167 protein-coding genes, 3 tRNA genes and 6 pseudogenes (2 of these 176 only partly in view) are annotated in these 230,686 nt (G+C 41.3%); 72 read left to right on the forward strand and 104 right to left on the reverse strand.

Annotation, left to right across the window (positions count from 1 at the left end):
• The 3 genes from glmU to RMY63_RS02070 all read right to left on the reverse strand — a co-directional run.
• Positions 1–47 carry the 5' portion of a bifunctional UDP-N-acetylglucosamine diphosphorylase/glucosamine-1-phosphate N-acetyltransferase GlmU gene (gene glmU / locus RMY63_RS02060; protein ID WP_322727098.1) on the reverse strand. 1,333 nt of this gene lie to the left of the window's left edge, so the window shows 47 of its 1,380 coding nt (coding positions 1–47); its start codon is at positions 45–47; the stop codon falls past the left edge of the window.
• A gap of 227 nt (positions 48–274) precedes the next feature.
• A complete protein-coding gene (locus RMY63_RS02065; protein ID WP_322727099.1) occupies positions 275–1,495 on the reverse strand; it encodes a two-component system response regulator in 1,221 nt (406 codons plus the stop codon).
• Positions 1,496–2,007: 512 nt separating this feature from the next.
• A complete protein-coding gene (locus RMY63_RS02070) occupies positions 2,008–2,943 on the reverse strand; it encodes a tRNA (5-methylaminomethyl-2-thiouridine)(34)-methyltransferase MnmD (RefSeq protein WP_322727100.1) in 936 nt (311 codons plus the stop codon).
• A 70-nt stretch (positions 2,944–3,013) separates the two neighbouring features.
• On the opposite strand from RMY63_RS02070, the gene RMY63_RS02075 reads away from it, so the two are divergent.
• Entirely contained in the window at positions 3,014–3,835 is an 822-nt protein-coding gene (locus RMY63_RS02075) for a sulfurtransferase (RefSeq protein WP_322727101.1), read from the forward strand.
• 55 nt (positions 3,836–3,890) lie between these two features.
• On the opposite strand, the gene RMY63_RS02080 is transcribed toward RMY63_RS02075, so the two are convergent.
• Positions 3,891–5,192: a hypothetical protein gene (locus tag RMY63_RS02080; RefSeq protein ID WP_322727102.1), complete on the reverse strand. Its 1,302-nt coding sequence runs from the start codon at positions 5,190–5,192 to the stop codon at positions 3,891–3,893.
• A gap of 678 nt (positions 5,193–5,870) precedes the next feature.
• Here RMY63_RS02080 and RMY63_RS02085 point away from each other — a divergent pair.
• The 4 genes from RMY63_RS02085 to RMY63_RS02100 all read left to right on the forward strand — a co-directional run bounded on the left by RMY63_RS02085 (position 5,871) and on the right by RMY63_RS02100 (position 10,987).
• Positions 5,871–7,253 carry a FecR domain-containing protein gene (locus RMY63_RS02085; RefSeq protein ID WP_322727103.1) on the forward strand — a complete coding sequence of 461 codons (1,383 nt, stop codon included), beginning with the start codon at positions 5,871–5,873 and terminating at the stop codon, positions 7,251–7,253.
• Positions 7,254–7,591: 338 nt separating this feature from the next.
• Positions 7,592–8,968: a glutathione-disulfide reductase gene (gene gor, locus RMY63_RS02090; protein ID WP_322727104.1), complete on the forward strand. Its 1,377-nt coding sequence runs from the start codon at positions 7,592–7,594 to the stop codon at positions 8,966–8,968.
• Between the two features lie 108 nt (positions 8,969–9,076).
• Positions 9,077–9,712, forward strand: a complete 636-nt coding sequence (locus RMY63_RS02095) for a YqiA/YcfP family alpha/beta fold hydrolase (RefSeq protein WP_322727105.1) — start codon at positions 9,077–9,079, stop codon at positions 9,710–9,712.
• A 126-nt stretch (positions 9,713–9,838) separates the two neighbouring features.
• Positions 9,839–10,987 (forward strand): histidinol-phosphate transaminase, encoded by a 1,149-nt coding sequence (locus tag RMY63_RS02100; protein ID WP_322727268.1) that lies wholly within the window; start codon positions 9,839–9,841, stop codon positions 10,985–10,987.
• A gap of 8 nt (positions 10,988–10,995) precedes the next feature.
• Here RMY63_RS02100 and RMY63_RS02105 read toward each other — a convergent pair whose 3' ends face one another.
• Positions 10,996–11,550, reverse strand: coding sequence for a hypothetical protein (locus RMY63_RS02105; protein WP_322727106.1), 555 nt, complete (start codon positions 11,548–11,550; stop codon positions 10,996–10,998).
• Between the two features lie 903 nt (positions 11,551–12,453).
• A complete protein-coding gene (locus tag RMY63_RS02110) occupies positions 12,454–13,092 on the reverse strand; it encodes a GNAT family N-acetyltransferase (RefSeq protein ID WP_322727107.1) in 639 nt (212 codons plus the stop codon).
• Positions 13,093–14,120: 1,028 nt separating this feature from the next.
• Between RMY63_RS02110 and RMY63_RS02115 the strand changes: the two genes are divergently transcribed.
• The 3 genes from RMY63_RS02115 (at position 14,121) to RMY63_RS02125 (ending at position 19,058) form a co-directional block, all read left to right on the forward strand.
• The gene (locus tag RMY63_RS02115) at positions 14,121–17,651 is read left to right on the forward strand and encodes a response regulator (protein WP_322727108.1); all 3,531 of its coding nucleotides are present in this window, start codon (positions 14,121–14,123) and stop codon (positions 17,649–17,651) included.
• Between the two features lie 68 nt (positions 17,652–17,719).
• On the forward strand, positions 17,720–18,937 hold the full coding sequence (locus RMY63_RS02120; protein ID WP_322727109.1) for a hypothetical protein: 1,218 nt from the start codon (positions 17,720–17,722) through the stop codon (positions 18,935–18,937).
• A 50-nt stretch (positions 18,938–18,987) separates the two neighbouring features.
• Positions 18,988–19,058: transfer RNA gene (locus RMY63_RS02125), tRNA-Gly, on the forward strand.
• Between the two features lie 264 nt (positions 19,059–19,322).
• Here RMY63_RS02125 and RMY63_RS02130 read toward each other — a convergent pair.
• Together RMY63_RS02130 and RMY63_RS02135 are read right to left on the reverse strand one after the other, a co-directional pair.
• Positions 19,323–20,369 (reverse strand): ABC transporter permease, encoded by a 1,047-nt coding sequence (locus RMY63_RS02130; RefSeq protein WP_322727110.1) that lies wholly within the window; start codon positions 20,367–20,369, stop codon positions 19,323–19,325.
• Between the two features lie 99 nt (positions 20,370–20,468).
• Positions 20,469–20,987 (reverse strand): adenine phosphoribosyltransferase, encoded by a 519-nt coding sequence (locus RMY63_RS02135; RefSeq protein ID WP_322727111.1) that lies wholly within the window; start codon positions 20,985–20,987, stop codon positions 20,469–20,471.
• 491 nt (positions 20,988–21,478) lie between these two features.
• On the opposite strand from RMY63_RS02135, the gene RMY63_RS02140 reads away from it, so the two are divergent.
• Positions 21,479–22,105, forward strand: coding sequence for a DUF3038 domain-containing protein (locus RMY63_RS02140; protein WP_322727112.1), 627 nt, complete (start codon positions 21,479–21,481; stop codon positions 22,103–22,105).
• On the forward strand, positions 22,102–23,529 hold the full coding sequence (locus RMY63_RS02145) for a DUF4335 domain-containing protein (protein WP_322727113.1): 1,428 nt from the start codon (positions 22,102–22,104) through the stop codon (positions 23,527–23,529). The genes RMY63_RS02140 and RMY63_RS02145 overlap by 4 nt, the downstream gene beginning before the upstream one ends.
• Positions 23,530–23,591: 62 nt before the next feature.
• Here RMY63_RS02145 and RMY63_RS02150 read toward each other — a convergent pair whose 3' ends face one another.
• The gene (locus RMY63_RS02150; RefSeq protein ID WP_322727114.1) at positions 23,592–23,765 is read right to left on the reverse strand and encodes a hypothetical protein; all 174 of its coding nucleotides are present in this window, start codon (positions 23,763–23,765) and stop codon (positions 23,592–23,594) included.
• 144 nt (positions 23,766–23,909) lie between these two features.
• Between RMY63_RS02150 and RMY63_RS02155 the strand changes: the two genes are divergently transcribed.
• Together RMY63_RS02155 and RMY63_RS02160 are read left to right on the forward strand one after the other, a co-directional pair.
• Positions 23,910–25,241 (forward strand): AAA family ATPase, encoded by a 1,332-nt coding sequence (locus tag RMY63_RS02155; protein WP_322727115.1) that lies wholly within the window; start codon positions 23,910–23,912, stop codon positions 25,239–25,241.
• Positions 25,242–25,253: 12 nt separating this feature from the next.
• Positions 25,254–27,059, forward strand: coding sequence for a tetratricopeptide repeat protein (locus tag RMY63_RS02160; RefSeq protein ID WP_322727116.1), 1,806 nt, complete (start codon positions 25,254–25,256; stop codon positions 27,057–27,059).
• Positions 27,060–27,084: 25 nt separating this feature from the next.
• On the opposite strand, the gene RMY63_RS02165 is transcribed toward RMY63_RS02160, so the two are convergent.
• From RMY63_RS02165 to RMY63_RS02180, 4 genes are all read right to left on the reverse strand, one after another.
• Positions 27,085–29,355, reverse strand: a complete 2,271-nt coding sequence (locus RMY63_RS02165; protein WP_322727117.1) for a transglycosylase domain-containing protein — start codon at positions 29,353–29,355, stop codon at positions 27,085–27,087.
• Positions 29,356–29,731: 376 nt separating this feature from the next.
• Entirely contained in the window at positions 29,732–30,535 is an 804-nt protein-coding gene (locus RMY63_RS02170; RefSeq protein ID WP_322727118.1) for a hypothetical protein, read from the reverse strand.
• A gap of 218 nt (positions 30,536–30,753) precedes the next feature.
• Entirely contained in the window at positions 30,754–31,230 is a 477-nt protein-coding gene (gene lspA, locus RMY63_RS02175; RefSeq protein WP_292774536.1) for a signal peptidase II, read from the reverse strand.
• A 114-nt stretch (positions 31,231–31,344) separates the two neighbouring features.
• Positions 31,345–31,932 carry a biotin transporter BioY gene (locus RMY63_RS02180; RefSeq protein WP_322727119.1) on the reverse strand — a complete coding sequence of 196 codons (588 nt, stop codon included), beginning with the start codon at positions 31,930–31,932 and terminating at the stop codon, positions 31,345–31,347.
• A gap of 590 nt (positions 31,933–32,522) precedes the next feature.
• Between RMY63_RS02180 and pstS the strand changes: the two genes are divergently transcribed.
• From pstS to RMY63_RS02205, 5 genes are all read left to right on the forward strand, one after another.
• Positions 32,523–33,704, forward strand: a complete 1,182-nt coding sequence (gene pstS, locus RMY63_RS02185) for a phosphate ABC transporter substrate-binding protein PstS (protein WP_322727120.1) — start codon at positions 32,523–32,525, stop codon at positions 33,702–33,704.
• A 141-nt stretch (positions 33,705–33,845) separates the two neighbouring features.
• Positions 33,846–34,796, forward strand: a complete 951-nt coding sequence (gene pstC / locus RMY63_RS02190) for a phosphate ABC transporter permease subunit PstC (RefSeq protein ID WP_322727121.1) — start codon at positions 33,846–33,848, stop codon at positions 34,794–34,796.
• Between the two features lie 19 nt (positions 34,797–34,815).
• Positions 34,816–35,697 (forward strand): phosphate ABC transporter permease PstA, encoded by an 882-nt coding sequence (gene pstA, locus RMY63_RS02195; protein WP_322727122.1) that lies wholly within the window; start codon positions 34,816–34,818, stop codon positions 35,695–35,697.
• A gap of 56 nt (positions 35,698–35,753) precedes the next feature.
• On the forward strand, positions 35,754–36,560 hold the full coding sequence (pstB, locus tag RMY63_RS02200) for a phosphate ABC transporter ATP-binding protein PstB (RefSeq protein WP_322727123.1): 807 nt from the start codon (positions 35,754–35,756) through the stop codon (positions 36,558–36,560).
• A gap of 121 nt (positions 36,561–36,681) precedes the next feature.
• Positions 36,682–36,963, forward strand: a complete 282-nt coding sequence (locus RMY63_RS02205) for a hypothetical protein (protein WP_322713351.1) — start codon at positions 36,682–36,684, stop codon at positions 36,961–36,963.
• Positions 36,964–36,994: 31 nt separating this feature from the next.
• On the opposite strand, the gene RMY63_RS02210 is transcribed toward RMY63_RS02205, so the two are convergent.
• The gene (locus tag RMY63_RS02210) at positions 36,995–37,561 is read right to left on the reverse strand and encodes a Uma2 family endonuclease (RefSeq protein ID WP_322727124.1); all 567 of its coding nucleotides are present in this window, start codon (positions 37,559–37,561) and stop codon (positions 36,995–36,997) included.
• A gap of 315 nt (positions 37,562–37,876) precedes the next feature.
• On the opposite strand from RMY63_RS02210, the gene RMY63_RS02215 reads away from it, so the two are divergent.
• From RMY63_RS02215 to RMY63_RS02230, 4 genes are all read left to right on the forward strand, one after another.
• Entirely contained in the window at positions 37,877–38,284 is a 408-nt protein-coding gene (locus tag RMY63_RS02215; protein WP_322727125.1) for a type II toxin-antitoxin system RelE/ParE family toxin, read from the forward strand.
• The gene (locus tag RMY63_RS02220; RefSeq protein WP_322727126.1) at positions 38,281–38,985 is read left to right on the forward strand and encodes a helix-turn-helix domain-containing protein; all 705 of its coding nucleotides are present in this window, start codon (positions 38,281–38,283) and stop codon (positions 38,983–38,985) included. Before RMY63_RS02215 ends, RMY63_RS02220 begins: the two co-directional genes overlap by 4 nt.
• Positions 38,986–39,223: 238 nt before the next feature.
• A complete protein-coding gene (locus tag RMY63_RS02225; RefSeq protein WP_322727127.1) occupies positions 39,224–39,487 on the forward strand; it encodes a hypothetical protein in 264 nt (87 codons plus the stop codon).
• A gap of 58 nt (positions 39,488–39,545) precedes the next feature.
• The gene (locus RMY63_RS02230; protein ID WP_322727128.1) at positions 39,546–42,041 is read left to right on the forward strand and encodes a CHAT domain-containing tetratricopeptide repeat protein; all 2,496 of its coding nucleotides are present in this window, start codon (positions 39,546–39,548) and stop codon (positions 42,039–42,041) included.
• A gap of 22 nt (positions 42,042–42,063) precedes the next feature.
• Here the strand turns inward: RMY63_RS02230 and RMY63_RS02235 are convergent, their stop codons facing one another.
• Positions 42,064–42,528 (reverse strand): DUF29 domain-containing protein, encoded by a 465-nt coding sequence (locus tag RMY63_RS02235; protein ID WP_322727269.1) that lies wholly within the window; start codon positions 42,526–42,528, stop codon positions 42,064–42,066.
• 172 nt (positions 42,529–42,700) lie between these two features.
• The gene (locus RMY63_RS02240; protein WP_292871918.1) at positions 42,701–43,297 is read right to left on the reverse strand and encodes a glyoxalase-like domain protein; all 597 of its coding nucleotides are present in this window, start codon (positions 43,295–43,297) and stop codon (positions 42,701–42,703) included.
• A gap of 196 nt (positions 43,298–43,493) precedes the next feature.
• Between RMY63_RS02240 and RMY63_RS02245 the strand changes: the two genes are divergently transcribed.
• Positions 43,494–44,123 (forward strand): sigma-70 family RNA polymerase sigma factor, encoded by a 630-nt coding sequence (locus tag RMY63_RS02245; RefSeq protein ID WP_322727129.1) that lies wholly within the window; start codon positions 43,494–43,496, stop codon positions 44,121–44,123.
• A gap of 97 nt (positions 44,124–44,220) precedes the next feature.
• The gene (locus RMY63_RS02250) at positions 44,221–45,300 is read left to right on the forward strand and encodes a tetratricopeptide repeat protein (RefSeq protein WP_322727130.1); all 1,080 of its coding nucleotides are present in this window, start codon (positions 44,221–44,223) and stop codon (positions 45,298–45,300) included.
• Between the two features lie 400 nt (positions 45,301–45,700).
• Here the strand turns inward: RMY63_RS02250 and RMY63_RS02255 are convergent, their stop codons facing one another.
• From RMY63_RS02255 to RMY63_RS02435, 37 genes and pseudogenes are all read right to left on the reverse strand, one after another.
• Positions 45,701–46,402, reverse strand: a complete 702-nt coding sequence (locus RMY63_RS02255) for a hypothetical protein (RefSeq protein ID WP_322727131.1) — start codon at positions 46,400–46,402, stop codon at positions 45,701–45,703.
• A gap of 341 nt (positions 46,403–46,743) precedes the next feature.
• On the reverse strand, positions 46,744–48,198 hold the full coding sequence (locus RMY63_RS02260; protein WP_322727132.1) for a sensor histidine kinase: 1,455 nt from the start codon (positions 48,196–48,198) through the stop codon (positions 46,744–46,746).
• A 347-nt stretch (positions 48,199–48,545) separates the two neighbouring features.
• The gene (locus RMY63_RS02265) at positions 48,546–49,715 is read right to left on the reverse strand and encodes an acyltransferase (protein WP_322727133.1); all 1,170 of its coding nucleotides are present in this window, start codon (positions 49,713–49,715) and stop codon (positions 48,546–48,548) included.
• A gap of 400 nt (positions 49,716–50,115) precedes the next feature.
• On the reverse strand, positions 50,116–52,239 hold the full coding sequence (locus RMY63_RS02270) for an acylase (RefSeq protein ID WP_322727134.1): 2,124 nt from the start codon (positions 52,237–52,239) through the stop codon (positions 50,116–50,118).
• A gap of 37 nt (positions 52,240–52,276) precedes the next feature.
• Positions 52,277–53,056, reverse strand: coding sequence for a thioesterase II family protein (locus tag RMY63_RS02275; protein WP_322727135.1), 780 nt, complete (start codon positions 53,054–53,056; stop codon positions 52,277–52,279).
• A 75-nt stretch (positions 53,057–53,131) separates the two neighbouring features.
• Positions 53,132–53,359, reverse strand: coding sequence for an MbtH family protein (locus RMY63_RS02280; RefSeq protein ID WP_322727136.1), 228 nt, complete (start codon positions 53,357–53,359; stop codon positions 53,132–53,134).
• Positions 53,360–53,609: 250 nt separating this feature from the next.
• The gene (locus RMY63_RS02285; RefSeq protein ID WP_322727137.1) at positions 53,610–53,897 is read right to left on the reverse strand and encodes a hypothetical protein; all 288 of its coding nucleotides are present in this window, start codon (positions 53,895–53,897) and stop codon (positions 53,610–53,612) included.
• Between the two features lie 167 nt (positions 53,898–54,064).
• The gene (locus RMY63_RS02290; RefSeq protein ID WP_322727138.1) at positions 54,065–55,036 is read right to left on the reverse strand and encodes an aldo/keto reductase; all 972 of its coding nucleotides are present in this window, start codon (positions 55,034–55,036) and stop codon (positions 54,065–54,067) included.
• Positions 55,037–55,124: 88 nt separating this feature from the next.
• Entirely contained in the window at positions 55,125–55,889 is a 765-nt protein-coding gene (locus RMY63_RS02295) for a class I SAM-dependent methyltransferase (protein WP_322727139.1), read from the reverse strand.
• A gap of 82 nt (positions 55,890–55,971) precedes the next feature.
• Entirely contained in the window at positions 55,972–56,844 is an 873-nt protein-coding gene (locus tag RMY63_RS02300; RefSeq protein WP_322727140.1) for a TauD/TfdA family dioxygenase, read from the reverse strand.
• Positions 56,845–56,958: 114 nt separating this feature from the next.
• A complete protein-coding gene (locus tag RMY63_RS02305; protein ID WP_416212481.1) occupies positions 56,959–62,421 on the reverse strand; it encodes a beta-ketoacyl synthase N-terminal-like domain-containing protein in 5,463 nt (1,820 codons plus the stop codon).
• Positions 62,422–62,616: 195 nt separating this feature from the next.
• On the reverse strand, positions 62,617–63,372 hold the full coding sequence (locus RMY63_RS02310; RefSeq protein ID WP_322727142.1) for a class I SAM-dependent methyltransferase: 756 nt from the start codon (positions 63,370–63,372) through the stop codon (positions 62,617–62,619).
• A 308-nt stretch (positions 63,373–63,680) separates the two neighbouring features.
• Positions 63,681–64,430, reverse strand: a complete 750-nt coding sequence (locus RMY63_RS02315) for a class I SAM-dependent methyltransferase (protein WP_322727143.1) — start codon at positions 64,428–64,430, stop codon at positions 63,681–63,683.
• Positions 64,431–64,469: 39 nt separating this feature from the next.
• Positions 64,470–69,368, reverse strand: a complete 4,899-nt coding sequence (locus RMY63_RS02320) for an aminotransferase class III-fold pyridoxal phosphate-dependent enzyme (RefSeq protein WP_322727144.1) — start codon at positions 69,366–69,368, stop codon at positions 64,470–64,472.
• Positions 69,369–69,380: 12 nt separating this feature from the next.
• Positions 69,381–72,650 (reverse strand): amino acid adenylation domain-containing protein, encoded by a 3,270-nt coding sequence (locus RMY63_RS02325; RefSeq protein WP_322727145.1) that lies wholly within the window; start codon positions 72,648–72,650, stop codon positions 69,381–69,383.
• A gap of 15 nt (positions 72,651–72,665) precedes the next feature.
• The gene (locus RMY63_RS02330) at positions 72,666–73,697 is read right to left on the reverse strand and encodes a TauD/TfdA family dioxygenase (RefSeq protein ID WP_322727146.1); all 1,032 of its coding nucleotides are present in this window, start codon (positions 73,695–73,697) and stop codon (positions 72,666–72,668) included.
• A complete protein-coding gene (locus tag RMY63_RS02335) occupies positions 73,684–75,264 on the reverse strand; it encodes a condensation domain-containing protein (protein ID WP_322727147.1) in 1,581 nt (526 codons plus the stop codon). The genes RMY63_RS02330 and RMY63_RS02335 overlap by 14 nt, the downstream gene beginning before the upstream one ends.
• Positions 75,265–75,620: 356 nt before the next feature.
• Complete coding sequence (locus RMY63_RS02340; protein ID WP_322727148.1) at positions 75,621–81,458, reverse strand: SDR family NAD(P)-dependent oxidoreductase; 5,838 nt, start codon at positions 81,456–81,458, stop codon at positions 75,621–75,623.
• Positions 81,459–81,542: 84 nt separating this feature from the next.
• Entirely contained in the window at positions 81,543–86,780 is a 5,238-nt protein-coding gene (locus RMY63_RS02345) for a non-ribosomal peptide synthetase (protein ID WP_322727149.1), read from the reverse strand.
• Positions 86,781–87,115: 335 nt separating this feature from the next.
• Positions 87,116–89,795, reverse strand: a pseudogene (locus RMY63_RS02350) (type I polyketide synthase); the annotation flags it as partial.
• 38 nt (positions 89,796–89,833) lie between these two features.
• Positions 89,834–93,112: an amino acid adenylation domain-containing protein gene (locus RMY63_RS02355; RefSeq protein ID WP_322727150.1), complete on the reverse strand. Its 3,279-nt coding sequence runs from the start codon at positions 93,110–93,112 to the stop codon at positions 89,834–89,836.
• Between the two features lie 5 nt (positions 93,113–93,117).
• On the reverse strand, positions 93,118–93,885 hold the full coding sequence (locus RMY63_RS02360; RefSeq protein WP_322727151.1) for a class I SAM-dependent methyltransferase: 768 nt from the start codon (positions 93,883–93,885) through the stop codon (positions 93,118–93,120).
• A gap of 183 nt (positions 93,886–94,068) precedes the next feature.
• The gene (locus RMY63_RS02365; RefSeq protein ID WP_322727152.1) at positions 94,069–98,139 is read right to left on the reverse strand and encodes a condensation domain-containing protein; all 4,071 of its coding nucleotides are present in this window, start codon (positions 98,137–98,139) and stop codon (positions 94,069–94,071) included.
• Positions 98,140–98,151: 12 nt separating this feature from the next.
• Positions 98,152–102,738 carry a non-ribosomal peptide synthetase gene (locus RMY63_RS02370; RefSeq protein ID WP_322727153.1) on the reverse strand — a complete coding sequence of 1,529 codons (4,587 nt, stop codon included), beginning with the start codon at positions 102,736–102,738 and terminating at the stop codon, positions 98,152–98,154.
• Positions 102,739–102,847: 109 nt separating this feature from the next.
• Positions 102,848–104,428 (reverse strand): condensation domain-containing protein, encoded by a 1,581-nt coding sequence (locus RMY63_RS02375; protein ID WP_322727154.1) that lies wholly within the window; start codon positions 104,426–104,428, stop codon positions 102,848–102,850.
• A 54-nt stretch (positions 104,429–104,482) separates the two neighbouring features.
• Positions 104,483–105,553, reverse strand: a complete 1,071-nt coding sequence (locus RMY63_RS02380; protein ID WP_322727155.1) for an HAD-IIIC family phosphatase — start codon at positions 105,551–105,553, stop codon at positions 104,483–104,485.
• 4 nt (positions 105,554–105,557) lie between these two features.
• On the reverse strand, positions 105,558–106,742 hold the full coding sequence (locus tag RMY63_RS02385) for an acyl-CoA dehydrogenase family protein (protein WP_322727156.1): 1,185 nt from the start codon (positions 106,740–106,742) through the stop codon (positions 105,558–105,560).
• Between the two features lie 127 nt (positions 106,743–106,869).
• Positions 106,870–107,121, reverse strand: a complete 252-nt coding sequence (locus tag RMY63_RS02390; protein ID WP_322727157.1) for an acyl carrier protein — start codon at positions 107,119–107,121, stop codon at positions 106,870–106,872.
• An 89-nt stretch (positions 107,122–107,210) separates the two neighbouring features.
• A complete protein-coding gene (locus tag RMY63_RS02395; protein WP_322727158.1) occupies positions 107,211–108,077 on the reverse strand; it encodes a 3-hydroxyacyl-CoA dehydrogenase family protein in 867 nt (288 codons plus the stop codon).
• Between the two features lie 161 nt (positions 108,078–108,238).
• Positions 108,239–108,562 carry an FkbM family methyltransferase gene (locus RMY63_RS02400; protein WP_322727159.1) on the reverse strand — a complete coding sequence of 108 codons (324 nt, stop codon included), beginning with the start codon at positions 108,560–108,562 and terminating at the stop codon, positions 108,239–108,241.
• Between the two features lie 101 nt (positions 108,563–108,663).
• A pseudogene (locus RMY63_RS02405) lies at positions 108,664–111,852 on the reverse strand (beta-ketoacyl synthase N-terminal-like domain-containing protein); the annotation flags it as partial.
• 446 nt (positions 111,853–112,298) lie between these two features.
• Complete coding sequence (locus RMY63_RS02410; RefSeq protein WP_322727161.1) at positions 112,299–113,105, reverse strand: class I SAM-dependent methyltransferase; 807 nt, start codon at positions 113,103–113,105, stop codon at positions 112,299–112,301.
• A gap of 52 nt (positions 113,106–113,157) precedes the next feature.
• A complete protein-coding gene (locus tag RMY63_RS02415) occupies positions 113,158–114,015 on the reverse strand; it encodes a TauD/TfdA family dioxygenase (RefSeq protein WP_322727162.1) in 858 nt (285 codons plus the stop codon).
• A gap of 117 nt (positions 114,016–114,132) precedes the next feature.
• Positions 114,133–115,449 (reverse strand): glycosyltransferase, encoded by a 1,317-nt coding sequence (locus RMY63_RS02420; protein WP_322727163.1) that lies wholly within the window; start codon positions 115,447–115,449, stop codon positions 114,133–114,135.
• A 15-nt stretch (positions 115,450–115,464) separates the two neighbouring features.
• On the reverse strand, positions 115,465–118,716 hold the full coding sequence (locus tag RMY63_RS02425) for an amino acid adenylation domain-containing protein (protein ID WP_322727164.1): 3,252 nt from the start codon (positions 118,714–118,716) through the stop codon (positions 115,465–115,467).
• A gap of 23 nt (positions 118,717–118,739) precedes the next feature.
• On the reverse strand, positions 118,740–119,789 hold the full coding sequence (locus RMY63_RS02430) for a TauD/TfdA family dioxygenase (protein ID WP_322727165.1): 1,050 nt from the start codon (positions 119,787–119,789) through the stop codon (positions 118,740–118,742).
• A 464-nt stretch (positions 119,790–120,253) separates the two neighbouring features.
• Positions 120,254–123,697 (reverse strand): annotated as a pseudogene (locus RMY63_RS02435) (condensation domain-containing protein); the annotation flags it as partial.
• A gap of 819 nt (positions 123,698–124,516) precedes the next feature.
• Here RMY63_RS02435 and RMY63_RS02440 point away from each other — a divergent pair.
• Entirely contained in the window at positions 124,517–124,699 is a 183-nt protein-coding gene (locus tag RMY63_RS02440) for a hypothetical protein (protein WP_322727166.1), read from the forward strand.
• Between the two features lie 216 nt (positions 124,700–124,915).
• Here RMY63_RS02440 and RMY63_RS02445 read toward each other — a convergent pair whose 3' ends face one another.
• Positions 124,916–125,062, reverse strand: a complete 147-nt coding sequence (locus tag RMY63_RS02445; RefSeq protein WP_322727167.1) for a hypothetical protein — start codon at positions 125,060–125,062, stop codon at positions 124,916–124,918.
• 86 nt (positions 125,063–125,148) lie between these two features.
• On the opposite strand from RMY63_RS02445, the gene RMY63_RS02450 reads away from it, so the two are divergent.
• The 13 genes from RMY63_RS02450 (at position 125,149) to RMY63_RS02510 (ending at position 142,504) form a co-directional block, all read left to right on the forward strand.
• Positions 125,149–126,792 carry a glycosyltransferase family 39 protein gene (locus RMY63_RS02450; RefSeq protein WP_322727168.1) on the forward strand — a complete coding sequence of 548 codons (1,644 nt, stop codon included), beginning with the start codon at positions 125,149–125,151 and terminating at the stop codon, positions 126,790–126,792.
• Positions 126,793–126,904: 112 nt separating this feature from the next.
• A complete protein-coding gene (locus RMY63_RS02455) occupies positions 126,905–127,297 on the forward strand; it encodes a GtrA family protein (protein WP_322727169.1) in 393 nt (130 codons plus the stop codon).
• A 48-nt stretch (positions 127,298–127,345) separates the two neighbouring features.
• The gene (locus RMY63_RS02460) at positions 127,346–128,317 is read left to right on the forward strand and encodes a glycosyltransferase family 2 protein (protein WP_322727170.1); all 972 of its coding nucleotides are present in this window, start codon (positions 127,346–127,348) and stop codon (positions 128,315–128,317) included.
• Between the two features lie 7 nt (positions 128,318–128,324).
• A complete protein-coding gene (locus RMY63_RS02465; RefSeq protein ID WP_322727171.1) occupies positions 128,325–128,771 on the forward strand; it encodes an FdtA/QdtA family cupin domain-containing protein in 447 nt (148 codons plus the stop codon).
• Positions 128,768–129,913 (forward strand): DegT/DnrJ/EryC1/StrS family aminotransferase, encoded by a 1,146-nt coding sequence (locus tag RMY63_RS02470; protein WP_322727172.1) that lies wholly within the window; start codon positions 128,768–128,770, stop codon positions 129,911–129,913. The genes RMY63_RS02465 and RMY63_RS02470 overlap by 4 nt, the downstream gene beginning before the upstream one ends.
• A 56-nt stretch (positions 129,914–129,969) precedes the next feature.
• Entirely contained in the window at positions 129,970–130,731 is a 762-nt protein-coding gene (locus tag RMY63_RS02475; protein ID WP_322727173.1) for a class I SAM-dependent methyltransferase, read from the forward strand.
• A gap of 129 nt (positions 130,732–130,860) precedes the next feature.
• Positions 130,861–132,522: a glycosyltransferase family 39 protein gene (locus RMY63_RS02480; RefSeq protein ID WP_322727174.1), complete on the forward strand. Its 1,662-nt coding sequence runs from the start codon at positions 130,861–130,863 to the stop codon at positions 132,520–132,522.
• A gap of 1,836 nt (positions 132,523–134,358) precedes the next feature.
• Positions 134,359–134,625 (forward strand): hypothetical protein, encoded by a 267-nt coding sequence (locus RMY63_RS02485; RefSeq protein WP_322727175.1) that lies wholly within the window; start codon positions 134,359–134,361, stop codon positions 134,623–134,625.
• 124 nt (positions 134,626–134,749) lie between these two features.
• The gene (locus tag RMY63_RS02490; protein ID WP_322727176.1) at positions 134,750–135,889 is read left to right on the forward strand and encodes a PepSY-associated TM helix domain-containing protein; all 1,140 of its coding nucleotides are present in this window, start codon (positions 134,750–134,752) and stop codon (positions 135,887–135,889) included.
• 50 nt (positions 135,890–135,939) lie between these two features.
• The gene (locus RMY63_RS02495) at positions 135,940–138,588 is read left to right on the forward strand and encodes a TonB-dependent siderophore receptor (RefSeq protein WP_322727177.1); all 2,649 of its coding nucleotides are present in this window, start codon (positions 135,940–135,942) and stop codon (positions 138,586–138,588) included.
• A gap of 156 nt (positions 138,589–138,744) precedes the next feature.
• Positions 138,745–140,043, forward strand: a complete 1,299-nt coding sequence (locus RMY63_RS02500) for an MFS transporter (RefSeq protein WP_322727178.1) — start codon at positions 138,745–138,747, stop codon at positions 140,041–140,043.
• 81 nt (positions 140,044–140,124) lie between these two features.
• A complete protein-coding gene (locus tag RMY63_RS02505; RefSeq protein WP_322727179.1) occupies positions 140,125–141,486 on the forward strand; it encodes a nucleotide disphospho-sugar-binding domain-containing protein in 1,362 nt (453 codons plus the stop codon).
• A 40-nt stretch (positions 141,487–141,526) separates the two neighbouring features.
• Positions 141,527–142,504: a class I SAM-dependent methyltransferase gene (locus tag RMY63_RS02510; RefSeq protein WP_322727180.1), complete on the forward strand. Its 978-nt coding sequence runs from the start codon at positions 141,527–141,529 to the stop codon at positions 142,502–142,504.
• Positions 142,505–142,693: 189 nt separating this feature from the next.
• On the opposite strand, the gene RMY63_RS02515 is transcribed toward RMY63_RS02510, so the two are convergent.
• Complete coding sequence (locus tag RMY63_RS02515; protein WP_322727181.1) at positions 142,694–143,302, reverse strand: hypothetical protein; 609 nt, start codon at positions 143,300–143,302, stop codon at positions 142,694–142,696.
• A 176-nt stretch (positions 143,303–143,478) separates the two neighbouring features.
• Complete coding sequence (locus RMY63_RS02520; protein ID WP_322727182.1) at positions 143,479–144,066, reverse strand: thylakoid membrane photosystem I accumulation factor; 588 nt, start codon at positions 144,064–144,066, stop codon at positions 143,479–143,481.
• Positions 144,067–144,518: 452 nt separating this feature from the next.
• On the opposite strand from RMY63_RS02520, the gene RMY63_RS02525 reads away from it, so the two are divergent.
• Together RMY63_RS02525 and RMY63_RS02530 are read left to right on the forward strand one after the other, a co-directional pair.
• The gene (locus RMY63_RS02525; RefSeq protein ID WP_322727183.1) at positions 144,519–145,856 is read left to right on the forward strand and encodes a Mur ligase family protein; all 1,338 of its coding nucleotides are present in this window, start codon (positions 144,519–144,521) and stop codon (positions 145,854–145,856) included.
• A 63-nt stretch (positions 145,857–145,919) separates the two neighbouring features.
• A complete protein-coding gene (locus RMY63_RS02530; protein WP_322727184.1) occupies positions 145,920–146,738 on the forward strand; it encodes a type 1 glutamine amidotransferase in 819 nt (272 codons plus the stop codon).
• A gap of 132 nt (positions 146,739–146,870) precedes the next feature.
• Here the strand turns inward: RMY63_RS02530 and RMY63_RS02535 are convergent, their stop codons facing one another.
• Complete coding sequence (locus RMY63_RS02535; protein WP_322727185.1) at positions 146,871–147,206, reverse strand: hypothetical protein; 336 nt, start codon at positions 147,204–147,206, stop codon at positions 146,871–146,873.
• 102 nt (positions 147,207–147,308) lie between these two features.
• On the opposite strand from RMY63_RS02535, the gene RMY63_RS02540 reads away from it, so the two are divergent.
• The 4 genes from RMY63_RS02540 (at position 147,309) to RMY63_RS02555 (ending at position 152,890) form a co-directional block, all read left to right on the forward strand.
• Entirely contained in the window at positions 147,309–147,932 is a 624-nt protein-coding gene (locus RMY63_RS02540; protein WP_322727186.1) for a Uma2 family endonuclease, read from the forward strand.
• A gap of 48 nt (positions 147,933–147,980) precedes the next feature.
• Positions 147,981–148,604 carry a Uma2 family endonuclease gene (locus tag RMY63_RS02545; RefSeq protein ID WP_322727187.1) on the forward strand — a complete coding sequence of 208 codons (624 nt, stop codon included), beginning with the start codon at positions 147,981–147,983 and terminating at the stop codon, positions 148,602–148,604.
• A 247-nt stretch (positions 148,605–148,851) separates the two neighbouring features.
• On the forward strand, positions 148,852–149,325 hold the full coding sequence (locus RMY63_RS02550; RefSeq protein WP_322727188.1) for a hypothetical protein: 474 nt from the start codon (positions 148,852–148,854) through the stop codon (positions 149,323–149,325).
• 1,015 nt (positions 149,326–150,340) lie between these two features.
• Positions 150,341–152,890, forward strand: coding sequence for a COR domain-containing protein (locus tag RMY63_RS02555; RefSeq protein WP_322727189.1), 2,550 nt, complete (start codon positions 150,341–150,343; stop codon positions 152,888–152,890).
• 83 nt (positions 152,891–152,973) lie between these two features.
• Here RMY63_RS02555 and RMY63_RS02560 read toward each other — a convergent pair whose 3' ends face one another.
• From RMY63_RS02560 to RMY63_RS02595, 8 genes are all read right to left on the reverse strand, one after another.
• The gene (locus RMY63_RS02560) at positions 152,974–153,495 is read right to left on the reverse strand and encodes a hypothetical protein (RefSeq protein ID WP_322727190.1); all 522 of its coding nucleotides are present in this window, start codon (positions 153,493–153,495) and stop codon (positions 152,974–152,976) included.
• Positions 153,496–153,653: 158 nt separating this feature from the next.
• Positions 153,654–154,220 (reverse strand): DUF4360 domain-containing protein, encoded by a 567-nt coding sequence (locus RMY63_RS02565; protein ID WP_322727191.1) that lies wholly within the window; start codon positions 154,218–154,220, stop codon positions 153,654–153,656.
• 441 nt (positions 154,221–154,661) lie between these two features.
• Positions 154,662–155,258, reverse strand: coding sequence for a DUF4360 domain-containing protein (locus RMY63_RS02570; RefSeq protein ID WP_322727192.1), 597 nt, complete (start codon positions 155,256–155,258; stop codon positions 154,662–154,664).
• Positions 155,259–155,799: 541 nt separating this feature from the next.
• Entirely contained in the window at positions 155,800–155,946 is a 147-nt protein-coding gene (locus RMY63_RS02575) for a hypothetical protein (RefSeq protein ID WP_322727193.1), read from the reverse strand.
• 89 nt (positions 155,947–156,035) lie between these two features.
• On the reverse strand, positions 156,036–156,371 hold the full coding sequence (locus tag RMY63_RS02580) for a XisI protein (RefSeq protein ID WP_229546323.1): 336 nt from the start codon (positions 156,369–156,371) through the stop codon (positions 156,036–156,038).
• Positions 156,359–156,775: a XisH family protein gene (locus RMY63_RS02585; protein WP_322727194.1), complete on the reverse strand. Its 417-nt coding sequence runs from the start codon at positions 156,773–156,775 to the stop codon at positions 156,359–156,361. The genes RMY63_RS02580 and RMY63_RS02585 overlap by 13 nt, the downstream gene beginning before the upstream one ends.
• 26 nt (positions 156,776–156,801) lie before the next feature.
• On the reverse strand, positions 156,802–157,407 hold the full coding sequence (locus tag RMY63_RS02590) for a Uma2 family endonuclease (RefSeq protein WP_322727195.1): 606 nt from the start codon (positions 157,405–157,407) through the stop codon (positions 156,802–156,804).
• A gap of 121 nt (positions 157,408–157,528) precedes the next feature.
• Positions 157,529–159,142 carry an NAD(P)H-quinone oxidoreductase subunit 4 gene (locus RMY63_RS02595; RefSeq protein ID WP_322727196.1) on the reverse strand — a complete coding sequence of 538 codons (1,614 nt, stop codon included), beginning with the start codon at positions 159,140–159,142 and terminating at the stop codon, positions 157,529–157,531.
• 199 nt (positions 159,143–159,341) lie between these two features.
• Here RMY63_RS02595 and RMY63_RS02600 point away from each other — a divergent pair, with 199 nt between their 5' ends.
• Positions 159,342–159,497 (forward strand): hypothetical protein, encoded by a 156-nt coding sequence (locus tag RMY63_RS02600; protein WP_322727197.1) that lies wholly within the window; start codon positions 159,342–159,344, stop codon positions 159,495–159,497.
• Positions 159,498–159,659, forward strand: coding sequence for a hypothetical protein (locus tag RMY63_RS02605; protein ID WP_322727198.1), 162 nt, complete (start codon positions 159,498–159,500; stop codon positions 159,657–159,659). It begins immediately after the preceding gene.
• Positions 159,660–159,778: 119 nt separating this feature from the next.
• Here RMY63_RS02605 and RMY63_RS02610 read toward each other — a convergent pair whose 3' ends face one another.
• The 6 genes from RMY63_RS02610 to RMY63_RS02635 form a co-directional block, all read right to left on the reverse strand.
• Positions 159,779–160,987 (reverse strand): MFS transporter, encoded by a 1,209-nt coding sequence (locus RMY63_RS02610; protein ID WP_322727199.1) that lies wholly within the window; start codon positions 160,985–160,987, stop codon positions 159,779–159,781.
• Between the two features lie 509 nt (positions 160,988–161,496).
• A complete protein-coding gene (locus tag RMY63_RS02615; RefSeq protein WP_322727200.1) occupies positions 161,497–162,543 on the reverse strand; it encodes an aromatic ring-hydroxylating dioxygenase subunit alpha in 1,047 nt (348 codons plus the stop codon).
• Positions 162,544–162,780: 237 nt separating this feature from the next.
• The gene (locus tag RMY63_RS02620; protein ID WP_322727201.1) at positions 162,781–163,419 is read right to left on the reverse strand and encodes a hypothetical protein; all 639 of its coding nucleotides are present in this window, start codon (positions 163,417–163,419) and stop codon (positions 162,781–162,783) included.
• Positions 163,420–163,464: 45 nt separating this feature from the next.
• The gene (locus RMY63_RS02625; protein ID WP_322727202.1) at positions 163,465–164,577 is read right to left on the reverse strand and encodes an aromatic ring-hydroxylating dioxygenase subunit alpha; all 1,113 of its coding nucleotides are present in this window, start codon (positions 164,575–164,577) and stop codon (positions 163,465–163,467) included.
• Between the two features lie 319 nt (positions 164,578–164,896).
• Positions 164,897–165,142 (reverse strand): hypothetical protein, encoded by a 246-nt coding sequence (locus tag RMY63_RS02630; protein WP_322727203.1) that lies wholly within the window; start codon positions 165,140–165,142, stop codon positions 164,897–164,899.
• A 557-nt stretch (positions 165,143–165,699) separates the two neighbouring features.
• A complete protein-coding gene (locus RMY63_RS02635; RefSeq protein WP_322727204.1) occupies positions 165,700–166,950 on the reverse strand; it encodes a glycosyltransferase in 1,251 nt (416 codons plus the stop codon).
• Between the two features lie 101 nt (positions 166,951–167,051).
• On the opposite strand from RMY63_RS02635, the gene shc reads away from it, so the two are divergent.
• Entirely contained in the window at positions 167,052–168,968 is a 1,917-nt protein-coding gene (gene shc / locus RMY63_RS02640) for a squalene--hopene cyclase (RefSeq protein WP_322727270.1), read from the forward strand.
• A 682-nt stretch (positions 168,969–169,650) separates the two neighbouring features.
• A complete protein-coding gene (locus RMY63_RS02645) occupies positions 169,651–172,260 on the forward strand; it encodes a hypothetical protein (RefSeq protein ID WP_322727205.1) in 2,610 nt (869 codons plus the stop codon).
• A gap of 33 nt (positions 172,261–172,293) precedes the next feature.
• On the opposite strand, the gene RMY63_RS02650 is transcribed toward RMY63_RS02645, so the two are convergent.
• Positions 172,294–172,740 (reverse strand): molybdopterin-binding protein, encoded by a 447-nt coding sequence (locus RMY63_RS02650; protein WP_322727206.1) that lies wholly within the window; start codon positions 172,738–172,740, stop codon positions 172,294–172,296.
• A gap of 354 nt (positions 172,741–173,094) precedes the next feature.
• On the opposite strand from RMY63_RS02650, the gene RMY63_RS02655 reads away from it, so the two are divergent.
• On the forward strand, positions 173,095–173,892 hold the full coding sequence (locus tag RMY63_RS02655) for a hypothetical protein (RefSeq protein WP_322727207.1): 798 nt from the start codon (positions 173,095–173,097) through the stop codon (positions 173,890–173,892).
• Between the two features lie 265 nt (positions 173,893–174,157).
• On the opposite strand, the pseudogene RMY63_RS02660 reads toward RMY63_RS02655, so the two are convergent.
• Positions 174,158–174,414, reverse strand: a pseudogene (locus RMY63_RS02660) (IS4 family transposase); the annotation flags it as partial.
• A 222-nt stretch (positions 174,415–174,636) separates the two neighbouring features.
• Between RMY63_RS02660 and RMY63_RS02665 the strand changes: the two are divergent.
• Complete coding sequence (locus RMY63_RS02665) at positions 174,637–174,957, forward strand: DMT family transporter (RefSeq protein ID WP_416212482.1); 321 nt, start codon at positions 174,637–174,639, stop codon at positions 174,955–174,957.
• A 261-nt stretch (positions 174,958–175,218) separates the two neighbouring features.
• Here RMY63_RS02665 and RMY63_RS02670 read toward each other — a convergent pair whose 3' ends face one another.
• A complete protein-coding gene (locus RMY63_RS02670; protein ID WP_322727209.1) occupies positions 175,219–175,782 on the reverse strand; it encodes a 1,2-dihydroxy-3-keto-5-methylthiopentene dioxygenase in 564 nt (187 codons plus the stop codon).
• Positions 175,783–176,062: 280 nt separating this feature from the next.
• Here RMY63_RS02670 and RMY63_RS02675 point away from each other — a divergent pair, with 280 nt between their 5' ends.
• Positions 176,063–177,508, forward strand: a complete 1,446-nt coding sequence (locus RMY63_RS02675) for a deoxyribodipyrimidine photo-lyase, 8-HDF type (protein ID WP_322727210.1) — start codon at positions 176,063–176,065, stop codon at positions 177,506–177,508.
• A gap of 312 nt (positions 177,509–177,820) precedes the next feature.
• Positions 177,821–180,040 (forward strand): bluetail domain-containing putative surface protein, encoded by a 2,220-nt coding sequence (locus tag RMY63_RS02680; protein ID WP_322727211.1) that lies wholly within the window; start codon positions 177,821–177,823, stop codon positions 180,038–180,040.
• A 303-nt stretch (positions 180,041–180,343) separates the two neighbouring features.
• Here RMY63_RS02680 and RMY63_RS02685 read toward each other — a convergent pair whose 3' ends face one another.
• The 3 genes from RMY63_RS02685 to RMY63_RS02695 all read right to left on the reverse strand — a co-directional run bounded on the left by RMY63_RS02685 (position 180,344) and on the right by RMY63_RS02695 (position 183,663).
• Positions 180,344–181,321 carry a hypothetical protein gene (locus RMY63_RS02685; protein WP_322727212.1) on the reverse strand — a complete coding sequence of 326 codons (978 nt, stop codon included), beginning with the start codon at positions 181,319–181,321 and terminating at the stop codon, positions 180,344–180,346.
• A 526-nt stretch (positions 181,322–181,847) separates the two neighbouring features.
• On the reverse strand, positions 181,848–182,909 hold the full coding sequence (gene cobW, locus RMY63_RS02690) for a cobalamin biosynthesis protein CobW (protein WP_322727271.1): 1,062 nt from the start codon (positions 182,907–182,909) through the stop codon (positions 181,848–181,850).
• Between the two features lie 616 nt (positions 182,910–183,525).
• Entirely contained in the window at positions 183,526–183,663 is a 138-nt protein-coding gene (locus RMY63_RS02695) for a hypothetical protein (protein ID WP_322727213.1), read from the reverse strand.
• A 137-nt stretch (positions 183,664–183,800) separates the two neighbouring features.
• Between RMY63_RS02695 and RMY63_RS02700 the strand changes: the two genes are divergently transcribed.
• The 7 genes and pseudogenes from RMY63_RS02700 to RMY63_RS02730 all read left to right on the forward strand — a co-directional run bounded on the left by RMY63_RS02700 (position 183,801) and on the right by RMY63_RS02730 (position 188,668).
• On the forward strand, positions 183,801–184,022 hold the full coding sequence (locus tag RMY63_RS02700) for a hypothetical protein (RefSeq protein WP_322727214.1): 222 nt from the start codon (positions 183,801–183,803) through the stop codon (positions 184,020–184,022).
• Between the two features lie 438 nt (positions 184,023–184,460).
• On the forward strand, positions 184,461–185,165 hold the full coding sequence (locus RMY63_RS02705) for a toll/interleukin-1 receptor domain-containing protein (RefSeq protein ID WP_322727215.1): 705 nt from the start codon (positions 184,461–184,463) through the stop codon (positions 185,163–185,165).
• Positions 185,166–185,221: 56 nt separating this feature from the next.
• On the forward strand, positions 185,222–185,794 hold the full coding sequence (locus RMY63_RS02710) for a hypothetical protein (RefSeq protein WP_322727216.1): 573 nt from the start codon (positions 185,222–185,224) through the stop codon (positions 185,792–185,794).
• Positions 185,795–185,958: 164 nt separating this feature from the next.
• Positions 185,959–186,117 (forward strand): annotated as a pseudogene (locus tag RMY63_RS02715) (addiction module protein); the annotation flags it as partial.
• Between the two features lie 226 nt (positions 186,118–186,343).
• The gene (locus RMY63_RS02720) at positions 186,344–186,574 is read left to right on the forward strand and encodes a hypothetical protein (RefSeq protein WP_322727217.1); all 231 of its coding nucleotides are present in this window, start codon (positions 186,344–186,346) and stop codon (positions 186,572–186,574) included.
• Between the two features lie 212 nt (positions 186,575–186,786).
• Entirely contained in the window at positions 186,787–187,617 is an 831-nt protein-coding gene (locus tag RMY63_RS02725) for a metallophosphoesterase (RefSeq protein ID WP_322727218.1), read from the forward strand.
• 217 nt (positions 187,618–187,834) lie between these two features.
• Complete coding sequence (locus tag RMY63_RS02730; RefSeq protein WP_322727219.1) at positions 187,835–188,668, forward strand: metallophosphoesterase; 834 nt, start codon at positions 187,835–187,837, stop codon at positions 188,666–188,668.
• A 601-nt stretch (positions 188,669–189,269) separates the two neighbouring features.
• Here the strand turns inward: RMY63_RS02730 and RMY63_RS02735 are convergent.
• From RMY63_RS02735 to RMY63_RS02745, 3 genes are all read right to left on the reverse strand, one after another.
• Positions 189,270–190,016: a hypothetical protein gene (locus tag RMY63_RS02735; protein ID WP_322727220.1), complete on the reverse strand. Its 747-nt coding sequence runs from the start codon at positions 190,014–190,016 to the stop codon at positions 189,270–189,272.
• 318 nt (positions 190,017–190,334) lie between these two features.
• A complete protein-coding gene (locus RMY63_RS02740; RefSeq protein ID WP_322727221.1) occupies positions 190,335–190,523 on the reverse strand; it encodes a hypothetical protein in 189 nt (62 codons plus the stop codon).
• On the reverse strand, positions 190,514–191,128 hold the full coding sequence (locus tag RMY63_RS02745; protein ID WP_322727222.1) for a DnaJ domain-containing protein: 615 nt from the start codon (positions 191,126–191,128) through the stop codon (positions 190,514–190,516). The genes RMY63_RS02740 and RMY63_RS02745 overlap by 10 nt, the downstream gene beginning before the upstream one ends.
• Before the next feature lie 29 nt (positions 191,129–191,157).
• Here RMY63_RS02745 and RMY63_RS02750 point away from each other — a divergent pair, with 29 nt between their 5' ends.
• The 5 genes from RMY63_RS02750 (at position 191,158) to trxA (ending at position 195,493) form a co-directional block, all read left to right on the forward strand.
• Positions 191,158–192,246, forward strand: a complete 1,089-nt coding sequence (locus tag RMY63_RS02750) for a tocopherol cyclase family protein (RefSeq protein WP_322727223.1) — start codon at positions 191,158–191,160, stop codon at positions 192,244–192,246.
• Between the two features lie 33 nt (positions 192,247–192,279).
• Positions 192,280–192,353 (forward strand) — tRNA-Arg (locus RMY63_RS02755).
• A gap of 396 nt (positions 192,354–192,749) precedes the next feature.
• Complete coding sequence (locus tag RMY63_RS02760) at positions 192,750–193,280, forward strand: YdcF family protein (protein WP_322727272.1); 531 nt, start codon at positions 192,750–192,752, stop codon at positions 193,278–193,280.
• A gap of 329 nt (positions 193,281–193,609) precedes the next feature.
• Positions 193,610–194,773 (forward strand): GuaB3 family IMP dehydrogenase-related protein, encoded by a 1,164-nt coding sequence (locus RMY63_RS02765; RefSeq protein ID WP_322727224.1) that lies wholly within the window; start codon positions 193,610–193,612, stop codon positions 194,771–194,773.
• A gap of 396 nt (positions 194,774–195,169) precedes the next feature.
• The gene (gene trxA, locus RMY63_RS02770) at positions 195,170–195,493 is read left to right on the forward strand and encodes a thioredoxin (protein WP_322727225.1); all 324 of its coding nucleotides are present in this window, start codon (positions 195,170–195,172) and stop codon (positions 195,491–195,493) included.
• Positions 195,494–195,641: 148 nt separating this feature from the next.
• Here the strand turns inward: trxA and RMY63_RS02775 are convergent, their stop codons facing one another.
• Complete coding sequence (locus tag RMY63_RS02775; protein ID WP_322727226.1) at positions 195,642–196,235, reverse strand: MarC family protein; 594 nt, start codon at positions 196,233–196,235, stop codon at positions 195,642–195,644.
• Positions 196,236–196,444: 209 nt separating this feature from the next.
• Here RMY63_RS02775 and RMY63_RS02780 point away from each other — a divergent pair, with 209 nt between their 5' ends.
• Positions 196,445–197,257, forward strand: a complete 813-nt coding sequence (locus RMY63_RS02780; protein ID WP_322727227.1) for a carbon-nitrogen hydrolase family protein — start codon at positions 196,445–196,447, stop codon at positions 197,255–197,257.
• 308 nt (positions 197,258–197,565) lie between these two features.
• Here RMY63_RS02780 and fba read toward each other — a convergent pair whose 3' ends face one another.
• The 6 genes from fba to pdhA form a co-directional block, all read right to left on the reverse strand.
• Positions 197,566–198,645, reverse strand: a complete 1,080-nt coding sequence (gene fba, locus RMY63_RS02785) for a class II fructose-bisphosphate aldolase (RefSeq protein WP_322727228.1) — start codon at positions 198,643–198,645, stop codon at positions 197,566–197,568.
• A gap of 540 nt (positions 198,646–199,185) precedes the next feature.
• On the reverse strand, positions 199,186–199,341 hold the full coding sequence (locus tag RMY63_RS02790) for a hypothetical protein (protein WP_322727229.1): 156 nt from the start codon (positions 199,339–199,341) through the stop codon (positions 199,186–199,188).
• Positions 199,342–199,501: 160 nt separating this feature from the next.
• Positions 199,502–199,711, reverse strand: a complete 210-nt coding sequence (locus RMY63_RS02795) for a hypothetical protein (RefSeq protein WP_322727230.1) — start codon at positions 199,709–199,711, stop codon at positions 199,502–199,504.
• 373 nt (positions 199,712–200,084) lie between these two features.
• Positions 200,085–200,156 (reverse strand) — tRNA-Lys (locus tag RMY63_RS02800).
• Between the two features lie 61 nt (positions 200,157–200,217).
• On the reverse strand, positions 200,218–201,087 hold the full coding sequence (locus RMY63_RS02805; RefSeq protein ID WP_322727231.1) for an aldose epimerase: 870 nt from the start codon (positions 201,085–201,087) through the stop codon (positions 200,218–200,220).
• Between the two features lie 116 nt (positions 201,088–201,203).
• A complete protein-coding gene (gene pdhA, locus RMY63_RS02810; RefSeq protein ID WP_322727232.1) occupies positions 201,204–202,238 on the reverse strand; it encodes a pyruvate dehydrogenase (acetyl-transferring) E1 component subunit alpha in 1,035 nt (344 codons plus the stop codon).
• 964 nt (positions 202,239–203,202) lie between these two features.
• On the opposite strand from pdhA, the gene RMY63_RS02815 reads away from it, so the two are divergent.
• Positions 203,203–205,506: an IMS domain-containing protein gene (locus tag RMY63_RS02815; protein ID WP_322727233.1), complete on the forward strand. Its 2,304-nt coding sequence runs from the start codon at positions 203,203–203,205 to the stop codon at positions 205,504–205,506.
• Between the two features lie 245 nt (positions 205,507–205,751).
• Here the strand turns inward: RMY63_RS02815 and RMY63_RS02820 are convergent, their stop codons facing one another.
• The 3 genes from RMY63_RS02820 to RMY63_RS02830 all read right to left on the reverse strand — a co-directional run bounded on the left by RMY63_RS02820 (position 205,752) and on the right by RMY63_RS02830 (position 209,193).
• Positions 205,752–206,054, reverse strand: coding sequence for a zinc ribbon domain-containing protein (locus tag RMY63_RS02820; RefSeq protein ID WP_322727273.1), 303 nt, complete (start codon positions 206,052–206,054; stop codon positions 205,752–205,754).
• Positions 206,055–206,190: 136 nt separating this feature from the next.
• Positions 206,191–206,376 (reverse strand): helix-turn-helix domain-containing protein, encoded by a 186-nt coding sequence (locus RMY63_RS02825; protein WP_322727274.1) that lies wholly within the window; start codon positions 206,374–206,376, stop codon positions 206,191–206,193.
• A gap of 822 nt (positions 206,377–207,198) precedes the next feature.
• The gene (locus tag RMY63_RS02830) at positions 207,199–209,193 is read right to left on the reverse strand and encodes a heavy metal translocating P-type ATPase (protein WP_322727234.1); all 1,995 of its coding nucleotides are present in this window, start codon (positions 209,191–209,193) and stop codon (positions 207,199–207,201) included.
• 836 nt (positions 209,194–210,029) lie between these two features.
• Here RMY63_RS02830 and RMY63_RS02835 point away from each other — a divergent pair.
• Positions 210,030–210,410: a hypothetical protein gene (locus RMY63_RS02835; RefSeq protein ID WP_322727235.1), complete on the forward strand. Its 381-nt coding sequence runs from the start codon at positions 210,030–210,032 to the stop codon at positions 210,408–210,410.
• A 239-nt stretch (positions 210,411–210,649) separates the two neighbouring features.
• On the opposite strand, the gene RMY63_RS02840 is transcribed toward RMY63_RS02835, so the two are convergent.
• From RMY63_RS02840 to pipX, 5 genes are all read right to left on the reverse strand, one after another.
• Positions 210,650–213,325, reverse strand: coding sequence for an RNA helicase (locus RMY63_RS02840; RefSeq protein WP_322727236.1), 2,676 nt, complete (start codon positions 213,323–213,325; stop codon positions 210,650–210,652).
• A gap of 154 nt (positions 213,326–213,479) precedes the next feature.
• Positions 213,480–214,298, reverse strand: a complete 819-nt coding sequence (proC, locus tag RMY63_RS02845) for a pyrroline-5-carboxylate reductase (RefSeq protein WP_322727237.1) — start codon at positions 214,296–214,298, stop codon at positions 213,480–213,482.
• Between the two features lie 120 nt (positions 214,299–214,418).
• A complete protein-coding gene (locus tag RMY63_RS02850) occupies positions 214,419–215,021 on the reverse strand; it encodes a cell division protein SepF (protein WP_322727238.1) in 603 nt (200 codons plus the stop codon).
• Between the two features lie 367 nt (positions 215,022–215,388).
• The gene (locus RMY63_RS02855; RefSeq protein WP_322727239.1) at positions 215,389–216,057 is read right to left on the reverse strand and encodes a YggS family pyridoxal phosphate-dependent enzyme; all 669 of its coding nucleotides are present in this window, start codon (positions 216,055–216,057) and stop codon (positions 215,389–215,391) included.
• Positions 216,054–216,332 carry a transcriptional coactivator PipX gene (pipX, locus tag RMY63_RS02860; protein ID WP_109010971.1) on the reverse strand — a complete coding sequence of 93 codons (279 nt, stop codon included), beginning with the start codon at positions 216,330–216,332 and terminating at the stop codon, positions 216,054–216,056. The genes RMY63_RS02855 and pipX overlap by 4 nt, the downstream gene beginning before the upstream one ends.
• Before the next feature lie 177 nt (positions 216,333–216,509).
• Between pipX and RMY63_RS02865 the strand changes: the two genes are divergently transcribed.
• The gene (locus RMY63_RS02865) at positions 216,510–216,788 is read left to right on the forward strand and encodes a hypothetical protein (RefSeq protein ID WP_322727240.1); all 279 of its coding nucleotides are present in this window, start codon (positions 216,510–216,512) and stop codon (positions 216,786–216,788) included.
• Between the two features lie 561 nt (positions 216,789–217,349).
• Here the strand turns inward: RMY63_RS02865 and RMY63_RS02870 are convergent.
• The 4 genes from RMY63_RS02870 to psaK form a co-directional block, all read right to left on the reverse strand.
• Positions 217,350–218,279, reverse strand: coding sequence for an energy-coupling factor transporter transmembrane protein EcfT (locus RMY63_RS02870; RefSeq protein WP_322727241.1), 930 nt, complete (start codon positions 218,277–218,279; stop codon positions 217,350–217,352).
• Positions 218,280–218,464: 185 nt separating this feature from the next.
• Positions 218,465–219,826 (reverse strand): ribosome biogenesis GTPase Der, encoded by a 1,362-nt coding sequence (gene der, locus RMY63_RS02875; protein ID WP_322727242.1) that lies wholly within the window; start codon positions 219,824–219,826, stop codon positions 218,465–218,467.
• A 252-nt stretch (positions 219,827–220,078) separates the two neighbouring features.
• Positions 220,079–221,275: a site-2 protease family protein gene (locus tag RMY63_RS02880; RefSeq protein WP_322727243.1), complete on the reverse strand. Its 1,197-nt coding sequence runs from the start codon at positions 221,273–221,275 to the stop codon at positions 220,079–220,081.
• Between the two features lie 470 nt (positions 221,276–221,745).
• A complete protein-coding gene (psaK, locus tag RMY63_RS02885; protein WP_322727244.1) occupies positions 221,746–222,003 on the reverse strand; it encodes a photosystem I reaction center subunit PsaK in 258 nt (85 codons plus the stop codon).
• A gap of 121 nt (positions 222,004–222,124) precedes the next feature.
• Here psaK and RMY63_RS02890 point away from each other — a divergent pair, with 121 nt between their 5' ends.
• A complete protein-coding gene (locus RMY63_RS02890) occupies positions 222,125–222,757 on the forward strand; it encodes a phosphoribosylanthranilate isomerase (protein WP_322727245.1) in 633 nt (210 codons plus the stop codon).
• A gap of 186 nt (positions 222,758–222,943) precedes the next feature.
• Here RMY63_RS02890 and folE read toward each other — a convergent pair whose 3' ends face one another.
• From folE to RMY63_RS02915, 5 genes are all read right to left on the reverse strand, one after another.
• Positions 222,944–223,651, reverse strand: a complete 708-nt coding sequence (folE, locus tag RMY63_RS02895) for a GTP cyclohydrolase I FolE (RefSeq protein WP_322727246.1) — start codon at positions 223,649–223,651, stop codon at positions 222,944–222,946.
• 114 nt (positions 223,652–223,765) lie between these two features.
• Positions 223,766–224,491, reverse strand: a complete 726-nt coding sequence (locus tag RMY63_RS02900; protein WP_322727247.1) for an SDR family oxidoreductase — start codon at positions 224,489–224,491, stop codon at positions 223,766–223,768.
• A gap of 351 nt (positions 224,492–224,842) precedes the next feature.
• Positions 224,843–225,823, reverse strand: coding sequence for an acetyl-CoA carboxylase carboxyltransferase subunit alpha (locus RMY63_RS02905; RefSeq protein WP_322727248.1), 981 nt, complete (start codon positions 225,821–225,823; stop codon positions 224,843–224,845).
• A gap of 155 nt (positions 225,824–225,978) precedes the next feature.
• Positions 225,979–226,998 carry a long-chain acyl-[acyl-carrier-protein] reductase gene (locus tag RMY63_RS02910; protein ID WP_322727249.1) on the reverse strand — a complete coding sequence of 340 codons (1,020 nt, stop codon included), beginning with the start codon at positions 226,996–226,998 and terminating at the stop codon, positions 225,979–225,981.
• A gap of 140 nt (positions 226,999–227,138) precedes the next feature.
• Complete coding sequence (locus RMY63_RS02915; RefSeq protein ID WP_322727250.1) at positions 227,139–227,837, reverse strand: aldehyde oxygenase (deformylating); 699 nt, start codon at positions 227,835–227,837, stop codon at positions 227,139–227,141.
• A gap of 180 nt (positions 227,838–228,017) precedes the next feature.
• On the opposite strand from RMY63_RS02915, the gene RMY63_RS02920 reads away from it, so the two are divergent.
• The 4 genes and pseudogenes from RMY63_RS02920 to RMY63_RS02935 all read left to right on the forward strand — a co-directional run.
• On the forward strand, positions 228,018–228,845 hold the full coding sequence (locus tag RMY63_RS02920) for a carbohydrate ABC transporter permease (RefSeq protein ID WP_322727251.1): 828 nt from the start codon (positions 228,018–228,020) through the stop codon (positions 228,843–228,845).
• A 395-nt stretch (positions 228,846–229,240) separates the two neighbouring features.
• Positions 229,241–229,492, forward strand: coding sequence for a hypothetical protein (locus RMY63_RS02925; protein ID WP_322727252.1), 252 nt, complete (start codon positions 229,241–229,243; stop codon positions 229,490–229,492).
• A gap of 423 nt (positions 229,493–229,915) precedes the next feature.
• Positions 229,916–230,122: pseudogene (locus RMY63_RS02930) on the forward strand (carbohydrate ABC transporter permease); the annotation flags it as partial.
• Positions 230,123–230,535: 413 nt separating this feature from the next.
• Positions 230,536–230,686 carry the 5' end (the start) of a hypothetical protein gene (locus RMY63_RS02935; RefSeq protein WP_322727253.1) on the forward strand. Its footprint extends 176 nt past the window's final position, so only the first 151 of its 327 coding nucleotides appear in the window; the start codon lies at positions 230,536–230,538; its stop codon lies beyond the right edge, outside the window.

Raw genomic sequence — 230,686 nt, forward strand, 5'->3', positions numbered from 1 at the left:
TTCATCCGTGTGCCGCGTCCTGCCGCTAGAATTGCTACAACTACCATAATTAGCTATCAGCTATCAGTGAAATTGTGATTAATGCTGGTGGTACTTTAAAATCTCGGCTCAAATCATACCAGCCAATTATAGTAGACTGAAAATATCAAAGGAGTCAGAATTTATGAGTAGGTATAATTTTACTCTTCAAAAGCAAAGATTATCATAATACCAATTAGCGTTTATTACAGCAGCTACAAATCATGACTCCCTATTCCCCACTCTTCCCTTTTTCCTAACAAGAGCAAATAAACTCTGCAAATTGCTGCATTAGTTTGGGATTACGCCAACCGGAATCAGTTTCTTCTTGCATCACTAAAAGGGCTTCTGCTGAAGTAAAAGCTCTTTTGTAAGGTCGTTCGCTGGTTAGGGCATCGTAAATATCAATTAATTGAAATACTTGCGCTAGGTAGGGAATATCATCCCCCTTGAGTCTATCAGGGTAGCCTGAGCCATCCCAACGTTCGTGGTGATGACGAATAATCGGAATTACACCGCGCATACTCCGTAGTGGTTGGCAGATTTTTTCTCCAATCAAAACGTGCTGCTGCATAATTTGCCAATCTTCGGGGGTGAGTTTGCCTTTTTTTAGCAGCACAGCATCGGGAATACCCACCTTACCGATATCGTGAAGATAGCCACCCCACATCAAATCTCGAATTTGATAGCGTGAGAGGTTGAGGTATTCACCAAAAACTTGTCCCAGTTTTACTAGACGTTCGCAATGGTTGCCTGTATTGGGATCGCGGCTTTCAATGGACATGGCAATAGAAAATAGTACTTGTTCAGCATGGTCTAAATCTTCATTCAGACGCTTCTGCCGCACCAAAGACTTTACACGTGCCGCCAGTTCTACCCGATCAAAGGGTTTGGTGAGAAAATCATCTGCCCCAACTTCAATTCCCCGAATGCGCGATCGCCTGTCATTTAACGCTGTAATAAAAATTACTGGGATTAACCTAGTCTGCTCATCCTGTTTAAGCAATTGGCACACTTCAAATCCATCCATTCCTGGCATCATTACATCCAGCAAAATCAAATCTGGTTGTTTTTGAGTTACCAATCCGACAACAATAGAACCAGTGTCCGCCTCAATTACTTCGTATCCTTCCATCCCCAAGAGGGCAACAGCAGTCATCCGGCTGGCGGCATGATCGTCAACTACTAAAACCTTCGGCGGATCTAAATCAAACCCATTCACTTTAGAACCTTTGGCTTGTAGTGTTCTAGAGACCAATGAATCATTACCACAATTAACATCAGATTTTATCCAAGAAGACATTGCTTGCCTATCTTCAAGCATAAGGTCTCCTTGAGATGAGCCTAAAGAAGAACCCTCCGCATTTTGCGATTTCACGGCATGATTTGAACCGATACTCTTCACTGTGCTAATGGGATTTGACCCATTAACAATTTTTTCTGTAAAGCCTGTATGGTTGGATTTCCATTGAATCACAAAGGCACTCCAAGTTTTTGCACAAGTTAGTTAACAGTGTCAGATTTTAAAAACAAATTTAATATTCGACGGTATCTGAGTCAGAGTTTCGATATAGATTATGCATGATGTCAAGCTGCCGATCTGAATTTTTCGCAGCATGTATCTTTTATGTTACGAACAAGGTGTATCTTCTTGTCAAATTTTTTGCTTCTAATTCCAGTATGATAAATTCTCACAAATCTTAAATCAGGTTTTTTACGGAGATTTTTTAGCCTTTTGGCGTCAGAAAGCGTTATAATTGACTCCTTTCTATCGAAATATCGGATTTTGAGTTTCAAGTCTTTATAGTAATCATTGTAATCATTAGATATAAATGTTTTTACTTACTCAGTTATAGCAATACCCAAGTACTGTTAAAGAGTATGTAATATTCAATACTAACATATAAATAAGCTATTTGGCTTGTAAAAACTCGTTGAATTAGGCTTGCACTCCATAGGCGTAGCATATCGTATGATATTGCAATCAAACTACAAATTAGTTCCCATAAAATCCAAATCCCTGCCTTGTGTTCCCAATAGCCACCTTTTTCGCCAATGGGAGGCAGGTTCCAGGCAAGAGGTTTGTTGCTCTTGTTGTCGCCGCCTGACTATGACTTCGGTTAGATCGCTCAATTGAGGATCGCGATAGGGAATAGCAGCACGAGTTAGCAAGTGTTCTTTTTCAACTTCTGAGAGGGTAGTGAGTGGGGAGCGTTCTTTAGATTCGGCATTTTTAGAATGTGTTGCCACAGTACCAGGCGATCGCCTTCCTACGGGTGGGGTAGAAGATATCACCAAGCCAGCAGACAAAAGTGCTGTGCGTACAGCAGCAGCACAAGAATAGGTGGCTAATAAACCATCTGGATGTAAGCACAATGACAGCTGTTTAATAAATTCAACAGTCCATAATTGAGGACACTGTGGTGGTGAAAAGGGATCGAGGAAAATTGCATCTGCCCAGAAACCCGACTGACGTACTAGCGTTATCGTAGTTCTAGCATCGCCAATTAGTAGCTTCGCTTTCAGGCAAGGTGTTTGTACTTGATGCTCAAAAGCTAGCTTTTTTAAAATTTCAATATAGTTACAGTTCCAATTGTCGAACAAATGATGAGCGATCGCCGCTTGTGGCACTGCTGGATTCAGTTCTAAACCGATTACTTCAACACAACAACTAGGATTCACTGCCCAAATTGTTTGCAAAGCAGCAGCCGTATTATATCCTAGACCATAACAAACATCCAATAATCGCAAGACTGGTTTTTGCGCTGCTGTAGCCAGTTGAGTAGGTTCCACAAACTTGCAAAAACTTTCCTGTTGCGCTCCATAATGGCTGTGAAACGATTCACCAAACTCTTGAGAGACAAAGGTGAAAGAACCATCTGCTGTTAACTTAGGTATAAAATTCTCTAAGTTGTCATTGGTCATTTGTCATTTGTCATTGGTCATTTGTCATTTCTCCCCCTGCCTCCCCATCTCCCTCATCTGCCCATACCCTATGCCCAATCCCCAATTTGTTGTATCGCAAACTTGGCTATTTGAACATCTAAAAGATCCGCAAGTCGTTATTGTAGATTGTCGCTTTTCTTTAGCCGATCCACAACTAGGACAACAACAGTACCAAACAAATCATATAGAAGGATCGTATTACCTAGATTTAAATCAGGATCTTTCCAGTCCAGTGGGTAAGCATGGCGGGAGACATCCTTTACCTAACCCTAATGATATAGCTAACAAATTGGCAGCGATTGGGGTAAATTACCAAAAAAGTTTAGTTGTCGCTTATGATGATTCGCGCTTTGCCTTTGCGGCTCGTCTATGGTGGCTGTTGCGCTATCTAGGACATGAGCAAGTAGCAGTACTGGATGGCGGCTTGGCTGGATGGCAAAAAGCTGGATATTCTGTTACAGATGTTATTCCTTTGCCCCGGATGGGTACGTTTGTCGCTCAAGTACAAACACAAAAGGTGGTAGATATTACAGCGGTGAAAAGCCAAAAAGATAGCCACGAGGTAATATTGGTAGATTCGAGAGAGAGCGATCGCTATCGAGGCGAACGAGAGCCAATTGATCGAATTGCCGGACATATTCCCGGTGCAGTCAACTATCCCTGGCAAGAAGTTACAGACTCTTCCGGCTACCTACTCCCTCCAGAAGAACAACGCCGTCGCTGGGAAAAGCTAGAAACAGCCGCAGGAATATTGGTATATTGCGGTTCTGGCGTTACTGCTTGTGTGAATTTACTTTCTTTAGAATTAGCTGGTATTAGCAGGGGTAAACTTTATGCTGGTAGCTGGAGTGATTGGATTTCCTATTTATAGTCATTAGTCATTGATTTTTGACAAATGACAAAGGACAAATGACAAATGACAAATTTCAAAACCGACCTAATTGGAAACTATAATTAATAGTGAAGAACCAGCCATCAAAATCAATGTTTTGGGCGGTTGAACTACCTAAACTTACTCCAGCCTCCATATTCATATTAATAGTGTCGGATATTTGGTAATTTAAGTGTCCGAATAGCCGATAAAATTCGTCTTCTCGATCGCGCTGTGTAAAGTCTGATAAATTCATTTGGTAATCAATACCAACCTGGAGAGGCTTTTGCAAGTAGTAGTTCAGAGACACCCAAAAGGAATTGATTATCCGATTACGACTTTGGGGATCGGCAAAATTTACACTCAATTGGTAGAAGCTATCTAGAGTTAATCTTGAAGTTAAGGGATCTCGGCGTCCCAAAGACAGTTGTAGGGAATTTTCATTTAAAAAGCGATCGCCTGCTTTGAAGCTATCGAAGCGATCGCTGCTGTTGGCATAAAATAACTGTTGATTGCTCCAACTGATTTCTCCAAACATTTGTTGGGATAGCTGCTGGTAAATACTGAGATTGAATCTCACCTGGTTGTAATGATATTGTGACTGGTTTATATAACGAATCAGATTGCCATCAATTGAGCCATTTACAAAAGTCTTAGATCCCAAAGGAAAATATGTAGAGGCTAGTGTCAGTCCAGAAATAATTAAACCATCTTCTATGGGACTATCATTTGAGGAAAAAATGTTACTGGTTTGGAAGTAGCCGACACGTCCTTGTAGATAGCCGATAGGTTTAAATTTAGGTACGGGTTGTTCTATCGGTAGTGGTAGCTGTTGTTCTAGAGGTCGTAACCGCACCCGTAACCCCAATTCGCGATCGCTATCAGATTCAAACGGTTGTTTTGGCGATCGTAGCAGTTCTATCAACCTCTCTAGCCTTTGGGAATACTCTATCTCAGGTAAATTTAATATTTGCTCTTTTGAGTCTGAAGGAGATATGGGCACATTATTTGGCTGCGATTCTAGCTGTGGCGGGTCATTTTGCTTTTGAGTATCTATAGGTTCTTTGGTTTGATCTGGGGTTTGAGTCGTTTCTGGTGTTTGCTGTGCCAGATTTAACGGCATCTGAGAATCTAAAGTATTTGACTCACTCGACAGCTTGCACAAAGAGTTAATTGCCTTTTGCTCCAACTTATGACATAACTGCTCATGAGTTAACTGTGTAGTTGCTAAATTGTTAGGATGCCAAACATCTGTAATTGCAGATTCTGCCGCATTTACTCTAATGCAACACCAGGTTCCACCACTGGAGGTTAACAAAATACAAAAAAACACATTTTTCCAGTTCATGAGTCGCATCTGGTTAGATCGCATTGATTGCGTTTGGCAAATATAGACCCACAAGCTGTATCGGAAGTTCCGACTACAAAGATACAGTTGATTGCATCTATTTTAGCTTTGTAGGTATATACTGAAACTACAAACTAAAATTGCTGCTTTTCGGATTTTTCCCAGATTTTTTTGTAAAACTGAGAGGCTCCGATAAAATTGCTGCTTAAATTTTAGTGAAATACAGCCAGTGAGTAATTTCACAACAAATCCTTAGCAAGTTATTGTCCCCCATAATTAATGATCCTCTGGCTGAACTGATTATAAAGGATTATATGTAAGGTACTTCTAATTTAATTGTTTATATCAAATACTAACTTTTAAATCTACTACAGAGTTTATTGCATACAATTTAACTTTCAGAGGGAAAACTTAAATAAACTAAATGCATATAGATAGTAATCCAATTTGATTCATGAACTTGCTTACGTAGATACGGAACAGGTAGACACGAAAAAAAGTAATAGATGTATACTGAGTTTTTTCAAAATAAAATATGAGTTATTTATTTCACTTATTATCTAGATTTATGCATTAAATCTAAATTAAAATTTAAACTAATTTACCTAAAAAAACTCTTACAACAATTAGCATTAGCTTAAACTTGAATTTTTATGATATTAGTTGAAGGTCAAAATTTATCAAACTATGTTTTATAAATCGTTTCCATTATTGGTGATTGGTTTATGGGGAGTTATAGTACTGCCTCTGCCAAATCGGGTAAGCGCTATAACTCCTCTAACGCGAGCAGAGATTCAGAACCTCCGCAACATCGTACAACTGATACCCAAAGATCAATTGAAGAAACGTCCTGCACGCAAATTAGATGCAATGACTCCTGGGGACGGGTTGTCAACTGGTCGAGCTTCTCTGGCAGATTTGCGTTTTAATGATGGCTCTTTGGCACGAGTTGGAGAACAAGCGTTATTTCAATTTTTGCCGAAGACTCGTGACTTTAAACTGACAAACGGGACTGTGTTGTTGCTCATCCCACCAGGAAAGGGGCAAACACGTATACAAACACCAAATGCAGCAGCAGCAATTCGTGGTTCAGCATTATTTGTACGCTACGACCAACAAACAGACACCACGATTGTAGGTGCGCTGACAAATAGTGGCATTGAAGTTTCTAACAAGAAAGCTACTGAAACTAAGGTTTTAGAAGCAGGGCAAATGGTGATTATAATTAAAGGTGAATTTCAAAGGTTATATGATTTTGATCTAAGAAATTTTTATGAAACGAGCCAGATGGTTCGGGAACTTGATTTGAACAGGCAGAGTCCTGTGCCTACACCTGATCCTGCAATCACCAGTGTTCAAGCCGAAACTGCTGCGGCTTTGGAAGCACAGTCACCGATAAAAGGCGAGGGAGTAATTGATAACCCCTCTATTGTGCAGTTAACTCCTAGTCCTTCAAATTCCTCAGCAAACTCTTCAGAGAAAACAGGAGAAGCCTCGACAAATACTAACCAGCAAAGTGTACCAAGTACTAACAACAGTAAGGTAAACACTGAAGATAGTAACGTTGGAGCTGATTCTAGTTCAGAAAACCCGACAAATAAAAATCCGCAAAATAACACATTACCAATCAGCCCAACAGAACCAACACCTGTAATCCCAACAGAACCAACACCTGTAATCCCAACAGAACCAATACCTGTAATCCCAACAGAACCAACACCTGTAATCCCAACAGAACCAACACCCGTAATCCCAACAGATACAACACCCGTAATTCCAACAGATACAACACCCGTAACCTCAACAGATCCAACACCCCCCGTAACTCCAACAGATACAACACCTGTAATCCCAACAAATACAACACCCGTAACCTCAACAGATCCAACACCCCCCGTAATCCCAACAGATACAACACCCGTAATCCCAACAGATACAACACCCGTAATCCCAACAGATTCAACACCCGTAATCCCAACAGATTCAACACCCGTAATTCCAACAGATACAACACCCGTAATTCCAACAGATACAACACCCGTAATCCCAACAGAATCTCCAAGCACATAAAACTGCTAATGGGTAAAAAATGCTCTGCGATCGCCAAAGGCATTACGTTTTGTCATAATTTTGCATGAGTCCTGTGGAACTTAGCTGCTCAATGCAGTAGCAGTAGTACAGACTTATGCTTGACTAGGGGTAGAACTATAACAACTGTTAACTACCGCCTTTATAGCCGCCGCCAAAGCAAAAAGTGATATTCCCTACGACCAGATAGCATCTGCTAACGCTAGATTAAATCAAGGACAGGACTTACACAGTGTTCACCGGATATCCTTATATAGTTCAATCACGTTCTGTGTGTAAGTTCCCAGGAACTAACTTGTTGCGAAAGAGAACATAAACTTATGACTTTTGATTACGACCTGTTTGTAATTGGTGCGGGTTCTGGAGGTTTGGCGGCTTCCAAACGAGCGGCTAGCTACGGCGCAAAAGTGGCGATCGCTGAATATGATTTAGTTGGTGGCACTTGTGTGATTCGCGGTTGCGTTCCCAAAAAACTCATGGTCTATGGCTCTCACTTTCCTGAACTGTTCAGTGACGCTTCAGGCTATGGCTGGAAAGTGGGTAATGCGGAGTTTGACTGGGAATATTTCATTACATCTATAGATAAGGAAGTTCGACGACTATCACAACTACACATCAGCTTCTTGGAAAAAGCCGGAGTAGAACTATTTTCTGGTCGCGCCACATTGGTAGACCCCCACACTGTAGAAGTTGATGGACGTAAGGTTACAGCAGACAAAATTTTAATTGCTGTTGGTGGGCGTCCTATCAAGCCAGATTTAGCAGGAATGGAACATGGCATTACCTCCGACGAAATCTTTCATTTAAAAGAACAACCAAAACACATCGTCATTATTGGCGCTGGTTATATCGGCACGGAATTTGCTTGTATTATGCGCGGTTTGGGTTCTGAGGTGACACAAATTACCAGAGGTGAAAAGATTTTGAATGGATTTGATGAAGATGTCCGCATAGAAATTGAAGAGGGTATGACGAACCACGGAATTCGCTTGATTAAGAATAATGTGGTGAAAGCAATTGAACGCGTCCCAGAAGGGTTGAAACTGACTTTATCAGGGGATGACCAAGAACCACTAATTGCTGATGTGTTTTTAGTAGCGACCGGTCGAACTCCCAATGTAGATGGATTAGGTTTAGAAAACGCTGGGGTTGATGTTGTGGCTAGTTCTATCGAAGGGCCTGGATACCCTACCACAAACGCGATCGCAGTCAATGAATATAGTCAAACTACTCAACCGAATATATTTGCTGTTGGTGATGTTACCGACCGAATTAATTTAACTCCCGTGGCCATTGGCGAAGGTCGCGCCTTTGCCGATAGTGAATTTGGGGATAATCGCCGCGAATTCAGTCACGAAACTGTGCCCACAGCCATATTTTCTAACCCAGAAGCCGCGACAGTCGGCTGGACAGAAGCCGAAGCACGGGAAAAACTCGGTGATGCCGTCAAAATTTTTCGCACTCGCTTCCGCCCCATGTACCACAGTTTGACTGGTAAGCAAGAGAAGACAATGATGAAGTTGGTGGTTGATAGCAACACCGACAAAGTTCTAGGCGCTCACATGGTAGGTGAAAGTGCAGCTGAAATTATCCAAGGTGTGGCGATCGCACTCAAGATGGGCGCAACTAAAAAAGACTTTGATGCCACTGTGGGTATTCATCCCTCATCCTCAGAGGAATTTGTCACAATGCGGTAATAATAGTTATGAGTTATGAGTTATGAGTTATGAGTTGAAGAAAGAAACTCATAACTTAAAACTTACAACTCCTAACTCTTCACTCCTAACTCCTAACTATTAACAGTCTTGCACTACATATATCTTCACGGATTTGCTTCTAGCCCTAAATCTGCTAAAGCAGGGGATATAGGCGATCGCTTTACCCAAATTCAGACAAAGCTGAAAATTCCTGATCTCAATGCTGGCGATTTTTCTCAATTGACAATTACTCGTCAGCTTGCTCAAGTTGCCGCAGAATTCAGCAATGATTCTATACCAGTAACGCTCATTGGCTCAAGTTTGGGTGGTTTGACTGCTGCCCACTTGGGACAACAAAATTTGCAAGTACAACGCTTAGTTTTGCTAGCACCAGCTTTTAATTTTTTATCTCATTGGTTGCCCAAGCTAGGAGATGAAGAAGTACAGCGTTGGCAGCAAGAAAAATATATCATGGTCTACCACTATGGGGAGCAGCGATCGCTTTCTTTAAGTTACGATTTTGTTACAGATGCTGCCCAATACCAAGAAAAGCTTTTGCAACGCCCTATTTCTACCCTAATTTTGCATGGCAAAAAGGATGAAGTCATTCCGATCGAAGCTAGTCGTGACTTTGCGCGTTCCCGTCCTTGGGTGGAGTTAGTCGAACTCGATAGTGACCACGCTTTGGGTAATGTTATGGAAGAAATTTGGCAGGCAATTCGCCTCTTTTGCCAATTACCTTGAAGTTGTAAAATATTAGACTCACACATAAATAATGTCCTTAGTCATTTGTCCTTTGTTAGTTACTAATGACTAATGACTAATGACTAATGACTAATGACTAATGACTAATGACTAATGACTAAAACTATGCCTCCCTTCATCCGCTCAGATTTAGCCCAATTTACCGCGTATAAACCGCATCCTAGCAGCGATACAGCCGATTCTGTCGCCACACAGTTCGATCGGTTAGATACAAATGAAAGCCCCTACGATTTACCACCTGAGTTAAAAGAGAAGCTGGCGTGGACGTATCAACAAGTAATTGAAACAAATCGTTATCCCGATGGCGGACATGAAACACTTAAGAATGCGATCGCTGAGTACGTTAATCAGTCAGCTGCCCTCTCATCATCCTTATTTACTGCTGCCAATATTTCTGTTGGTAATGGTTCAGATGAACTAATCCGCTCTTTATTAATCGCTACCTCTCTAGGAGGAGAAGGGTCAATTCTTGTTGCCAATCCCACTTTCTCGATGTACGGAATTTTGGCGCAAACTTTGGGCATTCCTGTAGTGGCGGTGGGGAGAAATGAAACAAATTTTGAAATTGACATAAGGGCCGCACAGTCTGCGATCGAACAAACTCAAAATCCCCCCATCCGCGTAGTTTTCGTAGTACATCCCAATTCGCCGACTGCCAACAGTTTAACTGCGGCAGAGTTGGCATGGTTAAGAAGTTTGCCAGAGCATATTTTGGTAGTAATTGATGAAGCTTACTTTGAATTCAGTCAAACTACCTTAGTAGGTGAATTAGCACAGCGTCCTAATTGGGTAATATTACGCACTTTCTCTAAAGCTTTCCGATTGGCATCTCTCCGTATTGGTTATTGCGTCGCTCATCCCGAAGCGATCGCCATTTTAGAAAAAGTTCGTTTACCTTACAATCTCCCCAGTTTTTCCATAGCAGCAGCATTAGTTGGTCTACAAAATCGTGCACTCTTGCTGGAATCAATTCCCCAAACTTTGAGTGAACGAGCCAAACTCATCGAAATTTTATCCCAGCAACCAGAACTACAAATTACTCCAAGTGCTGCCAACTTTATTTACCTGCGTCTTAAAGCAAATCGCTTTAATTCACAAGAAGCTGCCTTAAAAACTTTTCATCAGAAACTTAGAACACTCGGCACTCTTGTGCGACACATTAGCGGAGGATTGCGAATTACTGTCGGAACGATAGAAGAAAACGCCCGCACCGTTAATCGAGTAAAAGCTGCTTTAGCAAATTTGAAATTTTAGCAATTTACTCAGTAATTAAACCTGCTATTTACCTCACTGCCCAAACGGCGTACCACTCCCACTGTTTGTGGCAGCACACCCACTAAAAGAGCAAAGGCAACATCCGGTAAAAGAGCTACTATTTCTGGTGGAAAGTATTGTTCAAATTGATCGAGAATCTTCTGGACTCGCTGCCCAGGCAGTGGGTTTTCTGTAATTTGTTTGATCAATCGAATCCACTGTCGCCTAATCAAGTAAGCCTTCTGGCGTTCTTCATTAGATTCAGGAGTTAATAAAGAAAGATTACCTATGGGCAGTGCCCTTTGGCAATCACAATCGTAATCCCCACCCACAGCAGCCCCTGGACCAGCAAACTCTGCATGGTAGCGTTTAAAGAGTATTAATCCATTTCGCCTGCGACTATTGACGATGAAAACTTCTCCACTGTGCAAACGTGTAAGGATATCCGAGCCTTGTGATTGCTCAGTTCCGTCTGACATGACAACAGAGTCAAGGAAAGTAGTTTCAGGGTAATAAGTTGATACCATAGAGGTCTGATAGCGTTGATGCTGTTCGCTATCCATGTTGTTTAAACTTTTAATGAATGTTGTTGTAGTATGCACTTCAAAACGGAACTAGCTGTTATATCAAATCAAGTTTTTGAATTCTTTTATTATCAAGACCTTTCTGGTCAATCTAACTAAAAATAGCAATATTATATATAGGCGTTGTTTCAGTAATTGAGTGATTATATTTTATGAGATATAACTAGATTTGTCTGTAAACTATACTCGTGTTTTCTTAAAGTTTTTATAAAGATAAATATATAAATTACAAAGTTATTATGAGGAAGTAATTATTTCTTTCAACGCGATTTCGCCTTATGTTCCCATTATAGTCCATTTTCTGCTAAGTCGAATGCTTTAAAAAATTTGTTAACCATAAATCCGAAAAGGCTAAATTTAACATTTTTTAATATTAAAAATATTTCCTAAAAAGATAATTTGTTTAAATAGACGAGGGGATTTTTCGTAAAAAGTTTAAAAAAATATTCTTTTGAAAAAAAATATCAAAAGCTATTTACTCGCTTCGTAAATTAACAAACATTGTTTTAGTTTTGATCTATAGGACTCCTGTTTAATTGCGTGAAAAAACCAGTATAACTCAAAGAGCCTTCATTACCGTTAACTCTTGGCTGCTAAACCATGTAAGTTCTCCAAATCAAAGCGGATTTATCTGGATATTTAGCTAATATTGGCTAGATTTCTAATCAAACCTCGTCTACTTGAAAACCTGGAGTTCTTAAGAGAAGTATATTATTTAGTCCTGGCTTGAGTTTTGAGCTTTCTCTAAGTCAAAAAAACTATGCTTCTCAAGGTAGACGTGGTTTAGCTTAGTTTGTGTTTAATTACCGCTATGATTTCTAGATTTTATCGAATTAATTGGAATGGAACACAAAACTTGACAATTGCCAGCCAAAACAAAATTCAGATAATGGAATCAGCACTCAGGTGCTTGTGCAATAACATCTGGCTTGAGCGTCTTAGAAGAAATGTATTCCAATTAGATTCGACTTTATCCACTCGATATCCCAGCTTGAAATAAAGCTGTCTTGCTTGATGGTTATTTTCTAAAACATGGAGATATAAGTCTTGAAATCCCCACTCGCGAGAGACTTTTTCACAGCTAGTAAGTAATCCTGAAGCCACACCATGCCTACGGTATTTTGGGTGAACCGCTAAATTAGATAAATAAGGAAAACCTACACCAGCTTGGCTCCATGAATCACTACTATAACGTACACCCAGTTCCACACTTCCCACTAAGTTATTAGCCTCACCAGTAGTAGCTTCAAGGGCAACTAAGCAAAGATGACGGGGCGTAGGTGATGCCATCCGATGCCTTAAGTCCTCGTAAATACCCAGACGTAGTAATGGGAAAGCCCATCCCCATATACCCTTGTGGGAGTGAAAGCTTTCAGTAATAATTTGGGCAACACCAATCAAATCAGTCGATGTAGCTGTACGAATTTGGAATTGGTAGGAAGCTGGATCGATTGGCTGTTGGTGGTATGAGTGAAAAAACCGATATTTCAAGGCTAGTTTAGTATTGATTTTATTCAACAAAAATTTTCTCAAATATCCTAAAACAAGATTTAAACTAAATCAGAACTTTAAAGTTGCCCAGGAGATTTAACTGAACCAGTATTGCTAATTCACTTTTGCTTGTCGATTAAACAAATTTTTATACTTTAGCTTGGAGTTTTATAACCTGCATTTTTGAAAGAGTATTAGGAGTTACAACTTCATAAATCCATAACCTTAAATTCAGTATGTTCATTGCATCCCTTGTTTTAGGTAGGCAAAATATCAAACTGATTGCCACAAAAACATCTGTAAAGTGATAAAGCTTTGAGCAAGTGGGCAGAGGAATAGCATAACTTGTTCGTAAGCAGCATTTCTGAAATTGTTAAGTAAGTACACTATTGACAAGCTTTGGTTTCAAACCTCCCTTGGTTGCAGTACTGAACTTGTTTTTGCAGTCGCCGCTACCCTGACACTACTTTGCTACCAAGTCATCCAAATAGGCTGTACAGGTACTGGAACAAGAATCTGTAAGGTTCCCTAATCCCTAATCTCTAACTCCTCAACCAATACTACTTGTCTTAATGATAGTTCTGATTGCTAAATTAGAATAGGTATTTGTCTAATAGTATACTTTGGCTTTAAATCTTATTGTTTTAATTTCGCTGACTCTACCATGACTACCATAAATAAAATTTACCTGCAAGTGTTATTACAACAGCTGTGGAGGGAAAACTTAATATGCAGCTTTATCTGGATTTTTCAGCTGGCTATGAGCGCTGTATGTATTATCAGACATTGCTCACAGGAGGTAAAAAAAGATTTGGCAAGCAACCGTCGACTCTATAACACCAAAACTGACAATGAAAGCAATTACACTGCACCAACGCAAACGGGAATCGGCACAAGCAATTGAGACGAATTACTGTGAGTAAACGCTCCTACACTCAGCAGTCATGTAGCCAAACAGCCCTATTGGTCGAAATGCTCTGCTCTGACCTGACTCAGAAAAATCCTTACCTGATCAGATTATTCTTTATCCGACTGCCGTTGCAGCAGGAAAGCGGTGCATGAAATCCCAAGCAAACAGTAAGCCTAAAATTTTGGTTGTCGATGATGAACCAGACAACCTTGACTTGCTTTACCGCACTTTCTATCGTGATTATAAGGTGCTAAGGGCAACCTCTGGCCCTGCGGCCCTCGATCTGCTGGCTCAAGAGGGAGAGATCGCGGTGATCATCTCCGATCAGCGGATGCCGATGATGAGCGGTACAGAATTTTTGAGTCTGACAGCAACTCAATATCCAGATATTATTCGGATTATTTTAACTGGCTACACCGATGTCGAAGACTTGGTGGAAGCAATCAATGCTGGCAAGGTATTTAAATATGTAACTAAACCGTGGGAAGCAGAGGAACTAAAAGCAGTGGTACGCCAAGCTTTGGATACCCACAATGTCCTCAAAGCTAGAACCCGCGAACTTACCCGCACACTCCGTCAAGAATCGCTGCTGAATACTGTTACCAATACGATTCGCAGTGCTTTAGACTACAGACAAATTTTGCAAGCAATTGTAGATACAGTGGGTCATATGTTGGAGGTGGATGTTTGTCTGCTACGTCCCTTCCAAGATGAGCAGTTGGCGGATAAAGGGTTTATTTATCAGAAGCCTCTTTCTGAAGAGGCAGAGGTGCAGGAGAGCAAAGGGGAAGTGGCAGTAAGTCTTTCCCCTCTGCCCGCCATATCCTCTGCTCCCCCTCTGTCTCTTTTGGCTCAGACGGTGTGGGAAACCCGCGAAGTCCAGGTGATTCATGATGCGATTGATGATGAGCGCATTCACGGTAACACTCCCGAACTGCGCGAGCGTGCGGAAGCTTTTGCTGCTGCTAACATTTGTTCTAGTTTAGTTGTGCCATTGATCTGTCAACAAGAACTGATGGCAGTGCTAGCATTGCACCAGTGTTCTCTGGCTCGCTTCTGGGGTGATGATGAGGTGCAGTTAGTACTGATGGTAGCAGATCAGGCAGCCTTAGCTTTGTCTCAAGCTTATGCTTACGAACAAGTACGTGCCCTTGCCAAGCGAGAGAGCCTGATTAATACGATTACTAGCGCGATTCGCTCTAGCCTAGATCCTCAAGATATCTTTGCGGCAATTACCCAGCAATTGGGACAAGCGTTACAAGTTGATGGCTGCGTCTTGTCTTTGTGGACTGAGGAAGATAAGTTTGTTGAGTGTGTGGGCTTGTATGACAGTTTTCAACATCCAGAAAATTTAAGATCGCCAGCCCTTGACAATAATTTAGGTAGCAATAATCACGTTTCACCCCTGAGATTACCCTATTCTCAAGCATCCATACAGGAGAATCCCATCCTTCAACAAATGCTACAGACACATGAACCTGTGGTAATTGGTAATGTGAGCCATTCTTTTTCAGATGTGCAGGGTTTTGATTTGTCTTTAAAAATGCCAGCGCGATCGCTAATGTTTGTGCCATTATTGGCTGATGGAAAATGTATCGGTAGTATTACTTTACATGAAGGTAAAAAAGTACGCCAATGGTTGCCATCTGATATTGATTTAGCGAAAGCAGTAGCAGCGCAAGCCGCGATCGCTGTCCAGCAGTCACACTTGTATCAAAAAACTCGCCAACAAGCTGAACGCTTACTGGAATTAGACAAACAAAAAACCGAATTTTTCCAAAATATTTCCCATGAGTTTCGCACACCGATTACCTTGATTCAAGGGCCTTTAGAGTCGGCAGTGGCGGCTGGTGAGGGATTATCTTACTCTCAAAGTGCGATCGCCCTGCGTAACTCCCGCCGCCTGCTGCGACTGGTAAATCAACTTTTAGATTTACAACGGCTGAATGCGGGGAGAATGCAGCCAAATTTCCATCCCTGCGATTTAGTCGAATTTGTCAGCCAAATAGTGGAATCTTTTCGTCCCTACTGCGAGAAAAAGAAACTGCATCTTGTCACCCAGCTAGATGAATGTTCGACGGTGTACTTGGACATGGAAAAATTTGACAAGGTAGTTTATAACCTCTTGTCAAATGCCATGAAGTTCACTCCCGAAGGTGGGACGATCGGTGTCAGACTAAAATCTGAGCGCGATCGTTGCATCTTGCAAGTACAAGATACTGGAATTGGTATTATTAAAGAACAAATTCCTCACCTATTTGAGCGCTTTCGCCAAGCTGAAGGTTCAGCAAATCGCTCCTATGAAGGCAGTGGTTTGGGTTTAGCTTTAGTTAAAGAATTAGTAGAATTACATGGTGGTCAAGTCACTGTGGAATCAGTTTATGGTGAAGGTACTACCTTTAGTTTATGGCTGGTGACTGGAAATGCTCATTTACCTGCACAGCAAGTACTAGAAACATCTACCGAACTGAATACCAGCCGCGCTAGCGTAGAATTGGCTGATTTAGAACTAGTAGAGTCAACAACAGACAATATTGAAGATATTACAATAAACCTCTCCCCCAGTGTTGATACTAAAGACTTAGCACTTAAGACTCAGCACTCAATTTTAGTTGTAGATGACAACCCCGATTTGCGAACCTATGTATCTGAGATTTTCCGCCGTAATGGCTATCATGTACAGACAGCTCGTAACGGTCATGAAGGGCACAGTAAAGCTAAGGAAATTATACCCAGCTTGATTGTGACTGACTTAATGATGCCCTTAGTGAGCGGACTTGAGATGATTCAGATGATCCGCAATGAGGAGACGTTGAAAGGAACACCAATCATTCTGCTGACAGCGAAAGTAGATGAAGAAACCCGCATCGAAGGTACAGAACATGGCGCAGACGCTTATTTAGCAAAACCATTCAACGATCGGGAACTTTTGGCGGAAGTTCGCAATCTTTTAGCGTTGAAAGAAAATGAACGGCGAATTGTGGAGTTAAATACTTATTTAACGGAATCGGTGCTAAAGCGCTTTTTACCTGCTGTGTTGGTGCAAAAAGCCGCAACCGGAGATTTAACGTTAGATTTGCGCCCAGAACCACGCTTAATTACAGTTTTGTTTAGCGATATTGTGGGTTTTACACAGCTAGCCAATACTCTCAGATCCCGACGAGTCGCGGAGTTGCTAAATGAATATTTAGAAGCCATGACCAAAGTTGTCTTTAGCAATGGCGGCACTGTAGATAAATTTATGGGAGATGCTATCTTAGCTTTATATGGAGCGCCGGAAGAACTAACTCCTAATGAACAAGTACGTCGTGCTATTAATACAGCAAGAGCAATGCACCGCTCACTGGCTGACTTGAACCAGCGCTGGCGAGAGCAAGGTGTATTCGATAGCGACAAACTTACTAGCGTACAGTTTCGGTGCGGTATTCACCAAGGTACTGCTGTTGTGGGGATGTTTGGTAGCGCTGAACGTGCCGATTATACTGCTATTGGCCCAAGTGTGAATATTGCCGCAAGGTTGCAAGCTGCTGCTGTTCCCGGTACAATCCTGGTTTCTGCTGCCGTAGCAGATTATTTACAGGAAGGAGAAATTACTAAAGGTAGTCCGCTAGAACTTAAAGGAGTAGATGAAACAGTTTTGACTTTCGCTGTTTCACCAGAGGTAATGGTTAATCGCTAAAATTTAGACTGGTATTTTAAAGCATTACCAATGAGTAAAAGTGCATAATCATATCCAGTTTATATAATATGACACCATCGGTTGCTGATAAAACTCCAATTCCAGCCAAGGTCTGGAGACGACACACCGATCCACCAGGTTTGTGGATTTTTGTCGTTGTCAGTTCAGTCTCTCTGCACTTGCTGGTGTTCTGGCTGATGCGCTCATCTAATGCATTTAGCCTGTGGTTTCCCCAGCAAAATCAGTCTGCTGTTCCCATTGAATTGATAGACATTGCTCCTAAAACAAAATCAATAATCAAATCAAAATCAACAGCCAAAATAGTTTCGTCAAAGCCACTATCTCCTACTGAAAAGTCTGTACCAGTACGTTCATCACAAACAGCACGAGCTACGCCTAAAAATGAAGATTTTGGTGCAATAAATTCTCCTGAGAATCTCCAGAAAAAGAGCCGAATTTACGCCTCTCAACCTAATAGCGAACCCTCTAGACAACAGATAGTCCCAACGCCAACACCGAAACCTATAGCTAAAGTTACACCGAAACCTATAGCTAAAGTCACACCGAAACCTATAGCTAAAGTCACACCGAAACCTACAGTTCCAGTCGGTAATTTACCTTGGAAGCGTCGTCAAGAAATTAAACTGGGAAAGGGAACGCAACTACCAACAGGTATTCCATCAAATCGACCAGTTTCAGAACCTGAAAATAGAGAAACTCCAGCAACTTCAACTAGGGAAACTCCAGCAACTTCAACTAAAGAAACTCCAGCAACTTCGACTAGGGAAACTCCAGCAACTTCAACTAGGGAAACTCCAGCAACTTCAACTAGGGAAACTCCAGCAACTTCAACTAGGGAAACTCCAGCAACTTCGACGACTGGGGGAGCATCGGTCGCAATAGTAGCTCCCTTATCTAAAAATGAAGTGATTAGCTTGATACAATCAGGAGGATTCCGACAAGATGCTTTACCCGACGTTATCGCTTTATACAGAGGAAGCAACACAAAACAATTAGACCCAAGTTTTCTTGTCCACAATTCGGAACTTGAGCCAGCACAACTCTTGGCTAGCTTGATAATCGATCAGAATGGCAACTTTCAACAGGCTGTAGTTCTAGAAATAGAACCAGCAACACTGCAAAGTGAAAAAACTATATATGAGCAAGTCCTGAGCGAAGTTTTTAAAACAGAAAACTTTATTGCTGCCCACAATAACGATGGCACAAAACCAGAATTGAGCAATCTATATGTCAGGATCAAAATCCAACCCGCCAATTCCAACTAGATACTTGAATTTTGGCAAAAACTGTGTTAAGTTTATAGGGTTGGAAATTTGCGGGCGTAGTTTAGTGGTAAAACTATAGCCTTCCAAGCTATTAATGCGGGTTCGATTCCCGCCGCCCGCTTAGAAAAAACTCTCAAATATGCCAGAGTAAAGAACTAAGTCTGAATCTTGGTAAAATAACTAATTAAACAGCAATTCTAAGTTTTGCAGTATGCAGAAGTAGCTTGACACTGAGAGTAGCCAAATTCAAGATGGAATGAGGAATTAGGAAGACTTTCTTCAATAACATCCGTACCTCTGTCTACCTATTTGTTGTTTGTTTGATAGTTGGCAATACTCTGCAAATTTCCTAATGCGTTTTGATTTTTTGAATTTAGAATTGCTGCTAATTGAGATTTTCTAGGCGAATGCGTGGATCGGCTGCTTTGAGCATCAAATCGGCGATTAAATTGCCAACAATCAGCAGTACTGCGCCCATGACTAAGCTTGCCATTAATAAATATAAATCTTGAGCTTGTAAAGCCTGTAGAGTCAATCTCCCCAAACCGGGCCAGTTGAAGAAAAATTCGGCGATGAAGGCACCATTTAATAAACCAGCTAATTCAAAACCCAATAAGGTGATTAAGGGATTTATGGCGTTGCGGAGTGCATGGACGTAGATGACGCGGTTTTCTGGCAAACCTTTGGCACGAGCCGTTTGGATGTAGTCTTGACGCAGAACATCCAATAATTCGCCACGAGTGATGCGTTGCAAACCAGCAAAACTAGTAATTGAGAGGGCGATGGTAGGTAAAATCATGTGCCAGCCGATATCTAAGATTCTGCCAAACCACGACAGTTCTGAGTGATTGATGCTAGTCATGCTACCCACTGGGAAAAACGGCGAGGTGATTTGGGCTAAAACCAGCAGCGCTAAGGCAGTGATGAAACTAGGAAAGCCTTGTCCGGCGTAACTAATCACCTGTAAAATCCGGTCTGCTGGCTTATTTTGTTTGACAGCGGCAAAGATCCCTAGAGGGATGGCGATCGCCCATGTGACAATTAGAGATGCGATCGCTAATAGCAAAGTCGCTGGTACTCGTTCCCACAACAGCGATGCCACCGAACGCTGATAAATAAAACTCGTGCCAAAATCCCCTTTAGTCAAGATTCGCCATAGCCACAGCCAAAATTGCTCTGGCCAAGACTTATCTAGACCAAACTGCCGTTTGATTTCTTCAATTCTTTCAGGAGATATCTTCGGATTTTGCCGCAGCGTATCTACATAATCACCAGGAGCGAATTGAATGATGAAAAACGACAACGCTGACGCCAACAACAAAGTTAGCAGTGCCTGCAATAGCCGCTTTGCCACATAAACAAAAGTTTCGCTCGTGACTAGCCCGATTAGCCAATCCCGACCTGTCTCCAAGGAAATTTTCGTAGATGTCATTTATATTTTGTCCTTTGTCCTTTGTCATTTGTCCTTTGTCATTTGTCATTTGCCAGTTGTTTTGCTATTGACCAATGACTAATGACCAATGACTAATGACTAATATTCAATTAAAGAGATGATCGGCACGTCTGGTAAATGTGTACGCCCTTGTAAATCCCGTAGCTCGATAATAAACCCAAATCCTACTAGTTTGCAGCCAATTTTCTGCACCAATTTGGCTGTGGCACTCGCTGTTCCACCCGTGGCAATCAAATCGTCCACAATCAAAACTCGGCTACCTTGATGTAAAGCGTCTTGATGCACTTCTAGGCAATCTGTACCATACTCTAGCTGATATTCAATTGAGTGAACGGCTCCTGGTAACTTCCCTTTTTTGCGGATGGGAATAAAACCAGCTCCTAATTTATAAGCCAGAGGTGAACCAAAAATGAATCCCCTCGACTCCATACCAATGACATAATCAGCTGTTATTCCAGCTTCATTGCATTTTTGTGTTAAAAAGTCAATAGTATAGCGCAGCCCCTGTGGATCGCGCAGTAACGTAGTAATATCCCGAAATAAAATTCCGGGTTTCGGGAAATCTGGGATGTCACGAATGAGAGACTTTAAATTCATAAAATGGGGAGTGGGGAATAGGGAATGGGGATGGTGGGGCCCCTGAAGGGGATAAGGGGTAATGGGGCATGGGGAAGATCAGGGAATGAGGGAGAAGAATAAATAATTAATGCCCAATACTTCTCTACGACAGGCTGCGCCAAAGGCAACACTCAGTACAAGTCCCCAGTCCCCAGTCCCCAATTTCAGATACCTGAAAAATCGTACACTATAATGTCATACGCTGGGGGTCAAGGCTGAAGCTTCGCCCTTCATTGACGATAATTAGAATCTAAACCAAGCTAGAAAAGGTATTTCACTAATAAATGAGGTGAATTTAGTTATGTTTTAAAATTTTGATTTCAATATGGGGAAAACTTTGAGTAGAAAGAGTTAAGTAATGTATATATCAGGTAGTCATGCTACTCCCACAAGTCTAACGCTCAAGTCTTGACTACCGATCTGAAATTTGTTTTATCTAGTCTGTTGGAACCGCACAAGGTATTTATAGAATGAATGTTTCAGCAAGTTTAACGCCGTTCAACAGTCCAACCCAAGACTCACTGCCGATGATTCTGGACACTTTACCAGATCCTGCGATCGCTTCCAAAACGTGTCCTCGGAGAACCAGGCTGCAAATTGACCTGATTTTACTGGCAATTGAAGCTTTAGAACTTGGTGGTTCGGAAGCAATCCTGGCTTTTGCTCAAGAGTTGGATCTTAAAGGAATTGTTAAAGACAGGGTAAATTTATGGCGGATGCGTAGCTCTAACCCGCTACGAAGAGCGCATATACGCCGTCCCTTAACTATTATGGAAGCAAAAGCTCTGGTGGTCATTGCTTGCTACCTAGCACGGCGTTTAACTGTTGTCATCCGCCAGTTATTAATGATATGTCAACAAATGGAAGAAAAACAGATTCCATTAGAACAGAATTTGCGGCTATCTAATTACCTAGAGCGGTTTAGAGCGCATTTTAAAAGCCGGATGAATGCTCGACGTTCTGGTGTACTAGCATTAACTTCTGATGAAAAATTAAATGCACTAGCAATAAATTTGTTAGGACAATTACTATTTTGTACTGGTACTGCTGGAATGCAGCGGTTCTGGATTAGTCTTTTTGACGGTGAAGTGGAATGAATATTCAACGTAAGTACAGTCTACCTAATTGTACTCTTCTTTTAGAAGGGTTAAGTGATGTCACTAGGGCTGCACAGTTCCAGGAAATGCGCCCAGAATTATCAATATTGGTAAATGCAGAATGCTATTTATCTGGTTACAACCAACCCCTAACCGGAGGGCGGGAATTTTTTGAAAGTTTGGTGAGGGCTGTTAGTGGTTACGCCCAAGAATTTCTGAGTACTGTACCCAATCCGCAAGCACACAACCAAGAATCGGAGTTAGTAGAGTTTCAAAAAATTGACGGCAACCGCCACAGGTTAATCATACATTCAGAGAATGCTCCAGAGGGGTTCGAGTCTCACTCTAATAATTCTAAACGTCCGCCGATTGAAATAGATTTGAATACGGTACAGTTATTTGATTTAGTAGAAGCAGTGGATCAGTTTTTTGCTGATACCCAGACTTTACCAGAATTATCCCTAGAACTACAACCAGTTACTAGACGCTATGGCGGTGCTAGTCAGGCTGTAATCAGGCAGGCTATTCCTGCTGCTGTGGGAGTATCAAGTTTAGCAGTAGCAGCGATCGCATTTAACTTGATTCCACCTCCCCAAATGCGTACACCGCAGCCTAAGCCAGATGAGCAAACTAGCTCTACAACAAAGAGCCTTAATCCTCCAGCATCAGCGGCTGCAACACCAATCGCGGCGGTAACACCAACACCAACAGCTACTACAAAGCCAGTAGTCAAAGATTTAGAAGCACTTTTAAATACAGTTCCAGAAATTACCGATCCATCCCAGCTGCGTGCATTGAATCGCCAAGTGTATAATCAAGTTCATCCAGCTTGGACTAAACGCTCAGGATTGGAGCAGGATTTGATCTATCGTTTGGGTGTAGCTGCGGATGGAGCGATCGTTGGTTATAAAGCGGTGAATAAAGAGGCTAATCAAGGAGTTGGGCAAACTCCTCTGCCTAACCTACTTTATAATCCTGCTAATCGCGCTCGCATTTCCAATGAACCGATCGCCCAATTCCGAATAGTGTTTACTACAAATGGTGTGCTGCAAGTTAGCCCTTGGCGAGGATATGCTAAGACACCAGAAGTAGTCGGTGCAAAAATTACTGACTCTAATATCACTAAAGGTCTAAATCAAAAGCTTTATAATACAGTTCGCCAAACTTGGAGTGGCACCCCCACCTTTACACGAGATTTAAAATATCGGGTAGCAGTCAACAAAGATGGTATAATTGCTGACTATGAACCACTTAATCAAGTCGCCTTTGATTATTTCCGAGAAACACCTCTTCCTAATATGTTTAACGCTATCTATGGTTCTAATGTAGCTGCTCCCAATGACAAAGAACCTCTAGCCCACTTCCAAGTGATATTCAAGCCTAACGGCAAGCTCGAAGTCACTCCTTGGAAGGGATATCAGTAATTGGGTATGGGGCGTTAGGAGTGCTGAGTACTGAGTTAGGAATTAGGAGTTAAGAGTTAGTATTATCTTCTCTCCTCATCTCCCTCATCTTCTTCTGCTCCCTGCTCCCTATTTCCTATGGTTTTTAGGTAAGCATTGAGCTTGGGTAATAGTTCATCAAGAATTGGTTTTAATCTGTTTACCTGTTCATTTGCCAATAACTGTCTGGCGTAGGCTAACGCACCGTAATTTGTCAATTGTGCCCCACTGTGAGCAATAACACACCTGACAATTTAATTTTCTAACTATCTCTGTAAGTTTGCGAGAATATGGCGATTTAATTTTCTAACTATCTCTGTAAGTTTGCGATAATATGGCGCTAACCTGTGAAATTTAGATTTATGACCCAGGATTTTGCCTTTTTAAAGCGGATATACAATGTTTTTGACCCATTTCGTCCCTTACCCGCAGGAGATCCTGCTTATGTTGATTGTACAGAAGTGCGGGGAGATGGTGACATATTAGTAGAAGTAGGTAGAGAGATTTTATATTCAGACAGAATGACCTCTCAACTATATGCAGGTCATCGCGGTGCTGGAAAATCTACAGAATTACTGCGTCTTCAGCAATATTTAGATGAGCAAGGTTGCTTTGTTGTTTATTTTCCTGCTGATGAACAAGATATCGATCCAGAAGATGCCCAATATACTGATATTCTTTTAGCTTGTACCCGCCACTTATTAGATGCATTAAAAGATAGCACTTCTCCAGCTAGTTTATTGAACTGGTTAAACGAACGTTGGCAAGATTTAAAAGATTTGGCATTAACTGAAGTCTCCTTACAAAGCTTAAGTATAGAAGGGCAAATTGCCCAATTCGCCAAATTAACAGCAAATTTGCGAACAGAACCTACTCAACGCCAAAAAATTCGTGAGCGTGTAAATCCGCATACAATTACTTTGATTGCAGCTTTAAATGAGTTTATTCAAGATGCCAAAAGGCACTTACCTTCAGGATATTCTCAACTTGTATTAATTACTGATAACTTAGACCGGATTGTACCTATACCTCAAGAAGATGGACGCAGCAATCACGACCAAATTTTTCTCGACCGTAGCGAACAACTCCAAGCTTTAGATTGCCATTTGCTTTATACAGTACCCATTTCTTTGCTGTATTCTAATCGCGCCGCAGACCTAGCTAATATCTATGGTAATACTCAGGTATTGCCGATGATTATGGTGCAAACGCCTGAGAACCAACCCTATCAACGCGGTATTAATAAAGTTATAGAAATACTGCAAAAACGTCTGAGTTTGATAGACTCTAGTTTATCTGTGGTAGATATGTTTGAGCAGCGAGAAGCTTTAGAAAGACTATGCCTGATGAGTGGAGGTCATGTGCGAAATTTATTATTATTAATGAAGGAGGCGATTAAATACACTAACAGCCTACCTATTCCTACCAGAGCCTTACAGCGTTCAATGAGCGAGTTGCGAAATACTTATCGAAATACAGTTTTTGCTAATGAATGGGAAGCACTGGCAACTGTGTATCATTCTAAAGAAATAGAAAACGATCCATTGTATCGAGGCTTATTATTTAATCGCTGTATTTTAGAATATCGTTATTTAAATGGAGAAGGAGAAAGCCAAGTTTGGTATGATATTCATCCTCTAATTAAGGGAATTAAAGAATTTCAAGATACTTTTAATCGATTGTATCCGGCATAAAAATAAATAACTGTGTCTTTAACGCTTAATATTGGGCATTACACAGCTAAGATTATGGCACTAGAACTGACGGATTGGGATCGGGATTTACCATCACAAGGAGATGAGGAATATCAAGCCTTAGTCCGCACTCTGAATTTTACAGAAGGCTTTGGCTTATTATTTGTCCGTTGCTCTCCGGCTGAGGGTGAGCAGTTAATTACCAAGGTAAAAGAAAATATTCCCAATAAAAATATTGAAGTTCTACGGCTAGAACAAGCTGTGACTAATTTATATGAAATAATTGATAATTTAGATAAAAAAAAAGGAATAAATATTTTATTTATTACAGGTTTAGAGCATTCATTTTATAAATATGAAGAATGCAAAAGCTTAACAGGTTGGAATAGTAGAGATATTTATTCATACAGTTGGAAGGGTGTACCACCTGTTTTAATTAACCTCAATCAACAGCGAGAACGGTTTAAGGATAACTTTAATATTTGTTTTGTGTTCTTACTACCGATATTTGCGATTAAATATTTTATTCAACGTGCGCCAGACTTTTTTGACTGGCGTTCTGGGTTATTTGAATTCCCTATAGACTCAGAAACTTTAGAACAAGAATCATCACGGATAATTCAGGATGGAGATTATGAAAAATATCTCGCTCTAACACCAGAAGAAAGAACTCAAGAAATACTAAGAATTCAAGAATTAATAGCAGAAGACCATCAAATACCTACTCGTCAATATAATTTACTGATTAACCTGGGAAAATTGCAGTCTGCTGGACAAGATTATAAAGAAGCGATCGCATCCTATGACAAAGCACTAGAATTTAAACCTGATTACCACCAAGCTTGGTACAACCGAGGGATTGCGCTAAGGAATTTAAGACGCAATGAAGAAGCGATCGCATCCTACGACAAAGCACTGGAAATTGAACCAGATAATTACCAAGCTTGGGTCAGTCGGGGAATTGCGCTAGAGAATTTAGGACGCAATGAAGAAGCGATCGCCTCGTTTACAGAAGCCTTGAAAGTTAAAACAGATTACCACGATGCTTGGAACTGGCATGGCTATGTGCTGGATAAATTAGGACGCTATGAAGAAGCGATCGCATCCTACGACCAAGCACTAAAAATTAACTCAGATGATGACTATGCTTGGACGAGTCGGGGTATTTCATTGAAAGAATTGGGTAGATATGAAGAAGCGATCGCATCCTACGACCAAGCACTAAAAATTAACTCAGATGATGACTATGCTTGGACGAGTCGGGGTATTTCATTGGAAAAATTGGGTAGATATGAAGAAGCACTCATTAGCCTAGACAAAGCTTTAGAATTGGAACCTAAGAATGACTTGTCTGACCTTTATTATGTCTGGAAATTTCGAGGCATTACACTTAACAAACTGGGTAGATATGAAGAAGCACTCATTAGCCTAGACAAAGCTTTAGAATTAGAACCTAAGAATGACTTGTCTGACCTTTATTATGTCTGGAATTGGCGAGGCATTACACTTAACGAACTGGATAGATATGAAGAAGCACTCATTAGCCTAGACAAAGCTTTAGAATTGGAACCTAAGGATGACTTGTCTGACCTTTTTTATGTCTGGAGACGGCGAGGCATTACACTTAACAAACTCGGTAGATATGAAGAAGCGATCGCATCCTATGACCAAGCACTGTCTATTAAACCTGATGACCATGAAGCTTGGTACAATCGGGGAAAGGCACTGCTGAATTTAGGACGCAATGAAGAAGCGATCGCATCCTACGATAAAGCACAGCAAATTCAACCTGATTTCACTCTTGATAGGTTAAAGTGATTAATGCTCCATGCCCATCCTCAATTTACCGTGTAATTCTCCGCATATAATTTCCCCATAATTGAGCTGCTTGAGCACTGCTGCCAGATGTCGGTGAATTATTGTCGTTTCCTAGCCAAACACCAGTTACAAGTCGCTGACTGGGGATAAAACCAATAAACCACAAATCAACATTTTTATCAGTAGTACCAGTTTTTCCAGCTTCCCCTAGTCCAATGGCAGCACTACGACCAGTACCTCTTGCAATTACACCGCGCATTAAACTAGTCATTTCATCGGCGACATTATTTGTTAACACTCGTTTGTTGGCACCTGGATCTTGGTCGAAAGAGTAGATTACACGACAGGTTTTGATATCATTGCGATCGCGACAATCACCACTGTCTAAAATTCGGTTAATGGCATGGGGAGGATTCGACACACCGCGATTGCCAATAGCGCCAAAAGCACCAGTCATTTCCAAAACATTGACTACGCTTTGACCCAGTACCAAGCCAGGAACCGGATCGAGGTTTGATTTTATCCCCAAACGCTGCGCCATTGCTACTACTTTATCCAGTCCGACTTCTCTAGCAACTCGCAAGGCGATAGGATTTTCTGAAAGCGCCAGCCCGGTGGCAATATCGAAGCTTGTGTCACCACCAGCACGACAGGGTTTATAAGTAAAGCCTTGCCAAGTTAAAGGAGCGCAGGAATAACTCTTGGATGGCGAAATTCCTTGTTGAATGGCGGCAGTGTAAGCAAAGATTTTAAAGGTGGAACCTGGTTGTCTTTTGGCTTGAACAGCACGATTGAACTGACTTTTTTTGTAATCAGTCCCGCCTACCATTGCGAGGATACTGCCTGTACTAGAGTCAAGAGTGACTACTGCCCCTTGAGAAAAATTAAAAGTTCTACCAGAGTTGTTTACCGAATTATTCAACGCTGCTTCTGCTTGTCTCTGTATCGCTGGATCGAGCTTGGTTTCAATGATATAATTACCCTCTCTTGCAGCTCCTTCCCCCAAAATTGATTCCAGTTCAGAGAAGACGTAACTGTAAAAATAAGGTGCGATCGTTTTAGCTTGCTGTTCGCAGACTTTAGGACTAATTTGGACAGTCGAACGTCTAGCTCGGTTCGCATCCTCTGCTTTAATTTTGCCCATCTCCAGCAATCGCTTAATCACACGATTTCGGTATTCAGCTGCTTCTAGCTTATTTGGCCCATCCCCACAAAAATCGAAAGCGTTGGGAGCAGGTAAAATTCCTACCAATGTTGCTGCTTCTGCCAAAGTTAATTCTTTCGCTGACTTCTCAAAGTAATATCGGGCTGCATCCTCAAAGCCAGAGGTATCACCTCCCAAAAAAACCCGATTTAAGTACATCAGCAAAATATCATCTTTGCTGTAAAATGTTTCGAGCTTTAGAGCGACAACTGCCTCCCGCAATTTGCGGCCAATGGTATCCTGTCTACCTACATACTCGCGGAACAAACTGCGGGCAACTTGCTGGGTTACAGTGCTGGCTCCTTGTTGCACATCTCCAGTGCGGCTATTAATCAACAGAGCTCGTAAAATCCCCAGAGGATCAACTCCAAAGTGCCAGTAATAACGACTATCTTCTGAAGCCACTACCGCAGCAGGCAAATAAGGGCCAAATTCCTCTAATCGCTTCATGTCTACATGAGAGATTGTCCGAGGCTCTCTTAGGGGAGTGGCTCCATCACGCGCGTAAACAACTACTGGAGCGCGTGTCGCTGTCGGTAAAGGTCTGACTGAAAATTTCAGCCATTCGACGCCAATCACTAATGTTAATAGGGCACTAACACCACCAACTCCATAAGCTGTCCAACTAGCAGCTTTGACATACCAGGCTGGTGGATCGACATATTGTAACCGCACAGAAGCGGCGAGTTCTGGCGGGCCCAGAGTCAGAATATCGCCGTGACGCAGTTCTAGGGAGCTAACACGACGCTTGCCCCGATAAATGCCATTGGTGGAGTTTTCGTCTTTGATCGTGAAAACTGGTGTGCGCTGAGTAGAATTCCGCGATAGTGACAGGTGAATTTGGCTGACAACAGGGTTACGGATGACGATATCGCTGGATTTGGAGCTACGACCGAGAATATAGCGATCGCCCAACAGTGGATATACTTCTGCTTTATCCGCCCCCGCATCCTGCACCCAAAGTTCCGGTACTTTGGCATTAGGCTTGAGCGCCAATTTTGAAAAATCGACCCTAGCTTGAATCGTATGTACTGCTTGAGTCAGTTGACCTAGTAACGTTTGTGGCTTGTGAGGGGGTTGGGGAGAACTCATCGGCTGTTCACATCACAGTTTTTAATGAAGAATCGGGCAAATTACAATCAATTTTAGATGTTAGTCTTTCATCATTTTACTCATAAGCCAAAGCATAAATTAGCTCTACGGAACTTTCTGATTTAATTTATACTTAAATTTCTATTATAGCTAGAATAAGTTTGTAATTAAAATCACTTTTTTCTATGAGAAAAGATTTTTTTGTATTTTCAAAGGCTTACCTAAGCTGTATTAATCGTTCAATAACTATAAGTATGGTCTTTATATTTGTCTTTTTAAACACTAGTTGTCAATAAATAACTGATTTAAATTTTACCAATTTTACATATTCACATATTTTGAAACAAACCTAAATATCCTCATTTAGGAAGATTTTCTAAATCTTAATTATCTGCTTTAATAGGGCGAGTGTTCCGTTGAGGTTAATTACAGTAATGATGGGAAAATCTCTGACCCTGATTGGTACAGCTTTATCTTTGGCATTTACCACTAATATTGCTGTAGCCGAATCCAGTAAATCCCCCATAGCCCAATCTAGTAGCGACTCCACTAGCGCACCAACGGAAATCAAGATGTCGCCAGAAGGTATGAAAATTCTGTGCGAGCATTTTCCGCTCAACTCCCGCTGTTCCGGCGGCACAGCAGCCACCCCTAGCGCTCCTGCGCCTAGCGCTCCTGGTAGCACTACAGTACCAGCAGAAACAACAACGCCTGATAGCACCACCACTCCTGATAGTACAACTACACCAGGAACCACTACACCAGGAACCACCCCTCCTGAATCTGGCACTCCTGAAATCACTCCAGCACCAGGAAGCACAACCCCATCGGCACCTGGTGCACCTAGAAACTTAACTCCAGCACCAGGAAGTTCAACCACTCCTGATGGCGCACCTGGCAACTTAACTCCAGCACCAGGAAGTTCAACCACTCCTGATGGCGCACCTGGCAACTTAACTCCAGCACCAGGAAGTTCAACCACTCCTGATGGCGCACCTAGCAACTTAACTCCAGTACCAGGAAGTTCAACCACTCCTGATGGCACTCCTGGCAGCACTACCGAACCAGGAAGCTCAACCACACCTGAACAACCTGGCACTCCTGGCACTCCTGGCAGCAGTATCGAACCCGGTAGCTCTCCCAGTACTCCCGGCTCTAGTTCGCCAAAAACTCCTACCACAGGTAATTAAATTAAAAGCTGGGGCATAATCTAAATAATGGTTTGCCATCAGCGATCGCAGGTGCATCTTTCTTGAACTCTTGCACCAGTTATGCAAACTGGTGTTAGATAACAAATAAAAATTGATAAAACCTTATATGTAAAGTCTTCGCATATAAGACTAAGCAAGGGTTTCACTAAGTCAATCGCCTGGGATTAATCATCCCAGGCTTAATAGTTTAATGGGATCTGCCAGTTGAAGTCGGTGTTTTTTGCAAAGAAGCAATTAACAGGCAAACAATACCGATACTAATAAATGAATCTGCCACATTAAATACAGCAAAGTTTATTAGGCGAAAATCAAGAAAATCAACGACATAGCCTAAAACAAAACGATCAATACCGTTGCCCATAGCTCCACCTAAAATCAAGCCATAGCCTAACTGATCCCACAAATTTAATGTTGGGCCAATTAACGCCAACGCTATCAATACTAAACTCACTCCTAAAGATAGCCAGCGCAACCACTCTACTTTCCCACTCAACAGACTAAAAGCTGCACCAGTGTTAGTGACATAGGTGAAGTGAAATATCCCAGGTAAGAGTGGTAGTGTCTGCCCCAAGCTAAAGCTTTGTACTACCCAGTACTTTGTTATTTGGTCTAAGAAAAAAGCGATGAAGGCAGCGATCCAGAAAAGACGATTTTTTAAACGCATGGCAAATTAGTCATTGGTCATTGGTCATTGGTCATTAGTCATTAGTCATGAGTCATTGGTCATTGGTCATTGGTCATGAGCTTTTGACAAAGGACAAAGGACAAAAACAATGAACTAATAGAACATTAAGTGACGCAATATATATGCTATTACAGTAACTGCACAGACCACAGTTAGTTGACCTGGTAGTGCAAACCACGAGTATCTAAGGATTGCTTGCATCAAGGGGAGATTTTCTGTGCCTTTCCACTGAAAAAGATAGATAATAATCAAATAAGTAATACCGCATAGGTGGAGAGTTAACAAGCCACAGACACAACTAAAGGCAAGAGTTTCTAGTCGGGGTCTCGCTTTAAAGGCAACTAAGCCACAAATCCAAGCTCCGGGAATAAAGCCTAGTAGATAGCCAAACTGAGACAGCTTGACATAACCAATACCGCCGCCATCGGCAAATACTGGTAATAAGGTTAACCCCATGACTAAATAGGCAATTTGTGAGAGCGCACCCGCATTTTTTCCCCCTAAACAACCCACCAACAATACTGCGCCAATTTGAAAAGTGACACCTAAAGAAAAAGTCTGAATTCCGTGCTGACTCCAAGTCCAAGGTAAGGTGATGCCATAAACTTCTAAGAACGTACCACCCATTGTCAGGAGTAAGCCAATCATAGACCATAGTAATTGATTGGAAGCAGCAAACATTTATCAGGCAACCAAAGAAAAGCAAAAGGGAAAACCAACAGCAACTAGTATATTCATTAAATATTGAAATGAAATTTGTGCTTACATCTTAAGAACTAGCATATTTTCTTTTGCCTTTTTGGTATGTAATTTTTCAGTTCTACGAATTGTAGCTGAAGTGTCTCTTATCTGACTTTCTTGGCTGAGGCGTGCTGTGAATTCTGGTGTTTAACCTAAAATATGGTAAAATAGCATTATTTATATTAGTATTTATACTAGTTTTGCAGAGCAGTGCCTAAATTTGGCTACAAAGTGTTGAATGCTTAATCTTAATTAATATTTATATACTTTTTTTATGAATTGACTAACTAAATTACACTATCAATAAAATTTTGTAAATAGATACAAGAAACTTACTGTAGTAATATTTCTATCTTAAACCTAAAGTAAAAGTATAAAATTTATCAATCAAAACTAGAAACAAGGGTTTGCTCTTCATCAAAAAAACAAGTATCTTTATTGCTTTGTTAACCTTTTGTTAATCTCTATTGTTGTCCTTTGGGAGTATCTTAGAAACGCTCACCTGAAAAGTTACTAAAAAATTGATAGCGATGCTCTCACGTCTTAGTGCAACAAAAATTCATCGCCTCACAGGTTCAATTTCAGTGTTAGCACTGACAATCAGCCTAACAGCTTGTGGTGGACAGCAAACACCAGATAATACAGCCACCAAGGATGCGCCTTCTGGCACTGCTACAGATACTACTGCTTCTAGCCCAGCTAAATTAGACCTTGGCGGAACCGTAAAGTTAAGCGGGGCTGGTGCGTCTTTTCCGGCACCACTGTATGATACCTGGTTCACAGATTTAAACAAAAAATATCCCAATCTGCAAGTTGACTATGCATCAGTTGGTAGCGGTTCTGGAGTTGAACAATTTATCAAAGGCACTGTAGACTTTGGTGCCAGCGATGTCGCAATGAAGGATGAAGAAATCCAGAAAGTACCAGCAGATAGAGGTGTTATTTTACTGCCTGTGACTGCTGGTAGCATCGTGTTAGCTTACAACTTGCCTGATGTTCCAGAACTCAAACTCCCACGAGCCGTTTATGCCGATATTCTACTAGGCAAAATCACGTCTTGGGATGATGCCCAAATTGCCAAGGCTAACCCAGGTGCAAAGCTTCCGAAAGAGTCAATCACAGTTGTTTATCGTTCCGATGGTAGCGGAACTACAGGTGTGTTCACAAAACACCTCAGCACTATCAGCCCTGAGTGGAAGAGTAAAGTTGGTGAAGGCAAAACTGTCAACTGGCCTAAGGGAGTAGGTGCTAAAGGTAACGAGGGTGTTACTGCCCAAATCCAACAAACTCAAGGTTCCATTGGTTATGTCGAGTATGGCTATGCCAAACAAAATAGTCTCAACTTTGCTGCTTTGGAAAATAAAGGCGGTAAGTTTGTTGTAGCTAGTGAAGAGTCAGCTTCTAAAACTCTCGAATCAGTACCTCTACCCGCAAATCTCCGCTCCTTTATTTCCGATCCCGAAGGGGCTGATTCCTATCCCATCGTCACTTACACCTGGATTTTGGCTTACAAGAAATATCCCAATGCGGCAAAAGCCAAGGCGATTGAAGCTGCGATCGAATATGCTTTAACTGATGGACAGAAGCAGGCTAGTGCATTAGGATATGTTCCTCTACCGCCAAATGTGATTACAAAGGTGGCTGCTGCTGCTGACCAAATCAGCCCAGAATATAAAATTTCTGTCGCCAGTGGTAGTAGCGCTAGCAAGTAAGCAATCAAACAACCCTATTCAGTAGTAACTTTGAACATGGAGTTACTATTGTATCAGTTTAAATAGATGATGAGGCGACAATTTTACTAATCTGGTTGCCTCCCATATTTTTCTCTGATTTAATTCTGAAAGTCGGTATTCATGACTACAAATTCTCAAAATCTGTCATCAGCGATGAAAAATCGCTCTGACGCCGAAAAATCCTTAGATTTGGGTTTTATTTGGCTGACTAAAATTTTCGCTTTTGGGGTTGCTGGAACTTTATTATGGATTGGGTCGCAGGTTGCAATTGCCTCTTGGCCTGCCATCCAAAAGTTTGGTACTGGCTTTTTAGTCAACACCACTTGGAACCCGGTTAATGACAGCTACGGAGTTCTACCTCAAATCTATGGAACTCTCTTGAGTTCTTTTATTGGTTTGCTGATAGCAGTACCAATTGGGGTTGGTACTGCTATTGTACTGAGCGAGGATTTTTTGCCTGCTAAAGTGAAACTGGTACTGGTTTTTGCAGTAGAACTGCTCGCAGCTATTCCCAGCGTTGTCTATGGCGTGTGGGGTATTTTCGTTTTAGTGCCAATCTTAACCAACTTAGGAAAATGGCTTAATGGTTACTTTGGCTGGCTGCCATTTTTTAGTACTTCTCCTACAGGCCCAGGAATGTTACCGGCGGGAGTCATCTTAGCGATTATGACTTTGCCCATCATCACAGCCTTATCCCGCGATGCCTTGATTTCTGTACCCCCAAGTTTGCGCCAAGCCTCTATAGGACTAGGAGCAACCCGCTGGGAAACTATTTTACAAGTTCTCATTCCAGCAGCCTTTTCGGGTATAGTGAGTGCTGTGATGCTAGGACTTGGGCGGGCAATGGGAGAAACAATGGCTGTAACGATGTTAATCGGCAACTCCAACAACATCAGTCTTTCTCTTTTAGCACCAGCCAATACGATTTCTTCTCTATTGGCAAATCAATTTTCAGAAGCGAGTGGTTTACAAGTTGCGGCTTTAATGTACGCGGCTTTAATTCTATTTTTTTTGACACTGGTAGTCAATATTCTGGCAGAGTTGATCGTTCTGAGAGTCAAGCGAATATAGCTTAGTTTTGGGTTAAATTATGACTTCTAATTTTCCAGAGCGCAGTTTAACTCGCTCCCCCACGTCTCAAAGGACACTGTTTAATACAGTGATGACTGTAGTCGCATTTATCTGCGGAGTATTGGCACTTTTACCTTTGCTAGCAGTGCTTTCTTACGTGATTATTAAAGGCTTTAGCAGTCTGAGTCCGGCTGTGTTTGTGGAATTGCCACCCAAAGCTCTCCAAAAGGGAGGAGGCTTTGGTAATGCAATTTTAGGCACGCTGCTGATGGTAGGAATTGCTGCCTTGATTAGTATCCCCTTTGGAGTTTTAGGGGCGATTTACATCACAGAATTTAGTTCGGCAAAAGTAGCTAGATGGGTGCGTTTTGCAGCTAACGTCCTTAGTGGAGTCCCCTCAATTATTGCTGGGGTATTTGCCTATGGGATTGTAGTTTTAACACTGGTAAAATTGAACTTAGGATCATATTCAGCTCTCGGTGGAGGGTTTGCACTGGCAATTTTGATGTTGCCCATTATTCTGCGAACGACTGATGAAGCATTGCAGTTAGTATCGCAAGATTTGCGACAAGCATCTGTAGGCTTAGGAGCGACTAACTTTCAAACGGTGAGTCAAGTAGTCTTACCAGCAGCTTTACCAGCTATTGTAACCGGAGCAACGCTAGCGATCGCCAGAGCATCTGGAGAAACCGCACCTTTGCTATTTACTGCCCTATTTTCTAATTTTTGGCCAGATGGTTTATTCCAACCAACAGCTTCTCTGGCTGTTTTAGTTTACAAATACGCCATTTCTCCGTTTAAAAATTGGCAATCTCTAGCTTGGGCAGCATCTTTAATTTTGGTATTGATGGTTCTAATCACAAGTATCATCGCTCGCTGGGCAACTCGCAAAAAAGCTTAGTAAACAACCATACACAGTGCAAATCTCATCGCTTAAACTAACACTAGATTTAATTTATGGCTACCAACACTAGGACAGTGAATAACACTGAAACCGTTTTACGCACTGAAAATCTCAACGTTTACTATGGCAAGTTTTTAGCCTTACAAAATATTTGGCTAGATATACCGAAAAATCAGGTGACAGCTTTTATCGGCCCTTCTGGTTGTGGTAAAAGTACATTGTTGCGATGCTATAACCGTCTCAATGACCTGATTGAGTCATTTCGGGCAGAAGGTAAAATACTTTTTTACGATAAAAATTTGTATGCATCCGACATCGACCCTGTAGAAGTGCGTCGGAGAATTGGGATGGTGTTTCAAAGACCAAACCCATTTCCCAAATCAATTTATGACAATATTACTTTTGGAGCCAAAATCAACGGCTATAAGGGTAATTTGGATGAATTGGTAGAAAGCAGTCTCAGAAAAGCAGCTTTGTGGGATGAAGTCAAAGATAAACTACAGCAAAGTGGCTCGTCTTTATCTGGTGGACAACAACAACGGTTATGTATTGCTCGTGCGATCGCAGTACAACCTGAAATTATACTGATGGATGAACCTTGCTCCGCTCTTGACCCCATTTCTACCTTGCGTGTTGAAGAACTGATTCACGAACTTAAAGAGCAATATACTATTGTCATTGTCACCCATAACATGCAGCAAGCAGCGCGTGTTTCTGATAAGACAGCCTTTTTTAATGTTCGGACTTCCGAAACAGGAACCCGTAATGGTTATATGGTAGAGTATGATGCAACAGAAATAATTTTCAACAATCCTCAGCAGGAAGATACCAGAGATTATGTCAGCGGCAAATTTGGATAAATAAATATTTTACATTTTTGATGTTAAAGCAATGAGGGATACTTGAAAATTAAAGTTGTGCGATATTCCTCTATGTTTTTTATTTGAAGGACTTTTTTCCTCCCCAACAAATTTCATCTCCATGCTGTCTGATGTCTATTACTTGGTGCGCTCAAAAACTGACGGGAATTATCTGATAGCTCGTCCTGATGCTGAAACATCGGGCTATTTATTGCTGTTTCAGGAAAACTTTGACGCCCTTAGCTATCTCAACGCCCATGCAGCAGAAGTGGCAAATCGCTTTGCAGTGGAATCTATTGCGCGTACACAGTTAGGAAACTTGCTCAAACGCTGGGGTTTTAGCGGTGTGGGTATTGTGACTGACCCGTTATTGCCCAAAGTCGAGTTTTTACAGCACAGTTAAAATAATTCGTAATTGATAATGACTGCTTTATTTAAGTAAATAATTGTGCGATCGCACAAGTAAAATTAGGCAATATGGGTGAACTCAATTCATCACCATTGAATAAGGTAGCAACTAACTTTAAACTCGCTTGTTCACGTCGATATACTTCCACCTGTTGCTTGCGCCAATCTACAATCCAATATTCTCTGACACCTCGTGATGAGTAGAGCTTAAGTTTTAGTTCTTTGTCCCGCTTTTCATTTTCACTACCAGCAGATAGCACCTCTACAACCAGTTCTGGCGCACCAGTCAAATGCCCTGCCTCGTCTAAAAGTAAAGGTAATCTCTCGTTGCTAGCCCAGACAACATCGGGAATAACATTATCATTATCGCCAAAAATTATTCCTGGAGCAGGTACAACCTGTCCCAAAGAAGTAGCTTGTGACCAAATATGCAATGGAGTAATAATTCTGACACAAGTTTTTTGATGATTCCAGTGAGGCGCTTTAGTCACAAACAATTCTCCGTCAATAATTTCATAGCGATTCCCGTTATCTGGAAACAACTCTAAATCGGCGGTAGTCCAGCGCACTTTCTCAGATATCGGCTGGTTCATAAATCATCTCTGTTAGGGGATTTACCTATTTTAGCTTGAGTGGAAATGGGACATTATAGCGTTTTTCGTTTGTATGCAATACAGTCTAACCTCTCTTTTTTTTTGAATCTTACTCCCTAACGCTAGTAGGGAAGGGTTGGGAGTTAGGTCTGTTGAACTCAACTCAAAAGCGCTATATGGCTTTGTTTAACGCACCATTTTTATAACTCAATGTTTTATTATCTTAGTTGCACTACCGTAATCTATATGATATTCCTTATAAAGAATAATAGAATTGACATTCGTTATAAGGAATACTATACTCTGAGGTAGGAAGTGAATTGGACTTGGGAACTTTATCAAGATGTCAATGGGGAAATCCCCAAAGAATTGCTTGCTTTTTTCATTAGGATGATTCCTGAACAAGAGCAACCAAAAAATCCACCAAAGCCATTACTGAGTCCTTCCGAAACTAGGCGTTTGCAAGTTAACCTTGGCTACCTGTGTAATAAAGGACTCGCATCACTCACTAATGGCATCTTTGAGAAACTCGAAGATGACCTATATGAGTTACGTATGACCAAGAGCGAACATAATCCAAGGTTTATTTTAACGGCTGCAATTCCTCAACGATTTCTTGTGCTGCACGCCTTTATGAAGAAATACGACGATGCTATTAAAGATAGAGACAAAGAGTCTGCAAGAGTGAGATTACGTGAATTGCAGCAGAGGGAAAAGTTATGAAAAAGCCTAATTTTCAAGCTTGGTTACAGCAAAAGGTAAGCGACGAACCAGAGGTGATTCTGGCCGGAAAGTTAGAGTATCTGCGCTTATATCTTACCGATGCTATGCGGGAAATACGTAATAAAGCAGGATTGACTCAGGCACAGCTAGCCCAAAAACTGGGAGTAAAGCAAGCGGCTGTGTCCAAGTTGGAGTCGGCTTTAAAGGAACATGAGTTGGAATCGGTGTTGCACTATTTACATACCTTGGGTGCAGATTTGCTGGTGGCCGTCAAACAAGGGGATGACTTATATCAAGCTAGTGATAACGAAGGTGTTTTGCTGGTAGATGTACCAGATGTAGTTTTCCAAAAAGCATTGGCGGCAAACATGAGCGTCCGGGAATATGTGCGTGTCGCCGTTGAGAAGTTTTCTGGCGAGGATGATGGACTGAAAACAGCTTTGGTAAAACTGCTCGAAAGTGACGATTCAGTAGCTGTGAAAGTAAGAGCGCGTTTAGGTTTAAGGACAATCCAAGAAGTTGCTGTAGAGTTGGAAAAATGTTTGAATTTATCCGAAGAAGATAAGATTTTTGCTGTGAAAAATGTTTTGGCTGCTAATGTAGTATGTGGAGAAAGTAATCGTGGAAGTAGTGATGAAGTTGATGAAATTGAGTTGTTGGATTTAGCTGAAGAATTGCTAGAAAAGTTGGCAGATATTTAGGATGACACAGACAACAGTCTACCTTGGTGCTACATCTCTAGTCTAAAGATATAGCTTTTCCTAATCAAATGAGGTACACTATAGCCCCCTCCTCGCTTGCGGGGAGGGGGTTGGGGGTGGGGTTCTTATACCTCACTCAACTGATAACCGCTATATAGAGTTTTCTACTTATCACTTAGACTCATTAAATAATTTTAAAATTTCAGCGACCTACTCCAGATTTGAGGTATATCATTATTTGCAAGCCAAAGAAATTAAAAAACAATTAAGATTACTCATAGAGGAAGCATCTGTCATAGGCCCTGGTTTAACGAAAAGGTTAGAAGAGATCAATCGCTGGGTGAAAGATGTCAAACCGGGTTCGCTGACTGCTAAAAGATTTGTCATCCTGTTTTTGCAACAAATGCTCCAAGATGCTGAAGCTTGGCTGAGACTTAAATCATTACCATCTGAAGAAGAGCAGCAATCAGCTTTAACAGTGCTGAATCCAACTTTAAAATAGAGCTTTAGCTATTAGTAATTTCAGCAATATTATTCAAGAATTCACTCCTGTTAGTAGAGTGATAAGTAATGAAATTGCTATTGTTGGCTATGAAACAGCACTCATAGTTTTTACCAAAATATCATTTCCCAAAAAATGGGCTGAGACTAATGATGATTTAGGTAATGCCTATTGTAATCGTATTGGTGGTGATTGGGTACAGAATTTAGAAAAAGCTATTGCAGCTTTTAAATCAGCCTTGCAAGTCTATATTCGTGAGGATTATCCAGAAGATTGGGCTAGAACCCAAAATAATTTAGCAACCGCTTACTCTGATTGGATAGGTGGTAATAGAGAAGAAAATTTGGAACTAGCACTCTTGTGCTGTAATAACGCTTTACAGATTTATGCTCGAGACTTATACCCACAAGATTGGGCAATGGTTCTAAATAATTTAGGTGCTGTATATCGTATACGGATGCAAGAAGATGAGGTAGAAAATTTAAAGACAGCAATCAATTGCTACAAAGCTGCTTTAGAAGAATATACTTATGAACGCTTTCCAGAAGATTGGGCTGGACTCCAAAACAATCTTGGCAATGCCTACCGTGAACTTTATGAAGGGAATCGGGCAGAAAATTTAGAGCAAGCGCTTGATTACTTTAACGCTGCGCTGAAGTTTTATAGCCGTGAAACTTTGGCACAAGACTGGGCAATGGTTCAAAATAACTTGGCTCTTACTTACTACGACCAAGGACAAATTGAGCTAGCTATTGTTTGTTTCCGCTTATCTTTAGAAATTTGCACACCCACTACCTTGCCTACAGATTGTCTCCAATATGGAGGTAATTTCGGAGATAAAGCTCTTGAGTTAGGACGTTGGACAGAAGCAATTGAGGGATACGACTTTGCTATTAAAGCAGTAGAGCAGATTCGTGCTTGGAGCTGTTCTGAAATTCGTCGTCAACAAATTTTACAGGGAACTATTGAAGTTTATGAAAAGATAGTGCAAGCCTGCATCAATGCTGGACAAATAGAAAAAGCTTTTGAATACTCCGAGCGATCGCGTTCTAAACGCCTGGTAGACTTAATGGCAAGCTACAACCTCTCTCAAGGCGAAGAAATCCCCCCAAAAGTCCAAAAATTATTGCAGCAGTATGAAGAACTGCAACGACAAATTGACCAAGAACGCCAAAGCCATAAATCTGAAAATAATCGCAGTGATACACGCGCTGCTTGGGAAGCTTATAATGAAGCGATCGCATCTTTAGAAACCCAAAAACAACAAGTTTGGGAAAATCTCAGACGTGAAGATCCCGTATTAGCTGGCGAAATTCAAGTTAACCCCCTCAGCTTATCGAAAATTCAAAAGCTAATTGACCAACCCAATACAGCTATCCTCAGTTTCTACACTACCAACAGCGACACTCATATTTTTGTTGGGCAGCAAAACCAAATTACTCTCCACACCTGCACAGGACAAGGGTTAGATACGTTACAAGCCTGGATTAACCAGAATTGGTTATTGCCTTATATGAATGATTCCCAAAAATGGGAAACTCAAATTAATAGTATTCTCCGCGAATTAGCTGAACGCCTGCAAATATCTGAACTCATTTACCAACATCTTGAAGGAATAGAAGAGTTAATCTTAGTACCTCATCTGTTACTACATCAGATTCCCTTCGCTGCTTTGCCTACAGGAGAATATCAGGAATATTTAGGAGATAAATTTATCATTCGTTATACCCCAAGCTGCCAAATTTTAGAATTTTGTCAACAACGTGATATTGTAGGAACATTTAATGAAATATCTCTACAATATGGAACTGTGGAAGATGCCGAAGATAACCTTCCCTGTGCCAGATTTGAAGGCGAACAACTCGCCAAAATGTACAACATTCCACCAGAAAACAGATTAATTGGCAGCAGTCAAGCTACCTCTAACAAGTATCGACAGTTAGCACAACAAGTTCAAGTACTTCATTCCTGCCACCATGCCCAATCTCGCCTCGATAATCCCTTAGAATCACAGTTAAAATTAGCTGATGGTAGCATCACCTTGGGGCAATTGATGACACCAAGCTGGCGTTTACCTCAACTTGTAGAAGTATTTCTGTCTTGCTGTGAAACTAATTTGGGTACTCCTTCCCTAACTGACGATATTCTTACTCTCTCCACAGGCTTTTTGTGTGCTGGTGCTAGAAGCGTTGTTAGTACTTTGTGGTCAGTCAATGATTTAGCCACAGCATTATTTTCTATTTTTTACTACCAGCAGCGACAAGAAGGTAAAAACCGCCCTGAAGCATTACATAAAGCCCAAATTCAGCTACGAGAATTTACAAAATTAGACCTAAATAAAATATTTCAGGAAGTAGAAGCAAGGGAAAAACAACTGATAAGAAATAGAAAAAAATATCCTTCAGATTCTATCGAATATCAACAATGGAAGCTTGAATATAATATGTATACTAAATTGAACAGACAAATTAAAAAAATCGAAAACTCTACTCAGCAATTTCCATTTTCAGATCCTCATTACTGGGCTGCTTTTATTTGTCACGGTTTACGGTGAGAAAATGATAGTATTGGGGCAATTACTCGCCTTGTTCATAAAGCTGATTAACATTTGGTAAGAATTTCGGATTCAAAGTTTGGTCTAAAGTGTAGGGACAGATTTCTGGAAAAACATTTTCACCCAACTCAGTTTCTCGAATCGCTAAAGCCAAACCTAGTTCATAAACACTGAAGAAAATTTCATTGAGATAGGGTTTCAAACTAGGGCTATCTTGCAGAAGCAGCTTAATTTGAACACGTTGCTCTCGAATTGTACCCAACCAGCTATTGCTACGTTTTTCAGCTTGAAATTGCCATTTTAGTAGATGTCCTAGCAATACTCCCAGCCGATTTCGCAATTCTTGCCGTTCTCTTCTGCCCAAAGTTTCAATTTCTTCAATCAGGTTAACTGTATCTAATTGTTCCCACTGTTGAGTTTTGAGCAAGCTAACCTGCTTTTGCGTCCAATCATAGAAATCTGTTTCATATAGGTGAGATGTGTACATTTTTTCCACTTTATTTACACCTATTTACTTACCTACCCCTGCGGTAACGCTTGCACCAAAATCCAAAATCCAAAATCTAAAATCCAAAATCTAAAAATAAATATTGGGTTTAGCGATGCCTACGGTAGCAAACTACGCCAAACCCAACCTCAAATAATCTAAAATCTCAGAACTAATTCGCTACCTCAGCCACCTCAATAACTCGCCCTTCATAGTCCTTGACCAAAAAGTTCAGGGGTTTGTGGTTACGAATCTTTAATTTCAAACCGCGCATTTCGACTCGCATTAAAATCATTTCTAGGCAGTCGTGGTCAAAACAAACGTGACGTTGCTGATTTTTGCTACCTAAACTCGCACCTGTAATAACGTGTAGCTGAGTGTTTTTCTTCAGTTGATACCACAGCCCATCGTTGGCATTATTCATCATTTTACTAGACAAGCTCGGCCCAGTAGACATATATAAAGGATCGATGCCAGTTGCGCCTATAGTTTGTTCGTAGTTGTAGTAGTAGTGCAATGGTACCTCGGCTGCTGGCAAATCTAGCAGCCCTTCGTACAACTGTCGGGCAATCTCTAAATCTGACACCATTACAGTGTGTACTTTTGGGGCACTGGTGAGAAACATCCACATAGCACCAGCGTAAGCTGCTAGCAGCATCACCATAATGCCTTGGGTGGAGAACAGACTATCTAGGGGCAGGGAAGGCAGAAAGGAGCCTAAAGTAAGGGGACTGAGCAGGAACGATATCACACTAACTTCTATAACCATGAACAAATAAGGATTCTTTAAGAGAGTTGATTTTATGATTGTCGATTAAGACTAAAATTAAGTCCTTGTTTCTAGTTTATCAATATTCAAGTAGTCTGAGTTTCATCTACAAACTGAGCAACACCAAGATATTATGCGATTAACTAGGGGATTGCAATTCCCAAAACTATTTTAACAACTATCAACTCCAAGACTTGTGCAAATTCCTCATTTTCCCGAAGCTAATCACCCGCTGGTGAAGTCGCTGTTCCATCACAGTGACCATGAACTACTGACTCTGTTTCAGCGCTATCCAGATGCTGGAAAGTACTTTACAGTGATTTTTTGTCGCTATAGCCCCATAGTCTACACCTTAATTCGGCATTCGGCGCGATCGCCTGTACAAGCAGATTATCTATTTGCCCTCACCTGGCGACATATTTATTACGAACTCGGTGGACTAAAGTTAACTGACTCTGAATCAGGTGAGGAAGCTTTGACCATGCAGAATTGGTTAATTAATATGACAGCTTTCTGTATAAATGAGATTAAACTACCACCTACAGAAGCAATTCATTATTCTCTGCAAGCGACTTCGCCGCCGCTATGGTGCTATGTAGAACAGGCGTTAGACCAACTACCGCCAGTTTTACGATTAATTGTGTTAATGGCTCAAACTTTCCACTGGAGCGAAACTAGAATCGCTGCTTATCTACAAGCTGAAGGAGAAGCGATCGCTCCTAATGAAGTAGCCAATTTTCTCCAAGAAGGCTATCGTATGCTAGAGGACAAATTGCCCACAGATATCCGCACCATATACTTTGGGGAAGATTTAGCTCAATCATAACTTAAGTAAAAATGCGTATACTAATTGTCTTCAATTTAAACCTTAAAACTTCTTCTTAGACCTTCTACTTAAACCCGCAACTTTACGGGTAATTTTTATGAAACAACGGCTTGTATCTCCCTGGCAAAAGGTAGGCTTAATTTGTGTAGGTGCGATTTCTTGTCCCCAGGTACTTTTACACAGTTTTTTACTGTTTGCTTTTTTGCTGAGTCCTGTAGCGGGTGCGGTTGATATTTCCGAACAACTCCATCGCCCTTTAAATAATTCCGTTGGGCGACAATCAAGAGATGAAGCAGACGGTTGGCTGCGTATTGGTCAACAAGAATACGCTTCAGGACATGCCGACAAAACAATTGCGTCTTGTTTGCGGGCATTAGAACTATATCATTCTATTGGCGACCTGAAAGCACAAGGTCTGACGTACAATTTGCTTGCTAAGGCTTATGTGCAGCTTGGTAATTCAAAAGAGGCAGAAGATGCTTTCAGAAGAGGATTAGCGATCGCTCGTGATACTAAAGACTTGCAATCTCAGATTTTTGTGCTAAATAATATCGGTACATATCTGCTGCAACAAGGCGAATCTGCTGCTGCTGGTAAAACAGTCGAAGATGCACTTTTCATTGCTCACGGTGTTAAAAATATTGAAGGTGAAGGACTGTCTTTGAGTAATTTAGGTTTAGTAAGTGCCCGATTGGGAGATTATAACAAGGCGATTAAACTGTACGAAAATGCTTTAATTTTCCGCCGTCAGACGGGCGATGCCATCGGTGAAGCAAATACTTTGAATAATTTAGGAGATGCTTATTTAGCATCTGGAAATTATCAAGATACCATCGCTACTTATGGTGAAGCAATGCAGACAGCTAAAACTAATCGCGATCGCACTAATCAATTACGAGCAATTGATGGTTTAGTTACGGCTCACACTGCTGTCGGACGTTACGAACGCGCCTTTGACTTACTAGAGCAACGTTTAGCACTCGCTAAAGAATTACAAAATTTACGCGAAGAATTAAAATCTTTTGAATCTTATGCTCAGTTATATAAGCAACAAGGTAATTACCTAACTGCCCGCAATTTTTACGAAAGGGCAATTATACTGGCGCGGACATTGCAAGACAGCAAGCAAGAAGTGCAATTGCTGGATCAGCTAACTAAAATGCTTCAGCGAAAATAGCAGTCACCCAATTTACGATGTTTGGATTTACGATAGCGAAGCGTTAGCGAGTCCGCGTACTCTGTAAGAGTTGCAAGCTACGCGCAGCGTCTCGTAGAGAGCGTATGCGTGGATTAACCTCTCCTTATAAAGAAGAGGCTTAAATATTGAAAATTTGGGAATTTTCTTCCCGACTAAAGTCGGGGGCTTGAAACCTTTTTTTAGAATCTAGATTTCAATTGAATCCAAAATCCACGCATCGAAAATCTAAAATTGTCTCGGTCAATTTAACCTTAAAAGGGCGGTTGGAAACCGCGTCTACACAGGCAAAACCTATAAAAGCTTGATTTTCTCTTACCCCTACTGGGTGTAGCTCTTATTTGTGTAGCCGCGAATTACCTTCGCCCTAGCTCTAAATTAATTAATTCAAGAACACTGAACCATTTCGTTCAATTCTCATTGTACTTCTACCCTGTGTTGCATTGGTGGCTTCCTTAAATGTAACTTCTAAATTTCCTGGCTCTGAAGCAGCTTGTGGAGTCACTATCAACTGTCCGCTATCTTCTCGTTCAAATGTTACTGTTACTGGTACTTTTAGACCTTGCAGTGTTACATCTGACTTACCTTGTAGCGATCGCGGTGCAGTATCGCCAATCACTTGGAAAGTTATATTAGCCGCAGTGTTATTAACTAACTTGATATTAACCGTACCATTAGTAATTGCGATCGTCGCACTGGGGGTTTGCCGTGGTTCTACCAGTGGTTGTTGGTCATTGGAAACCGCAGGTGGTGAAGGCTGTTGAGTTCGATCGCCAGGAACTGGGCGTGGTGTTCTGGTACCTGGTTGTGGTGGTAAGGGAGACACTTGCCCTTCAGCCGGAGGAACTGGTTGTGATGGTGTGACACCTGATTCTGGCGATCCGGGAGCTTGAGAGCGGTTGTAGGGTGGTTCGCTAAAAATGCTCGGACTTGGGTTTAGTGTTGAAGAAGCAGCTCCTGGCTGTTTAACATTGGGAGTAGATTCTTGTGCGAAAGCTTGAGGAATTATTGGCAGACTAATTAGCAATCCCCCACAAAGAGCGCCAAATAACTTGCTAGACTTGCGGAAATTTTGAGACTTCATATTTGTTCTTAACTCCTAAAAAAACTTCAACTTTTTTTCTTACAAAGATTTCTCCAACCGGGAATTAAATTAGTTTTTATCGGTCGTTGAGTACATCTAAATATTTAACAAATGACTCAAATTATCGCATCTAGCTAAGGATACGGAAATAATCTAAAAAAGTTGAAATACTTCATTCTCAAGATTTAAAGTCTTAACCATTGTCATTAAACACATTACATTTGTGTAACAGTCAAATTCAATATAGCGGGATAAAATAACTTTTATCGCTAAGAATTCAAGTCTGATTGAATGGACTAAAATCTAACATCTATCACAGGAAATAAAAATTTATTAGCAAATTAATACTCAAGAGTTAGTGGTAAAGTGATAGTAAAGGTAGTGCCAATTCCTTGGGCACTTTCAACTTGAATATGACCGTGATGATGTTCGACAATAGCTTGAGCGATCGCTAATCCCAATCCTGAACTAGTAGCGCTGGCTATAGCTGTATTCCCCGTCCTATGAGTACGTGCCGGATCTACTCGATAAAAGCGGTCAAACAAGCGTGGTAGCGCTTCGACTGGAATTCCAATTCCAGTATCACTCACCTTAACTTGCAACTGGGCACTGGTGTTACGTAGTCCAGAAACACGATTTATTCCTTCTATCCGCGCCAATTCCACTTTCACTCGTCCACCTGCTGGAGTGTAATGCAAAGCGTTAGCAATTAAATTTGTGAATAGCCGCACCAGTTGATCCCAATTACCTACAAGAGTAAACCAATTTTCCAGTAATTCGGGGCTAGTTTCAGAGATAGGAGGATCAACTAAGTCTAGAGAAAGGGCGATTTCTTTCTCAGGGACTAACAATTGTTGTTCTTCAACCACCTCTATTAGCAAAGCGTCCAACGGACAAGATGAAAAAGTATCTTTGCTAATACCACTATCCTGTCGTGCTAGGAAGAGTAAGTCATTGACTAACTTACCCAAACGCTGCGTTAACCGTTCCACCACCTTTAACTGTTGTCGATATTGCAAAGAAGTAGTCGTTTCTGTCTCTGCTAAATCCAAGTCAGCAAGCGCAACTTGCACATTAGTTTGAATCAAAGTGATAGGACTTCTAAGTTCGTGGGAAGCATCAGCAGTGAATTGTTTAAGACGTTGATAAGATTCACCCACCGGTTCCATTGCTTTACCCGAAAGAAACCAACCACTTGCGCCTACAGAAAGCACCATTAACCCAATACCTAATGCCAAATCAAAAATTAACTGGCGACTAGGTTTAGTAACTTCAAACCAGGGATGACTAACACGCAGATATCCTAATACTTGTCGTCTCACTTCTACGCGTTGGGTGACTTGTCGCAATAAGAGTGGGGAGTTAGGAATTTTAAATTTTGAATTTTCACTCTCTCCCTTGACTACACGCACAGTTTCACCAGTGCGATTGACACGAATGGGAATATTTAGGGGTTCAGATAGCGTTGACCAAAGTAATTTACCAGTTGGACTAAACCATTCTAGGTCGATGTGGTCATCTTCTACAGTGTCGGTATTGTCACCAAAACTGGCTTCTACATTAATGCGAAATTTATCTGCATCAGTATTAATAGGCTCAAATATGAGTGTAGATGCACAACCACTGGTTGTGAGGCAACGCTCCACTATTTCCACTACATGGTTAAGGGTGTCATCAATCCGCTCAATCAGTGTAGTACGAAAGTATAAATAAACACCACTGGCAAACAGTAGCAATAATACAGCAGTGACGGCAGTATACCAAATTGCAAGACGGCGGCGAGTAGCCTGAAACATATTTTCACATAACGGGACTTAAACATTTGTCAGGCAGAAACAAGCCTCAAATCCATACAGGGCAAGGAAAATACACCAAATGCTCAAAAATGCTTGAAACCCAGATATATCAATAAACTAAGCAAAACGATGTGAAAGTCTATCTGCATATAGATTTGAGGCTTTTTTATGGTTACTTTTTGCCACTGCTCGACGATCGCTCTAGCTCCTGCACAATAGAATAATAAGCATTCCAGCAATCCTTTGGGAAGATTTTATTCTTTAAACCACAATTTTTTGGAAATTGGCTCTAGGATATAACGAGTTTAAAAACACGCCCTACCCCAACTTTTGATTATTGACTACAATTAATTCACAGCATCTTTTACCTTGCGTTTTTTCAAAAAATTGGACATAAATGGTCTCTCAAAGATTAAGTAAAACAAATAGGCAATAATTAATGATAGTGGTAGAGCCACCACATACAATACCAATATAAACTTAACTGGTGGCATTTGAAGATTCGAAAGTAAATGTTCTACCACTGTTATTATGACTGCGTGAGTCAGATACAAACTGTAAGAAAATGCTCCTAATGCAATTGCCCAACGAGTTTCAAAAAGCCGTAAAATAAGTGATTTTTTACCTTCAACTACACATTTAGTACAGTAAATTAGTAAACAAGCTGCTGCTAATCCACAAATATAATGGTAAATCCATCTTTCTATTTCTTGATTAATTATCAATGTCATCAGAAAGAAGATAATTACAAATACACTCCAAGGTAACGATTCCCTCATTGCTACTAACTTAGGTTGTTGAGAGAATCCAACATCTGCTGCTGCCATACCCAAAGCAAATAAACCGATAAACCAAGGATGAACTGGCTCCATAAGTTCATTCCAAAGGTAAAATGGTAATAAGCTAATTAAAAAAGTATAAAATAAAGTAGAAAATATGCCAAAACGCCGCCATATAGGTAGCAGAAAAAGTGGAAAAATAAAGTATATCTGCCACTCGATAGCGATACTCCACATAGGTGCATCAATAGATTCAATTGTATCAGAAGTAAAATTTTGAACGAGTAACAGATGAGTTATCACGTCAATCGGAGAAAAGAAAGGATTAAAACCATCTTCAACTTCTGGCAATTGATACCATTGAAAATTGAAAAATTTAATTAGTCCTAATATAATGACTGCTACTAGTAAGGTAAAAACAAGAGCCGCATAGTAAGGAGGTAAAATTCTACGCACTCGCCGTTGAATATAATTCCATAAACCTTCAGAAAGATAAACACTTTGCGAACGGGTTACAGGTAGCATGAGAACGTAACCCGAAAGTACAATGAAAATAACTACAGCAAAAGTTCCATAATTGAGAGTTTTACCTATTAATTGCAAAAATATAGGCACTTGCCCCATGTATCCTGATAGATGATACATGACAACATACAGAGATGCCAATCCACGTAAGCCGTCTAAGTAATGAAGACGCAATCTCTGTTCACCAGATTTACCAGATTTTAACACTTCCATTGGAGAATTTGAGTCATTATTAATTGTGTTAATTCAATAATCAACTTACTTACCAATCAAAGGAGCAGTTGGTTAGAAAACCACGTAATTTTTTACGTATTTTTCGGAAATTACTCTTATCAGATAGTTCAATTTACAAGTGTTTAATTAACACTGCCCTACCCATTAAACTTGGATTTATCAACAGTTCTAACTTCAACCATTGCTTTACGTAGCCACTTCCCCTAATGGGGATAATGTGTATCAATTTCAAGCTTTTGGTTAGTTTCTAGCTCTACACATTACTTTTTGGCAATAGACATCTTGTGAAATTAAATATGCGTTACCCAGAACCCTTGTAGAAACGTACCAGTGCTACGTCTCTACATTCTTTTTCACTTATATCTCTAATGTGTTGACTTCAGAACACCTTGCGCTCTTCTAAATGAGCTAAAATATCTGAGCGTTGACGCCAAACCGAACGCAACTCCTTGCGAGTGAACATCTCTAACTGATCGCCAACATGGGGTGAACCGGGTTGAGTAGCATTGCCGTAGCTAATGAGTGCCATCGCCTTTACTGGCTGAGAAAATTCAATGGCTGCGACGAACGAATCACCACTAACTGCTTGGAAGCGATTTTGCGATGCTGGAGCAAAATTAAGAACGCGGAAAAGACCGAGACGTCCAACGCCACCATTAGCAGGCAAATCCTTATTCTTTACCACCAGCCGAAAAACGTCCCCCCATGCTACATTTAGTGCCCCGTATGCCTTTTCAACTTTGGCAGCAACATCTTCTAGTGTTGCGACTGCACTCGCTGGATCGGCTAAACCGTCTGGCGTGGTGAGTGGGGATTTTTCATTCCAAGGTTTGCTAAACCCTTTATCCCAGTTCATCTGTTCTACCCAAGCGGCAAAGAGTACCGCACCCTTGCTATCTGCATTGGCTTGCCGATCCCAGGCTTCTAGGGTATCAGCAGCTAGTCGCGCTAAGGAACTTCCTTGCTTGCGTGCTGCCGGAATTAAGTCATCCAAGATGCGATCCGCTAGTTCCATCCGGGTTGAATGTTTGTATTGCACCATCTCATCAAAGGAAATTTTGTTATCCTCAGAGAGCATTTTTAGAGAACGCTCTGTCCGAAAATTCGCAGGAAAATACGGTGAACGAGGTGCCATGTAAGAAGGGTAATTATCTGCTTTAATAGCAGCAGGTAACGTCGTTGTCCAAGGTGGGTCGTTGGTATTTTGTAACCATCCGCTTTTCGGGTTAATAATGCGTGGTAAATCTTTATAAGGATGGATTTTTGTCCATAATGTTTTGGAAGTATCACCAGGAATAATCCCTTCCCAGTATTCAAAATTACCTTGAGAACGAACTGGAACATTACCGTTGAACAGGTGCATGATATTCCCATTTCTATCTGCATACATCACCGTGAACATTGGCAGTTGCAAGCGTTGGAGTACGGTTTGAAATTGTTTCAGGTTTTGGGAACGTGCCATATCCCACCACTGTTCAAGTACCTTTGGTCGATCAAGGCCGACAACCCGTAGTGCTATAGCTTTACCGTCTTTCTCTGTCAGCACTGGCCCGTGGATAGAACGTTTGACAACTAGAGATTGGTTGCGGATTGTACCGTCTTTTTGTTTTACCTTCAAGGAAAGGGTTGTGGTCTCGAAGGGACGAACTTTGCCATCGAAGCGATAACCATTGTCAACTAATTTGAGTTTGTAAGCATCCCAGCCATCGAAAGTGTTGACGGTATGAGTCCAGCCCAAATTATTGTTAAATGCGATCGCCAATACAGGAATTCCTACAAGTGTTGCTCCGTAAGCATCAATACCTGGAGCAGTCACTTGGGCTTCGTACCATAAGAATAAATCCCCCCAAAGCAAGTGTGGATTTGCAAGCAGCATCGCTTTACCACTCGCAGAATGTGATGGAGCGATCGCCCAACCATTAGACCCTGCTTTTGGCTCCTTTGAAATATCGCCTGCAACACTTGCTGCAACGTCTTCTGGGTTAGCAATAAAAGTAAAATGCAGAACTCGGTGTAAGTGAGCCAGAACATCTTCTGGTTTGACTGGTAACACTACCTCTACTTCATCATCAATCAGTTCGCCATGCTCCCGAGCATAAGCATTAATTCCAGCAACAAAGGCTTTTAGGTAGCTACGAAAAGCTGGACTTTGGGAAGTGTACCAAGAACGAGCGCGTTCTGGAACTCCCATAGTCTGTACCCAACGGTCTGATTCTAAATATTTCTCTCCCCAATATTCGGCAGCACGTCCACGTGCTTGACCATAAAGACGCAAAAGCAAGTTACCATGACTTTGCATCTGTGCCCAACCGAAAGCTTGAAATGCACTTGGGACATCCTTGCCATATATGTGAGGTATGCCATAGGTATCCCAAAGTATTTCAGTGGATTTTGTGACCTGTGCAGGAGTGTAGCTTCCAACAACGAGAGTAAATAAAATACCAAGTATAAAAGCTAAAAGTCGAAATAATTTTTTTTTGAAACCTTTATGTAAATAGCTCATAATCACCTGGTTTAGATTTCAGAAGTGAGGCAAAGGATTAAGGGAGCAACTGTATCTCGTTGGTAATTTGCCACAATTCTTGAGACAAAGACTCTAGCAGGAGTGATTGGGCTGAGTGCAGGAAAAAATGGTTCCCAGGAAACATTTGTAGTAAGAACGCAGCATTTGTCTGTTCCCGCCAAGCTTGGAGTTCATCGTAACTAACCTTGTGATCCTGTAAACCACCAAAAGCAGTGATCGGGCAGTTAAGTGGTGATTCGGTAGTGTACAAATAAGTTTCCAGAACTGCAAAGTCTGCTCGAAGAATCGGAACAAGAAGTTGCATCAGTTCGGCGTTTTCCAGCACTGCCTCAGGAGTCCCATTGAGACGGCGTAGTTCTTCTTTGAAAGCAGGTTCGCCCAGAGCATGGATGGGTGGATTTGGATCGGGAATTTGCGGAGCGTGGCGACCCGAAACAAACAAGTGTACAGGTGACAAACTGTACTGTTTGCGAAGTAAACGGGCTAGCTCAAAGCTGACGAGCGCTCCCATACTATGGCCAAAGAAGGCGAATGGTTTATCTAAATATGGAATGAGAACTGGAGCGATCGCACTGATAAGGGGTTCTAACTGCGAGAATAGGGCTGTCCTCATTTGCATACCTCGTCCCGGTAGTTCGATGGGACAAACTTCGACAGTTGTGGGTAGACTGTTTAACCATGTGCGAAAAACGAGAGAACTACCACCTGCATAAGGGAAGCAGAATAAACGCAGCGAAGCTTGAGTATTTGGCTTGGGGCAGGTAACGCAAAAGTTAAATGTTGGTGTAGTTGTCATGAATAAAACAGCTCTACAGACCGTCTTTGGTAGGCATTCTTCCTTGTAGTTAAAACCTCTTACTAATCGGTAGCGTTATGTCTGGCTATGAGCCACTTCTTCCATCTTCTTCCTTAAACTGAGTGGTCTCATGTCCGTCCAAACTTGTTTGATGTACTCAAGACATTCTGCCTTTAGACCACTATGACCTGCATCTCGCCAGCCAAGAGGGTTTTCTCGCTCAATAGGCCAAATGGAATACTGTTCTTCATGATTGACTACCACTTTGTAAATCGTCATGTCTTCTTTGTCATCTTGATACATAATTTATCTCCTGCGATTTGTCTTGCACGACGTCAAACTTAGTTCTTGTATAGCAATCCGATTTGATTCGGTGAATTACTCGTAGAGACTGGGGACTGGGGAAGGTGGGCCCCTGAAGGGGATAAGGGGTAATAGGGACTGGGAAGAAGGAAGAAAGGTGTACTGAGTTTTTTCACGCAATCAAAATATGAGTCCTATATTCTTATTCTCTCATTTTATGACTCACCTCTTTTCTGAACCTGCTGATGCTTTAACCAACTGGAATATCGAATAAAAGTGTATTTTTACAGAACTTTTGCCATTCAGATGTTACATTGTCAAAAATGATATTTTCATCCTGAAAAATACTATCTGTGACTACATAGTTTTCTTGCAGATAAAGAAAGTCGTCATCAGTTAGGTTTCGATTTATTTCAACTTCCTTACGGTCGATTTGTTTCTTTTCTTTTCTGCTATTTTCAGCATGTTCTGTCCACTGATTGAACTGACGTAATTTTTTCAGAGAGTAAGCTTTACAGTATTTTCCCATTGTTGCCATAGTGATACCTCTGTTTATATTCTTTTGCATGAGTTGGTCTATTTACCTTTGATAGGTATTTTCGTAAACTGACTGCAAGATTGAAGGTTGCATATATTTCACAGTCTTGATTTTATATAAACGAGGTCTACCATCTAATGAATTAGCTTTCCCCAAATTCTGTACCTCTAGTCAAGCCCAAAAATAGCACGAGGCTTGTATGGCTGCTCTAGCAAGGTGCGATCGTCGTTATCCATAACCAAATCTAATGTAGCTACAGCTTCTTCTAGGTGCTTTATCTTTGTCGCACCAATGATAGGAGCAGTAACACTTGGTTGGTGTAGAAGCCAAGCTAGAGAAATCTGGGCAGCAGATACACCGCGTTGCTTTGCTATATCTATAACTCGGTCAACTATTTCAAAATCAAACTCTTCATAGTCGAGTTGATAATCGGTTCTAGCACGAATCGTCTTACCGGAACTATGGCGAGGCTGATTACCAGCCAGAAAGCCTCGTGCAATAGGACTCCACGGAATCACCGCGATCCCCTCAGTTTGACACAAGGGCAGCATCTCTCGCTCTTCTTCCCGATAAATCAAGTTGTAAAGATTCTGCATGGAAACAAAACGAGTCCAACCATGCATATCAGCCAAGTAAAGCGCTTTAGCAAACTGCCAAGCGTACATGCTGGAAGCCCCGATGTAACGAGCCTTACCTGCCTTCACAATATCATGTAATGCCGCAAGAGTTTCCTCAATCGGTGTCTCGTAGTCCCAGCGATGAATCTGATAGATATCTACATAATCTGTCTGTAACCGTCGTAACGAGGCATCAATACTGTCCATGATGTGCTTACGGGACAAGCCTTTGTCATTGGGACTATCCCCCATCGGATAGTAGACCTTGGTGGCAATAATAACATGCTCTCTTTTAGCAAAGTCTTTGAGCGATCGCCCAAGGATCTGTTCGCTAACTCCCTGCGAGTACATATCAGCAGTGTCAAAGAAATTAATTCCCAACTCTAGGGCTTTTTGGATGAACGGACGACTCGCTTCTTCTGGAAGTATCCATTCTTCCCATTCAGGGCTACCGTAACTTAGAGTGCCGAGGCATAAACGCGAAACTTTCAATCCAGTTTTACCAAAATTGACATATTTCATACGAGAAAAATACGGAGTATTGGAAAATATATTGTCCAAAAATTTAGCATTTATTTTAAAGAAAAACGTACTGATAAATTCATTTAACTTAGCTAGTTTTACGACAAACAAAACAGACCATATCAACCTCTGAAATTAATCCTAAATCAAGTTTTAAATCATAGATAATAACTTCTGTAAAGCCGACACTTTTTAGAGCTGACTGGACTTCAGATTGAGAATAACCAACAACTGAGAAACTACTGTCTAGGCGTTTCCAACAATCTCTTTTTCTTAATTGAAAAGTTGTTACAAAAACTTGACATTCTTTGGTTTCTGGATAATAAATATTTTTCATTGCCCAAGCATAATCATCTTTAATATCACCTAATATACGACCGTTCAAATTAGAATTATATGCTTCTTCTAGACGTAAGTCGAATACAAATATACCGTTGCTATGAAGTGCGCTGTATACATTATGGAAAGTACCTGTTAATTCTGACAAATTCAGAATGTGATTGAAACCCAAACCCATTGAAGCAACTGCATGGAAAGTAGGCGGTAATTCAAAGAAACGCACATCACCAAGAATCAATTTACAATTAGGTGCATTCTTACGAGCATATTCCAACATTCTCTGAGAGCGATCGATTCCAGTCACCTGATAACCTTTATTTAGCAGCCATTGTGACAGTTCCCCTGTCCCACAACAGAGGTCAAGAATATTCGCTCCTTCAGGAATGTAAGGTAATAGTAATTTTTCCAAGGTTGGGAAGGCTATTTTGTTGTAACTTGGCCCCAAAGTCTCGTTATATATTCGGGCAAATGGTTCATCAAATTTGTTATAGCTAGTTGCTGAAGACGAAGACATAAAAGATTTTTCCTTGCTTCACGATTAATGAAAAATAATGGTCTACTCGCGTTGATATACAAGTAAAATGTGAAACAATTTATCAAAACTTCAGGTTACTTAAGGTAGTAAAAACTTGCCGTCGGTTATCGGTAAATGCTTTACGACCGTGTAGAAATCTTGAATTATCCATCATTACCAGATCGCCTGCTTCCCACGGGATATTTTCTGTTAACTTGTCGAAAATTGTCTCTATTTCATCAGCAACTTCATCAGAAGCTCTTGAACCGTCATCAAAAATTGCTTCTTCTGTCTTTTTCTGATATACCCAAAAGTGATTGGCAAATGCATTTTGATGATTATATTTGTTTTTAACTACAGATGAACACGTATATTCTACAGAAACAGTTTTATCATCGTTAAACTCATAACTTACCCCATCAAAACTGTCCAATCTTCGCTTGATATCATCTATAGTATTAGCATCTGAACCTATTATTCCTTTCAATATATCAACCGGAACATTTTTATAAGAAAACTTTAGTTGCTTGGAAAGAAATAACTGTTTCGATTCTTGACTCAGTTCCTCCCAGACTCGGACACCATCCCAGAATAAAGTTTCACCTTCTTGTTCGGCTGGTACAGTACAGCAAAACCAAATAACATCAGGTCGAAAGGGAAAACAAGAGTTTTCGCAATGAGGAATCAGACCATCCATCCCGCCATCTACAAAATTAACAAACTTGTCAGAATCAATGCTGACTTTTGTAAAGTCTATAATGTGTTTACCACTAAATTGTTCTGAAAAATCTTTCATCTGCTTGGGAGTTACTCCAAAACCTCGAAAGAGAATAACTCCAGATGACTTGAATATCTCCATAGTCTTTGCTACAGAGAGGTCAAGAATATTTTGGTAATGACTATTGTATAGTATCTTTCCTGTGCTAGTGCCTAGTGCTTCGATTTTACTGAACATATAATTCATCTCTCTGGTTTTTAGGGATTTTCTATTCATTTTGCTAAGAAAATATTACTTCTAGACTAAAAATAAAAAATATCGAATCTAAAAAAATATTATTTATATTCTTTACTAATCCTCATTCTGTTTCCTTGTTTTCTGATTGATAAAAATATTCAAATACTCTAAAATAGTCTGGATATGAGGCTTAGTAATGATTGTGTAATGATTGCTAGGGATAGGAATTATCTCTATCGGCTTGCCTGAAAGTCCAGCCCAAATTAAACTTGGATTAGAAAATTCATTAGATACTTCATCACTAGCTTGAAAGTATATAATTTTGTTTGGATAAACTTCTGGCACATAACTCTGTAGAGCTAGTACGTTACTCTTAAAAACATTCAGAAGACAACGAAGCTGTTCTAGTTCAAAATCCAAAGGTACGAGGTTAACTATCCTTGCCTGTTCTAAAAAATAGTTCAATTGTTGGTCTTGCGTCAGTCCTTGAAGTTGCTCAACTGAACCCGATAGGTTTTTTCTAGCAGACTGTGCCATATCTGTGGCAAAATCGACTAATATTTTGACATCGTTGTAGTCATCAATCTCTGCAATTTGTTCGCTATTAACTGGTGCTGGGCTGTCTAGCATAGCAAGCATGTCAACGCGATCGCCTTTTCTTAGTAACTGAGTTGCCATTTCAAAAGCGACAATACCGCCCATAGACCAACCTCCAAGAAAATATGGGCCATGCGGCTGAATCTCGCGTAGTGCTTCAATATACTTAGCTGCCATATCTTCTATGCGGGTATAAGGTTCACATTCCCCATTCAAACCTAGTGCTTGCAGTCCGTAGAATGGTTGATCTGAACCCAAATGAAGTGACAATTCGTAGTAGCAGAGAATATTTCCACCTACTGGATGCACAAAAAACAGAGGTGGCTTGGAACCCTGAGGTTGAATTGCGACTAAAGGAGACGAGGTTTGGTAATTAGCCTGCTCGTGTAGAATATTCGCTAACTGTTTGATAGTTGGACTCTGGAAAATGGCAGATAATTGGATATTTTTACCAAATTGTTTATTAATTTTTGCTATTAGGTGTACAGCTAAAAGCGAGTGTCCCCCAAGCTCAAAAAAGTCATCGTTTATGCCTAAGCGCTCAATAGAAAGAATTTCTTGCCAGATATTAGCAAGGGTTTTTTCAATATGAGTGCGAGGAGCTACATAATCATTTCCCAGATTGGGGCGGGGATGGAGTATTCTGGCAAGACTTGTTGAAGCTAATTTCTCTTTTATGTCCCCAGCAAAAGAGGTCTGCTCAACATCACCTAAAGATTCTAAGTTCAGCCATTGGTCAAACCTAGCTTGTAAATCTCCTGTGGAGAGAACAACTTGAGTTATTTTATCACTTGTTAAAATACGTTGAAAAGCTTTTATACCTTCTTCTGGTGTGATAAACAATTCAGCTAGTGTTGTTCTACTGGCTGTATTTTTTTCTTCTTCAAGTTGCCAGCGTTCGCAATTAACACTAATCCAGGGGATGGAATTTGTTTGATTTTGTTTTAGAGCAAAAATATCCATAAAAATGTTCGCTGCTGAATAAGCGATATATCTTAATCCTCCCAAAATAGATGATAAAGAAGATATCAACAAATAAAAATCAAGTTGTCTCCCCTGCAAAACTTTTTCTAGTACGAATAGTCCATTAGCTTTTGATTTAAATTGATACTGGCAATTAGGTTGAGAAGTTTCTTGAACAGATTTTTGTGAGTTGTCGTCCAGAATCTCTGGTGCGTAAATAACACCATGTATGTCGCCAAAATACTCCGTGATAGAGGCGATCGCTATGAGCATCTGTTCAAAGTTGGTCACATCTGCACTCAAAACTAAAACCTCGGCTCCTAACTTCTCTAATGCCTGCAATTTCCTGATTTTGCAGCTCACCTCATCCCGATCATCATGAGTTTTCAGCCACCCGAACCACTCAGCTTTTTCTGGAAGATTCTTCTGTCCAATCAACACCAGTTTTGCCTGCACTGTCTGAGCTAGAGACTCTGCTAGTATCAGTCCAATATTTCCCAGACCCTCAGTAATTAAGTAGACTCCGCCGTTGCGTAATCTTGATGTTTTTCCCTTAGCTTCTGGCAATCGTACTGGCTCAAAAGTTTGCACCCAACGATTCAGACCACGGTAGGCTATAACCAACTCTGAGGATTTAGTTTGTAGCTCGTCCAGCAAATAATCTACAAGTTTCTCCTCTTGCCAACTTCCTTGCTTTGGAACAGCAACATCAATGCTACGACAGCTGATGTTTGAGTATTCTTGAGGAATGACTTTAACAGGCCCAAGTATAGTCGCTTTCTCTGGACACAGCATTTCTTCTGCTGTGACTGACTGTATATTATTCGAGACAACTGTGATTTGAAACTTATCAGTCCAATTCTGTTTTCCAAGTGCCTGAGTGAGAAACAATAGGCTGTAGAATCCCAAATATTGAGCGCTATCAAACCATTCAAGTTCTGATTCTGGGCGGTAGTCTGGTGTGACACTCCATAAATGAATAATTGTCTTAGGGATCTTGTTTTGTGCTAGAAGTTCATTGAGCAAGGCATCGTAATCATTACTTTGTCGAGGATTGAGGGTATATAGGCGATCGCTTAGTTTGGAGAATTCTGACCCGATCTGGATTGCGATCGCATCTTGTCCCTGCTGTTCGAGTCGTTTTACCATTTGAGAACCCAAGCCGCACTCATCAATAAACACAAGCGTGCAAGACTTTTGCTCTCCTAAGTCTCCTGTACCGAGCAGCCCTGGAGGTGTAGATTGCTTCCAAAAAGGTAGGTAAAACCAGTCAGCAATATCCAGTTTTTTACTCAATGACACTTCCGTAGCGCGGACATCGCGTGGCTGTGCTTGTGGCGAAATCCAGTAACGCTGACGCTCAAATGGATATGTTGGAAGAGGGATGCGATGACGCTGTTCGTTCGCGTAAAAGCTAGACCAGTTTACTTGAACTCCAAAAAGCCAGAGACGACCTAAAGTATTGAGTAGAAATGCTACATCTGACTGTTGCTGCTGGGGATGACGGATTGAAGTCAGCACCACAAGTTCCAAATTATCATGCTGTTTGGCGAAGGTACTCAATGTCCGTCCTGGGCCAACCTCTAGCAAGATTCGCTCTGATTGTTTAAGTAATTCAGTCATCCCTTCGCCAAAGCGCACAGTTTGCCGTAGATGCTTTGCCCAATAATTAGGGTCTGTTGCCTGTGCTGTGGTAATCCAAGTGCCACTTACGTTAGAGATAAATGGAATTTGGGGAGGATTTCGCTTGACTTTTTGTAATAACTTTGTAAATGGCTCAATGATGGAATCCATCATCTGAGAATGAAAGGCATGGGATGTATGCAACTTTCGACAGCCTATGTCTTTCTCCAGCAGTTGCTGCTGCAATTTATCGATCGCATCTGTCGAACCAGAAACAACACATAATGAAGGACTATTGATTCCCGCAAGAGAAAGCTCTTTTGGCAGCAGGGGTTGCACCTGTTGTTCGGAAAGTTGCACAGAGAGCATAGCACCTGTTGGAACTTGCTGCATCAGTCGTCCTCTAGCAGCTACCAGCGCTAAAGCATCTTTGAGGGAGAAAACCCCGGAAAGAGTTGCTGCCACATATTCCCCAATGCTGTGACCAATCATCGCTTCTGGTAGCACACCCCAAGACATCCACAATTTGGACAAAGCGTACTCAATGACAAATAGCGCACTTTGGGTAATAGAAGTTTGTTTTAATTGCTCTGTAGCTATTTGGGTTTGGGCTTCACTGGGATAGAGAATATCTCGTAAATCCAGCCCTAAGTGAGATTTTAGTATCAAAGAGCAGCGATCGACTTCCTCAGTAAATTTGGGTTCGCTGTAGTACAACTCCCGACCCATATTCACATACTGCGCTCCCTGTCCAGGAAACATAAATACAGTGGGTCGATTACAGGGCTGTTGGTAGTGGGTAAAAACTCGTTGAGCTTCCAGAGTATGCAGTGCCTCAACTGCATCATCAAGATCATCACACACCAGTATCCGGCGATGGTTAAAAGTCTGACGACCAACTTGGAGAGTGTAAGCCACATCAGCCAGGTTGATATCGAGATGCTGCTTGAGATGATTTGTCAGATTTACTGTGGCGGTTTCTAAAGCAGACTCCGTTTTCGCAGAAAGAACCAACAACTGATATTTCCTCCCCTGCCCCCCCTGCTCCCCCTGCTCCCCCTGCTCTCCCACCGGGGCCTCTTCTACAATCACATGAGCATTGGTTCCACCAAAACCAAGAGAAGTAATTCCAGCCCGGCGAGGAATTCTGTCCGATTTCCATTCCGCCAGTGTGGTATTAACATAAAAGGGACTGTTGGCAAAGTCGATCTGGGGATTGGGCTGCTCACAATGTAAGCTAGGTGGTATTTGTTTATGTTTGAGAGCCAGAATCGTCTTAATTAAGCCCGCGATCCCAGCAGCTGCATCCAAATGCCCAACATTGGTTTTGACTGAACCAATAGCACAGAAACCACGCTTGAGTGTACTGGTACGAAAAGCTTTTGTCAGAGCTTTAATTTCTATCGGATCGCCTAATGGTGTTCCTGTCCCGTGTGCTTCTAGGTAAGTGATAGTCTCGGCTTCTACCCCAGCAGCGGCTATGGCTTCTGCAATCACCTCCGTTTGACCTTCGACGCTCGGAGCTGTGAATCCAGCTTTCAAAGAACCGTCATTATTGACAGCAGAGCCTTTAATTATTGCATGAATGCGATCGCCATCAGCAAGAGCATCTTTTAACCTCTTGAGAACCACAATTCCGACACCACTACCGAAAATAGTTCCCTTTGCTTTAGCATCAAAGGCGCGGCAGTGTCCATCAGGAGACAAAACCCCATTTTCTTGATAGAGATAGCCACCTTTTGGCTGCATATCCAATATCGAAATGCCACCCGCCAAGGCCAGATCACATTCGTAATTAAGCAAGCTTTGGCAGGCAACATGGACGGCAACTAAAGAAGTAGAACAGGAAGTTTGGACTGCATAACTTGGGCCAGTTAAATTTAATTTAAAAGAGACGCGCATGGGAAGATAATCGGGATGATTTCCCAGACTAATTTCCACATCGCTTGCCAACTCTCTAATGTTGGGGTTTGAATAAAGATTGAACAAATAGTTACTTATAGTTGAACCAGCGTAAACTCCTATTGAACCAGAGTATCTTTGAGGATCATAACCAGCATTTTCAAGTGCAACATACGCACACTCCAAAAAAATGCGGTGTTGGGGATCCATAATTTCAGCATCTCTAGGGTTATAGCCGAAGAATGACGCGTCAAACAAATCTATATGTTCTAGTGGAACTGCTGCTTTTACATAGTTGGGGTCACTAAGCGTAGCAGAGTCTATACCCGCAGACTCTAATTCTTGAGCAGAAAAAAATGAAATTGATTCTACTCCGTCTCGCAGATTCTGCCAAAATTCTTCAATATTCCTCGCTCTGGGAAACCGCCCAGATAGACCGATAACAGCTATGTCGGCTTCATCTACTTGATGAAAATTGTTTAATTTATTCATCATATGCAATTTTCTTATTTCATAAATCATTTAGGATTGTTATATAGCAATCCTAAATGATATCTAAACAAATCTGTTCCCTGCCTCTACGAGTAGTTTGTAAATCAAATAGGATTGCTATAGTTTCATTGGGTTACAAAATAGAGAAACAATGCACTTGATAGTATAGTGTTTCATAACTGTGTCGTTTTTTCTCTATATACTTAGAGTTTTACGACACACAAAGAAATTTCTTCCAGCAGCTCCATCTACTCCTAAATCATGTTCTTCATCATAACTTCTAACTTCCGTAAAACCTACGCTTTCTAAGGCTACTTCGATTTCCGTTGAGGAGTAAGCCTTTCTTTGCAAAGTTAAGTCTGAACGCTGCCATGCTCCGTTAATCATTTGAAATTGAGTATAACTTTCTCGAATCAATTTTTCTTTTGTGTCATAGAGCAAACGCTCAATGTAAGCAAAGTCATCTTTAACATCACCAAGATAATTTGTGTTAATAAATGACTGGTGACATTCTTCTGATTCCAATTCAAATGCAAAGAATCCGTTCTCTAGTAGTGATGCATACACATTGTGAAAGACATTTTTCAATTCCTCAATACTTATGACATAGCTGAGAGAATCACCTATCGACACAGCTGCATGGAAAGTAGGTGACAATTTAAAGTAGCGTGCGTCATCCAAGATAAATTTAGCACCAAGTGCATTCTCACGAGCATACCGCAGCATTACCTCTGAGCCATCAAGTCCAGTTACTTGATAACCTTTTTTGAGAAGTAATTGTACTAGTTCTCCTCTTCCACAACAAAGGTCAAAAATGTGCGCTCCTTTAGGAAGGTATTGTAAAATCAATTCTTCTAACTTCGTCAGATAAGTTTCGTACGCTTTTTCGCTGTAGGATCTGTACACATGTTCAATTGTATCATAATTGGAAAAGCGATTTTCTAAATACATAAGTTGTTGAACTCCGTTAAATTGTTAATTATTTTCTCAATAATGCTAGTGGTGAATTATTTTGTTTATTCGTTTTTACTCTTAAGAGCAATGTACTGGTACGAAAAGCTTTTCTTAGAGTTTTTTTACATAGTTTGGTTTTATTGTGCTAACCTGCTTACCCGCGAATTAACCTATACATTTGATAAATCAATTGTTAAAACCTAAGTAGAAAGGCGCAAATAAACATAACTATGTCAAGAAAGATGAAGTAGACTCAAACCCTCTTCTTTCCTATCTCCATTTACAGATATGTCTGTAAAAATCAATTAGGGTTTACGACAAACAAAGCAAGCTATTCCAGGAGATCTGTCTACTCCTAAATCACGTTCTTCGTCATAAATACTAATTTCTGTAAAGCCTACCTTTTCTAAAACAGACTGAACTTCTGTTTGAGAATAAGCTTTCGATAGAAAGGTCACGTCTGAACGATGCCATTCCTCCTTGATTAATTGGAATTTAGTAAAGTTTTCTTGAGCTACTTTTTTTTGTGGATCGTATGTATAACGCTCAATCCAAGCAAAATCATTTTCAACATCACCTCTACTAGTAGGAACACTCATACTTGATGTATAGTATTCTTCCAACTTCAATTCAAATACAAATAAACCGTTTCTTAACAGTGCTACATACAAGTTGCGAAAAACGCTTTCCAGTTCCTCAATACTTATAATATCGTTTAAGGAGTTGCCTATAAAAACAACAGCATGAAAAGTGGGTGGTAATTTGAAGTAGCGAGCGTCATCTAGGATAAATTCAGCGCTAGGTGCATTCTCACGAGCACAGCGTAGCATTACCTCTGAGCCATCAAGTCCAGTTACTTGATATCCTTTTTTGATCAGCAGTTGTGCTAGTTCACCTCTACCACAACAAAAGTCAAAAATGTGCGCTCCTTTCGGGAGGTGTTGTAGAATCAATTTCTCTAACTCCTCCAGATAAATTTCGTATAGTTCTTTACGAGCAGGGAGGTAAATACGCTCAATTGCATCATAATCTGAAAAGCGATTTTCTGAAGACATAAGCTGTTGAACTCCGTTAATTTATTAATTGCTTTATTACTAGCGGTGGATTATTTTATTTCTTCGTCTTTGACCACGAGAAATACTTTGTTTAGCAGAAAGCATTTCATTCTGTTCAGGGCAAATAATATTCGCAAGAGAGTTAATAGTTGGTGCTTCATAAATGCTTTCTATAGGAATTTCAATCTCTAGTTTTTTGTTTAACAAAGAAATAGCTTGAAGGGCTGTTAAAGAATCACCACCTAACTCAAAGAAGTTATCGTGAATGTTCACTTTGTTAAAACCAAAAAGTTCTTGCCAAATGTTACCAATAGCTTGCTCAACCTTTTTACGGGAAGCGGCATAAGTATTTCCCAAAGCGTCAGGCATTTGCTCAAGCAAGGTTTCAAACAACTCATCAGCATTTGCATTTGCAGTAACCGCAAGGGACTTAGTAGCTAAGTTAAAGGATGAAGCAGTTTGATTGCTCATCAACTGTCCGCCATTTGTGGAAATCTGTTCAGATGGAAAAAATCCCCCTGCTTGCATTTCAACTACGCTTTCCTTGACTGCCCAAATCACCTGCTCAATGTCTTCATCAGTATGAGCTGTAGATAAATAAAGGGTACGTCCTTCCCAGACATAAATCCCTTTTTCGAGCAAGTGGTAGAAAAGCAAGTTACTAAGTTGAGTCTGGCAATAAAAACGGAAGAGAGAGCCAAAATTAACTACTTGAATTGGTACTTGTTCTTGTTCAAAGTAACTATTAAGAATCTCAACTAATTGTGTTGTCCGTTGATTTAACTCCTCTTGAAGTTTAGAACCACTGTTCTTGATGTGATTGAGTACAGCCCAGGCGACAGCCATAACGAGAGGATGCTTGAAAAAAGTACCAGCGAAAAAAGTTGTTTTCACTTGGGGGTAAGACTCATCTCCATAGTTCCACATACCTCCGTCTAATGCATCCATGAAAACAGCTTTACCAGCCACCACCCCAATAGGGATGCCAGCAGCAACAGCTTTACCATAAGTTGTGATATCTGCTTGAATACCCCATAAAGCCTGAATGCCGCCGGGATGCATCCGAAAGCCAGTAACTACCTCATCGAAAATTAAAACAGTTCCAGTTTCTTGAGTTAATTGTCTTAGCTGAAATAGAAACTCTTTGGGCTGCAAATCTGGGCGACTGCTTTGTATCGGCTCAACTAAAATTGCTGCTAAGTTATGAGCATGGTCTTTAAGAATATTCAGAGATTCGGGAGTACCATACTCCAGCACCATCACATCCTCAGCCAAGTATGATGGAATACCTGAAGTCATCGGGACAGAATGCAGCGTTCCGTCGTTGGTTGTTACTCCTTTGACCAGAACTCCGTCAGAACCGCCGTGATAAGAACCAGCAAATAAAGCAATTTTTGAGCGTCCTGTAACAGAACGTGCTATGCGTACAGCCCCCATCACTGCTTCTGTGCCATCGTTACAAAAAGCTGTCCGTTCTGCACTCGTTAACTCGCAAATTAACTCAGCTAATTGACCTGCAAGACGCGATTGTGGCCCATGTAGTATACCTTGCTTGCTCTGCTCTTGGATGGCTGCGATCGCAAAAGATGGCGAATGACCAAATAAAAGCGTACCAAACCCCATTGAAATGTCTACATATTCGTTGCCATCGACATCCCAGAGTCTAGCACCCTCTCCACGCTCTGCATGGATTGGATATATCATCTCCTTAATAAAGGGAAAGAACCCTGATACTGCCCTGCTATTGGCATGGCAAGAACGATAAGCTTGGGTGAGTCTTTTGGATTCTTGGGTACGCTTGACAAAACGTGCAATTAAAGCATCCAGATGTTTCTGCTGGCGGGGACTCAACATCATCGATTCTTTCTCGATTTGTTGGGAAGCAACTTTGGGTGTAGGAGCAATTTTTCGGTCTTTGATTTGTTGCTCAGAGTCTGCCTTAGTAGATGTAGACTGATTTACACTCAACGCAGAGCCATTAATTGATGTTTGAGCAATTTGCCCATCTGGATGAAGAGGTTGGATAGCTTCCAATGAAGGCAAAACTTCTCTGGGCAAACTTCCCTTTGGTAATAAGTCTACCAGTTTAGACATAACCTGAAGATGCTGTGAAATGATCTGTTCAATGGCTGTATTTGCTATAGGTTTTTCGTCTTTTTGGTTGACTATTTGCGTATTTGGAGCTTTGATTGAGTTGATTATGACACCTTCTGGTTGAGACACAGGAATCTCCTTTTTAGGCGATGGATTGTCATCATTAGCTAAGATAGGCTCAATCCAGTATCTTTTTCGCTCAAAAGGATATGTTGGCAAGGGAATACGATGACGTTCTTCATGAGCATAAAATTCTGACCAATCCACATTTATTCCCTCCAGCCAGAGTCTACCCAATGTATTTAGCAAAAACGCCACATCTGATTGTTGCTGCTGTGGATGTCTTACTGAAGAAAGAACTACCTGCTGGACTGCTTTTTGCTTGTTAGCTAAGGTACTTAATGTCCGTCCTGGGCCAACCTCTAAAAGAATTCGCTTTGGCTGTTGCAGCAATTCGGCAATTCCCTCGCTAAAGCGCACTGTTTGGCGTAAATGTTTTGCCCAGTATTTCGGGTCTGTTGCTTGTGCTGGGGTTATCCAAGTGCCGGTGACGTTAGACACAAAAGGAATTTTTGGAGAATTAAGGCTAATTTTGCTAACCTGTTCCTGGAATGGCAACAGAATCGAGTCCATCATTGGGGAATGAAAAGCATGGGAAGTATGCAGACGGCGATAGTCTACACCTTGCTCTGTTAATCGGTTTTGTAAGTCATTAACCGCTTCTTCCAATCCAGAAACTACACACATACCTGGGGCGTTGATTGCAGCTAGAGAGAGTTTTTCCCCTAGCATGGGTTGGATTTTTTGCTCTGGTAGTGAAACAGCGATCATTGTTCCCGATGGCAGCTGCTGCATCAGTTGTCCTCGGTTGGCTACGAGTACCAATGCGTCTTCTAAGGAGAACACACCAGCAATACAGGCTGCGACATATTCTCCAATGCTGTGACCAATCATTGCCCAAGGACGTATACCCCAAGCCATCCACAACTGAGCCAAGGCGTACTCAACTACAAATACTGCGCTTTGGGTAATATGAGTTTGTTGTAGTTGTTGTGTTGCCGCTTCCGTTTGCTGATGCGGATACAATAATGTCCGCAGGTCTAACTTCAGATAAGATTTGAGAAATTCACAACAATAATCAACCTGTTTGCGGAAAATTGTCTCAGTCTCGTATAATTCTCTACCCATGTCTACATACTGGGCACCCTGTCCGGGGAACATAAATGCAATTTGTTGCCCAGATGGTTCGGTGAATTTGGTGAAAATTCGTTCCGAAACAGGCGTTTCTAAGACTGTGACTGCATCGTTAAGGTTTTGACAAACTAATATTCGGCGATCGCTAAAACCCCTTCGACCTACCCCGAGAGTATAAGCAACATCGGCTAAGTTAATATTAGGGTGCTGCTTTAAATATTGAACTAGATTAGTTGTGGCAGTATCTAACGCGGAACTAGTCTTCGCAGAAACAACCAACAGTTGATATTTCCTCCCCTGCCCCCCTTGCTCCCCCTGCCCCCCCTGCCCTCCCATCGGGGCTTCTTCAACAATCACATGAGCATTAGTACCGCCAATCCCAAAGGAACTAACCCCCGCACGGCGAGGAGTACCGTTTGATTTCCATTCTGAAAGCTTGTGGTTAACATAAAAGGGGCTATTAGCAAAATCAATCTGGGGATTGGGTTGCTGAAAGTGTAAGCTAGGTGGTATCTGCTGGTGTTTGAGTGCGAGAACAGTCTTGATTAAACCAGCAACACCAGCCGCAGCATCTAAGTGTCCGATATTGGTTTTTACTGAAGCGATCGCACAAAAGTTCTTTTGATCTGTGGGGCGAAAAGCTTGTGTCAGCGCGGCGATTTCAATGGGATCGCCTAAAACTGTACCGGTGCCATGAGTCTCTACATAGCTAATCGTCTCAGATTCAACCCTAGCCATTGCCAGGGCCTCAGCAATTACTTTTGCTTGCCCATCTACACTAGGAGCCGTAAAACCAACTTTCAAAGACCCATCATTGTTAATAGCTGAACCTTTAATCACAGCATGAATACAATCTTTATCAGCTAAAGCATCTTCTAACCGCTTGAGAACTACAATACCCACACCGTTACCGCTAATAGTTCCTTGGGCTTTGGCATCAAAAGCACGGCAGTGTCCATCGGGAGACATGATTCCCCCTTGCTGATAGCGATAACCAGTTTTGTGTGGCACTTGGATTGAAACACCACCTGCCAAAGCGATGTCACTTTCGCCATTCAGTAAGCTTTGGCAAGCTAAATGAACGGCAACTAACGAAGTTGAGCAGGCAGTTTGGACGTTAATGCTTGGCCCCTTGAAATTTAATTTATATGAGATATGTGTAGGCAGAAAATCTGGACTATTTCCAATGGACATTCGGTAACTACCGACTGATTCTATTATTTTTGGTTGTGTATAAAGTTTTGATAAAAAATAAGTATTTAAACTGACACCAGCGTAAACACCAATCCGACCTGCATATATTTCAGAATCGTAGCCAGCGCCTTCCAGAGCTTCCCAAGCACACTCCAGGAATAAACGCTGTTGTGGATCAGTGATTTGGGCTTCTTTCGCAGAAAAATCAAAAAATGCAGCGTCAAAGAACTCAATATCTTCTAATACAGATCCTGCTTTTACATACTGAGGTTGACTCAGCGTCGCTGGATCAATGCCAGAAGACAACAATTCTTCATCACTGAAAAAAGAAATTGACTCGACACCATCTCGGAGATTTTGCCAAAACTGTTCAATATTTTTAGCTTTAGGAAAACGACCAGCCATGCCAACGATCGCAATTTCATCGAGGCTATCAAATGCATTTGGTTGATTCATCGTAGCCTCCTCCTACTGGCTTGTTTCTTGATGTTTTTGTCGGAGTTGTCTTTGTTGTTTCCTTGATTCTCTACGAGTCTTAACTAAATCATCGCTTGGTTGCAAATCAGGCTTTTCTGTTAACTGTTGACTTAAATGTTTCGCCAACGCACTAATAGTTGGATATTGAAACATTTCAACAATTGATATATCTTTATTCAGAGTTTGATACAGTTTGCTGTGTATCTGAACCATCAGCAATGAATGACCGCCGAGATCGAAGAAATTGTGATGAATACCTACTTTCTCGACGTGGAGTGCTTCTTGCCAAATTATAGCAATAGTTTGCTCAAGTTCAGTCTCAGGAGCCACAAAGTTTTCTTCCAGATTCAGCTGTGGCTGATCGGGTAGCACTCGACGATCTACCTTGCCGTTAGGTAACAGTGGCATTTCCTTGAGGAGAACAAAGGCTGACGGGATCATATATTCAGGTAGATGATCCAACAAATAGCGGCGAAGTTCACTAATGAGAGAAACTGGCTGCTGGTTAGCAACCAGATATGCCACGAGGCGCATATCCTGAACTTCGTCCTTTTGGGCTATAACTACAACCTCCCGCACCTCTGGATGTTGACTTAGTACCGCCTCAATCTCTCCCAGTTCAATACGATAACCCCGGATTTTAACCTGCTGGTCAAGCCTTCCCAGAAATTCAATGTTTCCGTCGCTCAGATAACGAGCTAAATCTCCCGTTTTGTATAGGCGCATCCCGGGGCGATCGCTAAATGGGTTAGGAATGAACTTTTCACTAGTTAAGGCAGCTTGGTTGAGATAGCCTCTAGCTAAACCATCACCACTGATATAAACTTCTCCGATAACGCCAACAGGAACAGGTTGTAAATGAGAGTTAAGTAGATAAATTTGCGTATTAGCAATGGGTTGACCAATCGATACTTGCCCTTTGGTTTGTTGAGAGTGACAATGATATACACTGCTCCAAACTGTGCCTTCCGTTGGCCCATACTCATTAAATAAAGATGGTTTTGATGGCAATTGGTGATGATGTTGTACTAATTCTGCTGGACAAGATTCACCAGCAACAATGACGGTGCGAAGTGATGTTAATTGTTCTGGTTTTGCCTCTTGCAATAAAATAGTATACAGAGATGGAAGACTTAATAGATGGGAGACATGATTTTGGACGATTAACTCTAATAGTTTTGGGATGTCCAATTGCAACCCTTCTTGAGGAAGACAAAGAATTCCTCCAGAACAAAGAGTCCAAAAAAGACCAGCCACAGAACTATCGAAAGCAAACGAAGAAAGTAATAAGAAGCTGCTAACAGGTTCTTGATAGTAAGTAATTCGAGCAGTTGTAGAGTTTACTAAGTGGCGATGTGCAATCTGCACTCCTTTGGGTTTACCTGTAGAACCAGAAGTGTAAATGACGTAAGCTAAATTTTCACTATGAGTTTTTATCGAGGGATTTTCTTGACTCTCCTGAGCAATAATTTCCCAATCTGTATCCAAGCAAATTGTTTGGGCGTTGTCAAGATGATCCCCCCAACCCCCCTTAAGAAGGGGGGATTTTTCCAGTAGTCGTTGTTGAGTCAATAATACTGGTGTTTTGGTATCTTCTAATATGAAGGCTAAACGTTCTGATGGATAATTTGGGTCGAGTGGAATATAAGCTCCTCCAGCTTTGAGAATGCCCAAAATACTAACAATCATTTCGAGCGATCGCTCGACACAAATTCCTACCAATACCTCTTTGCCAACTCCTAATCTTTGGAGGTAGTAAGCCATTTGATTGGCACGAGCGTTTAATTCACGATAGGTAAGTTTCTTGTCAGAAAATGTAATAGCAATATTGTTTGGTGTCCGCTCTACTTGTTCTTCAAATAAGTGGTGAATACACTTGTCTTGGGGATAATCAGCCTGTGTTTGGTTGAATTCAAATAGGAGTTGATGTCGGGTGCGATCGCTGATAATTTCTAATTCACTGATTGCAGCTTCTGGATGATGCGTGGCACTTTCTAATAACTTGTGAAATTGCTCTGCTAAATCGGTAATATCATGTTCAGAAAATAGGTTAGAGTCATAATGGAACTCTGCACTTAAAAAATCATCCTTGCGTCTACAAGAGAGTTTAATGTTGAAACGCTCAGTGCAACTATAAAGCTTCTGAATACAAAACGATAGATTCCCTGCACAATGCTTTGTATTTTCTTCAGCAAAATCAAAGCCCACAGGTAAAAAAGGCAAACTATCTAATTTAGTATCTAATTTTAATATTTGTTCCCAAGTAAAACACTCCTGCCATTTGGAGATAGATTCTACAGATTCATGAATTTGCTGCAAAATTTGGCTGAATCGAAGCTTATCTTCTAAATGACAATGAAGTGGTAAATATTTGGCAAAAAGTCCTAATGCTCCTTTGAGTTCTTCATATTTTCTGCCATCAACTCCCGTAGCAACGATCATCTCTGATTGTCCGCTCAGTCTCTGGAACAGAACCACCCAGCAAGTTAGATAAAATATAGAAGCAGAAGTATTATATTTATCGGCTAATATTTCAATATTAGCTATTAATTCCGGGGCAATAATTGAATTTACTAATTTTGGTTGAAAGTTGTGATTTTCAGATATCTGTTTTTCATAAGGTAACTTGGGATGTGTAACAGCAGAGAAGTCTTGCTGTTGCCAATATTTTCTTCCTATTTGCGTTTCCTCTGCTTCCAATATTTGATTTTGCCATTCTGAAAAATCTGCATACTGTAGTGGCTCTTCAGATAATTCTTCGTCCAAGTTTCCTAAGTAGGAAATAGTTAGTTGTTGCAATAAACAATTGAGACTGACGCTATCTGCACAGAGAGCAGGCAAACTGATAAATAATAAATATTTTTCTGGCGAAATTTTTACCAGGGATGTATGTAAAATTAAACCTTGTTCAAAATCAAAAATTTGCTGGCTAAATTCTTTAAAAAATGCTTCAATTCTCGCCTCTTGTTGTTGAGGGTTCAAATTACTAAGATCGTCAGTTTTTTCTAAGATTACTTTGCTATCTGTAATTACCTGTACTGGAATAGTCATTCCCGGCAGACAAGTAAAACTAGTGCGAAGAATTTCATGGCGATCGACAACATCTTGCAATGCTAATTCTAAATTACTGATGTTAACATTACCTTCAATCAAAATTGCACAATCGCTACGATAAGCCCAACTTTGATCAATTTGTTGTAGTAACCAGAGATGCTCTTGCTGAGGTGAAAGTCTAAACCCCTCCATATTTTCTACTTGCATATTTCTACCTCGGTGTTATTTAAATGCTTGGGGTGTGTAAGGTTCAGCCATTCCTACTAAAATTTTTCTGGGAGGAACAAATGGCTTCCGGGCATGTATTGATAACATATTGTCCAGCATCAATATATCTCCTTTCTGCCAGGAGAAAGTGACCATTTGTTGTTGATAAGCATCTCGCAGTTCAGCTAACACTGATGGCTCAATTGCAGAACCATCACCGTAGTATGTGTTAGTTGGGAGGTCTTCTTCTGGCAAATTTGTTAATAACGAATCGCGGATTGTTGATTCCAATGTGGAGACGTGGAAAAAAGTTGCGTGATTGAACCAGACCATTTCACCTGTTTGAGGATGTTTGAGAACAGCTGGGCCAACTTGGCGAGTTCTTAAGCGATTATTTTCTTTCCATTCAACCTCAATACCATTGTTTTGGCAGTACTCCTCTACCTTAGTTTTATCTGTTGTTTGAAATACAGTTTGCCAAGGAAGACCAAATCCATCACCAAAGTTACGCATATACATGACTTTCTTTTGAATGAAGCGATCGCGTATGGTAGGATCAATCCGCTCAAACACTTTTCGACAACTACCAATTGGAGTTTCTCCTCCCTCCGCTGCTGGACTCATACAAAAAAAGAAGATTTTCAACGGGAAGGTAGGAGAGTAAGCGTGTTCATTGTGAGGAAAGATACTTTGCTCGGCAGGATAGTCAGTTGAGGTATAAATCCTTCCACCAACTTGAGTTCGTGGAGATGCCCGATAACGATACTCCATCGCTTCTTTACAAATTGCGGCGATGATTTGCTCAAATTCTTCTATTGACTTGACTTTAAAATCTCGAAATAGTATTGCTCCATATTGTAATAATTCTGTTTTCAAAAATTCCCGATTATTCTTTGCCCAGTTTTGCAGATCCACTCCTTTTACATTAGGCTTGATGACTAAAGGAAAATTCTTTCCTGGCTGGAGAAACTCAGTTTTTATTAAGTCTTCTGGAGATATATTGACAGCTTTACGTCTCACAGAACCTAGAGATTCAATTTTTGTCATGATTTGTATTTCCTGATGTTGATTGTCTGCTATTAGCTCTGCGCTTAACGTTAGTTAATTTCTGCTGGATAGTATTTTGATAAACTTGTTCTTTAGCAAGATGCTGTTGCTTGTCTAGTTGATTGAGAACTGCTTTTAACTCGCTCAATTTAGCTTCTGGGTGTGTCGCAACCTCAGCTAGAAGTGTTGCAAAATTTTTCGATAACCGCACAATGCTGTCCTGTTCAAATAAGTCAGTGCTATATTCCCATATCCCAAATAGTCCCTGCTCTGTCTCGTTTAACTCCAACAGCAAGTCAAACTGCACTGTTTTGTTTTCGACTTTCAATGAACTGATAGTTAAACCTGGAAGTTCTAAAGAGGGGGTTTGGGTATTTTCCAAAACAAGTTTGACTTGAAATAGTGGTGTGCGATTCAATTCCCGTTTTGGATTTAGAGCATCTACTAGTTTGTCAAAGGGCAAATCTTGATGAGCATAAGCTTCCAGAGTCATTTCGCGGACTCGTTCTAATAATTCTAGAAAAGTAGGATTTTTCGATAAATTTGTACGTAATACTAACTGGTTAGCAAAGAACCCGATCAATTCTTTAGTCTCGGCTTGATTGCGGTTAGCAATATCAGTACCGACAACAATATCTTCTTGATCGGTGTACCAGTGCAGCAAAGTCCCAAATGCTGCCAGCAGTACCATAAATAATGTGATGCCTTGCCGCTGATTCAGAGTCTTGAGCTTCTCAGATAAGGTTTTGGGTAATACTAGGGCTTCCCTTGCTCCAGAGAAAGTCTGGATAGTTGAGCGGGGGGAATCGCTAGGGAGTTCCACAACAGGTATACCACCTAGTTGCTGCTGCCAGTAAGCAAGTTGAGTTTCTAGTTGTCCCTGTAACCACTGTCGTTGCCAAACAGCAAAATCTGCATACTGAATGGATAGTTCCGAAAGTGGTGATGGTTTACCAACAGAGAAAGCTTTGTACAAATCTGCGATCTCACTAATCAGCACACCTATAGCCCAGCCATCTGCGACAATATGATGCATTGTCAATAATAATGCATATTCTGCTGCCGCCAGTTGCAATAGATTAGCTCGCAACAAAGGGCCTTTGGCTAGGTCAAATGGCTGTTGAGCTTCTTCACTCGCCAGTCGCAAAACTTCAGCCTCCCTCTGATTTTGAGGGAGTTCTTGTAAATCTACCATTGGTAATGTAAACCTCAAACTCGGAGCAATAACTTGAAGAGGTTGTCCATCAACCACTGTGAATGTAGTTCTTAAAACTTCGTGACGTTTCACAACTTCTTTGAAGCTTTGCTCCAGCGCCGCCACATTGAGCCATCCTCCAAGACGCATGGGTTGAGAGATGTTGTAGGCGCTATTCCCAGGTTGTAACTGGTTGAGGAACCACAACCTCTGCTGGGCAAAAGATAGAGGAAATGAGTTTAATTCTCGACTCTGAGGGACTATTTGCTGCGATCGCAACAAGACTTCCCCTTTTTTATTATTAAGCCGTTGTACCAGAAGTTTAAGTTTTTCTGGTGAAAGATCAGCAATCCGTTGCGAGAGGTCACTCATTTTAATTCCCTGCCTCTACCTTTGATGAGATACAAGACGGTCTTCTGACAAGCTTATCATTCTGTCAGGATAATTTCTCAATAAAAACATATGTAATAAAGTCCATTTCAATATCTGTCCCTTTAGGTTTGTAAAAAATCGATAGCAGAATTTAAGTAAGTCAGTGAGAATAATTCAAACTATATTAACTAATGTAAAAAACATTGAAACTATTTTGTAGTGAGGGCTTCATCCCTCTCTCCGAGACGCTACGCGAACAAAGTAGGGCTGAAGCCCTCACTACAAACCTTTAATTGTTTACGTAGTTATATTTATTCTGGAAGTATTTATCATTTCATTGAAATCAAGTGAATTACTTATTTTTGCGAAGTAATTATTGCGTGTACCTCATTTTCTGATAGTTGTTCAATCTCTGCTATGGCTCTAGCTAATTCCTCTGAATTTGTTTGCTCGGCCATTTTTTGGACAATAACTTCAGCTAACTCAGCTACAGTCGGGCCGTTAAAGAAGCCTTTGTAAGAGAGTTCTATTTGGAAAACTTTGCACAATTGAGAAACTAATTGAGTTGCAAATAAAGAGTCTCCTCCTAACTCAAAGAAATTATCGTGAATGCCTACTTTTTCAATACCTAAGAGTTGTTGCCAAACGTCAGCAAGGTTTCGCTCGATTTCATTGCCAGGAGCAACATAAGTATTCGCCAAATTAGGGCGGGGGTGAGTTGGTTTATATTGACTCAGTTCGGCTAATTTTTCCTCCAAGGACTCAGCAGATTCCTTTGGCTTAATTAAGCTGAGAAAATCTTGTGTTGAAACGATGACCTGAGAAACTGTGCTACTGCATAAAATACGTTTAAATGCCTCTATGCCCTCAAAAGCCGCCATTCCTGCTATCAACTCTTTTCCTGTGATTTCCTGATGCCGTGCTTCGACAGGAACCGCCATTCCAACGTTGTTCCATCTATCCCAGTTAATAGACTTAATGAATTTCCATGTTCCATATTTAGCAGCACTGTATTGAGCAAATGAGTCAAGAAAGGCATTTGCAGCAGTATAATCTACCATTCCAGATGTGCCAGCAAAGGAACTTAGGGATGAACAGAGTACAAAGAAATCTAGCTTGCTCTCCTGAAAGAGAGTTTCAAGTACTCGTGTTCCTTGCACTTTCGGTGCTAAAGCACTTGCTACAGTTTCTTTTGTGGCGAGTTGCATCATTCCTCCGCCGTAAACTGCGGCTGCATGAATTACTCCATGAATCTCACCAAATCGCTGATTGGCTCTTTTAAGCACTGCTGACATCTGGTCAAGGTTGCTAACATCGGCGCTGACTACCATTACCTCTGCACTTAATGTTTTCATAGCCTGCAATCTTTGGATCTTTTGGCTGATGCTATCCTGCTGATCGTGAGTAGATAACCATTCAGACCACTTATCTTGGTCGGGAAAAGCTGAACGCCCTAGTAAGATCAGTTTTGCTTGCACGGTTTGTGCTAGATATTCTGCCAGCAGTAGACCAACACCTCCTAATCCACCAGTAATGAGATATACTCCCTGCTCTCGGAGGAGATTTCCCGCAACGGTTCCATGTAATTGAACAGGTTCAAAATCTTGTACCCAGCGATTACGTCCACGATAAGCAATAACTTGGTCAGATGTATGGGTTGTAAGTTCTGCTATTAGCGCTTTGGTGAGTTGTTCTTCTCCACTTTCTGATTCAGGAATTACAACATCAATACTGCGACAGGTTATATTTGCATACTCTAATGGCATAACCTTACAAGCTCCAAGAACTAATGCCTTTTCTGGACACAGGATTTCTGAACCTGTAACTTCCTGCAAATTGTTGCAGACAATGCCAATTTCTACAGCATCTATTTGATTATTTTCTGCGATCGCCTGCCCCAAAAACAATAAACTCGACCAGCCTAAAGCTTCAATTGCTGAGTTTGTGTAACTATTTGGTGTCACACTCCACAGATGAACAATCCTTTTTGGGATTTTACCCAGAGTCCGAAGTTCTTTGAGTAAGCTGTTGTAGTCATTTTCTTTTTCAGGGTTAATTGTATATGTGTGTTGAGAATATTCGCGACTTTGTTGAAATTGCTCTCCAACTTTGACGGTAATAACATCTTGCTTTTCAAGTACTAGTCGTTTTACCAACCTTTCACCCAAGCCACACTCATCCACAAACACTAACCAGCATCCTGGTTGAGTTACCCCAAGTCCGGGTTGAAAAGGCTGCGGCGGTATGGTGCGTTTCCAAGAAGGGATGTAAAACCAGTCAGCAATATCTGGCTTTTTACTTAATAAGTCTTGGTATTGCTCTTTAGGAGTTTTTTGCTTTGTGACTGTAAATGCTGTCGGTGCTGAGTCAGTTACCGATGCAGCAGTCTGAGCCACTAAAATCTGTTCGCCGAAAGCTTCAGTTTCAGAGACAGCTGCTACCTCAACGAACCCATGAGAACGTAGTGCATCCTGCCATTGCTCCTGTGATAAAAATGGATTACCACGGCTGCGTCCTTCATCCTCTAACGGATTCATCAACAGACCATCGGTAATATCAAAGTTTAATTGTGGTTGAGTTATCTCCCACAATAGCAGGAATCCTCCAGGAGCTAATAGCGATCGCACATGCTCTAGGGTTTTTGTCATGTTCCGGGTTACATGCAATACATTAACAGCTACCACCACATCAAAGCTGTGGCTGTTGAATCCTTGTGTAATTGGCGGTTTCTCAATATCTAGAAAATGATATTCAACAAATGGATAAGCGCTAAACTGCTGTCTGGCTTGATTCAAAAACAAACCACCGACATCTGTAAAAGTATAGTTAGTTCGTTCAGATGGCAACAGAGGTAGCAATTCTGTCGTGGCAATACCCTGTCCACCACCAATTTCTAGAATTCTCAGGTTAATGTCAGATGGTAATGACTTTACCACCTGTTCCATACCTGCTCGCATGATCCCTTGTAAGTGGGTATTCAGAGGCAATTCGGAATTTGCTTCTGGCTCTGATTTGTTGTCTTTGACCGCAAAGTACAACTCTAATGGTTCTTTTTCGCCAATCAGTACATTTGGCAGATTCTCGCCACATTCCCGGACTAGATTTAGCTCATGGAGTGTATCTACGTATCTGATTTTAACTTCTTCTACCAAAGTATTAATAGAGTCGATGGAACAGGGAACAAGATTTGTAAATAAATCCTTTTCTTGTTGTAAGTGACCTTGCTCTACTAGTACATCTAAAAAGCGACACAACAATTGTTGATAGCGAGGAATAATCTGAAATTGCTCACACAACTCTTTAGAAGAATACTGTTGATTGGAGTTGTTAAAAGCACCTAAACGCTGGAGAGCAAGGTTTATGTAGGCAATACACAAACGATCCAAACACTGTTTGTTCAGCAAATAAGTTTGCGCGTCTAGTGTAGCGATGCTAACAAGAGCCTTTACTCTACAAGCTTCTACGAGAGATTTTCTTAACTCAGTTGCAGTTGCTTTTGGTTGAGATTGTCCTGCTAGATGTGGCTGTTTTTGTAGTTCAATCCAATAACGTTGGCGTTCAAATGGATAAGTTGGCAAAGGAATATGATGGCGTTGCTCGTGAGCATAAAAACCACACCAGTCTACTTTGACACCAAAAAGCCAGAGTTGCCCTAAAGAGTTGAGTAAAAATGCGACATCTGACTGTTGCTCTTGTGGATGCCGGATTGAGGTTAGTACCACCAGTTTATCCTGGTGATGTTGTTTAGCAAAGGTACTTAAAGTCCTTCCAGGCCCAACCTCTAAAAATATCCGCTCCTGTATTTTGAACAACTCAGTCATCCCTTCACTAAAGCGCACTGTCTGCCGTAAGTGCTTTACCCAATAGTTGGGGTCTGTTGCTTGGGCTACAGTAATCCAAGTGCCACTGACGTTAGACACAAACTCAATTGTTGGGGGATGAAGTTGAAGTTTTTGTAACTGCTGTGTAAATGGCTGGAGAATTGGCTCCATCATCTGAGAATGAAAGGCATGAGAAGTATGCAACTTTCGACAAGCTACACCTTTGGACTCTAGTTGTTGTTGCAATCTATTAACTGCTTCAGTTGCACCAGAAACCACGCAGTAAGAAGGCCCATTGCTTGCGGCTAAAGACAGTTGGCTATTTAGCAGAGGTTGTACTTCTTCTTCGGGAAGCTGGACAGAGAGCATTTCCCCACTGGGAAGTTGCTGTATCAGTCGTCCTCGAATGGCGACTAGCATTAGGGCATCTTCCAGAGAAAAAACTCCTGCTAAAGTGGCAGCTACATACTCCCCAATACTGTGACCAATCATTGCCTCTGGCTGTACACCCCATGCCATCCACAATTGAGCTAGGGCGTATTCAATGACAAACAGTGCTGGCTGGGCAACAGATGTTTGTTGGAGTTCCACCGTTGCTTTTACGTTCTGTGTCTCATTTGGATACAGTATATGGCGGAGGTCAAAACCTAGATGTGGTTGCAGTAGTTCACAGCAACGATCAACTGCAAGTGTAAAGGTTGGCTCACTCTCGTAGAGTTCTCTAGCCATATTCACGTACTGCGTTCCTTGCCCAGAAAACATAAACACCACAGGACGATTACCAGACGGTTGGTATTGGGTGAAAACTCGTTGTGTATCTAAAGTAGCAAGCACTTTTAGTGCATCGTTCAGATCCTGGCATACCACCATCCGGCGATAATCAAAAGCTCGACGACCGACACCAAGAGTATGAGCCACATCAGCAAGATGCAACTCAGGATATTGCTGAAAATGATTAACCAGATTCGCCGTAGCTGTTTCTAATGCCGATTCCGTTTTCGCAGAAAGAACCAACAGCTGATATTTCCTCCCCTGCTCCCCCTGCCCCCCTACCGGAGCTTCTTCCAAAATCACATGGGCATTAGTCCCACCAATTCCAAAAGAACTAACTCCAGCACGGCGAGGAATGCCGTTTGTTGTCCATTCGGAAAGTTTGGCGTTGACATAAAAAGGACTGTTAGCAAAATCAATTTGCGGTGATGGTTCTAGAAAGTGCAAACTAGGTGGTATCTGTTGATGTTTCAGGGCTAGGACGGTTTTGATCAGACCTGCTACCCCAGCAGCAGCGTCTAAATGTCCAATGTTGGTTTTCACCGAACCAATGGCGCAAAAGCCTTTCTTCTCAGTGCTAGCTTGAAAAGCTTGTGTTAACGCCGCGATTTCAATGGGATCTCCTAGTGAGGTTCCTGTGCCATGAGCTTCAATGTAGGTAATCGTTTCAGGTTCAACCTCGGCAACAACTTGAGCAGTTCTAATCACCTTGGCTTGACCATCTATACGCGGTGCTGTATAACTAACTTTGAAAGATCCATCGTTATTGACAGCGGAACCTTTAATGATGGCATGGATGGTATCTCCATCTGCTAGAGCATCGTCTAATCTCTTCAAAACCACAATGCCTACACCTTCGCCACCAACAGTTCCCTGTGCTTGAGCATCAAAAGCGCGGCAGTGTCCGTCGGGAGAACCAATTCCCCCTTCTTTGTAAAGATAGCCAGTTTTTCTAGAAGAATTTATGGAAACACCACCAGCCAAAGCCATATCACATTCTCCATTGAGTAAGCTTTGAGCAGCTAAATGCACAGCAACCAATGAAGTTGAGCAGGCGGTTTGAACAGTGTAACTTGGCCCCTCTAAATTAAGTTTGTAAGAAACGCGGGTAGTTAAATAGTCTTTGTCACCTGCGATCGCTAGTTGGTGATAATCTATAGATTTAATAATATCTTCGTTTAAATAAACATTGAGTAAGTAGCCACTGAAGCTAGCTCCGGCGTAAACTCCAATAGAACCTTGATAATTTTCTGAGTCATAGCCAGCATCTTCAAGGGCAATATATGCACATTCTAAAAATAGACGATGTTGTGGATCGGTAATATCAGCTTCTCTGGGATTGAAGCCAAAGAATGAAGCATCAAAAAGTTCTACATCTTCTAATACAGCTCGTGCTTTGACAAACTTTGGGTTATTAAGTGTCGCTGCATCTATCCCAGAAGCTAATAGTTCTTCATCAGTAAAAATAGATATTGACTCTACACCTCTTTGGAGATTTTGCCAAAATTCGTCAGTATTTTTGGCTCCAGGGAATTTTCCTGCTATACCAATAATCGCTATTTCTGAGCCTGTTTTGGGAGTAGATGCTGTTGAATCATTCATGATTCTTTAAATCCTTTAGTATTTCTAAATAATCTCTTGATAATTACTATTTATAAGCTAGTATTTGCAGAAAATTTTGCAGGATTATTCCTTAACTCCTAAATTCTTACTAATTGACTTTAGTTTTTGCAGACGTTTTTGTTGTTGAGCTTTACCATCTTTAAGCTTCTCAATTTTAATCTCAGTTTTCTGAAAGGATGATGTGTGATTTTTGATTGTGGTAAAGCATTCTACTAAAGAGCTTATGGTTGGATATCTAAACATGTCGATCATTGATAAATCGGTTTGAAATATTTCACGTAATTGGCTATGAACCTTAACCATAAGTAATGAATGACCACCAAGTTCAAAGAAGTTGTCGTGAATGCCTATCTTCTCGATATTGAGAGCCTTTTGCCAAATAGTAGCGATAGTTTGTTCCATTTGTGTTTGGGGCATGACATAAGCAGCTTCTAGCTCTGGGCGGATAGTTTCTGGTGCTGGTAGTGAGCGCCGATCCAACTTGCCGTTAGGCGTTAGCGGCAGAGTTTGCAGTAGTACGAAGGCAGAAGGTATCATGTATTCTGGTAACTTATCTTTCAAAAAGCTACGCAGTTCAATAACTGTAAGTTCTTGGTTGGGTTGAGGACTGACATAAGCTACTAACCGCTTGTCAGTAAGTTCCTCGTCCCAAGTCACCACCACGGCTTCGCGTACTTTAGCGTGTTGGTTCAATCTCGTCTCAATCTCACTTAATTCGATACGGAAACCCCGGATTTTAACTTGATAGTCAATTCTTCCTAAAAATTCGATGTTTCCATTGTCACGATAACGTGCTAAATCTCCTGTCTTGTACAGATGTTCTCCAGACGCAAAAGGACTAGGAATAAACTTTTGGCTGCTAAGATCGGGACGATTCAAATAACCCCGCGCCAACCCTACACCACCAATATGTAATTCACCTGGAACTCCAATGGGAACAGGGTGCAGATGCCGATCTAATATATATATACGGGTATTGGCGATCGGGCGACCAATAGGAACAATTGGCAGATTACTACTGCATTGACAGTTCCAGAAGGTAACATCAATAGCTGCTTCTGTTGGGCCATAGAGATTATACAGTTGTGAATCTAGACGAGTAAAGAATTTTTGTTGAAGCTTAAATGAAAGTGCTTCACCACTACAAATAACTCGTTTGATACTACTACACTTGTCCAGCCCCAGCTCCTCTAGAAATACTTGCAACATTGAGGGGACAAAGTGCAATGTAGTAATTTGCTTAAAGCTAATTAGTTCCACAAGATAGGCGCTATCTTGATGACCTCCTGGTTTAGCTAAAATTAACTGTGCACCCGTAAATAAAGGCCAGAAGAATTCCCAAACGGAGACATCAAAACTGAAGGGAGTCTTTTGCAAAACTCGGTCAGTTGCTGTTAATTGATAAGCATCTTGCATCCAAAGTAAGCGATTGCTTAAGCCTTGGTGAGAGTTCATCACGCCCTTGGGTTTTCCTGTAGAACCAGAGGTATAGATAACGTAAGCAAGGTTTGCTTGTTGAACTCCACTAACAAAATTTTCTTGGTTTTGCTCTGCGATCAAAGTTTGAGTGTCAGAGTCTAAACAGATAACTTGAGCTTGGTGTTGCGGTAGTTCCTTGACTAGTCTTTGTTGTGTTAGCAACACTGATACTTGAGCATCTGCCAACATAAACGCTAAACGTTCTTGCGGATATGCAGGATCTAATGGCAAGTAGGCTCCACCTGCTTTTAGGATAGCTAAAATTCCAATCACCATTTCAAGCGATCGCTCCACGCAGATTCCCACTAAGACCTCTGGTTTTACGCCGAGCGATCGCAGATAGTGTGCTAGCTGATTTGCTTTAGCATTCAGTTGTTGATATGTCAACTGTTTGTCTTCACAGATCACAGCAATGGCATCGGGCGATCGCTCCACTTGAACTTCAAATAACTCATGGATACAATACTCCCCAGGATACTCAGTTTGAGTATTATTCCATTCCACCAACAACTGTTGTTGTTCTGTTTTCGTCAATAGAGGTAATTCTGCAAGGGGCTGCTCTGGATTAGCAACAATACCTTCTAGTAAGGTTACGTAATGTCTGAGCCAACGCTGGATTGTTTGGGAGTCAAATAGATCGGTATTATATTCCAGTTCTACTAGTAGCTCATTATCTGTCTGAAAAATATTTAAATTAATATCAAGCTTAGTAGCACTGGTAGAATTTTTAGCAACCTCAAATTCTTGCTTTAAGGACTTTGACTCAAATTGAGCTTTGTCCAAATTAAACCCTGTGGTAAAGAGAGGGGTACGGCTAGGATCTCGTGGTAACTTTAAATTTTCAATTAGTTTAATAAATGGATAAATTTGATACTCGTAAGCATCTAACAATACCTGCTGGATTGCACTCAAATACTCCGTGAATCCTGGGTTGCCAATAACTTGGCTACGTATAGGCAATAGATTAACACAGTGACCAACAAGAGATTCATCTGCGATCGCAGATTGTCCGGCTGAAGCAATACCAACAACGATATCTTGTTGATTCGTCAATCGTTGTAATAATGTTATAAATGCTGCTAAAAGAATCGTAAATAAAGTATAACCGCGTTGTCCACTTAAATTTTTCAGAGCATTATATAATGTTGAATCAAGGATGATATTTTCTCGCCCACCAGTGTACAAAAATATTGGTGGTCGAGGACGGTCGGTTGGTAATTCCAACACAGGTACTGAGCTCGCAAATTGACTTAACCAATAAGCTTCAGCTTTTGTCATCTCTGGACTCTGCTGCCTTTCTACTTGCAACAGAGCATACTCACTCCATTTCATCGGTTGCGGAAGTTGGCTAGGAATACCCTGGCACTCTGCTGAATAAATTGCAGCTAGTTCTCGTAGCAAAATGCCAATCGACCAACCATCAGCAACAATGTGATGATTCGTCAGAACCACAAGATGATGATCTTCCTCTAACTTGACTATGTGGCAGCCCAGTAATGGCCCTTTTTCTAAATGGAAAATTTGTTGAGCTTCTCGTGCTAAGAACTCCGATAGCGGTGCTTCTCGTTGACTTTTATCTAAAGTTGAAAAGTCGCTCACAGGAATGTCTATAGTCAAAGTGGAATGAATCAATTGCTCATCCCCATCTGGGCTAAAAGTAGTTCGCAGCGCTTCGTGACGATTGATAATTTCTTGAACAGCCTTACGTACTGCCAATAAATTGCAAGTTCCCCGTAGGTGGATAGTTCTCGATTCGTTATAGGCGCGGGAAACCTCATCTCCCATTTGTGCTAAAAACCACAATTCTTTTTGTGCTGCCGTCAGGGGAATTTTGAGCGTTGTTGAAATTGGGGAAGATGGTAATAATTCCCCTTGTTGCATTTCTACTACGCTTTCCTTCACTGCTCGAATTATATATTCAATATCTGCATCGGTATGAGCCGTAGACAGATAAAGGGTGCGTCCTTCCCAGACATAAACGCCTTTTTCCAGCAGATGGTAGAAAAACAATTGACCAAACTTGAGAGGAGATGAAGCTATAAAACGAAACAGCGAACCAAAATGGACGACTTGAATAGGAACTTGCCTTTGTTCAAAGTAACTATTAAGAGTCTGGGCTAATCTCGTTGTTTTTTGAGATAACTCCTGCTGTAGCTTCGGGCCGCTGTTCTTAATATGGTTGAGCGCAGCCCAAGCCGCAGCCATTACCAAAGGATGTTTAAAAAAAGTACCCGCAAACACTGTGGTTTCTGCTTGAGGATAAGATTCATCTCCATAGTTCCACATCCCACCATCTAGGGTATCCATCAAAGCTGCTTTGCCAGCTATCACCCCAATTGGCATTCCACCGGCAACAGCTTTACCATAAGTGGTCAAATCTGCTTGAATATCCCATAATCCTTGAATACCAGCTGGGTGCATCCGAAAGCCAGTAATCACTTCATCAAAAATTAATACGGTTCCTGTTGCTTGAGTTAGTTGTCTGAGTTGGAGCAAAAAATCTTTGGGTTGCAAATCTGGCCGACTGCTTTGTATCGGCTCTACCAGAACTGCCGCTAGTTCGTGAGCATGAGTTTTGAGAATCTCTAGGGATTCAGGTTGGCCATAGTCGAGTACAATAACATCATCAGCAATGTAAGATGGAATACCTATAGCTCTAGGGATAGAACGCCGCGTTCCTTCGCTGGTTGTTACTCCTCGCACCAATATCCCATCATATATACCGTGATAAGAACCAGCGAATAAAGCAATCTTGGAGCGTCCTGTGGTAGCGCGTGCTAGGCGTATTGCTCCCATCACGGCTTCTGAGCCATCGTTACAAAAAGCTGCCCGTTGTGCGCCTGTCAGTTGACAAATTAACTCCGCAACTTGACCGGCAAGACGCGATTGTGGGCCGTGCAGTATACCTTGGTTTATTTGTTCTTGAATCGCATCAATGACAAACGAAGGCGAATGACCAAATAAAAGCGCGCCAAACCCCATAGAAATGTCTACGTATTCGTTGCCATCAACATCCCAGAGCGTGGCTCCCTCTCCACGCTGTCCGTGGATGGGATATAACATCTCTTTAATTGAGGGCAGAAACCCTGTTATCGCTCTGCTATTAGCATGGTAAGAACGATAAGTTTGTGAGAGTCGCTTAGATTCTGAAGTACGTTTGACAAAACGTGCAATTAAATAATCTAAATGTTTTTGTTGATGGGGAGTTAACATCTTTGATTCTGATTCAAGCTGTTGGGCATTTGCCAGAATTTGAGGCTCAATTGTTTGGTTTATGAGTTGTTGATTAAACTCAGCTTGAATCGATGATGGACTTTCTTGAAAACCAGATTTATGCTGAACAGGAGCAGATGGCATTGCTGCTTGTAAAGGTAATCTCTTCTTAGATGAACCTGCTTTTTGCAAAATATCTAGCTGTTTAGACATTAGCTGAAGCTGCTGTTCTATTACTTGTTCCAGCATTGTACCTGTTACAGATTTTTCATCTTCTTGCTCAAACTCTTGTGTATCTGAAGCCTTAACAGCAAGTGTTGATTCTTCAAAATAAGCCTCTGTAATGATATCTTCTAGAGATAGTTCTTGCGCTATGTGTGTTACTAAGGCATGAATTGTTGATAAATCTTCAAGTAATAAACGAAAAGGAATATTAATACTTAACTGTTTTTGAATGGCGCGGTTTATTTGCAGCAATATCAGAGAGTCAACACCCATCTCTAGAAACCGAGTATGAATATCTATTGCAGATGATTTGACTCCCAATGACTCACTCACAATGTCCTTGAGGCTTAATACTAATTTCTGATATTGCGAATCTTTATTCATAATATTTTTTCAAAATTTATTTATCACTAAATGTATTTAATAGCAGTCCTAAATGATTTATAAAATATTTGCTTTTTTATCTTGACGTCTTAGTGGTTAGTTAAAATAAGATTTGCGATTTATATAGAATTGCTATATATCTTTTTCTAACACCTCTAACTGCTGAAACATAACAGTAATTTGTTTGTTGATAATCTTTTCAAGAAAATTATCATATTTTTTACCTCTGTTATGCAATTGAAGGATATTATTTTGATGAGAATCAACAAATAAATCTTGTGATTTATCTCCCAAATGATTAATCTTTTCATTCTGCAATTGATTCAAATCATTAACTTTACTAGACTCAATCCAGTATCTTTTACGCTCAAATGGGTAAGTTGGTAAAGGTAGTCGATAACGTTTTTCATGAGCATAAAAACTTGACCAATCAACTTGTACACCGTACAGCCACAAATTTCCCAAAGTATTCAACGAGAATGCAACCTCAGATTGTTGGTCATGAGGATGACCTATGGAGCAAAGCACCAATTGTCCCTGTGACTGTTGCTTAGTTAAAGTACTTAAAGTGCGACCAAATCCAACTTCTAAAAAAATCCGATTTGACTGTTTGCACAATTCACTAATGCCATCGCCAAAGCGTACTGATGACCGCAAATGCTTAACCCAATAACTATTATCTGTTGCTTCTTCTGTAGTAATCCAAGTGCCAGTTAAGTTAGATAAAAATGGGATTTTTGGTGGATTAAGATTGACTTTTGCTAACAAATTCATAAATGGCTCAATAACCGAGTCCATCATTTGAGAATGAAAGGCATGGGAGGTACGAAGAAGACGACAGTCAACCCCTTGCTCAGTTAAGCGGTTTTGCAAATCTTCTATCTCTAAACTTAATCCTGAAACTACACAACGTTCTGGTGCGTTGATTGCTGCTAAAGAGAGTTTATCACTTAGCATCGGTATAACTTTTCTCTTTGGTAGTGCCACAGCAAGCATTGCTCCTGAAGGTAGTTGCTGCATCAATTGCCCACGCCTAGCAACTAGCATCAATGCATCTTCTAGAGAAAATACCCCAGCTAAACAAGCGGCGACATATTCTCCTATACTATGACCAATCATTGCACTAGGACAGACTCCCTTAGCCAACCACAACTGTGCTAAGGCATATTCAACCACGAATAGCGCCGGCTGGGTGATATGAGTTTGGGTTAATTGCTGTGTCGCCCATTGAGTCTGTTTTTCGCTGGGATACAGAATAGTCCGTAAGTCTAGCTTTAATATATGTTTGAGTTGTTCACAGGAATCATCAACCTGTTCCCGGAAAATTGGCTCAGTTTGGTACAGTTCTCGACCCATCCCTACATACTGCGACCCCTGACCAGGAAACATAAACACAACTTCTGGCTCACCAGGTTCTTGATAGTGGGTGAGAACTCGTTGCAGGTCTTTTGTCTCTAAAACTTTGATTGCATCTTCAATATCTTGACAAACTACCATCCGACGATGGTCAAAAGCTCGACGACCTATCCCCAGAGTGTAAGCAACATCAGCTAAGTTTAAATCAGGATAGCGTTTGAGGTGATTAGCCAGATTTGTCGTAGCTGCCTCTAACGCTGATTCCGTTTTCGCAGAAACAACCAACAAATGATATTTCCTCCCCTGCTCCCCCTGCCTCCCCTGCTTCTCCACAGGGGCTTCTTCTAGAATCACATGAGCATTAGTGCCACCAATGCCGAAGGAACTGACCCCTGCGCGTCTAGGGTGTCCGTTTGACTTCCATTCTGACAGCTTATCGTTAACGTAAAAGGGGTTGTTCGCAAAATCAATCTGGGGATTGGGCTGCTTATAGTGCAAACTGGGTGGTATCTGCTTGTGTTTGAGTGCGAGAACAGTTTTGATTAAACTAGCAACACCAGCTGCGGTATCTAAATGTCCGATATTCGTCTTTACCGAACCAATGGCACAGAAATTATTTTTCTGAGTTCTGGCGCGAAAAGATTTAGTTAGTGCTGCAATTTCAATCGGATCTCCTAAAACTGTGCCGGTGCCATGTGCTTCTACATAACTGACCATATCAGGTTCGATTCTACTGATGGCAAGAGCTTCTGCAATCACTTTGGCTTGGCCATCGATACTGGGAGCTGTATAGCCAATTTTGGCTGAACCATCATTATTAATGGCTGAACCTTTAATCACAGCATAGATATAATCTCGATCGGCGATCGCATCTGCTAATCGTTTTAAAATAACTATACCTACACCATTGCCGCCAACAGTTCCTTGTGCTTTGGCATCAAAGGCGCGGCAGTGTCCATCAGGAGACAAAATTCCCCCTTCTTGATAAGAATAGCCGATTTTTTGTAAGGTAGTTACAGAAACTCCACCTGCTAAGACTAGATCGCATTCACGATCTATTAAACTTTGACATGCTAAATGAACACCAACTAAGGAACTAGAACATCCAGTTTGAACAGTGATAGCTGATCCCTTCAGGTCTAATTTATAAGCAACTCTTGTAGTTAGATTATCTGTACGATTGTTATGTCTAATTTGGTCAAGACCAATTAATTTTATGAGTTCACTGTTAGAAAAAAGATTGAATAAAAAATAGCTACTAATACTAGCACTACCATAAACACTAATCCGACCTTTATAGGTTTTAGAATCATAACCAGCACTTTCTAGAGCCTCCCATGCTGTTTCCAAAAACAGACGGTGCTGTGGGTCCATTATTTCTGCTGTTTTGGGAGAGTAATCAAAGAATGAGGCATCAAATAATTCTACGTCTTCCAGTACAGCATTTGCTTTGACATAATTGGGATCGTTAAGTGTAGTTGTGTCTACCCCTATAGACTCTAGTTCCTGGTCTGAAAAAAACGAAATTGATTCCAAACCTTCTTGTAAATTCTGCCAAAAAATATCAAGATTTTTAGCTTGAGGAAACCGTCCAGACATACCAATAATAGCTATATCTAAGTCGCCGATTTGATTTTGTTGAAGGTTGTCATTTTTCATTTGTCGTTAGTAAAGGTTTAAGTCATTTTTAGAAATATTTATCTATATTGCGCTCTTGACTGTCTAGAAGCAGTGCGGCTCTCAGCACGCTGAGTGCTTTCTTCAAAAGAGGATGTTTCAGTTGGTTCTTGTGTTAAATATTTAGCTAATGAGTTGATGGTTGGATATTCAAATAGGTTAATTACTGATATATCAGTGTGCAAAATTTCTCGTAGTTTGGCGTGAATTTGCACAAGAAGTAATGAATGACCACCGAGATCAAAGAAATTATCATAAATACCCACCTTTTCAACATGAAGCATCTGTTGCCAGATATTAGCGATCGCTTGCTCTACTTCAGTTTGTGGTGGCTCATAAGTTGCTGCCAATTCTGGGCGATCGCCATTTGATTCTGGGAGTTCTCTACGGTTCACTTTGCCATTGGGTGTCAGTGGCAGAGCTTTTAACATGATGAAAGTTGCAGGCATCATGTATTCCGGCAGTTTCTCTCTCAGAAATCTTTGTAGTTCGCTAACACTGAGTGTTTGTTTAGGAACAATGTAGGCTATTAAAAATTTGTTGTCATTGTCTTCCTGAACAGAAACTACAGCCTGTTGCACTTGCAAATGTTGACACAATACGCTTTCAATTTCTCCAAGTTCAATGCGGAAGCCTCTAATTTTTACTTGATGATCGACTCGTCCAATAAATTCAATATTGCCGTCAGGTAAGTAACGAGCTAGATCGCCAGTTTTATATAATCTACTCCCTCCTGCCACCTGCCTCCTGCCCTTCGGGTTCGGCAGTCCCCCATCGACGGGAACCGCCAAGACGGGGGCTGCCTTACCTCCTGCCTCCTCAAAAGGATTGGGAATAAACTGTGCTGCTGTTAAATCAGGTTGATTCAGATAACCTCTAGCTAATCCTGCACCGCCGATGTACAATTCACCCGGTAGGCCAATGGGTACTGGTTGCAGTTGCTCATCCAGTAGATAAATCTGCGTATTGGCAAGTGGACGACCAAGGGGTACTGTCTGTCCATGATTAATTTGCCGATCAACTGCAAAGGTAGTAACCCCCACGGTGGCTTCTGTAGGGCCGTAGTGATTGAAAATTAAGCTAGATGGTGCTTGCTGCTGAATCTGTTCAATCAGTTGCCAATTTGCAGCTTCACCACCCAGAATTAATTGCTGGCGCGGCAAGATGGAATCGGATGGTGCAGCAGCAAGAAGCGTGGCAAGGTGAGAAGGGACAATTTTTAGACAGTCAATAGGATGTGTGCGGCAGTATTTTGCCAAGGCTGCTGAGTCAGTAGCACACTCGGCAGACAATACATGCAGACATCCACCAGTACAAAGAGCAGCAAAGATGCTAGTATTACCTAAGTCTGCGGCTAAGGTAGAAACAGTGGCGAAGTTGGTTGTTGCTGATAAGTCTAACCTCTGGGTAATTCCGTTAAGGTAATTTAGAAGTTGTTGATGTTCGATCGCAACTCCTTTTGGTTTACCAGTGGAGCCGGAGGTGAACAAAACATAAGCTAAATTCTCAGTTGTCACTTCACTGATAGGATTTTCATCTTTGTGTTGAGCAATGGTATCCCAATCTGTGTCTAAGCAGACTATTTGTGCTGTATGCGTTGGTAGGGCATTTACTAATCGCTGTTGTGTCAAGATTACTGGTATTTCGGTATTCTGCAATCGGCTGGCAAAACCATCTTTGGGTAAAGTTGGATCTAGCGGTAAATAGGCTCCACCAGCTTTGAGGATGCCCAAAAGTCCAATAATCATCAATAGCGATCGCTCCACACAAAGCCCTACTAAAACTTCCGGCTTGACTGCTTGTTGCTGCAAATAGTTAGCAAGTTGATTGGCTTTGCTGTTCAACTGTGCATAGGTTAATTGCTGGTTTTCAAAGACAACGGCTATTTTATTCGGTGTTTTTTGTACTTGTGCTTCAAATAGTTGATGAGTGCATTTATCTTGTAGATTGTCAAGATGGGTTTGGTTAAATTCAACTAATAATTGTTGGCGATCGCTTGGACTGAGAATCTCTACTTGGCTAATTTTCTCTTCTGGATTAGCAGTTACACTAGTTAATAAAGTTTGAAATTGTCTGCCTATTCGTTCAATAGTATCGGCTGAAAAATAATTGATATCGTAATAAAATTCTGTTGTTAAAGAATGCTGGCGTTGAGTACAAGTAAGTTTTATTTTAAACTGTTCAATACAACTGTAATATTGCTCCAGAGAAAATGATACGTCGCCAGCAACGAGTTCTTCTGGTAGCTGCTCAAACTCGAAACCGATGGGAAAAGTCAGTTGCTCGTTTTCTATCGGTTCTGGCACAAAATAATCTTGCCATTCTGCACTAGCTTCTATAGTTTGATTTGCTAGTTCTACAACTTCTTTAAAACATAAATCTGGTGTAAAATAACTTTTAATTGGCAACCAAGAAGCAACAAGTCCTAGTAAGTTATGTAGTTCTTCATAATCGCGGCGATCGCTAGCCATACCAATGACGATATCTGCCTGTCTTGTAAGTCGCCAAATCAGCGTTTGCCAACAAGCTAGTAAAACGACAGCAACGGAAGTATTATACTTTTGAGCTAAAGTGGTAATCTTAGCTGTTATGTTAGGAATAATATTTAACCGATAACAGTCTACTTCAAACTTTGATAGCTGTAATAGTTTGTTCTCAAAAGGCAACTTTAAAGAGGCAAGTGTCGAAATCTTTTGTTCATCCCAGTATTGTTTAGCTGTTTGGGCATCTTCATCTTCGAGTAATTGATTTTGCCATTCGGAAAATTGGAGATATTGTACAACTTCTTCTGATACTGCGTTTTCTTGTAAGCAAGCAGAATAGGAATTGCTAATTTCAGTTACCAAATTTTTGAGTGTCCATGTATCAGCACAAAGAGAAGGCAGACTGATAAGTAAAATGTACTTATTTACTGATAGCGTCAGTAGAGATACATGCAACAGTGCGCCTTGCTCAAAATCGAGAGAAAAACCGCGTGCTTCTTGGAAAAAATATTCTATTTTGCTTGAGAGTTTTTTTGGTTCACAATGACTCAGATAAATGTCACGCCACGATAAAATCTTCGTATTTCCTAAAACCATCACCGGAATTTTCATTCCAGGTAGGTGTTGAAAAGTTGTACGCAGAATTCCATGTCGAACAACGACTTGCTCTAAAGCAGCTTTTAACGCTTCTGGTTTGAGATTGCCTTTAAGAAGAATAGCACATTGAGCAAAGTAAGCTAAACTATGCTGCTGTAATGACCAAAGATGCTTTTGCTGAGGAGAAAGCCGAAACCCCTGAGTTATTTGATTTGGCATATTGTCTACTCACTTAACGGTTTATGACAAACAAAGACAGCAGTAGCAGTATCAGACCTTTGCTCTACTCCCAAATCACGGTTGGTATCATATATGGTAATTTTTCTAAATCCTACCTGTTCTAGAGCCGATTTAACCTCTGTTGTTGAATAAGCTTTTAAGAAAAAACTCCTGTCTGAACGTTGCCAAAGACCATTTACTAATTGGAATCTAGTAGTATCCTTTCGACCAATTTTATTTTCTGTATCGTAACTCCAAATATCCACCCAGACATTATTATCTTTGACACCACCACCAGAATTACTATTTATCCAATCTAATTCACACAATTCTTCCAAATACAATTCAAAAGCAAAAATTCCATTTTCCAGTAGTGCATTATACACATTTTTTAATGCATCTTTAAATTCCTCAATGCTGAGGATATAGTTGAGGACAACATCTGTCGAAATAGCTGCATGGAAAGTTGGTGGCAATGTAAAAAATCGGGCATCATCTAGAATAAATTTCCCATCTGGTGCATTCTCCCTTGCAACGTTAAGCATTCCTTCAGAACTATCAAGTCCTGTTACTTGATACCCTCTTTTCAGTAATCGTTGTGCAATTTGCCCTGTACCGCAACCCAGGTCAAAAATGTGTGCTCCTTCTAGAATATTTTTTAGAATTAATCTATCTATACAATTTAATCTAATCTCATGATGCTCTATACCTTTCAAGTCATACATAGAAGCTATAGTATCATGATTGGTATTGCGTTGTTTGGAATGCACCATAATTTTTATCCTCCTTTGATAGCGATTAATAAGTTGAAAATTTCTCTCAATTGCATAATCAAATTTAAAATAATTCTTATATGGTAGATATAGTGGATTAAGAGACTCGTAAAAACTGGTTTTAAGTATCCTGAATGCTTAACTACATATAAACTAATTTTACCCTTTTAATTAACTCATTAGTTATGTTTCTTTAATCATTTCGCCCATTGCTACAACAATTTTACGAAAACCCACATAAGGATTCCGTCCGTGGGCAATCAGCATATTATCTAACATCAAAATATCGCCTTGCTGCCAAGGAAAGCTCGTTTGAGATTGCTGATAAACTTCATCGATTTCTGCAATAACTGAGTCTTCTATAGGAGTGCCGTCTCCGTAATAAACATTACGCGGTAGCTGTTTATCTCCAAATGTAGACAATAAAGATTCTCTAACTTCTGCGTCTAAATATGCTATATGGTGTAACTGAATTTGATTGAAAAATACAAATTCACTAGTTTTTGGATGTACTGCCAAAGCTGGACGAACTTGGCGAGTAATTAAACTATTATCATCATACCATTCAAAATCAATCATAGCTTGACGGCAATAATTTTCTACAACTAATTTATCATTGGTACGAAAGAAGTTTTGCCAGCTTACATCCAGACTATTGGTATAGTGACGGACGTACATTAATTGTTTTTGAGCTAATCTTTCTCTGAGTTTGGGATTGATTATTTTATAAGCTTTTCGACAGTCTATAATCGGTGTTTCTCCACCTTGTTGTGCTACTTGGACGCAGAAAAACCAAATTTTCAGAGGCCACTGATGTAAGTGAGAACTTTCGTTATGAAAGAGGATAGCTTTTTCAGACGGGTAAGGAGTAGAACCATAAACCTTACCACCCTCTCCAGTCCGGGGTAAATCACCATATTCATCAAATAAGTCGGGAGAAATTACCTGAGCAAAATTTTCAAATTCCAATACTGATTTTACATTGAAACCTCTAAACAAAATTGCGCCATGTTTTAACAATTCTCTCCCTAAAAATTCCTGGTTAATTTGAGACCAAGCAATCAAATCGATATCGTTACTAGTAGGTTGAATCACTAGCGGAAATTTTTGTCCTGTTTGGAAATAACCAGTTTTGACTAATTTTTCTGGCAACGAGCTAATCGCCTTGGGAGTAATGCCGATTAACTTTTCTTGATTAAATGCTTTGCGCTCTCTTTTTTGCCTAACTTGTTGTTTCTTTTCAGCTTCAGTCAGCATTTCTAAATTGCCGATCCGCACATCAGGCTGGGACATAATGCTGTTAAGTAGCGTCTGGAAATGGTTTGTCATCCGAGTGATGGTAGCAGCATCAAAAAGTTCAGCGTTATACTGCCACTTACCCAAGATTCCCTGCTCTGTTTCTGTTAAAAATAGTGCTAAATCAAACCTGGCTATTTTGTTTTCAATTTCCAACAAACTTAATGTTAGTCCAGGCAATTCTAAGGTTGGCATTGGGGTATTCTGAAGGACAAACAAAACCTGAAATAGTGGCGATGTGTTACTCAAATTCCGCTCAGGTTGCAAAGCCTCTACTAATTTCTCGAAGGGCAAATCTTGATGAGCATAAGCTCCTAATGCTACCTCGCGGACTCGCCCTAGTAACTCACGGAAACTGGGGTTTCCGCTCAAATCGGTGCGTAAGACCAGCAGATTAACAAAAAAGCCAATTAATGATTCAACTTCGGCTCGATTCCGATTAGCAACATCAGTGCCAACAATGATGTCGTCCTGCTGAGTGTAACGTTGTAGTAATATTTGAAAACTTGCCAATAGGGTCATGAATAAAGTGACACCCTCTTGGCGCGATCGCACTTGCAATTCTTGAGATAAATTAAAGGGAATGTCGAAGAATTGAGTTGCACAAGGGCTAGTTTTAACTTCTGCCCGTGGGCGAACTGTAGGTAATTGTAGTACAGGCAGGTTACTTCCTAATTGCTTTTTCCAGTAGCTCAGTTGTTTTTCTAATACTTCCCCCTGCAACCACTGTTTTTGCCAGATTGCAAAGTCTGCATACTGTATGGGTAGTTCTGGAAGTGGAGAAGGTTTTTCAGCACAGAAGGCTTGGTACAATCTTGCCAATTCTTCAACAAACACACCCATTGACCAGCCATCTGAGACAATATGGTGGATTGTGAACAATACTATATGTTCTTGCTCGTGGATACGTAGGAGAGTACATCTTAGTAATGGCCCCTGTACTAGGTCAAAACAGCGTTGCGATTCTTCTGTAATCAGTTGTTGAACAAGACCTTCTTGTTGTGCTTCTGGTAACTCCCGCAAGTCTACTACTGGTATTCTAATAGTTAGGCTGGGAGCGATCGCCTGAAATGGTTGCCCATCTACCATATAGAAGGTAGTACGCAACGCTTCGTGACGACGGATTATTTCCTGCAAGCTCTGCTCCAGCACAGCTAAATTTAGGGAACCCACGAGGCGTAAGCCAGATAGATCGTTGTAAGTTAAGCTGCCAGGATATAGTTGCTCCAATAACCACAATCTAGCTTGAGCAAACGACAATGGTAAATTGCCAGATCGGGAAACCCGGACAATGGCATTAGTTTCTAGCTTCTGTTCCAGTTTCATCACTATTTCCATCTGTTTAGCTAGGCTAGCGATAGTAGGTGATTCAAATAAGTGACGTAGTGGTAGTTCAATCTGGAAAGCATCGCGCACGCGGGACATAACTTGAGTGGCAAGCAAGGAATGTCCACCCAGTTCAAAAAAGTTGTCGTCCATTCCCACTTGCTCAACACCAAGAATTTGCTGCCAGATTCCGGCTAGGACTTCCTCAACAGGATTACGGGGCGCTACGTAGGCAAGACCAAATTCCTGTTGCTTATGTCTCTGAGGTGAACTAAACTTGGGAATTTGACAGACTGGAATTCTGTTTAAAAGTGTTGCTATCTGTGGTTCCGGATCGCCAACTATGGTATTTAGCAAACTTAAGAATTGCTCTTGAATCAGAATTACGTCAGATTGCTCGAAGCAGCGTTGATCGTAAATGATATCAACTATGAGTTCTGAACTTGGAACTATGAGCAAAGTCAAAGCATATTTTGTTTGCGAGCCTTTAAAACTAGTCTGACAAATATTAAGACTTAAATCAGAGGATTGGAGAATAGATACATCTGGAAAATTCTCAAAAACTAAAAGGCTTTCATAAAGGGGCAATGCTCCAGGCACTTCACTCCATTGATGGACTTGACCGCCAGGGCTATATTCATACTGCTGTAGCTTTAAGTTATAAGTCTGGATGTCTTTGAGCCAAGACCAGAAGGATGCTTCAGGAGAAATCTTTACCCGTATTGGTAAAGTATTAATGAAGAGTCCGGTCATCAATTCAACCCCCTCCAGTTCTGACGGACGACCAGAGACGGTGATGCCAAAAACTACATCTTCTTCACTGCTATAACGACTCAAAAGCAGCGCCCAGACTCCCTGAACCAACGTGTTCAAGGTCAGGCGGTGTTGTCTTGCCAAAGATTGCAGTGTTGCTGTGGCGGTGGCTGACAAGAAAACTCTTCGTTCGGCGTAGGGCTGTTCTTGGTCAGAGAAACCAGTTGGCTGTGCGATCGTTCCCAGTGGGGTTGGTCTGGTAAAACCCTGTAGAGTCTGCCGCCAGAATGTTTCTGCTGTGGAACTATCTTGTTTTTTTAACCAAGCAATGTAGTCCCTGTATGGACGGGGTTTTTCTAAATGTAAATCTTGACCTTGAGAAAACGCTTCGTAAAAGGCTAAGACTTCCTTGAAGATCAAAGAACCAGACCATCCATCGATGAGAATGTGGTGATGAGTCCAAATAAATTGGTAATGGTCTTGAGCGAGATGAATTAGCGTCAGGCGAATCAGTGGGGCTTTGGCAAGTCCTAAGCCTTGTTTGCGCTCTGAGTGCAAGAAAGCTTCTAGTTGCTTTTGCTGCTCGGAGGATGTGAGATGTCGCCAGTCTAGCTGTTCTAGCGGGACTTTGACTTGGAGAAGCACGGCCTGAAGTGGTTCATCCTGTTCTTTCCAGACGAAACATGTTCTTAAGATGGGGTGGCGGTCTATCACCCGTTGCCAAGCTTGCTCATAGGCAAAAATGTCTAATTTTCCCTCAACAACACCAGTCAATTGCTCAACATGGATGCCTGACTCTGGAGCATATAGTGTCTCGAAGAGCATACCTTGCTGTGGAGCCGAAAGCGGATAAATTGCTTCAATATTTTTCTTGTTCACTTCATCCTCCACTTAAGAAAAGTCTATTTCAGCAAAAGCCTTTTCTAATTTTTCTTGGCTCAGTTCGACATCAGGAAAGTCAGAAGGAGTATAACCAATTGCATCAGTAGACTGACTATGAACAATCAGGGCCCGCAGCACTTCTATGCAACCTTGAGCCAGACGCTCAACTGTGGCACGTTGATAATTGTTCTTGCTATACATCCAATCCAGTTGCAACCGACTACCCATAACAAATGCATTACATTCCAGCAAATGGCTCATGCTTCCTTGTGGACTACGGCTAAGACCAGGAGTTAAATGGGATAGTCGAAACATAGAATCTTCAGGGATAATTCGATCCAACTGACCTAAGTAGTTGAAAATAACTTGGGCTTGAGGAAGGGCTTGCAGTTGTTCAACTATTTCTGCGTCCTGGCTCATGTAGCGCAGTACGCCATAGCCAAGACCTTGATTCGGAATTTGGCGAAGCTGCTCTTTAACTAATTTCAAAGTATCTTCTGGATGGATTGCCTCACCCAGTTCCAAAAGAACTGGGAAGATAGTTGTAAACCAGCCCACAGTCAGCGATAGATCCACGTCGTCGAAAATATCTTCTCGCCCGTGACCCTCTAAATCAATCAGTAGCGTTAGCTTTCTAGTCCACTGTGCTAAAGTTTGGGCAACCGCAGTTATTAACAAATCATTAACTTGGGTTCGATAAACTTGAGGAAGTTCCTGAAGCAATGCTTTGGTTTCTTCCACCGTGAGTGTTGCTGACACAATTTGGGCAGAAGCCACTAAGTTGTCACCATCAGGATGATCTACTGGCAGAGGAGCAACGTATTTCCGTGACTTTGAAAGCCAGTAAGGTAATTCTTGCTTCAGTTCTGCTGACTGTGCGTACTCCTGTTGTCGTTGTGACCACCGCTTGAACGAGGTTGTTTTTAATGGCAGCTTGATTGCTTCACTCCGAGTCAGCTGTTGGCAAGCGATATGTAAAGCGTCCAGCAAAATCCGCCAAGAGACACCATCAATGACTAGGTGGTGCATCGTCACCAGCATTCGCGCTGGCTTTTGCACACCCAAGTCAAAAAAGGCCACCTTCAGCAATGGCCCGGACGACAGGTTGAGACTAGCCTGTACTGTCTCGGTTGCTGTCTCAATAGCTAATTCTTGTTGGTCTAGTGGCAGCGCCGACAAATCCAGCCAGATAAAGGATACAGCCTCATCTGAACTAGCATTAAACTGTTGCCAACCAGATTCTTTTTGCACGAAACGCAGACGTAAGGCATCGTGATGTACAAGTAATTGCTGTAGCGCTTGCTCGATCAGCAGCGGGTCGAGTTGTTGCTTCACTTCCAGCTCGATCGCTTGGTTCCAGTGGTGTGAATCAGGCTGATTTTGCGCTAAGAACCACGTCTGAATGGGTGTCAGGGGTAATGAACCAACGATCGCTTCTTGTTCAGCCCGAATTGTTGCGGTAATGCCTGCCATCGGTGCTAATTCGGCGATCGTTTGATGATCAAAAATTTGACTGGTAGTTAGCTGTATAGCAGCCTGCTTGGCTTTAGCGATGACTTGAATGCTGAGAATAGAATCTCCGCCTAAGTCGAAGAAGTTGTCGTAAATGCCCACCTGCTCAAGACCAAGTACCTGACTCCAGATATTAGCTAGTATCTCCTCAATATTAGTACGCGGTGGTGTATAAGCTGCGTCTAAATCAGGTCTGGCTGTATCCGGTGCTGGCAGCGATCGCCGATCTACTTTACCGTTAGAAGTTAATGGTAGTGCTTTCAGCGATATAAAGGTTGAGGGCACCATGTATTCAGGTAGTTTTTGTTTGAGAAAACTTCGTAGTTCTTCCAGCGATGGTGACTCTGGCCGCCAAACAATGTATGCTACTAAACGCTGATTGCCTGGAACATCCTCCCGCGCCAAGACTGTTGATTCTTGTAATCCTGGATACTCATGTAGTACGGTTTCAATCTCTCCTAGCTCAATACGGAAGCCTCGAATCTTTACTTGGTCATCACGACGCCCCAGAAACTCCAGCGTCCCGTCTTGTTGATAACGAGCTAAATCGCCAGTTTTATAAAGACGTTCTCCAACTTCAATGCCCAAAGGATTAGGAATAAACTTCTCTGCGGTCAGTTCCGGTCGATTCAGATATCCGCGAGCTAGTCCCAGACCCCCAATATACAACTCACCCACCACACCGATCGGCACTAATTGGCAGTATTGGTCGAGCACATAGAGTTTGGTGTTGGCGATTGGTTCACCAATTGGAATTGATCCTGATAAGTGTTGGTGAGTTGGCACTTTATAAATGCAGCATCCCACAACTGTCTCTGTTGGCCCATACTCATTGACGAGCATGGTGTCGGGAGCAAACTTTTGCCAAAAGGTAATATTCTGTGCCAATAAGTTTTCGCCCCCAATAATGAAGGCGCGAGTTCTTTGAGCAGCTTCTTCTGGTAATATCTGCTGGTTGAGCAATTCTAAATGAGCAGGTGTAATTTTAACGAGACTTAAGTTGGAATAGTGACGTAGGGCATTGCTGAGGGTTTCAGTACCTTTATCTTCCACAAGTAGCTCTACCCGCCGCCCTACTAGTAAAGGTGAAAACAGACTAGTGATTGTAAGGTCAAATGCTAGAGAGGAATGAACTAGCGTTCCTTCTCCTTCAGAGACTGTGTATGCTTGCGTACACCAGTGCAAGTAGTTGACCAAACCTCGATGAGGAATTAATGTGCCTTTGGGTTTGCCAGTGGAGCCGGAGGTGTAGATGACGTAGGCTAGATTCAGAGCCGTTGTCTGACTAACTGGGTTTTCTGTAGACTCCTGGGCTATAACTTCCCAATCGCTATCTAAACAAATGACTTGGATTCCTTGTGTGGGGATGCCGGCTGCTAGACTTTGCTGGCTTAGTAGCACAGGGGTCTGAGTATCCTTGAGAATGAAAGTTTGGCGTTCCTGGGGATAAATTGGGTCGATTGGTACATAAGCTGCACCTGCTTTGAGGATACCTAGAACTCCTATGACCATTTCTAGACATCTGTCTATGCAAATGCCCACTAGCACATCAGGGCCAACTCCCTGTTTTTGTAGGTAATGAGCTAGTTGATTGGCGCGAGCATTGAGTTCAAAGTAAGTTAGTTGCTGGGCTTGAAATCCGACGGCGATGTTTTCGGGTGTGCGATCGCTTTGTAGTTCAAACCAATGGTGGATACACTGGTAGGGTAAAGCAGTAGTTTGGGTGTTGTTGAAGCCTAAGAGTTGTTGACGCTCATTATCGCTAATAATGTTGAAAGTAGCGATCGCTCCAGTCGGATTCTTGACTATGCTGGCTAACAAAGTCTCAAACTGCCACGCCAAGCGTTGAATATCTTCTGCCAAAAAGATATTGGCATCATAATGAAGTTCATAGTTCAGAGAATCATCAAGACGAACACAGCGAAGTTTCAGGTTGAATCTATCAAGACAAGCGTATTGTCTGGAAATAGAAAAAGAGACATCCATCGCAGAATCCTGCTTTGAATGTTCCTCAAACTCAAAACAGAGCGGAAAGAATGATAACTCTCTTTCATTGCTGGTTGATTTGACAATTTGTTCCCAAGTAAAATACTCCTGCCATTCAAACAATTTGCTAGTCAATTCGTTAACGTGTTGCAAAATATCGCTGAATTTGGAATTGTCTACTAGATGACAATGAACAGGTAAATATTTCGTAAATAGCCCTAATGCTTCTTCAAGTCCCTCATACGTCCGTCCATGATAAGCAGTACCAACAATCACGTCTAATTGTCCGCTGAGTCGTCCGAGCAATACCTGCCAACAAACCAGAAAAAATATAGAAGTGGAAGTATTATATGTCCGGGCGATCGCTTCAATATTAAACGCTAGTTCTGAATTAATTCTTTGGGTAAGAAGTTTAGGTGTAAATTCTAGTTTTTCAGGACGTTGATGTTCAAAAGGAAGCTTCAAAGTGAAAATAGCAGAGATATCTTGTTTGTGCCAATACTCTTTTCCTAATTCTGTTTCTTCTGAGTCAATTAATTCATTGAAAATTTCCGAGACATCAGCATATTGTATTGGTTCATCTGAGAGCGCATTTTGCAAGTGTGCTGTATTATATGAATAGCCGATCTCTCGCACCAAATTCTTGAGCGTTGCTGTATCCGCCAAGAAGGCAGGCAAACTGACAAGCAATATATGCTTGTCGAAGGATAGCTCAATTAGGGCTAAATACCAAAGTGGTTTTTGCTCAAAGTTAAAAGGCTGTTGGCTTAATTCATTAAAAATTACCTCTAATTTAAGTTCTTGTTCAAACGGTTTCAGAGCGTTTAAATTATATTTTTTAATAGACGGAATATAGTTATCAGTTATTACTTGAAGTGGGATATCTACTCCTGGCATACAAGGAAAGTTTGTCCGCAGAATTTCGTGCCGATTGACAATATCCTCTAAAACAGTCTGAAGTCTTCTTATATTTAAATTTCCCTCAATCAGGACTTGACATTGAGCGCGATAATGCTGGCTATTGTCAGTTTTTTGCAACAACCATAGATGCTTTTGTTGCGGTGAAAGTCGAAAGCCACTAATAATTTCTTTTTCCATATTTGCTCCTCAGTTACTTGCGAGAAAATTATATTTTTCCGACAAATAGGTAACTTATTTTTCTGCTTTTGAGCATCAGTTGCTGCTTACAATTCCAATTTTATCTTTATTAAATAACCTGGCGTTTAATATTTTTAAATTTCTGAAGACGCGCCTCCTTGAGTTGTTTTTCATTCAGAATTTGTTGTTGCTTGCTTACTTCAGTGAGCATTTCCTCTAGAACATGCAGCTGAGTTTGGGGCTGTTTAACAACAGTACACAGAAGTTTTTCAAAGTATCCTAACATCTGCTTCATACTGACAGCATCGAATAGGTCGGTGTCGTATTCCAACTGCACCTTCAGTCCCTCAGTTGTATCCATCAGATTCATCAGTAAATCAAACTTTGCTCTCCCAGCCTCGATATCTGATTCCGAGAGCTTCACGCTTAAACCAGTAATCTCCAAAGGTGGCAAAGGAGCATTTTGGAGAACAAGCTTGACCTGAAACAGTGGCATCCGGCCTCTGGTTCGCTCCAGTTTCAAGGCGTTCAGTAGTTTTTCAAACGGTAAATCCTGATGGGTATATGCTGACAAAGTACAATCGCGCACCCGTCCAAGCAACTCTCGAAAGGTCGGATTTCCTGAGAGATTTGTCCGCAACACCAGTTGATTTACAAAGAACCCAATTAACCCTTCAACCTCTGGTCGATTGCGGTTGGCGACATCAGTACCCACAACTATGTCGTCTTGGTCTGTGTACCAGTGCAACAGAGTTTTAAAGGTCGCTAGCAGTAGCATAAACAGCGTTATCCCTGACTGCTGGCTCAGAACTTTTAGCTCCTCGGACAAAGCTTTTGGTAACATTAGAGTTTGTCTAGCCCCTCGAAAGGCTTGAACTATAGGTCGGGGGCGGTCAGTAGGCAGCTGCAATGTCGGAAGATTATGCAGCTGCTGCTTCCAGTAGGCAACTTGAGTCTCTAATACCTCTGCCGCCAGCCACTGCCGCTGCCAAACAGCAAAGTCTGCATACTGAATAGGGAGTTCAGGCAGCGTAGAGGGTTTACCAATACTGAAAGCCTCGTAAAGCGCGACCAATTCATGAACCAGTACGCCCCACGTCCAACCATCGGTAATAATATGGTGCATTGTGACTTGCAGCAAATATTCTGTCTCGGTCAGATGTAGTACGATGCTCCTCAACAATGGGCCTTGTTCTAAGTCAAAAAGCTGTTGAACTTCCTGAGTAGTTCGTCGCTGAACCTCCTGTTCACGCTCAACTTCCGGCAACTTTCTCAGGTCTATGATTGGCAGAGTTATCGTTAAGGTTGGGGCAATGATTTGAACCGATTCTCCTTGTGTGATCGCAAACGTAGTGCGTAGAGTTTCGTGACGGTGTACTATTTCATTTAGGCTCTGCTCCAGCACTGCTAGGTCGAGTGAACCCGTTATGTGTATAGATGCAGCTTGATTATAAGCAGCGCTGTTTGGCTCTAATTGGTAGAGAAACCACATCCGCTGCTGGGCAAAGGATAGAGGCGCTGGTTCGCGCTGGGAACGTCGAGGAATAAGTTGTAATTGAGCATTAGATTCAAAGTTTCCGCATAACCGCTTTTTCAGCAGCGTTTGCTTGACAACGGAAAGCTGAGAACGTCGCTGGGAAATTTCATCTTTTTTCTGCTCAAAGCTTATACTATCGTTCCGAAAAGTCATTTGTTTAACTCAATATTCTCTTGAGCAATATTTACCTAAAAATTTAAACTCTTTCTAATTCAGAATCTGTACTTTTATATAGTCTGGAAAAGGTTGAATCCGCGTTAAATCATTTTCAAGAGTCACAAGTTCACCCCGCTTTTCAATTTCTTTGAAACCCGCAAATTTATAAGCGATATACATCATCCGGTTGCGATTATTGGAAACAAACTCAGCACCCAGCCGAACGTTGTTGTTTTTAGCTAGATTCATAATATGGTTCAGCATAATTGTGCCAATACCTCTAGACATAACGCGACAGGACATCAGCAGAAGTTTTATGATCCAGACGCTTTTTTGGCACTCTATCAGAACTAACCCAATTTTACCGTAACTTCCATATTTATCATCTAAACTAGCAATAAAAAGTTTATGATTTTCTGATTGGCGAAAATAATTGAGTTCATCATAAGAATATGTATAACCAGTGGTATTTAATTGGTTAGTACGTACTGTTAATTCTTCTGCCCGTTGCAAATCTTCTTCTTTTGCCGAAGAGATGGTAAAACTCATCTTGAGGGTAGCTAAAAACCCTTCTGGTGTCCCAACAAATTCTTTTTCAGCATTTTGACGCTCTGTATCACTAATGTACATTAATCTTCTAATTTTAGAATCTTCTGTAATAAAACGCGGATTCATTTCTGGCATATCTAGTAGATGTGCCAGTTGAGATGCGTTGATACAGAGGACTTCCGGCAGGGAAAAGTTAACTTCTTCTAGTTCAAATGGCTGATCGTCAATGAAGGCGATCGCATCTTTCCCAATATTAATTAATTTAGCGATTTCTTGAATAGAAGCAGCTTTGGAATTCCAATTGATTTGAGGATACAGAAAATACTCTTGCAAACCAAACTCTTGAAGTTTGTCCATAGCAAGAACACAATCATTTTTACTTGCAACCGATTGTAATATCCCGCGACTATCCAAAGTTTTGATGATATTTACGATATCATCTCGCAAGTAAACATAGTTATCCTCCAATAACACACCATGCCATAGCGTGTTATCTAAATCCCAAACGACGCACTTAATGATTTTTTTGTCTTCTTGTTTGTTATTTGAAGATTCAATTTGAGTGCTAATCATGTATTTACATCCTTGCTGCTAAGTTTTGCACCCTCACAGTGCCAGTGCGTGGTGATAGGTACTCCTGATAACCGTACTCAGCGATAGTAACTTGTTGAATTTGAGTGCTACCTTCAATGATTTCCATAATTTTGGCATCTCGCAAATACCTTTCAACTGGGTATTCGCTACTGCAACCATTGCCACCATGAATTTGTACGGCATCACTTGCTACTTGAGAAGCAATTGTGGATGTAAAATACTTGGCAATTGAAGTCTCTATAATGGAGTTAGGATCGCCAATATCTTTGAGATAGCCAGCTTGATAGCATAGCAATCTTGCGGCTTTGACATTGGCAACCATGTTAGTAATCATTTGGCGAATTAATTGATGTTCTTTTAAATAAACGCCAAACTGCTTGCGATCGCTAGTATAGTGAATGCAAGCCGACAAACAAGCTTGTGCAATGCCTACAGACCCCCATGCTACACTGTATCTGCCATAATCCAGTGCAGAGGATGCCACATACGAGAAACCAAAACCCAGCCTACCCACAAGATTTTCCTGGGGAATGCGACAGCCATCTAGGTGCAATTCTGCTAACATCGAAGCCCTGACACCTAGCATCCCAAAAATTGGTTTTATCAAAAGTCCTGGGCTGTTCTTTTCAACTAAGAAAGCAGAGGGTTTTCCTTCACATTGAGCAAACACTAAAAAGACATCTGCAATTTGTCCATAGGTAATCCATTTCTTGTGTCCATTTAAGATGTAAGCATCCCCGGAAAGTGTTGCTGTAGTTTCCACACTTTTAGCATCACTACCCACGTTAGGTTCGCTCAAAGCGAAAGCAGCAATTATTTCACCAGAGGCTAATTTGGGAAGCCAATAGTTTTTTTGAGACTTATTGCCCCACTTGCAAAGAGCATGAGAAACCATGCAATGAACTGTCAGCAAACTCCGCAGCGAAGAACACCCGCGTCCAATTTCTTCATTCAGCAAGCCATAGGTAATCATATCCATAGCTTCGCCACCGAATTCTTTAGGTAAAACAGCACCTAAATATCGTTTTTGAGCGAATTTTTTAACTAGGTCTGGAGGGGTACGCTCTTGTTGATCGTATTGATTTGCGTGAGGTACAACCTGTGCATCTACAAATTCTCTAAATTCAGCTTGAGCGTTTTTTTGCTGAGGAGTTAATTCTAGTTTCATCACATCACTGAGTTAGATAAATACCACCATCCATCCAATTTTAGATTTTGGTATTTTAGATTTTGGATTGATTTCACTGATAAATTCTATGGATTTTAACATCAAAGAATATCAGTCAATTTTTGGTTTAGTTGTAGGTAAGCAAAGCTGTTTTACGTTGTACTAAATTGGTCATAGCATTTATTGTCTTGAAGTTATCAAACTCTAGGTCTTCGTTTTCAATAGTAATTTGAAATTCTTGCTCTAAAAATAAGACTAGTTGCATGGCAAACATGGAATTAACAAAACCGAGACTAAATATATCTTCATCTAACTGCAAGTCATGATCCCCAAAAAATCGCGAAAGGAAGGTTTTAATTCTTGTTGTGGTTTCTTTCATAACTAACGCTATTTATGTATTTTTAATTTATAGTAATATTCTCATTTATTGGTATAGCAATCAGAGAAAATAAAAAAGAATTTTACAGATCATTTAGGATTGCTATATGCATAAAACCCTTTGCCGCTTTTACGACCATGCAACCCCGCGTCTACCATTTTCTTCAGCAGTGGACATGGCCTGTATTTGCTGTCGTTGAAACTTTCATACAAAACTTCGATGGAAAATAAAATTGTATCTAAACCAATCAAATCGGCTGTTTCTAGCGGCCCCATTTTGTGACCAAAGCAGGTTTTAAAGATTTTATCCACCTCTTCTATTGAAGCAACTTGGTCTTGCAGAAGAAAAACAGCTTCGTTAATAGTCAACATCAACACGCGGTTGGAAACAAAACCCGGTGAGTCATTAACGATGATGCATTCTTTGCCCATCTGAGCCAACAATTTTTTTGCTGTCTCGATTGTTTCATCAGATGTATGATGCCCCCGAATCATTTCAACCATCGCTTTCATTGGCACGGGGTTCATAAAATGCATACCAATGACTCTTGGTGTTCGCTTGGTAACAGAAGCAATGCGGGTAATTGAGATAGCTGATGTATTAGCTGCAAATACTGTTTTCCCTGGACAAATGGCATCAAGCTGCGCGTAGACCTCCTTTTTAATATCCCACTTTTCGGTGACATTCTCAATTACAAATTCTGCATCTTCAAGAAATTTATAGTTAGTTGAAAACTTAATTCTATGCAGTATATCGTCAGGACTTTCTGCTTCACTGTTTTTCTGGAAAAAACCCTGAAAACGGACATTATTTTTAATTTCTTGTTTAGCACGATCCAGAATATCTTCTGAAATATCTACTAAAATCACCTGATGACCTGTTTGAGCAAGGTTTTGTGAAACCCCGATTCCCATAACACCCGCTCCGACAACACCAACTTTTTGAATTTCTCTCATCGCTACCTATTTTTATAATTTCATTTTTCATTTTTGTTGGGCGTAAATATAGTACATCGCTGAATCTTCATACAACTTTTCTTTTTCTATTACGATGTGATAATTTTTGATTTTAAGCAAGTCAGTAATTTGCTCTAGCCGCCCCTGTTTATCACCTACTCCTATGACAATCTGCTTGATTTTTTCCAATCTTCATGCTTGATACCTTTAATGACATCAAGTTCGCTTTTGTACGCATCAATTTTTAGTAAGTCTATGCGTTCGACATTTTGCTCGCCAAGGACATCAGAGAGGGTTCTCAGTTGGCAAGTAAAAAACTGACTTTTAAATCTTTCTTCTAGCAATTCACCAGAATATTGTATCAGGTTTTCCCGACTCTTGAGATTATTTTGCAATTGATTCAGGACGATCGCTTTTAAAACTGACTTTTCTTCTTCTCCATTAGCATAGAATGACGACATTCCATAACTATTGGGATAAAACATTAATGTTGCGGCTTTTGACTCGTCAGACAATCCGCAATTGAATAAGAAGCAAGGGAGCAGGGGGCAACAGATACAAGCTCCTGAGCTTCGTCTTCAGTTAATTCTTCTAACTCCGCTATAATCATTTCTTCAACAAATAAACCCAACTCAGCTACAGAGGGTGCTTCAAAGAGGGCACGAAGGGATAGTTCTAGTTGGAAGTTTTTGCGAAGTTGGGCAATCACCTGAATACCGATCAGGGAATTTCCTCCCAATTCAAAGAAGTTGTCATAGATACCTACTTGCTCGATACCTAACAATTGTTGGTAGAAGTTAGCAATTTTGTGTTCGAGTTCACTGCTAGGAGCAACATAAGAATTCCGTAAGTGTGGGCGCGAGTGTAGCGAAAGCTCTGATACTGTTTCGCTATTCGTTGGCAATTGATATTCTTGTGCTTCGCCGCCTTGAAAGTGTTCTGGTGAGCATGTCTGCGAAATGGCGACAACTTGTGTTTGTTTGTGTGGTTCAATCCAATAACGCTGACGCTCAAACGGATAAGTCGGTAAAGGCAAACGATCGCGACGCTGATGAGAATAAAATCCTGCCCAATCTATCTGCACTCCTGCAAGCCAAAGCTGACCTAGTGTATTCAGCAAAAAGGCAATATCTGATTGACGTTCGTAAGAATGCCGCAGCGATGGCAGGACAACTCGATCTGCTAGGCGATCGCTCTGGAAAATACTGAGTGCTAAACTGCTCAATGTCTGTCCAGAACCAACTTCCAACAGAACCGGATTATGTTTTTTGGACAATTCTTGCACTGCCGCAGCAAACTGCACAGCTTGGCACAGATGCTTAACCCAGTAGCTGGGATCTGTTGCTTGCTCTGCTGTAATCCAAGTTCCCGTGACGTTGGACAGATAGGGAATTTTCGGTGGTTGGAGATTGAATGTTTTAACTAGATCGTGTAAGTTGGGTGCGATCGCCTCCATCATTTTTGAATGAAAAGCATGAGAAGTCACAATCCGCCGACACGCCAAACCCTTTTGGGTTAGGTGGCGTTCCAATTCATCCACAGCCTCGGTGTAACCTGAAATTACACAAAGAGATGAGCCGTTGATTGCTGAGAGGGAAAGTTTCTCACTTAAGAAAGGCTGCACCTCTTGTTCTGTCAAGGGAACAGCCAGCATTGCCCCTGCTGGCAACTGTTGAATCATTTGCGCTCTTTTGGCAACAAGAGTCAGAGCCTCTTCCAGGGATAAAACTCCTGCTAAAGTTGCCGCTACAAATTCACCGATGCTATAGCCAATCATGGCGACAGGACGAATTCCCCACTCTAACCACAACTGAGCCAAAGCGTACTCAATGACAAAGATGGCTGGTTGGGCGAGAAAGGTTTGATTTAGTTTTTGGGTGGCTTCATCAGCTGGTTCTTCACCACGACCGAGCATCTTTCGCAAATCCAGACCTGGTTTAGGTGGGTTCTGTTTTTGAGAACTATTTTTAGGATACAGCACATCCCGCAGATCCAGACCAAGGAGAGGTTTTAGCAACAGGCAACATTTGTCAACTGCTTGTTGAAACGTCGGCTCAACTTGGTAAAGTTCAAGAGCCATGTTAATGTAATGAGTTCCCAGCCCAGGAAACATCAAAGCGACGGGGCGATCGCGCAACCCATCCGCAGGACTGGGCGTGTATGCAGCGTATTCGCTTGTCTGTTGAATACTAGTCAAAACTCGTTTTGGATCTTGCAGTGCATTCATTGCATCATCAACATCCTGACAAACAACCACCCGTCGATAGCCCATAGCCCTGCGCCCCACCTTCAGGGTATAAGCCACATCAGCCAAGTTTAAATTGGGATACTCTTTCAGGTGATTAACCAAATTTGCCGTAGCTGATAAGAGTGCTGATTCCGTTTTCGCAGAAAGAACCAACAGATGATATTTCCTCCCCTGCCCCCCCTGCTCCCCCTGCCTTCCTACCGGGGCTTCCTCCAAAATTACATGTGCATTAGTTCCCCCAATACCGAAGGAACTAACTCCAGCCCGACGGGGGGTGCCATTGGTTTTCCATTCGGATAACTTGGTGTTGACATAGAAAGGACTGTTGTTGAAATCAATCTCAGGGTTGGGTTGCTCAAAGTGTAAGCTGGGTGGAATCAACTTGTGTTTTAGAGCCAGAACCGTCTTAATGAAGCCAGCTATACCTGCTGCTGCATCTAGATGTCCGACATTAGTCTTCACCGAACCAATGGCACAGAAGTTTTTTTTCTGGGTACTTGTACGGAAGGCTTTTGTTAAAGCCTTAACTTCCACAGGATCTCCTAAAACTGTACCGCTACCGTGACACTCAACATAGTTGACTGTCTCAGGCTCAATATCGGCTACAGCAAGAGCTTGTGCGATCGCTTCGGCTTGCCTAACTAAGCTAGGTGCTGTGTAACCTACTTTCAAAGCTCCATCATTATTGATGGCGGAACCAATAATCACGGCATGAATACAGTCACCATCGGCTAGAGCATCTTCCAAGCGCTTGAGAACTACTACTCCAACTCCGCTACCCCCCACAGTTCCTCTAGCTTTGGCATCAAAGGTACGACAGTGACCATCGGGAGACATAATTCCCCCTTCTTGATGTAAATAACCAGCTTTTTGTAGGACATTTATAGCCACACCACCAGCTAGAGCCATATCACATTGATAACTGAGCAAATTTTGGCAAGCCAAGGAGATTGCAACTAATGATGTGGAGCAGCCAGTTTGCACATTAATACTTGGGCCTTTTAAATTTAATTTGTAAGAAGTGCGTGTAGTTAGGAAATCTTTTTCATTACCCAGCAGCGTTTGTTGACCAATTTCTAAATTCAGTAAGTTGTTGCGGTTAGAAGCAATGTTAAACAACAAATAGCTGTTCCAGCCCATACCCCCATAAATACCAATTTCGCCTGCAAAGTTTTCAGAATCGTAGCCAGCATCTTCCAGAGCCTGCCACGAACACTCCAAGAAAAAGCGGTGTTGGGGGTCCATAATTGCTGCTTCTCTTGGGTTAAAACCAAAGAATGCAGCGTCAAATAATTCTATATCTTCTAATACTGCTCCAGCTTTTACATGGCGAGGGTTATTCAGTATAGCTGGGTCAATTGCTGAATTTAATATATCTTCATCCGTTAAGACAGAAATCGACTCCACACCATCTTTGAGGTTTCGCCAAAAATCATTAATACTTTTGGCTCCAGGAAAACGGCCAGCCATGCCAATCACAGCTATCCCTTCCATATTCTCATTTCTGAAAGTATCATTAGCGAACATTGGCTATCTGCTCTTGAGTTTGCAATAAAAAGTCTTTCAAAAAAAATTCGTTAAGCAAAAAGATTCAAAAAAATAGTTTTAGGGTCATTCAAGTCAAGGCTTCCACCTAATATTCTTGATGGCTGTTTATCTTCACTGGTAGTACTCCTTAAAAATCATTCAGTAGGAAAGTTTGTTCTTATACTTTATGTGGCAGATGGCTATGAAAAGCCTCAACCGCCCTTACCACTCTGTATATAAAAAACCAGATATTTGCAGGACATTGAGGCTTGCAACACCTACTATAGGCATATTGCATTGGTAACTGAGCAAACTACGGGATAAAACTTCTTTCTTTTGCCTTTTTAACTCCTTCGGAGTTCGCCAGTCACTCATGGGGGAAACCCCCAAGACCGTGCTGGCTCACTTTTTACTTTTGCCTTCTTGTACTAGGACTATCTCGTTCGTTACTTGTGACAGACATAGCACATCCTGCCATTTTTTACGAGTCCATCTAACTCTCCTGTCAATTCACTTTCATTTGCTGCCAACTCCCGATTGACATCATAAACTTTCACTTCCTTGAACCCGACCTTTTCCAAAGCTGACTTAACTTGTTCGGGGAAATAAGGTCTTTCTACTAAAGTCACATCTGAACGCTGCCAGGTTCCATTTATCAACCGAAACAATACTACATTTCTTCGATATATTTTTTCTTCAGGATAATAGTTTCTAGATAATAGATTAAAGGCAAAATCATCTCGAACATCGCTATACGAATCATTATGGTTTAAAATATACTCTTCTTCCTGACTCAAGTCGAACGCAAACCAGCCATTTTCTAGCATTGCTGTATACACGTTGTAGAAAACACTTGTCAATTCTTCAAGACTTGTGACATTTGAAAAGGAATTCTGTGTTGAAACAACTGCATGGAATGTAGGCGGCAATTTAAAAAAGCGTGCGTCAGATTGGATAAATTCACCATTGGGTGCATTCTCGCGAGCATAGTGCAACATCTCTTTAGAGAAATCAAGCCCAGTTACTTGATACCCTTTCATTAACAATTGTTGTATTAATTCTCCTTTCCCACAACAAATGTCTAAAAAATGTGCTTTTTCTGGGAGAGACTGGAGGATAAATTTTTCTAAAAACGCCACCCAAGCTTGGCTGGTTGCTGAACCTGCGCTGTACCAAAAAGCCAAAGCATCATAGTAGGCTAAGTTATTTTTATCTTCATGCATTAAATTTGCGTTCTCTAATTTACTTTCCATGATTTTGATTTTCCTAAAAGTTTTTAAGTAATTCACCCAGATTGTACTAATATCAAAAATTTAGGTAACTGAAGATAGAGAAAATCAACCGTTGGTTATCGCTAAATGATCTACGACCGTGCAAAAATCTGGAATTATCAATCATTACTAGATCACCAACTTGCCACTGTATTTCTTCAGTTAATCTATCCGTTACCTCCTCAATTTCAGAAATAACTGTATCGGGAATCGGTGAACCGTTTTCAAAAATTACTGATTCTTTTGAATTTAAAATATTGTTGGCAAATGCATTTTGATTACTATACTTAGTTTTAATTACGGCTGGACAAATATATGTAAAAGAGATAGACTCATCTTCGTTGATAAAGTAACTTACTCCCTCTAGATTTTCCAGCATTTGCTTCACATTAGCTAAAGTAGCCCCTGCTCCAAGAAAATACTTCCATTGTTCGGCAGAGTAATTTATATCAAACCTGATTTTTTTAGAAAGAAACAATTGTTTCGATTCTTCACTTAGTTGTTCCCACACTTGGACACCATCACAAAATAAAGTTTCACCGTCCTGTGCAGATGGAACACCACAGCAAAACCAAACAGCATCTGGTCGAAAGGGAGTATTAGCATTTTCACAATGAGGCTCAATAAAGTGCGTTCCTTGTGCTACCAAAGAAACAAACCCGTCTCTTGAATCAACGCGGGGTCTGTTAGTCTCTCGGGTAAATCTAGAACTAAATTGTTCTGCAAATGCTTTCATCTGCTCATGAGTAACTCCAAAACCTCGAAAAAGAAGAATTCCAAATGACTTGAATAAATCTTTAATTTCCCCTACGGGGAGGCAAAGAATATCTTTGCCTTCGTCACCATACACAATCTTTCCAGTGCTGGTTTCTAGTGACTCGATTTTAAACATAATGGTCATATTCCACATCGGCTAAAAGCTAATAATTATCTGTAGGAAATTTTATTTCTATACTTTCAGGACTTACGCAAGATGTGCCTGAAAACCTGATTATTGCGTAGCGGTAATTCATGAATTACCGCTACTTTCTTTATGTTTTGCGTAAGTCCCAACTTTGTTTGGCAAATGGCGATGAAAAGCTTCGATCGCTCGAACCACTCCGTTTTCTGCTTGGATCTTTCGCCCCATTGCAGATGCACGAGCTTGCATTGCCCGATCGTTGGTGGCTAATCGAATCGCATCTGCTAATCGTTGGCTAGATAATTGGTGTGGCAAAATCGGCTTTGGGCCTAGACCTAACTCTGCTACACGATGCGCCCAAAAAAATCGGTCATCTCCGCTGGGTATGGTTATAGAAGGGACACCCGATCGCACGCCATAAGCTAATGTACCAGCACCTCCATGATGCACAAGTGCTGCCATTTGGGGAAATAGCCAGTCAAATGGCACCCATTCGGAAAGTTTAAAAACTTTATCTGATAAATCGAAATCCTCACTGAGGCTGTTTTCGCCAGTGAGTTCTCCTGGTACTTGTAAGATACATCTTTGATTTGTTTGAGCGATCGCTTCTAATACCAATTTCAGTTCCTCCTCTGTTAAACCACGACCAGCAACGTACACTGGCGGCGACCCAATTGCAATAAAATCTACTAAGTCTATAGGTGGTTGCCAACTTTCAGGACAATCTATAAACCAGTAGCCAGTAACGTGCAACCAATCAGGCCATTCAGACGGTTTAGGTAGTAAAGATGGGCTGTAGCCGTAGAGAAAAGGTAGTTTTTGCTGGTGTAGGCGATGAACTGGGCTTAACCACCAAGCAATAGGAGTTAATTTTAGGACTTCCTGTCGCCACCGATTTATCGGCCCTCTAACAGATCGCCATAAGAGTTGATCGAATAAGAAGTAGGTTAGCCGATTATAGATTCCACCTAAATGTAATTCAATTGGTGCAGCAGGGTGAGGAAAAGCCTGTGTTGGACTAATAGGTGGGATACAGGCTGCATAGCAAGGTACACCCAACTTTTCTATGATGTCATAACCCAGCAATGAAAATTGACTCAAGATAATTGCCTCTGCTCCCTGGCAAAGATCGAGGAGTTTAGACAGGTAGCTATCTTCAAGAGGTTGCAGAACACTCCTAATATTATTAAAGATGTAAAAGGGGTTGGGATGGAGCCATTTCCAGAATGGCTCTGTGGAAAATTCTTCTGCATGTAGATCCATACAAACACATTCCAGACCCCATCGGCTGATAAATTCTTGACGAGCCTGATTAGTAAAAACAAGTAGCTTTACTACATGTCCTGCTTGTTGCAATCCCAGTCCTAAAGCAACATAAGGTTGAAGATCGCCAAGGGAACCACCTGTAACAATCGTGATACGCATATTTCTAAATATTCTTTATCTCTTGGTGCGAAGTTGTTTTTGGCGATTTATCACCTCTTTTTGCTTCCCAGCGCGATCGCGAACTTGCTTGGTTTCTAGCTGTGCGTCTTTTCCCTCATTTAAATATTTCGCCAACGAATCTATTGTTGGATGCTCAAGCAGTTCAATAATTGATAAGTCTTGCTCCAACAGTTCCTTGAGTTGGCTATGAACTTCAGCAATTAACAACGAATGACCACCTATGTCAAAAAAGTTATCATTAATACCCACCTTTTCTAGGTGAAGTACCTCTTGCCAAACAGCAGCAATTGTTTGTTCTACCTCAGTAGTGGGTGGTAAATAAGTAACTTTTAACTCTGGTCGAAACTCTTCCACAACCAAGAGAGATTTTTTATCTATTTTACCATTAGAGGTTAATGGTAATGCATCCAGTTGTAAATAAGCTGAGGGAACCATGTACTCAGGTAACTTTTGTTTGAGAAATTGACTTAGTTCGCTGATAGAAGTGGATAATGCCCTGAAAACAATGTATGCAACTAAACGTTGGTTGCCTGAGACATCTTCATGCACCACAACTACAGACTCTTGCACACTCGGATGCTCTAAAAGAGCCGCCTCAATTTCTCCTAGTTCAATGCGGAAACCTCGGAGCTTGACTTGGTTATCAATCCGTCCCAGAAACTCAAGAGTGCCATCACAACGATAACGAGCTAGGTCGCCTGTTTTGTACAAACGCTCCCCTGGTTCGTTGCTGAAGGAGTTGGGAATAAACTTTTCGGCTGTCAGTTCAGGTAGGTTCAGATAACCTCGTGCCATTCCTTGACCGCCAATGTAGAGTTCACCCACAAGGCCGATTGGCACTGGTTGCAAGTGTCGATCTAACACATAAAGCTGGGTGTTGGCAATTGGACGACCAATGGGAATTGAGCCTGACTGCTGCTTGTCATTTACCTGGTGAATGCAGCAGCCAACTACGGTTTCGGTTGGCCCGTATTCATTCACTAATATCGTATCAGGAGCAAACTTCTGCCAGAAAGCAATGTTCTGTGCCAATAAATTTTCACCCCCGATGATGAAAGCTCGCGTCCGACCTGCTGCTTCTTGAGGAGAGAACTGCTGACCAAGCAACTCCAAGTGAGCAGGTGTAAGTTTGACCAAGCTTAAATTAGAGCTTTCCTTCAAAGCAGTGTAAAGCGTCTCGATGCCTTGGTTTTCTGGTAGCAGCTTTACCTGACAACCCACTAGTAAGGGTGAAAATAGACTCGTGATTGTGAGGTCAAACCCTAAAGGTGAGTGAACTAGCGTCCCTGTTCCTTGCTCAACTGTGTAAGCTTGCGTACACCAACTTAAGTAGTTGACTAGCCCTTGGTGGGGAATCAATGTTCCCTTGGGCTTGCCAGTGGAGCCAGAAGTATAGATGATGTATGCCAAGTTTTCAGGGGTTGTTTGACTGACCGGGTTGGCTGTATTTTCCTGGGCTATGTCTTCCCAATTAGTATCTAGGCAAATGACTTTGGTTTCATTTGTGGGTAAGCTGGCTGATAGACGGTGCTGGGTCAACAGTATCGGTACATTACTATCCGCGATGATGTAGGCTTGTCGTTCTAGTGGATAGGTTGCTTCAATCGGCACGTAGGCTCCACCGGCTTTGAGAATGCCCAATACTGCAACCATCATCAGTGGCGATCGCTCTACGCAAATCCCCACCAGCACATCTGGCCCGACTCCCAATCGCTGGAGGTAGTGCGCGAGTTGATTTGCTCTGGCGTTGAGCGAACTATAGGTTAGTTGCTGCTTCCCAAATATCACAGCGATGTTATCTGGGGTTCGCTCTACTTGTTCTTGGAACAGATGGTGGATACACTTATCATTTGGGTAAGTGGTTTTTGTATTGTTGAACTCAATCAGCAATTGCTGCCGCAGGCGATCGCTCAGAATCTCTAAGCGACTAATTACTGCTTCAGAATTGTTGGCGATGCTTTCTAACAAAGTCTGAAATTGTTCCGCCAAACCTATGATATCCTCAGTTGAGAATAGATTGGAATCATAGTGAAATTCGTAACCTAAAGAATCTTCCCGACACAGACAAGAGAGTTTTACTTTAAATCTGTCAATATATGCGGACTGCTGATAAACGGAAAGTGATAAATTGTTGTCTACAGAATACTTTGGTTGTCTGTGTTCAAACTCGAAACAAAAGGGGAAGAAAGAAGCAGCTTCCGCAGTCTGTTCTGGGGTAAAATATTCCTGCCATTCAGCATTCTGACGGCTAAATTCGTTAACTTGCTGCAAAATCTCGCTAAATGTCCGGTTTTCTTCGAGATGACAAACAAGCGGTAAATATTTTGCAAATAGCCCGAAAGCTGACTCTAATCCCTCATAGTTGCGACCATCACAGGCAGTACCAATCAGAATTTTTGGCTGTTGTGTGAGTCGCCAGAGTAAAATTGCCAAGCAAGTTAGTAAAACGACTTCTGTCGTAGTTTCATACTTCTGGGCGATCGCTGCAATTTCTGCTGTTAACTGATCAGCGATCGCACCAGTGAGAAACTTCGGCGAGAATCCTGGTGCGATCGCAGGCTGATTTTCGCTTGTCAGCTTTAAAGTAAAAAGATCAGAATAATCTAGCTGACACCAATACTCTTTTCCGGATTTTGTCTCCTCTGACTCCAGTAAGTCATTGAGAATTTCCGATACATCAGCATACTGTATCGGTTCATCAAATAGCTGTTCGCCATCTAAGCAAGCTGCATAAGAAACAGCGATTTCACGCACTAAATTCTTCAGCGTTCCGGCATCCGCATAGACAGCAGGCAAACCGATCAGCAACGTATGTCTCTCATCGGACAACTCAACCAAGTCCAGATGCAAAAGTGAACCTTCCTCAAAATCGCCAGGTAGCTGACTTACTTCCTGAAAAAGTGTTTCAATTTTAACTTCTTGTGCTTGCGGAGTCAGACCCCTAAAATTATGCTCATGAATTGATGTGCGATCGCGATCGTTACCAACAGTTCCCACAGGTAGCGGATCGCTAATAATTTGCAGAGGGATATCCATCCCCGGCAAACAACGAAAAGTAGTACGCAAAATTTCATGTCGATTTAAGACATTCTCTAAAGCCGTCTCGAAAAATTTTCTGTTGAAATTTCCCTCAATTTGGATAGCACACTGAGCACGATAGGGTAGCGTTGCCTCCCCTTGCTGTAACAACCATAGATGCTTCTGCTGTGGTGAAAGTCGAAAACCTCTGATAACTTTCTTTTGCATATCTCTAGCCTGTATTTTTTGCCCTAAATGGCTCTGTGACTATAGGGTTCAGCCATTCCCACCACAATTTTTCGACAACCGACAAATGGCGCACGTCCATGAGCCACGAGCATATTGTCTAGCATTAAAATATCTCCCTCCTGCCAGGGGAAAGTTACCGTTTCTTGTTGATAGCAAGAGCGAATCTCGTCTAACACGGAAGATTCAATAGTCGAGCCATCACCATAATAGGTATTTTGGGGAAGGTCTGACTCTCTAAACTCTGCTAAAAGGGACTCACGCATCGTTGATTCTAAGCTTGATATATGAAAAAAAGCAGCATGATTAAACCAGAGCATTTCATTAGTTTTTGGATGCTTTGTAACAGCCTGACGAACTTGTTTTGTTCTCAAGCAATTACCGTTTTTCCATTCAGTCTCAATGCCATTTTTGCGACAGTACTCTTCGACTTCTAGCTTGTTCGTAGTTTGAAAAACTGTTTGCCAGGGAAGACCAAATCCGTTGCCAAAGTTGCGAACATACATCACCTGTTTTTGGATAAATAGTTCTCTAATTTTTGGGTTGATGTGTTGAAAAACTTTTCTCACATCGGCAATTGGTGTTTCTCCTCTTTGCTGCGGCGCTGTGATGCAAAAAAAGAATATTTTTAAAGGCCATGTATGCTGATAGGAATTTTCATTATGTAGGAAAATACTTTGGCTTGCAGGATAATCAGTTGACGTATAAATATTACCATTTACGTGACTGCGGGGCGAAGAACGTTCTCGATACTCTAGTAACTCTCCTGATATAGATTCGATGAACTCCTCAAACTCAACCACTCCATTTACCTTGAAGTTCCGAAAAAGTATTCCTCCATATTTCAGCAATTCTGTTTCGATAAAAGACCGATTGCGTGTAGCCCAAACTGCGAGATTAACTCCTTCAACAGTAGGCTGGACTATTAAAGGCAAAAACTTTCCACTCTGAATAAATTCTGTTTTGATTAATCCTTCTTGGGACAAGCTCATAGCTTGCCGCTTTAGGCTTGGCAACTTTTTGATCTCAAACTTGTCGGTTGAAGATTTTTTCATAACTATGCATAAATGAGATATAGGAATCCGGTTTTATTTTTGAACAAAATTAGGTATTTGTAGGGTGCGTTAGCGTTTCGCGTAACTCACTGAATCCTTAAGAATGGTGCGTTACGCTGTCTCTGACACACCCTACGTATTTTTTCAAAAATCAAATAGTAGTCCTATAGTAAGCGTTTGTCTGGACTAGAAAACTTTAAAACTTGGCGTCTTCTCTACGACACGCTTCGCGTTGGCGGAAGCCTCTCGTAGAGAAGGCGGTTCGTTATCAATAAAAATCATTTTCACAACTGAGATAGGATTGCTATAAAAACTTTGTTTTAGCTAGAGAAAGTAACTCATTAAACTCATTAACCTCAACCTTTCGAGATTCAATTTTTCTCTAATGCCAACTCTTCCTCAATCACTTTCCGCTTCACATGCTTAAATTTATGAAGACTAGCTTCTTTAATTTCTTGTTCTTTTACAATTTGTTTTTCTCTATCTGCTGCAACTAAAATTTCCTTGAGGACGTTTAACCTCATCTTGGGTTGAACTACAACAGTACGTAAAAGTGTTTGAAAATGTGACAACAACTGTGTGATAGTAACAGCCTCAAACAAATCTGTGCTATATTCCATCCAACCCATCAAACCTTGCTCTATCTCCGTCAGATTCAACAGCAAGTCATACTTTGCAGTTTGACTATCAACCTCCGTCACACTCACGGTTAGACCCGAAAGCGCTAAAGGCGGCATCGGTACATTTTGTAGCACAAGCTTGACTTGAAATAGGGGCGTATGACTTAAAGTGCGTTGTGGGTTTAATACCTCCACTAGTTTGTCAAAGGGCATCTCCTGATGCGTGTAAGCCCCTATAGTTAACTGGCGCACTCGCTCTAATAACTCTTCAAAAGTGGGGTTCCCAGACAGGTTAATACGTAATACCAGTTGGTTGACAAAAAACCCAATCAGTGTCTCAGTCTTCGCTTGATTGCGGTTTGCAATATCTGTACCGACCACAATTTCTTCTTGATCTGTGTACCAATGCAGCAGCATTTGAAAGGTTGCTAGCAATGTCATAAACAGCGTCACTTCCTGCTGCTGACTCAGCACCTTGAGAGCATCCGTCAACGACTTAGACAGCACTAGAGATTGCCGTCTACCTTGGAAAGTTTGAACTGCTGGTCGGGGATGGTCAGTGGGCAGTTGTAGTATCAGGAGATTGTTCAGTTGTTTTTTCCAGTAAGTTAATTGTGACTCCAATACTTCCCCTTCTAGCCACTGACGTTGCCAGATTGTATAATCTGCATACTGAATGGGCAACTCAGATAAAGGTGAGGGCTGTCCGTAAGAAAAAACTTCGTAGAGTATTGTCAGTTCCCGAAACAAAACTCCCATAGACCAGCCATCAGATACAATGTGATGCATTGTCAACAACATCGTATGTTCTTGTTCGCCGCACTGTAGAAGAGTCACTCGTAACAATGATCCCTGCGTCAAATCAAAAGGCTGCCGAGCTTCCTGAGTGGCTAACCACTGCACCTCGGCTGCACGGTGAATTTCAGGGAGATCCCGCAGATTTACCACAGGCAAGGTTAAGGTGAAATTTGGGCAAATCACCTGCATTGGCTTTCTCTCTACACTAGTAAACGCCGTTCGCAAGGCTTCATGTCGTCGGACGATTTCATTGAAGCTTTGCTCTAGCGCCGCTACGTTGAGTACACCTTTGAGGTGAACGACAACAGAAATGTTATAGAAAGGGTTGTCTGGCTGCAATTGGTCAAGAAACCATAGTCGCTGTTGGGCAAAAGATAGAGGGTGAAAGTCGGTGGGTTTTGGGATTTGGGTAAGGGTTACTGACGGTATACAAGCTGCCGTTGTCAGTTTGGCAAGTATCTTTGTCGCTAGGTGAGTGATGTGAATACCTGCAAAAAAGTCTGCGATAGGTACGCTAACTTCCAGATCATCCTCAATCTTGTTTTTTAACTCAATGACTCTTAAAGAATCCAGTCCTAAGGAGGTTAATGGCTGTTGAAGGTTGATTTCATCCAGTGGAATTGCAAGTACCCGTGCTATCTGTTCTTGAAGATAAGACTCTAACAACGGCTGTTGTTTGCGTGGGGTGAGGGCTAAAAGAGCTTGACGCTCTAACCTACTTTCGTTTCCATCAATATTAATAGTTTTCTGAATACTGCTACCAACGACTTCCAGCTTGTTCGCCAGAAAATCGGCTTTTGTGGCACGGCGTTGAATCTTGCCACTAGAGGTTTTGGGAATAGTGCCTGGTTTAATCAGCACCACTGCGGATACTTGTACCTCATGCTCCTCAGCCACAGCTTGACGAATTGCTGCAATAACTTCCTCAATATTTGGTTTGGCGCGAAACTCCAACTCTTGCACCATAACTAAGCGTTCTTCATTCTCTGCCTCAACTGAGAAAGCTGCACTACTACCTAAACGCAATGATGAATGGCTACGTTCCACAGTCAACTCTAAGTCTTGCGGATAAAGGTTGCGACCACGGATAATGATTAAATCTTTGGCTCGACCTGTAATAAATAGTTCTCCGTTGTCCAAAAAACCTAAGTCACCTGTGCGTAAAAATAGCCGAGAATTTTGGTCTTTGAGGGAGGCGTGGAATGTTTGCTCTGTCTGTTCAGGACGATTCCAATAACCTTGACCAATACTGGGCCCTGATACCCAGATTTCCCCCACTTCGTCGGGTTGACAACGCTGAAGAGTCTCTGGGTGTACAATGACAATTTGCTGTTGTGGTACACTTTGACCGCAACTGACAAAGGTCTGAATATCATCACTAGTGGCTGCTTCAATGACTTGATGCTTCTCCAATGCAGATTTTGCAACTGTTTTGCTAGGAGGTAAAGCTTTTTTGATCCCACCGGAAACCATCAGAGTTGCTTCCGCCATACCATAACAAGGATAGAATCCTTCTAGACGAAAGCCACACTTAGCAAAAGTGGCTGAAAATCGCTCTAGAGTCTCTAGTCTGATGGGTTCAGCACCATTAAAGGCGACACTCCAACTACTTAAATCAAGACTAGACTTTTGCTCAGGAGTAATCCTTTGAATGCACAACTCATAGGCAAAGTTGGGGCCACCACTAGTTGTACCCTGATAGTGAGAAATTGCCTGCAACCATCGATATGGACGTTGTAAAAATGAGGTGGGAGACATCAAGACGCAAGGAAACCCTCCATATAAGGGTTGCAGTATTCCACCAATCAGTCCCATGTCATGGTAAACAGGTAGCCAAGAGACAAACTGACTCTCAGGCGAATGTTCCATGATTTGGTAAGTCACGGCAGCATTATGTAGTAGGTTGCCATGACTAAGCATGACACCTTTAGGAGTGCCTGTAGAACCAGATGTATATTGCAGAAACGCTAGCATCTGCGCGTCAATTGCAGGTTGTTGCCAAGAATCTTCTATGCCTTGGGCCAGGTTGTCAGTTGTCAGCCAACCTAAATTTCCCTGGTCTGTGTGTTTTGTCAATAAAGATTTGACGTTAGGGAGGAGGGTTGTTGTCGTTAAAATAATTGCTGCTTGTGCATCTTTGATGATTGCCTGAATTCTGGGCGTATTACGTTGATTGCGCGGCGGGTAAGCCGGAACTGCCACTACTCCAGCATATAGGCAACCGAAAAATGCACTTAAGTAATCCAGTCCCGAAGGATAGAGCAATATAGCACGTTCTCCACTTAAACCAAGAGCTTGGAGTTGAGATGCTATAGCCCGACTGCGACGATCCAACTCATGGTAAGTTAGCGTTGATTCCTGAGTTTCGCCATCTTCGAGAAAGGTGAACGCTTGTGTGTGCGGCTGTGTTGAACTGCGATCGCGCAAAAGATCAACGACTGTCGTACACTGATGGGAAATTTGTGGAAATCTATTGAGAATTAAAGACATTTTCCGCCTCAAGCAATCAGATGCACGTAAACAATGGTGAAATCAGGAAAGCTAGATTAGAGCAGGGGGAGAACCCCATTGATAAATCTAGGCGGCTCAGTAAAAAGATATCAAGAAAGCTCATTGCAACCAATCTCGGTTCAAATCCTTTTTCCATAAATTTAGTTGCTCTGCGATCGCCTACGGAGAGTTTTCTCCCCCTCCTCCCTAACTGACCCAGCTTCAAGTGCCCTCCTTTTCGGTCAGTCACGTCAATTTTGGCTCAGGTATATTGAGAGTTCTTTTTAATTAGCACTAGCACTATATAGCAATTTTACTGCCTTTAGCAACTTGCTCATAATAAAGAATACTTATCAATAAGAGTTAATAAATTAGCTGCCACTATTCGAGAAAATTCTTTGTGTATTACCGTAAATACAAATGAATGTGTACGATGAGGGCTTTATTAATACTGGCATTTTGCCCCAAGTACTACATATTTTAATTACTCAGTACTAGCCTCAAAACCCCTAATTTATCAAGAAAAGCCCAAAAAAGTAATCTAACTCGATCGCGCTACTTCTGGACTAGTCTTGGTTTATACGATTAGGTACAAAATATCAGAATATCGACTTTACACTATAAAGTTTTTTGTATGAATTAGTACTAATTAAGAGCAGTAGTATTGTTGAAATTTCCCTTTGATTGTGTAAATTATTATTTGTTTTTATTTCATTAAGCTTGCTTTTTTAATGCAAATAGATTTCAATACTCTTTAAATGCTAGTATCTGTCAACTAGATATTGAGTGGTGTAACTGTAACGGAGTCAGAAAACAATAATGAGGTCTAAACAGTTTGTTCTCGGTCTATTGCTGACAGGTGCGATCGTGGTGTTGGTGACAGAACCTACTAGAAGTGATGATATTTCCTCACTTCTAGTTCATAAGACTACAGTGTCCACTGACGCTAACAAAGGCTTTACTCAGCAAACACGCCTGATTCCCAAAGAGCAGACTGTGTGAAGCAATCCGACAAATTCGGCAAGTAAGTCAGATAGAGAATCGAGCCAAGAGCAACCAATTGTTATTAGTGCAGTCGCCAGCACAACAAACAGCGCCTTTTCAAGAAATCGTGCAAGTTAGGGGGGGTGAAGGCAAACCCCACTTCTAAAGTTGTGGGGGTAATTTTACAGACTGATAAAGGACAACAATTGCAAGTAGTAAATTTTAGGCTTTGGGTTAGGTGCATATTTTGTCAGCGATCGCCTGGGTGGTAAATTTATTCCGCGCGACTACAAGATACCTGCCTATACCAGATTCGATGCGGCTCTGTTTTACCAACGCGACAACTCGGAGGTTGCCATCAACACTGAGAACTATAATCATTTTGGTATTGATATACTCGCTTTCCAAATCCAGTCTATTTAATTCGCATTCAACGTAAAAGTGAAAATTTAAGGAAGATGTAAATTATGACTCATGCTGAAATCACTTCTAACAAATATAGACAAAAATTTGAATTTATAGATTTCAGAAATGGTAAAATTTTTGATTTTGCAGTTTTACTAATATGCTGCTTAAGTTTCGGATTTAGCTGTATTGAATCAAGCGTTAATATTGATAGCTTTCATTGGGGATTTATGTATGTACAAGCCCTAGATATAAAAAGAGGCTTAATTCCCTATAAAGAAACATTCAATGGTTATGGAATTATAACAAGTTTGATTCAGAATCTTTCTCTAACTTTTTTTGGAGAAAGAATGATATCTATAGGGATAATGACTGGTGTTTTTTATGCTACAAGTATTTTCTTTTCATATAAATTATTTTTGAAAATTCTACCTAAATATTTAGCTTATTTATCAATTCTTTTGATTTTTCTTTTGCATGCATATATTATCTATCCATGGCCAAATTACTACTCATATACATTTTTGTTATTATCCTTATTAATAATTTTTAGCACTAATCAAAAAAAATATTTTTTTTTAGCCGGATTATTTCTAGGATTATCTTTATTGTCTAGAAACTCATCAATTATAGCAATAATACCTCCGTTTTTATTATTTTTTGTTTATAACATTGTTTTCAAAAAAACTGAAAGAGATACTTTTTCAAAAATTGTATTTTTTAGTTTGGGATTTTTAGTTCCGCTTTTGTTATTTTTATTCTTTTTAATTAATCACAATACCTTAAACGACTTCTTAATTCAAAATAAAATTATGTTGTTAGACTCGGCTAGAAACATTACAATTTTAAATTTTTTACCAAGACTATTAAAAAATATTTTTACACTTCAGGGAGAAACTTTTAATCCTGATTCCAGACTATTTTTCTTTACAATTATTTTTGTATGGAATCTTGTGACACTATTTTATATTTTGTATCAATTACTATTGAATAAAATTTTAACTAAAGACGAAAGTATTCTAATAGTATTTTGCTTAGTTACGATTTTTGGATACTTAAATGCAATTCATTACTATGAAGTTTTTAGATTAGTCAATAGTTCATCTCTTGGTATTGGAGTTATTATTCATACTGTTTTTAGAATGTCTCAACGGCTTAAACGAGAAATTAAAATTATCATTATATTACCATTAATCTCTATCTGTTTTATTTGGGGAAATAGTATTATTTTTTCAGAAACCAGTTCTGTTTATTTTCCATGGAAATTAGATGTTCTAACAGGAAAAGGAGTTATGACAACTGAAATTGGTATTTTAAAAGGAAAAATTTTGAGTAAAAAATACTATGATTTTTATCAAGAAGTCTATCAAAAAATATCAGAAAATAATCATGTACCTTATATAGTAAATTATACAGACGATTCTGTTGCTATGGTAATTAATAATTTACAAAGAGTTCAAATATCATCATTATCATCATTGTATTTTGCCGGAGTTGAACAGGCATACCTTAATGAAGCTAACAAAATTCAGAAAATAATTAATGCAAAAAAGGCAGTCATACTTTCAATTAAAGATCTTCACATACCTGGGTACAAAGTTGTTTTTATTAAGCCTTGGGTTTATGGTGAAGTGCCATGGTTGAATGATGATAAATGGGATGAGTCATTGTATATTAGTGTTCCAGAAAACGTTGTCTTGAAGTAGAATGCACGAGCAACGCACCTTAAAGTGGCACAATTAGAGTTGGCTTTCAAAGAAATAACAGTCAGCTCGCCAGATATCTAGCAACAGGATGAGTTTTTCTTGAATTAAGCTTATGCATTATCCTTCAAAAACGTTTGTAAAGTTCCTGATAGTAGGGGCAATAAATACACTTTTTGGCTACTTGATATTCACTATATTAATTTTACTAAATATCCGCTATGAAAGTGCAGCTTTAATATCAACTATGTGTGGAGTATTATTTAACTTTAAAACTACTGGTCTCATCGTTTTTAAAAATAAAAAAAACACTTTAATTTTTAAATTTATAGGAGTTTATGCTATTATTTACTTATTACAAATATTTTTATTAAAACAATTTTTAAATCACAAAATTAATATTTTTATAGCAGAAGCTTTAATTTTACTTCCTCTCGCATTATTATCATATATATTAAATAAAATATTTGTTTTTTCAAAAGGTAAAGAAGACAAAGAACAAATGTAAATTATAAAAATACTGTTTGCAAAAGGAAAAAATACGGAGGGCTTAACATTGACTTATATTTCTGTTGTCATACCTGTCTATAAAGCTGAAGATTCTCTACATGAGCTGTATCAAAGGTTAAAATCATCTCTTGAAATGATTTCTCAAGACTTTGAGATAATTTTAGTTGAGGATTGTGGAGGCGATCGCTCCTGGGAAATCATACTAGAATTAGCTAATAAAGATCCGCGAATTAAAGGAATTCAATTTAGTCGCAACTTTGGTGAGCAATATGGTATTACAGCTGGCTTAGATCACTGTAATGCGGAGTGGGTTGTAATTATGGACTGTGACTTGCAGGATCGTCCTGAAGAAATTCCTCGTTTATATGCTAAAGCACAAGAAGGCTACGATATAGTATTGGCTAGGAGAGGTAAGCGAAAAGACCCTATTTTGAAGCGCCTTACTTCCTGGCTATTTTATAAAGTTTTCAACTATCTAGCAGATACTAATTATGATGGACAAGTTAACAACTTTCGTATTGTTTCTAGGAAAGTAGTAGACAGTTTTCGTGTCTTGCGTGAACAACTAAGATTTTTTAGTCTTTTGGTACAGTGGATTGGTTTTCCCACTGCTAGTATTGACGTTCAACATGGTAGTCGTTTCACCGGAAAAAGTACATACACCTTTAAGAAATTGTGGAAACTGGGAAGCGAAACTTTAGTTGCTTATTCTGATAAACCTCTGCGATTATCAATCAAGCTGGGTTTCTTAATATCTTTCCTAGCTTTTCTATATGGCACTTATACTTTTATTAATGCCTTACTTTATGGAACAACCGTTACAGGCTGGACTAGCCTGATTGTTTCTTTGTATTTTCTCTGCGGAATTATTATTGCTTTTTTAGGAATCATTGGTCTTTATTTAGGTAAAACTTTTGATGAAACAAAAAGAAGACCACTATATATCATTAGACAATATTCGGATAGTAAGGACAGCAGTGCATCAAGGTTATATTTAAGTAACCGTTCAGGGAGGTAACGAGACAATGAAAGTTACAGGCGATTTGAAAGAAAATCAGACTAGCATTCAGCAATATCGATTGATTGATTTGCCGAAAATTACTGATCCTCGTGGCAATTTGACTTTTGTTGAAGCGAATAAACATATTCCTTTTGAAATCAAAAGGGTTTTTTATGTTTATGATGTGCCTATTGGTGCAGAAAGAGCCGGACATGCTCATCGCAAGTTACAGGAATTTTTAGTGGCAATATCAGGTAGCTTCGATGTAAAAATCAATGACGGTTATCAAGAGAAAAAATATCACATGAGCTGTTCACACTCTGGTCTTTATTTAGACTCGATGATCTGGTGCAAAATTGATAATTTTTCGCCGGGAGCGGTTTGTATGGTTTTGGCATCAGATTTCTATGATGAATCTGATTATTATCGCAACTACAAAGATTTTATAAAAGCTATAAAAGGCAGAGGATGAAAATATCGTTTCTTGATTTAAAGGCATCTTGTTTAGAAATAAGACAAGAATTAGATGAAGCCTATAGAAAATTTTTAGAGTCCGGCTGGTACATTCTTGGGCAAGAGTTAGAAGCTTTTGAAGCAGAATTCGCCTCTTATTGTAATGTGCAGCACTGTATTGGTGTGGGAAACGGTTTGGATGCACTATATCTCATATTAAAAGCAATGGATATTGGCTTAGGTGATGAGGTAATTGTTCCAGCCAATACTTACATTGCGACTTGGCTAGCAATTTCTCATGCAGGAGCTACACCAGTTCCTGTAGAACCTAATGAAAAAACTTACAATATTGAACCAAAGAATATTGAAACAGCAATTACTTCTAAAACCAAAGCCATCCTAGCAGTTCATCTTTACGGTCAACCTGCTGATATGGATTCGATTAACGAGATTGCTACACGATATGAACTTAAGGTAATTGAAGATGCTGCACAAGCTCATGGCGCACTTTACAAAGGTAGAAAAGTTGGTAGTTTAGGAGATGCAGCAGGCTTTAGTTTTTATCCAACTAAGAATCTGGGAGCATTAGGAGATGGTGGAGCAGTAACAACAAATGATGGTGAATTAGCAGATAAAATTAATCTGCTGCGAAACTATGGCTCTCGTGTGAAATATTTAAATGAAATTAAAGGTTTTAACAGCAGGCTTGATGAATTACAAGCTGCCTTCTTAAGGGTGAAGCTAACTAGGCTTGATGAGTGGAATGCTCGCCGTGCTTGGGTCGCTAACCAGTATCTTGAAAAACTTTCCAGCGTAACAGATTTAACTCTACCTTTTGTTCCTGCCTGGGCAGAGCCAGTATGGCACTTGTTTGTAGTACGTCATTCAAAGCGTTCTGATTTCCAGAAGCAGCTGAAAGATTCGGGAATTGGCACTTTAATTCATTATCCTGTTCCACCTCACTTATGTGATGCGTACATAGAAGAACAGCATTTAGGCAGTTTTCCTATTACAGAACAAATGGCTAAAAATGTTCTGAGTCTACCGATAAGTCCTCATATGACTAGTGAAGAGGTCATGAGAGTGATAAGAGAATCTAATGTATCTTTAATGAAAGATACGACTACTACACTGAAAACTTCTTCGCTTTCGTACAACTAGCCGCTACTATTATCTGTTTTAAACGCTTTTGAGAGAAGTTCTACTCCCATTCACTTATGAATATAAACGAGATCGAATACCAAAAGATGGCCAAAATAGAGGAAAGTCTTTGGTGGTTTCGAGCGCTCCATGAATTGGTACTCGCTGCACTTTTGAAGTTATCGAACGATAAAGGACTTACGATTCTCGATGCAGGTGCAGGAACGGGAGGACTGCTCAACTTTCTGAAGCAACATGGATACTATCAGCTTCGTGGATTTGATATATCTCCCTATGCTATCGACTGTGCACGAAGGAAGGGTATCTCGCTTGAGTTTTGTAGCCTACAAGAGATGTCACAACAAATTGCGCCTCAATCTATCGACCGTATTATCTGTAATGATGTGCTCTACTTTCTCTCTCAAACCGAGCGAGAAGATGTTGCTCGTCAGTTTTACAACGCGCTAACTCCAAACGGATATGTACTCTGCAATCTTCCTTCAGGACAGGCATTTCGTGGTATTCATGATGTAAGTTGGGGTATCTCGGCGAGAGTAAATCAAAATGACATTCCTACGTTTTTCCCCTCTCATCTGTTCTCAATACACACAACCCTGTTTTGGCCTTTTCTCCTTTCTCCACTTATTTATATCGTTCGGACTGCACAACGTATTCGACTGCGATATGGAACAAAGACGATCTCCTCTGATACCTCATTACCTCATTTCGTTATTAACAAGATTTGTTATCAGTTAACAGCGTTTGAAAACAGATTTTTTTCATACAAGCCTTTTGGAAGCTCTCTATTCATTGTGGCTCAGAAACGTCTATTATCGTAAATGACGCCTAATGTGATTAGGAAAAAAGCGGGAGAAGTAAGTTTTAAGCTAATCGGCATTTAGAGAAAAATCCAAAAACTCAAAGGTCTTATCTCAAAAAAACCTCGTTTTTTTGAATGGAGCTGGAAAATGTCTTCAACTTATTTTCGATTTAGATCAAGACTTATAAGCATTCGACGGTATTTACCTATATTGGTAATTTTGGGATTGATGACTCTATTTTTTGTTACTGGGATAATAGGAATAAATTTTGGACAAGGCTGGGACGATGAGTATCATTATGAAACTGTCAAGTGTTCCCTAAAGTCAAGAATTCTTCTTCCATGTATTGATAACCCAGAATTTGAGTTTGCTAGATCTCAGGATAAGGCTTTTTATGACTATCCGTCCTTTTGTTATTTACTAAGTTTAATTTCATACGTATTAGGTGACGCATTCCAACATATCTTCTTAAATTCACATACATATCTTTCAATCGAAAGTTTTAGGCTTATAGTTCGCCCTGCATTTTTAGCATTATCTTGTTGCAGTGGTTTATGGTTATATTTGTCTCTTTCAAAAACTAGTAAAATTGCTGCAATAATAGCTACAGTTATACAGTTACTTTCATGGGAATTTGCCTATCATTCCAGATGGATAGCACCTGATGCCGTGATGGCTCAATTCTGTGCGCTTTGGTTGATGGCACTAGCAAGATCTGAAAATTCTGTTTATCGGCTTCGGTGGCTCGCTTTCGCAGCTATAGCTGCTGGTCTTGCAACTGCCACAAAATACACTGCTGGTGCATTACTACCTGCTACTATTTTCTTTCTCTGGTTTACAAAATCTCAAACTCTAAAAATAAGAAACTTTCCTGTCAAGACGGCAATTACCTTACTAATTTTGTTTTTGATAACTTTTATCATTATTACTCCTGGCGCGATTTTGCAGCCATTAGAGTTTATCAAAGATGTAAGGTATGTGATGCACCATTATAGTTCCACTCACACTATTGATTTTGGTGTTGCTACATATGATATTCACGATGGAGCTTTGGTATTTGCAGCTCGGTTATGGGAATACATCAGTTTTGCCTTAATTTCTCATATACCTTTGCTTTCATTCCTGCTGATGCTAACTTCATTAGTTGGCTTGACTCATCTATTTAGAACTAAAAGACAAGTTTTGGCTATAACTATAGCGGGTATTATACTTTTCTATACTTACTATTTTTCCAGTAATACTGTAGTTTTTATAGTGCGAAACTATCTATTTTTACTTCCGTTAATTGCTTTTTTAATCGGCAATGGAATTGAACGGATGTTGAACCATTCTAGATTGGCACGTTTTTTAGCACTTGTTTTGCTCATTACCACAATCACCCTACATTCTTATAATTTGATCGACTCGGCTTTGAGTATTAGTGATAGCAAGAGAAATGATTTAACATTTTTAATAGATCAATATATCAAATCACATTCTAATGAGAAGTTTGCTCTTTCAAAAAGCCTCCAGAATGCTCTGAAATCTGAAAAGTTGCCCAACGTAGTTAAACCAACAGAAGCTGATACTTTTGCTTACAGTGCTTTCGAGCTTCTTGTATTGTATGAAACAATAAAATTAAACGATTATCCGTCCACACGTCATAATACTTTTAAATGGTTAGGATCTCGTGAATTAAATTTGAACTACTATGCTGTTTGGGAGGCTCGAGATAAGATTTTACTAGTTCCGATGAAAGATGCTGATAGAATGGGTTTAACAAGCGTTTTAACCGAAAATTCTCTACCTGTAAAAAATTCTGGTACTTAGGCAGCAACGCCACGCAAAAACACTTTAGCATTGCGTTTGTTGCCAATTAAAGTTATCATCTACGACAAATACCAATCGTCGCCAGCCTAAAGGTACATAAAGCGCTCATCTGAGGAGAAAAAGTGTTATTTACGGGGTCTTGCGGCTTAGTATTTGTATTGCTGTGCTATCTAAACTAATCTCCTGCATTGTTAATGTATTGATTTACAATGCGATCGCATCGACTTTTTATTTGTTATCAGTTCAGATACAACTCTGACACACAGATGCTTTCGCTATCACTACGACAAGAAAAAAATAGTGATTTATATTTGGATAAATCAAATAAATATCTAGATTATTACAACTATTTTCATTTATCCTTGATTAGATTATCAAGAATTAGTGGCTTTAGCAGTAGGCCATTTATAGTAAGTTAATATCAAAAAAAGAAAACCCATAATCTAAGTTTATTAAAAATAATATATTTAGATAGATGACATTGACTACAAGGTTTGACGCATCTCTCTCCAGAGAGTGATGAAAGAGGGTTAAGTAAGTCGGCGCGAAAAAACCAAACTAAGTAAAGATATGCTTGTTGGGCTGCATGTACTGATGGATGGACTCCCCAGACGAGTGGGCTGGATTAAATTAACAACTGTGGAGAATAATAACCTTAGATCATAATTGTGATATTTTATACTTATATGTCTATTTTTTTAATCTTTACTACTTGAATTCTTACTTTAACATCTATCAAAAGTGAGAAATTGTTTAAAGTGCTGAAGATTGATAGCTCCTCAACTTATTGATAATAATTATTTATAAATACTTGCTTGCTAAATTGTACAGGTTGGCATTATTGTTAAACATTAAGAGGTACTAAAAACCTTGCCATCGTTCGAAAAAATTTAAATTTAGCATTGAGAAAGTAAAAATGGTGTTTTTTCGGAATCACCAATACTGCTTTAATTAGTATAAATTCTGTCTTCCATTATATTCCTCTGCATAGTTCCCCAGCTGGCATAAAGTATGGTTGTACTTATAGGGTACATTTTTGTGTACGAATAATGTTTATCTGTTAGCAGGAGATAACTATAGGACTACTATTTGATTTTTGAAAAGATACGTAGGGTGCGTTAGCGCAGAAAGTACGGCACCGAATTCTTAAGAATGGTGCGTTACGCAAAACGCTAACGCACCCTACTGGACTGTTTCAGCTAATTTGGTGCATTAGGAAAAAACAGAAAACATTGATTTATTTCGAATTTCTCAAAAATCTATTGCCCTATTTTAGCTGAAACAGTCCACTACAAATACCTAATGTTCAAAAATCAAACCGGATTCCTATAGGAGAGATAACTTTGTAGTCACTAAAGCAGCTATTAACCCAAGTTGCTAGTTATGATATTCAGGCGAATCTAACGGTGGTTGAGTTACGTACAGCCAGTGCTTTGCTTTGGCCGATCTCATCATTGTGACAAATCTGTAATTCATAACCCGCAACTTTGGGTTATTACATATTTTAATTACTCAGTACTAGCTTCAAAACCCCTAACCTATCAGGAAAAGTCCAAAAAAGTAATGTAACTTGATCGCGCTGCTTTTAGCCTAGTCTTGGTTTATACGATTAGGTACAAGATATTAAAATATGACTTGACACCAACCAGTTTTTTGTATGAATTAGTACTAATCAAGACCAGTAATATTGTTGAAATTTTCCTTCGATTGTGTAAATTATTATTTGTTTCTATTTCATTAAGCTTGCTTTTTTAATGCAAATAGATTTCAATACTCTTTAAATGCTAGTATATGTCAACTAGATATTGAGTGGTGTAACGGAGTCAGAAAACAATAATGAAGTCTAAACAGTTTGTTCTCAGTCTATTGGTGACAAGTGCGATCGTGGTGTTGGTGACAGAACCTACTAGAAGTGAGGAAATATCATCATTTAAAGTTTATAAGAGTACAGTGTCCACCGATGCTAAGGAAGACTTTACTCAACAAACAGGCCTAATTACCAAAGGACAGACTGTTGAACCAATCCGACAAATTCGGCAAGTAAGTGAGATAGAGAATCCAGCCAAGAGCGACCAATTGTTATTAGTGCAGTCACCAACATAATAAACAGCGTCTTCCCAAAAAATCGTGCAAGTTTACGATTATCAGATTCAGTAACCGTGTGGTTTTGCTCACTTTGATTTCTGCTGCTTAATATGCTGTTGTTTTTGCTCAAGTAGTCTCTACCATGTCCGCGAAAAAGCTCCGTCATCTGACCTTTATTCTGCATCGCATCTTGGGTTTTGCGATCGCATTGATTGCAATCATAGTTGGCTTAACTGGCAGCCTGATCGTTTTCCAGGGCGAAATCAATGAATTTCAATTGCATCAACAGCTTGGCACTATTATTCCCCAGGGCAATCGCTTATCGTTGGAAGTTATCCTAGATTTTGTCAAAGCCGCCTATGCCAACCAGCCTCAAATGGCATTGCAAAGGGTTTATTTCCCAACTCAACCGGATGATTTCTTTAATGTCGTGATCTCAATTCCGGGCAACGATTGGGTAGGAGTCTACCTTAACCCTTATACGGGGGCAATTCTGGGCGACAGTCTGCATCCCAACGCCGTACAGCGCTTTATCCAGATTATTTATGAACTTCACACCTCATTGAAATTAGGCGATCTGGGTTTACAGATTGTTGGCATCGTGGGTTTAGTGGGGTGCATCGTTGTGATTACGGGAATCATCTTGTGGCCTGGTTGGCGCAAGCTGATGGCAGGTTTCAAAATTAAGTGGGATGCCCACCCCAAGCGGTTTAACTTCGATCTACACAAGGTATCTGGTATTACTACCGCCATATTTTTACTGTTCACATTTTTCACTGGATTTGCCTGGAATTTGGGCTATGTTGACCCTCTGATTCGTACCATTACCTTCAGTCCATCGCTGCCTGAGCTTGTTTCTGTGCCGTTAGCAAATCAATCTCTCCGACCATTCAGCCAGCAAATAAAAACCGCTCAACTTGCCCTACCCGACGGAGCATTGCGGAGCATTGACTTAACGACAGATCCGAAAGCGCCTTTGCGATTGCGGATGAAGCTGCCTCAAGAGCGGGAGGAATACGGTATGAGCAATGTCTATCTGGATCAATATAGTGGTCAGGTTTTACGAGTTGATAATTCGTTAAAGGCATCATTAGGCGACAAGATCCTCAATTCTTTCGAGCCACTGCACTACGGCACCTTCGGTGGCTTACCTACCCGCATTCTCTACATCTTCGTTGGTCTGGCTCCGTTAATTCTATTTATTACTGGCTTTGTGATGTGGTGGTATCGCAAACCCAAGCAGAAAGATGATTATTCTCATAAACGGAGTTATATAAACTAATTCTCAAATAATCGGCTTTGTTTTAAGAAGTACTATTAGGTGTGTGGAGTATGAAACTGTTGCGTAGGCGTAGCCCGTTGTTCGCGGTAGCGTCTCTGAAAGAGAAGACATCGCTGTTTATTTCCTGTTTTTTTATTGCTGTGATTATACAACCAGCCCAGGCAAAGGAAGTAACTGAAATTCCTCGTGTACAGGAACTAAACCGTTCCGCAAGAACAGTCAAAGAATGGTTAGCTCAGATAGAACAACAGAACCCTCTTGACCAAGGAGGGAAACAGGAGAGTGAAATTGTACAAGTTACCTCAGTGAAAGCAAATCCCACCGATAAAGGTGTAGAGGTGATTTTACAAACCTCGAAAGGGCAACAATTGCAAGTAGTGAATCGCAGTTCGGGCAATAACTTCATCACTGATATTCCCAATGCCCAACTGCGTTTACCATCGGGTGATGCATTCACGTTTCGCTCAGAAAAACCAATTGCAGGTGTTAGTGAGATAACGGTAACAAACTTTGACGCTCAGACTATCCGGGTGAGTGTGACGGGGGAAACAGGCGTACCAATTGTCGAATTGTTTGACAGTCCAGATGAGGGTATTATCTTCTCTGTGGCTAGTTCTACATCTTCTGCACAACAGCCGCAGCAACAACCTCAAACGCAACCACCAAGTCAGCCAGAAACTCAGACACAACCAAGTCAACCTGCCTCTGAGAGCGATGAACCGATTGAACTGGTGGTGACGGGTGAACAAGATGGATACACTGTGCCAGACGCGAGTACTGCAACTCTAACTGATACACCTTTACGTGATATTCCTCAGTCGATTCAGGTGATTCCCCAGCAGGTAATCAAGGATCAAGGAATCACGCGGATTGTGGATGCGGTTCGCAATGTATCTGGTGCTCAGATCGGAGCAGGCTATGGCAATGTTTTCGGTGACGTCTGGATTCGCGGTTTTTACGCTGAACCCTTAGTAGATGGGTTTACTGGTTTACTTCCTGCTAATGGTGCCAACATTGAACAGGTAGAAGTACTCAAAGGCCCAGCTTCAGTGTTGTATGGAGAAGGAGAAGCGGGTGGTCTGGTCAATTATGTGACGAAAAAACCTTTAGACACCCCCTATTATTCTGCTAGTTTCACGGCTGGCAGCTACGATTACTACAATCCTACAATCGACTTGTCTGGGCCACTCACAACTGATAAAAAGTTATTGTATCGGTTGAATGTTTCCTATGAAAATTCTGGCAGCTATCGGGATTACATTGAAAACGATATTTTATATATCTCTCCGGTTCTTAGCTACAAGATTAGTGATGCCACAACCCTAGACTTCACCTATGAATATCTGAATTCTAAACAAGGGTTCGACCGGGGCTTTATATTTATACCACCAGCACCCTATTTTACGTTGCCCAGAAATCGCCTGTTAAATCAACCCGATGATTTTTCCAATAATGAAAGCCATCGTCTCGCGCTAACACTCAATCAGCAGTTTGGTGAAAATTGGCGGCTGAGAAGCAGATTTTCTGCACAATTTGATCAAGGTAGTGAAAAAGTTACCCAAGTCGGCGGGGAGCTTTTAGAGGATGGTCGGACATTGACGAGAGGGCAGTTTGGTAGTGGACCGAATTATTCACAAAATTATGCTCTGCAAACCAACTTGATTGGTAAATTCAATACGGGTGCGATCGCCCATCAACTGCTGTTAGGTCTGAAGTGGCAACGGAATTATCAAGATGTCAACAACAGTTATGATATTGATTTCCCTTCGATAAATATTTTTGAGCCAAACTATAACGTTCTACTTCCGCCAATTCCATATAGCCCGTTTAATAGCTCAAGTAACACCATAGGAATTTACCTGCAAGACCAGGTGACATTGTTGCCCAATCTGAAGTTGGTTCTAGGCGGGAGATATGACTTTCTTGACACAAGCAGTGAAAATTTCAGCAACCCTGACGAACCGCAAAAGTCTAGTGCTAACTCTCATGCCTTTTCACCGCGTGTAGGCATCGTTTATCAACCCATCGAACCGATTTCGCTGTACGCCAGCTACAATCGCTCTTTTGTAGGCAACTTAGGGACTCTAAAAGCAGGCCGGATTCAAATAGAGCCTTCGCTCGGGACACAGTACGAAGTCGGCATCAGAGCTGAACTATTTGAGAAACGACTTTCAGCAAACCTCGCAGCATACAACATTACCAAAACAAATATCCCCACTACAGACCCTAACGACGATGAATTCTCAATCGCAATCGGAGAAGTGAAAAGCCGAGGAATTGAACTGGATGTAGCCGGGGAAATTTTACCGGGTTGGAAAGTGATTGCCTCTGGTTTTCTCAATGATGCTTATGTTAGTAAAGGTTATGAGGAACTTCCCGAAGGTCGCCATCTGACAAATGCACCCTATCATGGCGCGAGTTTATGGACAAGTTATGAATTTCAAAAGGGGAACTTGCAAGGATTACAGTTTGGTGCAGGATTGTTTTTTAAAGGCGATCGCACTGCCAACATCGATGATCCGTTTACTCTACCGTCTTATGTCACAACCGATGCCTTAATCTCTTACAAACGGGATAATTGGCAAGCTGCGCTCAACTTTAAGAATATCTTCAATGTTAAATATTACGAATCAAACGACTCTCTTGTCTTCCCCCAAGCACCATTTACCCTACAGGGCACAATTTCAGTGACCTTTTGATTCCACCCTAACGCTCTCCTTTTAATCTTTTGGAACTAGATAGTTATTTCCACCTTGCTGCACTAGTAGAAGAGATCCTGTCTTAAAACTATCAAAGAAGCTTTGAAATTAACTGATAGTTAATCACCGCAAATCTAAAATCCAAAATTGATACAAGTGCGTACTCTCATTATCATCTGGCTCAGTCAAATAGTTTCCATCGTTGGCAGTAACATGACCGGATTTGCTTTCACTATTTGGGTGTGGGAGCTGACGGGTCAGGCTACGTCTTTAGCCTTGTTTGGTTTATTTGTACAAGTGCCACAAATTTTTATTATTCCCATAGCTGGGGTGATTGTAGATCGCTGGAACCGTAAATATTTAATGATGGTTGGTGACACGGTGAGCGGGCTGTTGACCATAACTGTCTTACTGCTTTACATAACTCATAATTTGCAATTATGGCATTTATATTTGGCTGTAGGAGTCAAAGGGACTTTTCAGCAATTTCAAACACTTGCATTCTCGGCGTCAGTATCAATGATGGTGCCAAAGCATCAGTACAGTCGTGCTAGCAGCATCAGCTTCCTGGCAACTTCTAGTTCTACTATCATTGCACCAGCGTTGGCAGGTGCCCTCTACGCAGTCATTGGTCTTGTTGGCATCTTAATTATCGATATCACTACTTTTGCGATCGCTTTACTCACATTGCTGCTAGTACATATCCCGCAACCTACGATTACAAAAGCGGGCACGCATGGTAGCATAAACCTGAAGCAGGATGTCTATTTTGGCTGGCGGTATGTTGCCGTACGCCCCGGACTGCTTGCTATGCTATTATTAGTATTGCTGTTCGTTTTTGCCTATGAATTTGGCGAATTACTTCTTACTCCCCTAATTCTGACACGCACTGATAATGATAGTAAAGTATTAGGTGTTATATTTTCGACATCAGGGTTGGGCGGCATTATTGGGGCATTGCTCGTGGGTGTTAGGAGTAATTTCCAGCCCCGAATACATGCAGTCTTGCTAGGTATGGCGGGTGCTGGTTTAAGCCAAACAGTGTTTGGTCTGGGGAGAGTACCGTTAATTTGGTTTCCTGCCCAATTATGTTCATCTCTCAATTTCCCAATAATGGGCAGTGCCCATGACGCTATATGGCTAAGTAAGATAAAACCTGAGTTACAGGGACGTGTTTTCGCAATTCGCTCTATGGTGATGCCGATTAGTAGGGCCTTAGCAAGCTTGATCGCTGGGCCACTAGCTGATGGTGTTTTTGAACCAGCAATGAAGCCTAATGGTACTCTTGCCCCCATCTTGGGTTGGATATTTGGCACGGGAGGTGGTGCAGGCATAGCACTCCTGTATGTCATTTCTTCGCTATGCATGTTAGTGATTGGCTTAGGTGGATATGCCTTTCGTGTGTTGCGTGACGTAGAAATCATCTTGCCAGATTATGATGCTGATGCAGAGTAGTCAGTGGCTGAGTGTAATAAGAACTTTGAATCATTAGCTTTCAGGATAATAAAAACAGTTTTATTTACAGGAGTTTTTAACATGGCAAATATTGTATTTTTTGTTAGTTTTTTACAAAACGATTTTAATAGCACTATTAAGCTGGCAAAAACGCTCAAATCACTTGGACACAAAGTATTTTATTTAGGAATGCTAGATTTAGAAGAAAAAGTTTTTAAATATGGCTTTCCATTTTTACCAATTTTAGAAAAATGGTTCCCCAAAGGATATTACAAACAAGAAGACTATAATATATTAAACTTTAGCGGATTAAGGTTATCATTAGAGAAAAAAAAATATAGGATACTTAGAAGTTCTTTAATTTATTCCTTATACAAAGGGGAAAATAGAGAAATACATAATGCAATCAAAAAAACAAATACGGATTTACTATTGATAGGTACATCTTGCTCTTCTGAAGCTTCAGTGATAGCATACATAGCTTATGAATGTCAGATATCAACTATTTATTTAACAGATATGTTTACAGAATTACCACCACCAAAAAATTTAATTCTACAAGAGGAAGAAATTAATTTAAATGATCAATCTCTGAAAATATTTTATAAATATCAATTTCACAACTGGATCAAAGCATTTCAAACAAATTTGGCTTGGTTGATTGGAAGAACTTCAGATGAAGATATTATCAAAAAACTTGCAACTATTAAAAGTAAAATTCCTTTAGAATTGTTAGATTTTTCTAGAAATCTTCCTTTGAAATTACCACACTTGTTTTTATGCCCAGAGGAATTAGATTTTCCTGACTCTTCTAGAGAAGGATGCTACTATGCCGAAGCTTCTATAGATTTGCAAAGAGAAGAGCCATCTTTTGATTGGTCAAAACTGAATAAAGATCAAGTTCTAATTTATTGTTCTTTGGGAACTACAGGAGAAACTTTTGAAACTTTAGGTATAAACAAAGTCAAACAATTTTTTCAGAATGTAATTGATGCTGTATCTCTCAAAAAGGAATACCAATTAATCGTATCAGTAAGCGATCATATTAATGTTGAAGACTTTCACTCTGTCCCTGAAAATACGATAATTGTTAATAGAGCACCACAATTAGCACTTCTCGAAAAAGCATCTCTAGCAATCATACATGGAGGAGTACGTACTATTAAAGAATGTATATTTTTTGGAGTACCAATGATAGTATTTCCTGTGAGTGCTGATCAACCAGAAAATGCAGAAAGAATAGAATATCATAGATTAGGCATAGTTGGTAATATTAAAAATACATCTGCCAATCTCATCATAGATTCAATTGAGGAAATAGAAAATGATTTTTTGTTGAAGCAGCGATTAGAAGCATGGAAAAATAAATTTAGAGAAATAGAACACTCTGAAAAGGCAACAAAATTTATATTGAATATTTTGGAACAGAATAAATACATCTAAGATTTATTAATGTATCCACCATTTATAAAATATAATGGAGATGATATTAGAAAATATGAGTAATAATTTAGAAGAAAGATATTCTTCAAATGGAGCTAAATATCTAGCTCAACATAAATATAGCGAAGCAATAGCTTTCTATAAGGAAAGCATTGAAACCGATCCTACATTAATGTCTAATTATTCGTATCTATGTTTAGCACGACTGCTTCAGGAACAAGAATCAGAGGCTATGGCTACTTGGCTATCCATTCTAGAGAAAGCAGACATAGAAAAAGTTAATGCTTGGACATTAGATCTAGTTGAAGTGCTAATAACAGAAGCTATCAGATGCGAAGGAGTCTCAAACTTTGACTCTGCGCGTAAAATGTACAGGTATGCCGCTATTGCACGAAGTGAAGCCTGGAAGAAAGTAAAAGGGTATAAGTTCACAAATGATTGGTTTAGTCAAAATCTCCCAATCTGGGAACAGTATCTAATGCACTTAGCTAATAAGCCTAAAATTAATATTCTAGAAATTGGTAGTTGGGAAGGCATGTCTGCGTGCTGGCTACTAGATCACATCCTGACTCACGAATCCTCAAGAATCACGTGTATAGATACCTTTGAGGGAAGCATTGAGCACAAACTTGAATATAACAATAGTTACATAAAATCCGTTGAGGAAAAATTTGATTTCAATATTTCCCAGACAGGAGTACCAGAGAAAGTAACGAAAATTGTTGGTAGTTCGCAAGATGTGATGCGATCGCTCCCTCTTAAAAATTACGATATGCTTTATATTGATGGCTCTCACTTAGCAAGTGATGCCCTTACGGATGCTGTTTTAGGTTGGGGACTTGTCAAGATCGGAGGTTTCATTGTTTTTGATGACTACGATTATAAATTTCCCAACAGCGTAGATGCAGGGCAGGAAACAAAAATTGGCATAGACGCTTTTCTGAAGGTATTTTGCAAAAAAATCAACATTATTCATCAAGGTCATCAAGTTATAGTTGAAAAGGGCGTTGTTGCGTGAAGTTTAGGGAAGTAGTTGATAAAAAATCTCATTATATGCAAGATTTTCTTAACATTAGACCTCCTATGAAAATAGGGACTGGGGATGGTGGGGCCCCCTCTGGGGATAAGGGGTAATGGGGACTGGGGATTGGGAAAGAGGTATTTTCATTGTTCCTTGAGAAGTTACCCAAAATCCAAAATTGTTACGTCAACCAATAGGGCGATTTCCGGGATTGACTGCATGAATATATTCACTACCCGATCGCGGCCTTCCTCGTTTATAATAAGCTTCTTCTGGTTTACCCCATCCTAGCTGCAAAATCATTTCCAAAAAGCTAGAATTTTCCCACTTGCACAAACTTGCCCACTCTGTTCTTTGAACAATCCTTTCGACATCAGATGTGACAATTTGTTGGTGTTGTTTACTATTATTAAAGCTCAAGTATAAATCCATCCCCACAGTAACTTCACACCAAAATTTTACGATGGAATTCTTAGCAGCTTTTAATACCTCTAAGTCACTAGTGAGGGCAATTAACTCAGTATCTATTTCGGGATAGTGCAAGCTTTTTCCTTTAACTGTCATTTCCCGCCAGATAATACCAGAAACTCGATTTTCTCTCTGATAGTCGTGAATTGCAGTTTTGAAATCTTGATAGGCAGTGAACTGTTGCAGTCCATCAGTTCTGATAAACTGGTCAATTACAGGATTGCCAGAGACTGTTATTTCTAACTTTAGGCGTTTTCCTTTAAGGCAAGCTTGGCGTTCGGCTGCCAAAATTTGAATTAGTTCCTGGGTGGTGTAAACCTTTGACATCAGAATACACTCTAGTTAATTATTGGGCATTGGGCATTGACTACGGACTATAGACTATAGATTAATTTCCTAAAGTGTTAACCCAGATATTTCAATATTATGCTTTGACATCGGCGGCAATGTAGTAACAGATATTACTAAAAATTAGGGCAGACCAATTTGGTCTACCCCATAAGTTATTTAGCTAACTCACTACTAAACTCATTGAATGCTCGCCGCTTTAGCTGTGCTGTTTCAGTGCGTGGTAATAAATCAAAGATTTTACGAAATTGATCGTCTATTTCTTCAAAAGGTACTTGACCCTTTTTATTCAAAACTACTTCACCTGACTTATTTAACACCACTACTTGAGGAACACTCCCAGCATAGTAATATCCTGGTTCTGTTGGGCCGTAGGTTTCTTTAGGCGGGATAGTATCTACATTAATCGGCATAATCTCTGCTACCCGACCATAGAATTCCTGTACCCGTGAAATGGAAATGGCATATCTTTTGGAATCGCTGCTATCATCCAGATAAAAAGCCAAAAATACGGGTTTATGTTCCGCTAAAGTTTGTGCCAGTGTCTGTCTGGGAGGAACCAATGAACCATTGCCAGCATAAACGACAAAGATGTTGCCATCATATAAATCATTATTAAGACCAGCAGATGCAGGTTGCATACTTATAATGAAAATACTTGCAAGCAACAACAGGCATTTGGACAACCACCTTTGCCAGCCACTAATTTGTTTATGTAAAAAAAGAAACTTTGTGCTATTCATCAAAAGAAACCTTGCAAGCTACATTTGTTGTGAGTTTGTGCTGAATTCGGCAAACTGGGCTGGAAATGTAATTACGCCCACCACTATTTTTTAAGATAACGCTTACTGAGATTATCTCTTGGAAGTGGCTGTATCGCTACGCGCAAGTCAAAACAGAGGTAAAGTAGCCCAACCGTAAGGCTTAACAATCCAAAATCGTTCGATGGTTCCTGAGCGAAGTCGTACCCCTTCTCCTTCAAAGACGCTAGCGCAAACGGGGAAGCAAGCTACGCACAGCGAGCGTCCCGCAGGGAAGGACTGAGCGAACGCGAACAGCGTCTCAAAGAGAAGTCTAAGTCCAAAATCTCAAATTCAAAATTGCGATGACTGGCTTTTTCAGTCAAGATTCGCTAAACTCACAAGATTAAATTTGCACTTTTAATTAGCAACCGCCAGAAGACTAGGGTACAGATGTGGGAAACAAAATACAATTCATAGATAGACTGCGATTGGGTTTCGCGGTGTCAGTGGCAAAAAGTGTGACGTTTATAGTGCGATCGCTGCGTCTGGGTGCTGCTAGTGTATTACCAGGCTCGATTGCTCGTCGCATTGAACCCCGACTTTTACAATTATTGAGTCAGCAAGTTAAAAACGGAGTGATTTTAATTGCTGGTACTAACGGCAAAACTACTACAGCGCTGCTTTTATGCACGATATTAGAACGCAGCGGTTTTCGCATCACTCATAATTCTACAGGTGCAAATCTGGAAAATGGCTTGATGACGGCGCTGTTAGAAAGCACCAACTTACTAGGGACGCTAAATACTGATTACGCCATTTTAGAAGTTGATGAAAATATTGTACCAAGAGTATTAACGCCACTCCAGCCACAAATCATTCTCTGTTTAAACTTGTTCCGCGACCAACTTGATAGGTACGGCGAAGTAGACACAATTAGTAAGCGTTGGACAAAAGCTATTTCTACACTACCAGCAGAAACAGTGGTAATTCCCAATGCTGATGACCCAACTTTATCTAACCTCGGTCAGCAGCTACCTCAACGGGTGTTATTCTTTGGCTTGAATGAACCAGAACATTATCTAGAAGCTATTCCTCACGCTGTTGATTCTATTTATTGTCCCAAATGTGGATATTCTTTAGATTACAAGGGTGTTTATTTGTCTCATTTGGGAGATTTTACTTGTCCCAAGTGTGGTTTTAGTAAAAGTAAACCGACTCTGGAAAGTAGTGAATGGTCGCAAATTCTGGTTGGTTTGTACAACAAATACAATACTTTGGCGGCTGCTACTGCGGCTATTGAATTAGGAGTTGATGAAGCAACAATCAGAGATACTATTAACAATTTCCAAGCTGCTTTTGGTCGGGCTGAAGATTTAGTAATTAATGGTAAACGAGTGCGAATATTGTTATCCAAAAATCCTGTAGGAACGAATGAAACCATTCGCGTAGTTACTCAAAGCACAGATAAAACTACACTTCTAGTATTGAACGACCGCACGCCCGATGGCACTGATGTATCCTGGATTTGGGACGTAGATACCGAGAAATTAGTCGAACGCGGCGGGACTTTAATCGTGAGTGGCGATCGCGTCTATGATATGGCACTACGTCTACGTTACAGCCAAAAGTCCCCTGAGAGCAACTTAAATTTGATTGTGGAAGAAGATTTACGAGAAGCGATCGCCACTGCATTAGAACATACACCAGAAAATGAAACTTTGCATATTCTACCTACCTACTCAGCCATGTTAGAAGTGCGAGAAGTTTTGACTGGTCGAAAAATTCTTTAAATTTGTCATTTGTCATTTGTCATTTGTCATTGGTCATTTGTCATTATCCCATTCCCTAAATTTATGAGTTCTCAAAATTTGGAATTAACAATTGGTTGGCTTTATCCGACGCTGATGAGTACTTATGGCGATCGCGGTAATGTAATTACTATAGAACGTCGCGCTCAATGGCGGGGATACGATGTTAAAGTGTTACCCTTAGATCAAAATTCTACAGCCACAGATATTAAAACTGTAGATGTCATAGTTGGTGGTGGCGCACAAGACCGCCAGCAAGAGATTGTCATGCGTGATTTGCAAGGTGCGAAAGCTGATGCAATGCGGGACAAAATCGAAAATGGAACACCAGGAGTATTTACTTGTGGTTCACCCCAATTATTGGGACATTATTATGAACCAGGCTTGGGACAACGAATTGATGGTTTGGGAATACTCGATTTAGTTTCTGTGCATCCTGGTGAAAATACTAAACGTTGTATTGGCAACTTAGTAATTGAAGTGACAGCCTCACGTATAGCGCGAGATTTAAAAGAGATGACAGGTAGCACACCATATTTGGTAGGCTTTGAAAATCACGGCGGACGCACCAAACTGGGAAAAGTGGAAGCTTTAGGACGAGTGGTGTACGGCTTGGGAAATAATGGTGAAGATGGGACAGAAGGAGCATTTTATCAGAATGCGATCGCTACTTATTCCCACGGCCCTTTGTTACCAAAAAATCCTTTCGTTGCAGATTGGTTAATTCAAACAGCGCTACGGCTAAAGTATCAACAGGAAATTACGTTAGAACCTTTTGACGATAATCTTGCTGTCCAAGCGCGGGAAGCGATGTTTAAGCGATTGAAAGTAAGTTTGCCAAGTGTTGCTGCGGGTAAGATTTAAATTTTCGTGTTTTTCTCGTTCCCTGACTTTCACAGGGAACACGATTCCCCGGTTTCACATAGAAAGGAGTGACAAAATTTTCATCCACCAAGCACCAGCTAATTGCTACAGAACAATCCAAAACAAATTGCATTAAAATCTTCGCCCCTCTTTAACCATCTCGCGGATTAAGGTTTTATCTAACGCCACTTCTCGCCGCAGTTGTTGCATTTTGCTAATTACTTCTTGAATCGATTTTTTTGTCGTCGGCTTTCCCCAAGCGTTATATTGCAGTACAGTGTCATCGCATGGTACAAGGTCTGTTTTATCTAACGGCTGTACAACCACCACTACTTCTACAGATGTATCTTTAAAATCAGTAGGTGTCTGAATGTGCAATATACCATCTGCCCCAATATGCGTTCGCCTTTGGCGTTGGCGTTCGCGCAGCGTCTCGAAGAGAAGCCATCGCAATTTTTTCGTTTCCATTTCTACATCGAGGAAATTATATAATTTTTCGTTTCCTGGCTTTTACAGGGAATGTAATTCAGGAAACTCTGCCTTTCATTTTAAATTAACAAAGGGCAAAGTATGATTCAAGCCTTAACCAAACAAGTAACATTTGATGAATTTATCGCCTGGTATCCCGAATCTTCAGACAGGCATTATGAACTACATGATGGGGTAATTGTTGAAATGCCTAAGCCAACAGGGAAACATTCAGAGATAGCCGGGTTTATCAATGGTTCTTTGTTTATTGAAATCACCCGTTTGTCCATTCCTTGCTTTATCCCGAAAGAATGCGTCATCAAATCAGTTAACACTGATTCAGGTTATGAACCAGATGTAATCGTTCTTGATAGACAAGCTGTTATGGATGAACCTCGTTGGAAAAAAGAATCTATCATTACGCGCGGTAGTTCCGTCAAGTTGGTTGTAGAAGTTGTTTCAACCAACTGGAGTGATGATTATGCTTTGAAGCTAGAAGATTACGAGTCTTTGGGTATTCCTGAATATTGGATTGTAGACTATCTAGGTTTAGGTGGTAGGCGCTTTATTGGCAATCCTAAACAACCAACTATCTCGATTTACCAACTAATTGAAGGTGAGTATCAAGTTAGACAATTTAGAGGAAATGACCGTATTCACTCGCCAGCGTTACCAGAGTTGAATTTAACTGCTGAACAGATTTTTCAAGCTGGAGAATTCGCGTAATTTAGAGACAGATTGAGGTTTTACATAACGCTAAAGCAACAGGCAAGTATGACTCAAACCTTAAATAAACAAGTAACATTTGATAAATTTATCGCTTGGTATCCAGAAAACTCACAACGACGCTATGAACTACATGACGGAGTAATTGTTGAAATGGCTCCTCCCACAGGTGATCATGAACAGATTGTTGGATTTTTAGTTGGGGAAATAGTTACAGAATACAAACGTTTAAAACTATCTTATTTCGTTCCCAAAACAGCATTCATTAAACCAACCCAGAGCGAAGCAGCTTACTCACCAGATGTACTGTTGTTGAATAACTCTAATTTAGTAAATGAACCTCTGTGGAAAAAAGAATCTACCGTAAGCCAAGCGGCATCAATTCCTTTAGTAATTGAAGTGGTAAGTACCAACTGGCGAGACGACTATTTTACCAAAGCAGGTAAATATGAAGAGGTTGGAATACCTGAATATTGGATTGTAGACTACCTCGGCTTAGGTGGTAGGCGGTTTATTGGCAATCCTAAACAACCAACTATCTCGATTTATCAATTAATTGAAGGTGAGTATCAAGTTAGGCAATTTCGAGGAAATGATCGCATTCAATCGCCAGCGTTCCCAGAGTTGAATTTAACTGCTGAACAGATTTTTCAAGCTGGAGAATTTTCTTAACTTACCATACACCGCCAATCTTCTGCGTAGGCGTAGCCCGCCGCAGGCATCGCTACTTATTCCCACTAATTTCTGGCATAGATTATACTGGCAAAAAATCACCAAAATATTTCAACCCAGTTACGATTCAAGTTTTTCATCCACTAGGAAAAAATTTATGCGAAATTGGCCATCTTGGATTCCTACTCCCCGGTTTTGGGTAAATGCGTAGGCGTAGCCCGTCGTAGACATCGCCCTCATCCTCTTAATGATTGGTTTACAGTATGCGATCGTCTATATTTGGGTAATTATTTCCATCTTAACTCACTTGTTACCTCAGCCTATTCTTGTCAAGTTAGTGTATTTATTTAGTTTACTAGCCCAACTTTTTCCGATTGTAGTAGTGGCATTTGTTCATCATTGGCTGCATCGATTTTTCGATAGCTTCTTTCCTGAGAGCCGACTACCAGAAACAGAGCTAGCAACAGGAGTTTTTCCTAGTTTTATAAGTTGGTGGTCAGGCTTGTATGGCTGGTTGGTTAATATTCTCTCGTCAGTAATAGCATTTGGTCTTGTAATGCTTTTCTCGCCATCTCCTGACTTGTTGACTGTGTTCACTTTATTTAAGACTCAAGCGCAATCTCTGTTGATAGTCCCAACTATAATTCGAGTGATTATTGCCGCTTATCTTTATCAATTTGAGTATTTAGTGCATCAGCGTTTGATAGCAGCAGGTAGATAATATAGCAATCTTATTTAATTTGTAAAAATCGTCAGCCTCAGATCCCTGACTTCTTAGAGAAGTCGGGGATTTTGTTGTTTGCGAATGATTTAGGATTGCTATATACTTTTACGGAACGCTAAACGTAGTTCACTTCAGAGTAGGGGTACGCCTAAGTTTGTGTGCCTGTAAACTCTCCGAATTCTATTCGCTTCACTTGCCCACTAGGAAAAAAGACTTCATTGACGATTCTCAAAGACTCATCAACGGAGTTCGTAACCCCATACACGAATATCAAAGACTGATTAACGCAGTTCGTAACTCCATTAACGAATTTCAAATACTCACCGACGAGATACAAACACTCGTCCACGAGTATCAAAGACTCGTGAACCGACAAAATATACTCATTAATCGGCAAAATATACTCATTAACGAGGATCAAAGACTCATTAACGGAGTTCATAGCTCCATTAATGAGTATCAAAGACTCATTCACGAGTCAACCTAAACATTGGTAATGATAAATTCTGTTTAAAATCGCCTAAAAATTATTAGCGCTCGTGTAGTGTTACACAGCATAGTAGATTGCTTTGATATATTATTGCAGCATTCTCAATTAGCACCCGCGATCGCCTGAAACTCGAACTTCTAGGAACCAATAGCTAAAGCCACTCAAGCGGACTAAAACCTAAGTCTGGAAGGAATTTGGTCTTCTTAAGAAGATTTTGGCTATGAGCGGTATGTTTCTAACCTATGGCGCTTGTTGGGATTAGTGCAAAATATTAATAGTTGCGAGATTGTCCAGCGAATCAGGGGCATTACATATCCCGGATTTCTGACAAAGATTTAAACGACTAGCCCAAAACGTTTATGCTACTTAGGTTTGAGATAAAATACTTCGTTCACATACTGTTGTGATTCGTGCAGTGTCTAAAACGCTCAAAATCTAAGCTTGATAAAGGTTTAGGTAATAGCGATCGCACCGCTTGTGAGAAATCCTGGATATAATTTCCGTTGACAGGTAAACCTCATTATGGCAAACACACCTCAACGTTTCCTTGAAAAAATCCGAGAAGCGAAAGAGAAACAGCTTAAAGAATTAGATTTAAGCAATGATTGGAATAGTGATGATAACGAAAAATTAACAGAGATTCCTGCTGAAGTATTTGAACTGAAATGGTTGGAGGTTTTGAATTTAAGCGACAACAAATTAACGATGCTGCCAGATGCGATCGCCCACCTGCAACAACTCACCACCCTGAAATTAAGCCGCAACCAATTAACGATGCTGCCAGATGTGATCGCCCGTCTGCAACAACTCACTTCCCTGTATTTAAGCGGCAATCAATTAACGACGCTGCCAGAAGCGATCGCCCGCCTGCAACAACTCACTTCCCTGTTTTTAAGTGGCAACCAATTAACGACGCTGCCAGAAGTGATCGCTCGCCTGCAACAACTCACTTCCCTCTATTTAAGCTACAACCAATTAACGACACTACCAGAAGCGATCGCTCGCCTGCAACAACTCACTTCCCTGTTTTTAAGTGGCAACCAATTAACGACGCTGCCAGAAGCGATCACTCGCCTGCAACAACTTACTTTCCTGGATTTAGACAACAACCCCATCGAAAAGCCACCGCCAGAAATTGTTAAACAAGGTATTAAAGCAATCAGGGACTATTTCCGGCAACTTAAAGCAGAAGGTACAGATTATCTGTATGAAGCAAAGTTACTAATAGTCGGCGAAGGGGGAGCAGGAAAGACAACACTGGCGAAGAAAATTAAAGATCAAAATTATCAACTCCGAGAGGAAGATACTACGAAGGGAATTCAGGTGATGCAGTGGGGTTTTCCAACAGAAAATGAGCGAGAATTTCGAGTCAACATCTGGGACTTTGGGGGACAAGAAATTTACCATGCAACTCACCAGTTCTTTCTCACCAAGCGTTCCCTCTATGTTTTAGTGGCAGACACCCGTGAGGAAAACACAGATTTTTATTACTGGTTGAATGTAGTAGAACTATTGAGCGATAACAGTCCGCTACTAATCATCAAAAATGAGAAGCAAAACCGCCACCGAGAGATTAATGAACGCCAGTTACGAGGGCAATTTACTAATTTGAAGGAGACTTTACCAACAAACCTTGCTACCAACAGAGGTTTAGAACAAGTTTTAGAACAAATCAAGCATTACATTAAAAACCTACCCCATATTGGCAGTCCGCTCCCAAAAACCTGGGTTAAAGTCCGGGACGCTTTGGAGAGTGACGCACGCAATTACATCGGCTTGGATGAATACCTGAACATCTGCGAACAAAATGGGTTCACCCAAAGGAATGACAAGTTGCAGTTGAGCAGCTATCTGCATGATTTAGGAGTATGCTTGCACTTCCAGGAAGACCCACTTTTGAACAAAACCGTCATCCTCAAACCCAAGTGGGGAACTGATGCAGTCTACAAAGTGTTAGATAATGAAAAAGTGATTCGTAGCCTGGGCAGTTTCACACGGTCTGACTTGGCAAACATCTGGTGTGAAGGCGAATACGTCACGATGCATGATGAACTCTTGCGCCTGATGATCAACTTCAAGCTGTGCTACGAAATTCCTACAAGCAAAGAAAATTATATTGCCCCACAACTACTATCTGCTAATCAACCGTCCTATGACTGGAATCAAACCAACAACCTGATATTGCGTTACACTTACGAGTTCATGCCTAAGGGCATCATCACCCAGTTCATTGTTGCCATACATGAGTTGATTACTGAACATAAATGTGTCTGGAAAAGTGGCGTCGTTCTCAGCAAAGACCAGACTAAAGCGGAGGTGATTGAATATTATGGCAAGCGGGAGATTAAGATTCGAGTCTCAGGTCGTCACAAAAGAGATTTGATGACCATAGTTACACATGAACTCGATAAAATTCATGACTCGTACCAGCGACTGAAGTACAACAAGTTAATCCCCTGTAATTGTTACACCTGCAAAGATAGTCAAGAGCCACACTTTTATCTATTTGAGGAATTGCGGCAGTTTATCTACGATAAGGAAGACCAGATTCAATGTCGCAAAAAACCATACAAAAAGGTGAATGTCTTGGGCTTAATTGATGATGTGATGGATAGTAGAGGGCTAGTTGAAGCAAATTTTATGACAGAACCATATAAATCAGAAGAAAATTCTCAACCAGAAGTGCATAGACCATCTTCACAAATTTCACCTGCTGAACGTGGAATAGCGCTTGCTATGGCTCTGGCGGTCTTAGTAGTCTTTATTGTTCTTGTACTCAACCCACGAGCAATGGAAGGTGGTACTCTAGCAATAATTAGATTTTTAGCAGCCGCATTTGCTGGGATATCAGGTTATTTATTGACGGGTAGTCTTGGTTTAGAAGCACACGTACCTTTCAATAAAACCAATATTAAAGCTACAGGGGCATTTGCGGCGTTTGTCCTTGTATTACTTCTATTCTTTTATGGAGTCCCAGCATCTGAAAATTCAGATAAGCCCAAGCCCATTTCAGATGCGAACACAACCATAACGGCGATCGCCAGCATGAATCAACAGAGCGATCGCACTTAATATTAATAATTAAAAAGCGATCAATCTACCACAACATCTTACTGTTCTTCACCTTTTTCCTGAAGCAGCGCTAAAACTACATTTTATTGTTGTTGAAGTGCAAACTTCAAATCTGTCAACTCTAATTCTCCTCCGGTTGTTGTTAATACTAAATTAATGCCTAAAACACTTTTTCCTGTAGTTGTATAGTTAGTTGGAAGTATTTGATTAGTCAAATCAAAATTTATAGCACTTCCATATGTTATTTGATATGGAGTTGGTTGATCGCCAAGTAAAAAGGATGTGATAGCTATTTGTGCTGGTGCTTTCTTGACTACACCTTTGAAAGCTAAAGGCACGAGCCTAAATTGCTTTTGAGTATTAGAGGTATCAATCCTAATGATACATCTAGCCCTTGACGATTGTGCGTTTACAGTTATAGGAGAGACAAGTGTAAACTGATTTATTTGCGGATCGAAACTTATATTACATCTTTTATTAACCAAAAATTTTGGCTGGTTATCTATTGCAGCAGCAGTGCTAGATGAATTGGCATCATAACAACAGAAAAAAAACAAGCACATTAATATGAAAAAATTACGTGCATCACTTAATCTCAACATCATCTTACTCTCCATCAACAGAAATTTGTAATCTTAAAGAAGAATAAATTCGGTAGATTCAATTAGTGGGGGATTTAGACCCACCACTCATTGAAGACCACTAAATTTGAAATTTGGTGCGGTGTATCACCATCTATCCGCAGAATCGCTAAAAGCAACGACTAGCAACGCTTTAGGTCAAAATAAAGTCTATCGGCTGTATCAACGAAAATAGAACTTCCTCGTGAGGATTGTGCAATCAGATTAATACCTAATATTCCTTGCCCACCACTACATAAACCTGAAGCAGCTAGAACAGTAATCTTATCTTGCTCCGCAAATGCCTTACTAGATGTAAATTTGGTAGTTTTAGGAGGGGCTACGACTTGACCTAGAGCACCACCACTAAAGCTATAAGTTCTGCTTAAGCTGGTACCTTTACTCCCTCTATTAACCTCAGTAGTTCCTTGGTACAGTACTTGTACATCTTGGATGATGAAACCACTTGGAATAAAAGCTTGAACACGTAAAATACACTTTTGACGCTGACCATTGAATGCACTAAAGTTATCCAAGACGATCGATAAGCTTCTACCATCCTCTCCAGGAGCAACACTACATCCACCAGATACGAGTGCAGCTCCAAAAGTAATACTAGGCTCATCTACAGCCAAAACCTTGGTCGCAATCACGTTGATTCCAAGAATTGTAGATACAGACAGTAACACACCAAATTGTTTAAAGTTCATATTGATTTTACTTATGTTACTAGAGTTGTTTTTTCATGGAAAATGCAGTAACAATGCATCTAACCGAACTCTTTAACTAGTGCGGGATAAATCGCTAGAAGGTTTACTTCATTTAGAAACTTTATTTGCGGATCGAAACTTATATTACATCTCCTATTAAGCAAAAATTTTGGCTGGTTGTTTATTGGAGCAGCAGTGCTAGATGAATTGGCATCATAACAACAGAAAAAAACAAGCACATTAATATGAAAAAATTACGTGTATCACTTAATCTCAACATAACTTACCTCTCCATCAACAGAAATTTCTAATCTTAAAGAAGAATAAATTCGGTAGATTCAATGAGTGGGGGATTTAGATCCACCACTCATTGAAGACCACTAAATTTGGAATTTGGTGCGGTGTATCACTATCTACCCGCAGAATCGCGAAAAGCAACGACTAGCAACGCTTTAGGTCAAAATAAAGTCTCACATCCCCAGCATTTATATCGGCTGTATCAACGAAAATATTACTTCCTGATGAGGATTGTGCAATCAGATTAATACCTAATAGTCCTTGCCCACCACCACTACATAAACCTGTAGCAGCTAGAACAGTAATCTCATCTTGCTCTGCAAATGCCTTATCAGATGTAAACTTGGTAGTTTTAGGGGGAGCTACGGCTTGACCTAGAGCACCACCACTAAAGCTATAAGTTCTGCTTAAGCTGGTACCTTTACTCCCTCTATTAACCTCAGTAGTTCCTTGGTACAGTACTTGTACATCTTGGATGATGAAACCACTTGGAATAAAACTTTGAACACGTAAAACACACTTTTTACGGCCACCATTGTATGCATTAAAGTTATCCAAGACAATCGATAAGCTTCTACCATCCTCTCCAGGAAGCTGATCGGCAACTTTACATCCACCAGATCCGAGTGCATCTCCAAAAGTAATACTAGGCTCGTCTACAGCCAAAACTTTGGTCGCAATCACGTTGATTCCAAGAATTGTAGATACAGACAGTAATACACCAAATTGTTTAAAGTTCATATTGATTGTACCTATGTTGCTAGAGTTGTTTTTTCATGGAAAATGCAGTAACAATGCATCTAACCGAACTCTTTAACTAGTGCAGGATAAATCGCTAGAAGGTTTACTTCATTTAGAAACTAAATCGTTTTTAACAGTGGCAGGAATTAACTTAATGTAGGTATAGCATCGCCTTCATAAGACTCACCTGTAATAGCCTAAAGTCTTGAGATTCCAAAATGGCACTTTCTCTGTAAAATCCATGAGAGAACTCTCCTATAGATGCAAAAGTAGAATTAAGCATTAATACCTTCGTTAAAAAAAGAGGTAGTCTAGCTTTTGCCGAAAGACCCCAATACAAGAAGGCGGTAAATTCTCAAGCTAATTAATGCAGTAGTTGAGTGTCTCTATCCTGAAGTTACAAAAAGAATCTGAGGAACTTGTGAGTAAATATGGTGCTTATTAAAACTTAAATTTTGTCAGCATTCAGGCTGGAGTTTGCTGGGATATCAATAAAACTAATATTAAAACTACATAGATATTTATATCGTTTGTCCTTATATTAGACATTTGACGAAAAAGAATGTGAGGAACTTGTGAGGAAATACTGACAAAACTCGTAAAATTGATCGTCGGTCATGGCGATCGCAAGTCGCAATTGCAAAACCACTGGTATAATTTCTGTGGCTACAGGTAAGTTGGTAGTCATAATTGCTTTGTGGCTACTTCACCTGCTTTAACTATAATCTTTTCACAATCTACGATGAAATGAAGGTTAACTCATGAAGATTGGAATTATTAACCAACAGCAAACTCGGTAAATTGTCGTTTAAAAGGGGAATGAAAAGCCAAAACTATGTCTTTTTTGGGTATACCTCGACTAATAAGTTCATTGGCGATACCTCCTTCAGTACCATCGTGTTGAATCCAAATTTTTTCGTTTTTAATATCTAGATGCAAAACACAGCCATATACACGGCGCTTATTTGACCACCCCGCATGAACAACTTGGTAGCGATCGCGTTCTCTATCAAAAATAACTTCTGCTTCGACTTCTTCGTTGCTGGCTTTGATTTCACTGTAAGCTAGCAACAGTTCTTGAATAAGTTGACGGTACTCTTCTACTTTTGCCATTTCACGATCGCCTCCTCTTCTGGATCGAAAACAATCAGCCGAACTTGGTAGCGTTGGATTAATAAGCGTGGCAGTTCTAAGGTAAAAAAAGAACGATAGGTGTCTAAGGGAACTGCTAAATATAGAAGTCTCTCAGGTTGTTCTTCTTCAAGTGCTAATTGATATTTGAGATACTGTCCTAGAGCAGTACTAAATTCAGTTGTAGTAGATGGAGCAACAAAGCTTTTAACTTCAACCGCAATTTTTTCTTGATTTCGTTCAGCTGCTAAAACTTTCTCTGCACCAAGGTCGATGTACATATCCAAACCACCAAAACGGAGGAAAAGCGGGTCATTAGTGATGAGCCAACCCTCTTTCTCCAAAGCGCGTCTTACTGCATCATGGAATATGTATTTCGCTGCCATAGATACCTAACATTTGTATTTATTCCTTACCAAATCTGACTTAAATCCAAAACAAACCCAGCTAGCAAAGGTTCACCATTAAGCGTTTTTGGATTATCTAATTGTTCAACCGCAATATTAGGACGATAAATAAAAACTCGGTGTTGTTTTCTATCAATTAACCAACCAAGTTGAGTGCCATTATCAATATACTCTTGCATCTTGTCTTGCAAAATTCGCAAGTTATCAGTTTCAGAACGCAATTCAATTACAAACTCAGGACAAATCGGTGCAAATTTTTTTCGCAGTTCTGGTGGTATCGCTTCCCAGCGATCGCGTTTTATCCACGCTGCATCGGGCGATCGGACTGCACCATTAGGCAAAGTAAACCCACCACTGGAACCAAACCCTACACCTGTACCATCTTGCTTTGTCCAAATACCCAACTGAACAATAATATCAAAGTTATGTTGATCGGTTTCGGAACCAGTAGGGGGCATAATCACTAATTCTCCAGCAGCATTACGTTCAATGCGAAAGTCGCGGTTTAGCTGACAAAATTCATAAAACTGGTCGTCAGTTAGTGCGATCGCAGGTTGCAATTGCAAGACCATTGGTATAATTTCTATGGCTATAGGTAAGTTAATGGTCATAATTCATATTTTGGGGCTTCACCTGTCTTTAGGATATATCTTGGCAAAATTTTAGGGGTGGTTACAAAACCACCCCTTCAAATTTAGAATTTACTTGCAGACCCCTGAATGGGAAGTTAATTTACTCAGAAATGTTAATCGAACTTTCAACTTGAGAAGTAGCCAATGTTGGTGCAGAAAAAATCCGCGAGTACAGACTTGCTGGTTGTTGATGAGCAACAACTGGTAAAACTTGACGAGCATGGGCGGCTAATTCTACTGCTTTCACATCATAAGTCTGCGTTGCTAATTTGGGATAAAACCCGATTCCGATGATTGGCAGTAGCAAACAAGCGGTAATAAATATTTCGCGGGGTTTGACATCAGATATTACAGCATCCAAGTGCAACTCTTTATTTTGCTCCCCATAGAACACTTGACGCAGCATCGACAGTAAATAAATTGGTGTCAAAATCACGCCAACTGCTGACAGCAGCACGACTACAACTTTGAAGCTGGAACTGTAAACATCACTGCTGGCGATACCTAGAAACACCATCAACTCACCTACAAAACCACTCATTCCGGGTAAGGCGAGAGAAGCCATTGAACCAATGGTAAATAGAGCAAAGGTTTTGGGCATTACCTTAGCCATACCGCCCATTTTATCCATCATCAAAGTATGGGTGCGATCGTAAGTTACGCCAGACAGGAAGAACAAGCTAGCAGCAATCAAGCCGTGAGAAACCATCTGTAACACTGCACCACTGATACCCAGCTCTGTGTAAGAGGCAATCCCAATCAGCACAAACCCCATATGGGCAATTGAAGAGTAAGCCAAGCGGCGTTTGAGATTGGTTTGAGCAAAGGCACAGCAAGCACCGTAGACAATATTAACCACACCCAAAACTGCTAACACTGGGGCAAAAGTCACATGAGCATTGGGCAACATTTCCACATTGAAGCGGATGAGAGCATAACCACCCATTTTTAACAACACACCAGCCAAAATCATTGAACCGGGTGCTGATGCTTCACCGTGGGCATCAGGTAGCCAAGTGTGTAAAGGGAAAATCGGCATTTTCACACCGAAGGCAATTAAGAAACCTGCATAAACCAACAATTCCAAGGTTTTGGGGTATTCTTTCATTCCTAGAGTCGCCATATCGAAAGTGACGGTATCTCCAGAAAAGACAAGTGCAAAACCGGCAATCAAGATAAATATTGATGCAGCAGCGGTGTAAAGAATGAATTTGGTAGCGGCATAACGGCGGTTTTGTCCTCCCCAAACGGAAATCAGCAGGTAAACCGGCACTAACTCGATTTCCCACATCAGGAAGAACAACAGCAAATCTTGGGCGACAAACACGCCAAGTTGGGCGCTGTACATCGCTAACATCAAGCCATAAAATAATCGCGGCTTGGTGGTAACTTTCCAAGCCGCGAATATTGCGAGGGTATTTATTAAGCCTGTCAGAAGCAGTAAGGGCATCGATAAACCATCAACCCCCACAGCCCAATGCAAACCTAACTGTGGTATCCAAGGATAGTTTTCTATAAGTTGGAGTCTTGAACTCTGGAAGTCGTACTTATACCAAAAGGCATAAATCATCAGTGCAAAGTCCGCGATCGCAACTCCTAGACTATACCACCGCACAGTTCTACCTTCTTTGTCTGGGATTAGGGGGATGGCTAAAATAGCCACCAAGGGTAAGAGGATTATGGCTGTTAGCCAGGGAAATTCAATAGCATTCATCACTTCTGACAATCAATTTGCTTTATTGCTTTTAATTTAATTGTATTAAGTAATCTATACTTTTGTAAATATTATTTAACTTTAAAATATTAAATTTTTGATAAAGATAAGAACATATACTCATTAAATGTCAAACTTTCAGGATAAATAAGAATAAATACTTATCGAGTTTTGACGATTCCATTCTAAATGTAAACTTTTGCAACGTCAACAAAAAACGGTGGCTTTAGCTGCCGTTACAATACAGTTACATTTCCTGGTTCAGCCCAATTGTCAGGGCTATCTAGTCTACACGAACCTGATTGAACTGTTAAACCTAGATGTGACAATCAACTTTCCATCAGATTCTGATTAAATGCCAGTATCTTACTCAAAGGATTTGCCTTATCGCGTGATTATGGCTTGGGTTGCAAAAGAAGGTTCTCAACGGCAGTTGGCTCAAAGATTTAAGGTTAGCTTGTCGTTTGTACGCAACTTGCTACGTCATTATCGTGAAAGTGGACAATTTTGTTGCTAAACTTCGTGGGGGATATCAAAAGCCGACAATTCAGGATGAACATTTGAGTACGATCAAGTCTTGGGTGGAAGAAAAAAATGATTTATTGCTAAGGGAGTTATGGATAAATCAGTGGCCAACTATAAGGCGGTTAGACAATTAGGGGGCTGTTTAAGAATGCGCCACGAGAGAGCGATCGCCACCACCATAATTAAAAATCCACTCAAAAACGGTGTAGAACTACCAAATGCTCCAAAGCTAAATCCAGCCCATGTTGGCCCGCCAATTCTAGCTAGTGCTGATGCTGAGTTAAGAACTCCCAATGTTTTACCTTGTTGTTCAACTCCTGCAAATCTCGAACCCAAACTACTAACCGTTGTTTGACTTAAGGCAAATCCTCCTGCTAATAGGATGATAGCAGACATTAGTAACACTAGGTTTTTGGAAAACGGAATCAATAACAACCCGAAGGCAAGTGCTGTTACTCCTAAAAACAGCACCTTCTGTTCTCCAAAGCGTTTGGTAAACCATCCTACAAGTCCGCCCTGGATACTAGCACTGACTATACCTATTAATACGAACAGATAGCTAATTTGCTTTGGTTCCCAATTAAACTGCTGCACTAGCCACAGAGGAAATGTCGATTGTACACAAGAGAAAGGAAACATTACTAAAAAGGACATGATTACAAGCAGACCGATTTGTGGATGCTGCAACACCTCCTTGAAATTCTCCAGGCGGTTATTCTGGCGGTGACTGACTCTGATTTTGGCTTTATTTTCTGGATTCAAAGACTCCGGTAGAATCCTAAATGCTAAAGTTAACGCTAACAGAGATAATCCAGCGGCAGCAAAAGCTGGTAAATGGAAATTAGGATGGTAGCGATCGCTTCCTGTAAGAATACCTCCGATCGCTGGCCCGAAAATTAAACCCAGCCCAATTGCTGCTCCCAACATTCCGATACCACTGGAGCGATTTTCTGGTGTGGTGATGTCTGCCATATACGCCATAGCTACAGAAATATTAGCTCCCATAATTCCGGCTAAACTCCGAGCCACAAACAACATCCACAAAGAACTGGAAAAACCCAAACCTATATTTGCAATTACTGTACCGAATAAAGTTAATAGCAAAACTGGACGACGACCGTAGCGATCGCTGATGCTTCCCCACATAGGTGTGAAGAAGAATTGCATCAAGGAGTAGACTGCTAAAAGTAGGGTAGCTTCACTTGGTTTTGCACCATAATGTTGAGCATACAAAGGAAGTAATGGCAAGATAATTCCAAATCCTACTAAGTCGATGAATACGTTCAAAAACAATATTGATTTAGCTTTACTACTGTTCATAAAATTTTCTTAATTTACTTATTTATTTTGTTGATTTTATCAGGCTAAGAAGTTTTAGCTAAGACGTTATTTGCAATAACCAAAGAATTAACATAGACATTATTTAAAGTAGCTAAATAGCAATATAGCAATCCGATTTGATTCGGTGAATTACTCGTATAGACTGGGGACTGGGGAAGGTGGGCCCCTGAAAGGGATAAGGGGTAATGGGGACTGGGAAGAAGGAATAAAGGTGTACTGAGTTTTTTTCACACAATCAAATATGAATCCTATATCAACCTTTGTGATTATTATACTGTAGAAATTCCAAGGGCAAACTTTCGCAACGACTGTAAATATTTTTGTTTATCTACTCATGTTTACTGAAAAGGTTTAGTCATGTTTTATTAAAGTAGTCAAAAAAATTGAGAATTCGACTTCTCAAATCATCCTGAATTACAAAACTTACTCTTCTTAGTAACTTGTGAACTAAAATACTTAATCAACTCTCAATTAATTTCTCACTGCGTTCAAATAATCTGTCGCTCTACACTTAGAGTATGACCATTCATGTAGTTTAATTTGCTGATGTGGGGTTCCTCTGCCCAGCCTATATCCAGACATTTTTTACGTAGCTTACGATAGGCAAGCGGTAAGGCATCAGAAGAGGCGTGGATTTCGGTAGTCAAATCGTAAGGCGCAATTTTGGGGCTTTGAGACTCAACTATTAACTTATCTTCCTGATTGACCTTAGAATTAAACTTGCGAAAAATTTGATCTGCCCAAGGTTGGGTAAAAAAACTACGAAACTGAATGAATTTGGAAATGGTGGTTTTATCATCAATGGGAACATGGGCAACAAACAAAATAATATTCTCAGAATCAGAATAAATTATATTGGGCATATAAAAGCCGCGTGTTGTCTTTATCTGCAGACGATTTTTTTGGCGGACAAATTTCCAAAAAAATCCTTTGGTCTCTTGCTGTTTGTAATATAGCGAGGCACTTGCGCCCCAACCTTCCATATAAATCTCGTAATTTGGTAGCTGTGGTTCCTTAGCCATTCCACTGCCAATGGAATTAGCATGGACGAAAGCTGAGTGAGCAGGGTCAATAGAGTTTTCTATTAAGCGGGTGTAATGAGCATTCCATTTAAACTCTAATTGGAGAGACCGCAAAGCTGGATTTTTGACTTCGGGAAATGATGGGAGTGGGGGACGTTCATTTTCGGGAATGTCTCCCCAGAACAGCCAGACAAAACCGTATTTCTCTTGAACTGGGTAGGCATCGAGATGAGCCTTTTTAGGGATAGGCACACCAGGTTGATTAGCAGGAATTTCAATACAAGTACCATCGGTTTGGAATTTCCAACCATGATAAGGACAACGGATACAGTCGTTTTCTACCTTCCCCAAGGAAAGGGCAGCACCACGATGGGGACATTGGTCGAGGAAAGCCATCACCTTTCCTTGTGAGTTACGGTACAGGACAAATTGCTGGTTTAACAGGGGAACTCGCTGAGGCTTGCTAGTAATTGCTGAGCTGAATTCACATGCATACCAGAAGTTTTTTAACATAGCTTTTTTACTGCTTTTGAATCAATGCAATTAGTGGGACTTAGACAAAAAGTAGCCAGAAAAAAGCCTCAAATTTATATACAGAGAGACTTTGACATCGTTTTGTCTAGTTTCTTGATATATCTGGGTTTCAAGCATTTTTGAGCATTTGGTGTATTTTTCTTGCCCTGTATGGGTTTGAGGGTTGTTTGTGCCTCAAAAATGTTTAAGTCCCGTTAGATGAGTAGTGAGGATGATTTAATGCACTATTAACTCCGTTGCCACTAAACCCAAGATAAATAAGAAATCAACTGCGGAACTAACTAGAGTGCCAAAAATGCTTGCTGGTAAAGCATTACCTAAAAACATGATTAACGTTCCGACAAACATCCACGGCCACTGAGTTTCACGCCAGATATAGAAGCCCGCCATACCTACCAGCAAAGCGGTCAGGATTGTCAGAATTGGCACGCTACAACTTTTAGGTTTGTAACGCAAACTGCCAGCAAAATTTGTTGGTGCTAGTTCTAAGTATCGAAATTCGGTCAGCAATCCAAACGCAATCAGCCCGAAAGCGATCGCCCAACACCCATAGCACACAATTGGATGGCTTGCCCATACCACACCAACGTTACAGGCTAGTTTGACAGCAACCACCACTAACAGTGGAATAAATAAATTGTGAAAGAAAAAACGCAGGCGATTAAGTGATTCCAATAGTGTGCCTTCATTAATTAGACGACCTACCGAAACGATGAGATTGTCATAGATCATTCCAGCTAGCACTGATATCAATAGCAATATATTAATGTTGTGCGAATCTGCAAATAGATTAAAGCTCCAAATTGCCAATCCCAAACTTGCTAATGTATAAACTGGGTACAAAAAAGTTCCCATATTTGCATTCCTTGTATTTTCACAGAATGTGAATCTAATTTTTTCTTAAACGACATTAATTGTCGCTTCTTTAGCTATGGCAACCTTCACAATCGCAGGGTCTTGGTAACCAGCCGATGTATACCCATTTGTGTAGTGTGAGGTATTAACGACAGGTTCCTTGCCCCAGCCCATATCTAGGAATTTTTTGCGTAGCTTACGATAGGCGATCGACAAAGCATCAGAGGGAGCGTGGACTTCGGTTGTCAAATCATCAGGTATCACAAAAGGTCTTTGGGACTCAACTATTGACTTATCTTCCACTAAGGGCTTTAAGACCGACTTTCGTACTTTTTCGTCAATCCAAGATGTGGTGAAAAAGTTGCGGAGAACGATCCACCTACTCACTGTCGTGTTAGCGTCAATTGGCAAGTGAACACTAAAGATAATCATCTTGAAATGCCCAATAGGAAAATCAAATTCCAGCCAGCTAATATTGGGCATATAAAAAGATACTGTTACACGCAGAGGACGTGAGCTTTGTTTGTTGAGGATAGCTTTCGACCAGCGTCTAACTTTTGTAGCCTGATTTATTGTGACGGTAGCACTCCCTTTCAACTCTTCCATCCGCACACCGTATTCTTCAATTTTGTGCTGCTCTGCGATGCCGCTACCGATGGAGTTTGAATGCACAAAGGGTAGGTGGGAGATGTCAAATTGGTTTTCTAATACACGGCTGTAGTGAGCGTTCCATCTGAATTCACCATAAACGGCTCGCCAAGCAGGGTTGTCGAATTCAGGAAGTAGTGGCAGGGGAGGACGTTCTTCTTCTGGCAGGTTTCCCCAGAACAACCAGACTAAACCATATTTCTCTTGAACTGAATAAGCATCTAGACGAGCTTTCTTAGGGATAGGCACACTAGACTGATTAGCAGGAATTTCAAGACAACCACCGTCTAATTGAAATTTCCAACCATGATAAGGGCAACGGATACAGTCATCTTCTACCCAACCATTAGATAAAGCAGCGCCGCGATGAGGACACTTGTCTAGGAAAGCCAGCACCTCTCCTCTTGAGCTACGGTACAGGACAAATTCTTGGTTTAGCATCATGATACGCTTGGGCTTACTGCTAATAGCTGAACTAAGTTCACAGGCGTACCAGAAATTTTTTAACATGCTTTCCTCTGACTTTTAAATCAATTAATGCAATCTCAGATAAAAAGTCGAAAACTATTTATTTGGTTGTTAAGCAAAAGGCGTTTTTTACTAACTTGAGTGAAGTCAGTCTAAAACGCCTTAAACTGCTACAAAGATTGAAACATTTGCTATATAAAAATAGCAATCTTGATTACTAGGAGAATCATTAGAGATGCATTTTCAATCCACGTTTACAATTCACTGGACTAATGCATATTTCAACACTTAGTAGATTTCTATGGCAGCGGAAAGAGTGCATCAATACGTCATTATCGTATTTTCTACTCACTAACTCAATTTAGCCATTACCTGCTGCACCTTGTAATAGTCTTCCTGCTGACTGTCCTGTTGCACCTAATCCATTTGCTGTATATATTATTAGTCCTGTCGCGAACTGTCCTACTGTTCCTGCTGTCGATCCAGCATCTCCAACTGTGCCTCCTACTGCATTGCCTCCTACAATACCGATAAGTTGTGTCTCATCTAGTTCCTCAATAAATGAGATGGCTTGTATTTCTTTGTTTGATATCGATTTGTGCATCATGATTGTTTCCCCTTAGTTGTTTTCAGTACACATTACAGCAGGAATGAGAGAGTAATTCATCTGGTGCATGAATTACTGCCCACAGTTACTGACATAGTAATTTTGACCTCTATCAAAGGCGATTGCTAAACAGCTTACTATGTTCAAAGTAGTTAAATAAAATACTTAACTGGTACTTTGCCTGTGTACTTACTAGTTATTTAATACATCAATCAATGTACAACATAACAACTTGATTCTCAATACCTCTTGTAAAATATCCTACTTTTCCTACTTTTCCTACTTTTCCCACTTTTCCCACTTTTCCTACACTGAAATCTTAAAATAAATAGTCTAGAATTAGACATATCTATTAGTGATAGAAGCTTTGGGAGACAGCTAGATAAAATGCAAATATATGTATAAAAAACTTTTACATAAAATAGTAATTAAATACTTATTTAATAGCTATTTTAGCTATTAAATAAGGTGTTGTTGCGTGAATATTCAATACCCAAATCAGTAATGGTAATATGTCACATTAACATTACCGATTTTGAAATGAAATTTTATCCCAGCTATAAATTATCTGGGTTGGGGTAGACTCTTCCTTTCCAAGCGCCGCCGCGCCCTTGCCAATGACGGATTGCTGAGTCTAGAGTCATTAAAGTATAGAGAAAAGCGATCGCAGGTAAACTCAACGCGAACCAGACAGAACATTTATAAAAGCGGATCGTCGGGTAGTAAGCGAAAGTCATCAATAGCCATCCTAATAAACCTGTAAGTGCGATCGCCCAATTGCTCCAAACTGCACCCAGAATTACACATACAGGTGGAACTAGATAAATCAAAGGCATTCCTACCAAAGTTCCCAATAGTAGTAATGGCGAATAATTTAGTTGGGTATAAGCAGTACGAGCAACCATATCCCAAATCATCGCCAGCGAGTTGTATGGGCGCAAACTACGAGTCAAGCTACTCAATCCTAGCCAGATATGCCCTTGACTGGGCATTGGGCATTGGGGAAGAGAAGAAAGACTTGTTGCAAGTTGTCTTCTTGTCCCCAGTCCCCAGTCCCCAGTCCCTCTCTTAACAGCCATCGCTAGGGCGCAATCGTCGATTAAGGCTTGGCGAATGACTTGAATACCCCCGATTCGCTCTAAAGCTTCACGGGCGATCAGAATAGATCCTCCAGCAGCGGCGGCTGTAGGATTGTTGGGATTATTCACCCAACGAAAAGGATAGAGTTTTTGGAAGAAAAAGACGAAAGCTGGAATCAAAAATTTTTCCCAAAAGCTTTCACACCTGAGTCGCACCATTACCGAAACCAAGTCTAAATCTTCCTGCACAGCTTTGTTCACGAGTCGGCGGAGATTATCAGGATCGTGTTCGATATCTGCGTCAGTTAGCAAAAAATAATCAGGTGCGAATAAACGAGCGCTGTTTATACCTTGCTCAACTGCCCAAAGTTTGCCCGACCAACCGGGAGGCAGTGAAACGCCAGAGATAATATGCAATTGCTGGGGTTTACCGACAGCGTGTGCAACCCCTTCGGCAAAATTTGCTGTCCGATCTGTGCTGCGATCGTCTACCAAAAACACGTTGAAAGAACCAGGGTAATCTTGGAGTAGAAGCGATCGCAGTGTAGTTGGCAGCAATTGGGCTTCGTTACGCGCTGGAACTATAGCACAAACCACAGGTAACGATTCTAGCTGAGTTTGTGTAACCTCTAATTGCTGGTCTGTCCGCCAAAACTGTCCCCAAAAACACAGTAATCCTAACCAAATTGTCAAGGATAACAGCATCAATCCTAATACAATTACATCCATTACCTATTGCAAATTATCAGTGACTCAGACAGAATACTATGTCTGTATTCCAATTACGAATTACGAATTATTTGTTGGGTGTTGAGGTTAAATAGTTTTTGATGCAAACACAAGACAGGGTAAAAGTCAATCAAGTCGCAGATGCGATCGCAGCTAGCCAAGAATATCTGCTTTCGATTCAAAATCCGGCAGGTTATTGGTGGGCAGAGTTAGAATCTAATGTCACCATCACTGCTGAAGTTGTCCTTCTGCATAAAATTTGGGGAACAGACCAAACCAGACCTTTACATAAAGTTGAAGCATATTTGCGTCAAGAGCAACGGCAGCATGGCGGTTGGGAACTTTACTATGGTGATGGCGGAGAACTTAGCACCTCGGTTGAAGCCTACATGGCGCTAAGACTGCTAGGTGTACCAGCAACCGATCCGGCGATGATTCGGGCGCAAGCTTTTATTCTCAAACGGGGTGGTATTAGCAAAACTCGGATTTTTACCAAGTTGCACCTAGCTTTGATTGGCTGCTACAACTGGCGCGGTATTCCCTCACTACCAGCTTGGGTAATGCTGTTGCCAAATGCTTTCCCTGTCAATATCTACGAAATGTCTAGCTGGGCACGTTCGAGCACCGTACCATTACTGATTGTGTGCGATCGCAAACCTGTTTTGATCACTAACCCAACTATCAACCTAGATGAGCTATACGCTGAAGGTATTGATCGAGTCCGGTGGGAATTACCCCAAAGTGGCGATTGGACAGATTTATTTCTCACCCTCGATCAAGGTTTCAAGTTGGCAGAAAGCCTGAATTTAGTACCCTTTCGTCAAGAAGGCATTAAAGCTGCCGAAAAGTGGATTTTAGAGCGCCAAGAAGCGACAGGCGACTGGGGCGGCATTATTCCGGCGATGTTGAATTCCATGCTGGCTTTGCGGTGTCTGGATTATGACGGAAACGATCCCATTGTAGAACGTGGTTTGCAAGCAATTGATAACTTTGTTATTGAAACAGAGGATAGTTATCGGGTACAGCCTTGTATTTCACCCGTCTGGGATACAGCTTGGGCGATGCGTGCTTTGGTAGAATCTGGCTTTGCACCAGATCATCGAGCTGTAGTAAAGGCTGGAGAATGGTTGTTGCAAAAACAAATTTTAGATTACGGAGATTGGGCTGTCAAAAATCGCCAAGGAAAACCAGGGGCTTGGGCTTTTGAGTTTGAGAATCGCTTTTATCCCGATGTAGACGACTCGGCGGTGGTGGTGATGGCTCTACATTTGGCAAAACTCCCGAATGAAAAAATCAAGCAGGCTGCGATCGCTCGTGCCTTAAACTGGATTGCATCTATGCAATGTAAACCAGGCGGTTGGGCTGCTTTTGATTTAGATAACGATCAAGATTGGCTCAACTCGATTCCTTATGGCGATTTGAAAGCGATGATCGATCCAAACACCGCAGATGTTACGGCTAGGGTACTAGAAATGCTGGGTGCTTGTGATTTGGCAATTGATAGTGATAATTTAGAGCGATCGCTTACTTATCTTTTGCACGAACAAGAAACTGAAGGCTGTTGGTTTGGTCGTTGGGGTGTAAATTATATCTACGGCACCAGTGGCGTTTTATCAGCTTTGGCGTTAATCGATCCTCAAAGACATAAACTCAGTATAGAACGGGGAGCAGCTTGGTTAGTTGAATGTCAAAATCCAGATGGTGGTTGGGGCGAGACTTGCCGCAGCTACAACGATCCCAGTCTCAAAGGAAAAGGAAATAGTACTGCATCTCAAACTGCTTGGGCTTTAATTGGGTTAATAGCAGCAGGTGAAGCAACAGGTAAATTAGCTCTTGAGGTGATTGAGCGGGGAATTGACTATCTGGTGACAACTCAACAGCCCGATGGTACTTGGTTTGAGGCAGACTTTACAGGTACTGGCTTCCCTTGCCATTTTTATCTCAAGTATCATCTATATCAACAATACTTTCCTTTAATCGCGCTAGGTCGCTATCAAGCAGCAATTCAAAAAGGTTAAAAGTAATTTATATGGGTTTGCCCTACCTCCCCAATCCTCCCCTTGGTAAGGGCTACGGTTAACACACAAGTTCTAAAAATCTAGCTTGATAAGGCTTGATTCATTCTCATACAAAGCATGGGAACGAGAGAAATAACATTGTTAATCGATGCAATGCCATTGTTAGTGAATGCAATGCCATTGTTAGTCGATACAATGCCATTGCAGGTCAAGAGACTTGTGTGTACACGTAGTTGCTAAGGGAAGGGTGCGTGTCAGCGCGGGTGGGGTATCTCTCGCAAACATTTTTGAATTGGTATTATTACATAATATTTTTTGTATAAATAATGTATATTACTTTCATAAAGTTATAAAAAAGCTGATTGTAACAGTTGGAAAAACGATATAAACTAACCAGCGTAAATATAAATAGTTAGCGTCACCGATAGCGTAGCATTAGCGTTAGCGAGTCCGCGTACTCTGTAAGAGTTGCAAGCTAGCAAGAGCGTCTCGTAGAGAGCGTCCGTAAAAGCGTCACAGCCCGTCATAGACATCGCAGTTATCCTGATTAAGAAATTCCATATAAAAGCGCATTGTTTTGCTGATTTGTGATTATGGCACTTTATAACAAAACTTTCAGTTTAGAACACGGAATTTCAAGTTTAGACCTTTGAAGCTTGGTTCCTAACTATAGGAGAAAATCATGGCTAATTCATCATTCAATCTCTCTGACCTAAATGGCACGAATGGCTTTTTCATTAACGGCATTGCAGCACTTGACGACTTAGGCTGGTCACTCAGCAATGCGGGGGACATCAACAATGATGGCATTGACGACCTGATTATTGCGGCACGAGGCGCCTCCCCCAACGGCAACTCTCGTGCTGGGCAAAGCTATGTAGTTTTTGGAGGGACGAATCTGGGCAGTGGCGGTACCCTCAATCTCTCTTTTTTGAATGGCACGAATGGCTTTTTCATTAACGGCATTGTGGCTCAAGACAACTCAGGCTATTTAGTCAGCAATGCAGGGGACATCAACAACGATGGCATTGACGACCTGATTATTGGAGTACAATATGCCTCCCCCAACGGCAAAGAAAATGCTGGGCAAAGCTATGTAGTGTTTGGAGGGACGAATCTGGGCAGTGGCGGCACCCTCAACCTCTCTGATTTGAATGGCACTAATGGCTTTTTTATTAACGGCATTGCAGCATATGACGGCTCAGGCTCCTCAGTCAGCAATGCGGGGGACATCAACAACGATGGCATTGACGACCTGATTATTGGGGCACAATATGCCTCCCCCAACGGCAACTTTCGTGCTGGGCAAAGCTATGTAGTGTTTGGAGGGACGAATCTTGGCAGTGGCGGCACCCTCAACCTCTCTGATTTGAATGGCACTAATGGCTTTTTCATTAATGGCATTGCAGCAGATGACTTCTCAGGCTCCTCAGTCAGCAATGTGGGGGACATCAACAACGATGGCATTGACGACCTGATTATTGCGGCACGAGGCGCCTCTCCCAACGGCAGCACCCGTGGTGCTGGGCAAAGTTATGTAGTGTTTGGAGGGACGAATCTGGGCAGTGGCGGCACCCTCAACCTCTCTGATTTGAATGGCACTAATGGCTTTTTCATTAACGGCATTGCAGCAAATGACGACTCAGACTGGTCACTCAGCAATGCAGGGGACATCAACAACGATGGCATTGAAGACCTGATTATTGGGGTACGAAGTGCCTCCTCCAACGGCAACTGTAATACTGGGCAAAGCTATGTAGTGTTTGGGGGGATAAATCTGGGCAGTGGCGGCACCCTCAATCTCTCTGATTTGAATGGCACTAATGGCTTTTTTATTAACGGCATTGCAGCAAATGACGACTCAGGCTGGTCTGTCAGCAATGCAGGGGACATAAACAACGATGGCATTGACGACCTGATTATTGGGACACCTGTTGCCGACGCCAACAGCAACTCTGATGCTGGGCAAAGCTATGTAGTGTTTGGGGGGACGAATCTGGGCAGTGGCGGTATCCTCAACCTCTCTGCTTTGAATGGCACTAATGGCTTTTTAATTAACGGCATTGCAGCAGATGACTACTCAGGCTTCTCAGTCAGCAATGCGGGGGACATCAACAACGATGGTATTGACGACCTGATTATTGCGGCATATGGTGCCTCCCCCAACGGCTATCAGAGTGGGCAAAGCTATGTAGTATTTGGGGTGACGAATATTGCTAGTAGCAATATCTCTGTCAATCTGACTGGAACTCGCGGTGCAGATAACTTATTTGGTACACTTAGCAACAATATCATCGATGGGTTAACTGGTGACGATACCCTAACAGGCAACGGCGGTCAAGATAAATTTTTTATTCGCCTTGGCGATGGCAATGACACCATCACCGATTTCGGTGGCGTTGGTAAAAGTACAAATCCTTCAGGAGAAGTCATTGCAAATTTTGACACCTTGCAATTTACAGGTTCGGGTTTGACTGCCCAAAATCTGCAATTAACTCAAAATGGTAACAACTTAGAAGTTACCTTTGAAAATGTGGCTTCTACCAAAGTCACTCTGCAAAACTTCAAATTAGAAAACCTCGATAATCTGCCTGTTTTTGGAGCAAGCCCTGCGATTGGCAATATAAAGTTTGATGGGCAAAACAACATCGCCGACAGCTTTGATGTCTTGAATGCCAACTCTACTCAAGCTAGCATTTTCAACAAAAATACTATCACCTTCCTCAATGACTTAAACAATAACATCGCAGGTTTTGACAACTCCAATGATGTGATTAATGGTCAAGGGGGTAACGATATAATCAATGGCAACAGTGGCAATGACCTGTTGCGGGGGGGATCAGGCGATGATATTCTCATCGGTGGAGAAGGCGATGATATTCTCATCGGTGGATTCGGCAATAATATTCTCATTGGTGGTGTAGGTTCTGACAGATTCCTTTACAACACCGATGGTGCTTTTGCCCTGACTACTGTTGGTGTAGATGCGATGTCTACAACGGGCTACGCCTACGCTGATTTCAAACATTCCCAAGGCGATAAGATTATTCTGGATAAAACTACTTTTAGTGCTATTAGTTCAACTGTGGGAACGGGTTTTAGTAATGCCAGTGATTTTAAAATTACTTCTTTAGGGGCGGCTAGCACGGCGAAAATTATCTACGACGCTGTGAGTGGGCAGTTGTTCTACAACCAAAATGGTAGTGCGGCTGGTTTTGGCAATGGCGGTCTATTTGCAACTCTGACTGGTGCGCCAACTCTCAGTGGATCAGATTTTGTGGTGCAAGGCTAGGATAAATATCTAACACCCAAAATCAATGTATTTCTATTCTCTAGCAATGACAATATCGTTAGATTTAATAACTGCATAAGCTTCTTTTCCCTCAGATAATTCCAACTCTTCTGCGGAAGCTCTGGTGATAATCGAAGTTAATTCTACTTTGTGAATAATCTCCAAAGTCACCTCACTATTAACCGCTCCATAAACAACTCGTTTAACCACACCTTTAAGAATATTGCGAGAGCTAACTTTTAATGATTTCTTTTGAATACTACTTTCTATTTCAGGCTTTTGAGTGTAGTCGATATCTTCCTGTTTTTCCTGCTGAGTTGCTGATGATATTGATGTTGAAGAATGCTGAGTAAGACTACGCACGAGTTCCCGCAGAATCTCAGTCTTAGTGCGTTGAGACTGTTCGCAGAACTCCTCTAGAATCTTCCGCTCTTCCTCTGAGGTTTGAAATGTAACCCATCCTTGTTCTTTTCTTGGCATAATAATATTATCAATTTTGGCTATCTTGGTAAAATTCTACCAAGTATCAATTCGATACGTCGTTTTAGTAATAACATTTCTTTTGTCAGGATTTTCGGCATTTTTATCGCAAATTAATCAATTAATCTCATATAGTAAACTACATATATATTTATTTTTTTCTAGATGCGAAATATTTTGTTACTTGAAATTGTCTAAATCATCACTAAATTATTACCAACTAAGATGGTATAACGTCAAGTTTATGGTATTTGTTGGGATAGCGATGTCTATGCAAGGGTAATCTAGCAGAAAATTCCACTGGCGATCGCGTGAGTGCCGTAGGATTATTTAACGTGAGTTCACAGCCGGGGGATGAAACACCTAAAATCACGTTCTCAAGACCTGCGAAGTTTATTTGAGAACAATATCACCATTGAATACGTGGCAGAACCCCTGAAAGCTATGCCAGCTGATGCGGAGGCGAAAGAAGTGCTGCATTGGATGCAAGCACAAAATTTTGATGTTATCGGCGTTGAGGCGGGAGATATTATTAGCGGTTATGTAGAACGCTCTAGTTTGATTCCAGGTAAAAAAGGTAAATGTAGCGACTTTCAGCGGGTGTTTCATCCCAAAGAACTAATTGCCATTTCCACCCCACTGATAAAGTTGTTACCCATTTTGCAACAAACTCCGCGATTGTTTGTTTTAGATTGCAATCAGGTAAGTGGTATTATTACCTGTGGTGATTTGCAGAAAGCACCCGTGCGAATGCTACTGTTTGGCTTAGTAACACTGCTAGAAATGAATTTGCTGCGGCTGGTGCGGATTTACTATCCCCAAGATTCTTGGCAAAAAGTTCTTAAACCTGAGCGCTTAGAAGTTGCTCAACGACTATGGCAAGAGAGTCAGGAAAGAAACGAAGCCACCGATTTGTTAGATTATCTGCAATTCTGTGACAAGCGAGAGTTGATTTTAAATCAACCAGAACTTCTCCAGCAACTAGGACTAAAATCAAAACGGTTTGGCGAACGTTTCCTCAAGTCTGCTGAACAGTTGCGAAACCGATTAGCTCACGCCCAAAATTTAGTTAGTGGTTCCTCTTGGACAGAATTGATTTCTCTAGCAGAAGCGATGGAAAAGCTGTTAATTCATTGCGAGGAAGTTGAGTAAAGTCGTTAACCCTTTCCCTACAGCAGGGCTGTTTCATTCGCTCAGATTAGGATTTTGTCAAGAGTATCAACCAGAAATTTTTGGGAGTTAGCAATCGAAAAATTACTGTTTCAAGGAGTATATTTAAGTGCGAGCGCACAACTCATGAGCTTTCTAAATTTTTCAGTTACCTGATTTTTTTGGTTGATACGCTAGTAAATTAAGCTCTTTTAGGGAATGAAATAGCCCTGCCTAAACAAGCGATGTCTACGATGGGCTTGGCCTACGCTTGCACAGCCCAACTAACTGTTAATGTATTGGGTAGCTTAGGTGATTTAGCTTTCACGCAGGCGAAGCTGAAGGGGATTGAGAATAACAATTGCGTCGACGGTTGGCTGAGTGCGGTATAGATAAGTCAACTGCAACAATTCAACAGCAATTATGCTCAAAAAACCAAGTAAGGTCTTGATCCCATCAGCAGCAAGCCTGTATCGTTCTACTTTGACACCCTGATTTTAAAACTTTGTGATATTCTTCTACTCGCCTAAATCATAAGTCGCAAAATTTTTCTTCCACCAGTCCACCATTGCTTATCACCTTTAGCACCCAATTTCAATTACTGTACCGTATATACAGTGCTGTTTCCTAAATCCTTTGTCAGCAAGCTTCGAGACTTAACGGGAAAAGTCAGAATCGTTTACAAGTTGAATGGCGCAAATAGGAGTATTGTTAAGCAAGATTGTTGTAATGTATTGGAACTATGACATGGCGTGGATCTATCTTTTTATTGCTAGTTTATTTGAGATAGGGTGGGCAATTAGTTTGAAGTATACACAGGGGTTTACTAAGTTTGGTTATAATATTGCTACTGTTACCCTGATGATACTCAGTTTCACTTTTTTGTCTAAAGCCCTGCGCACACTACCACTTGGAACTGCTTATACTATCTGGACAGGTATAGGAGCCGTTGGTACGGTTTTGTTAGGTATAGTTTTATTTCAAGAACCTCTTGAAGTACGCCGCATTAGTTGCATAGGCTTAATAGTCATAGGTGTGATAGGACTAAAGCTAGTTTCTCCACATTAAGTCCCTTTACAGTCGAATTGAGACTGTTGCTTTAAACATTACAGGATATATAGCAAAGTGCTGTTAGCGGTAGCGGGGCGTTTAGCCCGTGCTGAGTAGAAACTCAGTATTATCAAAGGTTTCAGCAACCAACATAGTCCTAACCTATGCTTCGACTGCTATACTCAAAGACAGCGCATTTCACAAGGCTAGGGGGGAGCAACGCGATTTCGTGAGGTTGCCCGCCTAAAGGACGTGCATAAATGAGCTTTAACGTGGCTTTTAGATCGAATCACTCACTTGAGTCCCTGTATAATTGGGAACCCAACCTTCTGCATTGGTACAACCCGCCGCAGGCATCGCAAAATAGCGTACTCCTTTGAAATTCAACGATGCAGTTGGGCTGCACCAATGCTCAACGCCAGCGGGGATGTAGAGATAGTCTTGTGCCTGAACTAAAAGCTGTACCTGGCTGCCATCAGGTCGCACGAAGCCATAAATCATTTCTCCTGACAACACATAGAGGGGTTCAGCCGCAGGATGAGTATGGTAACGACCGTAGGTTGCGATCAGCTGGTGAAGATTGAACGAACCTGGATGCACATTTAGTAAATCACACCAGAGAGCGCCATTTTCTTGTTGAAGAAATTCAAAGACGCTGTTATGCAGTTCTACGCAATAACGTTTTTCGGCCTCAGTTAAAACGTCCTGGTCTAACAGATTAGGGAAGAGTAGCGATGTTCCTGGGTCGTAGTGTTTGAGTTGAATGCCAAGAGGCGCAAGTTCACGAGCTATTTCGCCTAAATCGCTCTCAATCGTACCGTCGTCAAGTAGTAGGTTAGCCATGACAAAAAGACTAATTAACTGTTAAGAAGAGTATACCCAATTTTGATCTAAAAAACCACTATTCCCGATTGACAAACCGGGGAATAGGGAGTGGGGAGATGGGGGAGATGAGGGAGATGGGGGAGTAGAGGAAGTAGGGGAAAGAATTCCTCTGTGCACCCTTCCCCCTGCCCCTCTGGCTCTTCCAATGCCCATTAAAAGAATAAATTTATCGCCAGAATGATGCTTATTGGTACCACTAGCATCTAAGCTAGTACGGGTGAACTATATGTAGCATGGAATGTCTGACTTAATTCTGTTTTGGCATCGGCGCGATTTACGCATTTCTGACAATACGGGACTGGCTGCGGCAAAAGAGCAGAGTCCGAAGGTAGTGGGCGTGTTTTGCCTCGATCCGCATATTCTAGAACGGGATGATGTTGCTCCTGTGAGAGTAACTTATATGATTGGCTGTTTGCAGAAACTCCAAGAGCGATATGCTCAAGTTGGTAGCCAGTTGTTAATACTACATGCCGATCCCGTACAAGCAATACCAGCCTTAGCCGAAGCAATAAATGCCAAAGCTGTTTTTTGGAATTGGGATGTAGAACCTTATTCACAAGAACGCGATCGCACCATTATAAATGCTCTCAAAGAAAAAGGTATTGAGTTTCTTAACCAAAACTGGGATCAAATCCTCAACTCCCCAGAGGAGTTACGCACGGGTAGTAACAGTCCTTACACGGTTTACACCCCCTTCTGGAAAAATTGGCTGACTAAACCAAAGAGTCAACCAGTAGAAACACTGCAAAATGTTGAGGGATTAACGGAAGCCGAACAGGAAATTGCCAAAGTTGCAGGAGCGATCGCACTACCTTCAGCAAAAGATTTAGGATTTATTTGGGATGAACAATTAATTATTTCACCAGGAGAGGCGGCGGCACAAGAACGATTAGAAGAATTTACTAATAAAGCCATTACTGAATATCAAGAACAGCGCAATTTTCCCGCAGTTAACGGAACATCACAACTGAGTGCAGCTTTAAAATTTGGCGTAATTGGCATTCGCACCGTTTGGCAAGCCACGATAGAAGCACTAGAAAACAGCCGCAGTCAGGAAACAGCAGTTAATATCCGCACATGGCAACAGGAATTAGCTTGGCGGGAGTTTTATCAACATGCAATGTATAACTTCCCTGAATTAGCTGATGGTGCTTTCCGCGACACCTTTAAGAATTTTCCTTGGCAAACTAACGAAGAACATTTCCAAGCTTGGTGTGAGGGGAGAACAGGCTATCCCATTGTAGATGCAGCAATGCGTCAGTTAAACGAAAGCGGCTGGATGCATAACCGTTGTCGAATGATTGTCGCCAGTTTCCTTACCAAAGACTTGCTAATTAATCCCCAATTGGGAGAAAAATATTTTATGCAGCACCTGATTGATGGTGATTTATCTGCCAATAATGGCGGTTGGCAATGGAGTGCTTCTAGCGGCATGGACCCCAAACCTGTGCGGATTTTTAACCCAGCCAGTCAAACACAAAAATTTGATCCAGAGGGGGAATATATTCGGCAATGGGTATCAGAATTGCGGTCTGTAGATACCGAATATTTAGTTACTGGTAAAATTCCATCTTTAGAACGTCATGCTGTTGGCTATCCTGACCCAATTGTGGATCATAAAATACAGCAACAGCAGTTTAAACAGCGTTATCAACAACAAAAAAATATTAGTAGTGGTGAGTAAAATTGTGAATTTTTTAATGTTAGTTTAGAGTTGATATAGCAATCCTAAATGATTTGTGAAAAATTTTAAGTAGTGTAGGGTGAGCAGTGTCCACCAAAACCCAGATGTGGTGAGCACTGCCCACCCTACGTGGATTTCAAAAATCAAATAGAAAGTCTATATTAGATCATAGGCGTTGCTGAATTCAGGTATGAAAATGATTTTGCGTGATTTCAAAACCCTTGTAGAGACGTTGCAATTGCTAGTCTCTACACCAAGATTCATACATCTAATCAGCAACGCCAAATCATTGAATATTTACAACACCAATTTATGACCTCAACCACAACTTACACTTACGATGTCGATGGCAAAGTGATATCTGAGAGGACAGACAACAACAGTGATGGGATAATAGACTCAGTTATTACCTACCGCTATGATCGGACATCCATAAACTATGACAACAACGGCGACGGCATACCTGATTTTGTCTCCACCTATACTTATGATGCCAAGGGCAACCTGACATCTGAAACCCATAACAACTACAGCAACGGCAAAGTTGATTATGTCTACAGCTATACTTATGATGCCAAGGGCAACCTGACATTCGAGAGCCGTGACGTCAAAGACGCCGACGCCGGCATACTGGGTTATGTCTACAGCTATACTTATGATGCCAAGGGCAACAGGACATCCACGAGCCGTGACGACAACGGCGACGGCAAAATTGATTCTGTCTCCACCTCTACTTATGATGCCAAGGGCAACAAGACATCCGGGAGCGTTGACAACAACGGCGACGGCAGACTGGATTATGTCGAAACCTATACTTATGATGCCAAGGGCAACCGGACATCCACGAGCCTTGACGGCAACGGCGACGGCAAAGTTGATTCTGTCTACAGCTATACTTATGATGCCAAGGGCAACCAGACATCAGTGAGCTATGACGACAAGGCCGACGGCACACCGGATTATGTCGAAACCTTTACTTATGATGCCAAGAGCAACAGGACATCTACTAGCTATGACTACAACGGCGACGGCAAAGTTGATTATGTCTACAGTTATACTTATGATGCCAAGGGCAACAGGACATCTGAAACCCGTTACAACAACAGCGACGGCAGACTGGATTATGTCGAAACCTTTACTTATGATGTCAAGGGCAACCGGACATCCGATAGCCGTGACGACAACGGAGACGGCATACTGGATTATGTCCAAACCTCTACTTATGATGCCAAGGGCAACCGGACATCCATAAGCTATTACAACAACAGCGACGGCAAAGTTGATAGAGTCGAAACCTCTACTTATGATGCCAAGGGCAACCAGACATCCATAAGCCGTGACGACAACGGAGACGGCAAAGTTGATTATGTCGAAACCTATACTTATGATGCCAATGGCAAGTTTACATCCTTGAGGGCAGACTACCAAGGAGACGGCAAAGTTGATTATGTCCAAACCTCTACTTATGATGCCAAGGGCAACCAGACATACTTTAGCCGTGACTACCAAGGAGACGGCATACCGGATTATGTCGAAACCTCTACTTATGATGCCAAGGGCAACAGGACATATTTTAGCGCTGACTACAACGGCGATGGCAAACTTGATGAAGTCCAAACCTCTACTTCTGGACGCGCATCCGCTAGCTATGACTTCAACAATGATGGTGTAATTGATGCAGTTGGCATCTACAGCTACGATTTTAACGGCAACCTGAAATCACAAAAAATTGACAATAATGATGATGGCATCTTTGATGAAGTCACCGCTTATAGTTACGACGCTAACGGCAAACAGACTGCACAGGTAGCTGACAAAAATAATGATGGCATCCCTGATGAGATTACCACTTTCAACTACGATCGCAATGGCAAACTAATTTCTGCAGATATTGACAACAACAGTGATGGCATTACTGATGCAGTTGCCACTTATCTGTATGATACCAGTGGTCAATTAATTAGCAAAACCACCACAGACGGAAATGTGCCAAAGATTACTTTAAACGGTGGTAACGGTGCAGATCAACTCAGTGGTAGGGCTGGTAACGATCAAATTTCCGGCAAAAACGGCAACGATCAACTCTTTGGATTAGCCGGAAATGACAAACTAGTTGGTGGTAATGGTAATGACATCCTCAATGGTGGGGCTGGGCGTGATACCCTCACAGGCGATTGTAGCGCTGATAAATTTGTGTTCAGTAGTCTGAGTGATTCGCTGCTGTCTGGCTTTGATAAAATTACTGACTTGAACATTTCTCAAGATAAAATTGATGGGCTGTATACAGTTAGCGCTGCTAATTTAGTTCAACTTGGCACTGTTGCGAGTCTAAATCTTTTCGATGTACAACAGATATTGACTGCAACTGCTTTTGTCGCTAAAGGTGCAGCAACTTTTACCCTTGGTACAGGTAATAAGGGGCAGACTTTTCTGGCACTCAACGATAACACTGATGGATTCTCTGCCCTCACGGATGCTGTGATTGAGATTAGTGGCTACAAAGGCAGCTTGAATAATTTAGCAGTTGTCTAACTTCATGCTGCTGACCGAAGAGGCAGGGGAGCAGGGAGCAGGGAGCAGAGGAGAAAGACTTTAGGATTCCCCAGCCAAAAGTGATACAAGCCCCTAAATTTATTGATGTTCGAGGAATTATTAGGACTAGCCCTTTCAAGGTGACTAGTAAAATCTCTTGTTTTTTCTCTGTTTTCTCTGTGCCTCTGCGGTTTAAAAGTAGTTTATTTAACCACAAAGACACAGAGAAAACAGAGATTAGAGGTTAAAGAGGAATTTATTGACCAAAATTTTTACCCACTTTGAAAGGGGCAATTAGCTTACTTACGTCTTGACTGGTAAATGAGAAATTGTCCATAAGATAAGCAGGAAGATTAAGTAAATAGCGCCAACCAGTCCAAACTCAATCAGAGGAATATAGGTTACTTCGTAAATTCTGCCCAAGCCGCCTTCAGTCAGTGCATAAACAGCTAGGACACTCACTAAAAAGGCTCCGTAGATAGTACGTTTAGTCCAAACACCCACAGGTAAACCGTGAAGTTGGGTAAGCACGAGAATACCAAGAAAACCAAAGAGAAATGTGGGCCACTTGCTTTGTCCTAGCATCAACGACACAACGACACTATGTAAAAGTACCGTAATTTCCAAAGTAAATGTCCACCAACGGTTTACATGGGTGCGGTTAAATATCAACGACGATTGGAGGAGCAGCAAGAACATATAGAGAAAACCAATTAAGTGGCCCAAAGTCGCTTCCATTGGGTGATACCAGAAGGTGTAGATAGCGGCAAAGGAGAAAAAATAGCCGTGGTACAGCTTGATAATTTGCAAGAACTGTTGATGAAATGGAAGAGAATTGCCAAAAAACAAACCGCGTCGAGGCGTTTCTAAAATTAGTACGAACACCAGTAAAAGTATAACCGCACCTTGAGAAGCCCAAATTGAAGTATCTTGAGCTAGAGCATCATACCAAATATATGTTTGCAGAAAGTGTAAAGCGATGAATATACCATTAATGGCAAGCATGAGGTAATTTATCGGATGCAACGCTGATTTGTATTTCAATTGCGATCGCTGCGCCCACAAGATACACGCCCAGATGCTAAACTGATGCCCAAGGTACATACCCCAAGCCGTTGCTCGACTCCAAAAGGTTGGTTGAGGAAGCTTCCAGTAGTACCAGTTTAATCCTTGGTCGGGAAGTTTGATGATGCTTGCAGGAATGCTCCCACCGATCCAAATTGCGTAGGTGAGAAGGATGCTTACAAAGATGCCTAAAAATAATACTCGGTGACCTGTCATATTAATTCGTAATTCGTAATACCATTTCACGAAATGTCTGATAAAAATAATCAATCTCTAATTCTTTCCCCCTGCAAGAACTGCTCTCTGCTCCCCTGCTGCACGGCAGTTGCTCCACTTGGGGAAACCCCTTGGCGCTAGCCTCTCCCTTTGGGAGAAGACTGCACTGCCTCCTATTTGTATCAATCTTCAAAGTAAAACGGTATAATTCCCGATTCGCTACGGCAGCGCCCAGTTGACCCAGCTTGCTATGATCATTTGATGCGCTATCTGATTGCCATGACTCGCTCGCGGGCGATCGCATGTCGATTGCCCAGTCGTACCCTTAATTTAGTGCAACCTTGGGGGCAGAACGTCATTGCTACACCCCCCCGCGTATACTCCGGTTGAGCAGGCTGTTTTCAATGAGCGATCGCAGCAAGTGCGGCAGGCATTGACCCAGCTATACCCGCGCCATTCTCCAGGAATTGCAGGCTTTAATTGCTAAACTCTATCTTGCCAGTAGCCAAAATTGCTTTGCTAGATACTATTGGATGGTCGCATTCACTTTCTCTCCCAACACCAGTGATTCAATGCCAACCCGATCTAGTTCCCGACCAATTAACACTAATTTTGTTTGACGCTGTTCGCTCCTTTGCCAAGTCCGGTCATAAAAGTAGTCAAATCGATTGCCGACACCCTGTAGTACCATACGCATAGCTTTATTTGGAACTGCTACAAATCCCTTAATTCGATAAATTTCTTGCTGTTGTACCAATGTTTGCAAGCGTTTAACCAAGACAGTCGGCTCAAATGCTTGGTCTAAGAGTAATTGCACCGCATTAATCCCGTCATCATGTTCGTGTTCGGCTTTGTTGTCGTGGTGACTGGGACGACTATCTAAGTTATCTTCCACAGCAGAGTTGAAACCGAGTAACAAATCGCTACTGATTTTACCGTCCTGACAAGGAATGACTTTTACACCAGGGGATAAGTTCTGCTTTAGCCACTCCTGTATCCTAACTTGCGTTGGGAAATCAACGCGATCGCTTTTAGTCAGCAATACTAAGTCAGCACAAGCCAGCTGATCTTCAAACAGTTCTTCAATCGGTGTTTCGTGTTCTATGCTAGAGTCGGCTTGTCGCTGTGCTAAGAGAGCTGCTAAATCACCTACATATTGATTAGTTGCCAAGGCTTCACAATCCACTACAGTGATTACGCCGTCTACTGTTGCACCTGTGCGGATTTCTGGCCAGCGAAATGCTTGTACTAATGGTTTTGGCAGTGCTAGTCCAGAGGTTTCAATTAACATACAGTCTAGGCTGGCGCGTCGTTTTAGTAATTCTTGCATTGCTGGTAAGAATTCCTCTTGTACTGTGCAGCATAAGCAACCGTTAGTGAGTTCAACAATGTTACTGTTGGAGTCTTCTTCATCATCACAAACTTGGCAATCACGCAATAGTTCGCCATCAATGCCGATTTCTCCAAATTCATTCACCAAAACAGCAATGCGTCGCCCTGAATTATTTTGCAGTAAATGGCGGATTAACGTCGTTTTACCTGCGCCTAGAAATCCTGTAATGACTGTGACGGGAATTTTATGCATAATTAAAGATATTGTTTCTTGATTAATTTTGCAATCACAAAAAAGAAGTTTTAACCGCAGATATCACACAGCAGAGATGTGTTAGCGTAGCAAGACAAAGTACAGCTCAGTCCAATTTTGCTTCTTTACTAATTTGCAGGTGATATGGGAGGGAATTTAATTTATTGGGCGCGAACATTAGCCAAACAAATAAGCGTATCCTTCTTTTTTATGAATAGTTACGCCAAAAAATTAGCGTGGGCGATGTCTGCCTTGAAAAGTTTGGATGCCTGCGGCAAGCCACTTTGCATCTACGGATAGCGCAGAGTTAGCGAGTCCGCGAGCGTCGGAAGCCTCCCCTCCAACGCCAGTTGCTACCCTACGGGAAGCTGCCTCTGGCGTCTAGAAATCTGGAAACCGCAAGGGCGCACTGGCTCAACTTTTCGCTACGACGGGCTACGCCTACGCAATTTTTTCCCGAAATTAACCATCTACAGTCTCATAGAAAGCCGTAATTTGTAGCGTCTTGATATGTGTAGCTATGAGAATGTAAAGCTTAGTAGTTGTAGAAATGTTCATAGAAATACTTATCTGTGCCTCGCAAAGCCGCCAAAGGCGGCAAGAAGGCAAGTTTTCTTTTTTACCAAAGCTTGTTCAACGATTCTGGCAATTTTTCAACTTGATTGAAGTATGAATTAGGCGATCGCATGGATGTAATATAACTAAACAATGGCGATCGCCTATGGCGGGCAAGTACGCCATCGCATAGTACACACACGATGACAATTAATTTCACGTTTATGGAGCAGGTAATCTCAGGTGGGTGAGTTTGATAATTAAGCTCGTTCTTAGTTAAAGTTGTGTCGGGTTAAGTGCAAGCACTAATTCATATTTAGGCGTTGCAGATATAGAAATATGAATTTGAGCGATCGCTACCCAACTAAGCTTGAAGGAGTTCCCTTAGCAAAGTTTCTGTCCATGAGTTCGATTTGGAGAGAGGCTGAGGAAGAAATAAATCGGGCGATCGCTATCAATCTCTTGCGTAGAAAAGTGGCGATCGACATTATTACTCCTTCCACAGGCTTATCAATTGAGGAAGTCCAACAACCTCAGCAGCAACTGAACGAGTCTCGATAAAATTAGCTTGAACTGTGTGGCGATCGCGGCGTAACAAGCTGATTGGAACGGACTGTAAAAAAGAAGTTTTCCGTATATTCAAACAGTATTTCGTCGTAATTCTTGATATATTAGGATTGAGAAAAAGATTATACGGAAACTTCCGTATAATAAATAGTTAGCCTGCTCTGTTTCGAGTCTCGTCTGATTGCAGCATTCTTCGTTGCGTTAAGAGATGTAATGCAGTTTGAAGTAAGTTGCAATGATTGCGGTCTTGTTTCGTGATGTTTCAAAGTCTATGACTGTGCCTAATCTTGGTATAGATTTAACATTGATATGGTTTGTCGTCACCCACTAACACAACATGGTGCCGGACGAGTTTAAGTTTGTAGCGCCTCGCTCAAATCGTTCCGTTGCCGTTGAATTTTACTGTTAGGTTTCTCATTGAGGAGTAATCAGATGACTCAAGCTACTGTGTTCATAAGTCACATATCAGAAGAGGCTGAGTTGGCAGCCATACTCAAGAAACATATTGAAAGTGATTTTCTTCGCATAGTTGAAGTTTTTGTTTCATCCGACACTGCCTGTATCATTGCTGGTGAGAATTGGCTCAACAGTATAAGACATGCTCTCCATAATGCTTGTGCTGAACTTGTTCTTTGTAGTAGAGCATCAGTAAAACGACCTTGGATCAATTTTGAAGCTGGAGCATCTTGGATGAAAGGTATTCCAACTGTGCCACTGTGTCATTCAGGATTGCGCCCAAGAGACTTATCTATGCCATTTCATGTTCTTCAGTCTGTTGAAGCAAATCAGGTAGATGGCTTAGCTCGAATTTACACCGTCATAGCAAGGCAGCTACAAATTGCTCCACCACGCGCCGATTTCAACAGAGTAGTTGAGGAAGTTAGGTTATTTGAGTCAGCTTACATTGCTCGGTTACAGGAAACAGTTAAAGCTGAAAGCTTTAAAGAAACGGGTGCATGGACTCGGATGAAAGAAGCTTTGAAAAGTGGGAATGCAGCTTGGCGTGATGTTGAAAAGATTGCATTCATAGGTGGAGTAACGGAAGGTGAAGCATTGGAGCTCTTACGAAATGATCCAGATATTGAATTTGGCAAAGGTAAATCAGGCAATCGAATTGTAAAGTTAAGATCCAGGTAAACTAAAACCTAGCGGTTGCGGTCAGCTACCAGCATTAATTAGTGTTGAGTATTAAGATGAATGACAATAATGAAGATAAAACACGTTTAACAGAACCAATAGGTGACGAAAAATTACCTCTCACGCAATCAGAATCGCAAATTCTCACTAAGCAGAATTATGGTGACAAGTTTCAAGAACACCTTTTAGAACAATACAAGCTTTTTATTGAAATGATGGACAGAAATTCTTCCAGAAGAATTCAATCTAATAATTTCTATATATCAATACTATCTAGCCTACTTGCTTTTATTGTTCTAATAACAAATAAGGATATTTCCCAATTTAAAGAGACTAAGTTCCAAGCAATTGCTTTTATTACAGTAGCAATTTTAGGTATTATTCTTTGCTTAGTTTGGTACGTTGGTATCCAGTCTCATAAAACGCTAAATTCAAGCAAATTTAGGGTTATCAATGAACTTGAAAGACAACTACCATACTCGTGTTATGAGAAAGAATGGGCGTATTTGAAGAAGGATAAGAGGTATAAAACCTTTTTAACCTCAACCAGCGTTGATAGAATTTTGCCTATAGTGCTTTGCATCCCATATCTTGGTCTGCTTGTTTATTCTCTATTAACCTTTTTCTAGTTTCTAGTCCTAACGAGAATAGGCATTGTTAGCCTCTTTGTAATAGTAAAGCAATTTGAAAAGCTTGTTCTGACCTGGAAACATCCGTTACCTGAACATGTTGCAAAAGCACGTCGTCGAGGTGCAATTGGCTGTAGCAATAATGCAAATGAATTGTTTGAAAGCTTCTAGCAGAGAAGTTAGTTGAAAGTCTTGAGTTTGATACCGATCCGACTATTCAAGCAGCTTGGGTTACTGAAGCCAAAAAACGACGAGATCAGATTCGCAACGGTTCTGTACAGCTGATTCCAGGAGAAGAAGCATTGAGCCAGGTGAGGCAGTAGACTTGAAGTACGAGACAGAGTTGCAGAAGTTATGAGGAGATTTATGGATGAGTAACTTGCGAGAACTTATCTGTGAGTTGCGATACTCAATTAGCCTTAGTCCTGAGTTGGGATAGAGGTTAGGGTTTAAGAAGGTATGCGCTGATTTCTAAATTGTGCTACCAAGTTATTATCGAGCCACTAAGTATAATTTGAGACGGTTATACTGAAAACATTTAAGGCTTGGTTGAAAGGAAGCCGTTTAGAGTGGATTGATGACATACCTGAATTAGGAGAGCAAATGCTCCAAGTTCATGTCACATTCCTTGATGACAAACCATTTGTAGAATCAAAAACACGCGGGCAAAGGATGGCTGAAATATTAGAAAATCTTGCCGCTACTCAAGTATTGGGTAATGTTGATCCAGTTTTATGGCAACAAGAAACTCGGCAGGATCGTTCACTGCTGGGGCGATAAAACGTGCTTCTTGACAGCAATATTATTATTTTAAAAAAGCCACGAGTTAAAACTAACGTCTATTGTTAGCTCATTTACTTGCAAACTGCTGTAAATACACTAAAATATACAGCTTTTATAAAATTTTCAAGAAGTTGCACTGGTTGCTACACACAAACCAACAATGTTCAGTTAAGCTGTAAGCGCTATGATTAAGCTTTATTGAACGTTTTATGCATTGGTTGTTATCTGGGCCGTTGAGTACAGAAGCATTGACGGTTAACATTGCAGGGTTGCCTGCATCGTTACAAGGTAAAAAGCTGGTGCAGTTGTCAGATTTTCACTACGATGGTTTGCGGCTGTCGGAAGAGATGTTAGAAAAAGCGATCGCAGTGACTAACGAAGCTAAACCAGATTTAATTTTATTAACTGGTGACTATGTAACTGACGATCCGTCGCCAATTGACCAGCTGGTACTTCGACTCAAACATCTGCAAAGTTGCTATGGTATCTATGCTATTCTTGGCAATCACGATATACATTACAGACGGGCAAAAGTCTTAGTTACAGAAGCCCTTACTAATATTGGAATTCACGTCCTTTGGAACGAAATTGCCTATCCACTAGGAAAAGAATTGCCACTCGTTGGACTGGCTGATAGTTGGTCACGAGAATTTCACCCCGCAACAGTTATGAACCAGCTAAACCCCGACACACCCTGCATCGTTTTATCTCATAACCCAGATACTGCGGAGATATTACAAAGATGGCGAGTTGATTTACAATTATCTGGTCATACTCACGGTGGTCAAATCGTGATTCCCGGAATTGGCCCTGCGGCGTTATTTTATGAAAAGCTTGTAAAAAAAATACCCAAAAAAGTGCGGTGTCGATTCCCATTTTTGGAAGTAAATGTTTCTGTAGTCAACCATTGGGAATGGGCGCAGGGTTTGCATCGGCTAGGTAAAAATCAGCTATATGTCAATCGTGGTTTGGGAACTTACCTCCCAGGACGCTTATTTTGCCGCCCAGAAGTTACTATAATCACTCTACAAAGTGAGTAATAGTTCCAAATTCAAGATAAAAGAACGCAATCACAGCAGGTATTCTGGCTAATGAGTGCTTGCAAATTTAGTCAGAACCTGCTTACTTTCATCGCAAAATTTAAATCAATGAATTAATTGTATCTGGAGTAGATGACATAAATTATTGCATTTTATCAAGTTACATTTTTATTTTTGGTAAGCTGTAAGCGCTGGTATGAGGAGTATCGGTTGACTTATGCATTGGTTGTTTACAGGACATTTAAGAGTAGATAAAATAACGGTTAAGATTGCGGAACTTCCTGCATCTTTACAAGGTACAACGTTAGTACAGTTGTCAGATTTTCACTACGATGGTTTGCGACTGTCGGAAAAAATGTTAGAAAAAGCGATCGCACTTACTAATGAAGCTGAACCAGATTTAATTCTATTAACTGGTGACTACGTAACTGACGATCCCACACCAATCCATCAATTGGTGCTTCGACTCAAGCATCTGCAAAGTCGCTGTGGTATCTACGCCGTACTTGGGAACCACGATATCTATTACAGCCACTCCAAAGCAGAAGTTACACAAGCGTTAACCAGCATTGGGGTTCACGTGCTTTGGAATGAAATCGCCTATCCATTAGGAAAAGAATTACCATTGGTAGGACTAGCTGATTATTGGTCACGGGAATTTTACCCCGCACCAGTCATGAATCAACTAGACTCGCTTACACCCCGCATCGTTTTATCTCATAACCCAGATACAGCCAAGATATTGCAACAATGGCGCGTAGATTTGCAACTATCTGGTCATACCCACGGTGGTCACATTGTCATTCCGGGCATTGGCCCTGTAGTACTCTATTATAAAAAGCTACTCAAACAAATTCCCAAAAAATTGCGGCGTTGGGTAACATTTTTCTTAGGAGACTGCTCAAAAGTAGTCCGATATTGGGAGTGGGCGCAAGGGTTTCACAAGGTAGAAGAAAATCAACTATATGTCAATCGTGGTTTAGGAACTTATAAACCAGGACGTTTATTTTGTCCGCCTGAAGTGACTGTAATTACTTTAATTCGTCATTAGTCATTGGTCATTGGTCATTGGTCATTGGTCTAAATAAATGACAAATGACAAAGGACAAATGACAAAGGACAGCCCTCAAGTCAAAGTGCAATTTAAATACATAAACTCAAAGCAGAAACCGCCTGAAGCTACGATGGATAAATCTCAATAGCTTGGGGCGGTTTCTTGAAGATTGGAGAATTCAGAAATGACTAACTTCAAATTTGGTGGACAGTATTCGCGCTCGCTCTACTCAGAATTGCACATCCTTACATTCCAACTAGGCAGGCATTTTCTGGCTGTGCGTTCTAAAACCTCCAAAACAACTCATTGAACTTAAAGCAAAAACACATTCAATGGATGCCACAACCATGCATAGCGATCGCGAGAAGATTAGAGCAGGAGGCACAGGCTCTAACTTGAAAGTTTTTGTTAACTTTTAACCTGTTTGTACCTTGGTCTTAATCTAGCATTGTGTTTGTTTAGCTACAAGACACCTTTACTAAACTTGAGTACCATTAATTTATCGCAACAATTCAGAAATATTACTTAAAAATTGTCCTACTTGGTAATGTTGGCATTCACGTCAACATTACCAAGTGGACTGAAAGTTCAGAAGCCGTTATTGAGCAGAATCGCCTGCGGTAGAAGAACCGCTATTAGATGTACTGTTTGACTTGTCTACTCCTTGAGGTGTAGTAGTTTTAGAAGTGTCACTTTTCGTATCAGGAGCAACAGTATTAGTAGAACTATCGTTCTGCGAAGCTGGGGTATTAGTAGTTGAACTCGTCGCCGGACTTTGTGTCGCTTTAGGGGCTGGCTGGGTTACAGAAGGTGCTTTTTCTGCCGCAGGCTGCTGGGGTGGAATAGTAATGTTAATATCCGGTTGGCGAGGTGCAGACGGAGGTGTAACTTGCTGTTGAGGAACAGGAACAGCAACAGGTACAGGTACTTCCCTAGTTCTTTCGATTATCGTTGGTGGTTGAGGAGATGCACTGGGAGTTGGATTACTCTTACTCGGTACAGGAACCACGACCGGCACAGTATTGTTAACAGCTGCGTTATTCTGCTGGTTGAAGTACCAAACCCCACCTATAACCAAACCAAGCAGGGAAGTAATGATAATACCCAACAGCAAACCACCACTAGCATTGTTTTCATCACGCTGGGCTAAATCTGCTTGCTGGTAGCTACGCTCAACATTTCGACCATGTACGTAACCGTTAGTGTAAGAGTTGGGATTAGCTGCGTTATTCTTGACTGTTTCAGTGGTTCGTGTCAAGTCAGTATGAGTATTACCATTAATATCAGTGTAAGATTCTTGTTTGACTTCACTGTTTTTGATTTCGCGTTCATTAGGAATAGACATAGCCGTTGATTTAACTCCTCAGATTAAGATATTGATGAACTAAAGCTTTGTGAAAACAAAAGGTTTTAATGAACTGAAAATATATGTTGCTGATAAATATTGAGTCTTATTTGCTACTCAACTGTTGGTAATCTCAGAATAACCTCTGCCTTCAAACTAATGGCTCTATCTCCAGGGAGTTAATACTTAATCTTTAGAGAGTTAATACTTAACCAACAGAAAGAGTATCCCAAAGATGGATGTTATTAAACTGTCAATTAATGGATTGATCAAAAAATCTAACAATTTGCTGCAATTCTCTAAATTTTTAATTTGTTGTTAGATATCGCATCGCCAAACCTTGATTGTCATATCTCGACTACCGCTAACCAAAGTTTTGCCATCAGGACTGAAAGCAACAGAGTTAACCCAATCTGAATGGTTGCCCAGCGTGTAAAGTTGTTGTCCAGTGCTAATATGCCATAATTTTATAGTATAGTCTGCGCTAGTACTGGCCTTTATCTCCAACGCCGATTTAGCCTTAGTAAACTTTTTATCCTCTGACAAAATCTTTCTACCAGAGGTCTAGGTTTGGATACATATCTAGGCGATCGCGATCTACGCGTACTCCCCGGATTTCTTAACTCTGCTTCTATTTGTGCAGCTTTATTTAAATCGGAAGCGGCTCTATATTCGTATCCTAATTGTGAGCAAACTAGCCCACGATATTTATATGCGTCAACATAATGAGGATTAAGACGAATTGCGTGGGTAAAATCTGCGATCGCATCCTCATATCTTCCTTGAGTAGCATTTTCTACTCCTAAATTATAGAAAGTTTCTGCATCCCAACGATTGACAGATATTTTTGGGGGATTTTTAGGCGAAGATGAAGATGGATTTTCAGGAATAGGAGGCTCAGATGGAATTTCAGATTTGAGCCTGTTGTAAGCTGCGTTGATTGATTTGATTTTTTCCTCAGCTTCCTGTTTTTGCCTTTGATCGACAAAGCGATCGGGATGCCAAATTTTCACTAGTTTACGGTAAGTTCGCTTCACCTGTGCTTGAGATGCACCGGGTTTCAGCCCAAGAATTTCATAAGCATCATTAATATCGAAGCGATCGTCGCGCATACTGAAAAAATCGGCAATTAGATAAATCTATGTTAACTATTCCCCTAAATTCTCTCCAAACACCCCATTCTGGCTATCACTGGGATGGTACTAATCGCCGCTTCTTTGAAGGTTGGTATTACCGCGTCACGTTACCGGAAATTGGGCAAACATTCGCCTTTATGTACTCTATTGAAGATCCCATCGGCGGTAAACCTTACAGTGGCGGTGCAGCCCAAATCCTCGGACCGAATGATGAGTACCTCTGCCGTACTTTTCCAGATGTGAATAAATTTTGGGGTAGTCGGGATGTCCTGGGCTTAGGTCATTGGGGTAAAAATAATTTGCAAGTTTCTCCTTTATACTTACTCCCAGCAGAGTTTGAGTATCATGTCCAAGAAGGATATCAAGCTACGGCTACCTTGAATCAAGGAATAATTCGCGAACGCGCCACCAATAATTATTGCCGTTGGCAGTATGAAATTCAACCAGTATACGGTTGGGGCAACCAAAATAGCATTCAGCAATCAACCGCAGGCTGGCTGTCATTCTTGCAGATTTTTGAACCTGGATGGCAAATTTTGATGGCTCACGGTTTAGCCAGTGGGAAGATTGACTGGAATGGCAAAATCTACGAATTCACCAACGCCCCAGCTTATGGAGAGAAAAATTGGGGTGGTGCTTTTCCCCAAAAATGGTTTTGGATAAATTGTAATTGCTTCGAGGGCGAACCAGATTTAGCATTAACTGCTGGCGGTGGACGGCGGGGTGTGCTGTGGTGGATGGAATCTGTAGCGATGATTGGACTGCATTATCAAGGCAAGTTTTATGAATTTGTTCCCTGGAATTCACAGGTGGAGTGGGAAATTCAGCCTTGGGGTAGATGGCAAATGAAAGCTAGTAACTCTAATTATGAAATTGAATTAACAGGAACCACGAATTTACCTGGTACACCTCTACGTGCGCCGACAGCAGAAGGTTTAAGATACTGTTGCCGGGACACCATGCAAGGAAAACTAAATTTAGAGTTACGAGAACTAAATGGGAGAAAATCTAAAATAATTCTAAAAGCAGAAAGTTTTCTTTGTGGTTTAGAAGTCGGCGGCGGCTCTTGGGATAATTGTTGGCAGTCTCCCTAAAACTACTGCTATAATTATATATGCTTCGCAGTTGGGGTTGTAGCTCAGTTGGATAGAGCGGACGCCTCCTAAGCGTCAGGTCGTGCGTTCAAGTCGCACCAGTCCCGTTATCTAGATAATTCATATATACAGCAATTCACAGGGTAACAGCATTGCCAGTTCGCCCAATTCGGCACATCCGCTTACGCAACTGGCTCCTATATTCTGTGCAATTGAGAACTATTAGATAAAGTGGTTAAAACCCTTTGATGAATCGTCCGATATCGGTTAGGATAATCCATCAATTACATCAATTAGAGGAAAAACTCCAGGCACGCTTAATCGCGCTGTTACACGACAACCAGCCAAATTTATATTTGGGTAAAATTGGGGCAGATTCTTTAGAAGTTTGCTACTCTACTATCAATTGTTTTTTCTTAATATCCAGAGAAAATTGTGCACTAAGTAAATTAAGTTATTGAGCCTTGAATAAGCTAATCTTTACAAATAAATCTTTACGTTTTATGGCTTTTGTCCTACCAATAATTATGTGGTGGGGATACAAAGAAGTACAAAACCAATTTGTGCAGCCGCAAGCAGTTGTAGTATTAGGTGGTTCAACGAGACATTTAGAGCGAGAAAAATTTACAGCAAAATTTGTCCACGAGCATCCAAATATACCGATTTGGATTACAGGCGGTAGTCCACGTACATTCACCCAAAAAGTGTTTACCAAAGCTGGTGTTGATCCTCAACGTTTACACTTGGATTATGAAGCAGTAGATACAGTTACTAATTTTACTACTTTGGTAGATGATTTGCAAGCTCGCGGTATTAAAAGCGTTTATTTGATTACTTCAGACTTCCACATGCGTCGGGCTTGTGTGATTGGCGAAATTATTTTGGGTAGTCGGGGTATTTATTTAAAACCAGTGCCAGTTCCGTCAGAAAAACCCCCTGAATCTATCGAAAAATCTATTCGTGATGGAGCTAGAGCGATAATTTGGTTAGCAACTGGTTACACTGGTGTGGATGCCGCTAAAAATAAACGGTAAATAAAACTAATTTTGGATTGTGAATCGCTTAAAAGACAAATGACTAATGACCGAGCCCCTTGGGGGCAGGGAGTAGGGAGTAGGGAAGAAAACCTGCCCCGATGGTAATGGTTATAAGCCCCTTGGGGGCAGGGAGTAGAGAGTGGAGAGTACGTAGTACGACGCACAAAGCGTCCTTATTCAATCCCCTGCTTAAAAGCCAGGGTATCTCTACTCCCTACTCCCTCTTGAAAGCTGTCATTAGTCACTTATATGGTTCGGGAAAAAACGCCCCAATTTTCTCCACAATTTGATACCCTAGCTTAAACAGATTTGAGTAAAGTTAAAGCGTGGAAATTCAACTTGGGCGGGGAAAAACGGCTCGCAGAGCTTACGGAATAGATGAAATAGCTCTAGCCCCTGGTAACAGAACACTAGACCCTAGTTTGGCAGATACTAAGTGGCGTATTGGCAATATTGAGCGAGAAATCCCGATAATTGCTAGTGCTATGGATGGCGTAGTAGATGTTCGTATGGCTGTACGTTTGTCACAGTTAGGAGCATTAGGTGTCCTCAACTTAGAGGGTATTCAAACTCGTTATACCGACCCAGAGCCAATATTAGATCGGATTACCTCTGTGGGAAAAGATGAATTTGTTGCCCTCATGCAAGAACTCTATGCCGAACCAATAAAGCCGGAATTAATAGAACAACGTATTCAGGAAATTAAACAACAAGGTGGCATTGCCGCAGTGAGTGCGACTCCAGCCGCCGCAAGTAAATACGGTGAGGCGGTGGCAAAAGCTGGGGCAGATTTATTTTTTGTCCAAGCTACGGTAGTTTCTACTGCACATCTGTCACCAGAGTCTTTAGTACCACTCGATTTAGCAGAATTTTGCCGTTCCATGCCCATCCCCGTGGTATTGGGGAATTGCGTGACTTACGAAGTCACCTTGAATTTGTTGAAAGCTGGGGCGGCTGGGGTTCTGGTGGGAATTGGCCCTGGTGCAGCTTGTACTTCTCGTGGGGTGTTGGGTGTGGGTGTGCCACAGGCGACTGCGATCGCAGATTGTGCCGCAGCACGAGATGATTACTACAACGAAACTGGCAACTATATCCCCATTATTGCTGATGGCGGTTTAATCACCGGTGGCGACATTTGCAAATGCATCGCCTGTGGTGCTGATGGTGTGATGATTGGCTCCCCCTTTGCCAGAGCCGCAGAAGCCCCTGGACGAGGTTATCATTGGGGTATGGCGACTCCTAGCCCAGTCTTGCCCCGTGGCACCCGGATTCGCGTTGCCACCACTGGTAGCTTAGAGCAAATACTCATTGGCCCAGCAGGACTAGATGATGGTACTCACAATCTTTTAGGAGCCTTAAAGACCAGCATGGGTACTTTGGGAGTGAAAAATATTAAAGAAATGCAGCAAGTGGAAGTTGTAATTGCACCTTCTTTATTAACCGAGGGTAAAGTTTACCAAAAAGCTCAACAATTAGGTATGGGGAAATAGAGGGACTGGGGACTGGGGATGAGGGGGATGAGGGGGATGAGGGAGATGAGGGGGATGAGGGAGAAATAATTAATGCCCAATCCCCAATCCCCAATCCCCAATCCCCAATCCCCAATTCCTACTCCCCACTCCCCAATCCTTCAATAAATTTTTCTAGCCCCCTAAACAATTGCTGGAAAAATCCGGTATGTCGCTTACAATAGAAATAGCGGAGACGCATGTTTCCGTTCACTCCTCACACCACACTCCGCCCGGACTACTGTTCGGGCGGTTCCTTATGTTTATGAATAAATTCTAAAGCTTCTTTGCAAATGTACATCCTCTACTCCGAAGCAGATGTTTTTGCTATGGTAGAATTTTCACGAAGCTCAGATATATTTGGCGAAGGTTTTAGGCATGTCAGCAGCCGCACAAGTTACGGATTCTACTTTTAAGCAAGAAGTACTCGACAGCGATGTACCCGTTTTAGTTGACTTTTGGGCACCCTGGTGCGGACCATGCCGTATGGTAGCTCCTGTTGTCGATGAAATCTCCGAACAGTACAAAGGTCAAATAAAGGTCGTAAAAGTCAACACAGATGAAAATCCGAATGTTGCTAGTCAGTACGGCATCCGCAGCATTCCTACATTAATGATTTTTAAGGGTGGACAAAAAGTGGATATGGTGGTCGGCGCTGTGCCTAAAACTACATTAGCTTCCACTCTCGAAAAGCATCTTTAAAACTCAATCGGCAATAAAATCCTCTTGAGTTATCCATTTTGTTCTAACTTTAAGTTAATTTTTGTAAACAAGTTTGAGAAGCACGAATTTCCTGTCTCTCAAGCTTGTTTATATTTGTATACAATTTTAGAATATTTTTAGGAGTTTTCTACCTCAAAAACAATTCTCTAATTCCTGTACTACCAATTTCCACCGCTAGCGCCGCCAACAGAAAACCCAAAAGTTGAGTCACAATCACTCCACCTTCTGCACCAATCCACTGGTCAATCACATTTGCCAAACGCAAAATTAACCAAGTGACAAACATTGCCCCTAAAATACCCACCATGACAGCAATATGCGGACTCTGTGATTTCGACATCAGCAACATCACCGTTGTCAAAGTTCCCGGGCCCGCTAACAGTGGTAAAGCTAGTGGAGTAATTGCAACATCGCGTCCTGCTTCAATAATTGGCTGATCTAATTCTCCCCGCAGCATTTGCAAAGCAATTAACAACAACAATAGTCCTCCTGCTACTCGCAAAGAGCCAATACTGATTTCCAAATAATTTAAAATTACTTGCCCTGCAAAAGCAAATAGCAAAAGAACAGCGATCGCAATGATAATTGCTTTATCTATAACTTGGTTTCTTTGATCTGGCATCATGCCCTTAGTCAAAACTAAAACAATCGGTATATTGCCCACAGCATCCGCCAAGACAAACACAGCGATAAATGTTTGAATGAGAATAGGAATATCCACAGTAGACAGCTTTTATCAAGGTTTGATCACAACCTAATCTTTATCTTGCTCAGTTTGCTAGAACCCAAAGGAAGATTAAGATCAGTATAAAACAAGTCTGTTAAAGAAAATCTTGGCTGACCTATTTCTAATTAAGTTCCACAGATGTTGAAGTAGGGATATATTTTGATAATCTATCTTCCATAAATCAACTGTTCGTTGTTGAATCTATGAAGTCTTATTTAGCCGCCGCTATTCAATTGACCAGTGTGCCTGATTTACACAAAAATTTGGCACAGGCAGAAGAATTAATAGAGCTTGCCGTGCGTCAAGGTGCCCAATTGGTAGGTTTGCCAGAAAACTTTTCCTATATGGGAGAAGAAAAAGATAAACTCGCAAAAGGTGATGCGATCGCTCTTGAAAGTGAAAAATTTCTCAAAAAAATGGCTCAACGCTTTCAAATTACCATCTTGGGCGGTAGCTTTCCACTTCCTGTAGATAATACAGGCAAAGTTTATAACACAACTCTACTCATCGACCCAAACGGTCAAGAACTTGCCCGCTACTACAAAGTACACCTATTTGATGTTAATGTCCCCGACGGCAACACCTACCGCGAATCCAGCACGGTTGTGGCTGGTACGCAACTACCCCCTGTCCATTTCTCAGAAAAATTTGGTAATTTAGGGCTTTCTATTTGTTATGATGTCCGATTCCCAGAACTGTATCGTCATCTGGCAGATAAGGGAGCCGATGTTATCTTTATTCCCGCCGCTTTTACCGCTTTTACAGGTAAAGACCACTGGCAAGTACTACTACAAGCCAGAGCCATCGAAAATACCGCTTATGTCATTGCTCCCGCCCAAACGGGGAATAACTACGCCCGTCGTCTAACCCACGGTCACGCGGTCATTATCGACCCTTGGGGTGTAATTTTAGCCGATGCTGGAGAAAAACCGGGAATTGCGATCGCAGAAATCAAGCCCACTAGGCTCGAACAAGTCCGGCGTCAAATGCCCTCTTTACAACATCGGGTATTCTAGGCAGGGAGTAGGGAGTGGGGAGTAGGGAGTGGGGACTGGGGAAGAAGCAAGGGGGCAGAGGGGACAAGGGGACAAGGGGAATTATTGAACAAGTCTCTGCCTTGTCTCTCCCGTCTTCTTGATGATCTACCTTGTCTCTTCTCCATGCCCAATGCCCCTACCCAATGCCCCATGCCCAATGCCCTATGCCCAATGCCCACACCTGAATGAATAAAAAACCGGGTAAACACCCGGTTTCTGACAACATTAAAACCCTCAGTTTTTGAGGAGCATAGCAGTACTGTGCCCCTATTTATTTGTTGTCAAAATTAAACTTTAGCCGCTGATTTGGTAACAACGTTAAGTTCACCTTTAGCATACTTAGCAGCAAAATCTTCCAAAGAAATTTGCTTAATCTTGCTTGCGTTGCCAGCCGTGCCAAATTGCTGATAGCGTTCAGCACAAACCTTCTGCATGTATGTAATCGAAGGCTTGAGGAAATGACGGGGGTCAAACTCCTCTGGTTTTTTAGCCAAAGCTTCACGTACAGCAGCAGTAATAGCCAAACGGTTATCGGTGTCGATGTTTACTTTGCGTACACCGCTCTTGATACCTTTTTGGATTTCTTCTACAGGTACACCGTAGGTTTCAGGAATTGCACCACCATACTGGTTAATCAGTGCAAGCAAATCTTCAGGCACAGAGGAGGAACCGTGCATTACCAAGTGGGTGTTAGGCAGGCGGCGGTGAATTTCTTCAATGCGGCTGATTGCCAAAATTTCGCCAGTCGGCTTACGGGTAAACTTGTAAGCACCGTGGCTTGTGCCAATGGCAACAGCCAAAGCATCTACTTGGGTTGCTTCTACGAATTCAACAGCTTCATCGGGGTCGGTGAGCAGTTGTGAGTGGTCGAGTGTACCTTCAAACCCGTGACCATCTTCAGCTTCACCAGCACCAGTTTCTAGAGAACCCAAACAACCGAGTTCTCCTTCAACGCTGACACCCAAAGCATGAGCTACGTTTACAACTTCGCGGGTAACACTGACGTTGTATTCAAAGCTAGCGGGAGTTTTAGCATCAGCTTCTAAAGAACCATCCATCATCACGCTGGTGAAGTTGTTCTTAATTGCTGAGTAGCAGGTAGCAGGGGCATTCCCATGATCTTGGTGCATGACAATGGGAATGTGAGGATAGGTTTCTACTGCTGCCAAAATTAGGTGGCGTAGAAAGTTTTCTCCTGCATAATTACGAGCGCCGCGTGAAGCTTGTAAAATTACGGGGCTATCTGTCTCGACAGCAGCCTTCAGGATCGCCTGAATCTGTTCCAAATTGTTAACGTTGAAAGCTGGGATGCCGTAACCGTTTTCAGCTGCGTGATCCAACAGCAGCCGCAGTGGTACAAGCGCCATAGATAGTCCTCCTAATGTGGTTGTCAGCTAGTCGGTGTGAGAGAAGCGTAATAATCACGCTAAATCTTAAGAGTTTTTTCAACTTATAGGAAATTATAACTAGTGTCGTGTGTCTATGTTGAAAAAGTTTACGCCATTGCTCATAAACATGCCCTATACTTCACCTATTCTACTGTATGGTAAGCTACCTCACCTTTAAAGGCTTTGGTAGCTTTGTATCCCAGATTGCTCACTCAAGGCGATCGCCCACGACGGTTAGAAACGCTTTTGTACGATACGCTATGAGAACGCGATCGCACTCAACCCATCTGCAAAATCTCAATTCTCATAAAAAGCGATCACACTGACTGCAATCAAAAAGAGCGATTGCACTTGCTTGGTGAAGATAAGCGATCGCTCTTTCTACATTATTCAAAGCTGTCTCAATTCAGAGCCTAACAAAGACGCGACGCCGAACAGCCCGTCGTAGACATTACATAGCTAGTTAACAAGGTGCGTAAGCTTTTTCCTAACGCACCTTCCTAGATAGACTGGTATTAATCAGTTCTCTAGGAACGGATAATACGATAGGTAAGTGTGTAGTATCTGCAAGATTTTCCCCAGTTGTAGCTGCACATTGATTAATTGTGGCGCTCGCTCAATTACTTGACGATATTCGGCGATCGCTTGCAAATATCTCTGACTCAGGAGATTCAAGTCTGGAAGTATCCCTCTTGTGTCACTTTCCGGGAGGGCAATCGCGCTTAAGCCTTATGAGGCAATCAATACAAGCTATACTATTAGAAAAAAATTGGTCTTGTATTTGTTATTAGAAAAGAATCGCGCTATGCCTGCGGTAAATGCTCGCCTACGCTTGCTATACAAAAGCTCTAGAATTCAGAAATGGTAAATGTTTTCGGAGAGTGATAAAAGCGTCTGAGGAAGCGATCGCATTCCCAATGGATGTAAAGAAACATTTCTGTTTCTTAGAAGACAAATCCTGTAATCGTATTTCCTTTACCGGTAAGTTCTCAGGTTTCAGACCTACTAAGGAAATAAAAGCTTTTTGCTCAAAATTGGCCTGCATCTGTTACTTCGAGTTGAAAAGCTCAATTCAGTTATTCACCTTTAACTCACACTTAAGTAACCGTAGAATCACTGAAATAACTGATAACTTCGTTAATTTTCCTGAACTGTAATCTTTTTTTGATCTTCAGCAAAAAGCGATCGCTGATCCGAAAATTTTTTGTTCTCCATAGCGATCAGATTCACAAATTTCCTCACCATAAAACTCGCCTCTGCTTTCATCTCAAAAGCAGAGGCAAATATTCCTTAAATTTTTATCGTCAATTAAAGGGTTTAAGACCGCAACCAAAACACGTAGCATATTTCCAGTTGGGGTTTAAATCCCCATCTGAAAATATCTTTAATTTTGAATTGTTGAATTTTGAATTGTTATATGGGTCGCCCGGGATTCGAACCCGGAACTAATCGGTTAAAAGCCGAGTACTCTACCGTTGAGTTAGCGACCCTTTCGCTGCATTTCGCAACTTTGCCATCATAGCATATAAATCTGTAGATTTGTAAAGGGGTTTAGGAAAAATTGGCAGTAAACCTTACAGATGCTGTGTGGCTAGCTCCTGGTGCTAATACAGTCAGGTTATCACCAGTATTGAGAGAGTTACGAGTCGCACTCCACGGTTCTAAACAGTAGAATTCTTTGCCTTTGACTGTCCAAAATACTAGGTAGGTAGAGAAATCATCATAATCCAGGGTGAGTTTTAACTTCCGACTACGATCTATCGCAGTGGCCGATTGACTCGTTAACTGTCCAAAGGCAAAATCAATTTCATCACGGCTAAAGTCAAAATTAGCGTCAAAAGAGTGAATTTTTTTAGTTTGATTATCTTGATACTGCTTAGAGGGAATTTCAATCTCTAACTGAGTTTTATCACCACATAAAAAGTAGGGATGGAAACCAGCCGAAAAAGGCATTGGTGTGGATGACAAGTTTTTATACTGCTGCCGAACTTCTAGGATATTACCTTCAAGTTCGTAGGTAAAAGCCAGTTGAAAATCAAAAGGATAAACTGCCTTAGTTTGCTCATTGCTATCAAGAACAACAGTAAGACTAGCTTTATCTCCAGTTTCTTGTTCTGTTACTTTCCACGGTAATTCACGGGCAAAACCATGTTGTTTAAGAGTATACGTTTGCCCATTGTGAGTGTAAGTATTATCTGGTAGATTGCCACAAATAGGAAACAAAATTGGATTCCCACCTCTAACACTCAAATCAGGATGAGTAAAGCGTTCAGTGTCCAGGTAGAAAATTTCTTGTCCTTGAATCCGCCAACGGGTGATGATACCACCGCGTTCAGGTACAACTTCCAATTGAGAACCAGCGGCTTCGTCCGAAAGAATGTACGTCTTGTACTGTTGCTGTTGAATTGCAATGCTAAACACAAATTTTAGTCCTGGGATTAGGGATTGGGGATTGGGGATTAGGGATTGGGGATTGGGGATTAGGATTAAAATAACTCTTTCCCAGTCCCCAGCCCCCAGCCCCCAGTCCCCATAATTTATTCGTCTTCTGCAAACACGAAACGATATAACTCACTAGGGTCTGGTTCAGGGCTGCTTTCGGCGAACTTAACGGCCTCGTCGATTACATCCTGAATTTTACGGTCAATTGCTTTGATTTCTCCCTCATCCGCCAGATTTTGCTCCAGCAAATAAGCTGCCAACTTCTTAATTGGGTCACGGGCGAACCAAAATTCTTTCTCCGCCTTGCTTCGCATTTCATCTGGGTCAGCTAAGGAGTGACCCCGAAAGCGGTAGGTAAGGGCCTCAATTAATGTTGGCCCTTCACCTGCACGGGCACGGGCTACAGCTTCTTGAGCCACGGCTCGTACTGCTAGTACATCCATACCATCTACTTCCACGCCCACCATGTTAAACACACTGGCTTTTTTATAAATCTCTGGCTGGGAAGTGGCTCGTTCGTGAGACATCCCAATCGCCCATTTATTATTTTCGACTACAAAAATAATTGGCAGTTTCCAGAGGGCTGCCATATTTAGTGTCTCGAAAAACTGACCATTGTTAGCTGCTCCGTCACCAAAAAAGCAAGCCGTCACTTGGTCAGCATTTTTATCTCCTAGCACTTCGCGGCGGTATTTGCTTTGAAAAGCCGCTCCAGCTGCTACAGGAATTCCCTCAGCCACAAAAGCATAGCCACCCAGCAAGCGATGTTTTGCAGAAAACATGTGCATGGAACCACCGCGCCCTTTGCTGCAACCTGTGGCTTTACCAAATAATTCAGCCATTACCTCTTTTGCTGGTACACCCGCACTCAGAGCATGAACGTGGTCGCGGTAGGTACTACAAACGAAATCTTCACCCGGTCGCATTGACTGCACAACACCACTACAAACGGCTTCTTGACCGTTGTACAAATGGACAAAACCAAACATTTTGCCCCTGTAGTACATTTCAGCGCACTTGTCTTCAAACAAACGCCCTAAAACCATGTCTTCATACAACCGTAACCCTTCTTCTTTAGTAATTTGCGTAGTAGCAGGATTAAAAGTGGGTACAGTACGCTCTTGAACCATTATTTTTGAGTATCCCTGTTGTACAACTTAAAGTTACGGTCTTAAATAAGTTGGTCTGATAACACCTCAGCTTTTAATAGGCTAGCGTTTGTAAGACTCAACAATCAAACTTTATTTATGCACCAAAAAAGGGTCTTAGGGAATAGCTGAATTTTTAATTTTTGATTTTTAACTTTTCAGCTCATACCCCGTGAGGATTTGACTTTAACTGCAATATCTGCCGCTTTAGGTTTTCTCTCTCACTGAAACAGTGGTGAGTGCTGAGTACCGTTAGCGGAAGCGGGGCGTTTAGCCCGTGCTGAGTAAAAAGTAAAATTTAGACCGATTAGGCATCAAATCAGTTACGAGTAGTGAGTACTTAGGAAAAGATTCACAAGTACTACATCTTACTCATTACTTCTTACTCAGAACTCAGCACTCAAAACTCAGCACTCCTGAATATTCCCCTTCACAGACTAGCAATCAAGATAGACTGCTTTCTGCATATCCATTAACAATTTAAAAAAAAGGAGGCAAAAATCTATAATACCCAAATAGGTAATTGTAATGAAGAGTAAATTATGATATGATTTTTGTCTCCTGTTATCAGGGTAAATCCCCAATAGTGGTATTTTTGTTGCTGCCTAGTGGGAAAGTCCCAAAAAAACCAATCATCAATAGATTCTTCCAGGCACAATAATTATGCCGTAATTAAAAGCGGTAGTTGTGGTTTGTGGTATCGAAAGCTGATAATAGTTGTGTTCAACAAAAATACTAAGAATTAAAACAAAGAATTGAGGCTTTCTAGGCGAAAGCAAGAAATTAGTACTAAAATGTGACTCAAAATTTCGGGAAGGTACAAAACAAGTTGTTGCAATATACACTTGTAGAGTAAATTCTATACGGCATTTTTATGGCACGGTTTTACAAGCCTGGAACGCTCTAGGTGAAATTATGTTGATCACGGTGCAGGGGAAAGTAGGCTGTGCGAATTCCGCTAGATTACTACCGAATTTTAGGACTACCGTTGGCGGCAAGTGATGAACAATTGCGGCAGGCATACAGCGATCGCATTGTACAATTGCCGCGACGTGAGTATTCTCAGGCAGCAATTTCTTCTCGTAAACAACTTATAGAAGAAGCTTACGTGGTTTTATCAGATCCAAAACAACGCAGTACCTACGATCAGCTTTATCTTGCTCACGCCTATGACCCTGATAACCTTGCTGCTGCCGCAGTAGCACTGGAAAATCGTCCAGAAAGCACCAAAAGGAGTAGTGATACCCAGAGTCTGGGGATCGAAATTACTCAAGACGAATTAGTGGGCGCTTTATTAATTTTGCAAGAGTTGGGGGAATATGAACTTGTACTGAAACTAGGTCGTCCGTACCTGGTAAATAAAAATGGTGCTACAAGTGTAAGAAAACGTAATAATTTAGCAGACGAAGAAATACATGAAAGTGCTGAACATCCAGATATTGTTCTCACTGTCGCCCTTGCTTGTCTAGAATTAGGTCGGGAACAGTGGCAACAAGGTCACTATGAAAATGCCGCTATATCTTTAGAAACTGGTCAAGAACTACTAGTACACGAAGGGTTGTTCGCCAGTGTCCAGGCAGAAATTCAGGCGGATCTTGATAAATTGCGACCATATCGAATTTTGGAGTTGCTGGCACTACCTCAAGAAAAGACTGCCGAACGAAGCCAAGGTTTGGAGTTATTGCAAAACCTCTTAGAAGATCGGGGTGGGATTGATGGCACAAATAATGATGACTCTGGTTTAAATATAGATGACTTTCTGCGATTTATCCAGCAGTTACGTAACCACTTAACAGTCGCCGAGCAGCACAAATTATTTGAAGCTCAGAGCAAACGTCCTTCTGCTGTTGCCACTTACTTAGCTGTTTATGCCTTGATAGCACGGGGATTTGCTCAACGGCAACCTGCTTTAATTCGTCAAGCAAGGCAAATGCTCATACATCTGGGCAAGCGCCAAGATGTACATTTAGAACAGTCTCTATGTGCGTTACTTTTGGGACAAACCCAAGAAGCAACTCGGGTTTTAGAACTTAGTCAGGAGTACGAAGCTTTAGCTTTTATTAGAGAAAAATCTCAAGACTCTCCAGATTTGTTACCAGGGCTATGTCTATATGCAGAACAGTGGTTGCAACACGAAGTATTTCCCCATTTTCGAGATTTAGCAAACCAGCAAGCTTTTCTAAAAGATTACTTTGCTAACCAACAGGTACAAGCTTATTTAGAAGCACTGCCAACGGATGCAGAAACAACTAATGAGTGGGCTGTAATTAACTCCCAAAATTTTCCCCAGCCGCAGACAAATAATTCGCCTTTTCCTAAGAATTCAAATAGGACTCCAAGGCAATTTAACCACAGCAGAACACCTGACCTAGATTTGCCAGACACACCACAATATTCAAACTTCTCACCATCTATGTGGACTTCATCTGGAAGCGTAAAATCAGAGATTCCTGCTGCTGAACGGACGAGCAGAGGTACTAATCAGCATTTGAACAACGGTTCAGCTAAAAGTGCTACACCTGCTCATAACCAAAAGCGTCGGCGAAGAAAACCTACTCCATCTGCTATTCGGGAGCGTGTACCGGATAATCGTCCCCATTCTCGTCGTCCTCGGCGGCGGCGAACTTTTGCTAACACCATCGAAGGGAAAACACGGCTGGTATGGAGAGTGTTTATTTCTTTGGTGAGTCTACTAGTTTTCTGGGTGTTAGCCACAACAACTTTTGGATGGTTAAAAAATCTGTTTTTTCCTACACGATCTGTACCTAATTCACAATTGTTTGTACAAATAAATCAACCACCAGTATCTATTCCCCCTCCAAATAGTAAACCACAAGGATTAGATGGGCCTTTAACAGATACAGCAGCAGAGGAAATCATTCGCACTTGGCTATCTACGAAAGCTGAAGCTTTAGGGCCAAATCATGAAATTAGTAATTTAGAGCAGATTTTAACTGGTTCAGCTTTGTCTCAATGGCGGTTAATTGCTCAACAGGCTAGGTCTGACAACCGTTATCGCAAGTACGAGCATAGCGTAAAGGTGGAATCTGTAGAGAAAATTGATTTATTCGCAGATCGTGCCGCAGTAGTAGCTATGGTGAAGGAAGCGACGCAGTTATATGAAAATGGTCAGTTTAAAAACTCTTCTAATGAGAATTTGCGAGTTCGGTATGATTTGATTAAACAACGAGGTAAATGGCGTATTCAAAGTGCATCTGTTGTGACTCAGTTGACATCCTCCCCTTTGTAAAACCTATCCATTACCCGGATCTTTCTTAACATTTGCGAGAGTATTCACTCACGTTTTTTATAACCCTGATTCGTTCGTCGTTAATTCTCAATAAAAACCTACTTTTAGCGAGAATATTAAGAGGTAACTTGTCAAGTATGCCTCACACCGAGCGTGTTTAAGATGCCTACAAAACAAGCGTTTCAAGATTGTAAAGAAAGATGTGACTAATGGATAGTTTGTAAAACGGAGGGGATTTCCAAGAATCACTTCTTGAGTTTTCTGCTTCGTCCCGTGCCAGCTAGACTAGTAACACTAGTAAGAGCCGCATCCAGTCCACAGACAATTTGTTTTATTTTCAGGTCATGCCCTGACCCAGAACCAGAAATGATTTCCAATCCGCGATTTCTAATTACCTGTGCTGCTGCTACATCACGACTGACCGTGTAGAAACACACCCAACAAGCATGAATTGGTTGGTCTCGCTCCTTCTTACCCGTGTAGGTTCCACACTCAGGGCATTGCTGCGAAGTATAGTCCTTGTCAACTTTGGCAAAAAATATACTTATCCAAAGTCCTTAAGACTTGTTGCAGTACTTGAGAGTGTACTTGCTTTGGTCTTGGGAATTGTTCTTTAGCAAGAGTCAACCGCTTGGCTTGGATGTGATAGCCAGGGTAGGGTTGATCGGCAGGGAAAATATACTCCTATAGGATGGAACAGGCATTGACGGGTGACTTGCGGGAATTTAGCCAGTCCTTTCTTTCGCGTAAAGCAAAGTTCCAAACCTGACGACACACCGCGAGTATCCGCTCTACGGAATCGACCTGTTCTGGAGTTGGTTCTAGTTTATTAAACTCAGCGAGATTGTCGCCAACCCCGCTGGTCTTCAGAACCGAACGTGAGACTTTCGACCTCATTCGGCTCCTCGATGTCTTGGTGTTTTGTCACCGAATTTTAGATTTTAAACTTTAAATAATGGAATTGAAAATTCTCTCATTTAGAATAAACTTCTTGCATAAATCCAAAAAAAGAACTCCACCCTGCCTTTGACTTACGTCAAAGTCTCCCCTCCCCGCAGGCGGCTATCCATTACCCGGATCTTTGTCAACATTTGTGAGAGTATTCACTCACGTTTTTTCTAACTCTTATGATTTCGTCGTTAATTCTCAATAAAAATGTAGTTTTATCGAGAATAATAAGGGTACATAAGTCATAGATGCCTAAGACATCAGTATCCAAGATGGTTATAAAACCAGGGTTTCAAGATTGTTAAGAAAGATGTGACTAATGCATAGGTTCTTAGGGGAGGGTGGTACAGCAATGTAATCCACTCTTACCCGACCAATTTTTCGATAAATAAAAAGAAGTGGCAAAGCCACTTCCTAATTCCCAGGTAGAACCTAAATTATGAGTATAACGACTACAAAGAATGGAAATAGTATAAACAAACACCAATTAACTGAATATCTCTATTTTGCTTGTTTATAGGTGAGTAAATCTTGATTTCCATGCACCAAATAACTGTATATTTACATAAGTCTTATGATTGCAATCCAGACTCAATTTTATCTAGTTCATCGCTAAGATGTGCCAGTTTTGTCTGTTCATCAAGAAGTTGCTGTTCTAATTCAAATTTAACTACTTTACCAACCTCAAAGCCTCAGTATAAGAATGACTAAATCCTGCTTGGTGGTTGTGCATTTTCAAAAATTTTATTTCATGGCTCTAGTTGCGTTTAAAATTGCCAGCATTGCTACTCCAACGTCAGCAAATACAGCTTCCCACATTGTTGCTATCCCTAAAATACCCAATCCAATAAATACACCTTTAATTGCTAGCGCAAACCCAATATTTTGCCAAACAATTTTGCGAGTTTTTCTGGCGATTTCGATTGCTTCTGCCACTTTGGATGGTGCATCTGTCACGATTACAATATCCGCAGTTTCGATGGCTGCATCTGAGCCTAATCCGCCCATTGCCATACCAACATCTGCTCTAGCAATTACTGGTGCATCATTAATTCCATCCCCAACAAAGGCAACTTTACCATGCTTGCTGTTGGTGCTGAGTAACTTCTCAATGGCATTAACTTTTTCTTCAGGTAATAACTCTGCTTCGTAGATATCTATACCAAGCTGTTCAGCAATTCGGGAAGCGATCGCTTGGTTATCTCCTGTCAACATTACTGTTCTCTCTACACCCATTCGCTTGAGTGTTTGAATAGCAAGTCTTGCATCTTCTTTGAGTTCATCAGCAATCACAATATAGCCAGCGTAAACATTATCTACTGCTAGATGAATTACTGTTCCTTCTAACTGGCAATTATCGTGATAAATCTTCTCTCTATGCAATAGGCGATCGCTGCCCGCTATTACTACTTTATTTTCAACCTTGGCTTTAATTCCATAGCCTGCTATCTCTTCATAATCTCTGATCTCAAATTCATCGATTTTTCCATCATAAGCCTTGCAGATAGATTGAGCGATGGGATGATTTGAGTGCGATTCTACTTTGGCAGCTAATTGCAGCAGTTCTTGTTTTTTCCAGCCATTTAAGGGAACTATTTCTACTACTTTGAATACCCCTTTTGTTAACGTTCCAGTTTTATCAAAAACAACTGTATTCACTGCATTTAAAGTATCTAAAAAAGTAGACCCTTTAACCAAAATACCACGTTTAGCTGCACCTCCCACACCTCCAAAGTAACCTAATGGAATACTGATAACGAGTCCACACGGACAGGAGATAACTAGTAAAATCAGGGCACGATAAACCCATTCTGAAGAAGTTGTACCCGAAATGAATAAAGGAGGTAATATTGCAACTGCTAGAGATGTAAAAACTACGATTGGTGTATAATATCGGGCAAATTTAGTAATAAACTTTTCTGTTGCTGCTTTTTTACTTTTGGCATTTTGCACCAAGTCTAAAATCTTGGCAATGGAAGATTCATCAAATAGTTTTGTGACTCTAATGACGAGCGCACCTATTTTATTAATCGTTCCAGCAAAAACTGTTTCTCCAATTCTTACCGCTCTTGGTACAGATTCTCCAGTTAATGCAGATGTATCAACTTGCGAATTACCATCTATAATTTCGCCATCTAAGGGAATCTTTTCTCCAGGCTTGACAACGATAATATCGCCAATATTTACTGTTTCTGGTGATACTTTTTTCAGTTGTCCCTCTATTTGGATATTTGCATAGTCTGGGCGGATTTCCAATAATGATTTGATCGAATTACGGGAGCGACTGATAGCAATATCTTGAAACAATTCTCCAATTTTGTAAAATAACATGACTCCGACAGCTTCGGGTAATTTATGAATTGCGATCGCCCCTAATGTCGCTACTGTCATCAAAAATGTTTCATCAAATACTCTACCTCTGACTATATTGCGTCCAGCAGTTTTTAAAACACTCCATCCACTTAATAAATAAGCAGGAATGAAAAGCAGATATTCTCCTATTGAGTAGAATGTATTGTGTAATTGATTTTCAAAAATTACCCCAGGCGCATATAAACTTAAAATTCCTACCAAAGGCAATATCTCATTTTTCAGATTAAATTCTCCCCCGTGTTCATGATTGTGGTCATGGTTATGATTCTCATCATGATTGTGATTATGAACATGGTTATGATTCTCGTGATGGTCATGTTCACAGCTGCAACAATCTGAAGATTCTAAATGTATTTTCTGCTTCATTTTTTCTATGTAGGCTAGTAAATTAATTGAGATATGAGCCTTTTTTTAATGTAATGAAAAAAAGAGTTTTTTACAAGTTGATATTTTAAGAATGAGAATCTATCTCAAATTTATTGCTAAATACATACACTATCTTTTGATTAAAATTAAGATTTATAGTCTTGTAAAGATAGTTATAGCGGTTTTCAATTGTATAGAATTATGTAAAATATAACTTTTGTTCGTAGTGAGCGATTTATTGCTCTATATCATAATTTCAAAGGCTAGAGCCGCTAATTACGAGCTTTATTTTAATTAACAAAGTTTGGGGGTTTAAGTAAAGAGCCTAACGACGGTAGAACGTTTTGTGACGGGGATTTAGACCGCGACACAAAACGTAATTGCGAATTGCGTTAGCGCAGCGTTAGCGAGTCTTCGAGCGTCATTGCGAATTGCGAATTGGTTTAAGCTCTTATATAGGAATCTGGTTTGATTTCTAAAATTATTTATGTAGGAAGGGAACAGGGAACAGGAAAGAAGTCTCTTAAAGTTGTACTGAGTTATTTCAAAAATCAAATACTAGTTCTATACTTACATCAAGCAAATAATAACCGTTTTGGGAATATACAGCGGATTGAAATGTGCTGAATTAGATAACGTTGCGTCTAAAAGCTAGACATCAAGCCTGTTTGATTGTTGAATTATGATGTAGTAAATAATTTCCGAGCAAACTGGTGTAGAGATGGAACTTTCTTGGGTAACAAGTGTCTATCTAGCTATTCTCAGGGAAAATTCACTTGAAGTTTGAAAGTTAATCGAATACCCTAATCTAGTAGACAATTTTCTCAAGGAAATCTATGAACAAAAAAATTCTTCTGAATTTGCTTTCCAGTTCCTCAATTTTTGTGTCGATGATGTCTACGCTAGTGACATTTCATCCTGCCCATGCTAGTGGTAGCATTACACAGAGATTACTGCACACACAAGACGGTCGTACCTGTATTACTAACCCACATGGTGGACAAGATTTTGTGTGTATTCGAGATTCAGAGAGAAAACGCCCGTATACCTCTACAAGTTCTTCAACTATTGTCACATCAGTATCAGATCGGAATGTTGCCATGTTGAACTTTACTGAAGAGGAAAGCGATGCGGCAATTAGGGTATTTGGCTGCGACTGTCCATTATGTATAAATTCTTTGCGTCAGTTGCAGGGTACTGGAAACTTGGTGTATTAAGATTGAATAGCGCTGATAGCGACTATAACTTTTGTGAGATACACGTGATTAATCACTTATATACGAAACCAAAAAAGCATTTTTAACTACGTACCACTACTATAATATTCGGCCAAATGTAAATTGATTGTAGGGGCGACTTGTAGGGGCAATTCATGAATTGCCCCTACAGCGTCTTTTGTGTAAGTGTCAAGAGAAAAAGACGCACAGAAATTACCACTTCCTTTACCACTTCCTATTTATTCAACCACCTCATTCACGGGGAATCTATCAATCAACTGCATCGCCCGATAGGCATTACGCAAGAAAGAGTCTTGCAAATGGGGAATATGGGGTATCTGCGACAATAAATCCAAAGTCCGGCGTAAAATTCTCACTACATCGCCTTCATCCAAGGTAGTGTTCTCGCAGAGTTCTGTCCACTCCATTCCCAGCGCCCATTGTTCGACTATGGCAATTAACTCAAATTCCAACCATATCGGCAGCGCTACGTTATACCGCCGTTGTCGTTGGAACATTTGGTGGCGAATTCCCCGCAATTTTTTCAAGGCTTCTGCTACTTCATTACTAAGGTCAAAGTTAACCTTGCTATCTGGACGGGGTGTTTCCATCACCAAAGCTGCTGCTGCTGCTGCTAAATGGTGCGGGTCTAAGTTGTCCAATTCACCACTAGCAAATACTAAACCTAGCCACAATTCATTTTCCCCTCGAATGGCGGCTGCGATTTGCCCTAATTGTGTGGGAACTAAGTTATCCAAAGCGTCAAAGTGTTGCAGAATGGCGATTAAATTGAGAAATTCTTCCCAATGACGTTGTGATTGTTGCTCTACTACCCCTTGCAACTGTTCGAGTTCGGCTTCTAGTTCGACATAGCGGGCCCGGCGTTTGAAAAGCGTTGCCGCATTGCCTGATTGATGTAGGGGATGAGCTTCTAATTGTTCTTGAACAGCGGTAACGTGACTGAGTTGTTCTGCTACTTCTGGTGCTAGATGCAAAGATTCTATCGGATTGGGAATATGTACAGCGATCGCAAAGCTTTCTTCGTTACCACGGCGCGATTGCCCTGGCTTCAAAGGCATCTCTGGCGGTGGTAGTACATCAGGTGGCACTTCAATTCGCGGCAGTTCGGCATACAAATCGACTACATCCCCTGTAGTTGCCACATACCAACGGTTATCGTGTCCCAAGCATACCAAGTAAGGAGCTTGACCAGAACCAGGCGATTTTCCGACTAATACTGCGGTTACGGGTGAAGAAACGGTGATATTTTTGCCTTTGAGACTTAACAGAGTTCCTGACACTGCAAAGGACAACATCATCACCAATTCCTCTTGGCGGTCTGACTGTGCTTGCTCTTGCAAGGTTTTCAATATCTGGCGTTCTACTTTCAGGCGTTGTCGCAATTTTTCGTAAATAGCCAGTTCATTTTCATCAACTGCGGCTATTTGCTCATATAGTTGAGCTAATTGTCTTTCCAGTTCCGCAATCTCATCGTATTCTGGTCTTAAATGCAAGGTCGCCATGTACTGCCCAAAACTGCGCTCTATCAGTTCCCTGGTTTGCTCTAAGGTATGGGTTTGCAGCAAGTTGAGTACCATGCCATAACTGGGCGTAAACTGGCTTACTAGTGGGTCTGGCTTGGATGTTCCCAAATAGGCGGCTTCTTTGGCTCCTTCAAAGGGAGTTTGGACTGTCACCACATGACCTTGTTTATCCATCCCCCGCCGGCCTGCTCGTCCCGCCATTTGCAAAAATTCGGAAGCGTTCAACAGGCGGTGTCCGGTGTCAGTCCGTTTAGAAAGGGTAGAAATTACTGTTGTCCGGGCAGGCATATTAATTCCCGCTGCTAGTGTCTCGGTAGCAAATACGACTTTAATCAGCCCTTGCTGAAATAGTTCTTCTACCAGTGCTTTCCAAGCAGGTAAAATCCCAGCGTGGTGGGCAGCAATTCCCCGATACAGGGGAGCAATTTGTCCAGAACGCCCTGCTTCGGGATTGCGGGCTAAAAAGTCATCAATCTGTTGCCGCAAAATCTGAGACTCTTCATTATTTACCAGCCATAAATCACCCACTTCCGCCACCGCTTTATCACATCCCCGGCGGCTGAAGATAAAGTAAATCGCTGGGAGCATATCGCGTTGTTCTAACTGGCTCAAGGTATAAATTATGCCAGGAGCTTCCGGTCTGCCATTTCTCCCCCTGTCCCTTTCTCCGCCTTTCCCCTTCTTCTTCTGAAGCCGAGGGTTAATTTTGGTTTTGCTATCATTCAGCAGGGGAAATAACCCTTTGGGATTGCAAAAGTGAAATTCTAAGGGAACCGGGCGAAAATCGGAGTAAATCAGGTCAGTTGGGCCATGAACACGATTTAGCCAGTCGGTGAGCTGATCGCTATTGGCAACCGTTGCTGAGAGAGCTGCCAGTTGCACTTCCCGGGGACAATAGATGATTGATTCTTCCCAAACAGTACCGCGCTGGCGATCGTTCATGTAGTGGCACTCATCAAGTATCACCGCTTCAACGTCTACTAATGAGATGCCGATTTGCCCAATGGGTGTGCCGTAGAGCATATTTCGGAAAATTTCTGTGGTCATCACCAAAATCGGTGCATCCCTGTTAATGGAAGCATCTCCAGTTAACAGACCGACTTGATCAAACCCAAATTTTTCTCGAAAGTCACGTAATTTTTGATTCGACAGCGCCTTTAGGGGAGTGGTGTAAAATACACGTTTTCCTCGCGCTAGGGCACGATAAATCGCGTATTCCCCGACTAATGTTTTGCCCGAACCTGTGGGGGCACATACGACTACAGAGCGTCCGGCGTTCAGGGACGCGATCGCTTCTTTTTGAAACTGATCCAGTTCAAAGGGAAATATAGACCCTAAGTCAAGTTCTGGAGACGGTGCAGGATAATTCACTCAATCACATTTGCAACCAGATTGTTTACTATACTAACGAGTCTTTTGTCAACTTCGTTAGGTTAGGAGTTAGAAGTGAGGAGTTAGAAGTTATGAGTTAGGAGTTAGAAGTTATGAGTTAAAACTCCTCACTCATAACTCATAACTCCTAACTTTATTTTCCCAGCTCTTGCGATCGCTCTGTGGCAGCTTTGACTGCTTCAATTAAAGCGGAACGAAATCCTGCCTGTTCTAGCTTGGCAATCCCCGCAATGGTTGTACCACCGGGACTAGTAACACGATCTTTGAGTTCTGCTGGGTGGATTTTGGTTTCTTGCAAGAGTTTTGCTGTTCCCAGTACGGTTTGCAAGGCTAGTTGATTGGCAATTACTCTAGGCAAACCTGCGGCTACTCCGCCATCTGCAAGTGCTTCTACCATGAGCGCCACGTAAGCGGGGCCGCTACCAGATAGCCCTGTAACTGCATCCATTAGCCCTTCTGAAACTTCTACGACTTCACCCACAGCAGAAAAAACTTGCTGTGCTATTTGGTGATGTTTGGCATTGGTATATGCACCTAAACAAATCGCGGTAACTCCTGCTCCCACTGTTGCCGGGGTGTTGGGCATTGCTCTAATCACTGGCAATTGCACAAATGCAGCTTCTAGCTGACTTAAGGGCACACCCGCCAAAATAGAAATGATTAGAGGTGTATGTTCTCTATTAAGAATATCAATATCTGCTAATTCTTGAGCGATCGCACTAAACACCTGCGGTTTCACTGCCAAAAATAGAACTTCTTTTGCTTCGGTAAAAACCTGGCTATTATCTGTAGTCACAGCAACATCGTACTGCTGTTTTAAAAAATCTAGACGTGAAGATAGCGGTTCGCTAACTATGACTTCTGATGATTGATAAATTCCACGCGCGATAAGGCGGGATAAGAGTGCTTCTCCCATTACCCCACCACCAATTAAGCCAAATTTTATAGTCATTAGTCATTGGTCATTAGTCATTAGTCATTGATCATTAGTCGTTTGTCATTTGTCACCATGAGCAAAACCCAAGACAAATGACAAAGGACAAAGGACAAAGGACTAAATACTAATTTAACTTTATTGTGCCATCCGGTTAGTTTCGTTACCCCAGGTTTGATTTGGAGTACCTGTAGGACGAGATGGACGTACTGGTGGTTGTGGTACTTCATGAAGAACGCCACCTTGGGTGCTAACTTGGACACAACTTGGTGTAAACAAAAAGATGCTTTCACCGATGCGCTCTTGATGTCCATCTAGTGCGTAAGTACCACCTGCAACAAAATCTACTGCTCGTTGAGCTTGATCTGGGTCCATGATTGTCAGATTTAATACCACTGACTTGCGTTCTCGCAGCGCTTGAATGGCCTGGGGCATTTCTTCAAAGGTGCGTGGTTCGAGTACTAAAACTTCCGAAATTCCGTTAATTGCTCCTGGCATACCAATCACATTCCCCATTGGCTTTGAACCTGCTGTCATATCGTCTCCCATTGTAGGCACTGGTTCCCGCCAGCGTCGATTTTGAGCGGTTGTGCTTTCTGGCGGTGCTGGTTGAGGATTTTCTTGCTGATACAGATTTTGGTAATTATTATTATCTGTTTCTGGTTCTTCTTCGTAATACTCGTATTCCACTTGCTCATTTAGACCCACAAAGTCTCTGAGTTTGGAAAAAATGTTGTTCATGGTGTGTGTACTCTCCTGATGCGAATAGCCTGCATTGACTTGGCTGAGGATTGATTGAGATAGGAGCGTTCGCTATATCGGTGGATACTTCAGCAAGTGTATTGCTAGTTGTAGCCTATATTACGGGTTTTGGCGATGAACTGACACTTATTGGAAAGGTCTGTGCATCGCCTAAACATAATAATGAGTCAAGATTATATCCTAAGGTTTATCCGAAGGAAAGTTCTTTATACCCCATTTTCTCTTGGCGATTGCTCTTGTCAATACTATATCCTTTGTTTCCGATTGCACCAGTCTGTCACAAAATTCTTGTCATCAAATCCTTAGCTTCTATTAATACTGAAGAGTAAGGCTGATGATTAATCGGCTAAGGGCGATCGCCAAACAATATGGTTCCTAATCGTACCATCGTTGCGCCTGCTTGCACTGCCAGTTCGTAGTCGCCTGACATACCCATAGATAGGTGCTGCATTTTTATCTGCGACCAGTTTTGCTCCTGGATTTCTTTGGCTAGCTTACGATTGAGATTAAACACATTGAGAATTTCCGAATCATTTAATCCTGAAGGCGGAATTGTCATCAAACCTTGAATTTGTAAACTTTTGTATTGATTGAGCGTGGGTAAATCAGCCAAAAGTTCTGGCACACTCCAACCAGACTTGTTGGGATCGGGGAGAATTTTCACTTGCAGGCAAACCTGGGGACTCACTCCTAGCTGTTGCGCCAATTGGTCTAAGCGCTGTGCCAGCTTCAAATTATCCACGGAATGAATCCAAGGGAAATGCTCGATGGCTTTTTTGGCTTTATTGCTTTGCAAATGTCCAATAAAGTGCCAGGTAATATCCGGTAAATCTTGCAACTCGGCTTGTTTGCTGGTGGCTTCTTGGATACGACTTTCCCCAAAATCACGAATTCCTGCGTTGTATGCAGACCGAATGGCCTGGGCAGAAACTTGCTTGCTAACAGCAATCAATTTGACTGAAGTTGGCAGGGAGGAACGAATAGTAACAATACGTTCGGAAATCGAACTGTTCATTGGAAGGTGCGCTGGAAAACACTCTGAAGCTGATCGTACTCCTGAGATTGCCCACTGCGCCGCAGGGTACGTAAGCGATTTTCCAACATCATTCTAGCCTCAGTACGTCCTAGAGACTGGAATTTAACACCTTTAACGTCATTTGCCACCAAAAAAAATAAGCGCTGGGCATAAAGTGTGGTGAACAAATCCTGGTTCTCATCAACCATACAGATTTTGTAGAGTAAACCCCAAGTTGGATGGTTTATGTAAGTTTCTGCGTTTTCTGGATTCATTTAAGAGTCAAGGTGTAGTCAAGGTGGAAGTATATATATCTTTTCGCAGTGAATTCCAAACATTCAGACGATAATACCAACATTCGTCAGAATATTTGCTTAAAATGCGAAGCTGCGGTTACGAAGACCTCGATCTAGTTCGTAATGGGCAGATGAAGCTAGTGGTAGTGAAGCGCAATGGTACAACAGAAGCCGCGAAGCGTAGATTCAAAAAGTAGAGGCTGGTGGACAAATATCACCATCTGCTTTGGTGACTTCAATTTACTAATCTGTAGGGACAAGGCACAAAATATTCCTGATCCTGTTGTTGAAAGTTCGACGTGGGAAGGAAAAACACCCTTTGAAGTTCCCAACAGCAACGGCGAATTTCTCAACTTCTTTCCATACTGCCACAACTGTCGCCCAATGGCACAAAATTGGGGATTGGGGATTGGAAAGAAAACTATCTTCTATTAGACTATTAGACTTTTTGCAAAAGTCCCTAATACCAATTCTCCAAAAAGAGGCAACAGATATCAATCACCAAAGTCTTACTCCATCTAGGTTTCTTAATTGCGAATTGCTCTCTTCGCAGCGTTAGCGAGTCCGCGTACTCTTTCAGAGAAGCAAGCTACGCTTTTAGCGTCTCGTAGAGAGCGTCATTGCGAATTGCGAATTGGTATAACATCCCACCCCAACTGGGGAGAGGAGATCGAGGAGATCAAAGTGTAGCTTTAGTGGGGTGGGGTTATTATTTTTGATTTATGCAAAAGGTCTATTGATTATCTAGAATTTTCAGTGCTGCAATTTGTGCCTGAGCTTTGTGCAGAGATTCATAAGGATACCAATCTGAAACAGCAAAATAATCTGTTTTGCATAAAAAAGCTACGAAAAATAGCAGGGGATCAATTTTATCATGGGGTAACTGTTCGATATACAGCAGATTTCAAGGAAAGTGAGGTACACAACGATTCGTCTATTATTCAGATATAAAGCGTGTTTTACTCCTCAATTCTGCTGTATTATCTCTTACCATTTTTACGATGCATAAACCTGAGTTCCTATAGCTAGTCGTATTCCCCAGAATAAGATTAAAGTTGCGATCGCCAGCCAGTCTCGCCCTTTTAATCGTAAGTCGTGCCACTGCACTCGATGCTGATTGGGACTGGTAAAACCCCGCACCATCATTGCATTCGCCATTTGATCGGCTCGTAAGAGCAGATTTTCCAAAAGTCTTTCTGCAACTGTCATCCAAACTTTGAATGCTCCTTTCAATCCCAGCTTTTTCCAATTAATTGCCCTTGTCATTACAGAGCGAAATAAGTTTTGCACTTCTTCTAAAACCAGGGGAATGAAGCGCAAGGACAAGGTTAAAGTTAAAGCAATTTCTGTGACAGGTAACTTGAAGCGTCGCAGGGGTTGCATTAAGCTTTCTATACCAGATGTGATTTCTTCTGGTGCGGTTGTGAGCAGATAGAGGTTGGTGCTGTAAATTACGGTAAATATAAGTGTACTCAAGCGTACTGCCAAACTCAAGGAGTAGCGAGTTACTTTAACCGGGCCTTTGTGAAATAGCACGTAGCTGTATTTTTTTTTCTCGGCTGCTGGCTCTTGAACAGGATTATTAGAGAATGCTTGCTGGGTTAAGATTTGTTCATTAACTGGCAGACGTGACTGATAATCTACACCCAGTCCATCAGGACTGAGGGCTGCGATCGCTAATACAAAAAACGATAGCATTAATAGCCAACCCATTTGCTGCTGCCATACTCGTCGAGGAATTCTCGCAATCAAGGTGGCAATAATTAATATTACCACTAGCAGCACCCGCCAATTGTTGTTGGCTAAAACATAGCTTGTTAAAAAGCTCATCAACCAGGCGAACTTGACTCGCGGATCGATTTTATGGAGCCAAGTTTGGGGTTGTTCTAAATAAAGTCCAAGTGGCAGCGATCGCAATAAATCCATGTTTAGTCATTAGTCATTAGGAGCCACTGCGTTGCGGGGGTTCCCCCTGTTGAAGCAAGGGGCGTTCATTAGTCATTAGCCAAAAAACAAATTACTAATGACAAGTGACAATTATTATACGTGAGTTACTCGATTATCATTAGTGATTATGCAAAGGACAAATGACCAATGACAAGTGACAATTATTACACGCGAGTTGCTCTATTAACGTTACTAATTTCGGCATCACGGACTTTTTTGCTCCGCCACAGTAAAATAATTGGCGTGCCTTTAAATCCTAGCTGTTGACGAAATTGCCGTTCAATGTAACGGCGGTAGTTGTCGTTGAAGCGTTTGGAATCATTGACAAATAGAGCGATCGTTGGTGGTTGGCTACTTACTTGTGTACCATAATAAATTTTGCCCTGCCGCCCACCACGGGATGCTGGCGGTGTATGCCAACTGACGGCATCTGTTAAAACTTCGTTAATAACTGATGTGCTGACACGGCGTTTGTGTGATTCAGCCGCCGTTTTCACCAATTCTAAAATCTTTTCTACCCGTTGTCCTGACAAGGCACTCACAAAAATTGTTTCTGCCCATTCGGTAAAATGTAACCGTGATTGCAGAGTTTTTTCGTAGTCGTAGATTGTGTAAGAGTCTTTTTCGACAGCATCCCATTTATTAACGACGATGATGCAAGCTCGACCTTCTTCGATAATCCGCCCAGCTAATTTTTGGTCTTGCTCGGTGACTCCATCTACGGCATCTATTACTAATAAAACCACATCAGCCCGACGAATCGCTTTGAAAGCACGGTTAATACTAAAGAATTCTGTGCCGTATTCGATGTGTTTCTTTTTGCGAATACCAGCGGTATCAATCAAGCGATAGGTTTGTCCGGCTCGTTCAATGACGGTATCAATAGCATCGCGGGTAGTGCCGGAAATCGGGCTGACAATTGCCCTTTCTTGCCCAACAAAAGAATTGAGTAAGCTCGATTTGCCCACATTTGGGCGTCCCACAATTGCTACTTTGATTTCATTAGTTTCGGGGATATCTTCAATAGCAGGGATGTGATTAACTAACTCGTCGAGTAACTCTCCTGTACCACTGCCATGAATCGCGGAGATAGGGTAAGGTTCGCCCAATCCCAATTCCCAAAATTCGGCAGCTTGCATTAAGCCTTGTTCTAGGGATTCACATTTATTTACAGCTAGTAGCACAGGTACGGTTTGTTGGCGCATCCATTCGGCGATTTCTAAATCTGCCGATGTGGGGCCTGTTTGACCATCTACGACAAAAATAGCACCACACGCTTCTGCTAGGGCTGTCATTGCCTGTTGGCGAATCAGTGGTAAAAATTCGGTATCATCATTAAAAACTAAACCACCAGTGTCTACGACTAAAAATTCGCGGTCGTTCCAGAAAGCTGGTAAATAAGTGCGATCGCGTGTCACTCCCGGTTCATCATGGACAATCGCCGTTTGTTCCCCGGCGAGTCGATTAACCAGGGTGGATTTGCCCACATTTGGGCGTCCGATAATTGCAACGATTGGCAGTGCCATAAAACCAGGGTAAGTGAGAGGTGTAGTATATCATGTACTTACATTTTACTCACTTTAAGTCTTAATTTAATTTTCCCATCATCTGAGGCGATGTCTACGATGGGCTGTTCGGTGACATTATACTTTTAAAAATAAAAAAGGTAGGAAATCCTACCTTTTACCCAAAAAAAGCATTTTGTAACCAAATACCAAATTAAATATCACACACGCTTTTGACGTGTCTATTGCAAACCTCTGACGAAGGTGTGACGTTTAATTTGTAGTTGATTTCGCGATTACTCCCAGTTGCAACCCAGGCGGATAGCTACCTTCTGACTTGATGCGCTTAATTTCAGCATCGCTTATCTGCAAATTTAACTTTTGTACCAGCGATCGCACAATATCTCCCCGGTCAATTACACCAGCTACGGCACCAGCGGGAGAAAGTACGGTAATTCTAGGTAACTGCTCATTTTCTAGCTTGTTAATTACCTCAGCAATCGATATTGATTCGGCAACGGTAGGTATTTCTGTCAACGGATGCACTATCCTGTGTAAAGTTTCGGTTTCCCATTCACTCCTTTGGGTTAAACGGAAATCGTCAATGGAAACTAGACCCCGGTAACGTCCATCAGAAGCAGCAAAATAAACTTGTGAGGGAGTGGTTTCTAAGAGGTATAAATCGGCAAAGGAACGCAATGTCTGGTCAGCATCAATTACCCGAAAGTCACGAGTCATCGCATCCGCCGCCACCACCTTCAGTAGGCTTTCTTGTAATGTATTCATGTTGTCATAGGTGTTAGCGTTGCGGACAGCAAACCAACCTAACAACGCAATCCACAAACCAACTACTAATTCCCTGGTCACAAAATCTACAACAAATCCGAAAGCGATCGCACCATAACCCAAAATTTGCCCAGCCTTTGCAGCCCAGTGTACGGCTTGAAAACGATTACCCGTGATTTGCCATAGTGCTGCTTTTAACACTTGTCCCCCATCTAGGGGTAAGCCGGGAATCAGGTTAAATAGAGCCACCACTAAGTTAATTCTCGCCAAATCTCCAACCATGACACTGAGGGGATTAGTATCAGGTATCGCAAAAGCTGCCAGACGGAGCAGGAAAAATAGGATGATACTCACTAAAGGGCCAGCGATCGCTACTTGAAAAGCTTTGAAAGGAGTTTTAGATTCTTCTTCAATGGCAGCAATCCCGCCAAACATAAATAGGGTAATTGAATTAACTTTAATGCCTTGCGATCGGGCTACCAAGCTATGACCCAACTCATGCAATAGCACCGAAGCAAAAAGCAGCAGTGCCATAACTATTCCAGCACTCCAGGCTATAACACTTCCCCATTCCTGATAAGCTACCCCAAAGTTCAGGGTTGCCAACCCTAAAATCACAAACCATAACGGGTCTAAAAACAAGGGAATTCCAAATAATGACCCAATTCTCCAATTTGTTTGCATTACACTGCCCTAAAACTAGATATCGTCAGTACTTTTTATACCGAAATCTATGTATTTCGTATATACATTTATATTGAGCATCAATTCGGTATTGACAAGTGACGAAATGCTCTCATTTCTAGAATAGACAATTAATGCCTGTGAAGAAAACTCTGGACTTGGGAATTGTGTATGGGGCAAAACAGTTCCTTTTTTCCGAGTTCCTAGTCCTGAGTAAAGAAGTAAGATTCCCAACTCAGCACTCAGCACGGGCTAAACGCCCCGCTACCGCTAACATGACTCAGCACTCTTGAGGGGCATTGGGCATTGAAGAGAGGCAGAGGGGCGGGGTGCAGGGTGCAGAGGAGAGGAATTTTCCCCCTGCTCCCTGCTCCCTGCTCCCATGCTTCCCCTGCTCCCCTGCCCAAAATCGTTTTTAGGAGTTTTGTATCGATACCAGGGTTACAAGTAACACCTCTGTCATTACCAAACTACAGACGACCGATGTAAGTTAGTCCGAGAACGATGCCAACGCCAATAATATGACCAAAAGCCATCGCAGCAACGAATGTGGGAATACTAATCGGTAGGATAGGGAACTTGGGGCCAACTAAGGGTTTTTCAATCCTAGTACTTAGTAAAACTATTACTAAGCTACTGATACTGATGATGATTCCTACTATGGGATTCCATGCAGGTGTTGCGGGAACAGATGCAGCTGCGGCTGCTAGTAAAATAGAGTCAATCAAGCTTTTGTCTCCTAAATGCAAAAGTTAATGTAGACCTACAAGATTATAAAATTACAAGGGCCAAAAATTTTTTAGATAGTTTAGACTTTTCAGATAATTAGTTTAAATTTGTTAAATATTCATGCGCGTTAAGATTTGCGGCATTACTCAACCACAGCAGTCTATAGCGATCGCCTCTCTGGGCGCAACGGCACTAGGATTTATTTGTGTGCCAAACTCACGTCGTTACGTGACTACATGCCAAATTCGGGCAGCAGTGGCAGAACTCCCGGCAAATATTGACACAATTGGGGTTTTTGCCAACGCTAGTATCGCTGAAATCAGTCAGATAGTTGCTGATTCTGGGTTGACTGGTGTGCAGTTACACGGAGATGAATCACCAAATTTTTGCTACCAATTACGTCAAGCTTTACCCAATGTCGAAATTATTAAAGCACTGAGAATTCGTAGTCTTGAGCATCTTGACACAGCAGTTGATTACACCAAATTTGTAGATACTTTGCTACTTGACGCCTACCATCCGCAACAACTGGGTGGTACAGGCAAAACTTTAGATTGGACGATGCTAGAACAATTTAGTCCTAGTTGTCCTTGGTTTTTAGCAGGAGGATTAACAGCCGATAATATTGTGGAAGCCCTGAATCAGGTTAATCCTAGCGGCATTGATTTATCTAGTGGTGTGGAACGGACACCAGGAGATAAGGATTTAGATAAAGTAGCCAAGTTGTTTGAGAAATTGGGGAGTAGGGAGTAGGGAGTAGGGAATGGGGGATGAGGAAGCAGGGGAAGCACGGGAGCAGGGAGCAGGGGGAAAATTCCTCTCCTCTGCATCCTGCACCGCCCCTCTGCCTCTTTTCAATGCCCAATGCCCAATGCCCAATGCTCCATTCCCCATTCCCCACTCCCCACTCCCCACTCCCCACTCCCCACTCCCCATTCCTTAAAAAAACGCTCCTTGGTGACGAATCAAGTTAAAAAATTCTTCGCGGGTTTTGTGTTCCTCTTGAAACACACCAACCATTGCGCTAGTGACAGTCCAAGAACCTGGTTTTTGGACGCCACGCATCACCATGCACATGTGGCTAGCTTCCATCACTACAGCAACGCCTTGAGGTTCCAGAATGGTCTGAATTGCTTCGGCAATTTGGCGGGTTAGTCTCTCTTGTACTTGTAAGCGACGGGAATACATCTCAACAATCCGGGCCAGCTTACTCAGTCCGACAACTTTTTGGTTGGGGATATAAGCAACGTGTGCTCTACCCATAAATGGCAGCATGTGGTGTTCGCACAAACTAAAGAAATTAATATCTCTAACTAGCACCATCTCGCTATGTCCTTCATCAAAGATGGCATCGTTAACGAGTTCTTCAAGAGATTGGTTGTAGCCACTGGTAAGAAAGCGCATTGCTTCGGCTACTCGTTTGGGTGTTTTCAGGAGTCCTTCGCGTTCTGGGTCTTCCCCAACTCCCAGTATTAGTGTCCGCACGGCGTCCTTCATTTCCTCCAGCTGTTCCTCTGTTGGCGGGAACACATCCACTTGTCGCCCGTTATGAGTATTGCGGTCGGGTCTAGGAGTTATGGCTTCTGCCAAGTCGGGAATCAGAGGTGATTGAGAGCAATTAGAACCGTTGGAACTAGCAATAGTCATGATTCAGTCTTGGTTATGGTTTGAATTTAGTTATGAGTTAGGAGTTATGAGTTATGAGTTAAAAATTCTAATTCCTAACTTCTAACTCCTAACTCCTAACTCCTAACTTCGCAATTAGAGTGCGCCAGCGCTGGGCATGAGGATCAATTCATCAATCACTGCCTGTTGTGGTAATAGAACTGTGTGGAGAATTGACTGAGCCACAATTTCCGGGGTTAACATTTTGGAACGGTCTAAGTTGACATGGACTGTTTCTGTATCCCAAAGTTCAGTATTGACTGCGCCAGGACAAATAGCTGTGACACGAATGCCGTGAGTGCGTTCTTCTTGTGCCAGGGTTTGAGAGAGGGCTATCAAACCAGCTTTGCTGACGCTGTATGCTCCCCAACCGGGAAAGGGTTGCTTGGCCGAAATTGAGGCGATGTTGATAATTGTGCCTGTGCCTCGATCGCGCATTGAAGGTAAAATCCCCACAATGCACTGAAAAACGCTGGTAAGATTCAAGTCAATTACCTGCTGCCAGCCCTCTAGGGAAATTTCGCTGAAAGTTCCTGTATAGGCAATGCCAGCATTGTTTACCAGAATGTCTATATCACCAAAGTCAAGAGCGATGGCTTGGATCTTTTCTTTGACTTCCAAGATCCGCGCTAAATCTAGAGCGTAAGCTTTCGCTTCCACCCCAGTATGCTCTACGGCTTCTCTTACCGCCTCCAACTTATCCAAAGAACGGCTGACTAAGGCGACATCTATTCCGGCTTTGGCAAAGGCTAAAGCCGTTGCTTTCCCAATTCCACTACTTGCCCCAGTAATCAGGGCGCGTCGTTTTTGCTCAACACTCATAGTGTCTCCCAATTTTTTGGCAGTTCCCAAAGCCTATTACCATCCCATTATTCACACTTCTCGGTTTGGATAGATTAAAGGAATCTAAAAATCTGATGATTTTCATCAAGCAAATGCTACGATGCAACACAACAGTCTCCATATTCTGGGAGCAGTAAGTACAACATATTCTTGCCTGGAAAACCACGCGGTACATTCAAATTAGATTATTTACATAATACAAAACCCACTCAATCAAATTGAGTAGATTTGCCAAACATGCAAATGCCTATGGCTAGATTGTTAAAAATCTTTAAGCACATAGGCGATTATAGCATTGCTGCTTGGCTAATCTATCATTATCGAGTTGTTTTAGTGGGCAACTTCTGTAAAAACGCCAATTTTGCGGAATTTTTCATAGCGCATTTGGCGACGTTCTGGAGCGGTTAAACGATTGAGTTCGTCTAAATTTTCCATCAGTACTTGCTTAAGAGTGGTAGCGGCTTTTAAAGGGTCGGAATGAGCGCCACCAGTGGGTTCAGGCAGTATTTGGTCGATAATTCCCAACTTTTTCAGGTCATGGGAAATAATTTTTAGCGCCACAGCGGCTTGGGGGGCTTTACCAGCATCTTTCCACAAAATGGCGGCGCAGGCTTCGGGAGTGGCGACGGTATAAACGGAGTGTTCAAACATCAGTAGGCGATCGCCTACACCAATACCAAGTGCGCCACCGGAACCACCTTCACCAATGACTGTACAGATAATTGGCACATCTAAGCAAAACATTTCCCGCAAGTTGTAAGCGATCGCTTCTCCTTGACCTTGGTGTTCTGCTTCTACCCCAGACCAAGCTCCGGGTGTGTCGATAAAGGTTAGTATCGGCATACTAAACTTGTTGGCGTGTTCCATCAACCGCATAGCTTTGCGATAGCCGCCAGGGTAAGGCATTCCAAAGTTACGGGCAATGTTGTCTTTAGTATCGCGCCCTTTTTGATGACCCAACATCACCACAGGTTGCCCACTCAAACGACCAACACCACCAACTAAAGCCGGATCGTCACCACCAGTGCGATCGCCATGCAATTCCATCCATTCATCACTAATTGCCTGAATGTAATCGAGAGTACTGGGGCGACGCGGATGACGAGCGACTTGTAATCGCTGGGACGGGGATAGACTAGTGAAAATTTCCTCACGTAGTTGCATGGCGCGTGCTTCTAGTTGACGAATTTGACCAGAAACATCGACGCCATTTTCTTCTGCAAGTTGCCGAATTTGATCGATTCGGGTTGCGAGTTCTGCTAGGGGCTTTTCAAAATCTAACAGTAGCGGTTTACGCTCGGTAGTTGCCATCGTAGGGGTTATAAGTACAAGTTATAAGTTATCTATGCTTCTTTGTCCGTTGTCATTTGTCCTTTGTCCTACCCTGCGGGAAGCCGCTGGCGCGTCTATGTCATTTGCAAATAACTAATGACCAATGACTAATGACCAATGCCAATGACCAATGACTAAACCAGCAGCGGTCTAAATCCATGCTTCACAGATACCTTACCAATCTGCTCCATTTTGTCTACGGTAATCTGATTCCGTCCCCAGGAAAAGTTCGTGTATAACTTCTCAAATTCCAGCAGCATTGATTCGGCAAAACAAGCAAACAACTGGCGGGCTGGTACGTCCATATTGACGATTTTCATAATTTTCCAGTCAATATCCAGGGAATGCTCTACAATCCCACCATTTAACACATATACACCAGGATGCTGAACTTTTGTTGCTAAGTTTTTAGGATAGCCACCATCAATCAACAAACAAGGTTGTTTCAAAGTGGTCGGGTCAATTTCCACGCCTCTGGGCATACTAGCAACCCAAACTACAACGTCAGCTTCAGGCAATGCTTCTGTCAAACCCATGATTTTTCCTCGCCCCAGTTCACCTTGCAGTTCTTTGAGGCGTTCTTGATCGCGGGCGATCAACAAAAGTTCTTGGACATCTGTTTTTGCATCTAGCCAGCGGGTAACTGCACTACCAATATCCCCAGTTGCTCCACATATAGCAACAGTCGCTTTTGATAGATCGATTCCCAATTGTTTTGAGGCTTCTTCCACCTGCTTACAAATAATGTAGGCAGTATGTGTGTTTCCTGTGGTGAACCGTTCAAACTCTAGTTTAATGTTGCGGACTTGGCTAAACTGGTCTAACTTAAAGTTTTCAAAAATAATCGAGGAAAATCCGCCTAAAGCTGTGATATTAATGCCATGCTTTTGTGCATGGGCCATAGCGTTGAGGATTTTGCGTGTTGCGGCTTTGATGCGACGGGTAGCTAGCATTTCCGGCAAAAAGCAAGATTCTACATACCGTCCTTCAATTTTTTGCCCAGTTACACTGGTGACAATAATGCTATCGACAATTTGCGGCGGGGCGCTGCACCAAAAGTCTAGCCCTTGATCGGCATATTCTGGGTATCCCAATTCTTGAGCTACCGCTTGAGCGTGTTCTAAACTAGTCAGATGTCCAATTAGACCAAACATGTAGTGATTATTAGGCTTATGCTGTCTTGAGGGCGTGGAATAAATAAGCGGTTTAGCAGTCCTGAGTTCTAAGTCCTGAGTTCTGAAGTTCTGATAAATTTGAACTACTCAGCACTCAGCACTCGTTACTCAGTACTCTTTTAAGCGGCTATGAGTCCGTAGGCTGACAAACGCATGATGTCGCGAGTTGTGAAACCTATGTTACTTAATGCTTCTCCGTATTGAATCATAAAGTCTTCTACTAAAGCATCTTTTTCCATTGCCATTGTGTGGGCATCACCCTCTACTTGGTTGAGCATTCTCCAGACTATGGGTAGGTTCTGGCGATTTGCTTGTTCTAGTTCAGCTTTGGATTCTGGGAAATGTTCTTTCAACCAAACTTCTCCAAAGTTGAGATGGCTATACTCATCTTTTACTACTCCCTCCGTAATTTTGCGGGCAAAAGCGTCGGCAACGGGGATGTAAATGTTATATGCTGCGATCGCAAAACATTCGATAATCAAAGACTGAATCAACAGACAAGTGACCACCTTCTTGGAGGCCGCTGCTGTTTGGAAATTCTGGTGTAGTCCAGAGAAAAATTCCTTGGCAAATTGCAAATCTGGGGTAACATCCAAATTCCGCCCACAAGCTTCAAATCCTTTCTTGTGGCGGCTTTCCATCTTGGAGAGGCGAATTAATTCATCATGAGATTCCGGCAGCAATTCGGCTAATGTGATGTAATTTTCATGGGCTTCTTGTTCCCCTTCAATCACGATCGCATTAATCCGGCTATAAGCATCTTTGTATGTTTCGCTCTTGAAATCTAATTCTTTAAATTGGTCTGCAAGCTGCTGCATGGTTATGTTTACTCCTGTAAACTTGAATTATTTAACACCAGGATTCAATTTACCTTATGAACTGAGGGTAATAATCACTGTGGTTTAATTTAACTTAACAAGTAGACTATGTTTATAGATTAATGGTTGCTGGGGGCAATGCTCTAGTACTAGGGAAATAAATGCTTTGCGGCTCAAGTTATGTCTAAACCAAACCCGAATGTGAAATCTGGTGATTTTTTGAGCCTAATAATCTTACTGTTAGGGGCATTTATCGTTCTACTACCGCTGTTTGTGGTCTTTCTCACCTCCTTTGCACCGACGGCGGCCAGCCCAGAAAATTTGTCCAAAAATAACTGGTCTTTAGCAAATTACCGCGTTGCGTGGCAACAAGGAAAATTTTTGCTGGCGTTTGCTAATTCTACCTTGGTAGCGATCGCTGTGACGGCGTTTCAGATTGTCACTTCTGCTTTGGCTGGTTACGCCCTAGCACGGTTGAAGTTTTGGGGACGCCAAGCACTGTTATTAGTCGTTTTAGCAACTTTAGTGATTCCCTTTCAGTTATTGGTGATTCCCATCTTTTTGGTGTTGAAATGGGGACACCTGATAAATACATACTGGGCGCTGATTCTACCCACTGCGGTTAGCGGATTTGGGATTTTCTTATTACGTCAATATTTCCAGACAATTCCCATAGAGTTAGAGGAAGCCGCAGCGATAGATGGGGCGAACCGACTGCAAATTTTGTGGCGGGTGATGTTACCTTTAGCTCGTCCGGCCTTGATAACGCTGTTTTTGTTCACCTTCATTGGTGAGTGGAATGATTTGTTTAAGCCTCTGGTATTTACAACAAGACCAGAATTAAGGACAGTGCAACTAGCGTTGGCTGAGTTTCAGGAGCAATTTACGAATAATTGGCCTTTGATGATGGCAGCAGTGACAATAGCGACAGTGCCAGTGATGGTATTATTTCTCATCGGTCAGCGTCAATTTCTTCAGGGTATTGCTGCGACGGGGATTAAGAATTAGCAACCGATGACGCCTCTGCGTGAGACGAATTCATATTTATATTCAGCAACGCCCTCCCATAAATCATCAATGCTTTAAAGAAATCCAGCAGGAAAATATGAAGTTTTATTATAGAGTACGTAATTATTACAAGCGAACTTGAAGCAATAATCGTACACAATCCGCAAGGAAGTCAAACAATCATGGATTCTCAAACATTAGAACAATTACAAAACGAGATTGAGCAAAAACTTTCTGAAAACTTGAAAAATGCTGACTTACAAACAGCCTCTTAAATTTTTGATAATGAAATAAATGTAGATTACTGATTCTAATGTATAGTACTGGAGTTTACTAAAGCTTGGTTGCTGTGTAGCCATTGCTATTTTCTTCTTGAAAAAGGTGCAATATTAAGCATGAATAATCTTCAGTACTCCGTTAAAGTTCTCGGAATTGCAATAAGTGGTGCGGTAGTTTTGTCCACAAACTCTGCTATTGCTCAAATTCAGCAGAACGGCAATTTACCTAATAATTATGGCGTTACAGCACAAGACAATATCAAAATAATTCCCGCTAGCGCCCAATATGAAACTAAACTATCTCGAAGTTTGAATGCATTGTGTATCCCTTGCCCATCAACTGGCAGTCCTTTAGGCTGTAACTGCTAAATAATTTAATCTTCGTACTGCAAAGAGTTTATTCTAGTGAATGTAAAAATACTAAACTTTGCTTTTATGTAGTAGTTAGGCTACAGAGATAACATCAGCGTACTAACATCACTAATTAGCAAAAAGCAGTATTTTAATAAACTCTTATTTTTTGAGCGCAAGTTTTTAATGTCTCAAAATCAAAGCAGTTGCCAGTGGAAGTTAGGAATAGTGAGTACTTTAGTAATTGCTAGAGTGCTCACTTTCGCTGAGAGTTTTGCCCTAGCTCAAATTCAAACAGATGCCACGCTTGGATCTGAAAGTTCAATCATTACACCAAAGCTAATCGATGGTCAGCTTATAGACCAGATCGATGGTGGAGCAATTCGTGGTACAAACTTGTTCCACAGCTTTCAACAGTTTTCTGTCTCTGCGGGAACGACAGATTTATTTAAACTTCTGGTATTTACGACACGACCAGAATTAAGAACAGTGCAACTAGCGTTGGCTGGGTTTCAGGAGCAATTTACGAATAATTGGCCCTTGATGATGGCAGCAGTGACAATAGCGACACTTCCAGTGATGGTATTATTTATCATCGGTCAGCGTCAATTTCTTCAGGGTATTGTGGCGACGGGGATTAAGAATTAGCAAAGAAACAGGCGGTGAGTGGAAGCCCGCCTTTAGTTATTAGGCGGCGAGACGCCCACCCCAGAATAAATAAATTGGATATTTGGCGTTGCATATTTGCGGGATGATTTTGTTAGTTTTGTAGGATGGGCATCTTGCCAGTCTGTTATATTTCGGGGCGGGCAAGATGCCCACCCTACAAGAATCATCCCTTGATTCAGCAACGCTGGATATTTTTTATTTGGAAGTCTTTTAATGCATTGACTTCCATTGTTATGAGCAATGCTATGCCTCTACTGCGTGGTTTATTTACCTCAAAATAGCAGTAAAGGAAATCCCGCAGGAAAACATGAACTTTTATGACACTCAGCGTAATCATTGCTAACTAAACTGAAGCAATAATTATACACATCCCGTCAGGAACGAAAATACTCATGAGTTCTCAACAAGTTATAGACCCTGAAATGTTACAGCAGTTACAAGAAGAGATTCAGCAGAAAATGGATCAAAGCCTAGAAAATGCTGACTTACATTCAGTGCTTGAAAAGTACGGCTTATTAGAATATAGAGTCCTGAGAATTCATT

Origin of the sequence: Nostoc sp. ChiQUE01b, assembly GCF_034531255.1 — a bacterium.
In the GTDB taxonomy this organism is placed as follows: domain Bacteria; phylum Cyanobacteriota; class Cyanobacteriia; order Cyanobacteriales; family Nostocaceae; genus Nostoc.

Bases quoted from the DNA above. Each gene is read 5' to 3' on its own strand.
- RMY63_RS02070 (WP_322727100.1), bottom strand. From the start codon at position 2,943: ATGACCAATGACAACTTAGAGAATTTTATACCTAAGTTAACAGCAGAT.
- RMY63_RS02075 (WP_322727101.1), top strand. From the start codon at position 3,014: ATGCCCAATCCCCAATTTGTTGTATCGCAAACTTGGCTATTTGAACAT.
- RMY63_RS02080 (WP_322727102.1), bottom strand. From the start codon at position 5,192: ATGCGACTCATGAACTGGAAAAATGTGTTTTTTTGTATTTTGTTAACC.
- RMY63_RS02085 (WP_322727103.1), top strand. From the start codon at position 5,871: ATGTTTTATAAATCGTTTCCATTATTGGTGATTGGTTTATGGGGAGTT.
- gor (WP_322727104.1), top strand. From the start codon at position 7,592: ATGACTTTTGATTACGACCTGTTTGTAATTGGTGCGGGTTCTGGAGGT.
- RMY63_RS02100 (WP_322727268.1), top strand. From the start codon at position 9,839: ATGCCTCCCTTCATCCGCTCAGATTTAGCCCAATTTACCGCGTATAAA.
- RMY63_RS02105 (WP_322727106.1), bottom strand. From the start codon at position 11,550: ATGGATAGCGAACAGCATCAACGCTATCAGACCTCTATGGTATCAACT.
- RMY63_RS02115 (WP_322727108.1), top strand. From the start codon at position 14,121: ATGAAATCCCAAGCAAACAGTAAGCCTAAAATTTTGGTTGTCGATGAT.
- RMY63_RS02120 (WP_322727109.1), top strand. From the start codon at position 17,720: ATGACACCATCGGTTGCTGATAAAACTCCAATTCCAGCCAAGGTCTGG.
- RMY63_RS02130 (WP_322727110.1), bottom strand. From the start codon at position 20,369: ATGACATCTACGAAAATTTCCTTGGAGACAGGTCGGGATTGGCTAATC.
- RMY63_RS02135 (WP_322727111.1), bottom strand. From the start codon at position 20,987: ATGAATTTAAAGTCTCTCATTCGTGACATCCCAGATTTCCCGAAACCC.
- RMY63_RS02140 (WP_322727112.1), top strand. From the start codon at position 21,479: ATGAATGTTTCAGCAAGTTTAACGCCGTTCAACAGTCCAACCCAAGAC.
- RMY63_RS02145 (WP_322727113.1), top strand. From the start codon at position 22,102: ATGAATATTCAACGTAAGTACAGTCTACCTAATTGTACTCTTCTTTTA.
- RMY63_RS02155 (WP_322727115.1), top strand. From the start codon at position 23,910: ATGACCCAGGATTTTGCCTTTTTAAAGCGGATATACAATGTTTTTGAC.
- RMY63_RS02165 (WP_322727117.1), bottom strand. From the start codon at position 29,355: ATGAGTTCTCCCCAACCCCCTCACAAGCCACAAACGTTACTAGGTCAA.
- lspA (WP_292774536.1), bottom strand. From the start codon at position 31,230: ATGCGTTTAAAAAATCGTCTTTTCTGGATCGCTGCCTTCATCGCTTTT.
- RMY63_RS02180 (WP_322727119.1), bottom strand. From the start codon at position 31,932: ATGTTTGCTGCTTCCAATCAATTACTATGGTCTATGATTGGCTTACTC.
- pstS (WP_322727120.1), top strand. From the start codon at position 32,523: ATGCTCTCACGTCTTAGTGCAACAAAAATTCATCGCCTCACAGGTTCA.
- pstC (WP_322727121.1), top strand. From the start codon at position 33,846: ATGACTACAAATTCTCAAAATCTGTCATCAGCGATGAAAAATCGCTCT.
- pstA (WP_322727122.1), top strand. From the start codon at position 34,816: ATGACTTCTAATTTTCCAGAGCGCAGTTTAACTCGCTCCCCCACGTCT.
- pstB (WP_322727123.1), top strand. From the start codon at position 35,754: ATGGCTACCAACACTAGGACAGTGAATAACACTGAAACCGTTTTACGC.
- RMY63_RS02205 (WP_322713351.1), top strand. From the start codon at position 36,682: ATGCTGTCTGATGTCTATTACTTGGTGCGCTCAAAAACTGACGGGAAT.
- RMY63_RS02210 (WP_322727124.1), bottom strand. From the start codon at position 37,561: ATGAACCAGCCGATATCTGAGAAAGTGCGCTGGACTACCGCCGATTTA.
- RMY63_RS02220 (WP_322727126.1), top strand. From the start codon at position 38,281: ATGAAAAAGCCTAATTTTCAAGCTTGGTTACAGCAAAAGGTAAGCGAC.
- RMY63_RS02235 (WP_322727269.1), bottom strand. From the start codon at position 42,528: ATGTACACATCTCACCTATATGAAACAGATTTCTATGATTGGACGCAA.
- RMY63_RS02240 (WP_292871918.1), bottom strand. From the start codon at position 43,297: ATGGTTATAGAAGTTAGTGTGATATCGTTCCTGCTCAGTCCCCTTACT.
- RMY63_RS02250 (WP_322727130.1), top strand. From the start codon at position 44,221: ATGAAACAACGGCTTGTATCTCCCTGGCAAAAGGTAGGCTTAATTTGT.
- RMY63_RS02255 (WP_322727131.1), bottom strand. From the start codon at position 46,402: ATGAAGTCTCAAAATTTCCGCAAGTCTAGCAAGTTATTTGGCGCTCTT.
- RMY63_RS02260 (WP_322727132.1), bottom strand. From the start codon at position 48,198: ATGTTTCAGGCTACTCGCCGCCGTCTTGCAATTTGGTATACTGCCGTC.
- RMY63_RS02265 (WP_322727133.1), bottom strand. From the start codon at position 49,715: ATGGAAGTGTTAAAATCTGGTAAATCTGGTGAACAGAGATTGCGTCTT.
- RMY63_RS02270 (WP_322727134.1), bottom strand. From the start codon at position 52,239: ATGAGCTATTTACATAAAGGTTTCAAAAAAAAATTATTTCGACTTTTA.
- RMY63_RS02275 (WP_322727135.1), bottom strand. From the start codon at position 53,056: ATGACAACTACACCAACATTTAACTTTTGCGTTACCTGCCCCAAGCCA.
- RMY63_RS02280 (WP_322727136.1), bottom strand. From the start codon at position 53,359: ATGTATCAAGATGACAAAGAAGACATGACGATTTACAAAGTGGTAGTC.
- RMY63_RS02285 (WP_322727137.1), bottom strand. From the start codon at position 53,897: ATGGCAACAATGGGAAAATACTGTAAAGCTTACTCTCTGAAAAAATTA.
- RMY63_RS02290 (WP_322727138.1), bottom strand. From the start codon at position 55,036: ATGAAATATGTCAATTTTGGTAAAACTGGATTGAAAGTTTCGCGTTTA.
- RMY63_RS02295 (WP_322727139.1), bottom strand. From the start codon at position 55,889: ATGTCTTCGTCTTCAGCAACTAGCTATAACAAATTTGATGAACCATTT.
- RMY63_RS02300 (WP_322727140.1), bottom strand. From the start codon at position 56,844: ATGTTCAGTAAAATCGAAGCACTAGGCACTAGCACAGGAAAGATACTA.
- RMY63_RS02305 (WP_416212481.1), bottom strand. From the start codon at position 62,421: ATGAATAAATTAAACAATTTTCATCAAGTAGATGAAGCCGACATAGCT.
- RMY63_RS02310 (WP_322727142.1), bottom strand. From the start codon at position 63,372: ATGTATTTAGAAAATCGCTTTTCCAATTATGATACAATTGAACATGTG.
- RMY63_RS02315 (WP_322727143.1), bottom strand. From the start codon at position 64,430: ATGTCTTCAGAAAATCGCTTTTCAGATTATGATGCAATTGAGCGTATT.
- RMY63_RS02320 (WP_322727144.1), bottom strand. From the start codon at position 69,368: ATGAATCAACCAAATGCATTTGATAGCCTCGATGAAATTGCGATCGTT.
- RMY63_RS02325 (WP_322727145.1), bottom strand. From the start codon at position 72,650: ATGCAAGTAGAAAATATGGAGGGGTTTAGACTTTCACCTCAGCAAGAG.
- RMY63_RS02330 (WP_322727146.1), bottom strand. From the start codon at position 73,697: ATGACAAAAATTGAATCTCTAGGTTCTGTGAGACGTAAAGCTGTCAAT.
- RMY63_RS02335 (WP_322727147.1), bottom strand. From the start codon at position 75,264: ATGAGTGACCTCTCGCAACGGATTGCTGATCTTTCACCAGAAAAACTT.
- RMY63_RS02340 (WP_322727148.1), bottom strand. From the start codon at position 81,458: ATGAATGATTCAACAGCATCTACTCCCAAAACAGGCTCAGAAATAGCG.
- RMY63_RS02345 (WP_322727149.1), bottom strand. From the start codon at position 86,780: ATGAATAAAGATTCGCAATATCAGAAATTAGTATTAAGCCTCAAGGAC.
- RMY63_RS02355 (WP_322727150.1), bottom strand. From the start codon at position 93,112: ATGCCAAATCAAATAACTCAGGGGTTTCGGCTTTCTCCTCAGCAAAAG.
- RMY63_RS02360 (WP_322727151.1), bottom strand. From the start codon at position 93,885: ATGGTGCATTCCAAACAACGCAATACCAATCATGATACTATAGCTTCT.
- RMY63_RS02370 (WP_322727153.1), bottom strand. From the start codon at position 102,738: ATGGAAAAAGAAATTATTAGTGGCTTTCGACTTTCACCGCAACAAAAG.
- RMY63_RS02375 (WP_322727154.1), bottom strand. From the start codon at position 104,428: ATGACTTTTCGGAACGATAGTATAAGCTTTGAGCAGAAAAAAGATGAA.
- RMY63_RS02380 (WP_322727155.1), bottom strand. From the start codon at position 105,553: ATGATTAGCACTCAAATTGAATCTTCAAATAACAAACAAGAAGACAAA.
- RMY63_RS02385 (WP_322727156.1), bottom strand. From the start codon at position 106,742: ATGAAACTAGAATTAACTCCTCAGCAAAAAAACGCTCAAGCTGAATTT.
- RMY63_RS02390 (WP_322727157.1), bottom strand. From the start codon at position 107,121: ATGAAAGAAACCACAACAAGAATTAAAACCTTCCTTTCGCGATTTTTT.
- RMY63_RS02395 (WP_322727158.1), bottom strand. From the start codon at position 108,077: ATGAGAGAAATTCAAAAAGTTGGTGTTGTCGGAGCGGGTGTTATGGGA.
- RMY63_RS02400 (WP_322727159.1), bottom strand. From the start codon at position 108,562: ATGTTTTATCCCAATAGTTATGGAATGTCGTCATTCTATGCTAATGGA.
- RMY63_RS02410 (WP_322727161.1), bottom strand. From the start codon at position 113,105: ATGGAAAGTAAATTAGAGAACGCAAATTTAATGCATGAAGATAAAAAT.
- RMY63_RS02415 (WP_322727162.1), bottom strand. From the start codon at position 114,015: ATGTTTAAAATCGAGTCACTAGAAACCAGCACTGGAAAGATTGTGTAT.
- RMY63_RS02420 (WP_322727163.1), bottom strand. From the start codon at position 115,449: ATGCGTATCACGATTGTTACAGGTGGTTCCCTTGGCGATCTTCAACCT.
- RMY63_RS02425 (WP_322727164.1), bottom strand. From the start codon at position 118,716: ATGCAAAAGAAAGTTATCAGAGGTTTTCGACTTTCACCACAGCAGAAG.
- RMY63_RS02430 (WP_322727165.1), bottom strand. From the start codon at position 119,789: ATGAAAAAATCTTCAACCGACAAGTTTGAGATCAAAAAGTTGCCAAGC.
- RMY63_RS02440 (WP_322727166.1), top strand. From the start codon at position 124,517: ATGAGGTCTAAACAGTTTGTTCTCGGTCTATTGCTGACAGGTGCGATC.
- RMY63_RS02445 (WP_322727167.1), bottom strand. From the start codon at position 125,062: ATGATTATAGTTCTCAGTGTTGATGGCAACCTCCGAGTTGTCGCGTTG.
- RMY63_RS02450 (WP_322727168.1), top strand. From the start codon at position 125,149: ATGACTCATGCTGAAATCACTTCTAACAAATATAGACAAAAATTTGAA.
- RMY63_RS02455 (WP_322727169.1), top strand. From the start codon at position 126,905: ATGCATTATCCTTCAAAAACGTTTGTAAAGTTCCTGATAGTAGGGGCA.
- RMY63_RS02465 (WP_322727171.1), top strand. From the start codon at position 128,325: ATGAAAGTTACAGGCGATTTGAAAGAAAATCAGACTAGCATTCAGCAA.
- RMY63_RS02470 (WP_322727172.1), top strand. From the start codon at position 128,768: ATGAAAATATCGTTTCTTGATTTAAAGGCATCTTGTTTAGAAATAAGA.
- RMY63_RS02475 (WP_322727173.1), top strand. From the start codon at position 129,970: ATGAATATAAACGAGATCGAATACCAAAAGATGGCCAAAATAGAGGAA.
- RMY63_RS02480 (WP_322727174.1), top strand. From the start codon at position 130,861: ATGTCTTCAACTTATTTTCGATTTAGATCAAGACTTATAAGCATTCGA.
- RMY63_RS02485 (WP_322727175.1), top strand. From the start codon at position 134,359: ATGAAGTCTAAACAGTTTGTTCTCAGTCTATTGGTGACAAGTGCGATC.
- RMY63_RS02490 (WP_322727176.1), top strand. From the start codon at position 134,750: ATGTCCGCGAAAAAGCTCCGTCATCTGACCTTTATTCTGCATCGCATC.
- RMY63_RS02495 (WP_322727177.1), top strand. From the start codon at position 135,940: ATGAAACTGTTGCGTAGGCGTAGCCCGTTGTTCGCGGTAGCGTCTCTG.
- RMY63_RS02505 (WP_322727179.1), top strand. From the start codon at position 140,125: ATGGCAAATATTGTATTTTTTGTTAGTTTTTTACAAAACGATTTTAAT.
- RMY63_RS02510 (WP_322727180.1), top strand. From the start codon at position 141,527: ATGATATTAGAAAATATGAGTAATAATTTAGAAGAAAGATATTCTTCA.
- RMY63_RS02515 (WP_322727181.1), bottom strand. From the start codon at position 143,302: ATGTCAAAGGTTTACACCACCCAGGAACTAATTCAAATTTTGGCAGCC.
- RMY63_RS02520 (WP_322727182.1), bottom strand. From the start codon at position 144,066: ATGAATAGCACAAAGTTTCTTTTTTTACATAAACAAATTAGTGGCTGG.
- RMY63_RS02530 (WP_322727184.1), top strand. From the start codon at position 145,920: ATGAGTTCTCAAAATTTGGAATTAACAATTGGTTGGCTTTATCCGACG.
- RMY63_RS02535 (WP_322727185.1), bottom strand. From the start codon at position 147,206: ATGGAAACGAAAAAATTGCGATGGCTTCTCTTCGAGACGCTGCGCGAA.
- RMY63_RS02540 (WP_322727186.1), top strand. From the start codon at position 147,309: ATGATTCAAGCCTTAACCAAACAAGTAACATTTGATGAATTTATCGCC.
- RMY63_RS02545 (WP_322727187.1), top strand. From the start codon at position 147,981: ATGACTCAAACCTTAAATAAACAAGTAACATTTGATAAATTTATCGCT.
- RMY63_RS02550 (WP_322727188.1), top strand. From the start codon at position 148,852: ATGATTGGTTTACAGTATGCGATCGTCTATATTTGGGTAATTATTTCC.
- RMY63_RS02555 (WP_322727189.1), top strand. From the start codon at position 150,341: ATGGCAAACACACCTCAACGTTTCCTTGAAAAAATCCGAGAAGCGAAA.
- RMY63_RS02560 (WP_322727190.1), bottom strand. From the start codon at position 153,495: ATGATGTTGAGATTAAGTGATGCACGTAATTTTTTCATATTAATGTGC.
- RMY63_RS02565 (WP_322727191.1), bottom strand. From the start codon at position 154,220: ATGAACTTTAAACAATTTGGTGTGTTACTGTCTGTATCTACAATTCTT.
- RMY63_RS02570 (WP_322727192.1), bottom strand. From the start codon at position 155,258: ATGAACTTTAAACAATTTGGTGTATTACTGTCTGTATCTACAATTCTT.
- RMY63_RS02575 (WP_322727193.1), bottom strand. From the start codon at position 155,946: ATGACTACCAACTTACCTGTAGCCACAGAAATTATACCAGTGGTTTTG.
- RMY63_RS02580 (WP_229546323.1), bottom strand. From the start codon at position 156,371: ATGGCAAAAGTAGAAGAGTACCGTCAACTTATTCAAGAACTGTTGCTA.
- RMY63_RS02585 (WP_322727194.1), bottom strand. From the start codon at position 156,775: ATGGCAGCGAAATACATATTCCATGATGCAGTAAGACGCGCTTTGGAG.
- RMY63_RS02590 (WP_322727195.1), bottom strand. From the start codon at position 157,407: ATGACCATTAACTTACCTATAGCCATAGAAATTATACCAATGGTCTTG.
- RMY63_RS02595 (WP_322727196.1), bottom strand. From the start codon at position 159,142: ATGAATGCTATTGAATTTCCCTGGCTAACAGCCATAATCCTCTTACCC.
- RMY63_RS02605 (WP_322727198.1), top strand. From the start codon at position 159,498: ATGCCAGTATCTTACTCAAAGGATTTGCCTTATCGCGTGATTATGGCT.
- RMY63_RS02610 (WP_322727199.1), bottom strand. From the start codon at position 160,987: ATGAACAGTAGTAAAGCTAAATCAATATTGTTTTTGAACGTATTCATC.
- RMY63_RS02615 (WP_322727200.1), bottom strand. From the start codon at position 162,543: ATGTTAAAAAACTTCTGGTATGCATGTGAATTCAGCTCAGCAATTACT.
- RMY63_RS02620 (WP_322727201.1), bottom strand. From the start codon at position 163,419: ATGGGAACTTTTTTGTACCCAGTTTATACATTAGCAAGTTTGGGATTG.
- RMY63_RS02625 (WP_322727202.1), bottom strand. From the start codon at position 164,577: ATGTTAAAAAATTTCTGGTACGCCTGTGAACTTAGTTCAGCTATTAGC.
- RMY63_RS02630 (WP_322727203.1), bottom strand. From the start codon at position 165,142: ATGATGCACAAATCGATATCAAACAAAGAAATACAAGCCATCTCATTT.
- RMY63_RS02635 (WP_322727204.1), bottom strand. From the start codon at position 166,950: ATGGATGTAATTGTATTAGGATTGATGCTGTTATCCTTGACAATTTGG.
- shc (WP_322727270.1), top strand. From the start codon at position 167,052: ATGCAAACACAAGACAGGGTAAAAGTCAATCAAGTCGCAGATGCGATC.
- RMY63_RS02645 (WP_322727205.1), top strand. From the start codon at position 169,651: ATGGCTAATTCATCATTCAATCTCTCTGACCTAAATGGCACGAATGGC.
- RMY63_RS02650 (WP_322727206.1), bottom strand. From the start codon at position 172,740: ATGCCAAGAAAAGAACAAGGATGGGTTACATTTCAAACCTCAGAGGAA.
- RMY63_RS02655 (WP_322727207.1), top strand. From the start codon at position 173,095: ATGAAACACCTAAAATCACGTTCTCAAGACCTGCGAAGTTTATTTGAG.
- RMY63_RS02665 (WP_416212482.1), top strand. From the start codon at position 174,637: ATGGCGTGGATCTATCTTTTTATTGCTAGTTTATTTGAGATAGGGTGG.
- RMY63_RS02670 (WP_322727209.1), bottom strand. From the start codon at position 175,782: ATGGCTAACCTACTACTTGACGACGGTACGATTGAGAGCGATTTAGGC.
- RMY63_RS02675 (WP_322727210.1), top strand. From the start codon at position 176,063: ATGTCTGACTTAATTCTGTTTTGGCATCGGCGCGATTTACGCATTTCT.
- RMY63_RS02680 (WP_322727211.1), top strand. From the start codon at position 177,821: ATGACCTCAACCACAACTTACACTTACGATGTCGATGGCAAAGTGATA.
- RMY63_RS02685 (WP_322727212.1), bottom strand. From the start codon at position 181,321: ATGACAGGTCACCGAGTATTATTTTTAGGCATCTTTGTAAGCATCCTT.
- RMY63_RS02700 (WP_322727214.1), top strand. From the start codon at position 183,801: ATGAATTTGAGCGATCGCTACCCAACTAAGCTTGAAGGAGTTCCCTTA.
- RMY63_RS02705 (WP_322727215.1), top strand. From the start codon at position 184,461: ATGACTCAAGCTACTGTGTTCATAAGTCACATATCAGAAGAGGCTGAG.
- RMY63_RS02710 (WP_322727216.1), top strand. From the start codon at position 185,222: ATGAATGACAATAATGAAGATAAAACACGTTTAACAGAACCAATAGGT.
- RMY63_RS02725 (WP_322727218.1), top strand. From the start codon at position 186,787: ATGCATTGGTTGTTATCTGGGCCGTTGAGTACAGAAGCATTGACGGTT.
- RMY63_RS02730 (WP_322727219.1), top strand. From the start codon at position 187,835: ATGCATTGGTTGTTTACAGGACATTTAAGAGTAGATAAAATAACGGTT.
- RMY63_RS02735 (WP_322727220.1), bottom strand. From the start codon at position 190,016: ATGTCTATTCCTAATGAACGCGAAATCAAAAACAGTGAAGTCAAACAA.
- RMY63_RS02745 (WP_322727222.1), bottom strand. From the start codon at position 191,128: ATGCGCGACGATCGCTTCGATATTAATGATGCTTATGAAATTCTTGGG.
- RMY63_RS02750 (WP_322727223.1), top strand. From the start codon at position 191,158: ATGTTAACTATTCCCCTAAATTCTCTCCAAACACCCCATTCTGGCTAT.
- RMY63_RS02760 (WP_322727272.1), top strand. From the start codon at position 192,750: ATGGCTTTTGTCCTACCAATAATTATGTGGTGGGGATACAAAGAAGTA.
- trxA (WP_322727225.1), top strand. From the start codon at position 195,170: ATGTCAGCAGCCGCACAAGTTACGGATTCTACTTTTAAGCAAGAAGTA.
- RMY63_RS02780 (WP_322727227.1), top strand. From the start codon at position 196,445: ATGAAGTCTTATTTAGCCGCCGCTATTCAATTGACCAGTGTGCCTGAT.
- fba (WP_322727228.1), bottom strand. From the start codon at position 198,645: ATGGCGCTTGTACCACTGCGGCTGCTGTTGGATCACGCAGCTGAAAAC.
- RMY63_RS02795 (WP_322727230.1), bottom strand. From the start codon at position 199,711: ATGCAGGCCAATTTTGAGCAAAAAGCTTTTATTTCCTTAGTAGGTCTG.
- pdhA (WP_322727232.1), bottom strand. From the start codon at position 202,238: ATGGTTCAAGAGCGTACTGTACCCACTTTTAATCCTGCTACTACGCAA.
- RMY63_RS02830 (WP_322727234.1), bottom strand. From the start codon at position 209,193: ATGAAGCAGAAAATACATTTAGAATCTTCAGATTGTTGCAGCTGTGAA.
- RMY63_RS02835 (WP_322727235.1), top strand. From the start codon at position 210,030: ATGAACAAAAAAATTCTTCTGAATTTGCTTTCCAGTTCCTCAATTTTT.
- proC (WP_322727237.1), bottom strand. From the start codon at position 214,298: ATGACTATAAAATTTGGCTTAATTGGTGGTGGGGTAATGGGAGAAGCA.
- RMY63_RS02850 (WP_322727238.1), bottom strand. From the start codon at position 215,021: ATGAACAACATTTTTTCCAAACTCAGAGACTTTGTGGGTCTAAATGAG.
- RMY63_RS02855 (WP_322727239.1), bottom strand. From the start codon at position 216,057: ATGAACAGTTCGATTTCCGAACGTATTGTTACTATTCGTTCCTCCCTG.
- pipX (WP_109010971.1), bottom strand. From the start codon at position 216,332: ATGAATCCAGAAAACGCAGAAACTTACATAAACCATCCAACTTGGGGT.
- RMY63_RS02865 (WP_322727240.1), top strand. From the start codon at position 216,510: ATGGTACAACAGAAGCCGCGAAGCGTAGATTCAAAAAGTAGAGGCTGG.
- RMY63_RS02870 (WP_322727241.1), bottom strand. From the start codon at position 218,279: ATGGATTTATTGCGATCGCTGCCACTTGGACTTTATTTAGAACAACCC.
- der (WP_322727242.1), bottom strand. From the start codon at position 219,826: ATGGCACTGCCAATCGTTGCAATTATCGGACGCCCAAATGTGGGCAAA.
- RMY63_RS02880 (WP_322727243.1), bottom strand. From the start codon at position 221,275: ATGCAAACAAATTGGAGAATTGGGTCATTATTTGGAATTCCCTTGTTT.
- RMY63_RS02890 (WP_322727245.1), top strand. From the start codon at position 222,125: ATGCGCGTTAAGATTTGCGGCATTACTCAACCACAGCAGTCTATAGCG.
- folE (WP_322727246.1), bottom strand. From the start codon at position 223,651: ATGACTATTGCTAGTTCCAACGGTTCTAATTGCTCTCAATCACCTCTG.
- RMY63_RS02900 (WP_322727247.1), bottom strand. From the start codon at position 224,491: ATGAGTGTTGAGCAAAAACGACGCGCCCTGATTACTGGGGCAAGTAGT.
- RMY63_RS02905 (WP_322727248.1), bottom strand. From the start codon at position 225,823: ATGGCAACTACCGAGCGTAAACCGCTACTGTTAGATTTTGAAAAGCCC.
- RMY63_RS02910 (WP_322727249.1), bottom strand. From the start codon at position 226,998: ATGTTTGGTCTAATTGGACATCTGACTAGTTTAGAACACGCTCAAGCG.
- RMY63_RS02915 (WP_322727250.1), bottom strand. From the start codon at position 227,837: ATGCAGCAGCTTGCAGACCAATTTAAAGAATTAGATTTCAAGAGCGAA.
- RMY63_RS02920 (WP_322727251.1), top strand. From the start codon at position 228,018: ATGTCTAAACCAAACCCGAATGTGAAATCTGGTGATTTTTTGAGCCTA.
- RMY63_RS02925 (WP_322727252.1), top strand. From the start codon at position 229,241: ATGAATAATCTTCAGTACTCCGTTAAAGTTCTCGGAATTGCAATAAGT.